The sequence below is a fragment of the Jeotgalibaca sp. PTS2502 genome, assembly GCF_001975685.1.
GTDB lineage: Bacteria > Bacillota > Bacilli > Lactobacillales > Aerococcaceae > Jeotgalibaca > Jeotgalibaca arthritidis.
On sequence record NZ_CP019433.1, the window covers coordinates 1,384,115 to 1,595,000 of the forward strand.

A 210,886-nucleotide genomic window follows, 5' to 3' on the forward strand; every position below is an offset into this window, starting at 1 on the left:
TTCTTCCCCACTACTGTATCATGATTTTTTGAACTTTTTGTGAAGAAAAAAAACGGAAATTTTTTCTTTTGCGGATATTATATATAGAAGATAAAAGGAGTGATAAACATGAATCAACTATCATTAATAGGACGGATCGTCCGTCCGATTGAATTACAGGAAGTAGGAGCTGGACGTTTTGTTGCTAACAACACCTTAGCTGTTCAGAGACTCAAGAAAAAAGAGGATGGTCAAAGCCAAGCCGACTTTATCCCTATTGTCGTTTGGGACAAACTTGCCCATTTATTGAAACAATACTGCTCGAAAGGGTCGCTCATTGGCGTTAACGGTCGCTTAGCTTCTCGTTCCTATACAAATGGCAACAATCAGAAAGTCTATGTTGTTGAACTGATTGTTGATGATCTTCATTTCATCGATCCTAAAAAGAAGCAGGATACACAAGAGACTACATCGGATAGTCCTGATATTGTCGAACTCCCTTTTTAAAGTGGTCTTCACTCACCTCTCATGAGAAGACCCGTATAGAAAAAAAACAGGTCGAGACTATGTCTCGGCCTGTTCTAATAAACAATTTCTTTACTTCTTAGTTTGTCTGCATACTCATTGATTTTTCGAATACGGTGGTTGATACCAGATTTAGAAATTTCACCACTTGGCACCATTTCTCCTAACTCTTTCAAGCTGACATCTGGATTTTCTAATCGTAATACCGCGATTTCTTTCAGTTTAATTGGTAGTTTATCTAATCCAACCATTTCATCAATGAATTCAATGTTTTCAATTTGTTTAGCTGCAGCATCAATCGTCTTATTCATATTAGCATTTTCACAGTTAACTAAGCGGTTAACTGAGTTACGCATATCACGAACAATACGAATATCCTCAAAACGCATCATCGAATTGTGAGCACCTACTAGAGCTAGAAAGTCGGCAATTTTTTCTGCTTCTTTCAAATAAGTAATATAACCATTTCGTCGCTCGATCGTACGTGCGTTAAAATCGAATTGATTCATAATCTGACAAATATCTTGATTATGATCTTCATAGTTAGAATAAATCTCTAAATGATAACGACTCGTTTCCGGGCTATTTACTGAGCCACCTGCTAAAAAGGCACCACGTAAATAAGACCGTTGCTTCTGTTCATTCATCATAATCTCTTCTGAAACATGAGTCTTAAAACTCAGCCCATCGAATATCTCTAATTCGTCGAGAAGTTCCCTTACACCGTGCTTTAAGCGCACAATATAAATATTGTTTTTCTTCAACTTCATTTTACGGCGAACGAGTAACTCACCTTCTGAGTTATAGTGATCTTTCAATAACGAATACATCCGTCTAGCAATGGCTGCATTTTCTGATTGGATATTTAAGACCAAACTTTGGTTATAAATACTCACCGACCCATTCATTCGAATAAGCGCTGTTAGTTCTGCCTTAGCATGTTCACGGTGAACTTCTAAGGTTGTTAGCTCTTTTTTTACTTCTGAAGCATATGACATCGCTGTTCCTCCTCTCTTTAGTAGTGACTTGTTTATAGTGTATTCAATCGCATTGATGACATTAAGTTAATAATTTCTGAGGCCACTTTTTCGCCGTCATGGTAGACGCCGCCCTCTTTTAAATTAAGAAAATCTGCTGAAATCACACGGCAGTTTTCATCACGTAAGGATTGAAAATCGTGGCGGACTTGGAAGAGATATTCTTCGTCTGCCTGTTGATTCAAATACTCACTTGGGACTTCTTCTGTATTGACCAATACAGTATTGATAAATGGTTGATTTAAGTGCTCATGTAAGACTTTTACATGGTCTGCATCAGAAAAGTTTTCTGTTTCGCCAAGTTGAGTCATAATGTTACAAATATAAACCACTTCAGCCTTTGCATTCACAACTGCTTGACCTAAATCACTAATCATTAAGTTAGGTAAAATGCTAGTATACAAACTTCCCGGTCCAATCACAATAACATCGGCATCACTAATAGCACGAAGCACGTCGCGTGAAGCAACCGCTTCTCGGCTCTCGTCTAACGGTTTTACCCAGACATGTTCAATTTTTTTACGGTGTTCAGCGATTTTCGATTCGCCTTTAACAATGTGTCCGTCATCAAATTTAGCATACAAGGTTAATGGTTCTTCAGCAGCAGCGAAAATTTTGCCTTTCACTTGCATCATCGTTGATAGCAAACGAACAGCATCAAAAATACTCCCTTTCATTTCAGCTAAAGCCGCAATTACTAAGTTCCCAATCGCATGGCCTGAGAAGAAATCATCACTGGAATCAAAACGATATTGGAATATCTCCTTATATATATCAGGTAAATCAGATAAGGCATTCATACAGTTACGAATGTCACCAGGTGGGATAATATTTACATAGTCGCGAATAACACCGCTACTACCGCCATCATCCGCAACCGTTACAATAGCAGTTAAATCAACATTATATTGTTTTAGTTGTTTTAAAATAACAGGCAGACCTGTTCCTCCACCCAAAACAACAATCTTATGTTGGCGTTTTTTGGATTTTATTAGTTCACTCATGACCGATTCGTAGCCTCTTTTCGTTTGTTTTTATCACGATGAGTGATGTTCACGACATAACCATCATTTTGAAGATGGAGGGCTACGCGTTCAGTGAGGGCAACGGATCTGTGCTGACCTCCTGTACATCCAATACCGATAGTGACACTCGTTTTTCCCTCTTTTTTATAGCCGGGAATAATATAATCTAATAGATCAGTAAATTTGCGGTAAAAGGTTTCTGTTTCAGGCTGTTGCATCACATAATCATAGACTGCCTTATCTAGTCCCGTTAACGGTCGCAATTCATCGACATAATGCGGATTTGGCAAGAAACGTACATCCATCAATATATCAGCATCAATCGGCGCACTATATTTAAAGCCAAAGGATACGACCTCTATGTGGAATAATCCATGTTCTTTATCTTGAAATTTTTCTAATATCATTTCACGTAATTGGCGTGGCGTTGTTTTACTTGTATCCACAACCCACTGTGCACGGCTGCGAATATCTGTTAATAGTTCACGTTCTTTTTTAATCCCTTCTGATAGGGTTCCAGCTGTTTGAGTTAGTGGATGGTTACGTCTTGTTTCCTTATAACGTGAAACTAAAACATCATCTGACGCATCTAAAAAGATTGTTTTTGTTGTAATAAATGATGTGTTATCTAAGCTGCCAATAGCTGTCATAATCTCGTCAAAAAATGCTCTTGAGCGTAAGTCAATCACTAAGCAGACACGGCTAATTTTCCCTGATTCTTTTACAAGCTCCCAAAACTTTGGCAACAAGCTCGGCGGCATATTATCCACACAAAAATATCCTAAATCTTCAAATGTTTGCAGTACAACTGTTTTCCCTGCACCGCTCATGCCTGTAATAATAACGAGTTCGAGTACATCAGCCATGATTATTCCTCCTCTTTCTTTGCTTAAAGATTATTATAACACACCGGGCGTATCGTATACATCTTTATTCATTATTTATGAAAATATTCTCGCTTACATTTCAATTCTATCGTTATATTTAAAATTTGAATGCAAATATTTTTACGCTTCTCATCAAAATATAATAATTTTCTATGGAAGTCCTTTGCTACAGAGAAGTAAGCGGTTTTATTTAAACAGTTTTTTCGTGCTTCAATGGTTTTTCTTTGCATTTAAAAAGGATTATTGAGACGATAGCTAGAGTGCTATGTCCTAAAAAACATACTGGAGGAGTCAATTATGATTGAATTTAAGAATGTAACGAAATTATATCCGAACGGAAAGAAAGCCGTTGATAATATATCATTGTCCTTTGAGACAGGTGAATTTATTGTCTTTATCGGAACGAGTGGCAGTGGTAAAACAACTTCCATGCGAATGATTAATCGGATGATCGAACCGACTGAGGGAGAAATCCTGATTAACGGTCAGAATATTCAAAAGAAAAATGCGGTTGAACTGAGACGCAAGATTGGATATGTGATTCAGCAAATCGGCTTGATGCCTCACATGACTATTTATGAAAATATTGTTTTGGTCCCTAAATTACTAGGTTGGCCAGAAGACAAGCAACGTCAAACAGCTGAAGACTTAATTAAGCGGGTAGATTTACCGCTCGAATACTTAGACCGTTACCCTTCTGAGTTGTCAGGTGGACAGCAGCAACGGATTGGTGTTATCCGTGCTCTAGCAGCCGACCAAGATATCATTTTAATGGATGAGCCTTTTGGTGCGCTTGACCCGATTACACGCGATGCCTTGCAAGAACTAGTCAAACATTTGCAAAAGGAAATGGGTAAAACGGTTGTCTTTGTTACCCATGATATGGATGAAGCCCTAAAACTAGCTGACCGCATTGCAATTATGCAAGAAGGTAAAGTGGTTCAGTTTGATACCCCTGATAATATATTAGCTAACCCCGCTAATGAATTTGTAGAAGACTTTATTGGTGAAGAGCGTCTAACACAAGCGCAAACCAATCTCAAAACAGTCGAACAAATTATGAATCGCCGCGTTATTACTTTAGAAATTGGAAAAACCATGGCTGATGCGATTAAAGTCATGCGTGCACAACGTGTCGATAACCTCTTCATTGTTGACGAAGATCAAAAATTACTTGGTATTTTATCGGTTGAGATTATTGAGAAAAACCGCCGCCGCAACGTGATGGTTGAAGAAGTTATGGAAGAAGTGTTATTTGTTCGTGAAGGTGCTCTTGTAAGAGATGCTCTTCAACGTATTCTAACGCTCGGCTATAAAAACATCCCCGTTGTGGATGAGGAAGACCGTTTAATTGGTTTAATCACACGCGCCTCAATCGTTGATATTGTTTATGATTCAATCTGGAAAGATGCTGACTTAGATGAGTTAGAAGAAGTCATCGAAACAACGATTATCGAGGAGACAGAAGCAACTGAACAAAAGGAGCTGATTGAATAATGAGCTTTTTACAAACGAATGGTGTCGAACTCCTTTCTAAAATGGGTGAACACTTCTTTATTTCATTTGTTGCCTTGTTATTAGGGACGCTTGTAGCAGTGCCTCTTGGTATTGCTTTGACTCAGTCTGAAAAACTGTCACAGTATGTGATTAGCTTTGTATCTATTTTACAAACCGTTCCGTCACTCGCACTTCTGGCATTGATGATTCCTCTATTTGGTGTGGGTAAATTACCAGCCATTGTCGCCTTGTTTATCTATTCGCTACTCCCTATTTTGAGAAATACTTACATTGGTATTTTGGGTGTGCGTTCAGATATCGTTGATGCTGCTAAAGGAATGGGAATGACCAGCCAACAACAAATTTGGAAGGTGAAAGTACCTTTAGCTGCCCCTGTTATTATGTCAGGTATTCGCTTAGCAGGCGTTTATGTGATCGCCTGGGCAACACTAGCTTCTTATATTGGTGCTGGTGGTTTAGGTGATTACATCTTCAATGGCTTAAATGTCTATGACCAAGAAATGATTATTTGGGGAACCATTCCAGTAACGATCTTAGCTCTACTCACTGACTTCCTTCTTGGCAAGGTGGAGATTCTGGTCACTCCAAAAACGTCTTCTGAGAAAGGAGCCTTATCATGAAAAAAATAAAAAAATGGTTTGTTATCCCCTTATTAACGATTCTGCTTTCAGCTTGTTCCCTACCTGGTTTAGGTGCGACTTATGCAAGTGATGGGATTATTATAACGGGTGGAACAACAACTGAAATGCAAGTACTAGCTTACTTAGTAGAAGGTATGATTAGCCACTATATTCCAGATGCATCAATTGGATTGGTTAATAACTTAGGGTCTTCGACTCTAAACCATCAAGCACTCATCGGTGGTGATGCTAACGTGTCAGCCGTTCGCTATACGGGTACCTCTTTAACAGGTGAACTAGGACTTGATCCTATTACTGATCCAAACCAAGCCTACGATACGGTTGTAGCAGGTTTTGATGAAGAATTTGATCAGGTTTGGTTCCCTTCTTATGGCTTTGCTAATACTTATGCCTTCCTTGTGACAAAAGAATTTTCTGAAGAAAATAATGTCACTAAAATTAGTGACTTAGCTAATTTAGCTGATTCAATAACAGCAGGTGTGGACAACTCATGGATGGAGCGTGAAGGTGATGGTTATGCAGCCTTCCAAGACCTATATGGTTTTGATTTTAATACAATCTATCCTATGCAAATTGGTCTTGTCTACGATGCACTTCAAGCTGGTAGCATGGATGTCGTTCTCGGCTACTCAACAGATGGGCGTATCTCTAGTTATGACTTAGTCGTATTGGAAGATGATTTAAACCTATTCCCGCCTTATGACGCTAGTCCTGTTGCTACCGAAGACATTCTTGAGTTGTATCCTGAGTTAGAAACCATTCTTCTTAAATTAGAAGGTGTTCTAAGCGATGATAAGATGCAACAAATGAACTATGAAGTTGATAACAACTTGATTGAACCTCAAAAAGCTGCTTATGATTTCTTAGAAGAACATAACTATTTTGAAGATAAAGTGATTAAACCGTTGGGAGGTCAAGAATAATGGAAATGAGTCAAATGAATACACTCCAACAATTAATCTTTTACTTATCAGAAAATGGTCTGTATGTCCTTAGTCAATTCTGGCGCCATTTCTTGATATCAATTTATGGTGTTGTTTTCTCAGCTGTTATTGCGATTCCACTAGGCTTTTGGATTGCTCGCCATAAAAAACTAGCTGATTGGGTGATTGGGATTGCTAACGTCATCCAAACCATCCCTTCACTTGCCCTACTATCTATTTTAATGTTGGGACTTGGTTTAGGAGCAGATACGGTTATTGCCACAGTATTCCTTTATTCCTTACTTCCTATCATTAAGAATACTTATACAGGTGTGAAGAGTGTTGATAGCTCTTTACTAGATACTGGAAAAGGAATGGGGATGACGCGTATGCAATTAACCTTTATGGTTGAATTGCCACTATCCCTAGCCGTTATTATGGCTGGTATTCGTAACGCCTTAGTAGTAGCAATTGGAATCACTTCTATCGGTACCTTTATTGGTGCAGGTGGATTAGGTGATATCATTACCCGTGGTGTCAACGCGACAAACGGTGGTGCTATTATCTTAGCCGGCGCTATTCCAACTGCTTTAATGGCGATTATTGCCGACTTGTTGTTGGGTTACTTAGAAAATCGTTTAGATCCTTCTAAACGAGCAAGTAGACGTGCTTAATAATGAACGAACAAAAAAAGCTTGGATTTTTTTCCAAGCTTTTTTGTTTGTTCTTATTCAGCTGTTAAGCTTTTAATTTCTTTTTCAAAGGCTGTTACTTTTTCATATACAGCTGCTTGGCTGTCTGCTTTTGCACCGATGTAGAACTTAATTTTCGGCTCTGTTCCACTTGGTCGAATAGCGATCCAGCTGCCATCTTCTAAAACATATTTCAACACATTTGAACTTGGCATATCGATAGCTTCTTTTTGACCATCTGCCCATGTTCTCTCGCTAGTTCCGAAGTCTTGTGTTTCCACTACTTTTTTACCAGCAAATGCTTCAGGTGTTTGTTGACGGAATTTAGCCATCAATGCTTTAATTTTTTCTGCCCCACTTAAGCCGCTCATGGTTACTGAAATGGTTTTTTCTTGGTAGTAGCCATGTTTTTCGTAAAGTGCTTGCAACCCATCATAGAGGGTTTGACCTTTTTTCTTATAGTAAGCGGCTACTTCAGCAATCAAAACTAAGGCTTGGATGGCATCTTTATCACGAACGAACGGTTTCACTAAGTAACCATAGCTTTCTTCAAAACCAAATTGGAAGTCATAACTGCCATCTTCTTCATACTGTTTAATCTTCTCAGCAATAAATTTGAAACCTGTTAGAACATCAACCATTTTTGCACCATAAGATTCCGCAATGACAGTTGGGAATTCACTAGACACGATTGATTTTAAAACTACGGCATTGTCTGGCAATGTGTTCGATTCTTGTTTCGCTAACAGCAGATAATCAACCATCAATGAGGCAATTTGATTACCTGAGATCACTTCATATTCACCATCTTGGCGGCGAACAGCAGCTCCTAAACGGTCAGCATCTGGATCAGTTGCAACTAAAATATCTGCCCCGATTTCTTTTCCTAAACGTTCTGCGTATTCAAAGGCACCTGGCTCTTCTGGGTTAGGCGATTTCACAGTTGTAAATTCAGGATCAGCTTCAGCCTGTTCAGGAACTAACGTAAAGCCTTCAAAGCCTGCTTGTTTTAGCGCACGTTCTCCTAGCATTTTTCCTGCACCATGAAGTGGTGTAAACACCAATTTCATTTCTTGGCTGACTTCTTTAATTAGCTCTGGGTTAACAGATACAGTAGCGACCTCTGCTAAGTAAGCTTGGTCTATTTCTTCACCTAAAATAGTTAACAGGCCGCTTTCTTTCAACTCGTCTTCACTCATCACTGCAATTTCAAGTGGGTTATCGATTGCACGAATAAAGTCTGTCAAGGAATCCGCATCTGCAGGTGGCATTTGCCCGCCATCTTCACCATATACTTTATAGCCATTATATTCTGGTGGGTTATGGCTAGCTGTAATCATAATTCCTGTTAAGGTATTTAAATGACGCACCGCAAATGATAATTCCGGCGTTGGACGTAGGCTTTCAAATACGAAAGAAGGAATACCATGTTTTCCTAAAGTTCGTGCAGCTTCCATCGCAAACTCTGGTGAGAAATGTCTAGAGTCATAGGCAATCGCTACACCGCGTTTCTTTTCTTCTTCTCCCTTTGATGCCATTAAACGTGCTAGTCCTTCTGTCGCTTGGCGAACAGTATAGCTATTCATTCGGTTAATACCAACACCAATAACACCACGCATCCCTGCTGTTCCAAATTCTAAAGGTGAGAAGAATGCATCTTTAATTAAGTCATCGTTGCCTTCTAAACTGTTTAGTTCCTTAATTAAGTTTTCTTCCATGTTATCAAAATTTTTCCATTGTTTATACGTCTCCATGTAAACCATCCATATGACCTCCATAACATCGTTTTCTTTATTATAACATTATGAGCTTAATTTATAAGCCTTTTCATTGTATTACAGCTTAAAATGTTGTTTTTACCTTTTCATGCTGACAGGGATGTGTTATATTTTGTAACATAATAAATGAGAATAGGATTAACAAAATGAAAATAATATTTGTTCAAGCATTGACAGCGAAAAAAGAGCGTGGTATTCTTTATTTTATGAAAAGTAGTGGGTTTCAAGACATTTCATTATGTTACCAAACATAACATTACTTTCGCATAGGAGGAGATGTATCATGGATAAAAAGAAATTTTTTCAATTTGGTCTAACAGCATTGGCGGCAACTGTTCTTGTTGCGTGTGGATCTGGTGACGAAAACACTGGAAGCGAAGCTAGTGGAGAGAAAGTCTACATCATCGGGACTGATACAACATTTGCTCCTTTTGAATTTCAAAATGACGAAGGCGATTTTGTTGGGATTGATTTAGATTTACTAGATGCAATTGCTGAGGATCAAGGCTTTGAGTATGATCTACGTTCATTAGGATTTAACGCAGCTGTAACAGCCTTAGAAGCTGGTCAAGTCGATGGCGTTATTGCAGGTATGTCTATTAACGAAGAACGTCTATTAAAATATGATTTTTCAGATGCTTACTATACAAGTAGTGTCGGTGTTGCTGTAAAAGCTGATTCTGGATATAGCTCACTAGCTGACTTAGCAGGTACACAAGTTGTTGCCAAGACAGGAACTGTTGGTGCATCATTTGCAGAAAGCATTAAAGATGAGTATGGATTTGAAGTTAAATATGTTGAAGACTCTTCGACGATGTACCAAGATGCATTGACTGGAAATTCTTCTGCAGTCTTCGAAGACTACCCTGTTATCCAATACGAGATTACTCGTGGAATGGAACTAAAGGTGATCACTCAGTCTGAAGAAGGTGGCGAATATGGTTTCGCTACATTGAAAGACAAACAACCCGAGCTTGTTGAAATGTTTAATAAAGGACTACAAAACTTACGTGATAGCGGCGAGTACGATGAAATCATCGCAAGTTATCTAGGCGAATAATAAAGGTTAAGGGCTGGACTTTTCCTGCCCTTAACTTTTGTCATCTATCGTCATATTTTAAATGTTAGGAATGATAGACATGTTATTTTTTGAATTATTTATCAAGCATTTCCCATCTTTTATGGATGCGATGTGGCAAACTGTTCAAATTACCTTATTCGCTTTACTATTCGCTTCAATTTTGGGAATTATTTTTGGTTTGATGAAGGTTTCTCATAACAAGTTACTTCAAAGTGTTGCCAATGCTTATATTTGGATTATCCGCGGAACACCACTATTAGTACAAATTTACTTTGTTTATTTTGGTATCCCGATGGCGACTGGTATTTCATTAACGGAATGGAATGCCGGAATCATTACCATGAGTTTAAACGCCGGTGCTTATATGGCTGAAATTGTTCGCGGTGGAATTGAAGCGGTTGACGGAGGGCAAATGGAAGCTGCACGCAGTCTCGGTTTACCTTACAAGAAATCGATGCAAAAAGTTGTCTTACCGCAAGCATTGAGAACAATGCTACCATCTATTATCAATCAATTCATCATTACATTGAAAGATACTTCTCTGCTATCTGTAATCGGTGTTAGAGAATTAACCATGAATGGTAAAATCATCACTGCCAACAACATGGAAACCATTCGAATGTGGGGAATTGTAGCGATTTACTATCTGATTGTCATTTCTATTTTGACCTTGATTGCTAATAAGATGGAAACGCGTCTCGCTTACAGTAAAAAATAAAGATCATGAGTAAACAGAAAAACACACCCCATTGCTGGGTGTGTTTTTGATTTCGATTAGTTATTACGTTCATTCCATTCTTCAACATAATGGTAAGCACGGTTTCCTGCTTCGCCACCATCACCAACGGCCGTTGTAATTTGACGCAATGTTTTTTGGCGAACATCACCGACTGCAAAAATCCCAGCGACCGTTGTTTCCATTAATTCATTAGTGACTATCCAACCTTCTTCGTCGGTAATACCTAGATCGCGGAAGGCATCAGTTTGCGGTAGGATACCTACATAAACAAAGACACCGTCAACCTTCTTCTCTGTGACTTCTCCTGTCTTCACATTTTTAACAGTAACTGACGACACCTTCATGTCGTCTCCTTTAATTTCTTCAACGACACTATCCCAGGTGAAATCTATTTTTTCATTTTTAAAAGCACGATCTTGCAAGACTTTTTGAGCACGCAACTCATCTCTACGGTGAACAATATCAACAGCTGCAAATTGTGTTAAGTAAGTTCCTTCTTCAACTGCAGAGTCTCCTCCACCAACAACAATTAAGTCTTTATCACGGAAGAATGCACCATCACATACGGCACAATAAGAAACACCGCGACCGTTGTATTGATCTTCTCCAGGAACATTCAGTTTACGATGGTAAGACCCTGTTGCAATAATAACAGCTTTTGTACGGTAACCTTTTTTACCAGCATTAATAATGCGGTAGTCACCATCGATTTCAATGCCTTTAACGTCCCCATAAACATGTTCAGCTCCAAAACGCATTGAACTTTCATAGATTTTATCTGCTAATTCAGGACCTTTGATCGAATCAAAACCCGGATAGTTTTCTACTTCAGCTGTATTAATTAATTCACCGCCTGGTACGCCACGTTCAATAACAAGTGTATTTAAGTTTGCGCGTGAGGCATATAAAGCAGCTGTCATACCGCCAGGGCCTGCCCCAATAATAACGACATCATATAGTTTTTCTTGTATTTCCATTTGCCAACTGCTCCCTTTTCTTCATTTATCTTCTTAAGTTTAATCGTAAGCAGGATGAAATGCTATTTTTCTGCTCACAGAACTGAAGGATCTTATTGTTCTTCTTTCTCTAAGCGAGCAGCTAATTCAATAATATAATTTTTCAATTTTTCATCCATTTCTGGATGGTTCAACCCATAATCAATACTCGTTGCTAGGAAACCAAACTTATCTCCCACATCATAACGGTTACCAGTAAAGGTCTTAGCGAACACACGCTGTGTTTTGTTTAAGGTATCAATCGCATCGGTTAATTGGATTTCACCGCCAGCACCGACTTCTTGATTTTCTAAAATATCAAAGATTTCAGGTGTCAATAAATAACGACCGATAATCGCCAAGTCACTCGGCGCATCTTCTGGTTTAGGTTTTTCAACGAACTGACGAACATTATAAAGGCCTTCTTCTAACTCATTATCCGGATCGATAATGCCGTATTTAGATGTTTCTTGATGAGGCACTTGCATAACAGCAATTGTTGATGCATGTGTGCGCTCATAAGCATCCATCAATTGACGTGTTAGTGGCACTTCATCTTTCATTAAGTCATCACCTAGCATAACGACAAATGGCTCATCGCCAACAAATGCTTTCGCTTGGAGAACGGCGTGACCTAGTCCTAGCGGGTAAGATTGACGAACAAAATGAATGCGTAATTTTGTTGTTTCTTGAACAATTTTCAAGAGGTCTGTTTTACCTTTTTCACGTAAGTTTGCTTCTAATTCGATATTTGAATCAAAATGGTCTTCAATTGGACGTTTACTTTTACCAGTTACAATTAAAATATCTTCAATACCTGATTCAATCGCTTCTTCTACGATAAACTGAATCGTTGGCTTATCAACAATCGGCAACATTTCCTTTGCCATCGCTTTGGTAACAGGTAAAAAACGTGTTCCAAATCCTGCTGCGGGAATAATCGCTTTTTTTACTTTTTTCATGTGGTTATCCTCACCTTTACATTATTCTGCTTTATGGTCACGCATCATTAGATCGCGAATCACTTGATCGACATCCGCATCTTCATATAGGACACGGTAGATGGCTTCTGTAATTGGCATTTCAATCCCTTGTTGTTGGGCTAATTCGTAGGCAGCTTTAGTTGTTTGAACACCTTCAACAACCATCCCCATATTATCTAATACTTCTTGAAGCGGTACTTTTTTACCAATCAAGTTTCCGGCACGCCAGTTACGTGAGTGAACACTGGTCCCTGTTACGATAATATCGCCAACTCCACTTAGTCCAATAAAGGTACGTGGGTCCGCACCAAACGCAACGCCTAAACGGCTGATTTCAGCTAAACCACGCGTCATCAATGCCGCTTTTGCGTTATCGCCGTAACCTAAACCATGCAAGGCACCTGCGCCAACTGCAATAATATTCTTCAAAGCTGCGCCTAATTCAACACCGATAATGTCTGTATTCGTATACACACGGAAATAATAGTTTGTAAAAATACGTTGAACACTCACTGCAGACTCTTCAATTGCACAAGCAGCTGTAATCGTTGTAATATCTTTTTTTGCTACCTCTTCAGCGTGACTTGGTCCAGATAAAACAACCACGCCTTGATGCAGATCACTTGGAATTTCTTCTTCGATAATAGTCGAGATGCGCTTATGAGTGACTTGCTCTAGCCCTTTACTCGCATGAATAATAATTGGCTTCTTCTTGCCATCTAATAAAGCCGCCACTTGCTGGGCAACCGAACGAATTGCCTTTGTTGGTACAACAAATAAAATATAATCGACATCGTCAATTGCTTTTGCAAGATCTGTATAAGCCTCAATGCCCTCACTTATAATCGTGTCTGGTAAAAACTTCTTATTGGTACGCTGTTGGTTAATCTCATCCATTTGATTAGCTTCAACCCCCCACAAACGAACGTGGTGGTTATTTTCGTCTAAAACCATGGCTAAGGCAGTACCCCATGATCCTGGTCCTAGTACAGCAATTTTTTCTTTCATAATCGTCCTCCGAATCTTCAAACAGTTAGTTAGATTCAGGGTTTTTCATTCCTAAATCAATATCAGTGTAAAATGGGTCTTTTGGGTAATTGTTGTAGCGACGATAAGCCCAAACCGCCGCAGCACCAGCGAATAAAATAATCGACAACAGTTGTGATACACGAATGACATCAAACAAATATAGGCTGTCTGTTCTCATTCCTTCGATAAAGAAACGGCCAAAGGAATACCACATCACATAGGTTAAAAAGACCTCTCCTTGACGCAAAATCTTTTTCTGTCTTCTTAAAATCAAAATGACAACAAAACCAATCAATGACCACAGTGATTCATACAAAAAGGTCGGATGATAATAGGTGCCGTTAATATTCATTTGATTAATAATAAATTCTGGCAAGAGCAACTTTTCTAAAAATTGTCTACTCACTTCTGACCCATGTGCTTCTTGATTGATAAAGTTACCCCAACGCCCGATTGATTGAGCGATTAGAACACCTGGTGCTAGAACATCTAGCGCCAAAAAGAAAGGCACTTGTTTGGTCTTAGTGAAAAAATATACGGTAATGCCCCCAGCAATCAAGGCCCCATATATAGCAATCCCACCGTTCCAGATCTGAATAATTTGTTCTGGATGAAGGATATAATACTGCCACTCAAACACCACGTAGTAGATACGTGCGCCAACAATTGCAATCGGAACAGTCCAAAAGGCCATATCAACGACAAAATCTTGCGGCATGCCTTTAAGGTCTCCCTCTCGTGACGCTAGTGACATGGCTACGACAATACCCATGCCGATTAAAATGCCATACCATGCGACTGGTATACCACCTAGTCGGAATGCAACCGGATTGATTGCTGCAATAAACTGATTCATATTATGTCCCCTATCTATTCAATTAGTCTTCTTCTTTAGAATTTTCCTTAATTAACAAATCTAGATTGCGCTCGAATGTTTCAGCAGCATTATATCCCATTGTTTTGGCACGGAAATTCATCGCTGCCATTTCAACAATAATCGCTAAGTTTCGACCTGTTTTAACTGGGACAGTAATTTTAGGAACTTGAACATCTAAAATGTTTACCATTTCTTCGGTACTGCCTAAACGTTCAAACTTTTTATCTTTCGCCCATAACGACAAATTAACAATTAAATTTACTTCATTTGATTGTTTTACGGCTCCAGCACCAAATAAAGTCATCACGTCCATAATTCCAATGCCACGAATTTCAATCAAATGGCGTAAAATTGGTGGCGATTCTCCCATTAATGTATCCTCATCATGTTGATATAAATCGATACGGTCATCGGCTACTAAACGGTGGCCCTTTTGAATCAGCTCTAGCGCTGTTTCAGATTTACCTACACCGCTGTCTCCAGTAATCATAACACCCATACCAAAGACATCCACTAAAACCCCGTGCATAGAAACACGCTCTGCAAGGCGGCTCTCTAAGAAATTAGTGACATTACTTGATACACGCGTCGTTTTAGATTGCGCCTGCAATAACGGAATTCCCGCTTCTTGACAAGCTTTTACTAATTCAAAAGGAGCTTCCATATTTCTCGAAATAATAAAGCACGGCGTCTCCTTTTGACATAAACGACGCATAATAACGAGACGTTCCTCAGGTGTCATCCGTTCGATAAATGAGAGCTCTGTTTGCCCCATTAATTGCACGCGCCATGATGGATAAAAAGCAAAATAGCCTGTTAATTCTACCCCTGGGCGGTAAATTTCTGTTGATGTTATTTTTTTATTTAAGAACTCTTCACCAACAATAATTTTAAAGGTTGATGTTTTCACTAATTCTTGTATCGTCACACTATTGGACATCGTTGTTCCCTCACTCTTCTATCCTTTTATAGTCGCTTAAAAGAAGTCTTATTTACTCTTAATGATAACATTTAAAGGCCAGTATATAAAGGTAAAAAAAGACCTTCTCCCTCCTGGGAAAAGGCCTCTCATTTAATAGTCATGCTTATCTTGAATCATATTTTGTGCTAATGACAGTAGCAAGGAAACGAATAAGGTCACACCAAAGCTACTGAAGCTGAATCCCGGACCAACAAAGAATGAGGTTAGTGACAGCATCAAGGCGTTAATAATGAAGCTGAACAAGCCCAATGTCATAATCGTGATTGGAAGAGAAAAAATATGTAAGACTGGTTTGACAGATACATTAACGATAGACAGGACGATACTTGCCCCAAAGGCTGTCCAAACACTTCTAACTGTGAATCCTGGAATCAAATATGCTAATGCAATAAAAATTATTGAATTAATCGCTATTTTTTTCCAAAACCCCATTAGAAATCACTCCAATCCTCATCTTCATCTTTTTGAATCGGTTTTGCTTCTTTTCTTTCGTTACGGTAAGCATTTGGACGACGGTTTGAACGTGGACGTTCTGGTTCAGGTAGTAAGATAGCTAATAAAATGTATAAAAATACTGACGATCCTACGCTTGGAAAGACAAGGATAATAAAGATAATTCGGATAATAGTAGAATCAATACCGAAGTATTCTGCAATCCCACCTAACACACCACTGACTTGTCTATCTGTTGCTGATTTTGTTAACTTTTTCATGCTAATCCCTCATTTCTTAATCTTTGTCTGTATTTTTAATCATAATATTTCCGTTTGTTGTTTTCAATTCTACCACAACTGCAGCAGTTTCTTCTATTTTTCTAAACTCAAGATGTTTATTTGTTTTCTCATCACGTTGTTTTAGAACTTCAACAGCTTCAATACGATTTTTAATTGATCCTAGAGAACTGCGAGCATCTAGTTCAATACTTTTTTCTGCTGGCACTGCAAGTTTGACACTTCCATTAACAGAAGAAGCTTTAATTCGTTTTGCCTCTGTATCAAGGTAAGTCATGCGAATATCACCATTGACGATAGAGAGTGATGAGCTGTTGATTGCGCTGCTCGTTGTAATAGACCCATTAACCACTTTAGCCATCACATCAACAATTGAACCATCTGTGATTGTAATTGAACCATTCACACCGTCCAACTCTAGCATGGTTGCTGATACCTTATTAAAGGTCATTTTACCATTAGTTGTTTTAGCATAGATGTCTTTACCTGCGAAGTCGTTAACAGTAATATTGCCGTTCAACATTTTAAAGGCAACATAATCGTATTCTCTTTCCGGTAAGTAAACCGTCATGTCACAACGAACCCGTTTATTTGGAACATGGAAGGTGAAATGATCTTCGTCAATATCAATTGTACTGCGAGCTTGGAAGGCTTCCATCGGTGTTTCTTCATCAAATTTAGCATAGATTTTAATATCTGCTGCTACTTTAATATCTTCTTTATCCCATTTTTCAAAGCTAACATTCCCATTAGCGATTTGGAAATCTAGAATACTAGCTGTTGCTTGTTCGTAAACAAAATCATGGTGGAATTTTTTAGAAACTAAACCTGGTACGTTCATATTCAAGTCTACTTCTTTCCATTCAACATTTTCCATCACATTGTTAATAGTTGATGTTAGGAAGCTACCGATTTGAGAGCCTAAACGGTTTAATTTACCTGAAAATTCAGTCGCCGTTTCTTGCCACTCTTCCTTGCTTCCAAACTTATCGCCGATTGATTTGATATTTTTTTCAAGCTGTTCTTTTTTCAACGTCCGCATTTTTTCTTCCATTTGACGTTTTTCTTCTCTTAACGCCTCTTCTTGTGATTTCAATCCGTCTAGCTCTTCATCCAAACGAACGGCTTCCATTTCAAGTTCAGGTGTTACTGTATCTAGCTCTTCATGGGTCGCAATTTCTTGTCTGCGTTCTTGCTTTAAACTAATTTGTCTACGCAAAACTTGAAGTGCTTCTGTTTTTTCATCCACCCGGGAAGAGAAGTATGAAATCTCACTTGCTAATTCCTCAATAATTTTTTCGAAGTTTTCTTTGTCTTTTTTCTCTGCTTTTTCAATCTGCTCTTCTGCTGTTTGTGGCTCTTCGGGTGTTTCTTCTGTCACAAAATCAGTGTCTTGATTTGTTTTTACAGCATCTTTGCCATGTTTTTTTGCAGCATTTTCGAGTAATTCAATGGCTTCCTCAGTTGAGATAATGCCTTCTTTTACCAATGCTAAAATACGTTCTCTCTCGTTCATGGTTAGTTCCTCCTTGGTATGGTCTTACTTGGTTTATATTTGATTGACGGTTAGTTAAGTCGTTATCTTATGTCTTTATTATGCCAAGGATAACAACATTTGTCATAGGACCTAAGATTGATTTCGCTCTACATTTCAATACTGACAAAAAAATGAAGAAAGGCTTAGGCGCTAGATACAGCCCACAAAAAAAGAGATTGGGAGTAACTCCCAATCTCTTCCTATCATTAACTTTGGCGTGCTTTGTCTCGTTCGAGTATTTTCTTTAAGAATTGGCCAGTATAGCTGGCTTCAACAGCTGCTACTTCCTCCGGTGTGCCAGTTGCAAGAACTGTACCGCCGCCATCGCCGCCCTCTGGTCCCATATCAATAATATGGTCTGCCGTTTTAATAACATCGAGATTATGCTCGACAACTAAAACGGTATTACCTGCATCCACTAAACGTTGCAATACTTCAAGTAGTCGTGCAATATCATCTGTATGAAGACCGGTTGTTGGCTCATCTAGAATGTAGAACGTCTTACCAGTAGAGACGCGTTGCAATTCACTTGCCAACTTCATCCGTTGTGCTTCCCCACCAGATAAGGTTGTGGCTGGTTGACCGAGTGTAATATAACCTAAACCAACATCAGCAATCGTCTGTAGCTTACGCTTAATTTTAGGGATAGCCTCAAAAAATGGCACAGCTTCATCAATCGTCATGTCCAAAATTTCAGAAATATTTTTACCCTTATAGCGTACTTCTAAGGTTTCAGAATTATAGCGTTTGCCATGACACACTTCACATGGCACATAGACATCCGGTAAGAAGTGCATCTCAATTTTTAAGATACCATCTCCCTTGCACGCTTCACAGCGGCCACCTTTCACATTAAAACTGAAGCGTCCTTTGCTATAGCCCCTAATTTTAGCCTCATTAGTATTAGCAAATAAACCACGGACATCATCAAACACACTTGTATAAGTAGCCGGATTACTACGTGGGGTCCGACCAATTGGGCTTTGATCAATATCAATCACTTTTTCAAGTTGATCATAACCTGATAATCGTTTAAACTTACCTGGTTTTTCCTTGGTACGCGTCAATTCTCTCGATAAGGCTAGCTTCAATACACGGTTAACGAGCGAACTCTTACCTGAACCGGATACGCCAGTTACGGCAATAAATTTACCAATTGGGAAGGAAACATCGACATTTTTTAAGTTATTTTCTTCGGCTCCTTCAACTAGCACCGCACCGCGATCTTCAGAGCGTCTTTCTTCAGGCACAGCAATAAACTTTTTCCCTGACAAGTATTGAGCAGTAATCGATTTCTTCGATTTCATGACTTGTTTAGGTGTCCCAGCAGCAACAACCTCGCCACCGCGTTCACCTGCACCTGGACCAATATCAATCAAGTAGTCCGATTGTAACATGGTATCTTCATCATGCTCGACAACCACCAATGTATTTCCTAAATCACGCATACTCTTCATCGATTCAATCAAGAGATTATTATCTCTCTGATGCAAGCCAATTGACGGCTCATCTAAAATATAAAGTACTCCTGATAGGTTAGATCCGATTTGAGTAGCCAAACGAATCCGTTGGGCTTCTCCACCGGACAAACTGCCAGCGACCCGACTGAGTGTCAAATAGTTCAGGCCAACATTATTTAAAAAATATAAACGAGAGTTGATTTCTCTCAAAATCGGTTTAGCGATGTCGGACTCAGACTCACTTAAATGGAGTTGTTCAAAAAAGTCCAGCGCTCGCTCAATCGAATGATTGGTTACTTGTGAGATGTTTTGGTTATTTACTTTTACACATAAGGCTTGTTCATTTAAACGCGCCCCTTTACACGTTTGACAGTGTAGCTCTGTCATATACGCACGCATCACTTTACGCGTAAAATCACTTGATGACTCATGGTAACGGCGGTCAATGTTGTTAACAACACCTTCAAATGGAACTTGAACATCACGGACTGCACCGAATTCATTTTTATGGTAGAAATGGAATTTTTTCCCTTTTGACCCAAATAAAACAAATTCTCTTTCCTTTTTACTTAGCTTCTCGAACGGGACATTCATGGGTATCTTAAATTCTGTACAGAATTGGCGGAGCATTTCAGGATAATAGTTAGAACTGATTGGGTTCCAAGGTGCAATGGCTCCCTCTTCAATCGTTAATGTCATATCGGGTACAACTAAGTCCAAGTCCACTTCTAACTTCATGCCCAAGCCATCGCAGTCTGCGCAGGCTCCATATGGCGCATTAAAGGAGAAGAGACGGGGCTCTATTTCACCGACTGTAAATCCACAATGCGGACAAGCATAATGTTCGCTAAACATCATATCTTCCCCATCAATAACATTAATGACAACATAACCTTCTGCCAATTGAAGTGCTGTTTCAACTGAATCAAATAAACGAGAACGAATGCCCTCTTTAACAACAATTCTATCCACAACGGCATCAATGTTATGAGCTTTGTTTTTATCTAGCTCAGGCGTTTCTGTTATGTCATACAGCTCACCATCAATACGAACTCTAACAAAGCCTTGACGTTTCATATCATCAATCACTTTTTTGTGTTGGCCTTTTTTTCCATAAACAACCGGAGCCAAAATTTGCATTCTTGTTCGTTCAGGCAGCTCTAAAATTTGATTAACAATTTGTTCAGGGGACTGGCTACTAATTTCCGTTCCATCGTTTGGGCAAATAGGATGGCCCACCCGTGCAAACAGCAATCGAAGGAAATCATTAATTTCAGTTACAGTTCCCACTGTAGAACGAGGGTTATTACTGGTTGATTTTTGATCGATCGCAATGGCTGGGCTGAGTCCATCAATGGTATCGACATCTGCCTTCTCCATTTGTCCTAAGAATTGGCGAGCGTAGGCAGAGAGGCTCTCAACATAACGTCTTTGGCCTTCTGCATAAAGGGTGTCAAATGCTAGTGAACTTTTTCCAGACCCTGATAATCCTGTAACAACAACTAATTTGTCACGTGGAATAGTGACGTCAATGTTTTTTAAGTTATGAGAACGTGCGCCGCGCACGATAATTTGATCTTTTGCCATTATACTCTTCCTCGCATCTTTAAATTCTGTTCCATCCTATCATACCATCTTTCAACAAAAAAGAACACTCGTTCGATTCGTTTTAATGAGTATGCTTCACGTGAGTGACTGCCATATGAAGGATTTCATAGACATGATTATCGTCTTGGCTGTATAACATATTTTTACCTATACGCCTACTTTTAACGAGTCGTGCCTCTTTTAATTTTTTTAGTTGATGGGAAACCGCAGATTGTTCCATCTGCAATTCTGTTGCAATAGCATTAACATTCCATTCTTTATCTTGTAATAAATAGAGTATTCGAAAGCGGGTATTATCGCCGAGCAGTTTAAAAATTTTTGTTGCTTGCTGAATCGTTTCATCCTCGATTTTTTTAGCCATGTAAACACTCCTCAATTTAGCTTATCTCCATTTTAACAGATTTTATAATCAAAATAATAAAAAAAAGTAACTGGTACCACCAGCTACTTTCTCCTTATCGTATTTATTAATTTAATTCTAAAATCTCACCAGTTTTGAGGTAAACGATACGTTCACAAATATTAGTCACGTAGTCGCCAATTCTTTCTAAGTAACCAGCAACCGCAATGTAATCTGATCCACCTGGGACAAGTTCTGAATCGATTGCCATTTGCTTAATACAGTAATGGTTAATTTCGACAAAATGCTTATCTACTTTTGAATCCATTTCAGCGATTTGACGTGCCTTTGATTCATCAACGTGGACATAGGCATCGATCACTTGTTCAACCATCTTCTTAACGACTTCCGCCATCTCAGCGATTTTAGCCTCAACTTCTGGAATACGTTTGTTATGGCGCTCTTTCACTCGAATGACAGATCGTGCAATACTGACAGCATGGTCGCCCATACGTTCCAAATCCGAACTTGCTTTCATCACTGTTACAATCGATCGTAAGTCGCTAGATACAGGTTGTTGTAAGGCAATTAATTGGAAGCAAAGATTTTCAATCTCTACTTCAATGGCATTAACATCCTTATCTTTTTGCTTTGCTTCCACAGCTAAATTTTTATCATGATTAATAAACGCCTTAACCGCTCTTAGGATATTTTCGTTCACCATTAATCCCATTTTTGTAAACTGGCCGTGCATAGTTTGTAAATCATCATCAAACGTTCTTCTCACTGCAGCACACCTCACTTATGTCTTATATGTCTATTTTAACATCTTTTTCGCAATTACCCAAATCTTCCTGATACATAATCTTCTGTACGCTTGTCTCTTGGATTAGAGAAGATTTGTGATGTTTCACCAAATTCAACGGTCTCTCCTGTTAAGAAAAATGCTGTTTTATCAGACACACGAGCCGCTTGCTGCATATTGTGGGTAACCATCACGATGGTATAGCGATCTTTCAACTCTTGAACAAGGTCTTCAATTTTCGCTGTTGAAATAGGATCTAAGGCAGATGTTGGTTCATCCATTAACAAAACTTCTGGTTCAACTGCTAACGCACGAGCAATACAAATCCGTTGTTGTTGTCCACCAGAAATACGCAAGGCATTTTTAGACAGGTCGTTTTTCACCTCGTCCCAAATTGCTGCGCCTTTCAAACTCTTCTCAACAATTTCATCTAATGTTTTTTTTATCTTTAATGCCGTGAGTACGTGGACCGTAGGCAATGTTGTCATAAATACTCATCGGAAATGGGTTTGGATGTTGAAACACCATTCCAACGCGTTTACGAAGCATGTTCACATCATAATCAGATGCATAAACATCCTTGTTATCTAATAGGATATCCCCTTCAATACGGCATCCTGCTACTAAGTCATTCATACGGTTCAAGCTTTTTAGGAAGGTTGACTTTCCACAGCCTGAAGGTCCGATGAATGCTGTAATTTCATTTTCTTTAATTTCCATATTAATGTTTTTCAAAGCTTGGAAATCGGTGTACCATAGATTCATATCTCTAACAATAATTTTACTCATTTTTATTTCGCTCCTTTTGTTAATCGATTGCTGAGCCATGTTGAAATACCGTTGATGATTAGTACAATAACGATTAAGACAACACCGGTTGCATAGGATTCTCGTACGTGGATACCTTCACTGGCTAAAATGTACATGTGTAATGCTAAGGTACGACTTGATTGGAAAAGGTTGTCAGGCACATTAACTGATGTTCCAAGTGTATACATCAAAGCGGCTGTTTCACCTACAATCCGACCAACTGCCAAAATGATTCCAGATAAAATACCTGGCATCGCAACTGGTAAAACAACTCTAAAAATCGTACGTAATTTCCCTGCTCCTAGTGCGAAACTTCCTTCTCGCAATGAATTGCGAACAGCTAGCAAAGCTTCTTCCGTTGAACGGATAATAACAGGTAAAACCATAATTACAGATGTTAAAACCCCCGAAATAATCGAGTATTTAAAGCCTAGGAAAATAACAAAGAACAACATACCGAAAAGACCATATACAATAGAAGGAATTCCCGATAGTGTATCCGTTGCAACACGAATCACATTAACAAATTTGTTGTTTTTATCAGCATATTCAACTAAATAAAAGGCTGTAAAAACACCAATTGGAGCTGCAATCAGTAAGGCTAGGAAAACAACAACGAAGGTCGTCAAGATTGACGGCATCATTGATACGTTACTAGTCGTATAGTTCCATGCGAACATACTCCAGTTCAGACTGCTAATCCCATTTAAGAGGATAAAGCCAATGACATAAAAAAGCGAACCGAATGTGATGCATGAAAAGAAATAAACTAAAAATTTAATAAGTTTTGATTCCATCTCTAGATCCCCTTCCGTTTCACAATCGAGAATGCTGCGTTGATAACAATAATAAAGATGAAGAGGACAACGGCAGTTGCAATCAATGCTTCACGGTGTTCACCCGCTGCATAAGCCATCTCCAATACAATATTCGTTGTCATCGTCCGAACACCTTGTGTCACACTCGTTGGGATACGTGGCTGATTTCCAGCTACAAGGATAACCGCCATTGTTTCACCAATTGCACGTCCAACTCCTAAAATAACAGCGGAAATAATACCTGATTTCGCTGCTGGAACCATTACACGAATAACAGAGCGCTCATGTGTTGCCCCTAACGCTACACTACCTTCGTAGTAGCTGTTAGGTACTGCACGAAGCGATGATTCAGATAGCCCAATAATAGTAGGAAGAATCATAATTCCCAGAAGAATAGAGGCTGTTAGGATATTCATCCCTGTACCGCCTACTAAATTCCGCATAAAGGGAACGATGAGACGCAATGCAAAGAAACCATAGACGATTGATGGAATAGCTGCCATCATATTAACGGCAGGCTTAACAAAACGATATAATTTAGGCGGACAGAACTTCGCCATAAAAATGGATGTAAAGACACCCGTAGGTACCCCAATTAAGATTGCCCCAAAAGTAATGACCAATGAACCAATAATCATCGGCAAAATACCATATTCCGGATTAGCATTCGATGGTGTCCAGTTTGTTCCGAATAAAAAGTCCCCTATGCCATAGCGAACCATAAATGGCACGCCGCCTTCAAAAATAAAATAGAAAATAACAACAATAGAAATAACAGAGACAAGCGCTGACGCAATAAAAACCCACTTCATAAAACTTTCCCAAAAATATTTCTTCCTCATGACTTCCCCTCTCTTTCATAACAGGTTTCCCAAACCACAATGAACCACTATAATCTCTTAATCTAAGTATACTATATCTCAAAAAAAGACCAGAATAATCTGGTCCTCTTCATTATCAATAACGAAGATCTTATTGTAGGTCTTCCCAGTTGGTAACTTCACCAGTAAAAATTTGTTTAACTTGTTCTAGCGTCAAGCCCTCAATACCATTGTTTTTGTTTACAATAACTGCAATCCCATCAACTGCGATAGCTTGTGATGTCAATTCAGCTTTTTCTTCATCTTTTAATTCACGAGATGCCATTCCAATATCAGCTGTACCATCAATTGCAGATGTCATACCTGCTGAAGAACCATTTGACGTAATGTCAATTTGTACTTCTGGATTTAACGCACGGTATTCTTCAGAAAGAACTTCCATCAATGGTGTTACTGAAGTTGAGCCAACAACTGCGATTGTTCCAGTTTGTGAGCCGTCTCCTTCGTAAGCTGGCGCATCAACAACTGCTTCTACGTAGCCTTCTTCTAATACTAGTTCTTGACCTTCAGCTGACATAATGAAATCAACGAAATCTTGTGCAACTGCTTCAAGGTCTCCGCCCCAAGCTATATTGAAGTTACGTGCAATTGGGAACGAATTGTTTTGTACCGTTTCAGATGTCGGTTCAACACCATCAATCGCTATCCCTTTTATATTATCGTTTAATGATCCTAGTGAAATGTAACCAATCGCATTCACATCTTGGGATACAGTTGAGATGACTCCTTCTGTACCATTTTGAATAACTGCTTCTACATAAGTATTATCAACATCATCTTCTAATACACCAGTAATCTCAGTAAATGCGCCTCTTGTTCCAGAACCGTCTTCACGGGAAACCACATTAATGGTACCTGTAGTTGCTTCTGATGCGCCATTATCGCTTGTTGCATCATCTCCGCCTGTTGCTGCTGAATCACACGCTGCCAATACTCCTACAGCACCTAATGAAAGAACTAATTTAGATAGACTTTTTAATTGCATTCTACTTACCATCCTTTTTATTATGTCTTTAGCGATTTGCCATAACTCTATTCTATTCGTTCAATGTAAATTTAGTTAATGGTTTAATGTAAAGTTTTAGATTTAAAACAGCTATTTTTTAAAATAAAGAAAGCGTCATCATTTTTAACAATGTAAAAACCCTGTTAAGTTAAGCTTTTAACAGGGTTTTGTTTATGACATTGTAAATTTTATGTAAAGACTTTGTAAATGTAATTGTAAAGGAGAATGAATCCTTACAATTCTTCCACTACTTTTGGCAAATGAACAGTGAAGGTACTTCCTAAACCAAGCGTACTTTTTACGCTTATCGTCCCGCCCATATTTTGAACAAGATAGCGAACGATTGATAATCCTAAGCCGGTTCCACCGGAATTGCGACTTCGACCTTTATCAACTCGATAGAACCGCTCAAACAAACGCTCAATACTTTCTTCCGGAATACCAATACCCGTATCAGCGACATGGAAAACAATCTCATCTTCTGTTTCCTCTAGTAAAACTGAAATTTTACCACCTTTATCGGTATAGTTTACAGCATTGTAAATTAAATTATTCAAAATCTGCTCTAAACGACTTTGATCACCAATAAAGCGAATCGGATCTGCATTATTAGATAAAAGGCGCAGCTTCAATCCTTTCGCAGCTGCTTGCGGTTTAATAATTTTGAAACACCTTTCCACTGTCTCATTTAAACTAATCCATTCCCTTTTCATTGGCACTTGTTTTTGTTCAACTCGCGACAACTCTAGAATATCATTAACGAGAATTTCTAACCGTTTCGACTCTTTATAGATAATTTCTAAAAATTGACGCAAACGATCTGGATCATCCAGGGCACCATCTAAAAGAACTTCCGAGAATCCTTTTAGTGCTGTAACAGGCGTCCGTAGCTCGTGTGAGGCATTGGCAACAAAATCTGTTCTCACTTTCTCCAAACGTCTAATTTCTGTGATGTCATAAAGAAGCACAATCACTTGATTTCCCTTAGCGTCTGGTACCACCATAGTATTAACATCTAGTATCCGTTCGTTAGGGTAATAAATATAAATTTCTTCATTTCGATTTTTCTTTTTCTGGTAAGTTTGTTGGATAATTTGGACTAAACCGTAACTTTTAGACATTTCTAAAAATGAACGACCTAGTAAATTTTCATCTATTCCAAGAATTTGATAAACAGCTGGGTTCATCATTTCAATCCGTTGCTCACTATCCAATAAGACTACTCCCACAATTAGACGGTCAAGTAAGGCTGAAAGTCGTTCATTAGATTGGAGAATTGTTCTATTTTTTTCCTCTAAACTATCGGCTAATTTATTCACAGTCTGCCCCAGTGCCATAATTTCTGGATAGTCTATCCCTTTGTAATACTCACTGTAGTCACCTTCTGAAATATGGTTAATGACTGTTTCAATCTGCTTAAGGGGGCGAGAAATACGGTTGGTTAAGTGAAGGGCAATAAAGCTCGCTAAGACAATCGAAACAAAACTAAAAATAAAAACAGACTGTGTCAGCTGATTCTCAAGTTGGTCCAATTCATCCAGTCGATGAGTGAGACGGAAAATCCCAATAAAATCACCACGACCGTTGAACAGTGAGACTGCCACATGGTATTGACGCCTACCTGAATCGTCTATTTGAATACCACTTGTCCCAATGCGCTCGCCAGCTAAAACGTCTTCCATATCATTAGACTTCAAAACATTGTCATCTTGTTTGTCGGGATGAACTGCCGTCCCTTTCTCATCAAAAAAAGCAATCGTATCTTTTTCATCTAAAAGAAAGGACATGGAAGGAAAATCTTCCACTGCAGTCATGACTGAACTCGTATGTTGCAAAATCCATTCATCCAGCAAAGAGCCTATATTTTTAGCGCGATTCTCAACATCTTCAATAATGGATGTTGTCGTTGCCGTCCGAACGAGTTGGTTCGTATAAATAACAACACCTATCGATAACAGAAGGAACAAACCAATAAATAAGGCTAAAAATTGATTGGCAAACTTACGCATTACTTAGACTCCTCAAACTTATAGCCAAATCCGCGTACTGTTTTTATATAGTGTGGATTTTTAGTGTCCTCTTCAATTTTTTCACGTAAATGACTAATATGAACATCAACAATACGGGTCTCTCCTGCATAATCAAAATTCCAAATGGCATTCAGTAATTGCTCACGGCTTAAAATCCGGTTAGCGCGTTTTGCCATATATAATAATAATTCAAATTCTTTAGGTGTAATATCAATCGGTTCACCTTTGACATGTACTTCATACAGATCAGGAAAAATCACAACTTCCCCTATGACAATCTTTTCTTCTACAAACGCTGGCTCTTCTACAGTTTCTGTTTCTTTTTCAAAAGAAGGCTCGTCTTGTTGCAAGCGACGTTCCGTTCTTCTAAAAATAGCCTTCATACGCGCAATAACTTCTCGCGGACTAAATGGCTTTGTCATATAGTCATCTGCACCGAGCTCTAAGCCGATAATTTTTTCTAGTTCATCGTCTTTAGCTGTCAGCATTAAAATCGGTGTTTCAATTTTTTCTCTTCTTAATCCTTTACAGATATCCATACCATCCATAGACGGCAGCATCAAATCTAAAATAATAAAATCAAACGGTTGACTTAAAGCTAAGTCATAGCCTTCTTTTCCATCGGAGGCTTGGATGACTTGGTAGCCTTCTTTTTCGAGGTTGTATGCCAGTAAAATTAAAATTGACGGTTCATCATCAACAATCAGTACTTTTTTCATCTTTTCCTCCAAAACTTTATTTTATTTGAGTGAGAGTTTTATGAAAATAGTCATATCCTCCCGAGTCCACATTCATTCTATCACTGACCTTTCGAAATGGAAAGAATCTCTTTTTTTACAAAACAAAAACACCAGAAAGTTTTTAATCTTTCTGGTGTTGTGTCATTGTGTATTAAACTTTTAAGAAACGTGACATCGATATGACTGAACCAAACGAACCGATGAATACTCCGATAGCAATCAGTGCCAACCCTGTGTAATAAATAAAGGGCTCAGGAGATAATAAGGCGAAATTAGATCCGATTAGATAGTCTGTTCCAAGTTGATAAAGGAAACGGTACAAGAAAACTAAGATTGTTGTTGGAATTAAAGATCCAATTAAACCGATAAATGACCCTTCAATTAAAAATGGCCAACGAATATAGCTGTTCTTAGCTCCTACGAGACGCATAATCTCAATCTCTGTACTACGAGAGAATATTGTAATTCGAATCGTATTTGAGATAAGGAAAACAGCAATGAGTAATAGACCGACAATAATGATAACGCCAATCGTTCTCATAGTTGAAATCGTATCAAATAGTTTTTCAGCTGTCGTTCCACCATATTCAACCTTCGCCACAAAGGTTAATTTCTCTGCTGCTTCAGCAACGGCACCGGTTTGATCTGGCATAGCTGTACTTAAAATGAAGACATCGTGCAAAGGATTATCATCTCCGCCAAAGAGATTGAACTCCTCACCGTAGCTCCCAATTAATTTATCCAATTCCTCATCACGTGTTGAATAGGTAATTGTTTCAATATTAGGAATTTTTTCCAATTCTGACCTTAAATGTTCACGGTCTGAGTCTTGTGCACCTAAATCAATAAAGACACGCACACTAACATCATTTTCAATATCAGTAGCTAATTTATTAACATTAAATAAAATCGCAACGAATGAGCCTACAAGCAATAATGTCATCGTAACAGCACTAATCGCTGCTAAGGTCATCCAACCATTACGAACTAGACTTTTACTTGCATCACGGATATGCCTCATCATTGTTCTAAATTTCATATCCGTATTCTCCTTCCTGCTGATCACGAACGATTCGGCCACTTTCGATGGCTAGAACGCGGTGTTTAATATCATTTACAATCTGACTATTATGTGTCGCCATCAAAATGGTTGTTCCTTGATTATTGATTTCTTCTAAAATAGCCATAATCTCCATTGACGTATCTGGGTCAAGGTTACCTGTTGGCTCATCAGCAATCAAAATGCCGGGCATATTAACAATCGCACGTGCAATCGCGATCCGTTGTTGTTCCCCACCTGATAATTCATTTGGGAACATACGCGCTTTATGTTTTAGTCGAACAAGATCTAATACTTCAAAGACACGTTTTTCAATTTGTTTTGGTGTTTTCTCAATAACTTCCATTGCGTAAGCAATATTTTCGAAAATAGTCAGTTTAGGTAGTAATTTAAAATCTTGGAAGACAACACCAACATAACGACGTAGCATTGGTACATCACGTTCTTTTAGCTTGGTTACGTCAAATTTTCCAATTTTAACAATTCCTGATGTTGCCTTTACTTCACGATACATCATTTTAATAAAGGTAGACTTTCCTGCTCCACTGGGACCTACTACATAGACAAACTCACCTTGATTTATCTTAACATTTAAATTGTTAACAGCCGTAATACCGTTCGGATATTTCTTTGAGACATTAAGCATCTCAATCATATTATCACCCATCTTTTTATATTTTTTAATATCTATTCATTTTTTCAGTAAACTTTCTTTCTGAAAAAAACCACAAACAGCTGAGTGTTTGCGGTAGATACGTTTTCTATGCTTGACTGCCTAATCATTATAGCATGGATATAAAGGATGTCTGTGTTAGTTTCTTTACAGTTATATTTCAAAATGTGTCGGTTACCATCATCATATTTACTCACAATATCATAAATAGAAGGTTAGTCATCTGAAACCATGTTCATTTTTAAGTAAGCATCGATAAAGCCATCTAAGTCGCCATCAACAACAGCTTGAACATTTCCTGTTTCATAATTTGTTCGGTGGTCCTTAACCATTGAATAAGGATGGAAGACATAAGAACGAATTTGAGAACCCCAACCGATTTCTTTCTGCTCGCCACGAATAGCAGCTAACTCTTGCTCACGTTCTTCTTCTTGTTTTTGGAAGAGCTTTGCTTTCAGCATTCCCATTGCTGTATCACGGTTTTGGAATTGTGATCGCTGTGATTGACTTTGAACAACAATTCCACTTGGAATATGGGTAATTCGAATAGCTGAAGATGTTTTATTGATATGCTGACCACCAGCCCCACTAGCACGGTAAGTATCAATACGAATATCATCTGGGTCAACCTCAATTTCAGCATTATCTGCCGCAATTTCTGGCATAACATCAATCGAGCAGAAGGATGTGTGACGACGTCCAGCTGAATCAAATGGTGAAATACGAACAAGACGGTGAACACCTCTTTCTGATCGCAAGTAGCCATAGGCATTTAACCCTTTTATCAATAGGGTCACACTCTTAATGCCTGCTTCATCACCTGCTTGATAGTCTAATGTTTCTACGCCAAAACCTTTAGAATCTGCCCAACGTGTAAACATTCTTAACAGAATACTGCCCCAGTCTTGCGATTCCGTCCCACCAGCACCAGGGTGAATTTCTAAGATGGCGTTATTTTTATCATGCGGCCCATTTAGTAAGGTCGTTAATTCATAGTCTGATAATAGCAGACCGTACTCTTCAACTCCAGCCTCTAGTTCTTCTTCAAAACCAGATTCTGGGTCTTCCTTCATCATCTCATACATCATTTCTAAGTCTTCTTGCATGGTCGCTAGTTTTTGAAAAGTATGATAGACACTTTTCAATTGATTGGCTTCATTAATTGTCTCTTGAGCTTTTTCTGAATCGTTCCAAAACTCAGGGTCCAACATACGATCTTCATATTCAGCAATATCTGCTTCCAGTACCTCTAAGTCAAAGAGACCTCCTGAAGCTTGCGATTTTTCCTTCTGATTCTTCTAAAAATGATTTAACTTCACTTAATTCCATTATAAATCTCCCTTCTTGCATAAAAATGATGGGCGGAGATTGCCCCCGCCCATCATTTTTCATGCTTGCAACTCTTACAAGTCTTTACCATGACAATTCTTAAACTTTTTACCGCTGCCACATGGACAAAGATCGTTACGTCCGACCTTATCGCTTGATACAGCTGTTGGCGGTGTTGCTTGTTCTGTTTCAGTTTCTACTTGATTAGCAGCTTCTTGTTGCTTTTTAGCAGCCATAGCCTTTTGTTGGGCAACTAACATTTGGCGCATTTGCATTGCTGCTAACTGAGCGCGTTTGACTTGTTCAATACGGTCAGCTGATCCTGCTTCGCCTTCACGAGTTGGTCGAATTGTTGAGCCAGCTCCAACGGATTCGCGTTGCAAGTTTTGACGAACTTCAGATTTCATAATAATACGCGTTACATCATAATCCACAGATGCAATCATTTCTTGGAAACGATTATAGCCCTCTGTTTGATATTCTGTTAGCGGGTTATTTTGTGCATATGACCGCAACCCAATTCCTTGGCGCAGTTCCTCCATGTTACTGATATGTTCTGTCCACTTGTTATCAACGACACGCAAGATAACAACCTTTTGGAACTCTAGCATTTGTTCACTACTTAGCTCTTTCTCTTTCTCTTGGTAAACAGCTTTTGCACGATTGGTTAAATCATCTTTAATCTCTGCTGCTGTTTTATTTTCTAGGTCTGAAATGCTAATTGTATCAGGATGAACCAATACATTTGCTGCAAAGTCTCGGATTGCTTTTAAATCCCAGTTTTCTTTTTCACCACTTGTATGATTGTCGACTAAACGTTCAATGGTACGTGTAATCATATTCGTTGTCACTTCATTAAGTGATTCTGTTTCCATTATCACTTCTAGACGTTGACCGTACATAATCTCACGTTGTTCACGCATAACCTCATCATACTCTAAAACGTTCTTACGTGTATCGTAGTTATTTCCTTCGACACGTTTTTGAGCAGATTCAACTTGGCGTGATAACATTTTACTTTGAATCGCTAAGTCGTCTTCTTCAACATTCAATTTGCTCCATACTTGTTGGATACGTTCTGAACCAAAGCGTCTCATCAAATCATCTTCAAGGGATAGGTAGAATTGTGTTTCACCCGGGTCTCCCTGACGACCAGAACGACCACGTAACTGGTTATCAATACGTCGTGATTCATGACGCTCTGTACCAATAACAGCTAATCCGCCAGCTTCCTTTACACCTGGTCCTAATTTAATATCAGTCCCACGACCAGCCATGTTAGTGGCAATGGTGACGGCTCCTCTTTGTCCAGCATTCATAACGATTTCTGCTTCTCTAAAATGGTTTTTCGCATTCAAAACTTGATGAGGAATCCCTTCTTTTGTCAGCAAATTAGATAACAATTCTGATGTTTCAATCGCAACGGTACCCACAAGAACCGGCTGTCCTTTTTCATAGCGTTGTTTAATATCTGCCGTTACAGCGTTAAACTTACTCTTTAGACTTGGATATAATAAATCAGCATTGTCAATACGGATAATTGGCTTGTTTGTAGGCATAGCAACAACTTCCATATTGTAAATTTCACGGAATTCTTCTTCTTCTGTTTTAGCTGTACCCGTCATGCCTGATAATTTTTTATACATACGGAAGTAGTTCTGGAAGGTAATTGTCGCCATTGTGCGTGATTCATTTTGAATCTCAACATTTTCTTTGGCCTCAATAGCTTGGTGCAAGCCATCTGAATAACGACGGCCTTCCATAATACGACCTGTAAACTGGTCAACAATTTGAACTTTACCTTCATTAACCACATAGTCAACATCGAGAATCATAATATAATTAGCACGTAAAGCTTGATCCAGATGGTGAACAAGCCGCGTATTTGTCACATCATACAAGTTGTTCGCATGGAATGTTTTTTCTGCTTTTTCAATTCCTTCGTCCGTTAAAGCAATCGATTTAGACGTTAAATCAATGGTATAATCTTCGTCTTCTTTAAGACCTTTGACAAAGAAATCAGCACGGTTATAAAGTGCTGTTGATTTTTCTGCTTGTCCTGAAATAATCAATGGTGTTCTTGCCTCATCAATTAAGATTGAGTCGACTTCATCGACAACTGCAAAGTTAAGTGGACGTTGTACCATTTGATTACGGTAAACAACCATGTTGTCACGTAAATAGTCAAAGCCTAATTCATTATTAGTACTGTATGTAATATCACAGTTATAAGCTTCACGTTTTTCTTCTGAAGATTTGCCAGCCACGTTTAATCCAACTGTCAACCCTAAGAATCGATACAATTCACCCATCTCTACTGCGTCACGGCTTGCCAAGTATTCGTTAACTGTTACAACGTGAACACCTTCACCTGAAATAGCATTCAAGTATACCGGCATTGTGGCGGTTAAGGTTTTACCTTCACCGGTTTTCATTTCAGAAATATTCCCTTTATGTAGGGTAATACCACCCATTAGCTGAACTTTATATGGATAAAGACCTAATACGCGCTTTGCTGCTTCACGAACAACCGCAAATGCTTCGACTAATAAGTCATCAAGTGTTGCGCCTTTTTGGTAGCGTTCCTTGAATTCTGCTGTTTTTGCAGTCAATTCATCATCGCTTAATGCTTCCATTTGACTAGCTAGGGCAATGATTTTATCTGCTGTTTTTTCTAAGCTTTTTAGTTCTGCTTTATCGTTTTCGAAAAGACGTTTCAAAAAATTGGCCATTCTAAATCTCCTCTAACATTCATTCTTGTTATATTCATTTGCCTCATGTTTAATATTCGTCTTAAACATGTATACAATCTCTGTATCTTATTCATTTTACCATTAATGATTTCACTTTTGTATCATTTTCTTTAGTAGTTTTTATTTACGCCAATAAAAAAAGCAGGCCAGATTATTTCTGGTCTGCTTTTTACAGTCTAGTTTACGTCGCCATCAGTTTCGATTAGCCCAAACTTGCCATCTTTACGACGGTAAACAATGCTCGTTCCGTTTGTATCAGCATCTTCGAAAATAAAGAAGTTGTGACCAAGCATGTTCATTTGAAGAACAGCTTCTTCACTGTCCATTGGCTTCAATGATAGACGTTTTGTACGGACAATTTCTAATTGGCCGTTATTTTCCTCGACTTGCTCTTCTAAAGCTGAGATATCTGCCGCCATTTCAAATCCTTTTTCACGGGATTTACGGTTAATTTTTGTTTTATATTTGCGTACTTGTCTTTCTAACTTATCAACAACCAGATCAATGCTACCATAAAGATCAATGGAGGTCTCTTCGGCACGCAATACCAAGTAAGGAAGTGGGATAGTAACCTCTACTTTTGCTGTCTTATCAGAATAAACTTTCAAATTCACATGAGCGGTTGCTTCCGGAACGTTACTGAAATAACGTTCTAACTTACTTATTTTCTTTTCTGCGTATTCTCTTATAGCTTGTGTAACCTCGATATTTTCTCCTCGGACATTGTACTTAAACATAGCATTCTCTCCTTTCGTCTGATTCATCATCAGAAAAGACACTCTTATGGACCACTCATAAGAGTTCCTTTAAGTATATTATAATGTAAGCGTTCGTATATTACAATTGATTAAGCATATTTAACGTGCAATTGTTAAAGATTCAATTTTTTCTACACCTGCCTGATAAAGAATCATCTTAGCATGAAGTAACGTTCTGCCAGTTGTGTAAATATCATCAAATAATAAGACCTTTCGAATGCCCTCTACCGAAGACGTACAGCTAAAGGGTTGCTCGGACTGCAGACGTTGCTGGCGATTTTTTTGTGATTGCTTGTCACCTTCATAATGATTGGTCAACAAAGATTGATAAGGAATTTTTGCTGCTTCTAGCAGCTGCACAGACTGATTAAATCCCCTAGTTATAGAGCTTTTTTCAGATATAGGCAGTGGTACAACTACATAATCTGAATAATCCTGATAAATCTCGGTCAGCTTTGCTTTGAAAACAAGCGCCAAACGACTATCTCCTTTTATTTTATAGTTATGGAGCCAATCTTTTAAGGCTTCGTTATAGAGATAACATGCCTGATGCTGAATAAACTGTTCTGAGTAGCTCAACCGCCACTTCTGACAATCTTGACAAAATTGATTATCCTCTTGTCGTCTCGAGCATCCCGGACAGGCTTTGTTTTTTTCAATCACTATAAACGCTGATTGGCAACGATCGCAAACGATTATTGGACTAAATGGTTGAAAATTAACCATTTCCCACAAACTGATTCCCTGCCGTTGCGGTCGATTACACATCAAGCAATTCGCCATGGAGCAAGCCTCCTTCCTGTGCACGCTGATTCATCTGTTTAATTTGTTTGCAGGCTCGCTTCATCGCTTTCGTATAACCATAATGAGCAAAGCAGACTGAACCGCTGGGATAATCCTTGTGACGTCCCACACGGCCAGCAATTTGCACAAGTGACGATTCAGTAAAAACAGCATCTTCTGCTCCTAAGACCAAAACATCAATGTCACGAAAGGTGACGCCTCTTTCTAAAATAGTCGTAGATAATAAACAATTATAAGCTTCAGCACGCATCGCTTCTACTTTTTCAATTCGCTTGGGGTCTTCTGAAGATACAGAAGAAAAGCGTTTGTCAGGGTAGGCCTCTTTCAACTGTTTTTCTAGTTCTAGCATCAGTTGAATATGCGGTAAAAATAAAATAAACCGTCTGCTACTTTTTAGATGACGATCAATCAACTTTAAACAGGTTCCACCTTTCTTTTGACGGATCGCCTTACGCCAGTCTCCTACCCAGACGCAATGTGCCTCAACCAAGGGATAGCCGTGATAGCGGCCAGGTAAAATAGTTGCTGCTAATTGCTTATTTTGAACCATTCTTTGCATTTTTTGAGGAGGTGTAGCAGTTAAATAGAGCAAACAACCGCTTGCTTTCACCGCCTTTTCTGTCGCAAAATTAAGCATAGCGTTATTGTGATAAGGAAATGAATCCACTTCGTCAATGACTAATAAGTCAAAGGCAGATTGAAATCGTAACAATTGGTGGGTTGTCGCAATGACAAATGAGCTGTATTGATAGTCTTCCTCGATTTGACCATGTAATAAGACAATCGGCGTATACGGAAAAGCAGCTTTAAAACGTGGATATAACTCAAGGCAAACATCAATACGTGGGGAGGCAATACATACTCGCCCTTTTTCTGTAAGACAACGGGCAATCACTTGAAAAATCATTTCTGTTTTGCCTGCACCTGCCACTGCCCAAATTAACCGCCTTTCCTTTTTATTATAACTCCTTAAACAATCACCAGAGGCTCGTTCCTGCTCGGCCGATAAGCTTCCTTCCCATTTCAAAAGAGGTAAGTGGTCGATTATAAAATCGTTTTTCTCCTCTAAACCATATAAAAAACTGCACCGTTTAATCTTACCCATAGCTAAGCATTGACTACAGTAAAAGCAATGATCACCACAATGACAGGGACCTGATATTAGAAATTTTTGTTGATTTGTGCCGCAACGTTGGCACTGCCAACCACTTGTTGTTTTTTGAAAAGCTGCTGTTTTAATTGCAATTTGATCAAGTATCACCTGATCTCCCTGCCATTCTGTTTGAAGAATCGCGCGTCCATATAGTTGCTGTTCCATGTAGATTCCCCCTTTTTCCCATCTATTAATAAATACGCAAAAAAGAGCTGAGGACGTTTTTTTCCTCAGCTCTTTTGCTTATTTAATAAAATATGATTTAAGGGCGTATAGGCTAGCTGCCCATCCACTTGATGACTTTGAAAAAGTGTCACTTGAGACACACACTCATTGAAGGCAACTGGCTAATGACACCACTTCTCCTCATCCAATGCTACAATTTGCCAACCCATAGAATATAACGATTTTTCTTAATAAAGTAGCCGCACTCGCCGCCTAAAAGAGAAAATCGGTCTGTCAAGGCTAATTTTTCTGATAACTGCTTAAATAATTGCACATCGTCGGTTTCACTGATTTCACCAATAAAACATAGCGTTAAATGAAAGTTTTCCTTTCGGGTCAAGCGACCCCGTTCAGACCACTTGATTAGCTTATCTTGATAAGGTGCTAAGTCATTTTTCAGCGCTGAGCTGAGTTGAATCCCAGCAAAGACTCTCATCTAATATCACCTTACAGTTCTGGGCAGTTTCTTTCCACATCTTCAGTCCACGTTAAACCTAACGCACCTTCTCCTAGGTGAGTCCCAATAACTGGACCAAAGTAACTTAATTCAAAGCGGACATCTGGATACAGCGCTTTTAATTCACCCATCCAAGCCCTACCTTTATCTTCAACATTAGCATGAATAACGGTCGCAATAACGGGGTAATCTACTTTGGCCAAATCTTCGCCTAAACGTTCATTGATGCGCGCCATTGCTTTCTTTTGCGTTCTAATTTTCTCAAATACGGTAATCACTTTATTTTCAAAATGAAGAATCGGCTTAATCTTCAACATTGACCCAACCAGTGCGGCACTGCCAGATAAACGGCCTCCCTTTTGTAAATTATTCAGATCATCGACAATAAAGTAGGCCTGTGAGCGACTTCTCATTTGTTCAAGTTGTTGGATAATTTGATCAGGATGGATGCCTTTTTTAGCTAAGCGCGCTGCTTCAAGAACATAGCGGCCTTGAACGTAGCAGCTAGTTTCTGAATCAAATGGATAGATTTGGCAGTTCGTAAATTCTTCTACTAACGAATGGACGCTCTGATAAGTGCCACTAATGCCCGAAGACAAGTGGATAGAAATAATCGCATCATAGTCTTTAGCTAATTCTTCAAACACTTCAATAGTCTTTCCAATAACTGGCTGCGAACTTTTTGGAAAATTCTCAGACTCTCTAACGATGTCATAAAACTCTGTTGCCGATAAATCGATTTCTTCTCGGTAAGAGTCAGTCCCGATTTGAACTAGTAAAGGCAGCATATAAATATCATACTTTTGCCTTAATTCTTCCGTTAGATAGGCCGTACTATCAGTAACGATTGCTGTTTTCATTTAAACGATTCCCTTCAATTGTTTCTGGTTTTTTATATAAGTTTCCTTCTCTCAAGGGCGTTTCTAGCTGCCTCTTGGTCTGAGAAATGATAAATTCTACCTTTTTCATCGTAGTAAATGGTATCATGACCCCTTCCAAGTAACAAGACAATATCACCAGACTCTGCCATTTCAACGGCTTTATAGATTGCTTCGGTTCGGTTTTCGATATAACTATAGTTAGTCATCCCTTCCGGTATACCCGCTCTCATCATTTCCCAAATTTGAGACTGATCATCTTGCTTCGTTTCATCGGTTGTCATAATAGCATAATCGGATTGTTCCACTCCAATTTTAGCCATTATTGGTCGTTTATCTGCCTCCCGTTTACCTGGGCATCCAAATACTGAAATAATCTTGCCTTTTGAGATCATTTTGACTGTTTCAAGAACTTTCTCCATAGCGTCTGGTGAGTGGGCATAATCCACGTAAACTTTTACATCTTCCTTGGCTGTTGAAACCAGTTCCATTCGACCAACAACACCTTTAAAGCTTTCATAGACTGTAATAATCGCTTCTAAATCATAACCTAGCGCGTAAACAGCGGCTATCGCAGCTAACACATTGGCTACATTATACTCTCCGACTAGGACTGACTTAACAGGGTAAGTCTTGTCACCTACGACAAGATCAAATTGAGTTGAATCTTCATCATAGCGAATACGGTCCGCAAAAAAATCAGCCGCTTTGTCCTTAACACTGTAGGAAATAACTTCCGCAGCGGTTGCTAACGCATAACCTTCAAAGGTCTCATCGTCTTTGTTTAAAACAGCCACTTTTGGTCGGTTAAAGGGTTGGCTATAGCTATTGCCTAGTTGAGAGAATAATAACTTTTTGGCTTCGCGATATTCTGCCATCGTATTATGAAGTTCCATATGTTCATGGGTTAAGTTCGTCATGACCGCAACATCAAAGTTAACACCCCATACGCGACCTTTAACTAGTGCTTGCGAAGATACTTCCATAGCACATATGTCCACCGCTTCTTCTCGCATTTGCTTTAGAACACGTTGAAGCGTAATACTGTCTGGTGTTGTATTTTTAGTTGGATAAAAATCGTCATTAATTTGGATGCCGACAGTTCCAATCAATCCTGTCCCTTTATTAAGCCCCTTCACAATTGCCTCAATAATAAAGGAAATGGTTGTTTTCCCATTTGTCCCCGTAACACCCACTAATTGAAACTGGTTACTCGGAAAATCATAGAAAGCATTAGCTAGAATTGCCATTGCCTTATCTGTATTATTGACATAAATAATCGGTACAGATCCGTTAGTTTCAACTGTTTTTCTTGCGATAACGGCAATAGCCCCTTTTTCAATCGCAGTTGCAGCATACTGGTGACCATCAAAATTACTTCCTTCAATACAAATAAAGATATCTCCAGCCTCTACTTCTCGTGTATCTTGTGTTATTTTTTGAATTGGTTGATCAGACAATTCACCCGTTATTTTTTTTATAGTTAAGTGGTTCAATAAATTTTCTAAGTTCACTATTACACCTCATTCTAAGCCTTTCGGTTTCACAAGTTATTATACCTTATAATAAAACAAAATAGGACGACTGGAAAGATTTTACGTTCTATTAACTTTTTTATCACTTTCGTTTAATTTTCTTAAATATGCTAAAATAAATCTATGAAAAATCGGAAAGGAGACGACTCATGTTAGAATCCTACAAAACCATCTCTCAAGAAGGACAAAAAGAAATTATTATTAAAGGCTCACGTTTTATTTGTAGCCTTAAGCGTGTGACCGATGAAGAAGATGCAAAAGCCTTCATCCAAAGTGTTAAAAAAGAGCACTGGAAAGCCACTCATAATTGTTCAGCCTATTTAATCGGCGATACTAACCATATACAACGTGCTCATGATGATGGTGAGCCATCTGGAACAGCAGGTGTCCCCATGCTTGAGATTCTAAAAAAGAATGACTTGCGCTACGTCGCAGCAGTAGTGACTCGCTATTTCGGTGGTACTAAATTAGGAGCCGGTGGACTGATTCGTGCTTACGGAAAATCCGTTTCATCTGCCCTTCGTTCCATTGGACTAGTCGAACGATCCTTACAGATACCTCTTGTTTGTACGGTAAGTTATTCGGCTTCTGGCAAATTAGAAAATTATTTATTACAGTCTACTTATCCCCTTATTGACACCATCTATACCGATACGGTTAGCTTTAAAGTGGGTGTTAAAACAGCTGAAGTGGAGCAGTTTCAAGCTGAACTCATTGATCTAATGAATGGACAAATTACCTTCGAAGCAGAAGACGTACAATATGTTGAACAAGCAGTCTCACAACAGATTGAGGAAGACAGCGACGAAGATGATGAAGACTAAAAAGGACTGAACCACTCTCTCATTACCTCAGAGTGGTTCAGTCCTTTTTGTCTGGACTACCTATTATTTTTTGTAGGAATCGTTTTAAGCTATTTTCTTCCTTACCAATCAAGTTAAAAGAAGCAATAAATAAGATCATTCCAAATAACAAGCCTAACGTTAAAATAATTGATCCCCAAAATGAAGATAAGGGATACAACATCGCTGTTAAGGAAAAAATAATGCCTAGAGCGTATATAACGAGCACGGTCTGGCGGTGGTTGAAGCCTAGCTTCAATAAACGATGATGAAGATGGCCACGATCCTTCTGACTAATGGCCTGTCGGTTAAGTAAGCGTCTAATAATGGATGCTAGCGTGTCTGTCAATGGTACACCTAAAATAGCAACTGGAATGAGTAATGATATAAAGGTCGCATGTTTCAAGCCATTCAATGATAAGGTCGCAATCATGAAGCCAATAAACAATGAACCAGTATCACCTAAAAAAATCTTCGCCGGATAAAAGTTGTGGGGAAGAAAACCAATCAGCGCTGCCACTAATAAAAAAGTCATGGCGACAATCGGTACATTGGTGGCGATTGAAAACACATAACTCACTAATCCCATAGTTGTTAACGAAATAATTGACGAACCAGCTGCTAGACCATCCAATCCGTCCATCAAATTAACCGCATTAGTAATACCCGCAATCCACAAAATCATCGCTAAATAGCCCATCTCACTAAATTCAATTCTTCCTAGATAAGCAATCGTCAAATGATCGAGTCTCACTTCTGTGAAAAAATAGTAACTATTAGCTGCTAGCAAAATACCTAGCATTTTTTGCCAAGGCTTTAACTCATGGCGATCATCAATAATCCCGGTTAGAAGGATAACAAAGGAGCTGATGAAGATAGGTCCGATATCTGCAATTTGATTAACGGGCGGAATACCGATAAGATACATCATCCAAAAGCTGACAAAAATGGCAATACCACCTAATGTCGCTATTGGTCTTGTATGAATTTTTTTAGGTCCTGGATAATCAACCCATCCAAAATGTCCCGCTAGTTTCCTAAAAATAGCAGTGACCGTAAAACTAACGATAACTGTCAGTACAAACAAGATCACAAACCGCATCGAAAAACTCATCTCACTCCTCCTTCCTTAATTGAAATCATCAAAGAAACCGCTATTAACGAGCGTTTTTTTCCCTGTCGTCATATCATACATAATCCAATCGTAGATTTCTAACATATGTTGTGCTTCTTCAGATAAGTCATCACGACTTTTTACAAAATCTTCTTTCTCTTTTGAGTAATACATGCCTTTTTCAAAAGCGGGCACTTCTTGACGTAAATCCATCAGGAAAGCATCAAATCCACTGACGGGCTGGTCAGTTAAACGAGCCAGTTCACTATAAAAATAAATGGGACTGAGCAATCCAAGCGGTTGACTGTCAGATAGATAATTAGTAAAGATGATAGCAGGAGTTTGATGCAAAGTGGTTTTGCCGTTATTTTCTAAGATCTTTTCACCAAAAACACTCGGCCAATGGTCTCCCCAAAACACAACAACTGTTGGCTCATCTAAAGCTTGTAGGTCCTCATAGAATTGCTCTAAAGCTTGATCACTATAATTTAAATCTTGCAAATATTGGTTGATCTTTTCATTACGATAACCAGTCTCTTGAAAGAGAGGATAATCGTCATACTTAGCTGCATAAGGCGTATGATTTTGCATCGTAACCAAATGAACAAAATCCGTTTCTACTGAATCAGCCATCACTTGAATGACCTCATCGTAAGCAGACTGGTCGGATATGTACGGATTATTATCTATCTTCAGGCGATTTGTCATTGTTTCATCATAATAAAAAGCATCGAATGCTAGATTATCATAATTTTGGCGTCTTTTATACATAGACGTATTATAAGGATGGATTGCTGTCGCATAATAACCGCGTCCTTTTAACTTAGATACGATAGACGGAAATGTCGTTTCCTTAGGTAAAAATTGCGTAAATGGTGTCGAAACATGCGCAGCAAAGGGCTCCATCGAAAGAGCGGTTAAAGCTTCAAACTCAATATTGGCGGTTCCCCCGCCATAACCTTGAGACAACATCCGCCCGCTCCAACTTTCTTGAGACAATGTTCTCGTAAAGGGAATGGGGTCCCAAACTTGAGATGTTTCCTTTAAATCAAAAGGGTCAGCAAAACTTTCATTCATAATAAAAATAATATTGGGTTGCTCAACTGTAGCAGATCGCTGGCTATTGATAGCAGCAGCCTTTTCACTATACGTTTCCTCGATAGTCTGTAAAACGTCACCTTCATCCCCTGCTGGTTTATCCATAGGGTCAGCCGGTAAATTATATAGAAAACCCGCTACAAACCCATTGTTATAATAGTTCATCTGCTGGCTGTAAGGAATCCAGTATGCTGAATAATCATAGGCTTTTTTGACCAGGTTACCCTCTTTCGAAAAGGTTGATAGGTATGTTAGTCCCAAACTACTCACCAAGAGCATAACTATTCGGCTACGCTTAGATAGTTTGAGGCTAGTTTGCTTACGTTCTTGCCTAATGACAAAAAAAAGAAGCACGCCAATCATTAAAACCAATATCATAATGGCAAATAAAACGGTAGGTGTCAGCATCTCTACTAATGACCCCACACTACTCACCATAGAAAAATCTGACGGATAGAGCGGCTCACTCCGTTGTCTCATTTTTTCAAAGCTCATAAAACCGATAATAGCAGACAAGCTGAAAAAGGTCAGGTTTGCTAACCTCACCTTTCCAACAACTGCCCATATCCAGATAGCTGGAACAAGAAGCACCAGCCAACTAATGAGAAACTTTATGGTGTGCCAGCGGAATACAAAATTAAAGACGAGGCTAATATTTAGCTCATTTTGAAACCACTGCAATAAAAGTTGTGAGATGAAGACTGTTGCGATGAGCGACAACCACTGCCTTCCCTTTTTTGACGTCATCCTTGTCTTCACACTACTCACTCCCTAGTCATTCTATGATTGCTTCCAGAAATCATCGTAAATCGTAATTGGTAAATGGCGTTTGTGCTCAGAACGGATATACCAATTTTCAATGATTTGTGCTTCATTTTCATTGATTTCTTTACCTTCTAAGTAAGCATCAATCGCTTGATATGAAACCCCTAGTGCCACTTCATCTGGCAAAGCTGGACGATCTTCTTCTAGGTCGGCTGTCGGCACTTTCTCATATAAATGAGGCGGACAATTCAATACCTTAAGCATAGCTCTCCCTTGTCCTTTGTTTAATCGCCATAGCGGTAATATGTCTGCTGCACCGTCTCCAAATTTTGTAAAAAAACCGGTCACCGATTCTGCAGCGTGATCTGTCCCAATCACTGCACCACTGGTTTGACCAGCAATGGCATATTGAACAACCATGCGTTGGCGTGCTTTAATATTTCCTTTATTAAAGTCACTGATAGCAGATCCCTCTGTTTCTAAAGCAGATACAATTGCATCAGTTGCCTCTTTAATGTTTACGGTAATCGTTTGATCTGGCTGAATAAAAGCCAAAGCATCATTCACATCGGTTTCATCTAGCTGTTTGCCATATGGCAGTTTCACCGCGATAAAACGCAGCTTATCATTTCCAGTTTCTTGTCTCAGTTCTTCAACCGCAAGTTGAGCTATTTTACCGGCTAGTGTCGAGTCCTGCCCGCCACTGATACCGAGTACCAAACTTTGAAGGAAAGGATGAGCCTTTAAGTAGTCTTTTAGAAACGCTTTACTGGCCTCAATCTCTTCTTCTGCCACAATGTGTGATTTCACTTTTAATGCCTCAATAATGTCTTGTTGTAACGGACGCATTTACCTTTCCTCCTTTTAGAATACTGGGTCGTCTTTACGAATGGTTTGTTTAATTTCCTTGATGGTATTCATCTTGTGATCCCAAGCCTTTTGGGACAAGTCAACCGGATAATCCTCTGGGTTAAGAATACGTTTATATTCATCCCAAAGGGCATCTTTTCTTTCCGTTGAATATTGTCTAATGTCTTGAATCGTTGGTAAGTCATAGATCAATTCACCATCAATAAAAATATCCTGTAAGACCGGACGTGCATTAAAGTCAGTCACTGTTTTATTGATATACGTATAGGTTGGATGGAACATAAAGAGTTCTTTTTCTTGATCAGGACGTTCATCCCATAAAGCCACATAGTCCCCTTCAGATTTGCCATCTTCTCGTCTCGTAATCCGCCAAACTTGTTTACGGCCTGGTGTAGACACTTTTTCAGCATTACTTGAAATTTTCAAGGTATCCACCATTTTACCGTTGTCGTCTTCGATACTAACTAATTTATAAACGGCTCCTAATGCTGGCTGGTCGTAGGCTGTAATTAAATAAGTTCCAACTCCCCATACATCAATCTTAGCACCTTGCATTTTTAAGTTTAAAATCGTCATTTCATCTAAGTCATTTGATGCGTAAATTTTAGCATCAGGGTACCCAGCGTCATCCAGTTGCTGTCTAATTTTTTTAGATTGGTAAGCCATATCACCACTGTCAATACGTACGCCTAAGAAATTAATCTTATCACCCATTTCATTGGCAACACGAATCGCAGTCGGTAAGCCTGAGCGAAGCGTGTCATAGGTATCAATCAAAAATACGCAATCTTTATGAGATTTGGCATAAGCCATAAAGGCATCATAATCATTGCGGTAAACTTGAACAAGTGAGTGAGCATGCGTTCCTACTGCAGGTATATTAAATAATTTACCTGCACGAACATTAGACGTCGCATCAAAACCACCCACATAGGCAGCACGTGCGCCCCATAAAGATGCATCCATTTCTTGTGCACGTCTTGAACCAAACTCCATCAAAGTATCTTGTTCTGCTACTAAACGTAAACGAGCAGCTTTCGTTGCAATCAGCGTTTGAAAGTTCACAATGTTTAATAGCGCTGTTTCAATGAGTTGGCATTGCGCCAATGTTCCTTCTACTTGAACAATCGGTTCATTGGCAAAAACCAACTCCCCTTCAATGGCAGAACGGATACTACCCGTAAAGCGGAAGTTACTTAAGTACTGTAAAAATTCTTCTGGGTAACCTTGTGATTCTCTTAAATAAGCAATATCCGATTCAGTAAAGCGTAAGGTCTTAATGTACGCTACTAATCGTTCTAAACCTGCAAAAATGGCATAGCCATTTTTAAACGGATTTTTTCTAAAATAAAGCTCAAAAACAGCATGTTTGTCTGTAATGCCTTCATCCCAATAAGTCTTCATCATATTAATTTGATATAAATCCGTATGTAATGCTAGACTGTCGTCATTGTATTTTAATCCCACCATGAGCACTCCTTATTTACACGTTTGGTTGAATACACACTAGTAGCCAACCTACTTTTCTATTATTATAACGCAAAGCCCTTGTGATTTCTTTTTTTTAGCATAAAAAGCTTATAAAAAAGGGATAGCGACACTTTAACATGCCGATATCCCTTATAAACTTATCTTTAATGGATGACTTTAATTCCTTTAGCAATCAGCTCTTGTTCGGAATGCATCGTCCGTTCGGTTTCATCCAACCCACGTGAGCTTACCTTATCGAACAAAATTTTAACAGTTTGCAACATGATTTTTAAATCTAAAATTAAAGAGTATTTTTTAATATAAATTAAATCAAAGTTCAGCTTACTATTAAAGTCTGATGCATACTTTCCGTAAACTTGGGCATAGCCAGTAATGCCGGCACGCACATTGTGTCTCAAGTAGTAGTGCGGATTTTCTTCCTTAAACTGATCGACAAAAAATGGGCGTTCAGGACGCGGACCCACAATCGACATATCGCCTTTTAAGACGTTAAACAACTGAGGCAACTCGTCAATGCGTAAGGAACGCAAGTATTTTCCAACAGGCGTGACACGCATATCATTGCTTGTCGCTAGCACAGGACCTGATTCTTTTTCAGCAGTAATTCCCATACTACGGAATTTTAAAATCTCAAACTCTTTTCCGTCCTTGGTCATTCGGGTTTGCTTGTATAAAATCGGGCCTTCTGAACTTCGTTTCACTAAGACAGCTGCCACTGCCATAATCGGTGATGACACAATAATAAGCAACAATGAAAACACAATATCAATCAACCGTTTGATGATGCCATCTTCTGACGCAATTCGAAACGGTGATACTTCAATAATACTCTCGTCTTCAATATTCATCATGTTTGGATTAACCATCACAAGATTTTCAAAGCTGGTGTTCAAGAAGAATTTCTTGTCTTCACGCATTAACAAATCATAAATGCGTAATTTTTCTGATTCTTCAATTTGACTGGCCAGATAAACAATATCAATATCATTTAGATGACTTTTGACATTTTCATAGTAGTCAGACAGAACCACATGAGACACCACATGACGGATGCTCTTTGTGTTGGAAAAGTTATCAACTGCCGCAAAGACTTCTTTTTCCATTCCCACAATCATCACACGTTTACTACCACTTAATTTTTGGTAAACCTTGAATACGAGCACACGCCACGTAAACAAGACGATACAGCCAACAAAAAAGTGAATCAGAATAACCGAGCGCGGAAACGCCAGCCATCTTCCTGCGAACGTCAGTGCCATGATATACAAGGACACGACAACTTGTCCGATAAGGGTAATGAATAAAAAGTCGCTGACCGATTTATTATATAAGATGTATGTTCCAAATAGGATACTAACGATGATAAATCCAATAGAAACATAGATGATACTGCCTTTAAAAGCTTCAAGATTGCGAATAGGAATATTTGCTCCATATCTCAAGCGGAAAGACAGTAATAATGAACCGATAAATAGCAGCAAATCAATCAACATAATGAAGAATTTTCGTGATTTTGTCCATTCCTCTTTTTGATTCACGATCTATTACCTCCTTAAAGTCATTATGACTTCATCTATTTTAGCATGAAATCAAACAGAGGAACAGAGACAACTCTCAAAGTATAGATGCTTTTCCTATTCCATTGTTATAATCACAGTGCCACCTAAACTTCTTGGAGGAAGGATTAGGGTAAGTTTACGATCAGATGGTATAGTATAGCTTTTGCCACTATAGCGGTCGATGACTTGGCTAGCTGTTGAAAAAGGAAGTTCAATTGTCACTTCTTTTTCTTGATCGAAGGTATTTAAGGCAATCACAACTTGCTCATCTTGATAACTACGACTAAAGACAAGGTAACCTTCATCATTAGAACCCGCTATCGTTTCGCGACTTCCTTTAGAAAACAATTTGCTGTAATCTTTGCGAATATTTAATAGTGTTTTGTAGTGATTATAAACTTGACTGCCCGATCCTTCGCTTGCTTCCCAATCAAAATCATAGCGGTTCTCACTATATTCGCCATTATCCATATTTTTAGCAGCCGCTCCTGTTAAGCCAATTTCTTCTCCATAATAGATGACTGGTTGGCCTTTAGCTGTAATCATTAGGGACGCCGCAACCATTTGCTTACCGAGGTCGCCACCTGCTTGCTTATAGAGGAAACCATCTTCATCATGGCTAGATAAAAATTGCCCCATTGTCGCATCAGATGTCAGCTTATTATTCCGATCAATTAATTTTTCTTGCGCCCCCATAACATCCCAGTTAACAAAACTACCCGCTATTTGTTTAAACTCAAAATCTAATAAGCTATCCATTTCACCGTCATTCAGATAGCCGCCATTCTTATCGATTGAAGCACCATAATCCTCACCAATTAATTTAAAATCTGATTTCACTTTAACTAATTCATTTTTAAAAGCCTTCCAAGTCGTATCGTCTACATGCTTGACCGTATCTACACGGTAAAAATCGATGGTATCGCCACGATTTGTTCGAGCTTTTCTCAACCAATCCGTCTGCCATTCAATGATTTGTTGCCTTACATCTGCCTCTTCTGTCTGTAGATCGGGCAATCCTGATAGCTCACCTACAATTTGGTGATTGGCAACGGGTTCTGTTCGAATCAGCCCGTCAAAAACCATTTGCTCCTCTTTAGTCGGAAAATTCGCAATGGATTGATCCCCATCAGCAGTCTTCATTCCATAACCCGTATGATTTAACACGACGTCAACCATCAATTTTATGCCATGGTCATGAGCCGTTTCAATGAGTTGGTGGAAAGTTGCTAAGTCGCCTAAATGCTCATCTAACTGTGTGAAATCCTTGGCCCAATAGCCATGATAACCATATTGGTTGTCATTATCCCCTGCTCTAACATTCCAATCAATATTATCAACAATTGGCGTTATCCATAAGGTATTAATCCCTAACTCTTGCAAATACGGCATCTTTTCGATCAACCCTCGAAAGTCACCACCGTGATAGGTCTCAAGGTGTTCTAAATCAATATCCTCGTCAAAGGGATTATCGTTGGATGGATCCCCGTTATAAAAACGGTCTGTTAAAGCAAAATAAATACGAGCTTCGTCCCAATCAAAAGCTAAAGAACGATCTGTCCCCTCTTCCTCTACTACAGTAATTGTTTTTTCGATGTGTTCGGTGTGATCATTCTGGTCTGTCACAGCTAGCACAAGTGTCTTCTCGCCTGGTGAAAGCTGATCATCAACACCAAAACTAATTTCATTTAGCGACTCGTCCATTGTGATAGGTTCTTCAATTCCGAATGCTGTCGCATCCAGAGTGATTTCTTTAATGGCATCGTTGAAATAAACGGATTCGTCAATCGTTAATAAAACACTATCTTGTTGATTTGGATATTCTGGTAAAAGCTGAATCTCTTTTGTTGTTAATAATTCCAGCTCGTTAGAAGTCTGAGAAGTAATATCATGAGTACCCTCATCTGAACAAGCCGTTAGTACACCGATTACCGACAAGACAATGATAGTAAATTGTTTCAAAATAAATCCACCCCTTTTTGTAAACGATATCATCGGTTCTATCTATTAGCAACAAAATTTCATTTGTTAGCGCTAACTTTTTTCACACAAAAAAAGCTGCCTCTTCAGACAGCTTTTTCATTCTATTCATTAAATAACTTTTTTCTTCCATAGCTTTTCGCTCGCAAAGTTCGCGAATAATCTGACCGATGCTTTGGCGGTACTTTCCATAAATGATTTGTCTTCTATATTTTGAGGCAAAAACAATGTGATACTTACATCTCCATTTGCTGTGTGCTAAACTATTCTTGTCCTGCATGGGACGACCTCCTTTTATTGTGAATGTGCCGGTCGGGAAACCAGCCATATTCTAGCATAAAAGGAGGTTTTTTTTGCCCCACGCTTGAAGCTCTTTGGAACCCCCGGCGTAGCCAGGGGTTTTCGAAAAACACAACAAAAAAAGAGAATGGGCATGCCCATTCTCTTTTTGTTTGTCTTACATCATACCCATGCCTGGATCCATTCCAGGTGCTGGCATTTCTGGAGCAGGTTTGTCTGCGACAACACTTTCAGTTGAAAGGATTAGTCCGGCAACACTTGCTGCATTTTGTAAAGCAGAGCGAACAACTTTAGCTGGGTCAACGATTCCAGCTTCAATCATGTTTACCCATTCATCAGTTGCTGCGTTGTAACCCATGCCTTGTTCTTCACCTTTAATTCTTGCAGCGATAACAGAACCTTCTAGTCCAGCATTTTCAGCAATTTGTCTAACTGGTTCTTCCAAAGCGCGAGCCACGATACGAACACCAGTCGCTTCATCTCCAGTTAGTTCAAGCGCACTTAAGCGAGCTTGAACATTGACAAGCGCTGTACCACCACCAGCTACAATGCCTTCTTCAACTGCTGCACGAGTTGCATTAAGTGCATCTTCAATACGCAATTTACGTTCTTTTAATTCTGTTTCTGTAGCAGCACCGACTTTAATAACCCCTACCCCACCTGCTAATTTAGCTAAGCGTTCTTGTAGTTTTTCACGATCAAAATCTGATGTTGTTTCTGCTGCTTGGGCGCGAATGTGAGCAATGCGTTGTGCGATTGCAGTTTTGTCCCCTGCTCCTTCAACGATTGTTGTATTATCTTTTGTGATGACAACTTTGCTTGCATGTCCTAAGTGTTCGATTGTTGAATCTTTCAACTCTAGTCCTAGGTCTTCAGCAATCACTGTCCCACCTGTTAATACAGCAATATCTTGTAGCATTTCTTTACGACGGTCACCAAATCCTGGTGCCTTAACAGCAGCAACATTGAATGTTCCACGTAATTTGTTCAATACTAATGTTGGTAATGCTTCGCCGTCTACATCGTCTGCAATAATTAATAATGGACGACCAATTTTTAAAATTTCTTCTAACAAAGGCAAAACATCTTGAATGTTAGAAATTTTACGATCAGTAATAAGAATAAATGGATTTTCAAGTTCTGCTTCCATCTTATCGTTGTCAGTTACCATGTATTGTGACAAGTATCCACGATCAAATTGCATACCTTCAACAACATCTAATTCTGTTTCAATTCCTTTTGACTCTTCGATAGTGATAACGCCGTCGTTACCTACTCTTTCCATTGCTTCAGCAATTAATTCCCCTACTTCACGAGAACCTGAAGAAACAGCAGCTACTTGAGCAATTGATTCTTTTGAGTTAACCGTTTGAGAAATTTCTGCTAGTCCAGCAACAGCTTCTTTTGTTGCTAATTCAATACCACGACGAATACCAACTGGGTTTGCGCCGGCAGTCACGTTTTTCAATCCTTCGCGCACGATGGCTTGCGTTAATACAGTTGCTGTTGTTGTTCCATCTCCAGCAATATCATTTGTTTTAGAGGCAACTTCAGAAACAAGTTTAGCACCCATATTTTCAAAGTGGTCTTCTAATTCAACTTCTTTAGCAATGGTAACACCATCATTTGTAATTAGCGGCGAACCGTATGCTTTCTCTAAAACAACGTTACGTCCTTTTGGTCCAAGTGTTACTTTTACTGTATTTGCCAGTATATCAACGCCTCTTAGTAAGGCTGCACGAGCGTCTTCAGAAAATTTAATATCTTTAGCCATTATTCTATTCACCTCATCAATTTAATTAGTCAATAATTGCAACGACATCTGTTTCTTTAATAACGAGATAATCTTTGCCTTGGTATTTAATTTCGGTACCGGAATATTTCTCAAAAAGAACACGGTCCCCTTCTTTAACAACCATGTCAATCTTTGTACCGTTGTCAGTTACTCTTCCTTCGCCCGTTGCAATCACAATACCCGTTTGTGATTTTTCTTGTGCTGAAGATGGTAACACCAGCCCTCCGACTGTTTGCTCCTCTTCTTGAGCAACTTCAATGATAACGCGGTTTCCTAATGGTTTTAACACAAATATCCCTCCATAATCTATCATTTGAATTAGCACTCTCACCCAAAGAGTGCTAATCTATGACTCTATATTAATCAAATCTACTAGTGAATGCAAGACAAAACTATTATTTTTTTTTAAAATTGTGATATACTTTCATATAGACTTTAAACTTCACGTTATTGAAGAAAAAGCATCCTTGCTTTTTAACCTTAACAGAAAGGTAAGATTTATGAAAAAGAAACTTTCTACAGCGACTAAAATTATTTTTGTTTACATCGCTGCTCAGCTATTACCCCTTCCCTTAATGTTTTTATTCCCAGAAAATCGTCAAATTGAAATGAGTTTGAATTTAACCATTTTATTTGCCTTTTTAGGAACAATGGGGATGATTTTACTCAACCGAACTAAGGAATGGACTCCTTCAACAGAACTAACGGATAAACCATCTGCACCTACCAAAAAGATTGTGTTATGGGGATTAATTGGATTTGTCGGCTCAATTGTACTTCAAATTGTAACGTCTCTAATTGAAATGGCTGTCTTTAACGTCTCTTCTGAATCGGTCAATACACAAACCTTGTTAGACACCGCTAGTGACTATCCTTTCTTAATTTTTATGATTGTTTTATTTGCACCAATCATGGAAGAATTTGTCTTTAGAAAAGCGATTTTTGCCCAACTCTCTTCATCAAGTGTCGGAATTGTCGGATCAGCTGTCATCAGCTCATTGTTGTTCGCCTTTATCCACTTTGATGGGCATATGCTTGTTTACGGGTCTTTAGGATTATGGTTTTGCTATTTATACTTTAAAACCAATAATATCTTTACCCCTATCATGGCACATGCTTTAATGAATGCTTATGCCAGCTTACCTCTTTATTTCCCTGAGCTGTTTCAATAACCGCTTATTATTTATGTTTGTTTAGAAAGGAATCTCATGACTTTAAAAGATATTCTCATCCAAATCGGTATGAAATTTGTTTTTGGTTTGCTATTTGTCTACTTTGCCGTTGATAGTGTCAACACATCAGGCTGGGGCTTTTTAGCTATTCTAAGTATTCTATTCGCTACAAATAATATTGTTAACGGCGTTAGAATGCTTGATACGTATTTTAAAATCAAGGAAAATATCGATCCTAAATAAAAAACAGTTAAGCCGCGGCTTAACTGTTTTTTATTTAGGAAATATTATTATCTAAGAAATAAATCAATGTTTGCAATTCATTCGTTAAGTCAACATTTTGAATACGAACATCATCTGGAACTGATAATCGAATCGGAGTAAAGTTCATGATACCTTTTACACCAGCCTCAGTTAAATCATTAGTCGCTTTTTGAGCAACATTTTGAGGGACTGTTAAAATGGCAACATCGATTTGTTGGATGCGTAGTTGTTCAATCATTTCAGACATATCATAAACAGGAACACCACTAACGATTTTGCCAACAATTTCTTCGTTCACATCAAAAGCACAACTGATGCGCACATTATTGCTCAAGTGGAAGTTGTAATTTAATAAAGCATGACCTAAATTACCTACTCCGATAAGAGCAACGTTTGTTAATCGGTCTTGATTTAATGTTTTGCTGAAGAAATCAAGTAGGTACTCCACATCATAACCGTATCCTCTTTTTCCTAAAGCACCGAAATAAGAGAAGTCACGACGGATAGTCGCACTGTCCACCTTGACAGCTTCACTTAATTCATTTGATGAAATTCTTGCTTTTCCTGCGTTATGCAGATATCTCAAATAACGGTGATAAATTGGCAACCGTCTGGCAGTTGCTCTTGGTATTTCTGTTGACATTACAACGCTCCCTTTCAGCATAACGTTTTAAATCTATATAAAAAAGAATAATCACATAATCTTAGCAATCTAATACATAATGACATTATAGCACCACATTGTGAAATATCTAGTATTTTTCTCTAATTTGTATCTTTTTGTGAAAAAAATTCTTTGTTTCCCTTATTTTCATAAGCTTTAAATAAAAGTAGCGACATTATTCACAATCATTGGCTTTTCAATTAATGTTCCTATCTCTTGTTAAAATTCTATGATAAAATGAAATGGCATGTTCTTATTTGACAATTTAACGACCATTATATAGAGAAAGAGGATACACCTATGATATTATTGCAAGGCCAAAATCTTGCGCGTCACTTCGGTTCAGCAGTCCTATTTGAAAATATTCAAATTACCATTCAAGACCAAGAGAGAATTGCCTTGGTCGGCCGTAACGGTGCTGGTAAATCGACTTTATTAAAAATACTAGCTGGTTTTGAACCCACCGACGAAGGCAAGATTGCCAAGAAAAAAGATCTCCATATTGGTTACTTAGACCAATACAGTACAGTTGATTCCGACAACACTATTTGGGAAGAAATGCTGTCGGTCTTCGAACCCATTATTAAACTAACGAAAGAAGCTGAAGAAGCAGCCCATGCCTTAACCGATGAAACGTTGATGCAAGACACTATAGCCTTTGAAGCTGCTCTAAAACGTTATGATAGTTTGCAGCAAGAAATCCAAGAAAAAAATGCTTACGGCTACGAGTCAGAAATCCGTTCCGTTCTACATGGCTTCCGTTTTTACGAGGAAGACCACCAACGACCTGTTTCGCAACTCTCCGGCGGTCAAAAGACACGCTTAGCACTTGCAAAAATCCTACTCGAAAAAAATGATTTACTTATTTTGGACGAGCCAACTAACCATTTGGACATTGATACATTAGCTTGGTTAGAAAACTACCTAATCGCTTATCGTGGCACCTTGCTTATCGTATCTCATGACCGTTACTTTTTAGATAAAGTCGCTACCAGTGTCTATGAAATTAGCCGCAATCGCATCCATTATTACAAAGGCAACTATTCCTTTTACTTAAAAGAAAAAGCAGCCCGATTAGAGCAAGAAATGAAACAATTCGAAAAACAACAAGGCGAAATTGCTAAATTAGAAGACTATATTGCTCGTAATTTAGTTCGTGCATCAACTACTAAAATGGCACAGAGCCGACGCAAGCGCCTTGATAAAATGACTCGACTCGAAAAACCAAAAGGTGACGAGAAATCTGCTCGCTTTTCGTTTGACATTGAAAAGGAAAGCGGCAATGTCGTCATGATTCTAGAAAATGGCGCCATTGGCTATGATAGCACGATTCTCTCTGCCCCTATTCATATGGACTTGCGCAAACATCAAGCCATTGGAATTGTCGGACCAAATGGGATTGGTAAGTCAACTCTCCTTAAAAGTATTAACAAGGAACTACCACTTATCAAAGGAGACATCCATTATGGGTCTAACTTAGAAATCGGCTATTATGACCAAGAACAAAAAAACTTAACGGAAAATAAAACCGTTCTTTCTGAAATTTGGGATCTGCATCCAACTATGAATGAAACAGCAATTAGGAGTATTTTAGGAAGCTTCCTCTTTAGCGGTGAAGATGTTGACAAAACCATTTATTCTCTAAGCGGAGGCGAACGAGCTCGACTATCTTTGTGTAAGTTAGCCTTGGAAAAGAATAATGTTTTGATGCTAGATGAGCCAACCAACCACTTGGACATCGACAGTAAAGAAGTATTGGAAAATGCCTTGATTGAATACGATGGTACCCTATTATTCGTATCGCATGACCGCTACTTCATTAACCGGATTGCAACGAGTATTTTAGAATTATCTGAAGATGGTAGTAAGCTCTATTTAGGCGATTACGATTATTACGTCGAGAAGAAACAAGAAGAAGCTGCGCTCGCCCAACTGCTTCTCGATGAAGCAGCAGCAGAGTTAGCAACGACTACTCAAACCGATACGAAGAAAAAAGATTACCAATCCAATAAAGAACGGGCTAAGTTGGAACGCAAACTATCGCGCGTCATCGAAAGTACTGAGTCAGAACTAGAAGCATTAGAAGTGGCTATTGAGGAAATCGAAACAGCCCTTACCCTTCCCGAAGTATTTGGTGACCATGAAAAGGTACAAGACTTACATGACCAACTACTCGCACAGCAAGAAAAACAAGATCACTTGCTGCACGAATGGGAATCATTAACACTAGAATTAGAAAATCTATAAGACAACAGGAGGTTCTCACTGAGTGAGGACCTTCTTTTGTACGATTTGCACGATACAAGCTATAAAATCTTGCTGTATCTTACATTTGAAGACCCAAATGTAACTTACAGAGCTAAAAAGAAAGCTGTATCTGGCATTTAAAACTCAATATGTACGATACAGCGCATTTATTGTTGCTGTATCTCCTACAAACACTCACAAAAGAAGAGCCGTCGTCGACGGCTCTTTTTACTATTTCAATTTCTCTGCGATAATAGCTGCTGCCCTTTTAGGCATGATGCGATAAAGCAAGTCCATTAATTTGGAGTCATTCCCAACAAATATCCGGTATTTATTTGCCTCCATACCATCAACAATCATTTTAGCTGCTGCAGGTGCTGTTGTAATCTTGTCAGTCACCTTCTCATTGTCACCGGCACTTGGACCACGATCAACTTTCGAATTGGTCATAATATCTGTTTTAATAGCGCCCGGAAACACAACGCTCACATGGATATGGCTATCCTTCAGCTCTGAATGTAAGCCTTCTGTTAATAATTTAACGGCTGCTTTAGAGGCACCATACACAGATTGCCCCGGCACAGGGAGAAAGCCACCCATACTCGATACATTAACAATATGCGCTTCTGGCGCTTGTTCAAAATAAGGCAGCAAGCTTTTTACAAAATAAAGCGTCCCGTAAAAATTAACATCCATTACGAAACGAACCTTATCCATGTCTAACTCTGAAACTGGGATAAAAGGCTGAATAACACCGGCATTATTAATCACACCATCAATGGAACCGTGATGCTGGATCACAGTTTGTGGCAAAGCTTCAATAGCCGCTTGGTCTCTAATATCCATCACATGGAGTGAGACATCTTTAGCCTTTTCACCAGCTAATTGCTTGGTTTGTTCTAAACTCGCTTGATTGATATCGACTGCGGCAACACGGCCTCCTCGCCTTAAAATTTCTAAGACAATTTCACGTCCCATTCCGGCACCGGCACCTGTTACGACAATCGTTTTGTTCGTTACTTTCATCTTGATCACCTATTCTCTTTATTTTCGAACAGCCATTTTGGCTGAATGATTAATAAGGAAAGACGCTTATAAAGCAAGACCTGGTCGCGCATTTAGACTAAGCTCTGCAAATGATTCATTGATGTATTGGTGATGCGCAGCCGCACCAATCATAGCAGCATTATCACCACATAATGACAATGGTGGGATAAGAAGTTCCACATCAGGCAATTCTTTTGCAACAGCTTGAGTGAGGGCTTCACGAAGTCCCTTGTTAGCTGCAACCCCACCTGCTAGCAAGAGTTGCTTAATCGGGTTTTCTTTAGCAGCGCGAATGGTTTTCGCAACTAGCACATCCACTACTGCTGCTTGAAAACTAGTGGCAATGTTGTGAGGATCGATGTCATCGCCCTTCTGTCTAGCATTATGAATGGTGTTGATAACCGCACTCTTCAAGCCTGAAAAACTGAAATCATAGTTATCTTCATGGATCATGGCACGTGGAAAATCGTATGTGTCTTCGCCCTGGTGTGCCATCTCATCCATCACCTTTCCACCTGGGTACGGTAAGCCAAGCACACGTCCAATTTTATCGTAAGCTTCACCTGCTGCATCATCTCGTGTTTCACCAATAATTTCAAACACACTATCTTCAGGCATATAAATCAATTCCGTATGACCACCACTGACAACTAGTGATAGTAATGGAAACTGTAAGGGTTGAACTAGCTGATTAGCGTAGATATGGCCAGCCATATGGTTGGTTGCAATTAATGGCTTCCCATGAGCAAAAGCTAATGCCTTAGCTGCGCTAACACCAATTAATAAAGACCCTACTAATCCTGGTCCTTCTGTGACAGCAACGGCATCCATATCAGCCATTTCAAGTTCTGCTTTTTCCAATGCTGCTTCAATAATTTGTGTGATTTGTTCAACGTGGTGGCGGCTAGCTACTTCAGGTACAACTCCACCGAACCGCATGTGGCTCTTTATTTGAGATGCCACAATATTCGATAAAATGGTATCACCATTTTTGATAACAGCCGCACTTGTTTCATCGCAGCTACTTTCGATTGCTAAAATTAATTCATCTTGTTTCTTCATTTTTTCTCTTCACCTCTAGGACTAGCCGGTTTATTTTTTTATTAATTGAAAGATATAGGCATCTTCCTTAGGTTGTTGGTAGTAATCTTTCCGAAGGGCTACCTCCTCAAATCCCATCTTTTTATAAAGGTGGATAGCCGCTTGGTTAGAGACGCGTACTTCTAAATAAAAGAAGCGAATCTCCTTTTCTTCACATACAGCTAATAGTTGCTTGATTAGGTCTGTGCCAATCCCTTGTTGTTTGTAATCTGAGTGTACTGCAAAGTTATTAATCGACATTTCATCGAGAATTATTTGACAGCCAATATAACCGACTAAGCGATCCTCTTTGTAATAGCCTAAGTAAAGATGGTTAGAATCAGAAAGTTCCGTTTGAAAGGAGGACACTTTCCAAGTTGTTTGGCCGTTGTTTGCTGCAACCGTCACATCATACAACGATTGAGCGATCGTTGGATTTTCTCCATTAAGGATTACTACAGTGTCTGTCACCTTCATCTTGTACCTTCCTTATTCATATCATTGGTCTAACGTTAATAACATATCCACAGCATCTTCCCCATCACCGTGGTAGTAATTTTTCTTAATCCGAACGGACGTAAAGCCCAATTTGTGATAGAGCCCCTGTGCTTGATTGTTGGACACACGTACTTCCAAACTAAGGGATTTCACAGTTTCTTCACGCGCTACTTCTTTTAAAAAGTGGAAGAGTTGCTGACCAACTCCTTGCTGCTGCCAGTCTGGTACAACCGCAACATTAGTGATATGGATGTCCCGGTCTTCCAGTCTAACGCCTAAAAAAGCAACCGGTTCAAAGCCTTCATAAACAATCAAATAAAGGGATTTGGTGTTTCTGACAATATCATTTTCTAAGGCTGCATAGCCCCAAGGCGTTTTTCCTTTATAGCCTAGTTTTTCTATATAAAGGACATCCGCAATATGACGTCTTTCGCCTATTTCTAGACGCAGTTGCGTACCGTTTCTCGATAGAAAATGGTCGGGTAAATAGTCTACACGACTCGACAAAAACTGACTTTTTTGTGGGTACACAATTTCCTTTTGAATGGTTTCTACAAAACTCTGGAATTGATTAATCAATTCTTTCAACGTAATCACCCTTTCGTGATCCTTCATGAGTTTTTTGCCAAGTCTCTTCTGCTTCTGGCTTCTTCAAATATTCCGGTGTAAAGATGTGAACATCTTCTGCTTCAGCAGTTATAGCTAAATTAGCTAACACACCAGCGCTCGGCAACCACTGCTTTTTAAGAGAAAAGTGAGCCTGTTGACCTAAATTCGCTTCAATAGCGTCTTGGTAATTCGCAAGGTCTTGGCCGACAAAAAGAATCGGTTGATTGGTTTCTTTTAATTGATTAAACCAGTCTTCACTGGCGATATGACACTCTGCTAATTCTTCTTCAATTTGCCCGTTAATAATCTCATAGGCAGCAGTGTACATATTATTTCGTCTCGCATCCATAATCGGTACGACTAAGCCGTCAAAATGGTCAATATTAGCTGCCAATACTTTTAAGCTGGAAACAGGAATTAATGGCTTATCTAGTGTCCATGCTAGTGTTTTAGCAATGGTTGCGCCAATCCGCACACCCGTATACGAGCCTGGTCCTTTTGATATAGCTATACGATCTAAGTCCTGTGGTGTCCAGTTGGCAGCCTGTAACACATCTTGAACTGCTGGCATCAACTGCGTACTATGTTGAAGATTACCGTTTCGTGTATATTCTGCTACAACTAATCCATCCTCCATAGTCGCAACACTTAATGTTTGATTTGATGATTCAATAGCTAGTATTTTCAAAAAACTCTTCCTTCCAAGCCTGTTCCGTCGGGCTTCACTCTTTTTATTACTCACATTATAGCGTAATTACATCTAAAAATCTTCTTATCATTCCCTTTTCTCATTTTTAGCGATAAGGGTTATTGTTTGCATATTTTCTATATTTACCTAAAATATAGAGTAAGAGATGCACAACTTTTCTCTTTTATATTTATTTTTAACTATAAGCTAGGAGGAATTAACATGGCAAATGGATTTGAAGATAAAGCAAAAGGGTTGAAAGATAAGGTTGTAGGTAAAGTAAAGGAAGAATATGGCGACTTAGTCGATGATAAGAGTAAAGAAATCGAAGGTAAGCTGCAACAGAAAAAAGGAGAAGCCAGAGAAAAAATCGGTGAAGCTAAAAATAAAGCTGACGATAAAATTGATGAGCTTCAACGTAGAGCCGATGATCGTGTAGACGATATTTAAATCTTATTAAGAAAAAGCCTTCTGGAAGTAGTATTCCAGAAGGCTTTTTGTATGGAATAGCTGCCAATCTGTCGAGTGGCAGCTATTTTTTGACTCACTCGACATAAATCGCCGATAAACTGTCGAGTGGGACATTATTTTTTCGCCACTCGACACATTTCGCTCAAAAACTGTCGAGTGAACACTTCTTCGCTAAGCCACTCGACATAACGCATCAACAAAAGAGGACAAAACCATTAAAGTCGGTTTTGTCCTCTTTCTCATTTCTATTTAAATTGGTTTACAAATTCCGCAAAGGCTGTTTGCCCTGTTTCATCTTGCTTGAAGACACCTGCGTCTTCTAGAACACGTTCGAACTTTTTGCCGACTGATTTTTGAATAAGAGCTGTCGCTGTTTCAGCCGTTATATTACCTGCTTCTTTCAGTTCGTTGGCCCATTCTAGATGATAATCTGCTACTTGATCTGTTTCGCCTAAAACAAACTGAGTGACTTCAGCTAGTTCTGACTTGAGACGCGGCGGTAAAATTGCCGTTCCTAGTACTTCAATTAAGCCGATATTTTCCTTTTTAATATGTTGCACGTCCTGATGTGGGTGGAAAATACCATCTGGATACTGGTCATTTGTACGGTTATTACGTAAAACAACATCTAGCTCATAGGCTTCGCCATTACGACGGGCAATTAAAGTGACCGCATTATGGTTTTCACCAGCAGTTTCAGAAAGAATCGCTAACGCCTCATTCGAGTAAGTTGACCAAGCCTCCATAATTTCAGCTCCCGCTTTAATCAGTGGGCTTGGATCAATAGCCCGTAAACGAATAACGGATAACGGCCAATGTAACCGTTCTGCTCGAACTTCTGAATCAGCGTGCCAATCCCAAGACTCCAATACTTTGGCCTCTTCCATTGGAAAATGATGACGTCCCCCTTGATAATGATCATGTCCTAAGAGTGATCCACCCACAATAGGCAATCCGGCATTAGATCCCATGAAGTAATGTGGTAAGACCGTCACTAATTCCAATAAATTACTAATCGTCTGTTTGTTAACGACCATCGGAGTATGGTGTTTTGAGAAAACGATACAATGCTCATTATAGTAGGCATATGGTGAGTATTGGAATCCCCAATTTTCTTCTTGAATAGGAATTCGAATAACTCGGTGGTTAGTCCGAGCTGAAATACCTGCTCTTCCTTTATAACCCTCATTGGTCGCACATAGCTGACATTCTGGATAGTTACCTACCGATAATTTTGCCTCTTCGATTTCTTGTTTTGATTTTTCAGGTTTAGATAAATTGATCGTAATGTCAAAGTAGCCATATTTCGAATCCACTTTAAACTGTTCATTCTTCGCAATATGACGCGTTTTGATATAGTCATTACGTTTTGATAATTTATAAAATTCATCAGTCGCTCGCATAGGTGCTTCTTGGTAAGATTCCCAGAATGTCCGATTAATGACAGAAGGTGCAGGCGTTACCACATCCATGATTTCTGCTTCTAATTCTTCGCGGCTGCGTGAGTTATCTTCAATAACGCCTTCTTCAACAGCGTACTGGACCAGCTGATCCATCAAATCCAATAAGCCCTGCAATGGGATAGAGGGCAGAAGGTTAGTCTCAAAATGATCTTTTTTTAAGATATTTAATAATCTATTAGTCGCATAATAAGTATCAAGAGGATGAATCATATGCGATGACACGCCTTTTGCTACAAAATCGCAAATAAGCTGATCTATTGTTTTGCTAGTTTCCACCGATAAACCTCTTTTCTTTTTTGAAATGAATTCATGTCTATTAGCTATTCTAGCATATTACCACATTTTTGGCGTGTTTCTTTCAATAAAACTACCCAGCCGTTATCTGGCTGGGTGGTTAGCTTTATAACTGACTTAATTGATGGCTAATGGTTTTCGTTGCCTCATAGCCTTGTTGGTAAATAGCATAAACCGCTTCATACCGCTTAACTTGTTCGGGATTTGGATAATAAGTTTGACTTTCTTCAACAAAAGCTGCTACACAATCTTCTACTGAATCAAACCAGCCTTGTCCAAGTGCCGCTAACATCAAAGCCCCCATACCTGGTCCTTGTTCTGTTTTTAAGGTTACGATTTTAGCGTTAAAAATATCCGCCTGCATTTGTAACCAATCGGGATTCTTAGCACCGCCACCCACTGAGACAATTTTTTCAAATGTCTTGCCAGCGCGCGTTTCCATCAAGTGTTACGAATCCTTCAGAGAAAACGTAATCCCCTCTAAAACCGCACGAGCAAAATGTTGGCGTTTATGTCCACTATCCATTCCTAAAAAGCTTCCGCGAATTTGACTATCTGTATAAGGTGTCCGTTCGCCTGAAATATAAGGCATAAACAGCAACCCATTCGATCCCGCCTCTACTTGGTGAATATCCTTTAGTAATTCTTCAAAAGATTCCTCTTTAGCAAAGGTCTCTTTAAACCAAGATAAGCTATGACCCGCTGCTAATGTGACACCCATTGAATAGTAAGCATCTTTTAAAACATGGAAGAAATAATGCAAGTCTCCGCCATATTCTTTTCCTGCCTCCTCATAAGAAAGGAAGACACCAGATGTCCCAATACTCACCATACCGACGTCAGATGAAATAATTCCAGCTCCAAGAGCTGCACTCGCATTATCTGCACCACCAGCGTAAACAGCTACAGCTTGTTTTAATCCTAGTTGCTGGCTAATCGTCTCAGTAAGGTTGCCAATTTTATCTGCTGATTCAACGAGCTTCGGACAAAAGTCACTTGCTAAGTCGAAGGCTTTTAATATGTCTTGGCTCCATGCTTTTTGATTGATATCCAACAATAAGGTTCCTGCCGCATCGGAATATTCCATTTGTTTGGATCCTGTCAAACGGAAGCCTAAGTAGTCTTTCGGCAATAAGAATGTCTTGGCCTTTTTAAAGTTCTCAGCTTCCTCTTCTTGAACCCATAAAATCTTTGGTAAAGTAAAGCCTTCAAGTGCTTTGTTTTTAGTAATTGGAATTAGCTTGTCGCCTAATGTTTCTTTGATGCGTTCACATTGTAGAGTGGTTCTCACATCATTCCATAAAATAGCATTGCGAACCACTTGATCTGCTTCATCCAGTAACACCAAGCTATGCATCTGACCTGAAAAGCTAATGGCTTCTAATTGGTCTCTAGCATCTGGAATGGCTGTTAAGGTTGCTTCTAAAACAGTAGTGGCTGCTTGAAACCACTCTTCAGGATCTTGCTCACTATACCCTTTTTGTGGTTGAATCAGTGGGTAATCCGCCGATGTTGAGTAAACAAGGTCCCCTTTTTTATTAACTAACAGGCCCTTTAGTGAGCTTGTTCCTAAGTCTAGACCAAGAACATATCCCATTTTTCTACCTCCTGTTTATTAATAAATGTAGTCGTTTAGACGAGCTTTAACCGCCTCGATATGACCTGATTTATTGGTTACGGTTTTGTTTGATAAAGCATAGTCAAATAATGATTTCAAATCTGTTTTATCATCAATAATGTCTTTCCCAATCCCTTCTTGATAGCTTGCGTAGCGCTCTTCTTTAATCTTATCGAAGAAACGATCCTCTTTCAGACGTGCTGCTGCTTTCAAGCCACGTGCGAATGTATCCATACCTGCGATATGCGCTAGGAATAAGTCTTCTATTTCGAATGATGTCCGACGCACTTTCGCATCAAAGTTGATACCACCTGGTTCGATACCGCCATTTTCTAACACTTCGTACATCGTTAATGTTACTGAGTATAGGTCTGTAGGGAACTCATCTGTATCCCAACCTAATAACAGATCACCTTGGTTAGCATCTAGTGAACCTAGTGCAAGGAAACTGTCGTAGAACGTATTAAAGAGATCGTCACTAAATTTGAACACCACTATTCTAAACGAACCTTTGAACTGATTGGAATTACCATAGCTGTTCACGGTATTGTTCACGATAACCAGATTCTGTTTACCCCTTACTCGAACTTAGACGACATTGATTTAACTAAGGAATTAGAGGAACTTCTTCATGTTCCTGTCTTTTTGGAAAACGAAGCAAATCTAAGTGCTCTTGGTGAAAAAGCCTTCACCACCATGAAGCAGAATATTGTTAGCATCAGTATCCATAGTGGTATCGGTGCCGGTATTCTCATTAACGGCGAGCTTTATCATGGCAATAGAGGTCAAGGTGGCGAAATTGGCCATATGATTATACAACCGTTTGGTATCAAGTGTCCCTGTGGTAACGAAGGCTGTATGGAGCAATATTGTTCGGAGCTAGCTATTTTAGAAAGCTACCGTTTTCAGACCAATAACCCTGAACTCGGCCTAAAAGATTTAGCAGCTGGTTATTTAAACGGTGAAAAACGAGAAGTCGAACTTATAATAAAAACAGCCAGCTATTTGGCAGTTGGATTGAATAATCTAATTGTGCATTTTGATCCTGAATTAGTCATTTTAAATGCTACTTTATTTGAAGAGTTACCCTTTTTGTTGACGCTTATCCAAGAAAAAATGGTCAGTGAATTTGCTAAGAGTGTTCCGCTAGAACTATCTAACATTGGCAAAGAAGCCACCTTGCTAGGCGGAACAGTTGTCAATCTACAAGCATTTTTCCATATTCCTAATTTAAACTTCTTACAATTAAACAAGCACTAGCCATTTTCTCCACCTTTGACCTTTTTAGCAATCCGTGCTATAATTACTTCGAAGCCGAGATATTAAAACCGAGTCAAAGGAGGATGCAAGATGACACATCATCATATATATATTGAAAATGACAAGACCCAACCTGTTTTCTTATTGCTACACGGAACGGGTGGAACCGAAGAAGATTTGATTCCACTTGCGAGAACAATTAATCCTCAAGCTAGCATCCTAAGTGTAAGAGGAAATGTTTCCGAAAACGGCATGAATCGTTTTTTCCGCCGACTAGCCATGGGTGTCTTTGATGAAGAAGATTTAGAGCGTCGTACAAAAGAACTTTACCAATTTGTGAATGAGGCGGCTGTTGAATACGGATTTGACCGCAAAAACGTAGTCGCACTTGGATACTCAAATGGTGCAAATATAGCAGCAAGTATGCTATACTTCTTTAATGATGCATATCGAGCAGCACTTTTATTGCATCCAATGGTCCCTTTTCATAATCGGGATATGGTCGAATTGAATCAATTGCCTATTTTTATTGGCGCGGGAACCAATGATCCAATTTGTCCACCTGAAGAAACACATGGTTTAACTAATAAAATCGAAGCCAAAAACGGTAATGTAACAACTTTTTGGGGGAACGCTGGCCATTCTTTGACCAAGGACGAAGTCGAACATGCTTTGTCATGGTATCAACAGAATCTTTCCTAAACCCCTCTTCAGTACGCTTAAGCAAGAAAGGAATGTGGCTAAATGGATAAAACATTAGCACGAATTAACGAATTAGCAAAAAAAGCAAAAACAACAACTTTGACTACTGCTGAAAAAGCAGAACAAAAAAAATTGCGTGAAGCATATCTACAAAACTTCCGCAATGCGTTCCAAGATGTTCTCTTGAACTCAACGGTTTATGATCCAGAAGGAACAGACGTAACACCTGAGAAACTAAAAAAAGCACAGCGTGATATGCACCTAGAAAATGCACAACGGATTCTAAAAAGTAACACTATCAACTTTATGGATTCAGAAAAAGAATAACAAAAAGAGAGCTTGGCAATTGCCAAGCTCTCTTTTTATTATAGATGTATCATTACCAAGGCAATTCGATGGTAATATGCTTATCAAATTCTGCTTGTGATTGGCGAATAGCCATTCGGTTTGCTTTTCGGTTCTCATAGTCCTGACAAATAAATTGCTCTTCTGGCGTTTCTGGTAAAATGTTAGGCAAATGGACAGCAATCTCGTCATTATTTCGTAGGGCAACAAAGGTCATAAAGCAAGTTGCAGCTAAATAGCGTTCGCCAGTTTGCAGATTTTCGCCTAATACTTTAGCAAAAATTTCCATCGATGATTTCCCAGCCCCAGAAACAAAGGTCTCAATACAAACGGAATCATCAACCATGAGTGGCTTCAAGAAGTTTAACGAGTCAACTGATGCCGTTACAATAGCTGCTCGACTAAAACGCTGAGCCGTAATCGACGCGCAATCATCCAATTGCTTCATCAACTCCCCACCAAACAATGTCCCATGTGCATTCGCATGGAAAGGAAAAACACGATGCGTTTGAATCACTCTTGTTTCTCGACAATAGCGACTATTTTTCTGTAATTCTGCTGCCATTTTTCTTCCTTCTTTCATGATTAGTAAGAGGCTGGAACCAAAGTCCCAACCTCTACACAGTCGTAATTATTAATAGGCGCGAGCCAACCACACAGTATGCTTAGCTTGTTTGCCGCTTACGATACATGTTTGCTTTTCAACTGGCGGTGCAAATGGCATATTACGAGTCGTGAAGCCTGTTTCTTCTTTGATTTTAGCTTCAGTTTCCAATTCGCCATCCCATCCTGCTAAAACAAAACCAGGTAGTTCGCCAGCAGCTTTTTTCTCTTCAATATGAGCTTTCAACTCATCTAGTGTATCAATATGAGTGTGCTCATGTTGTTGACGATTTTGGCGTGCCGTTTCCAACAAACGAACTTGCATGCTATCTAAAGCTTCAGCCACATAGTCAACAATGCCATCTAAAGAAATAGCTTCTTTGCCATCAAGATCGCGCATTTTAACCATTACTTGGTTGTTTTCCATGTCACGAGGTCCAAATTCAATGCGCATTGGGACACCACGCAATTCCCACTCATTAAATTTGAAACCAGGTGAATTGTCGCTATCATCGATCAGTGCACGAATACCTTTTGCTTTCAAATCTGCTAATAGAGCAGCCAGGCGTTCAACAATTTCAGGTTTTTTCTTCCATGGACCAACTGGTACAAGAACAACCTGTTTAGCAGCCACTTTAGGTGGTAAAATCAACCCTTGTTCGTCTCCATGAGCCATAATCGTTGCACCGATTAAGCGTGTTGACACACCCCATGATGTTGTATGTGCGTAAACATGCTCATTATCACGATTTAAGTATTTAATATCAAAAGCTTCCGCAAATTTTGTTCCCATATAATGAGAGGTTCCAGCTTGAACAGCCTTACCATCTTTCATCATTGCTTCAACTGAATAGGTATCAACAGCACCAGCAAAACGTTCTGATGGTGTTTTTTGTCCTTCGTAAACAGGTACAGCTAACACACTCTCAATAACGTCTTTATAGACAGCTAGCATTTTCATTGTCCGTTCACGAGCTGACTCTTCATTCTCATGAGCCGTATGACCTTCTTGCCATAAAAATTCTGACGTACGTAAGAATGGCAATGTTTTTTTCTCCCAACGGAAAACGTTAGCCCATTGGTTTATTTCGTATGGTAAGTCCCGGTATGAATTAATCCAGTCACTAAAAGCCGTTCCAATCATTGTTTCAGATGTTGGTCGTAAAGCCAAACGCTCTTCTAATTTCTCACCAGCAGCTTCTGTTACCCATGGTAATTCTGGACTAAACCCTTCAATATGATCCTTTTCTTTTGTAAAGAATGACTCTGGAATTAACATCGGGAAATAAGCATTACGAATGCCTTCCTCTTTAAAGCGTGCGTTAAATTCCTCTTGGATGTGTTCCCAGATTTCGTAACCATCTGGTTTGAAAATCATACACCCTCTAACTGGTGAATAATCCATTAAATCAGCTTGTTTAATGGTTTGAATATACCATGCTGAAAAATCTTCTTTTTGTAAGTTACTCATTTTCCTAACTCCTTACCTCTTTTTGTTCAAAAAAAATAAGCACATCTCATCCTCATATGAAGGACGAAATATACTTTACTCCGCGGTACCACCTTAGTTGGCTTGTTATAAGCCCTGCTTGATCTTGATAACGGCAGCTAACCGGCCATACAACGTAACCTCCCTAGGCAGGTTCCATACAGCAGCGGGGACTTTTCTTCCAGCCATGGAAAAGCTCTCTTAACCCATCCTCTATGTACTATTCCTAAATGTATGCACCCATATTGTAAGGGAAATACTAATAAATAGCAATCTTAAAAATAAAGAAGACGGTTTAATCCGTCCTCCTAATCTAAGCGTTGATTCCTCAGATACTCATCTTTTAAAATGCCATAAATAGCCATATCAACAAATTCACCCTTATGGAACTGATGGTGTCTTAAAACACCTTCATGTTGCATCCCTAAACGCAACATGACTCTAGCTGAAGCAGAATTACGTAAATCATGCATAGCTAGAACTTTTTCCATCCCCAATTCATTAAAAGCTATTGTCACTAATAACTCAGCAGCCTCTGTCATATAACCTTTTCCCCAATAGTGTCGGTTCAAAGTATAACCGAGTTCTGCCTTTTTATGGGTGAAATCTGATCGTATGTCAATCGTACCAATCATTTTCGATTCTTCTTTCCATTCAATCGCATCCGCTAAGCAACCTGGCCGAAGTAACAGTCGTTGAGAGTCTATACTACGGTTATGTGCGAGAGCAAATAAATTAGCCATGGTTGTTTGCTCGGTCCGCAAGTTGGTGAATATCAGCCATCGTACGCTCAAGATTTTCCTTATGCCATTTCATACCAAGACCATGCTTAGCGAATTTCAGTGTCAGCTCATTTTCTTGACTCAAGAAGGTAACACTGTGCATTAAACCGCCCTTTATTTTTATCTCTTCTAATTCATCAAACGGAATAAAAATAGGATCCACTTTTTTATTGATTTTACCAGACATTTTCCCTAGTGGAATTAAAATAATCCGCTCTTCCTCCATAGCGAACACATAGTAAGCCCCTTTTGCCAGTAACGCATAGTTACCAAAAAATAACCACTGTCCAGTGGTAGGCATGACTTGCCCATAGAGCAAACTTTTTGAGGTTTGTTCATTTAACAAGCCCAAACCTTCCATATGTTCATGTATTTCATCTATCGTTAAAATTAAGCCCATTACAATCGACTCCTCATCCTTATTTAGACTTTTAGTTTACTAAAACTTCCCCTTAATGGCGAAAGATATCCCTCGTCCTCACTGGTTTTGTCTATTTAAAACAAGTAAATACTTTCATTTATCCAGAATTTGCGTTAAAATAAAGATAGGAAAATGCACATAAAAAAGAAACATGAAAAGGAGATGGATTAAATGTTAGAAAACTATACAAACATTTTAGTTCCTGTTGATGGTTCCGAGCAGTCCGAGCAATCATTTAAAAAAGCTGTATCTATTGCTCAACGTAACCAAGCCAAACTTTCTGTTGTTTTTATTATGGACACGCGAAATGTTACTGCGTCAACGCCTTTTGCGCCAGCCATCACACCTGATGTCTTTAGCGATGTAGACACAGCTTTTGTGGATCAAATGGTATCCTTTGCTAAGGATGCAGGTGTTAATGTAGATAAGGTCGTCACAACTGGTAATCCCTTATCGCTGATTGCTGAAGCATTTCCTGAAGAATTAGGAACGGACTTAATTGTCATTGGCGCTACAGGAAAAGGTGCCATCACACGGGCATTAGTTGGTTCTGTTTCTAATTATGTTGTCAAACATGCACCTTGTGATGTCTTAGTCGTTAGATAAGTTGAGAATAAAAAACGTTGAAAGCTAAAAATTTAGCTTTATAGTGGACCCAAAAAGTTAGACTAAATTTTATGAGAGTTGACCGATTGGTCAGCTCTTTTTTAATACATGCAATTTGGCTTAATTCCTGTTGTCGACAATACTTCTCATAAATTTCAATCTATCAAGAGTAGTAGCGGAGCGACTCTTGATAGATTGAAACTTTATGTGAAACTATGAAAAGACAATGGAATTAGTATATTGGCTGCGATACTGGACGGGGCTTAGCCATCCTAGTTTCTCTTTAATTCGTTCTTCATTATAATAGTTAATATAGGTGGTAATTGATTCAGCCAATTCTTCAAAACTATGATAAGTTTGACCATAATACATTTCTTGTTTGAGTATACTAAAGAAATTTTCCATTGGTGAATTGTCATAACAATTCCCTTTTCTAGACATACTTTGGAAGATATCATTATCTTTTAAAGTTTTTGAATACCGTTTCATTTGATAAGCCCAGCCTTGGTCTGAATGAAACGTTCTTCTGAATATGCAATCATTTGTACGTTCTATAGCTGCCTTCAAAGCTTCCATCATACTTTCACCGTTTGGCCGTTTTGTTATTTGAAAACTGATGATTTCGCTATTGAATAAATCCATATAAGGATCTAAATAAAGTCTGCCTGTCTGAGTGTTGCCTAACTGGTCCATATAATAGTATTTGAATTCAGTTGTATCAGTCGTAATTTTTTGATGTGGAACTGATGTGTTAAAACGTCGTTTTAAACGATTTGATGCTACTTTCCCTACAGTCCCCTTATAAGACTTATACTTTCTGCTTTTGTGTGAGAAGGCAGTTACAAGAATGCCTAATTCACGCATTAAGCGTAATACTTTCTTCCGATTTATGTGATAACCTAATTTTTTTAACTCGGGAGTCAGTCTTTTATACCCATAATCTTTATTTTTCTCTCTTAGTTTTAGTAAAGCATCTTTGTAAACTTTATCCTTGTCTGGGCGTTTAGATTGCTTCCTAATATAGTGATAAGTTGCCTTTGGAAAGCCAGTTACTCTCAAAATATCAACTAATTTGAATTTATTAATATTATGGAGATTGTAGATTGCTTGAACTATTTGTTTCTTTGTTGCTGTTTCTCTGCTTCCTGCAATCTCCCTAATTCCTTTAAAAATTCATTCTCGATTCTCAAATCACGATTTTCGTTTTCAAGTTGTCTCAGACGCTCAACGTTTACATCTTCTCTAGTTATATTCTTTGGATCCTGAAATACTTTCTTATCAGCTTTCTTCCGTCTACCCATTTTCGGTGGCCTACCTCTCTGTTCTGATAAGCCATCGACGCCTTTCTTGAGGATAGTAGTGCGCCAATTACAAATTAAACTAGGGTTATTCATCCCTAATGAATTGGCTACTTCTCGATAACTCATCTCTGTTGTTTCATATAATTTTACAGCACTAAGCTTAAAATCAACAGAGTAATGAGTTTGATTCTTACTACGTTTCAGTCCTTCGATTCCAAATTGTTGATAGCTATTAACCCATCTTCTTACAATAGATTCTTGTATATTATATTTCTTTGCTACCGCTAGGTAGCCACCATAGTTCCCCAGATAATGTTTTACAATTTCCAATTTAAATTCTAGTGAATATTTTGCCATAAAAATAAACCCCCAAAAGTTAGATTTTTGGTCTAACTTTTGGGGGCCTCTACAGCTCGCTACGGCAACCGCTAGTTGAGACTGATTAATCATTTCCTGAAAGCCTACTTCCGCTAAACTGGCATTGTATCGATTATGCATTTTATTCAAAATACTTTTGACGATTGAACGCTTATCCTTCAGAGAAAAGCTATCAAAAAGGCGCATACTTATCTCCACTGTTACAAAAGCCATTATTATCTCTCCTTATTATTTTCTTTACCATTTATCAATTGAATTATTCCTCGTTTACTGTTACATTTTACTAGTAACGAAAATCATTTAAACTAATAATTAAAACTAGATAGCATTTTAAAGGAAACGAGGTGGTTAGTTTGTCACAATCTAAGCCAAAGGACTTAGCGAATTTGTCGATTGTACGCTGGGACGAATTGCCGACATTTGGCGTTTACAACGATCAAGTGCTCAGCATTATTGAAGAACAGCTCGCTTTCCTGACTCCTGACGGCAGCGAGAAAATTATTACACCCGCTATGATTAATAATTATGTGAAACTCGGTTTAATTGAACGACCCATCAAGAAAAAATATTTTCAACTCCATATTGCCCAGCTTATTGTCATCAGTTTATTAAAGCAAGTGTTACCGTTGACCGATGTGCAAAAAGGGATGGCTTTACAAATTTCAATTAAAGGCGAAAAAGAAGCCTATAATTCATTTTGCAAAGAGTTGGAGGAATCCTTTTACCATTTATTTAGTCAACTTGATCGAACCATTGATTTTTCCTTTACCATAGAAGGAATTCGAAATGAAAATGTTGCATTAAAAATGGTGACCTTGTCACTCGCATCAAAATTATTAACACAAAAGATTATTGCTATTAATGGATTTAATAAACAAAAAAAAGAAGGAGTCGATTCTATTGAAAAATAATCGCGTAGCCATCCTAGTTGATTCATGTAACGATATTCCTGCTCACCTAACGAAAGAGTATGGGTTTTACACCATGCCATTAATGATTAATTATAAGGATGCCTCTTATAAAGATGGTGTTGATATTTCACCCCAAGAAGTCTATGATTCATTTAAAACTGAAATTCCTAAAACCAGTTTACCATTAGGCAGCGATATTGAAGCCCTTTTTGATCAAATTAAAGCAGACGGCTATACGCATGTTATTGCATCTATTTTATCAAGTGGTCTTAGTGGTACCTATCAAACCATGACATTGGTCATCGAAGATCGTAAAGACTTAACGATCGAAGTTATTGATACGCGTAATATCGGTATCGGTTCTGGCTTCATCGCGCTATATGCAGCTGAACAATTAGAAAAAGGCTTAGATTTCCAGGATGTGGTTACTAAAGCACGTCAAGCTGTGACCAAATCCACTGTCTTTTTCGGTCTGGAAACATTAGAGTATTTAATTAAAGGCGGCCGAATTGGTAAGGTTGAAGGGATTCTTGGTAGTGCCTTAAAAATTAAACCAATTATTTCTTGTAACCCAGAAGGCGTTTACGATACGGTTGCTAAAGTCCGTGGTCGTAAACAAAATATTGCCAAGATGCTTGAATTAGCTAGAGAAAAAGTAGGCAATAGTAAAGACTACTATATCGCCCTTTGCCACGGCGCTGCCGAAAAAGAAATGCTGCAAATGAAAGATAGTATTAGTGATTTAATTGCCGATGCCAAAGTATACTGCGAAGGCCAAATTTCACCTGTTCTTGGTGTTCACACTGGCCCTGGTTTACTTGGTATTGGTGTGATGGTGTTAGACTGATCCTTAGGGGTCAGTTTTTTTCGTCTTAGTAGCCAAGTGGATTCATTTGGTATAAGATAAGTTTATAAGAAAACCCTTACAAACAAAAGGAGGAAGGCCACATGAAGTATCGGAACTTAGGTAGAAGCGGCTTACGTGTCAGTGAAATTGCCCTAGGAAGTTGGTTAACTTACGGGAAATCAGTCGAAGATCAAACAGCTGAACGCTGCATTCAAACTGCTTATGATGCAGGTATTAATTTCTTCGACACTGCCAATGTCTATGAGCAAGGAGAAGCGGAAGTGGTTTTAGGCAAGGTATTAGCCCAATACGATCGTTCAAGCTTAGTCGTTGCCAGCAAAGTTTACTTTCCTATGGGAGATGGCCCTAATGATCGGGGCTTATCACGTAAGCATATTTTTGAACAATGCGATGCTAGTTTGAAACGACTAAACATGGATTATATTGATCTCTACCAATGCCATCGTTATGATTCCACTGTCCCACTTGAAGAAACATTGTGGGCTCTGGATGACTTGCAACGACAAGGAAAGATTTTATATGCAGGTGTCAGTGAATGGCCAGCAGATAAAATTCAAGAAGCTCATCGAATTGCTAAAGAACATCATTTCCGCCCTCTCGTTTCCAATCAACCCATTTACAATATGATTGAACGTTATATCGAACGTGATATCTTAGCGGTCTCACAAGCAAATGGAATGGGACAAGTCGTCTTTTCACCATTAGCTCAAGGTATCCTCACTGGTAAATATAAAGCAGGACAATCTGCGCCGAGTGACAGTCGAGCTGCCAACGCAACTATTGGCAGTGGTTTGAAAAAATACTTAGAAGATGACCGCCTATTAGAAACGGTTGACTCATTATCACACTTCGCTCAACAATTAGACATTAGCTTACCGCAATTGGCACTTGCTTGGATTCTCCGCCAACCTGGTGTTAGTTCAGCTATTATCGGTGCCAGCAAACCCGAACAAATTGAAGATAACATTAAAGCTGTCGATGTTGAATTAACAGAGGAGATGTTGGCAGGTATCAATGAATTGCTACAACCAATCAGTCGCTTTAAACCACGTTTTTAAAAAAAAGACTGGGACAAAATATCCCAGCCTCACTTTATTTAAATACAGTTAACATTTCTTGAACTTGTTCCTTTTTAGCTGTGAATTCACGAATGCCGTTCTTTTCAACAAGATATTCTTCTTCATTTAAATCATAAAAATGAATGGTATGAACCAACGTTTCCCCTTCTGATTGAAAGTGATACGTAATGCTTAGACTAGCTTCTTCTGAAATCAGCTCTGAGCCATCGTAAGGATTAACGTATTTAAGCGCCGCTAAATACTGATAGTTCTTACGAAAGGCTGTCTCATCCAGCTGGTCGCCATTTAAGAAGAAGGTTGAGCTAACGCCCACTTCGTCCTCATCATTGGTCGTTACCTCATGGTTTGCTTCAATTAACAAAGCATTCTCTGCTGTTTTCAGTTCCACTTGACGTAAGGAGTCGAGTGGAATAATACCAATAAAATTATCCGTTATATCAAAGGCGGTTAATTGGAATGTCCGCGCCAATAAGAGCGGAATACGGTAGCTTTTATTGGCTTCTTCCAAATGAACAAGCACACTCTCTTCATCAGGTTCGCCAAATACTAGTGTTTCCTGACCATCACTACCCGTTAATGTTAAAGTAAAGAATGTTTCAGTTTCTGACGGAATGGCTTCTTCGGTTTCCTCTCCCCTAAAGTTTTCCAAGCGTTCTAAGATAACATCCATGGTTTGATACTCAACTGAAAAGGGTGTCTCATATATCCCGTGTAAAAACCAGCCGCTAATAAATGGCGCTGATTCGACCTTAGAAAAGTCACTCTCTTGATTGATTTCAAATGATTGGCTTGGATCTTCAAATTGGATGGCTTCTAAAACACCCACCTTCAAATCAATCGCCGCTTGTAAGTAACTATTTGAAAACTCTTCTAACTCCATCGGCAAATTAGGAAAATACAACCAGTCTGTTGTGCCTGTCATTTTTCCATAGAAGTTACCCTCTGAGTCATGGTATAAGGACAACTCCAATTTTTCATCTTCTGACGGATATAGAGCTAATTGCAAGAGTGTCTTTTCCTTTACAACAACATCTGCTGCGTCTACCACTTTGGCTTGCAAACTGACCACCTTATCTAAAAAAGTAGATATTGCACTTGGATCGAGTTGGTCAACATCTTCACTCACCCATTCTTCGCCATTCGATTCAATCCGATACTGATCATTATTTTTGGTTGTTACTTCAAATCCTATCAGTTGGGTAACTTCCTGGAATGGGTAAACAACCGTTTCTTCTGACTGCTCAGCGTCATTGCTACAGCCTGCTACAAAACATAAAGTGAGTAGAAAAAGGCTTAATTTTTTAATCATTCTGAGTTCCCCTTTCATAAGAATCATTGGTTTGAGAAAATTGTGATTTTAAATCTGTAAAGATCTTCTGATTGGATCGCATGATATAAAAGGCGATAATCGAAAAGAAAAATAAAAACATTTCACTCGGAAAGGCATAGAAGATAACCACAAACGCGATAATCGTCAACAAATTACCTAACTGTTTTTTAAAATAGCGCCAGATAATAACAACAGCTGAACGGTAAATATTTGCAACTGTAATTTCTAAAACAGCTAACATAGTAAAACCAATTATCGAAAAGATAGTCAATAGTATAAAGGCTACAGCAAATATCGCCGCAACGAGTACACTTCCCCTTGTATAAAAATAAAAGGCATCAATTAAGACAATCATACTTAAGGTCAGCTGAATCATCCAAAAAACAAGGCTAACTTTCAGATTGTCCTTATATCCTCTAAAGAAATCTTTAACCGGTGCTAGCGATTTCTGTCTAACCAGTATGCCCATCGAAAAAAAGAGCGCTGCTAGAGCTGGCCCAGTTGGGATGAGGGCTAGGTGTAAATGAAGACATTTTCTACTAGTAATGGTACTGAAAAGAAGACCACAAAAAACAAGGCATTGGCTAGTAAAAATAATACATTAGTGGTTAGAAAATAGTAAAGGTAACGTAGTGCGGTATAAAGATGACTATTTTAAATATTTTTTTCTTTCAATAGAGACGACATTAGGCTTTAAAATCAAGGCAGTCAGTCTCCCACCGCTCTTTCAAATCACCAATTTTATTGCCACCAATTCCGCGATTTAAAAACTGCAGCTGCAATTCCGGGTAACGCGCACTCAATGCGCCGGCTACCATTAATGTATATCCCGAACCCAAATTATAGCCATCTTCTCTATTACGACCAACATCGGTTATACTGTCACCGATAAATAAAATGACATCATTTTGTTTTAACTTCATGTTTTCCACCCCTTGTTTACGTTTACATTTAGATACAGTATATCAAATTATCAGTGTTAAAAAGAAAAACATTAGCCGAAGCTAATGTTTTATATACGGTAAATGCGAGCCCCGAAAGGCATCAATGCTAATTTGGCATGTTTAAAATGTTGTAAACCAAATGGAATCCCCACGATAGTCAAACAAAAAATAGCTCCTAAAATCACTTCTTCAGCCGCCATCACGAAACCACCTAGGAAAATCCAGATGATATTAATGAAGACAGATGAGCCATTATCACTAAAGGCAATATCCTTACCAAACGGCGCTGCCGCCATCCTTGCGAACTTAAAGCATTGTAAGCCTATTGGTATACCGACAATTGAGAGGCACCAAAACGCTCCAATAACTAACCACGAAATGGCACTAATAAATCCACCAAAGACAAACCAAACCACATTTCCTAAAAAGGTCATATTCGTCACCTCACTCCTATTTAAGTCTATTATAAAACCCTTTCGCCGGAGTGACATCCGTCTAAATACTGATCTCTTTGCTTTTTATTGAAGGATTATCAATGGTCAAATACGATAATCTGCCGGCGCAACCGACTTCAGTCACTTTTTAGCCGCTGAAGTTGGCCGAAAGTGGCTTTTGGCCGACTTCAGAGTGATTTTTTGAGCTGAAGTTGGTTTTTTTTACTACTTTAACCAACTTCAGCTTAATTTCTGTTACCGAAGTTGGTTTTGGAGGCAAAAAAACATCCTTAAGCTGAATCGATAGCTTAAGGATAGCTTCTTTTGTATTGATTATTTAAATTTAGCTAGGTAAGTATTAACAACTTGATCAGCTGTGAAGCCTAGTTTTGAAACGACAGTGTTACCTGCACCACTTGCTCCCCAACGGTCAATACCGTAAGCAATTCCGTCAAGTCCTACATAACGTTCCCATCCTAATGTTGCACCCATTTCTAACGACATACGGTTGCGGACATTGTTTGGTAAAACAGATGCTTTATAAGCGTCATCTTGTTGTTCGAATAGGAATGCACTTGGCATTGATACAACAGATACGTCAACACCTTCATCCAATAATGCTGCTTGAACATTGATAGCTAGGCTGACTTCTGAACCAGTTGCAATTAAGATACCATCTGGTGTTTCACCTTGTTGAGGTGAAAGTACGTAAGCACCTTTACGAACGCCTTCACGCGCCATTTCTTTTGTTCCCTCAAGAACTGGTAAGTTTTGACGAGTTAAGACAAGTAATGTTGGTGTGTCATGTGTTTCAACTGCTACTACCCAAGCTGCACTCACTTCGTTACCATCAGCTGGACGAATTAAGTTCATATTTGGCATACCGCGGAAGCTTGAAATTTGTTCAACAGGTTCATGAGTTGGTCCATCTTCCCCAACTGCTACTGAGTCATGTGTCATCACGTAAGTTGCGCCTAATTGCGATAGGGCAGCTAAACGCATTGCAGGACGTAAGTAGTCAGTAAAGACAAAGAATGTACCTGCATAAGTTTTTGAACCGCCATGTAGTAGAATACCGTTCATCATCGCACCCATTGCGAACTCACGAACACCGTACCAAATGTTACGGCCAGCATAATTTTCAGCGCTGTAGTCTGTATCTGCTTGGTTCATTGTGTTGTTTGAGCTTGATAAGTCGGCAGATCCACCCCAGAAGTAAGGAATTGCTTCGCCTAGCACTTGGATTGCTTCACTACTTGTTACACGAGTTGCTTTATCAGCTGATCCTACTTCGTAAACAGGTAGTTTATCTTCCCAGCCTTCAGGTAGGCGACCAGCAAAGGCATCTTCGAATTGTTTAGCCAATTCAGGGTACTCTGCTTTGTATCCTTCAAATAAGTTATTCCAAGCTTCTTCAGCAGCTTGGCCGTTTGCAGCAATTGTTTCATTGAAACGTGCTTGAACGTCTTCAGGTACATGGAAGGCTTCAAAGTCCCATTTGTAGTTATTTTTCGCAAAAGCAACACCTTCGTCACCTAGTGGCGCGCCATGTACTTTATGCGTTCCTTCGTTTGAAGCACCGAACCCAATAACTGTTTTAATTTCAATCAATGTTGGTTTAGCTGTTTCAGCTTGAGCTTCTTCAATTGCTTTCGCAATTTCTTCAAGGTCGTTACCATCTTTAACAAGAATATGTTGCCAGCCGTATGCTTCAAAACGTTGTTTCACGTCTTCAGTAAAGGCTTTTGATGTTGGGCCATCTAATGAAATATCATTTGAGTCATAAAGACCAATTAATTTCCCTAATTTCAAGTGACCAGCTAAACTTGCTGCTTCATGAGAAATACCTTCCATCAAGTCGCCATCGCCACATAGAAAATAAGTAAAGTGGTCAACGATTGGGAAATTATCTTTGTTGTAAGTTGCTGCTAAATGAGCTTCAGCCATCGCCATACCAGCGGCATTCGCAATCCCTTGGCCTAATGGACCAGTTGTTGCTTCAACGCCGTCTGTGTAATGAACTTCTGGATGCCCTGGTGTTTTACTTTCGAATTGGCGGAAGTTTTTCAAATCATCCAAACTTACATCATAACCAGATAAATGCAATAAACTATATAAAAGTGCTGAACCATGTCCTGCTGATAGAACGAAACGATCGCGATCTACCCAAGAACTATTTTTAGGGTTTACCTTCAAGAATTTAGTCCATAGAGAGTATGCCATTGGAGCCGCTCCCATTGGTAACCCTGGATGTCCAGAATTTGCTTTCTGAACCGCGTCAATACTTAGTGTACGGACTGTGTTAACTGCTAATGCATCAATATGATCAAACATTGTTTTCCCCCTTGATACCCATTTGTTTATTATTCTAGCTTAAATAAGAATAAAATGAAACTCATTACGCATTATTTATTAAATTTTCACATAGACGGTGAGAATCAAGTGTGCTATCTAGCGAAACCGGATTCAATTTCGTCTAAAGTGATGTAATAAATTCACGAATCACACTATCAAAGCCTCTCTTAACAAGTGTGTTTTCCCAATCGCCAAAACGAATCACTTGCTCGCCAGCCGGTGTTTTAATATGACGTTCATTCAAGTCAACGACTCGCTGAATACCCGCTAAACTTTGCACTTCCAAAACTTCTTGATTAGCGCCAGCTTCGTAATTCATAGCAACGAGACAAGTCGTTTCTTTTGTTTGAATCGTTAAAACAATCCGCTTTAACTGCCCCTCTTTTTTCAATAATGGTTGAGTGTGTGGACTCAATCGGATCATCTAGCAAAAAGAGCCCCGCATCCAAAATATGGATAAACAAATCATAAATGGCAAAGCGAACATCCTCAAAATTTTGCACCCGGTCTTTTTGAATGAGAATCATTTTCTTATCTGGAATAGCTTTTAAAGCTTGAACATGCGGCGCAAAACGACGGTTAAAGCCACAAGTCAGGATAAGATTTTTCTCCTTAGCAAGAGCAACCAAAGCCTCTGTTTCTGCAATCTGATCACTAATTGGCTTGTCCACATAAACATGAATGCTAGCCTCCAGCAACTGTTTAATGGTGTCAAAATGAACCGCTGTTGGCGCATGAACAAAAGCCGCATCAATTCCTGCGTCAATCAAACTGCCCACGGATGGATGAAGATGTGAAAACTGCTGTTATTTACCGACCGTAGCCAATTTATCTTGATTACGCGTAAACAAATGCCACTCTACCTGGTCATGCATGGTTGCCATAACAGGCAAATATGCCTTTTGCGCAATGTTACCGATGCCGATAACGCCGACTTTTAACATAGAATCTCCCCCTTTTGTGGTGTTGATACGATTATTATGGGGGTTTTTATAAAAAATCGTTAGCGATCTCAATCTTTTTTCTAAATTGTGAACATGTAGAGTCAGTTATAAAGATAATTTTATTTTTATAATAAATATTCGAATAAAGAATGATATTATATTTGTAACACATTGTATAGGAGGGGCTTTTATGTCAAGGTTGGTTTTAGGTTTAGATATCGGTATCTCAAGCGTTGGTTGGGGTGTTATCGATATTGATGAGGGTGAAATTAAAGGGGCCGGTGTACGATTATTTGAAGAGGCAACCCGCAATGCTAATGAGGAGCGTCGCTCATTTCGTGGTGCACGACGCTTAAAAAGACGCCGTAAACATCGTCTAGAGCGTTTAAAAGATTTACTTTCTGAACACGGGTTACCCATCGATCAAATTGGAGCAATTGATCCCTATCTTGCGAGACGAGATGCTCTCTATCAAGAAGTGAGCGCTGATGAACTTGCCTCTGCACTCTACCATCTAGCAAAAAGACGCGGTACTACGCTCGATATCGCTGAAGATGAGAGTAGCGAAGGAAAAAGTGAACTTTCTACAAAAAAACAGCTTAGTCAAAATGCTGAGCTGCTTAAAGAAAAATATGTCGTTGAATTGCAACTCGAACGATTAGATACCCCTGACGGAGTTCGTAATCATCGAAATCGTTTCAAAACCAGTGACTACATCAAAGAAGCAAAAGCCATTCTAACGAAACAACAAGAATTCCATTCTATTATCACAGATGAGTTTATTGCTGATTATATTGCCTTAGTCGAAAGTAGAAGAATGTATTACGATGGACCAGGTTCAAAGAAATCACCAACTCCTTACGGCCAATATTGGATTGGTGAAGACGGCTTATTAAAATACGAAACAATGATTAATAAAATGCGGGGTCGTTGTACCTATCTTCCAGACGAGCTTCGCATCGCGAAGATGTCTTATACCGCTGACTTGTTTAATCTACTAAATGATTTAAATAACTTACAGTATCCAAATCCAGAAACAGGCGAAATGGACCGACTCACCTTAGAAGATAAGGACTATTTGATTGAAACCTTCATTAAAAAAGGGAAAAACCTCACTTTAAAAATCATTGCGAAACGCCTCAAAGTCGATAATGAAGAAGAAATTTTAGGTTCACGTGTGGACATGAAAACAGGGAAGCCTATTTTCACAGAATTTAAAGGCTATAAAAAATTAATGAATTTATTAAAAGAAGTAACACTTCCTGAAGATTTCTTCAATAATAAAGATGTTTTAGATGAGATTGCAGAAATATTAACAGCCGAAAAAAGCTTATCTCGTCGTGAAGAACAGCTAATTGATCTTTTTCATACTACATACGGTGATGAACTAGCAAACGTTACAGCAGCATTACTTAACGATACTAGTTTTAAAGAGTACCACTCTCTTTCTAAAAAGGCCATTGAAAAAGTCTTGCCTGAATTATGGGAAACAAATAAAAATCAGATGCAGCTTTTCACTGAGAAAGGCTATGGTAAGAGTCGTTTAGAACAACTCCAAAGCGGCACTAAAATACAGTTTGATGATGAAGCTATTCTGAGTGTCGTTGCCAAACGCGCACACCGCGAAGCGATTAAAGTAACCAATGCTGTCAGAGAACAATTTGGTGAGCTAGACTACATTGTTGTGGAAATGGCGCGTGAGAAGAATAGCGATGAGCAAAAGAAACGCTATAGTGATGCTCAAAAGCAACAAGGAAAGTTTGAAAAGAAAATATGTGACTTATTAGGTGTTGAATCGTTTAGAGAACTCCATTTAGATGGTAAAAAACATTTAGGGCTAAAACTATGGGATGCACAGGATGGAAAATGTTTGTACTCAGGAAAAACCATTTCTCTTTCTGATGTCGTTTATGATTTCCATAAATTTGAAATTGATCATATCATTCCCCTGTCCTACTCTTTTGATGATAGCCAACAAAATAAAGTGTTAGTTTATCGAGATGAAAACCAAAACAAAGGACAATTAACCCCTTTCCAATATTTTAATAGTGGAAAAGCTAGTCGAAGTTTCGAAGAGTACAGAGCAGACTGTCTGAATTTATTCAAATCACGTCGCCTAGGTGGAAAAAAACTAGAATACTTACTAGAAATGAGAGATGTCCAGCATGATGAGGAGGTTCAAAAAGATTTCATCAATCGTAATCTTGTCGATACACAGTACGCTATGCGCAGTTTTTCTCAATCATTACGCACGTTCTATATGAACCACGATATTTCTACTAGAGTCCTCTCCATTCGTGGTAGTTTTACAGCAGCCTTGAGAAGACGAACAAAATTAAATAAAGATCGTGATGAAGGCTATGCACATCACGCTATTGATGCGCTTATTGTCGCTGCAATTGGAAAGATGCCGCTCTTCGAGCAAATGAAGCACATCAGTTTTAATAGCGAAGGCATTGCCGTTGATACAGATACTGGAGAGATTTTAGAACAAGGTGAATTATTCGAAAATAAATCCTTGCGCTTTATTAGTAACCTTCGCAATTATGAAAGTCAAATCAAGTATTCACATAAAGTAGACCGTAAACCAAACCGTACTATGACAAACCAAACGCTCTACTCAACGAGAGAAAAAGAAGGCGAAAAGTATGTCGTTGGTAAAGTGAAAAATATCTATGAGTTAGATAAAAAAGGCTACGAAGGACTTAAAAAGAAAATTGATAAAGATGAGACCCAATTTTTGATGGCTCAGCATGATCCTACGACCTGGGCACTGATTAAAAAAGTAATGGAAGAACATAAACATGCTGATAATCCATTCCAAGATTTCTATGCTGAACATGGTTATATTAAGAAGGATGGAAAAGTTCCTGTTAAGGGCTTGAAATACCTCGATAATAAGCTGGGAATTCATGTGCCTATCACGCATAAATTCGCAGATGCTAAAAATGATGTTGTTTTACTAAAACGTAAAAGTATTCGTGTTGATATTTATATGAATAAAAAAGGAAAATATAAATACCTAGGTATTCCTTATAATTGGTTTAGACCATCTGGTAATAAATTAATTCTTAATATGTCGGAGTATAACAGCGAACACGGTAAAAATGCCCCATATAAACAAATCGACGATAATTACACATTCCAATTTAGTTTATACAAAAATGACGTCATCAAATATGATAAGTTGGAAACGGTGGTTGATCCTTTGACTGGAGATAAGAAGAAAGAACTGGTTAGTTATGAGAAAATTTTCAGAGGGGATAATGACCCTAAAGCTAATAAAATTGAAGTCAAAGATATTAGTTTCAACGATTCAGATCAACAAAAAATAAGTATAGGTACATTGATAAACTTAAAAAAATATACTACTGACTCACTTGGTAATTATTTTTTAATTACTAATGAGGTTTTAAAAAAATCTTTATAAAAACTATTTACAAATTTTAAAACAAATAGTATAATAAGGTTGTCTTCAACAGAAGACACCTTATACCAAAGGGTCGTGAGGACCTACCAAAAAAAGGCTTTATGCCGAAACCGCCCCATTTATGGGGCTTTTTTTATACCTAAAACAAATAAAAGAGGTGAGATTTTGAGCTGGAGAGTCGTTTATATCGAAAAAGCAGACCAACTAAAACTCTATCTAGATAATTTAAAAGTTGTACGTGAAGACACTGAAGTCCTTATTCCCTTATCTGATATCCATACCATTATCGTTGATAATCAGATGACTGTAGTCACTGCTCGTTTACTAAACAAGTTGGCTAGTTATCATATTCTTCTAGTCTTTTGCGATGAACAACATTTACCTAATATCTACGCCCTTACACCACACAGTCATCATCAAGCTTCTAGAGTTCTTCAAAAACAAGTCTCTTGGACAGATGAAACTAAAGGCAATATTTGGCAAAAAATCATTCAAATAAAAATTCAGAATCAAATATCTGTTTTATCTCACTTAAGAAGAGATGCAGAAATTGAAACACTTCAAACCTTATCAGAAAATGTGACCTTTTCCGATGAAACCAACCGTGAAGGACACGCGGCAAAACTCTATTTCAAATCATTGTTTGGTGCCAATTTCATTAGAGAACGCGGCTCTTTTGATGGTATCAATTCCGGTTTAAATTACGGGTACATCGTCTTACGTTCAGCAGTCGCACGAACAATCGTTGCCTATGGACTCCATCCTTCTATAGGTGTGGGTCATTACAATCAATACAATGCCTTCAACTTAGCTGACGACTTAATTGAGCCATTTAGACCGATTATTGATTTATGGGTCAATATTTTGTGCCATGAAGATGACTATTTATCTATTAAAACCAAGCAAAAAATCGTTCACTTAATCAGTACAAATAAAATAACCATTGGTAATCAAAATCAAACAATATTAAATGCGATAGAAATATTTATTCAAAGCTTCATTAGGGCTATGAATGAAAATAACCCCGATCTATTGGTATACCCAGCCAATGGCATCTCCCTATAGACTAATGAGACTCATCTTATTTTTTGATTTACCAATGAATACAAAAAGTGAACGAAGAAATTATTCTCGATTTAGAAAATATCTCATAAAAAATGGCTTTACCATGGTGCAATTCTCAGTTTATTCAAAAATATTTCCAAATCGTTCAGCATTGGATGGCTATATGATTGGCTTAAGAAATAATTTACCTAGGAGAGGCTCCATACGAGCAATGGCTGTTACCGAAAAACAATACTCTAACATGTTCCTACTAGTAGGCGACAAAACGATTACTGAACAAGTCATAACTGAAGACCCTATGGTGATACTATGAAAGAATGGCATATCGTTAGCAAAAATAACAGACAATCCATATTAGTTGATCAACTTAGCTTTTTTAAACAGCATAATGCCGAATGGCAATTTCTAATTGATGATCTATCTACGTTTTTTAGTAAGAGTGCAGCATTAAACTCCCTTAAAATTGCTGAGAATAATCAGCCTATTAATAAACATGACTTTCTATTTTTTCATTTAACTCTAGATGATGTCGATTCAGATAATCATTTATATGTGAAAGAACATAAGAAACAATTCTTTAATCAATTGGAATTTTCACCCTTCTATCATAACCTTGTTGATGCTTGGGCAGAGTTAATAGAGGAAGTAGAGTTTTTAAACGATGCTAAAGAATCAATGTATTTAAAAATGAAGTTGGCGGATTTTAAATCTTCTCTAGTATACGATTCATTACAGTTAGATATGACAAAAGTATCTTCGTTAAACAAAGTTGATAGAGCACTATTTAAAATTGAAATGATTGCTAAATTTCATTTGCAAAAGCAACTATTAATAGCTGTTCATATACCTAACTACTATTTTTCTGAGCGGGAATACAATCTGTTTACTAAAAGATTGACTCTCTCAAATTCAGGAGTGAAGTATTTTATTTTTTCTGAACATTGTAAGGAAGAACAGAGAAATCTAATCAGTCACGGGAAAATATATAATAGACTTCAAGCTTTAGAAACTGAACATACGCTTAGCAGGATTATACCTATAAATTGGAATCACGCTTTTTTTGAAAAAGCAGTCAACTTGTATGTTTTTCTTGTGGATAACTTTCAAGATAAAACACCTTTTTTGTCACTTCCATCTGTGGATAACTTAGAATCATTTATATATGTTTATTCTATTTTTATCCTTTCTAAAACACCTGTAATCGTTGACACCACTGGCATTCCATCGTCAATTCAAAAATACTTTGATAATTTATTGATGGGTAAGGTATAATGAAAATGGCATTTTGGTACCCTCACATCTTTTGGTATAAGGAAACAGCTGAGCGTGCTAATTCTGCTCCTCTCTGTATTTTGGTACCCTCACATCTTTTGGTATAAGGAAACACCGTTACGGTAACATTTTAGAAATACTAGATTTTGGTACCCTCACATCTTTTGGTATAAGGAAACCAGCTGTCGGAGCTATGTTTAATAGGTCTGATTTTGGTACCCTCACATCTTTTGGTATAAGGAAACCCAATCTCATTACAAGACTGACGTTAGATGATTTTGGTACCCTCACATCTTTTGGTATAAGGAAACTGGATCCGGGCAAATTAAATGGCAGTACTAATTTTGGTACCCTCACATCTTTTGGTATAAGGAAACCACTATCTCGAAAGATAATAAAGACAAACAATTTTGGTACCCTCACATCTTTTGGTATAAGGAAACTCTAAACTCAGTATACCGAATAAGAAGATTATTTTGGTACCCTCACATCTTTTGGTATAAGGAAACCTTGTAAAAGAGTAGATACCGCTGCACATAATTTTGGTACCCTCACATCTTTTGGTATAAGGAAACGCTAAAAGGTTGCTAAATACAAATCGTTCAATTTTGGTACCCTCACATCTTTTGGTATAAGGAAACGTGTAATCGACTTCCCCGTGTTCATCTTCAATTTTGGTACCCTCACATCTTTTGGTATAAGGAAACTACTCATATACTTTCTCAGCACGTGATTGAATTTTGGTACCCTCACATCTTTTGGTATAAGGAAACCGGCTAATGATTGGTTGAAACCAGCTAACGATTTTGGTACCCTCACATCTTTTGGTATAAGGAAACCGTTAACCGTTGTGTTATCGGCTTTTAACGATTTTGGTACCCTCACATCTTTTGGTATAAGGAAACTTATAAAACCTATTCTAATTGACTACACAAATTTTGGTACCCTCACATCTTTTGGTATAAGGAAACGAAGACTATGGCGGATATGTTTCTTTCGTTATTTTGGTACCCTCACATCTTTTGGTATAAGGAAACAATAACGGTAAATCTTATCTCGAAAACAATATTTTGGTACCCTCACATCTTTTGGTATAAGGAAACCGTCTGATCCCTTGCAAGATAATCATTACAATTTTGGTACCCTCACATCTTTTGGTATAAGGAAACAGCTTCTCAACCATTTCTGTCATATCATACATTTTGGTACCCTCACATCTTTTGGTATAAGGAAACGCAAGGCTGGGATACACGCAAAACAAGTGGATTTTGGTACCCTCACATCTTTTGGTATAAGGAAACTTTTAAGATGGACAATATATCTGAGGTTGGATTTTGGTACCCTCACATCTTTTGGTATAAGGAAACTCAGCCAGCTCCTCTGCATTGCCTGAATTAATTTTGGTACCCTCACATCTTTTGGTATAAGGAAACAATTTGTAGCACGTGGCACTGACCATAGTGATTTTGGTACCCTCACATCTTTTGGTATAAGGAAACCTTTAAATCAAACTGCTGTTCATATTCTCGATTTTGGTACCCTCACATCTTTTGGTATAAGGAAACAGCCTTATCAATCTCTTTCATCTCGCCTGTATTTTGGTACCCTCACATCTTTTGGTATAAGGAAACTAGAGTTAGAAAAATTAGGGTTGCACTATAATTTTGGTACCCTCACATCTTTTGGTATAAGGAAACTGAAAGACTTGAAAAAACTAAACAATCGTCAATTTTGGTACCCTCACATCTTTTGGTATAAGGAAACTATCTGTTTTCCTATTTCTACTTTCGTACTATTTTGTTACCCTATGTAAAAATTGAAAAAAAACTCATTTTATATTATAATATGAGTACTAAATGAGCGAGGTGATTATTATGACTGCTACAAAAAAGAGGATTCAAGTGCAAGTAGATGAAAAACTTGCAAAAGATACAGAAGTCATCTTAGATCAACTTGGATTAACGCCGACAACTGTGATTACAATGATGTATAAAAGAATTGTCGCAAATGGCGGTATCCCTTTTGATATTTCCTTAACGGATGGAGAAAAAGCTACGCTTGAGTTAACGAACACCATCGAAGGCCTGCCAATCACTAAACTAGAAACTACTGAAGAGATAGAAGATTGGTTTAGCGATGAAACATTGGACTGTTAATCAAAGTGAAATCGTTAGTCTCCATGTTTCTTATGTGAATTCGAACGGTTATGATGATTAAAAAAATTGCTACAAATAAAATCTTGACAATCGGACATCTCTCAGTTTATGACATTCAGGAATTAAATAAATTTATCCAGCAATACAAGAAAAACGATAAAACGTGAAAAAGCCATCTTCGAGCCAGCTAGCATTACTACTGGTTCTAAAGATGGCTTTTTATTAAACAATGTCTATTTCAAATTTTTCGCGTTGAATGTCTCTTTTATCATCCATATTTTTCATTACGAGGTAGCAACTCTCAAAATCATCGAAATCTCTATTTAAGATGACAAACTTTCTTTCATAAATACGGTTTTCGTTTTGTCGCTCGGTGCTTGAAGCCAGTAGAGAGACTTCGTTGGAAATAGGCACACCGTTATTATCCTCAAAGTAAATCGATAATCGTTTTTCTTTTTGATCTGTCGTGACTGCTTCTGTCTGCAGGAAGCTCAACCATACCGTATCATTGGTGATTAACCGATTTTGATTGAGTAATGTAACGGATACTTGTTGAGTGCCTTTAACAGATCGTAAGGTTTTTAATTCTAGTAAAGGAACCATTGTTTCTTGAGGTAAATACCCACCATGAACATATTGATAGCCTCCGCCCGAAAAAGTAAAGCGGTTTGTGGAACGAGGAAGTGTTAGATATTTTAACTCACCAAGGTTTTCTAGTGTAACAGATACCCCTTCAAGTTTATCCGTCTTTTCTGTATTGATCACAAAACGTTTATTTCTTATTGATCCAAGTGACTCCTGCGCCATCTTTACTTTTTGATAAGGCTCAACCTGACTCCTTTGATAAAAGAAGCCATGATCAGCTGTTACAAATAGTTGAGATGCACTGACTTCGGTAGCTAATCGTGTCAGTAATCTTTGTAACTCTTGCATGCTATCTTCGACAGCTTGGAAAACGCGATGTTCTGTTTTTTTCTGATCACCAATAGCATCAATGTGATTGTGATAAATATAGATGAGCCGTTTACCACTAAAGGTTGCTCGCAACTCATCACGATTTTTTTGCATAAGCGTTTCATATTGAATGGCTATACTCTTATCGGGGTGATAGTTATTTAAAATCTGATTTCTGTGATCTGTAGAAACAGATTTCATAGCATCGACAGATACTTCACCATTTTTTTGAATCGTTAACGTCTGGTGAGGCAACAACGCTGCCATCCCTAGCGCTGTATACGACGGTAACAAAGTTTGCAATCCTTCTAACTGACCGTTAAATCTGCCGCTTGCAGTCAATCTATCAAACAATTCTTGACCGGCTTCAAACCGCAATCCGTCAGAAATAATGACAAATACTTTTTTATCCTGCGCAACTAAGGGAGAAATCATTCTTTCATAAAATTGATGCTGTTGTCTCTGCGCTTTATAAGGCTCATTCTCCATCTGTTTATCCCAAATAGAGGCATAGGAAGCCACAAATTTATTTAAGTAACGTTTTTCAACCCATTGCTGCAACTGCTGAACATAATCTGGTATTTCCTCAAGCTGATCGTAGTAAAAATAAAACTTACGGTATGCTTGGTCAATTTGCCAAAGGTCTTTTTCATAGGCTTGCCATAATTCTTCTGATTGAGCTGATACTGATTGATCGTACTGATCTACAAACTGGGTGAGCCTAATTGCCCATTTTAACAAATGATAGTGGTTTCGATACTCTGGATACCAGAATGTATTACGACGTTTTTGAACAAGACTTTCGTAAAAAGCCAAATCAGGATTCTCTTTGCTTAAAGCTTCAGCCATCGATTGAATGATGTAGTCATCAAACCATTTAAACGTCTCTGCTCTCGCTAAGTCTTTAAGTGGGTAATGATTAAATAATTTTGGAATTTCCAATACTCTTTCCAATCTTTCAGACGTTTCAGAAAAGCTAGTATGTTTATCTCGTTGATTCATCCATTGATTAATAAAAACTAAAGCACGATTAGTTTCTTCTAGCGGTTTTTTATGCAGTTCATTGGCCAGATTATCCCCTAATTCATCAGCTAAATGAGTGATAAATAGTTGTTGCAGTAAATCACTTAGGTTCGGCTGATTATTTTGATAGCTAAACAGTTTTTTAACGAGATACCAAAACTGACTCTCATTACTAAATTTTTGAATATTTTCCCAGATAGGCTGTTTTTCTAGATTCGTTTCTTCAAACAGCCTAATAAATACGTCAATCCAATCGGGTTGATTGACTTTCGCGAGGGTCGAATAAATACTCATTTCAAAGTCATTCGCATCTTTTATGAGACCTTTTGAAAAGATACGCGAAAAACGCGCTTTCCTGTCCTTTGCATTGAAGAATGGTTGATAGAGTTCAACGAGTTTTGAGAACTCTTTAGATGTCACTGAAATTCCTAATTCTGATGATAGTTGGCTTTTCCCATCCATTTTCAATTCCTGGCTATATAGCAAAACATCTAATAATGGATTTTCCTCTTCATGCGGTTTTTCATTTGGAAAATACAAAAACAAATGATCGTCTACGAGTTCTTTTTCAATCAAATAATTCGTATAAATATAATTATGATCATGAACTTCAAGTAATTTAAATAGCTCTGTTTCTTTTGAGAGTTGGAATAACTCCTCTTTATACGATGATTCTTTGTCGTACAAATAAAGGATTTTCCTTTTTTCTCCTCTTTGAAGAGAGGATTGAAAATACTGCTCAATATCTTTCTTTAACTGACTCAATGTCCTCTCTCCCCATTCTTATATCTTTTCAAGTAAATGCATCTTGTTTTTCTTAGTCGTTTGAGATGAAATTAGTGTAATATCTTGGAATTTGGCATAGTTCACCTTCACACCATCATCTAAATCCAATTCAATTCGTTGTTTAGCTATATGATCAAGCACTTCTGAATAAACAGATAACTCTTCTTTATCCTTTTGATAATTTTCAATAGCTTTGCGAGCTGCTGCTTTAGCTTGATTGGATGTATCTGGACTATCAACCACTTGTTGCTCCAAGGTTATTAAATTGTCCAATGTCATAAATAGTGGCAAAACATAATCTGTACGGATTCTAGCAACTGTGTCTCGGTCATAACGATGCATGTAAATAAGAGCTTTAAAGGCACCTCGTTTTCCGCTCGAAAACAGCCAGTAGATAGGTCGCTTCTGGTAAATTTTCAAGTGGTCCTTATAAAAGGTTTTTTGGAAATAGCGACGAATCGTTTCTTCCGGACGTTCGTTCACTTTTTTATCTAAAGCTTGAGCAAGAAACAAAAGATTTTCTTCTAAAGTTTCTTCGCCATAGATGTATGTCACTAATTCAACAACTTTTTTGACTAAATCATCGCTAAAGAGACCATCTTCTGTAATCGGAAGGATATTATCTGCATCCGGTTGATAAGTGTGGTAGTTTTCTGGCTGCCATTCGCCTCCAGCATAAGCAAAACCTTCTTTATCCAGAGAATACCGTCCAAAAATAATACCCACAAGATAGGAAAGGAAGCTACGACTATCTCTCTCATAATCCGCCCTGCGCACTGTTATGTCTTTGTCCTCCACTTCAGGCGTCAATTCATCCTGAAGGCCATAAATATCAATAAAAATTCGATTTAACTCCTCCTCGTTCGCTTTCAACTGCCTAAATTGTTGATCAGCAAACGACTCCCACTGACGGAAAGAATCTGCTATTCGTTCACCTGGATAGTTGAGGAAGGGATGTTTTTTAAAATCCCAGGAAGTTTCAAAGGAATCCCAGTCTGTCCTAGTATGCTGAATTGCTGAACTTACCATATCAATAACTTTGTAGTTTTCTTGAAATACATAAGGTATTGTATCTATATCTCTCACTTGAAAGTTCAATGTGGGGTTAATCAAAGATAAAATATAGGGTGTCACTTTTGAATTAAATAACCCTAGTAGATATAGCTTTATGTTGTTATCTTCTATAAATGCAATTGGTCCAGCATCACCAAACAAACTTCCAACTTTTACCTCTCTAAATGATATTGAAGATGAAGTTATTCTTCCCCATGTCAATCCCGGCTTAAAATAATATTCTTTATCTCTTAGCCGAAAATTAGTCACATTTTTTCTAATCTCTTCACCCATATTTTTTAGTTTTACGATATACATATCGTTTCCGTGAAATTTCCTATATCCTCCTCCACTATTAATTGGAAACCAAGTATATTTATTCATATCAATATAACTCTCACAATTAAATTTTATATTGTTTAAACTAGGCTCATACCAAAACTGTATATATTTTTGATCTCCAGTCATTATTCCAGATTTAGTGTCAATGATTTTACTGACAGATATATTTTTAAAAATGCTATATATTTTGTTATTAGCCCAATACGCAATCGGGCTTCCAGGAATCCCATCAAATTTCCTAGCTTCAATTTCGTATCTTTTACTCTTCTCTATATCTCTTTTTATTTCCAAATATTTCTTTTCCTGTACTCTCATCCCGCCTCGGAAAGAAGACAAGTCAATGTAAATACCTTTGCTTTCGATTGCGGTATTCCTTAAGACAAATGTGCAAATTGGGACAGTTGCCTCTTCAAAGGCTGAATATTCCAAATGAACTAAACTATCGATATTTTTTTCGGTAATGATGTATTCCCTTAGTTTTTCATAGCTCTTAATGAACATCCAAACAAAAGGCGTCATATACCCCATATAGCCATTTTTTTCAGTAAATAATAGATTTCTGTATATAAAGGCTGAAAAAAGGTCCCCTGAATAATCTTTGTAATAATTATTTAGGAATTTTTTAAGTTTATCGTCCATCCCTCTACCACCCATATAAGGCGGATTCGTCACCACAACTTCGTACGTCATCGCCAATAACCGATACTGGTTTACCAAACTTTGAATTAATGGCAAGCTATACTCAATCATTTCACTGGTAAAAATATCCAGATCACTTTCTGTTTGAAAGTAATTAATTTTTGTTTGAATGGCTTCAATTTGAATGGCTGGTACTTGAATGATCGAGCCATATATTTTTGCATCATAGAACACATCAACTAATAACTCTATTTCCTCCATTAAATCTGAATCACCTTGGGCAAACACGTCAAGATGCGCTTTAGGCAATTCATTGCTCTCTTCGATGCTATGGACATTCACCTTGTATGTGCGACTGAATAATCGAGCGTCATATTCTCTTGCTTTCATAATTATAGCAAAAGTTGCCAGCTGTGCTGCACGTCGATCAATTTCTAATCCGAAAAGATTTTTTTCTAGAATCAAAGCGGGAATTTCTCGTTTTGAATATCCTCTGGCTTGATACATCTTATAAAACACTTCAAAAGCATAAACGAGAATATGCCCTGACCCACAACACGGATCTAAAAAGCGAATGGATTCAACATCCAAATTGGTTTGTTTTAATGCATCGAGTTGGGCTTGCACTGCCGGCTCTTGCTCTGCATCCTCTAAATAATAAGTTAGGCTCTTTTCGAAATCTTGGTCTGGATAAGCCTCTAACCAAAGACGTCCCAATGAATTATCAACCATGTATTCCACAATCCAGCGTGGTGTAAAAAGCTGAGTGGCAGCTGGAATGTCTGCCTTACCAATTTTTTTATTTTTCTTTAGATTGGCAAAAACAGTATCTTTTTGGTCAGCAATATAAAACTGATAGAGCCACCCTAAAATTTCAACATTTTTCCAATCTTCTTCGGCAATCATCGTCACCACATCTCGGATTGGACTGCTATCTTGAAGTAGCCCGTCCGGAAGTAACAATGCCATATCATCTGAAATGGTTTCAAATACCGTTGGGATAATCTCACCTAGTTTGTTGCACTGTTGAACCAAGATATAGTGATACAAATCTTCACTACGGTTCTCTTCTCTTAAACGATAGACAAATGCCTTATCTAAATCCAAGGCATCCATATACTGTGTGACATTTGTCAATACATCTGGTTCTGCTTTAGCTGGAACAACTGACGATAGGATGTGACTTTTAATGGGTAAGTAATCATTCACTTCCATAAAGCGTAAGGCAATCATTCGGTTAAACCAGGTATAGGTCGCTTCGGCAATAACTGCCTCATAACCTTCTTGTTCAATGCGTCGTTTTAAATGGCTATATTGGCGTGCTTCACGTTCCCCTAATACACGTTCACCGACAATAAGGCCATCCTTCAATGTTTCTAAGGGCTGTATTCCTTTAGCGGTAATTCCTAATTCAAATGCTTTTTGTTCGATTCCTAGTCTGATTTTTTCACGTGCGTATGCCGCAAATTTTTTTAAGGCTGTTTTATCCAATCCAGACACCTCCTAAGATAATTTGAGCGCATCAACATTTTCAGATGATAAGAGCCGTTGCAACTCTGCTCGTAATGTTCCTAAGTAGTTTTCGATATCTGCCTCTGATTGAATTTCTACTAGCTGACTAGGTAAAATGGTTTCTTTAGAAATAACCATCACTTTCTTTGGTTTTTCTTTTACTGCAGGAATTTGCGGCCCTTCTGGCGTTTCTACCATTGGTTTATCTTTTTCACGAACAACATCTTCTACTTTCTGACGAGCAGCTTCGGCTCTCTTTCTACGGCGTTCTTGTTCGTCATAGATTTCTCTTTTAGTGGTTTCAATTTGACGTAGTGTCGTCACTTTAATCTCATTACTTTCGCCTTTATAAGATAATAGGCGGCTTACTAAGTTAGCGTGTAAAATTTTCTTTTCGAGATCCTCCATTTTAAAGCGGAAGGATTCTTGAATTCGTTTGATTTGCGCAAACTCCAACCAGTCGTCTATCTCTTTTACAATATCTTGCTTATCTTGATTTAAAGCATCTAAAATCGGTTGTGAGATGCCTTGTAAGTGACTATCGACTTCATAATTGAAGCGTTCGATTAAATCAGGTAATTCTTTGATTCGATGATAAGGTCTTGCCATTTTTAAAATATCCTGGATTGTGGTCATAATATGATCAATCTCTGGATTATTTAAATAGTTTTTATCCTGATCGTATAACTTCCGTTTTTCCTGTGCATTACGGTAATGTTCTTTCATTTTAGGTGTATCAAAAAATTCCTTTACTTGGGCCAGTTCATCAAAATCATCCATTAATTCGTTTTCCATTCGGGCTAGTTCACGGAAAAACTCATGTGAATCTGTTATAGAAACTAATCGGTCTACCTTCTGTAATACCTCTTTGACTAATTGTTCATCTGGGAAAGAATTGTATTGGTATTGGCTATGAATATAGTTAAGATCTCGCTGTTCACGACTAAAGCGCTCAACAATTTCTTTATGCATATCCTCTTCTTTAGCACGAATATGGTTCATTCCAAAAATATCACTCATGATACGTTCAGCTGATTGAATCAAATCTTCAGATACTTTTACACGAATGGATAAAATCATCTTTTCTTGAATATCTTTTTTCATAAAGGTTTTTAAAAAATCTGATTCGTTGAGGTTAAAGCGACGGCTGTTTAAGCTGGCTTGTATATCCTCTTCCTTTATCAAACCGATTAAACTGGCAATAATATCCAGTTCTTTCCAACCATACGGAGCAGAACCAAAGCGTTCCATTAGCTCACGAACAGAAATCGACACATTCAAGTCATTCTTCATTAATAAATAGTCTTTGATTTCTTTTGTTGCTAATTGATTCTCATCGCTATATTTCAAGTCTAAGAGATCTAGTTCTTGTGTCTGAATAAGTTCTTCGACTTCATCTTTTGTAAATGAGTGTTTCATATAATTGATTTTATGGTATAACGAGCCAATCAATGCATGTAGTCCTGTTTCGATACGTTTCTGAGATGTTCCATTTGCCTCTAAGTCATACCCATTAATATAAATGATTGCATGTTCTAATGCCGTCTGAAGTTTTAACTTAATTAATGATTGTAACTGATTTCGTTCATTTGCTTTTCTTAAATGAATTTCCTCTACAACAGGCGACTTGCTCTTTGATGTCTGCTCCCTTAAGTAGCGGTTAATTTTTAAATACTGACGTAATTCGTCAAACTGCTCTTCTTCTGGCAATTGTAAAATGACTTTTTCTTCTCGAGCAGAAACTGCGCGAACTTCTGTATCTTCCGTATAACCAGAATAAAGCGATAGCACTTTTAACCCCATATCAATATGCCCATTACGAATAGCACGGTCATCAATCCACTGTGAAAAATCGAAAAGATACTGAATGTCTTTACGTTCTGGGAAAGGCTGATAAATAAATCGCTTCATACTTAAAATGTCATCATAAATCATCCGGCCTGCTTCCAAAACGAGTTCAGACGTTGGTAATTGAACACGCTCAATCTCTCGGTTAACATCTTGCTCTTCATTCGTTAGGAAAAAGTATTCATTTCCGATTCGTTGAATTAAGAATTCCTTTTGTAACCGAAGGAGTGAGTCACTAACTTTTTTTCCTAGTTCTAATGTATCTTCATCAATTTGATTAATTAGTAATGTGGTTAGGTTCTTAATCGTCCCAGGCATCTCATCTACATAACGGATTAAAAAGAGCAATTTTAAGACCGAAATATCAAAGTCTGTTAAGCTGTCATTTTGTTCTGCTTTTAAAATGGTTGAGCGAACAGAATGCTCTAACGCACCATCAATACTTTCATAGAATAACGAGAACGGAACGAGCTGACCAATCGTTTCATTTTGTAGAAAACGTGTTGCTTGTTGAACAGATTCTAGTAAGTTACGCTCCCCATCAGAAAAGTGTTTTCTTGAGCTTCCGTGTTCGCGAATACTAGTAAAGACTTTCTGCAATAAATTAAACTGATACGGAATAAAAGGATAAACAGCGGCAAACTCTTGCCTATCTTGGTAAAATTTCATGGTCGCTGTTTCTTCAAATTCTAACTTGTTTTTGAGAGCGGCCTCTTGCTGATCATAGGTCAACACCAACGTATCTTCTGCTGCTTCTGTTTTATCTAATAGACGAATTTTAATAACTTCATCCGCATTGGCACTACTTAGGCTTAGACGCGTATTAAAACGTCCCTGGATCTTAGAATAGTCTAATTCAGACATTGCATCTGCTAATCCCTTAATCTCTTGCTGAGCAGTCACAATCACCCAGACTCTACCTTTCAGTTGTTTTCCTAAATCTTCAACAATGGTTTGTAAATTTAACATTGAAGACAGATTATCCGATACAAACTGCCCCACTTCGTCTACCGCAAAGACAAGTTGGTAATTATCTGGTTTTTGATCAATAAAACTTTTTAGGCGATTACTAAAACTATCTACTGAAATACTGTAATTGTCTTCGCCGTTTTCAATCCAACTTCTGGCACTTTCTTCCGTCATAGACGTTGCTTTCGATAGCGCCACAATTGCTTCATCCATGTTAAAGAAAATTTCATCACGGCCTTCTATCCACGACAACCCCGTTTCTTCTTCAAAATAGGCCTTAAAAGCGTCATATTGATTATTCTTATCTAATGTTTCTTCAAGTTGTGCTAACCATGGAATACTAGCAGAATAGCCTCTCATTTCATTAAATACTTTATTAAAAACTTGAACGAGGGTTAGCTTATTTTGCTTACTACCGACGTCCGCCTTTGAATCGATATTAAATAAAATAACATCACTTGGAACTTGAGCAACTTCTGTAATGAGATCAAATGTTTCTTTATCCAGTTTATCAGCAAAGAAATCGGCTGCCTTTTGTCCATTAACTTCTAGATTTGAATTCAATAAATAAGACAAAATTTTTAGAAAATGTGATTTACCCGATCCGAAGAATCCAGAGATCCAGACACCAACTCGGTCTGTTTCTGTTTCAAGAGCATGATGATAAGCTTTAAAAAAGCTCTTAAAATGTTTCTGTAACTCTGAAGTGACAACATATTCTTCCAATTCATTTTGGATTTGCTCAGCATCTGCCGGTCCAATTTTAACAACACCTTGGATCTCGCGGTTAATATCTTTTTTAAATAGACGTTCAATTTGCATGGTTCTCACCTCCTAAAAAAGAAGGTTTTTGGCTATTTGCGTGTACGCCAAATAGAGCCATGAATTCTTTCATGCCCCTCTGGTTGTTGTATTTAATTGGTACATAGCTATCTACAGCAAGGTGTGTGTGTGTGTGTGTGTGTGTGTGTGTGTGTGTGTGTGTGTGTGTGTGTGTTAACATATGAAACCTCCTAGGTCAAGTTATTTTTCAATTATTTTAAATGCTCTATAATAATGGTCATCTTCAAATTTTCCGAATAATTTTAACTTCCCATCATCATATTCACCTGGAAAGAAAAGAATAAGTGGATTATTCTCAATAACTGCCTGTAAATTATTTAAAATGACGTGAGATCGTATGATTGGGTATGCTTTACCAATACCTGTGATAAAAATAACGGCATCCTCTTCGAGATGCTCACAGATATAAGAAACAATGTAATCATTATTCGTTGCTATCTTTAATGCCTTCTGCATTTTTTCATACCAATCTAAACTGCCTTTTTTCTCCTCCATTTGGAAATTCTTTTCCATGTACCCTCTCTTCTCAAAAAAAGAAAGGATAATATCGTACATATCGAATAGTTGGATTTTGTATCGTGATTGAGTCCGCTCAAGATAATCTTTCATTTGCGGGATTGCCTCTCGTACAACTAATTCGTCGGTTGGATCATAGTCAAATATATAAAATCCGACTTCATTTCCCAACCCTTTATTGTCGAAAAAGCCTGGGACTTCAATTTTTTCACGTAGTTCATCCAAACGTTTTGTAATTTGTCGCATGCCTATTCTCCTAATAAAACGTCTATTATGTGCTGTTCCTTCTCTGCTTTTAAATAAGTCAGAACATTCGGTGCAATCATCAAGTGATGAAGTCGCTCCTCGTTATTGCTTCTCTGTAACAGTCCAGCGTCTTCAATTGCTTGATGATACGCATTAGACAATCGACTTTTTGTAGCATCTGTCCAATTGTAAACTTTCTCAGATTGCTCACCTTTACGATCGAGAAATAAAATAGTCTCTTTTTTAGTTAGTATTGGATCTAACACTAAAAACTTATCACGAATGACTTCTCTCATCCATTCATAGAATAGTCGATCTTTTTTCAAAATCGCATACAGTAAAATCGCTTTAGCTGTTTGACTATCACTTTCAAGAAAAGCTTGTTGTAAAAATGGATCAAGTTGTGACACACGTTTTAGTATTTCGTTCGCAAATGTTTTAATTCGATCTTCGCTTTTTAATAAAAATAAATTATCCTCTAAAACGGTTGTTAAAACCTCCTCCTTAGTCATTCCTTTTATCAATAACTCCACAACTTGTCGTGTTTCTTGATAAAGGAAAGGTCTTGTATTTAGTGTTGTTGTATAACTATTTTTCATTATTCCACTCCCATTTGGGCATATACATCTATTATATCATTCTCATCAAAAACATTCTCGCCATTTTCCACATTTCATTATTCCATTGGCCATGAGAACTGTTACAATAGATTCATCATGTGAAGCGAAAGGCAGGAATTTGAATGAAGATTGAAGAGAAATTATTTGGCGTTTTTAACAATCAAGACGTTAATGCAATTACCTTAACAAACAGCCAAGGCGTGTCCATCACAGCCATCCCTTATGGAGCACATATTATTGACTGGACTGTTCCTGATAAAAACGGACAATTCGACAATATCGTCATTGGTTTAGACAACTTAGACGACTACGTTAACCACCGTCCTTTTTACGGTGCAACGGTTGGGCGAATTGCGGGACGGATTGCTAAGGGTAAATTTACCCTAGATGGCAAGGACTACACCCTACCTGTTAATACAAGTGGCAACCATTTACACGGCGGGCCTAAAGGTCTAGACGCGGTTTTATGGAACTATCGCACGGAACAAACTGACGACCGCGCAGCGATTATTTTTTCTTACGTTGACCCAGCTGGGGCTAATGATTTTCCCGGCACATTAACGGTTGAAGTGGCTTACACCCTAACAGAAGACAACGAGTGGATGGTTAGTTACAAGGCAACAACGGACGAGCCAACCTTATTTAACCCAACGAACCATGTTTACTTTAACTTGCACGGAGACCTTGGACAAACGATTTTGGACCACTCACTCTTTATCAAGGCTGATCACTATATCGAATTAAATGAAAATACAATTCCAACTGGCCAATTACCTACCGTCGATGGGACTCCTTTTGACTTTAGAAATGCAGCGCCTTTAGCGCAAGCAATAGAGTCTGATCACCCACAAACAACAGCAGTTAAAGGGCTAGACCATCCATTTGTGTTGAACCACGATTCAGAAGGACCCGATGCTGTTATTTTCCATAAAGAAAATGGCCGCCGTATTGTGATGACAACCGACCAACCATCTGTCGTTATCTTTATGCATAATGGCCCTGCTGATGTTGAAGTGAATGGCAAAGCGGTTCAAGCCTATGCCGGTCTAACACTTGAAACACAAGGATTCCCTGATGCTATCAACCACGATAACTTTGGGAATACGGTATTACGTCCGGGCGAAACATTTGTATCTACAACAACTTACCAATTTGAATTGGAAAAATAGAAAAACGGTCTTTGAAAGCTATTTTTAGTTTTCAAAGACCGTTTTTTAGCTATAAGTGGTTGTTGAAAATCAAATTTCGTTTGCAACAACCGTTTTTCTCGTTTTTTCGGTTTTTGAAAATCAAAATCCATTTACAAAGACCGAATTCAGACAAAAGGGTCTGGAAAGTAACATCAGTCCCTAAAATACATAAGAATAATTGTTACGTAAACGTGCTCAAAAAGGCAGCCCCGACGTCACTTTGTCATCATTGTTGTTGCTTTAGAAACTTACAATGATGATACACTTGGGCTAAAAGCCCACAGTGCATCTTTCAATGCTCGGATGGTCTACGACCATTCTGTGCTTATTCGTTCCAGTTGCCATAGCCGTTGTAGCTTTAGCTGCTTACGGATATGGTATGCGTTAGAAGATTCGGGGCTAAACGCCTTTTTTCCCACTCTTCTTTATTTTGCTTGTCCTTGGTAGAAATCTTCTTCCGCCATATCCTCAAAAATAACACGGATACTTTCTGCTTTGGCAAAGTCTAATTGATCCATTAAATCAATAATCGCTTCTGCAACTTCTTTCTTTTGTGCAGGTGTACGTCCTTCTTTTAGTTGAATATTTACAAATGGCATTGTCATTCCTCCTTTTTTCTTAAAATAAGAATAAGCGATAGGTGGGCAATATTCAATCAGAATCAGTAAAATTGCAAATTCTTCCGCCTTTATTTAATATAAACGTATCTACTATGAGAGGTGGCTGGTCGTTGTGATTACAATTGGTTTAACAGGTTGGTCTGACCATGACTTAATTTGTCCCAACCCTAAACGAAAACTAGAAGATTATTCCAACAACTTCCCCGTTGTGGAGCTAGATAGTAGTTTTTATGCCATCCCTCCAGCCCGCAATGTTAATAGCTGGATTGAAAAAACACCGGATGCCTTCCAGTTTATTCCAAAAGCTTACCGAGCTATGACCATGCACGAAGATTGGCACCAGCATTACGATTCGTTAGCGCACTTGTTTGAGACATATAAAATAACCTTTGAACCCATGAGGGCTGTAGGAAAAATCAAGGCGATTTTATTCCAATTCCCACCTAACTTTATTTGCAATCGCGAGCATGTTAGTTATTTAAGGACGGTTCGTCAGCTAATGGATGACTGGCCGATTGCTGTAGAGTTTCGCCATAACAGTTGGTACAGCGAAGGCTTTAAAGCCGGCACTCTTAACTTTCTAAAGGAGATGACCTTTATTCATGTGGTTGTTGACCAACCGCAAACACCGCATAACTCCGTGCCTTTTACACCAGTTGCAACACATCCAGATTTAACGCTTTTAAGACTTCACGGCCATAACTATGAAGGCTGGTTAGGCGAGAATGTTAATCCTGACGAATGGCGGTCAATTCGCACACTCTATCATTACAGCGACGACGAGTTAGCTGGCATTAAAAAAACCGCCCTTGCCTTAGAAGAAGCTTCTAAAGAAGTGACGGTCATTTTCAATAACAATTCTGGTGGACACGCGGCTGCTAATGGCAAAAGCTTAAAAAAGTTACTAGGATTGGCCTTTGAAGAATTGGGTCCGCAGCAAATTGATTTATTTTAAATTAGTCCTCTATATGAGTACGGGCCATTTTTTGAATATAATCAGCCGGTGATTCACCCGTGATTTTTTTAAAAGTCTTACTAAAATAGGAACTGCTATTAAAGCCTAAAGAAGCCGCTACATCCATCACCGACTTGTGCCCTCTAGAGAAGAGGAGCTTGGATGCGTCAATTTTTTGCCGATTGACGTATTCACTGATGGTATAACCGGTTTCTTTTTTGAATTTACGGGATAGATGAGACGCATTAATGTGGAAGGTTTCCGCTAAAATCGAAACCGACATCTCCTCCTGTAAATGGTTCGTTATATAAACCGCAACTTCCTTAACAATAGCTGAATAATGGGCAGCCGAAAAATTCGCCACTAAGTCGCAATACTCATCAAACATCTCCACGGAAACGGTATTAATTAAATAATCAATCGAATTGGCATTTTCAATTAAACGACCGTACTTTTCAGCAATTAAATGAATATATAGCGGTGGCACTCCACCTAATCCAGCAGCTACACGGCTCATAGTATTACGAATAATCATGCCATTTTTACGGGTTCTTAGCATATCCGATACAATAACGGGATTTCCATAGTTATACATTTGGTCTTCTTCCTTCGTAATGATACTCCTTGCCACAGTCAATAAATCTTTATTTCCCGTTTGAATGGCCCGGATGAGGAGATTATCCCGTTCCCATGCCTTTTCAATGTACGCCGAAGACATTACTTTTTCCGATGAATCCTCCAAGGATATAATGCTATACAGATTCTCTCCGTTTCCCATTGCTTCACCCTCTTATCTCTCACTTTATCAATCTTATCTTAAAGAAATAAAGAGGATTAGTCAAAACAAAAAAACCGTGCGGTGCCAATGCAGTTGCACCGAATGTAATCAATAAGTCAGGGATAATCACTAAACCAGCGATTTGACCAGATAAAGCAAAGTTTCCAAGTAATACACCAAACAAGATAATCATCGCAACTTGGTCGGCCATTAGCTGTACACAGAATTTAACGAAAGCGGCTGCCATTGATAACATTTGCAATGGGCGATTACCTTTAATAATTTGTGCGTAATCCTTTAATGATGTTTCTTTTGCATTTTCACCAATTCCGAAATATTCAGTACGGTCTTTAGATGCAATCCCGATACAAGCTAAAATACAGAGAACAAGTGACACGATTATAACCATCGTCACGAATTGTTGGAAAAATCCAAGCGAGAATTCATTGTTAAACTGAGGTAATAGGTCGTTTGATACAAACATTTGACCACCAGTAAAAACAAAAATCATGAAAATACCATCTGAGATATTGAACATTGGTCGTTGTTTTGGATCACTTGTTAAAACAGACTGCCCTGCTTTGGTACATGATGCTTGTAATGAATAACCAATCTTATGAACAAGCAAAGCTGCAATTAAGATTGGTAGTCGTGCTGTGCTTGGTGCTAAGTGTGTCGAAAATAGAATAACAAAGGATACGATTGTAATAAAATTACCAATGAACATTAACGGACGGTATTTACCAAAACGTGTATCTGTTTTATCAATAAACACACCGATAGCTGGGTCAATAACACCATCAAAGATACGAATATAACCCATTAACTGACTAATGAATAAAGCGGCTAACCCAACAATCCCTGTTGAGTAATACGTAACAAAACCAAAAGCAAACAAATATAGGTTAGTTGAGGCATTGTTCAAAGAGAACAAAACGATTTGCCACCATTTGGCTGTATGATACTGATTATTTTTTTGTTGCATTGCAGTAGAACTCACTTACAAAACCTCCATCTTATATTATCTAACATTATTTACTATCAAAAATAAACTTAGTAAGATACCTGTTGCAATTGAAATTAAAAAGTTACGCTTGAAAACTTTGTTATAAAGGGAAATTAAGCTGTATTTATGAGAAATTTTTCACGATTAAAGGGAAGCACTTCCAATAAATTACGTTGATAAGTATATGGTAAAATGGAGGTGTTTTCATTAACTATCTTTGCCTCATTGTGTATTATTTTTGCACCGTTTTTGTTGTATTCGCTTGCAAAAATCGAAGCCTTTTCTCACTTCATTTCACTTTAAACAACCTGTTTGTTCATTATTTCATAATGAATCCACTTTTCAATGGTTAATCATGAATATTCCATGAGGAAAAGTGTATAATGTTGACTTCAACTCATTAATCTTTATAATATAACGAGGGAAAACAAGTCTACCCCTAATAATTTTAAATGAGGTATAAAATGAACGCAAATAAGTTAAGAAGAATTCTTTTTTCTTTAGCAGGTGTTATCATTATTGGCTTGGCGGTTGGTTTAATGCGTATTGCAGACCTAGGTACTGATTCATTTTCAACATTCAATCTTGGTTTAAGTGGTTTTTTTAATATTCAATTTGGAACTTACATGATTTTTTCAAATGCTATTGGTTTAATTTTAGTATTCTTTACGGCACGTCATTTAATTGGAATCGGAACTGCCTTTAATATTGTATTAGTGGGTTATGTGTCCGACTTTACTGTCTATCTTATCGATACTTACATTGGTGACATCAGTTCATTCTGGTTAAGATTACTCGTATCAGCCTTTGGGATTATAGTTCTAGCCTTTGGTGCGGTGGTTTACATCGTAGCTGAGCAAGGCGTTGCGCCTTATGATGCTCTTCCTATTATTATTGAAGATAAATCAAATGGTCGCATTTCATTCCAAACTGCTCGTGTTCTGTCTGATATTTTATGTATTGCAATTGGCTTTTTCTTCGGTGCAACGGTTGGGATTACAACGATTATCGCAGCCTTCTTCATGGGACCGATTATGCAAGTCTTCCGTACACGTTTAACAGCAGTTATGGCTTCTCTTGAAGAAAATGATCAACCTGAAATTGAAAACAGTCATATTTAACAAAAAGACATGAGGAATTTTTCTTCCTGATGTCTTTTTTTGCTTTGAAATAGACATGAACTGTCGAGTAGACGATTGGTTAGCCTCTCATTCGACATAAAATCCGATTAAAGTGTCGAATGAAGATTTTTTTTGGGACTTGCTCAGCACTTTTAGCCTAAAATCTGTCGAGTGGCTGCTTTTTACACCACCTAGTCGACATTTTCAACAAGACAATCGCATTTTATCGGCCGCTATTATTGTAAATATCATTCAATAAGCATATAATTATTCAGTACCTATGTTTAATAGGATATTTTTGTTGATGCATTCTTTTATATATATAGTAGAATTAAGGTATGACTCGATAATTTAAGGAGAGATTGTAGTGGAAAGAGTAGTTGGAACTGTCGTTAGAGGCCTTCGCAGCCCTATCATCCATAGTGGCGATAATATCGAAGAGATTGTTGTCGACACAGTATTGAACGCGTCTGAAGTGGAAGGATTCACATTTAGAGACAGAGATATCGTTTCAATCACAGAATCAATTGTCGCTCGTGCTCAAGGTAACTATGCAACTGTCGATCAAATTGCAACAGATGTTAAAGCAAAATTTGGTGATGACACAATTGGTGTTATTTTCCCAATTCTAAGCCGTAACCGTTTCTCAATTTGTTTACGTGGTATTGCACAAGGCGCTAAAAAAGTCATTATTATGCTAAGCTACCCATCAGATGAAGTGGGTAACCATTTAGTGAGCTTAGACTCATTAGACGAAAAAGGTGTGAACCCATGGACAGACGTTTTATCAGAAGCTGAATTCCGTGAGCACTTTGGTTATGAAAAACATAAATTTACAGGTGTGGACTACATCGAATACTACAAATCGATTGTAGAAGAAAGTGGCAGCGAATGTGAAGTTATCTTCTCAAACAATGCAAAATCAATTTTAGACTACACAAAGAGTGTCTTGACTTGTGACATCCATAGTCGTTTCCGTACTAAGAAGATTTTGAAAGAAAACGGTGCTGAAAAAGTTTATAGCTTGGATAACATCCTTTCTGAATCAATTGATGGCGGCGGCTTCAATGATACCTATGGTTTACTAGGCTCAAACAAAGCAACTGAAGATACTGTTAAACTGTTTCCACGTAACTCTCAACCAGTTGTAGACAAAATTCACGCTTTACTGAAAGAAAAAACAGGTAAAAGCATTGAAGTTATGGTTTATGGTGATGGTGCGTTTAAAGATCCAGTCGGGAAAATCTGGGAGCTTGCTGATCCCGTTGTATCACCTGCATATACACCAGGTTTAGATGGTATTCCTAATGAAATTAAATTAAAATACCTTGCGGATAATAACTTTGCTGACTTACAAGGTGAAGAATTGAAACAAGCTATTTCTGAATTTATTAAGAATAAAGACGAAGACCTCGTTGGTTCAATGGAATCACAAGGAACAACACCTCGTCAATTAACAGACCTTATTGGTTCATTGTCTGATTTAACTTCAGGAAGTGGCGACAAAGGAACACCAATCGTTTTCATCCAAGGTTACTTTGATAACTATACAAAATAAAGAAAATGCTGAGTCGGCTTGCGACTCAGCATTTTTATGTTTTATCCTTCAAAATATTCTCTAATTCTGTTGTCGCTCTTAACGTTCGTTCTAAGCTTTTTAAGTTGTCATCGTAGCTTTTTGTCATAAAACTATAAAATACAATGGAAACGGCATAGAGTTGGCTAAGTAAAGAGATGGTCGCTCCACTTCTAAGTGGTGGTTCCATAACTTTCGTTGTCTTTAACGAAAAACGAGCTAGTTCACTCAATCGATTTTCAGTGTCTTGTGTGAGAGAAACAGTCGTTAATCCGAGTTGATTAGCTAAAGTCATCAAAACAAGCCCTTCTTGCTTTTCACCGCTATTAGAAATTCCTATATAAACGGACCCTTGAGCCGCAATCGCCATAGAAGCAGCCAATTCATGTTGGTCTTGCGAGCAAAATACTTGTTTGCCTAACCGTGTGAATTTTTGCTTAATGTCGACAGCGACAATATATGAAGCTCCTAGTCCATGGACATAGATAATGGGACAATCCACTAGCTGATCAGCAACAGCTTCGACTATTTTATCATCAAGGGTGGCATTCGTGTTTTCCAAAACATAGGTTGTATTTGCCAGTAGTTTCTTTTTAATTTGGCCGAGGCTCTCATTAGCTGAAATATCCGTATGCACGTCTTCTTGCAAAAAAGGTGTTTGAGCTGATAATTGAATTTTCAGCTCGGTAAAGCCTTTTACATTAATGGATCGACATAATCGAATCACCGCTGCTGCACTAGAATCAGCTGCATCTGCTAATTGTGTAGCATTCATCTGAATAACCTCTAACGGATTTGCCAGAATGACATCAGCAATTTTTCGTTCTGATTCTGGTAACTGGGGTAACTTGTCTTTAATCATTAAAAGCAGATGCTGTTGTGGCACGAGAATACTCCTCTCTTGATTGAGATAGAGTGAGACTGACTTATCAGCCAGTCTCACTCTATCTTATAGATTTGATAGTAAATCATCAACATTAGTTGTTGAGCCATCAAGTTCAGTTGGCTCCATTGCTTCTTTCGGAACACCGAAGAAATAAGTCACTACGAAGCCACCACTATAAGCAGCCAATAAACCTAACACATAGCCCCACCGATACCACCTCCAATACAAGCAGTGATGAATGGGCGACCTAATGGCAAGCTAACTGCATAAATTAAGGGTTCACCAATTCCTAAAATACCAACCGGAAGAGAACCTTTAATCATGTTAGTTAGTTGTTTATTCTTACGGCATCTAATCCATAATGCAATCGCAGCACCAACTTGACCAGCTCCTGCCATCGCTAAAATAGGAAGTAAAAGTGTTTTTCCTGATGAAGCAATCATTTCAATATGAATCGGCGTTAAGATTTGGTGAAGTCCAAACATAACCATTGGCAAGAACAATGCTCCTAATACAAAACCAGCAAAGGCACCACCAACATTCAATATCCAGGTAATGCTACCAACTAAACTGGATGAAATAACACCGGCTACTGGCATAATAATAAAGATGGTTAATAATCCCATGCTTCAAAACATCCGCCACGCTCATTTGATCAAGCTGTAATGTTTCTGGATTTCTCGTTTCTGTTGTTAATTTATCTAAGTTCATCTCTATTCCTCCCAAACAATTTCAAACCGCTGACCTGGCCCACAATAGTCTAATAAGAAGAGTTCATCTTCAGCAATTCGACCCACCACATTAACGCGATCATCTTCTGGTAAATTGCGCTTAGTTATTTGCACTTCGCCTCTGTAACGGCCATAACCGTCATTATCAATAGTAATTGAACCCGTCGAACGTTTCATAATGGTCCCTTTTGCAATTGTCTGATTAGCATTTCTTAAGCGACCTTCTTGGCTACGAATCACATCTCTAGCAGCGTCCATGCGATTCGTATGCTGACCGCCAGTTCGGGCTATATCTTCATTATCACCTAAAGAAACCGCATGAAATGAAATCGTATCGTGAAGTAAATAGCTCGAAAATTGCTGGATAGTCGCTTCTTTTATCGTAGGATCACCAATATATATTTTATCAACAAGGCAATCTTTCTCTAACTCTAAAGCTGACGTCAAAGGATGTTGATAGCGGTGTCGTTCTAGAGTCGGTAACCCCTCATAAAGGGGTCCTCTTAGTTTTTCATCTCCTGCAACAAATGCCATAACTTTAAAACCAGCTTTTTTCAACCAGTCATTTTGCTGGCAGAAGTCTTTTTTACCTAGTCCTGTTTCTGGACGCGGATAATAATTATGCCAAGCTTCCATTTTTGAAAAATCCGCCCCGTAATGAGTTAATTCTTCAATATCGCGATTTGAAATGGTACTCGCATTCAAAGCAACACCCATTTGTCTGCTGATCGTTGCTACATCTTGATTGCTTATCCCATAATCAATCCTGATCGCTGTTATGCCCATTTCAATTAATGAGCTCAGATTACCAAAACCAACATTCAGATGGTTTAAAGCTGAGCCCGATGCATCAACAACTAATTCAAGCTGTTTTTCTTTGGCTAGCTGCCCTAGTTTTTGTAAACGTCCTAAATATTTGCTATGATCATCTTCAGGGATATGAATTGATGTGAAGATACCTTTAAAGCCATTTTCATGCATCTGATTGACATAAGCCATGGTTTTATCAGTGATTGCTTCATTTAAAAATACAGAAAAACCGTACATAAAACCCCTCCTATTTGAAAACGCTTCACACTGTTTTTAGTATAAGTGCTTTGAAATTTTTTTTCAATTAAAAGCCCTTATATTTCATAAAAAGATTTTATTTAAAATATTTTTTCAAGGAGCCTATTATGCAAACTCTTTATTTCGTCCGGCATGGACAAACTGAATTAAACGCTAAAGACCACGTTCAAGGTGGCGACATCGACTCACCGCTACTAGAAAAAAGCCGAGAAGATGCTGTTAAAACAGGCCTTTATCTGCGCAACGAACCCATTGACAGATTGATTAGCAGTCCACAATTACGAGCCAAAAATACAGCGCTCTTGATTAACAGTCAATTTCAAACTGAACTCCCATTTGAGATTGAACCGCTTCTGAAAGAATTTGGTTATGGTGAATGGGAAGGACTCCACATTCCCACCGTTGCCAAACAATGGCCCGAAACATTCTATCACTTGCGCAACCAGCCCCATCTCTACGATCCCCGTTCCTTTGGCGGCGAAAGCTACCCTGACTTAATTAAACGAGGAACAAAGGCAGTGACAGATTATGCCGACCGTTATTCGGATGCCAACCTCTTATTTGTAGGCCACTCGATTACACTCACCGCAACCATTTTGAGTTTAGTGGGCTACGATTTGAAAGATATTCGCTCGCAAACACCAATGGCAAATACCAGTATTTCACGTTTGAAGCGACAAGGTGATCGCTTTATTCTTGAGTCTTGGAATGAGACTGCTCATTTAGATGAATAAGATTGTTTATCTTCTTGAAGAAAGAGCTGTTATAGCTTATAATAGAAGAGATAATTTCTTATAAAGAAACGTTATTTCTTATTCAGTAGAGGAGCGCGATTTTTTGAAAAATAAATCATTTTATTCACGTTTAAATGTGGATGAAAAATACATAATTAAATGTTGTTACTATGTCTTTGCTGTTAATGGTTTGTACGGAATGATTATGGGATTTTTGCTTCCTTATATCAGTTAAGCCTACAACTTAAGCGATACTGTGAGCGGCTCATTATTATCTTCTCACTATGTCGGTAACTTATTAGCTAGTTTTTTCGCCGGCGTTTTACCGATTTACCTTGGCCGTAAAAAAGCAGTTATTTTGATGAGTAGCTTTGTTACTGCTGGTTTCTTATTGATGATTACTACCGGTAATCCATTTTTACTATTAGTATCATTCTTCTTTACCGGTTTAAGTCGTGGTAGTATTTCAAATTTCAACAACTCAGTGGTTAATGAAATTTCAAATAGCAGCTCTGCTGCCTTAAGCTTCTTACACTCTATTTTTGCTATCGGTGCTTTACTGGCGCCATACTTAGTGATTGGATCGGTTCGTTTAATCGGTGAAAATGGTTGGCGCCTAGCTGGCGTGGTTATCATCGTCTTAACCGCCCTTTCACTCATTTTCTTCTCTCGTATGAAGCTAACGGAAGCTAGTGCAGAGAAAAAGAAAAAAGTTGTCTCCTATGAATTTATGAAGAAAAAAACATTCTGGTTGTTAGCTGGTTTACTATTCTTCTATTTATGTGGTGAATCAACAATCAATGGTTGGTTAGTTAAATACTTTGTCGATAGTGGTATTTTAACTATTGCTTACTCTCAATTCTTAGCTTCATTGTTATGGATTGGTGTATTGGTGGGTCGTTTAATTGTTTCAGCAATTGGTGAACGCTTTAAACGCATCCATGTCCTTTATGTTTTAGCATTTGCAACAACCTTCTTCTTTATCGTCTTACTTGCTTCACGCAATCAAGTTATGATTACCTTTGCCATTCTTGGACTTGGTCTATCAATGGCGGGGATTTATCCAACAACAATCGCTGCTACTGGTGGCTTTATTAAAGAGTACCCGATGGCAATGGAGATTTTGTTGGTGCTCGGCGGAATTGGTTCCATCGTGATGCCTACTATCACAGGTGCCTTGTCTGATCAATTCGGTATTTTCTACGGAATGGCAGCCATTGGTGTCGCATTAACGATTATGATTCTGTGCGTCTTCTTATACGACCGCGATCAAAGAACCGCTTAATAGACTATCATTACTTCGAGGAACTTCAGCTGCTTTTTTCGCCCTGAAGTTCCTCAAATCAAAAAGGCATCAGAACATTTTGTTGTTCTGATGCCTTTTTCATTATTTCTTTTCTCGTTTTGTTTTTTCTTCTACTACTTTTTCAAAGCTTGCTGCATTATCGACAACCTCTGTCGGCGCATATTCCGGCCAAGCCTCATCGAAAGCCATTTCCGCTTCTTTACTGACAATTAAAAATTCAGCATTGCGCTTGAATGTCGCTTCCAATTGAGGGATGTAGGTTAGAACGTCCACAGCCTCCAAAGGAATTGCGGCGCTACCTTTTTTCTTATAGGTTCTTGCTAATAAAAATTTTTCTACCATAAATCCTCCACTACTTATTTAATAATAGGCTAACCACTGTTCGAATGTCGCTTCTAAGTCTGCCATCACAACAAATCTGGCTTTCCGCAGTTGCTCCTTGCCGTCAATAAATCCTAATATCGCTGGAACCGTAAAAACACTGTACTGTCCAGCTACTGCCGGCAGTCGGTCAGCATCCACAGTTAACAACTTAATCTCAGGAAAAGTCTGCAACAACCTTTGCAATTGAGGCAAAACTGCATGACAAACGCCACAATCCTGTCGCTTGACATAAACAAGTGCAAAACGATTTTCTTTAATAAACCTGGTCACGTCTTCTAATTGGCTTGCTTCTGCTAAAATGGTCATTTTTATGCACTTTTTCCTTTCTTTGAGTTTTGCTTTTATTATAACATGATATAATCAGTCTTAGCATATTTATAAGGAGGTCTGCAAATGCAAATAAAAAAATGGATCAGTTGGGGTTTAGTGCTTGCTTGGATGGCTGTTATCTTCTTATTTTCCGCCCAACCTGGTGACCAGTCAGGTGAATTAAGTGGCTCACTGTTACAGACTATTCTCCATTTTTGGCAGACCCTTTTCCCAAACGGTCAGCCTAATCTCGACATCATCCATTGGGTGATTCGCAAAGGCGCACATTTCGCCGTTTACTTTGTCCTTGGATTTTTAAATATAAATGCCCTTAAAGCGAGTGGCATCCACGGTAAAAAAGCTTGGTTAATAGCGATTTTAATTGCTATTGTCTATGCAATTAGTGATGAGTGGCACCAATCCTTTGTACCCGGTCGAGGACCAGCTGTCAAAGATGTCGTAATCGATACAGTCGGAGCTAGCTTCGCCATTGGACTCTACCAACTCTTATTCCGTCACCGCTAATGTCTATCCATTGCTTCTTTCCTTATTTTTAAGTATCACTTATAAGAAAAGCGGACAAGTCCGCCTTGGGAGCTAGACAGTGATGGCTGAACTTATAATCCCCTAGTCTATGAAAAAGCCAAAACCAATTAGCTTGGCGATTTTATTCATGATCGTCTTTGCTTATCTCGTAATGTCCATTGTCTTTACCTACTCACCACCTGATTTACCGATTTTTATCCCGCCTGCCATGGGGTAAGATGATTAACAATATACAAAACGGACAGCGGAATCTCTCCGCTGTCCATTTCTTATTCTTCAATTAAGTTTAATGCAGCTAATAGCTCCGCCGATGCATCAGCCACAGCAACCGTCTCAACTAAATCACCTTGTCCGACCCATCGCATGGTCAAATCTAGGCTGCAGGTAATCAGCGTAATCATTTTACGACCGGGTACCTCTTCCACCAAATCTACTCGGTCAGGTGTTACCATTTCTAGCCAATTCAATTCATACACATAAATGGTTTCCATATCGGTTATATAAATGGTATCGCCAATTGTCATATAAGGAATATCACTAAACAAGATTTGATTACGGGCATAATTATGACCAGCCAAAGAATAGTTGCCTTGTCCCATACGTTGATCAGCTGCCATCGTTCCTGCACCTGCAACTAAGTTACTTTCTGCTAGTCCCTTTAAAATAGGTAACTGTAACGCAATCGACGGGATGCTTAACCCACCAATAACTGGCAAGTCTTCCCTATTTTGATAACCATTTAAAATATGCTCCCAAGTTAGATTGGCTGTTTGATCAAATTCAAATTCTCCTTCGATCATTTCATTTTCTCGAATGGTTTCTACACTAATCTGATTAAACTGATTGTCATTTGTTACTCGTTTAATTAAAAAATCTTCGAAATAGCCCCGCATTAAAAATGCTAGCCCAACTATAAATAATAAAATAGCAAAGCCGTTTAGCCATTTTTTTGATGTCATTTGCTTCCCCACCATCCCGTTTATTATTACTAGCATAATACCATAATAAATAAGGTATTTAGTGGTAAAATAGAAAAAACACTTCATTTAAAGGAGCCGCCAATGACTTATACGACATTACTTTTTGATATTGATGATACCTTATTAGATTTTAAAGCAGCCGAACACTTTGCTATCTCTAGTCTATTAGAAGAGATGGCCATTGATCCGACTGAAGAAACAATCGCGACTTACTCTCATATCAACCAAGGCTTATGGGAACAATTTGAGCAGGGTTTAATTGCTCGTGATCGCCTATTGGGCAAACGATTCGAAGACTTTTTTTCCCTTCACCAGCTGACCGTTGATGGCAGCGACATGGATCGTCGTTTCCGAGCTAACCTAGAGAAGGGACACTTTCTCATTGAAGGAAGTATCGCTCTCTTAGACCAATTAAAGCAAAGCCACAAACTATACGCCGTCACCAATGGCGTTTCAAAAACCCAGTACCACCGCTTAACTGATTCAGGTTTACTGCCTTATTTTAAAGGGGTCTTTGTATCCGAAGATACAGGCTATCAAAAGCCCATGCCGGAATATTTTGATTATGTATTTGCTAGGATTCCCGATTTTAAGACGGAGGAAACATTAATTATTGGCGATTCCTTGACCTCCGATATTAAAGGCGGACTGTTAGCAGGGATTGATTCGTGTTGGTTTAATCCACAAAGAAAACCATATCCTGCCTCAATCCAGCCTACCTATGAGATTGTCCATTTACAGGATTTACATGCGATTTTAGCTTAAAAGGAGGAACAAAGATGAAATTTTATATGAAACAAAAGGTTTTTTCATGGCGCGACCGCTTTACCATTAAAGATGAGCACGGACGGGATGTTTATTTTGTTGAGGGTGAATTGTTATCTTGGGGTAAAAAGTTATCGGTCACTGACACTAATGGCCATGAAGTCCTATTCATTAAGCAAAACATTTGGAATTGGTTGCCAAATTATTCGCTCTTGATGGGCGGTGAAGAAGTAGCCGTTGTTAAAAAAGAACTGACCTTCTTCAAACCGCGCTATACCATCGATGGTCCGAATTGGGAAGTAGAGGGTCATATTTTTGAACATGACTATAGCATTTACGAGGGCAATCATGCTGTTGCCTCAATTAGTAAAGAATGGCTTACATGGGGCGATTCCTATGAATTGGATGTTGATGAAGAAAATGCCTTGCTAGCATTAGGTGTTATTCTAATTATTGATTGTGTCATGGCAGAAGCTGCTAATTCATCAGCTAATTAAAGCTAAAAAAATAAGTCAGGATGCGCGCATCCTGACTTATTTTTAGTCTTCTAAGTATTCATATACAGCCATTGCTGCTAGTAAGAACGCTCCTACACCGTGTAAATCATCTTCTGATGTTGGGCGACCCACATAATAGTCATATGAGCCAGCTGACGTTCCGATACAAATACCATGAACATGCAAGCCTGCCTCGTCTTCAGTTGTCATATGGTCAAGCAAGCCTTGGAAACTTTCTTGAATAAATACCAACCAACTATCATCAAGAAGCCCCATATCGTAGCCTTTTGCTGCGGCGTAAACAATCATGCTAGATGCAGATGATTCTAAATAATTGCCCCTTTCTTGTCCCTTATCTAATAATTGATACCATACTTTAGCTTCTGGGTCTTGAACGGCTTTAAGTGCTTGTAATAACTTACGATATTGATCAATCAGAATGTGGCGTTTTTCATAACTTTCAGCTAATAATTCAATGACATCTACTAGAGCCATCATATACCAACCAATCGAACGGCCCCAGAAGTTCTGAGAAAGACCTGTTTGTGGGTCAGCCCACTCTTGTTCTCTTTTCTCATCCCAGGCATGGTAGAGCAAGCCCGTTTTCTTATCTAATGTATAGCGGTAGCAGAGTTCAAATTGCTTTACGACATCGTCTAATCCTTCGCCGTCTTTAAAGCGAACAAGCTATTCTGCATAGAATGGCGCTCCCATATACAAACCATCTAGCCACATTTGATAAGGGTAAATTTGCTTATGCCAGAAGCCTCCCTCAGACGTACGTGGCATATGAGCCAACTGGTCAAATAAGCGATCTAAGGCAATTTTATATTTTTCTTCATTGGTTTGCTCATATAAGAAAAATAGAATTTTACCATTATTAATGTGGTCGATGTTCATCGCATCATAATTATAGCGTGCAATAGTGCCATCTTCTTCAATAAAGTAGTTCATATTATCGGCTACATAAGCGATATATTCTGGACGTTCATCGTCCTTCAAGGCTGCTAAAACACCTCGTAAAACAACCCCGTAATCATAAGACCATTTACCGTTGTAGTTATGACTTTCAGCTAAAATAGGATAGCGTTCCAATAGTGTCGTCATTATTTTTGTTGATAGCATCAATATACCCTCCGATTGTAAATTAATAAAAGAGCTTCCCTTCCAATGATTGGAAAGGAAGCCACATTAGATGTTAGTTATTTAGTTGTTTTCAGCGTAGCTAGCTGTAAACTCATCAATAACTGCTTGGCCACCTGTGTTTAGGAATGTTTCAATTGCTGCCTCAAAGTCAGCCATTTCAATGTTACCCATCATATATTTGTAGAAGGCATCTTCGATTCCTTCGCTAAGTGTGCTCCACTCTGCTGTATATGTTTCGGAATCCAATGATTGCGCTGGGTTTGTAATAGCGTAATCAGCATTTTCTGAAATTAATTCATTAGCAAGGTTTGTTAACTCTGAACTAGACTTAAAGACTGTAACAGTTTCTGATGGACGAGAGCTTGAGAATGGTTGAACTTCTTGTTGCCATAATGTATCATCCAAACGTTCATAAACGCCTTCACTGCTAACTTCGTAGTGAACGCCTTCAATACCTTGTATCATCAATGTAAAAGGTGCTATGGTTGGATCGGTTAAAGGTTAATCTGTTTACCCCATGAAAAAAGTCACCTGCTCCCCAGCAGGTGACTTTTTTATAGTTTGTTGTAGATGCCCTGAATAAGAGCAATACTATCAGTTAAATAAGGTTCCGTTGTCGATTCTAGCGAAGTAAAAATATGTGGTTTTTGATACTTAGCATAACGTAAAATAGCCTCGTAATTCATCCACCCATGCCCAACTGGCACGATTTTAATTTTTCCATCTTCAACAATGAAATCTTTAATATGAAGGGCAATAATGTGTTTATCTAATAGTCTAAGTGCTTCACTAATAACGTCTTCTTGGCGCTCGTAATTATCAACAGCCATTAAATTAGCACAATCTAAAATCACTTTAATATTAGGCGAATTTAATTCATCCACCAGTCGTCTTAATAAGGCAGCTGTATGAATCGGATGGTTGATTCCTGCCTCAATCGCTACCGTTACGCCAAATTGTTCAGCTTCTTTAACAATTTCTCTAACTGATTCTAAGGCAATCTGATAGGCTTCTTCTGTAAAGTTATCAGTTGTATAGCCGTTTCCAACTGAACCCGTTTCGGTTGCCACCATAGCGGCACCAAATTCATGAGCCAAATAGATATGACTCTTAAAATCAGCGATCGCTTGTTTTCGAACAGCCAAATCTAACGATGATAAATTCACATAACTTCCCAGTATTGATAATTTAATTCCCTTCTTAGCAAAATGCTGATGAATATGGTTAGCTGTCCCAGGCGTCATCTGTTGAACCGATGGCACACTATGGGGAAAGGATTTTTTAATTGCGAAGTGGGCATGATGAAAGCCATAATCAATCATCTTATCCGTTAATTCTTCGATCGGAAGTTGGCCTAAATCGTGGGCACGAATACCCAGTTGTAAGTCTACTGCTGTCATTGTTCTAACATTCCTCCTTATAAAATTAAATTTAGTTCTTCCGCGATAAGTTCAGCAATCTTTTTGGCACCGTTTACATTCAGATGCGTATTATCACTGATTCCGTCTGGATAGTTGGGGTGAGCGCCAGCTTCTAAATGAAGGTAGAGTGATTTTGACTCGTCCTCACCAAGTTGGCTAATATAGGCTTGTGTTTTTTTAAAGATATCCGCATGAGCTAACTCGAGTTCGCTAGCCAATCCCATTGCTGACCTTGGATACTCGCCCAATATATCAGCATTAACCTGACCGTCTATAAAATCCCGACGTGTAATAGATGATAGAATAATCGGCGTCGCACCTTTTTGACGTGCACGGTCAACATAATGGCGAATATGGTCTTGATAACTACCGTAAGGATCTGCATATCGGCTCGGATCCTCTTTCTTCTGATCATTGTGGCCAAATTGGATAATCAGGTAATCCCCAGCCTTCAACTGATTTTCAACTGCATCAAATAAGCCTTCTGCTAAAAACGACAGCGTGGAACGACCATTCACAGCATGGTTATGGATTTCATAAGAGCCCTCTAAATAATCGGCAATATACTCGCCCCATCCTGTTTCAGGTCGTTTATCGGCTGTCTTTTCTGCAGCAGTTGAATCGCCAATAATATAAATGGCCTGTTGGTTTTCTTGTATCATGAATTCATAATCCCTCCTTTCCTAAACCTTAGCTAAAAAGAGGGATAATGTAAATAATCATCTTCTGTTATTGTGGGCGATCTTTGCGATAAACATCGTCCAACGTTGCATAATAAGGTCCCGCCAAACGCGCTACAGGTTGTAAGGCTTCAACGCTAATGTATTCTTTTTCGACATCAAAGACTTCTTCATCAAAATGGAAATCGGTGACTTCTAAGAAGAAAAAGTCGGTCACAATCTTACCAGCACGGTCTTTGACCGGATGATAATCATAAACGGTTACTTCCATTCTAATTTTAGCTTCTTTAATACCAGGTGTTTTAACACGTGTGCTTGGAATCAAATGGAGGTTGGTGCGATCCAGTTCACTTTCGTTTGCCTTTAAGTTAGCAGCTGTTTCGTTCATCTCATCGACAATATCGGCACTCACAATATGAACAACACCATTTTTATACTTAAGCAAGTTGCGAGCAGAATCCTTAGTTTCGCCATTTTTTCTTAAAATAGCCATTGAAATGAGTGGCATTTCATTGGATACACCACTTGTAAAACTAAATGGCGCCGCATTAACGACTTCACTCTCTTCATCTAATGTCGTAATCCATCCGATGGCACGCGGAATAATGCTTCCGGAAATCATTTTATACATTCGACTATTATCTAGCTCTTCTATTGAATAATGGTGCATGTCACCAGCTCCTGTCTGTTTGAATAATTCTATTATAACAAAATAAAGTGCGGTATAATGGGATTATCACTTATTTAGAAAGAGGGAGATTATTTGGATTTTATCGCACTTGACTTCGAAACTGCCAATAACCGCGGAGACAGTATTTGCTCCATCGGGATGAGTCGCTTTTCAAATGGTAAAGAAGTTGATCGTTACTACCAGTTAATCAATCCCTTGCAGCCGTTTTATTCATCTAATATTGCTGTTCACGGTATTTATCCAGAAGATGTCCACCATGCACCTCGTTTTGATCAAATTTATGATGAGATTCGTGGCTTTATCGGTGACAACCCGCTAGTGGCTCACTATGCCCCGTTTGATGTGAACTGCTTGCAAAAAACAATCGAACGGTATCATTTACCTAAATTAGAAAATGACTATTTTTGTAGTTGTGCCATGGCTAAGCGCTTGCTCGATTTATCAAGTAACAGCCTAGTAAGTGTACTAGCTTATTACGATTTAACCATTGATCACCACCACCATGCTGGTGACGATGCAAAAGCATGCGGCTTAGTTGCCAATCGCCTCTTACGTCCTTATGATGGTGACATCGAGCGTTTTTTAACTGAACATAACTACCAGATGGGAAAACTATTTTCTCACCGTTTCGGGCCTGTTAAAGCAACTAGTCGCCGTCAACCTGCGCCGAAACGCTCACTGATTCAACCAACTAGCCAGTCTTTTGACCCTAGTCATCCTTTTTATAAAAAACATGTGTGCTTTACCGGACGTCTAAAAGGCATTAAGCGTGACGACGCCGCTCAAATTGTTGCCAATGCTGGCGGCTATTTTGACAGCCAACTCAGCTACGAAACCACCTATGTGGTCGTTGCTATGAGTGATTGGCAAAAAATCGGCACCGCATTAGAAAGTCGCAAAATTCAAATGGTACGCGAATTACAGGGCCAAGGCCGAAATATTCATTTATTATCTGAAGATGACTTTCGCTTGCTAATCAAATAGGAGTTGAGACGTTTTGAACGTCCCAACTCCTATTTTGATTTTCATCAGACGTCATCTACTTCCCTCACGTAGTAGGCATAATCACTTTGCCTTTCAACACTACCAAAGACATAGCTTCCCGACACTTTCCCCTCATGAATATAGGACGAGGTCGCTTGAATACGGCGTTTATTGTATTCAGTCATCAAGGCGTAAACCATCGCTGATCCTAATCCTTCATGTCCTTCTTTAACAGCCATATACATCACAATGTAACGACGACTGAAACATTTTATTGCAACTAAGGATAGCAATGTTTTCACCGTCATTTGCTTGCGGTTAAACAGATTGCCATAATCTGGAACTGAAATGATAAAACCCACCATTTCGTCGGCAGAGGTATAAGCCAATTTGACGTACCTTTTCCTTAAGATCAGTTTTAAGTTTGAAAATAAGGAAATGAATTCATCAGGGCTGACTTGCTTGAAAACAGGAAAGTTTTTGAAGCGGTCTTGGATTAATTCGGCAACATCCGCAAAATCTTGATCCAATGTTGCTCGATTTGGACTCTTAATCACGTAGCCTTTTTCTTGAAATTGACGGTAACGTTTCGCATACTTATGCCGCGACATCTGCTCATCGACTGGTGCATAGTGGTTGGAAAAATAGCGGTCAGTCCGTTTAAAGTTATTCGCTTCCCAAAGCTTTTGGTAATAGTCCGGTTGGTAACGTTCTGAAAAGTAAGGTTGGTCGTTGAAATGATTGGTTTTCAAGCGATAGCCCAACCAAAAACTAGCATTCATCGGCCCTTCTAACTGTTTCTTCTGATGCAAGCGACTCTGGTTGACTGCCTCTTCAAAGAGTAAACGAGCAGCTTCTGGATTGTTTTCACTTTCAAAATAACCCAAGTAAGCTGCATCATCGTCCGGATAAATGGACAAGACAGCACGGGCTAGAATGTGGTCATCCTCGACAACCCAAATGGGAATCATTTGAAAGTAGTGACTTAAAGGATGGCTCGTTGTCAGTAACGCCCTTAACTCTGTTTGATTTTCAGTCTGATAGGCGGGTTCATATAAATGAGTTGAAAAAGAAACGAATGCCTCTAGCGTTTTATCCGTTAGAATGGGACAGTTAGCTTTCATTCTGCTCACCCTTTCGCTTCAAAATCGTTACTCGACCCGTATTAGCATCTAATTCCACCTGATCTCCAGTTTTTAATCGTTGGGTAATTTGTTTGATACCAACAACAGCTGGTATATTTAACTCTCTTGAAATAATGGCTGTATGGGAGAGGAGCGACCCTTTTTCAGCGATAATCCCTTTAGCCTGTGTCAGTAAAAAGACCCAGCCCGGATCCGTCATAGTCGTTACTAGAATTTTCCCCATCACACTTTCGGTTACCTCATTGGGGTTGGCAATCACTAACACGTCTCCACTGACTTTCCCACTAGACGTTGCGATGCCTTGGAAATGATTAATCTGCTCATCATCTATCAATGATTGGACCGTTTGAACAGCTTTATTAACAACTTTATCTTGAAACACCAAATAACCGTATGGTGGCAATTGGTCGTAGCCGTTATATCGGTTACGTCGTTCTTCAACGACTACTTTGGCAGATGTTTCTGCTGACAAGGTCATGACTTCGTCCATCGTTAGCCAAAAAATATCTCGAGAATGGTCTAACCAACCTGCTTCCTCTGCAAGTTTCCCCATTCGTAACATCATCGTTCGCACCATACCGTAAATACGGCTGCGGTTTAGACGTGATAGTTCACGGTTTTCAATTCCTAAGCGAGCATGTTTACTCAAATAACGAACCAATCCTTTTTTCCAAAAAGAAGCAGAAAACGTTAAGGATTGATCAGCTTGTTTCGTTTGTCCATGATTAGTTGGGTGCTGGCAGAAGGAAATCAGTTGCTGAATTGCCTTCATCGGATTAGCGCGAAACGTTTCCGTTTCTAGTTTCAATTCTTCTAGCGAGCGGTCGCCATAGCGATTAATATAGTAGGTAAAGTGTTGCGCAAATCCTGTTTGGTCTTTTTCTAAATAAGCTTCTAGCTCATCTACCGAAGTAAGTGCTAGTAAGTCGTCCAAAAGTTGGTGACGCAGAACATATTTCGCTAAGTCCTCCATGGCCCTAACAGGTTCCATACTACTAATGGCCGGTATGCCAGAAAACCACTGATTCCACTGCTCTTCCGATTCCGTACCGCCCCACTTAGATAGAGTCTTTTTCAAGAGAGCAGTATAAACAAAGGCATATAAATCATTGACGAGGGTAATATCCCACTTCATTAAGATGCGCTCGGCTAAGCCGTTATAAAGAGACTTCACCTCATCCATCCCCATTTGATCTGAGTAGTGGGCATTGAAATAATCTTCCACTTGATCAAAGGATTGATTTAAAGCTGCCATCTGACCTGGTGTCGTGAAAAACTCTTTCAGTATGCGGGCAGAAATGCGTAAACTATCAAAGAGGCTCGTTTTTTTCTTGAGATTGGGAGCTAAAATCACTTCTTTTTGCGAAAAACCCATCATTTCCTGCCAAATAGGTAAGACCTGTTGCGGAAAGGGTAGAAATTGAAGCAAGCTATAGAGATGATTCATGTTGTAGTACATGCGACCATTAGTGCTAACCACTAAGGTTGAAAAAGCATCATCATAATCCTCTAGCAGACTGTCTGATTTAGAAAAGCGCCAAGCGACACCTCTAAAAACTTGCTGGTAGGCATACTGAATAAAACTTTCTGTTAATGGCGAACTAATCCCCGGATAACTTTCAACCAAATTACTGTTATTTAAAATAAGCGGCGTTCCCGCTTGGTCTTTTGGTTTTAGTGTCGTAATCGGACGCGATTGAAGATAATAAACCTGACCACCTGAAATGGCAAACTCACAATCCAAATAGCTCTTACTCGTTGTTTGCAACTGCTTTGCCTGTTGAAGCAAACTTGCTAATTCCGCAGCCTCAAGTAACGGTGAGTCTTCGTCTTGTTCATAATAAGATAGACCTTCATCTGCCTTAATATAGTAAGTCGTAACTGGCACAATGCCATCGACGATACCATCTCCCAAACCATTACCAACTACTAAAACTTGTTCATTTAATAAACCATTTGGGTTAGCAGTAAATAAAACACCCGCTTTTTCAGATGCAACCATACCTTGAATAATAACTGCCATTTTCAAATCTGATTGGTCTAACTGGTTATGATCAGCATAATCTTCCACATGTTTTGAACGAGCTGATGCTAAACACTTAGCAATATTTTCAGCCAATTGATCGCGGCTCACATTCAAATACGTATCGAATAAACCGGCAAAAGACAGGTCATGACTATCTTCTTTAACAGCAGAAGAGCGCACTGAAAATAGGTCATAAGCCGGACAGCAGTCATCTAATAGACGACTTAACTGATCGATTTCTTCTTTTGTTAAAGCTGGCTCTAACCGCTCGCTGATTGTTTCGCCACCCGCAACGGATAGGACAATAAAATCGGGAACATTGAGCCCTATTTTTTTCATTTCAGCCAATGCTGTTGCTTTACCCCCTGCATTTTGGAGGGTTAGCTGACTATCCTTCAACCACATGCGACTGTCTCCTAACATCTAAAAATATCATAAACAAATTAAGACTAAGAAAATCAACAAATGAGCAATTAAATAGACTGGCACTAATGCCTTCAAATGCTTGCCTTGTGGCGCTTGGTAGTAGCGATAAATGAAATAAACCAATACCGCGTAAGCTAGAATCAATAAGAAGGACCCCAATTGTTGGTAAACTAAGACCATGGCAAAGAAAACACCGACAGCGGCAACTGCCAAAACAACCCGCAACGAGCCTTCAAATCCCCATACTTGTGAATAAGTCACATACTGATTTTCATCTTCCGGCGCTTTAATTTTTCGAGAAATTTCCCAAAGTAAGGCAGGCATATAGAGCGCTAAAGCCACACATATATTTTGCCAAGTCCAAATAGGCAACTGGTAGCGAAAGCAAACGTAATGAATCACGTAAAAACTTAAAATCAGCTGAACTGGATTATGGCTAATAAGCGCTAATACCAAACTTGGTTCAATTTTATCACGTTGGAAAAACCAAACTGTCATCAAAAAGCCGTAAAAAACAACTAAGGCAAAAGGTAAAACAGATTGCGGCAACAAGAGATTCACTGTCACCATCGTTATAAACAAAATAATTCCTAACGCCCACAAATCTTTTTTAAAGACACGCCCAGATGGTAACGCACGCTCTGGATAATTAATCTTATCATTTTCAAAATCTTTAAATTCATCTGCAATCCGTAATAAAAATAAAAAAGCAAAGACGGTGTAAACAACACCCACATCTGCCCAATTAAACTGATAAGCTGGCTGATTTTGAGCGAAGGTTATCACCGCAAAATACTGAACAGCTACCATTAATAAACTAATAAACAATCTCGGTATAATCGGGTACATTTCATTGATATACCCATTAAGTCTTTTAAACATATGCTTCGCCAACCTTTTCTCCTAATTTAACTTTTACTTCTAAGCCTGCACGACTTTGTCGTAAAATCTCCTCATCTATCGCTAGTTGATCTTTTTGATAGCAGACAATAATCGTTGAGGCGCCGTATTCAAAGTAACCTTTTTCTTGCCCTCTTTCAAAACGGCTATGCTCATGATTCTGAATTTTCCCTACTAACATTGCCCCCACTTCCATATACAGCAGCTGACCAAAGTGCTGGGTCGCCAGCAACTGCCAGTGGCGAGTATTTTCACTAAAAACAGATACAAATTCATGGGCAATCGGTCGGACGGTGTGCAACTTCCCTTTTATACGGCCTTCTGTTAAACAACGACCCCCGTCAGGATAAATATAACGGTGATAATCATCCAGACTTAATCGGTAAACGAAACAATAACCGCCCTTAAAGGTTTCCGCTAGCGTCTCGTCTTGAATGATATCCAGAAAACTATATTGGCTAGTCTTAATAGTAAACTGCGTTTGATGATTCAAAGGGAAAACTTGCAACTTACCATCGCAAACGGCTACCACTGATTGTGGATTAGAATCAATCGGCCGAGCAGTTGGTTTTAATTTACGTGTAAAGAAATCATTGAAGGAATAAAAGCTATCCTTTTCTGCTTCTGATAAGTCGATGTCATACTTTTCAACAAAATCCGCAATCTTCTTAGCTGAAGACGGTTTGCTACTTTGCTTGGCCTTCCAATTTGAAAAGCTTGGGCCGACCAATAATTTTAAGAGCAGTCGACCGAAACTAGTTTGGTAGAGCCATTCGATGGCTTTGCCGCCAACTTCTTTTTCTTTTTCAATAGTGCCCTTTTGGCGATTGTAGTAGTCTGCCATCTGATCACCTACTGATGAGAACGGCTAGGATGATGACCGCTAGTAAGACAAAGACGGCATACATCATGCCTGCTGGTTTGGGGATGGGGCGTTTCCAAACAAAGAGGCCACCCATGATAATATAAGTGGTTTGTAAAATGGCTTGGAAAACAGTCGTTTGGACTGCCCCGAATAGTTCAAATAGTGTATATAAAATCGGCACAACCAGTAGTATATAAGTAACGGGAACGCCAATGAAAAAGCGGTACTGACCGTCTGCTTCTAGCTGGTCTTCCTTGGTGACATGGAAATAGCTAAGACGACTCACTGCCATAATCGCGTAGAAGCAACTAATACCAACTGATAAGGGCGAGTAGTTGGTCACGATGATTAAAAAAACAATCGGTAATGCCACAAAGGAAATCATGTCGACTAATGAATCGACGAGTTCTCCCATTTGCTTTTCAGCAGTATTGCGCTTAAACTGCGAGGCAAATTTCCCGTCAAATAAATCACATAAAACAGCCCCTATCATAAACATAACTGCTCGTGTTAAGGGACCGGTTATCGTTGTATACATACTTAAAATAGCAAAACATAACCCAACTAAACTGACGAGGTTGGCGCGGTGAAATGCTGGAATAATCATTAATTTACGCATAAGATCATCCTTTCCATTAAATTGATTTTTTCCAACCCATCTTGACTAATACGGTATTAATAATGAGGTGGGTCGCCGCCCCCAAAATGACATAAGCCAGATACAACCAAATGGAAATCGGTTGAAAGTAGGCTAAGACGAGTGCGCAACCAAACAAGGAGTCCATTTGATCCAGCCACATATATTTCAATGGGTGAGCCACTTCTGATGCTTGACCTGCTGGGATATCCTGCCGTCTTTTCCAAAAACTGTTTGGTAATTCAAAGACAATATAAGCGACTCCTAGCCAAAAACCGACGAAACCATTAAAGACGATGGTGTTGTCATTGTTTTGGTAAAACTGATTATGGTTTTGCAGATAAGGAAAGCTACGGCATAAAAAGCCCCAAATAATCATAGCAATGATACTGCACACAACCATTCCTAGTGCCCCGCGCCATGTTTTATTCTCACCAAAAACAGGCCTGCCGTCCCGCCATGTCTTGCCACCATCAATCCTGGCGGTCCAATCTAATAGCCAGTTAGATTTCAGCAACTTCATATTAGCCACACCTGCCAAAATGACAGGCATCAAGGTAATATACATCGTTAAAATAATGTTCAACTCTCTAAAAACTCCTTTAAACTAGCCCTCTATTTTTCTGCATTATAGCATAAGGCCACTGAAAAACCTCTTCATATGAGTGGTGATGGATTTTGAGTGAGTAGAAACTTAATTTGGTGGTTCTACTCACTCTGGGAACAAAAAGAACCAGAACGCTTCCGCGTTCTGGTTCTTCAATTTATTTAAATCGTTTTTTGAAAATGAATCCTCTTAATAGTTGTTTAGCAATGCGAAGTGAATCAGTTAGGGCCTTGTAGTGAGACGACGATTCTCCACCGAAATAAATCGTTTGGATAGCTTGTTCATGAATGGGAATTGACTGAATCAAAGCGTACGTCAGTACATTCATTTCGTATTCAAAGCGGTCACCGCTCACGTCCAATAACCAATCTAAATGGTTAAAATCAAAAGCACGTAATCCAGTTTGTGTATCGCTAATGTAGGTCCCGAATAACAAGGCAACTACTCTGCTCGTTAGTTTATTTCCAAATGCATTTTTTGAGGGAACATTATCTTGGTCAAAGTCACGTACGCCTAGCACAATTGTATTAGGGGAGCCTTTGGCAACGGTGATGAGTGCCATCACATCTTCAGCAACATGCTGTCCATCTGCGTCGGCAGTCACAATGGTTTTTACTGCTAACTGCTGTTCTTTTATATAAGAAAAAGCGGTTTTTAATGCGCGACCTTTACCACGGTTCACCTCATGTACAAGTAGTTGGCACGCTGGCAAGGCTGCTAATTGGTCGAAGACTGCCTGATGTTCTGGCTTGCTGCCATCATTGACAATAATAATAGAAGGAACACCTTTGTCTATCAATTGCTTGGCATATAAAATAAGGTCGTTACTTGGGTTAAACGCTGGTATCACAACAACACTTTGGCTGAACATTGCCTCACCTTTTCCCTTTTTAATACTCTCAGTATAGCATTTTCTTCAAAAGTTTAGGCAAATAAAACGAAATATGCAATTACTAGAGCTCCTAAAACAATTCGGTACCAACCAAAGGCTTTAAAGTCGTTATTTTGGATGTAACGCATTAGGAATTTAATGGCAACGATCGAAACGACAAAGGCAACTAGCATGCCCACTAATAAAATCGTCAGTTCTTGGCTAGTAAAATCAAAACCGAACTTAACTAGTTTTAGTGCGCTTGCGCCAAACATAACGGGAATCGACAGGAAGAAGGAATATTCTGCTGCAATAAAACGAGATGTTCCTAAAATAATAGCCCCTAAAATCGTTGCGCCAGAACGTGATGTACCTGGAATAAGAGACAAGCATTGGAAAAAACCAATCATTAGTGCTGTTTTATAAGATAAATCACTGAAGCTGTGGATACTACCGCTGTTACCTTCGTTACGATTTTCAACAAGAATAAATAAAGCACCGTAAACGATCAGCATAATCGCAACAACCCAGTAATTGTAAAAGTGCTCATTCAACCAATCATCTAGCAGCAAACCTAAAACGGCAGCTGGAATGACCCCAACAATGACCTTATACCAAATTGCCATAGTGTCTTTTTTCTCTTCTTTAGTCTTTTTAAAAGAGAAGGGATTTAATTTATTAAAGTAAAGCACCACCACTGCTAAAATAGCACCCAATTGAATGACCACGAAAAACATTTCTTTAAATGCGGCTGTCATATCTAATTGAATAAATTCTTCAACTAAAATCATATGTCCTGTACTCGAAATCGGTAACCACTCTGTAATACCTTCAACAATACCGAGAATGATTGCCTTCAATATTTCTATCATGTTTATTATTTCCTCCTTAAACTCAATAGGTCTATTCTACTAAACCCGCTCCTTTTATGAAACACTAAGAATTAAATTTATGCAATTTTTTAAGACTTGCTAGGAAAATGTCGACTAGCACTGAAAAAAATGGTCACTCGACACATTTAGGGCGAATTCTGTCGACTGAGCCTAAACAAATCCCCCACTCGACAATTTCAGCCATAACAAGTAAAGTAATAACTCCTCCTAAAACGGCCCCATAATACCCTATCCAAGCGCCTACATCAGATCGATCTACGATACCAATGCGAGAAGGTGTGATGAGAATAAGGTAGAGCGCTAAGTGTCTAAATTATTTAAAAAGTTAATCTCACTATTCTTTTTAAAAATTATTGATTCTCGTGTTTGCTGAGCTCCCTTTCTATCCTCAGATGAAGAGGTAATAGCAAAATGCTCAATGAATCCGTTATTAAATACAATGTCTGAAAATTTAGTACTGTGTGTGTTCAAATGGGCACTCTCTAGCCAGCTTTTCAGTTGAACAAATTGCTGATCAGATAATCCAAAATAATTTTCTTTATTTAAATTATTCTTTATGAAATCCAAACTTCTTTGCTCTATGCTATCTTGATTTGATATATTTTCACTCATAAGACATATCTCCTCTCTTTCACTTATATCGAGTAAGCGTACTTTTACTGATCCCTGTCATCTTCTCGACTTCCATATAGGAGTGGGTCTCTAGGAACTTCATAACCAATTCGATCTGCTTTGGGGAGAACTTTTTAGGGCGCCCTTCCTTGAAACCTGGCTGTTGTTTGGCGATTTCCTTTCCCTCTTGGGTTCGTTCCACAATCAAATCACGTTCAAAATCCGCAAAGGCTCTGAATATGGTAAAGACTAATCTTCCCGTTGAAGTATTCTCAATCACACCTAGATTCAAGACATTGATCCGAACACCCTTTTCAAAAAGGTACTTGATCGTATTCAATTCGTCTTGAGTACTGCGTGCGAATCGGTTTAACTTTGTGACCACCAATGTATCACCCGTTTGAATCGTCTGCAATAGTTTTGGGAATTCCGGTCGATCACTTTTTGTCCCCGTTATTTTTGGATTTATTATGCATTTCTTTTAGGAGTTATCTATCTGCACTATTCACCGGATTCCGGAAATTGTAGCTACTATACTAAAGAAGACCTTGAGTATTTTACTCAGGGTCTTCTTGCTTCAGATATTCATTTCATAGACACGCACTTCATGAAGACGGTAGCAGATTTTTTCCAATTCTTCTTTTCGCTCGATTGGCGCTTCGAAGTTGAAGTTTCGGATCCCGTATACTTCTCCTATATTTTCAAAACTGATAAAACTCTGTAATATCGAATTATTTGCATTCCCTTTCAAATAAGCATTCAGATACGCTTCCCTGAACAGGAACCCTTGCTTAAGGTACCACTGCGTTGCAGCCATGTCATCCTGGGTCCAAACCTCTACCCGTTCGACCCCATTCTCTCTCAGCTTTTCTTGGGCTGCCCGCCAGAGCGCGGTTGCTAAACCCTGCCCCCTATATTCAGGTAAGACTCCTAAATGCCAAATCACTCCGCCTTTTGAACCCTCAAAGTAGCAGGCATCTCCCGGTTCCTCCTCATACTCACAATCCAGGAAGCCGATGACTTGCCCATTCTCTATCGCTACCATTTGAATAACAGGGTTCTCGTATTCTTCCCGAAAGTTTTGAACATCATCAAAATAGGAGCTGTCCAAAAAGGATACTACTCGGCAGCGAATCCATGATGTTTTGTCTTGGTCTTCGTATTCTCGAATCTTCATAAAAATCCTCCTTTGTAGTAACGGAGGTTAGTTTTCAGTGTTACCTCCTACCACTGTGTTATAAGTAATTCTCTTTTTCGTCCACATGGCAATCACTCCTTCACGATACTAAGTAGAATGGTCACTCCATTTAAGGCCGCTACAGATATTAAATGGAATATCCTGTTCTCTGTTTACCTGTTCAGTTTAATATAAAGGGAAACTCTTTACCATTCCTTATTTCCAAAAGGACTGAGGATCCCTCTGTATCAAAAACAATCGATTATGAGACAAATAAAAACAGCCTCTTTTATTTATTAAAAGAGGTTGTTTTTCGTATCAAATGTTATCTCTTTAAAAATGAATCTTTAACTACCCTTTTTAATACAATAGATAAAATAAAAGCGGAAGGCTATATTAACTACACAGTGAAGTTAAATTATAAGGTATTTGGCTCACTGTGTCTTTTAAAAACTATAAAATCCCTACCTCTTTCAGATTTAGAAAGAAGTAGGGATTTTCTTTATTCAAGGACTGAGTTTTTTCCCAGTATGTTTCATATATATTAAGAAATTATATTCATTCCTCATTAAAACTAAAAAGAATACTTTCGTTATCATCATTTATAATTTTCTCATCAAACTCAAGTCTAACATCACTTTTTTCTCCAAGGGGAATCGCAATATAAATTTTGGCTTTTTCCCCAGGGGCTATTGGGCGAATCGCAACTCCATAGGCTTCCTCGTAATGTGGGTTTTCTTCAGAAAATTCTTCAGAGATAGAGGCAAAGCCTTCTTCAATTTCTTCTCCATTTTGGAAAAAATTGAAATGACCTCTTACGCCTATCGGTGCAAAAGCGTCATCCCCAATATTCGTATAGTTTACCCAAAGTACTAAAGTGGGTTTTCCTTCACTATCTGTGATAAATTCATGGGACATGAGGGTCACTTCTTCGTTTATAGTGTAATAGGTGTCACCTTTAAAGTAAGGACGCTCGTTAGTCTCCTTAATTTCCGCAGTAAACTTGCTGATTGTTTCAGAAGGGGGAAGGGTGTCGACGCCAGTATCTGCTGTATTATTATTTGTACATCCCACTAATAATAGGACCAAAAGCAACTGAAAATAAATAGTTTTTACCAATTTGTGATACCTCCTAAATCAATAGCCATTGTAATGATACGTTCGATCCTCGAATTTGATAACATGAGGCGGGCCTTGGCTAACACCAGTTTCCCCATAGTACTGTACTTTTGTAATTCATAATAAGCATCATATCCTGTCCAATACGTATATTCTGTCCAGCTTATGACACTTTCTGAGTTTAATGTCCAGGGATAGGATTCTCCTGGGCGAGTAAAAAAAGCTTGCGTCTTTTTCTTTGCTGTTACTATTTTACCTGCTGCACTTTCATCTTGCAAAATACACCAAGGCTACTACTAACAAACAAGAAAACAATTGTTGTAATACAGTTGACTAAGGAAAAATCAGGACCGTGCCGTTAGTGCTTAAAAGAAAGATATTCAACTACTTTTTTACTATATTCTAATTATAACATTATATTTACGATTTATAACAAAATAGTCATATATGACTATTTTTCATAACTTTTACCCTGGGTCTTAGTTATATGCTTTTGAAGAATTGATTGTCAAAGAGATACTTATTTGTTTTTTTTAGGTTTCCTTAGAAAAAATACAGGATATCAAAATAAGAACGAATTGACTCTATTATTATATAGTAGAGGTAGTATTAAACTAACACTGTCCAGCGACTTCACAATCCTTTTTCTTCAATAACTTTGCAAAAAGTTAAAAAGTATATAATATAAAACAAGTGGACATATGTTAGAATATACACAAAAAAGGAGAGTGGTAACATGAAGCGTCCCAAGAGTGAAGATGTGCCCAATCAAGGATGTGGAATATTCTTTTTAATGGTTCTTACAACGTTCCTTCTTATGAGCCTTCCCGTTTTAAAAACTACTTATAACCATTTTTTTGAAAAGAAAATCTTATTAGTCAGTGACTCTCCCGATAATACTTACCATATAGAAGTATCAACAGAAGGGTATTCAAGTGAAATCATTATTAAAGAAACCGCAACTTCTTCAGAGCATAGTGCCGTTATCATAACTGATCAGCTCACATATGTGAATCCAGAAGATATCAAAATCAAATGGCTCAATGACAAGTTAGCTGAGATCATTGTGATGGGTCGAGATGATACTCAAAATTTTTTTTATTTCAATGGTTATTCAGAGACCGAAAAGATACAATGAAAAACAATACATTACTAAGCAATAAGCTAGTCTACTTCAAATATATTTATTTCAAAAAAATTTGAATCTAAACTATACTAAGATTAGTTAAGTAGAAATCTTTTTGAGACTTCTCCCTTCTAATTTTAGTATATTTTTATTGATGCTTTTTCTTCTAACCAAGATAAATTGGAATAGAGAAGACTTTTTAGGAAAGTGAGAAAAAGTATATAAAAAGGTAATCGTTGGATAAGGAGGTAATTTAGTATAAAATTATTATGGTTTAGGAGTAGTAGAATCCGTTAAATGAAAAGTGAGGTTTTTGTATGATTGAAGGAGAACCCTTATTGAGATTCAAGGGGCAGCTGCAACTGGAGCATTTAAAGAAACTTAATCTGTACCGGTACCACATGAGAAGAAAAGGATCTGCTCTTTTCTTTCTAATCTTTTTCTCCTTGTTCTTTTTATATATGCATTATGTTATGGAATTTTCTGTTCTGGCTACGATACTCATTATGCTGGGCGGCATAGTTATTGGGGTGATTGTGGGCTTCTCTCTTTTGAATCGTGCGCTCACAAAAGAATATGTCCGCGATCCGGCAGCTCACAGTGAATTTATCTATACCGTTACGGAATCGGGAATAGAAATGGAATCCGATCGTATCCGTCACTTTCTGGGATGGGAGGAATTCAGCGCCGTGTTCGAGTATGCCGACATGTTTATCCTAACTGTAACCCCTATAAAAGTGAACGCTATTCCGAAAACCTTCTTCAATTCCACGGAAGAAGTAGAGGAATTCAGAAGAATAACTAATAGAAAAATCCCTAAAAAATAGTCGATTCGAGCAAAAGAAAGGTCTCTTTTAGGATGGAATGATATTCCATCCTAAAGGAGACCTGTTTTTAATTAGGTTGAGGCAATTCTGTCAAAGCCTTAATTTGCAAAGGCGGCTAATATAGTACTGAACGCCGATGCCCCACTAGCAAGGTATGCTGCCGCTGTAGTAAGTAGAGGTGCGAGATATATCCAGCTGGCAACTACAAGCCCTGCAAAGGCCAAAGCTCCTACCACCACTGCTACATCCTTAGCCCCTTCTGAGAACCGGTCTGATACAGTGGAAATACCATCAGTGACGTCCACAGGTATTGGATTTGGATAATCAGGTGGGAAATTAGAATTCTTAAGATACACATTGAAAAGGATTGCGGCTGAGGTCTTGATACCAGAACCTAGTTCGATATCAGCTACTATGATTCTATAGGTGTACTTGATTTCTCCTGATTGGACGCTCACCGAGGTCTCGATGATCCCATTACCCATATTAGAAGCCAGCGTATTGGTGATCCCCTTACTGTCCAGAGTAATTTGACTGGATAAGCCAAAGGTGTTCTCTATGGTTGTTTCGATTGCTCCAAAGGGTTCCCCATTGCTGACATGAACAATATTGCCTAATCCCTCATCGTCTCCTATAGTAATGTCTTTAGAAGCGCTAAAGGTTACTTTAAGCAGAGAAGAATTAAATAGTTCTCTCTCCTCCCCATCCAGTTCAATCCTCTCAGATACCATCTCGAACAAAGGAATACCTTCTGTTACTCTCGCTAAAGCTTCTTTGATTAACTGCTCAGCAGAGTCCGAAGTTACAAATCTTACAACGGATTTAATTGGAGGATATAAACCCGAGTGTATGACTTTATCAATGGCCCAATAGTCACTTATTCCGAATTCATCAAATTGATCAAAGTTCCAGTTTTACGGCATTTTAAAGCCCAGATTACCGCTGAAGCCGGAAGACATGTTGGATACATAGCTAGTGACGGCAGACCCAGCAGAAGTAACTTGGGAACAAACATTGCGGGTGCCGTAAACGCCTACACGATAATTGGTCAAGGCCTCGCTTACCCCTTTAAAGTAGGGAATAATGTATTCTGAGATTTCCCAATCCTGTACTCAACAATACGAACGCAAGTTCTATAGAGCACGTATAAATTGACGTTTCAAAAAAATAATAGTTTTTAATTGTTCCACCTCTTCCCTTTTTTAAGTAATTAACAAGTTAAAATTATAGTTTAACCTGCTCCCTTGTTCCATCAAATACAATAGAGTTATAATAACTAACGTAGAAATCAATAACTTAAAATATATTATAAATCTGCCATTGAACAATTTACAGAAGGATTTGTTTGTTATTTCTAAATGAAAGACAATATAGAGAAAATATACATGGGTGTTGACAAATTTCATAAAAATAATAAATACATGAAATTGCTTATAATAGTGTATTGGAATTAAGGTAGATTGACAAAAGAGTGATCAAATAGGTATACTTCATTCAAATAATCGTTTGAATGTGAGGTGAGATGAATGAAAAACGTTTGCCAAGTGACTGTCGTACATAAAGAAAAAGTAAATGGAATAAAAAATAAATTGGATCAAAAAGATTTTTCAAACTTACTTGTGTTAGGGAAATGTTTCAGCGATTTTTCTAGAATTAAAATTTTCTATGCTTTAGAAACCTATAAGGAAATGTGCGTCTGTGATTTAGCAGAAATACTTACTGCTAGTGTCGCTACAACGTCACACCATTTACGTTTTTTAAAAAAACATGGAATGGCAAAATCACGTCAAGATGGAAAAGTAGTTTATTACTCTTTAGCGAATGAAGACATCCTTTCCGCTATTCGTGTTTTTTTAAAGTTATCAGAAAATCTATCTATGAAATCTTAGTTTGGAGGAAGTTATTTTGTTACAAAGTATTTTTTCAGCTATCGCTGTTTACATTTCTACGAGCATTGATTATTTGTTTATCTTGCTCATTATCTTTTCTCAAAGTCACACACAAAAAGGTATTCGACACATTTTTTGGGGTCAATATCTTGGAACAGGCATTTTGGTAGCTGTAAGTTTGTTTGCTGCTTATGTGCTGAATTTTATTCCGCAAGATTGGATCATTGGACTTCTTGGATTAATTCCAATTTATTTAGGTATCCGTGTCGCTGTGATAGGCGAAGAGGAGGAAGAAGAAGAGGAAGTCGTTGAAAAACTAGAATCTAGAGGAACCAGTCGGTTATTCTGGACTGTCGCCTTAATAACCATTGCGTCAGGTGGAGACAATTTAGGGATTTATATTCCCTACTTTACTTCGTTAGCTTTTTCAGAAATTTTAATTGCCTTAGTAGTATTCGTTATCTCGATTGCGATTCTTTGCTTTATCAGTTATAAGTTGGCAAAAATTTCCTTTGTTTCCGAAACGTTAGAAAAGTATGAACGAATCATTGTTCCAATCGTGTTTATTGGATTAGGAATCTTTATCTTGGTAGAGAACGGGACGATACAAACGCTACTAGGTTTTTAAAAATCATAATCACGAAAGATAAAAAGAGAGGCAGCGATTTGTTTAGTCGCTGCCTTTTTTGCTTTTCAAATAATGAGGTATTTTTAGTGTAGGACTATCCTAAGTGTTGTGGGAGTATCCTTTCTCAAGTTATTCTTTACTTGTTGTTATTTCTATTGTGATATGATTTTTCACACTGGATTCATGTGCGATTTCTGCAATTACTTCTTTTATTTCCCTAGCCTTGTCTATGTCTGAAGGGTCTATAAGAACCGTGACGATAAGGGCGTTTTCTTCCCCGTCCAGTGACCAAATGTGAAAATGTGAGAGGTCTTTTATAGCAGGAACATTTTTAATGGAATTCGCCAAGCTCTTTACGTTTACATTTTCAGGCGAACCATTCAATAAAATTTTCATTGTGGTGAAAAATTCAGGAATGGTTTTGTAGAGGATATAGAGTGCAATCAAAATCGATAAGATAGGATCCAGACGATATGCCTCGGTAAAGTTCATTAGAATACTCACAATCAAGACTCCAATCCACCCTAATACGTCTTCCAGCATATGGAGGTTCAACATACCCTCATTTTTGGATGTGCCTTTGCTTAAAATCCAAGCAGCATATCCATTCAATGCAATAGCTACGAGAGAAAGCCAGAACATGCCACTATAATTTACGGGTTGTGGGTCAAGCAAACGTGGCACACTACGATAGATCATAAAGAACGAGCCACTAATTAGCACAACGCCAGTTATCAGCGCGCCCAGTAAAGAAAATCGGTTATAGCCAAAGGTGAACCGTTCATCTTGTTTTTTCTCTGAATAACCTTGAAAAAACCAAGCGAATCCAATTGAAATAGAGTCCCCTAAATCATGAACTGCGTCAGACATAATGGACACACTATTGAAAAGAAACCCAAAGAAAAATTCACTTATGGAGAAAATAAAATTTATGAAGAAAGCAATTTTAATATTTTTTTTCGATTGATCCTGATGCGAGTGATTATGATTTTTATCTGATTTTGACATTTTAAAAACCTCCTAAGTTTGTATGCTACATAACTAATTGGTTTTATTTTTCTAATTCACTGACATGAGTTAAAACTTGTTCGAGAATACTAAAAACATGAAGGTCATCTAAACTGTAAAGCATACTTTTTCCTTCTCTTCTTGATTTTACTAAGCGTGCGTCTTTCAACGTTTTTAATTGATGAGAAATAGCAGACTGTTCCATGTCCAGAGAAATAGCGATATTTCCAACACTACACTCTTTTTTCTGTAAAAGAAAGAGAACCGACAATCGTGTAGGATCACTAATCACCTTAAATAGTTTGCTTATTGACAGAATAGATTCTTTATCGATTGGAGAAGTTGTTTTTATATCCATAGTGTTTTTATTCCTTTCATATGACCTTTCGTTCATATCTATATTACCATATGAGCGAAACAATGCTAATCTTTTGTTTATAAAAGAGAAGTTGCGTTCTCTTTATCTTGACAAAACGTATATAGCGATATAAAATGAGAATACAAACATATGATTAGTTAGTCATATGCAAAGTGGATTCATTACGATTTACTTTTGGAATAAACGAAAGGAGTCAGAAATAGCGGAAATTTATGTGATTCAAGAAGTAAATGATGGAAAACAAAGGAATTATAAATTATATAGGGAGGCAATAGAAATGGAAACTATCCAAGAACAACAGTCTCAAGAAAAGCATAATCATAATCACAACCACGATCACGACCATGATCATGGGAAAATGCCAGTCGTTTTGTACTTTGTTGGTTTAGCATTAGCAGTGATTGCTCTATTTTTGAATGAAGATTATCAGTTGGTACAAAATGTTTTGTTCTCAATCGCTACAATCAGTGCCGGGTATCACGTTATTCTTCTTGAAGGCCTTGGAGAAACAATTGAGAATTCAAAAGCACAAAAAAAGTTTATACCTAATTCTCATATTTTAATGGGATTAGCGGCAATTGGAGCTTCTTTGATGGGGAATTTTTGGGAAGGAACATTATTGATTCTTATTTTTTCTGGCGCACATTTTTTGGAAGATTATGCAGAAGGAAGAAGCAAACGAGAAATAACGAAATTACTCGAAATGAATCCAACGACTGCCCGGTTAATCCTGCCTGATGGTAGTACAAAAAATGTAGATGTCAGTGAATTAAAAGTGGGAGATCAACTTCAAGTGTTGAATGGCGATCAAGTACCTATTGATGGCGTCATTTTGTCTGGATCTACATCCATTGATGAGTCGTCTATTAATGGAGAAAGTATCCCGAAAGAGAAAGCCAAAGGAGATGGCGTCTTCGGGAGTACAATCAATGGAACAGGTACCTTCACGATGAAAGTCACCAAAGAAAACAAAGATACAGTATTTTCAAAAATTTTACAATTAGTGAATCAGAACCAAGATAACCAAACAAAAGCTGCGAGTATTATCCAAAAATTTGAACCGAAATATGTCACAGTTGTTTTAATTGCCATTCCGTTATTCATGTTATTGGCACCTTTTCTACTTGATTGGACATGGTCACAAAGTGTCTATAGAGGATTAGTCCTTTTAGTTGCAGCTTCACCGTGTGCTTTAGCAGCAGCTACTGTCTCGGCAACGCTATCGACGACTTCTAATTTAGCCAAAAAAGGAGTCCTTTCAAAAGGTAGTTCTTACCTGTCTCAATTAGCCGATATTAAAGCAATTGCATTTGATAAGACGGGCACCTTGACCAAAGGAAAACCTGAAGTAACCAATTATTATTTTGCTGATTCCGTGAACGAAGAAAACATGATTGATATCGTAGTAGCTCTTGAAAAAGAATCCAATCACCCTTTAGCAGATGCTATTCTAAGAAAGTTTGAGCAAAAAAACAAACTAACTATTGATGTAGAAAACCAGATTGGTAAAGGATTGACAGGAGATTACAAAGGGAGAAATTATCGTATAGGAAAACCGACTTCGTTTGATGATGTTTCAGATGAGTATAGTCGTTTAAATAATGAATGGGCTTCAGAAGGTAAGACAGTCGTGTACGTAGCAGTAGATGAAGAGGTTCTAGGCCTTATTGCCCTCATGGACATTCCAAGTGAACATGCAAAAGCAACCATTGAGTATTTCAGAAAACAAGGTATACACACCACATTAATTACTGGTGACTCAGAAATGACGGGAAAAGCGGTTGCTAAACAATTGGGAATAGATGAAGTGATTGCAAATGTCATGCCGGAAGACAAATCCAGAATAATAGACGAACAAAAAGAAAAATACGGTGTGACCGCCATGGTTGGAGACGGTGTAAATGATGCTCCTGCTCTTGTTAATGCAGATGTGGGAATCGCTATGGGAGATGGGACTGATGTGGCAGTAGAGGTATCTGATTTAGTTTTAATGCAAAACAATTTATCAAAATTGGTACAATCTCATAATATTTCTTCGAAAATGAACCGTGTTATTTGGCAGAATATTATTTTTTCAATGGCCGTTGTTGCTTTTTTAATTGTCGTTAGTTTCTTGGGCTTAACGGATATTGCCATAAGTGTCATTATTCATGAAGGAAGTACATTGGTTGTTATTTTGAATGGACTTCGATTGCTAAGGGCAGTCTAAAGAATGATTGCACACCTTCAAATTAATCGAGTAATAGAGATAATTAAGGATTACACTACATTTTTTATCTCTATTATTTATTTATATTTATCTAGATGTTCAAAGTCAAAATGATATGTCATCCATACTCTTGTGGCGTGACTTGAATACAAGACACATGAAATTGGATAAAATCGTGTATCGAGAATCCTATATCTATAGGGTTCTTTTTTTATAAGGGTGTCCAATACATGATTTAGTGCTATAATGAATGAAATCATGTATCTGTTTTAGGATAGGAGAGAGCATTTCAATGACCTATAACGTCCAACCATTAAGAACGCAGCAAGAAATCAACGACTTTTTATTCTGTTTGAGACGCAACAAAAACGCTGAACGCGACGTTTTCTTGTTTTTGATCGGCATTAATAGCGGTTTGCGCATGTCCGATATCGTGAAATTAAAGAAAAAAGACGTGATTTCCTCGAAAAACCCACGTATTGTGGAGCAAAAAACCGGAAAAACACGCATTTTATATTTAAGCAGCTTACAGGAGTTAATCCAGGACTACACGAAAGACTTGGAACCAGAGGATTATTTGTTTCCCAGTACCAAAGGCGGTCATTTAGAAGTCAATACGGTCTATCAGATGTTTCAAAAGGTCGCTAAGCTGTTAGGAAGAGACGATATTGGGACGCACACACTGCGGAAGACGTTTGGCTACCATTACTATAAGAAAACCAAAGACGTTGCCACACTGATGGAAATTTTCGGTCACAGCAGCGAAAAAATCACCAAACGCTATATCGGGATCAATGAAGACGAAATTAGTGAAACCTTGTTAAATTTCAGATTAGGTTTTTAATTTTTGAGTCCTTTTTAGCACCTTTTATTAACTATAATTACTGTACGCTTTTCTGTTGTCTTGGATCTGTTAAAAATTATAGTAAGGAGTGGGATATACCAATACATTACTATTTTGATACTTTCTTTATTTTTTCTTTTTCTGCATTGGTATTGAAATAAAAATAATTTTGAGCACCATCCCTACCTGTCACAATAATCTGAGCAGCAGTGTCACTGAGCCATTCAATTACAATATTCTCTGAAGCCACATCTACTAACAATTCGGTCTCAATGAAAGAACTAAGCTTTGAAGAAGTTGTAACTTCTTCAATAAGGATTTCATTTGAATGGCCTTTTATTGAGATTTCAATATGGTACGTATCATCGGGAGAATCACTGCTCAATAGTATTTGTTTTTCAAAAAATGCTGCATTAATAAACATTACAACGGGAATGCTCAGCAATATTATCATTGTAAGAATCATTAAAAAGAATATCCCACATCCTTGACTTGGCGCATATTCATTATTAGGCTGCTTCATATTGAATCCTCCTTCATCATAGCTATTTTAACAGAATTTGTTTCATTAATTTTAACGTAAACAAACCGCTAATTCTATAGGTCAGATTAGCGGTATTAGTTTATATTCCACTTGTTGTATTCATAACTCTTAAGTTTTGATTATCAGGTTTTATCTATTTTAATGTGGGAATAAAAAATAAAGATGTGCTTACGCCTTAGACGTAAACATATCTTTAAATAAATTGATATTTAAAAAATGATTTTTTTCACCGATAAAGTATCTTGAATTTTATAAGCTTCGGGAAAGTCAAGTCCAGACTCCTGTGTAAAATGCTATACAATGTTTTTACCATTTCTACTTATCAAAATTGATGTATTTTCTTGAAGAATAAATCCATTCATCATGCAGGTCCATAAGAACGGCTCCAATTAAGCGATTGGCTGATGTTTGATGGGGTTTAGTTGATATCAAAAAGAGAATAGTTTCATTCTGTTTTTTTATGCCTAAAAATGATTGAGTATACTTTTAAAATAAGAATACTTAGGAAAAGCAGTTCCCTCAAATGTACTGACGGATCTTTTAAGGTAATCAGTCCTGAAAAACAATTGTATTATTATGTTAATTAGCTCTGTTATTTCATTCGCTGAGAGTGTTTAGTTTCACATCAATAGGGTGGTAAAAAAAGTGAATTCAAAAGAAAGAGCAGCGGCTGATATCAGTCGCTGCTTATTTTGAATTATTGTTACCTAAACTAGAACAGCCAAAAAATCAAACCAATTGCTAGAATAATTTGGAAGCAGCCGATCAGTAAGCCATATAACATGGTACGAGGCCCTTCTTTCAAGATATCAGAGAACTTGACCTGAAGACCAATTGCAGCTAAAGCAGTAATCTCAAATTGATTACTGATGACTTCGGAACTGTGAATCATGAAAGAAGGTAAGGGTAGAAAACTTCTAAGCAAGAATAAAATGAAAAATCCTACAATAAACCAGGGAATAGTCAATAGGTTTGTATTTTTTTTCAAATCAGCAGATGTGGAATCAACTGCTGATTTAGAAAATAGCGGTTCTTCCTCTTTAGTGTTTAGTTTACTGAAGGATAAGGCTACTCCGATGATAAGGAGTACTCTCATAAGTTTGAATACTATAGACAGATTAGTGACGTCCATACTCACCAATTTAGCTGAAGCAACGACTTGTCCTATGGATTGGATCGTACCTCCAATCAAAGCTGATGTTTGAACGACTTCGTTGTGGTACAGAACAGAAGCGAGAATAGGCAGTGAGACCATCAATATGGTTCCTGTTACATTAACTATAGTGATGGACATGGCTTTATCTTTCTTATCGGCACCAATTATCGGAGAGACAGTACCAATAGCAGAAGAGCCGCAGACTGCATTGCCGGCACCCATCAACAAAGACATTTTTTTATTGAACTTCATAGTTCGACCGATCCAATAAGCGAATAAAATCGTCAAAACCATTTGAAGAATAACAAAAATAAATCCAGTAAAACCAACTTGCTTGATGATTTGAAAATCTAAGATTATTCCATTTAACACGATCGACCATTCTAAGAGGGATTTTTCAGAAAATTTAGTTCCTCTTTTAAAATAAGGCTTGTTTAAAAAAGTATTTCCCAACAAAATTCCTAAAAAAATTGCGATCAGTGCTGCTCCTAAATTTGGCAGAAGGGCAGATAGATATTGGCTGATTAACGAGATCAAAACACTGATTAGAAGACCGGGTAAAATAGAATAGCTTCTTTTGAATTTTGCGCGCATGTTAAACCTCCTTCAAATATTTATAGTATTATGGTATACCGAAGATTGTATAAAATAAAATAATCATTTATTATATATTTATAAGAAATTGTTATTGAGGAGTGGCATTAGATGTTAGATTACCGGTACCAAACGTTCCTTACTTTGGCAGAAGAAATGAATTACACGACCACAGCCAAAAGATTGCACATTACCCAACCGGCTGTCACCCAGCATATTCAGTCTTTGCAACAGGAGTTAGGGGTTGAACTGATTCATTATGAAAAGAGACAATCATCATTAACGGCTAAGGGAAAGCAGCTGCAAAAAGATCTTTATTTGCTCCAAAGAGAGATCGCTAAGGTGGAAGAGCAACTAACTTCTACTGTAGAGCACACTACCCTTTCATTTGGGGCTTCCTTGACGATTGGGGAATACATGATGCCTGGACTAATTGAGTCGTATTTGAACCAATATCCAGTGCACGATATCTCGATGGTAACAGACAATACCCAACATTTGATCGAATTGATGGAACATGGGAAAATTGATTTTGCGGTTGTGGAAGGAGAATTCAATCAATCTGTATTTGAATTCCAGAAAATCGCTGAAGAACCGTTTATCGCTGTCTGTTCAGAAAAAAGTTCTTTATGGAAACAAGAACAGAGCATTAACGACTTATTTTCTACACCTCTTCTAGTCCGTGAAGAAGGATCGGGATCACGCCTGATTTTCGAGACAGCTATAAAAAGTAAAGGAATCCACTTAGACAGCTTTTCGAAAGTTATGACGATTGGGAGCATTGGTGCAACTAAAAAATTGGTCGAAAAAGATTTAGGAATCAGTTTTATTTATCAGATGGCTGTTGAAGAGGAGCTCAACAAAGGAATATTGAAAAAGATACCTTTAAGCGATTTTAATGTAATTCATCCGTTTCATTTGATTTATCTAAAAAGAATCCAAGTGAGAGGGATGGAGACGATAAAGAACTTTTTCCTGGAAAACAGGGTAGGTATAATGAACCCCTTGATCTGAGTGGATATACCTTTCCATTACTGGCATATCCTTAATCACATTATTTAATTTATCTAGCGTTTCATAAACTAAATTCATTTTTAAGCTAGTTGAGAAGTGATGTGCAACAATCTCACCGGTAGCACCATCCTTAACTGCTGAAAGATAGGCCCATTGTCCACTTCCATAAGGAAGATAAGTGATATCTGTGAGAAATACTTTGTACGGGATACCTTGATCAAACTGACGATTGACAAGGTTTTTCTTGGTAGCATTTTCTTGGGTTGCCTTCATCATTTTACGGTATGGTTTCGCTGCTCGTATTGATGATATGATGTTATTCTTGCGCAAAATTCTTCTGATTTTTTTATGATTCATTACTACATCGTATTCAGTTTCTAACGCCATTTTTATTTCATCAATCCCACACTTCTTCTTATCCAGAAAAATTCTATATAACAATTGGAAATCTTCCCAATCATTTCGATCACGCTCAGCACGTTTATCGCTACTATTTAGCCAGTAATAGTAGCCGCTTTTACTTACCCCTGCAAGGTCGCATAAATGATTCACCATTCCAGCAAGTTGATTCTCACGAATAATTTGGTTAATCAATCTAAAGCGTTCTTGTTTACTTAAGTCGTTTCTTTTGTCGTTTTTCACGCTCCTCTCGTGCTGTTCTAATTTTTTTACTAGTTCAAGATTCCCCTCTAGATAGGCTATACGGGCATTTGCTTTGTCTAGCGCCTCTTGTAACGATAATTGTTCTCTTGGTCCATAGGGACCATTATTTTTTGAACCACGAGTCTCTTGTAACAATACATCTTCTCCGTGATCTTTATATAATCTTTTCCAACGTGATAGTGATTGATCGGATTTTCCTTTTCCGATTAAATGAGAAGGAAGTCCAGCAAGTTCAAATATCTGAGTGGATTTCATGCCTTGTTTGCTTTGTTTAATGGCCTTTATTTTGAATTCTGATGAATAGGTAATACTTTTCTCTGTCACACTTTTCACATTAGGATTGTTTCTTAAAGATTGAATCTCAGCTTGGCTATATATCTTTTTACTCATCCTGTCCACTCCCTTCTGTATAACTCAAATAGAGTATACCGAAAATTTTGCATAAAAATAACCCGAAAACTTACAACACTCTTTTTTTTGAGTGTTCAGTTTTCGGGTTGAGATTCATAAACAACATTTCCATAATATGTTTTTTTATTTTTCTCGATCATAAAGCCAGTCGAAGCCTTTTTCTCTCGCTTCTTGTTCTGCATAATAATCAAATTGACTTTCCATGGCGTAAATTAGTTGCTCGGCTTGTTCTCTACTGATGCCTAACTCTTTGCAAGCTAATAAAACATAGCCTTGTGCTTGGTCGTTTGTCATAATTTCCTCTTTTTGTATATTTGTTTACTAATTTACTTGTTTATTAATTTGTTTGTTTACTAATTTACTAATTTACGATGTTTTTTTCAAATTACTCTCACACTATACAAAGGGGGAAGGAGCTGTTGTATCAGTCAATTCCTTCTTGATCCGGTAAACTGTATCCCTTGTTACCCCCGTGTCTTCCGCAATCTGTTTAATTGGTTCCTCTTGCGTCAACTTATTCACGATTACCTGATACGTCATGCGATCTTTTGGATTCTTTGCATTGGCTGAATACTTCACCGGCCGGCCTTTATAGTGGCCTTTCCGTTTAGCTATTTCGATTCCTTGTCGTTGCTTACGCTTGATTTCTTCACGTTCATTTTGAGCCGTCCAGGACAAGAGCTGTACAATCATGTTTCGGATCAACTTTTGGAGATTTGGATCTCCAATCTCTTGGTTCAAAATAGGTAAGTTTAAAACAATGAGTCCTATTTCCTTTTGATCCAACTTCTGAACCATTTGGACAATATCATCGTAGTTTCGTCCTAACCGATCCAACGATTCTACAATCAGAGTATCCTTCTCCCGCAGAAATTGAAGAGCCTTTTGTAGCTCTAGTCGTTCGGTCATGCTTTTTCCGGACATTTTTTCTTGGAAAATTTTTTCCGCCCCTGCTCTTTCCAAGGCTTCCATCTGTCGGTCTAAGTTTTGGTCGGTGGTGGATACACGTGCATAGCCTACTTTCACCTTTTTCACTCCTTTTCTCAGCGCATTTAATAGACACTTATAATCTACATTAAAAAAAGCGAAAAGACAACGTCTTATGTGTGTCTATTTTGGGTACACCCCTCATCGACATAAGTGCACTATCTTACTTTTTTATTCCTCAATGTTCTAGTCTTCGGACAAATCAAAAAACTCTCTTTCCATATTACCTAATTGGAAAGAGAGTAATAATTGTTTTTATCAGGTTAGTATTGGGCTTAAATTTAATGCCTTATTTACTTCTGAAGTTAAACTGGCTCTTCAGGGGCCACTGGATCTACCGGCTCTTCTGGAGTCCCCCAAAGCAGCAACCTTCTCATCTTGGATAAACTGAACAATCATCGCCTGTAATGTTCTTCACTAAATTACCTTAATAAAAAACTCTGTTTCGATACGTTGACACTCAACTGGCGAACTAAATAATCCAAGCTATAACTCTTTTAATTTAACGGCTTTTCATTAATAACTGAATTGCTTGTTCAACGCTTTCTTCTCCAGTACTACCATTTTTGATATTATCCTGTACGCATTCTACTAAATTTTCAGCAACAATTAAACTAATCGCACGATCAATACTGGAGCGCACCGCTGATAATTGAGTAACAATATCCGCGCAGTCTTTTCCTTCTTCCATCATATTCAAAACCCCATGCAACTGACCATCAGAACGTTTCAAACGGTTCACAATTTTTTTATCGTATTCCATTAAACGATTTCTCCTCTCCAAGAAGAAATTCCTCCCATTACATTTATCACTTTGTATCCTTCTTGTGCTAATTGTTGACAAGCCATTGAAGAACGCGCACCGGAGTGACACATTACATAATACTCTTGACTTTTATCCAATTTATTTTTTTCAGCTGAAAGATTACTTAAAGGAACATGGATTGCTCCGTCCAGGTGACCATTTTCCCATTCGTTCATTTCTCTAACGTCTACTAAAGGAAGTTTCTCTTTTTTCCATTTTTGTTCAAATTCTGGCATTGATATTGTATTGTACATTATTTTACCACCTTTTCTGGTTTTACTGTTGAGTAAAGAGCAAATGCTCCATCTAAATTTTTGGCTTTATAACCATTTTGTTTTAGCATTCTTTCCGCTATATAGCTGCGCAGACCACTGTGACAGCTCACAATAATTGGTTGATCTTTTGGCAACTCTGCCATGCGGTCTCGCAAACTATCTAAAGGAATATTGACTGCTCCTTTTAAACGGCCGTTTGATTTCAATTCACCTTCATTTCGAACATCCAGCAATAAATATCCTTCTGCTTGCTTGTCTTCTAATTCATGCCATTGCACCGATTCACTAAGGCCTTCCATAAGATTTAAGGCTGTATAACCAGCCATATTGACAGGATCTTTAGCAGAACCAAATGGAGGAGCATAAGTGAACTCTAATTCCGGCAAATCTTGCACCGTCATTCCGGCTTTAATAGCTGTAGCAATGATATCAATCCGTTTGTCTACACCGTCTTCTCCGATGGCCTGAGCGCCATAAATTTTACCAGTAGTCGGATGAAACAATAATTTTAAGACAATGGTTTTTGCATTAGGATAATAGCCAGCATGGCTTTTTCCTTGGATATGAATCACTTCATACACCTCATCAGCTTGTTGCAATTGGCGTTCATTCAAACCGGTCGACGCTGCTGCCATTTTGAATACTCGTACAATCGCTGTCCCGATACTGCCTTTATTTTTGCGCTCCAATCCGCTAATGACATCAGCCACTTGACGTCCTTGACGGTTAGCTGGCGAAGCCAATGCAATCATTGTGTCTTCTCCGTTGATTTGTTGTTTAACGACAATCGCATCCCCTACAGCGTAAATATCTTTTTGGCTAGTTTCATATTGGTCATCGACGACTATTCCGCCGCGTAAACCTGTTTCGACACCAGCTGTCAAAGCTACCGTTGTTTCCGGTTTTACGCCGACAGACATTAAAGTAATATCACTTTCTAAGCGTTCTCCGTTTTCCAATACAACGATTTTACCTTTTTCTTCAAATGATTCAGCCGCCAATCCTGTATATAATCTTACACCATTAGCTACTAATTCTTTCGTTACATAAGCCGCCATTTCTTCATCGAAAGGCGGCAGTACATGTGGCGCTTTCTCTACAATAGTAACTTCCATTCCTCGTTGGACTAAACTTTCTGCCATTTCTAGCCCGATAAATCCAGCACCTATGACAACTGCTTTTTTAGGGTTGTGTATATGGATAAAGTTGGAAATCGCATCGATATCTGGTACAGAACGCAAGGTGAAAATATTCTCTGCTTCTTCTAATCCGTTTGCTGGCGGAATAAATGGCTTTGCTCCTGGAGACAAGATTAATTTGTCATACCCCAATGTGTATGTTTCTTGATCGGTTTGCACGACCACTTCTTTGTTGTTGGAGTCGATGGAAATAGCTTCACTATTTGGCCGTACGTCTAAATTGAACCTTGCTTGCAAAGCTTCTGGAGTTTGAACTAACAAATCCGTCCGTTCATCAATTTCTCCAGCGACATAATAAGGCAAACCACAATTAGCAAATGACACATATGGCCCTTTTTCTAACACGATAACTTCTGCTCTTTCATCCAAACGTCTTAACCGTGTAGCAGCAGACATACCACCTGCTACACCACCAATAATGACAATTCTCATTAATTCTTGCCTCCTTTTTTTGCTCCTGCCCATGCCATCATGCCGCCACGGACGTTGATAACATCATGTCCTTGTTTCAGCAATATTTTCGTTGCTCGTTTACTGCGCATCCCAGATTGGCACACTACGTAGACTTGACCCTTCGGGGTATAGGTAGAAACTTTAGCCAATGGAATATTTTTTGCACCTGGAATATGACCAATTTTGAATTCATGCGGTTCTCTCACATCAATAATTTGCGGCTTTTCGGATAATTTATTCTCCAGTTCAGTAGTTGAAATCGTAGGTGTTTTTTTGAAAAACATATTTTTCCTCCTCATAATAGTAATTATTCTGCTGTTACTTTTTCCATTAAATACTCTTTTAGTACTTCTTTTGGTTGGTAGCCAACTATTTTTTCAATAGGCTGACCATCTTTATATAAAACCATGGTAGGAATGCTCATAATGCCCAGTTGACTAGCTATTACATTGTTTTCGTCAATGTTCAACTTTGCAATTTTAATTTCAGGTGCAAATTCTGCTTCTAATTCTTCTAATACTGGTCCTAACATCTTACATGGCCCGCACCAAGGAGCCCAAAAATCGACTAATGTAATACCCTCTTTTACTTCTGATGCTAATGTTATATCAGTTACTTTTACTGTCATTTGATTGTTCCTCTCCTTTTATCTTATGTCTGTTATTTCTTTTCAATGAAAATGTACTTGGCACTGGATCATATCCGCCTTTAACAAATGGATGACACCGCATAATACGTGCTGCTCCCATTAGAGACCCTTTTGCTGCTCCGTGTTTTTCAATCGCATCAACAGCATAGTGCGAGCAGGTGGGATAATAACGGCAACTCGGTGGAAACAACGGCGAAATTCCTTTTTGATAACCTTTTATACTTAATAAAATGATATTTTTCATTTGCATACCCCCACGCGTATTTTTATTATACCCCCATGCGTATTTTTTGTAAAGCATTTTTCAAAAAGAATAAAAACGACCATAATATGTCGGTATTTCCGAATCTTGTATTAAGAGCTAGTGGATAAAGTTACATGACCTTCCTCCCTATGAGCAAAAAAAACTATAGAGGACACTTTTTTTAGTGTCCTCTATAGGGGTCCATTTTAGTTCACGAGAAAGTCTTTTTTATATTTGTTTAGCAGCGTCCACTACTTCTTTTAATGTTGATTCAACTTCTCTAGCAATCATTGTCAAATTATCATCTTTGATAAAGTCAATTAATACTGTTGGTTTTAGTATTCCAATATACACATCGGCTTCTTTTTCATAAACAACTACCTTACACGGTAAAAAGTAGCCAACTTCAATACGTTTTTCCAATACTTCTTTTGCTTGTTTTGGATTACATACTTCTAATACCTCAAAATTTGTAGGGAAATCTAACCCTTTAGATTTAATTTTTTCTTTAAAATTAACTTGATACAATACACCAAATTCTCTTTCTTTGAGTTTCTCAATGAGTGCTTCTGTTGCCGCTTGGAATGATTTAGTTGTTTTAACTTCATACATAAAGTTCACTTATATTCCTCCATTTTTCATTTCATGTATATTTTGTGGAATCGACTTTTTTAGAATCTGCTTTGAATATTTTATCTATTAAAGCTTCTTTGATAATAGTGTCCATGATTTGGAATTCTTATTGGATAGAAATTTCTTTCTAGAACATGATTTCGTCGAAAGTTCTCATTGGTTGAGGATAGGCATGTTCAAAACAATCAGTCCGATATCCTTTTAATCCAGTTGCTGCACTATATAAAAAATTTCATCATAGTTTCGCCCTAATCGTTCCAAAGATTCGATGACAAAAATATCCTTCTTCCTTAAAAAATGAAGTTCTTTTTGCAATTATTCTCGTGAGGTCTTCTTTTAACTACATAAAATTGTAACCACTGGTTTTAAGAGTAGTGTATCATCCCAAATCATATAATTAATTGACTGCGATTGTTATAAAACTCACGGTAAGCCATATAACTAGCAATAAACGAAGAAATCGCAGTAACTGAAATCAACATAAACATCACAACAATTTGGTAACGAATCGCTTGAACAGGATCAATTCCCGCAAAAATCAACCCTGACATCATACCTGGTAGGCTGACAAGTCCAACCGTTTTTGTTCGGTCAATAGAAGGAGCCATGCCCGTTTTGACGCTTTCTCTTACAATACTCATGGACGCTTGTTTTTTATTGGCTCCCAATGCCAATTTTTCCAATACCTGTTGGCGTTGGTCCGTAAATTTTGAATTCAAAGACCGATAGGTCACTCCAATCGCAGTCATGGCGTTGCTGGCAATCATGCCTGTAATTGGAACGATTTGGGAAGGGGACCAGTCAATGACTCCTGAAAAAACAAGAATGAGTAAGGACAAGGCTGTTCCTACTCCAATAGCCGTCGTTGAAATTTTAAAAGAGCGGTTGATCCCCTCACTGCGTGTATGGGCGTTATAAGAAGCGTTGAACACAATGAACAAAACCATCGCTAAAGTGAGAAAGTTGTTATCCACTCGTAATACGTAGCTCAATACATATCCAATAAGGAATAATTGAACGACAGCGCGAATTCCCGCAATAAAAATGTCGTTTCCTAATCCCAATTTCTCTTTGTAATCAATCAACAAGGCAACTATCAAGAGGACAGAGGATAAAAGCAAAGAAAGATTACTGATTTCCAAATTGTTTGTCATTTCGATTCCTCCATTTTTCCACCTTTGATAGTAATCAGACGAGAAGCTTGGTCGATTTCTTCCTGGTTGTGAGTGACGGCCAACACCGTAGTTTGTTGGTCTTTCATCATGTCTCGGACTAAATCAAGGACAATCGCTCTGTTTTCTTGGTCCAATGAACTGGTAACTTCATCCAGGAGCAACACTTTCGGTTGATACATCAAATTTCGGACCAATGCAACCCGTTGTTTTTCCCCTCCTGATAGTTCCTTGACCTCTTTCGATAAGTAAGTTTCAGGTATTTGAACTCGTTCTAACAATTTTTTTGCACGTTCCCGATCAAATCCTTCTTCTCTTATGCGGGCAGGAAAAGACAAGTTCTCTTGAACTGTCTCATCGAATAGAGAAGCGTTTTGAAAGAAATAAGAGACTTCTTTTCTATACTCCACAGGATCGATTTTTTGCAGATCCGTACCTCGATAATAAATTTTTCCGGAAGTTGGGGAAAGCAGCGTACCAATTAATTTCAAAAGGGTACTTTTTCCACTTCCAGAAGGACCAGAAAAAACAATCACTTCCCCTTTGTTTACTGTAAAAGAGATATCTTGAAGGATTTGGTTTCCGTTTGCCTGAAAACCAACCTTCTCTAATTGAAACAATGAATCACTCATACCACTTCTCTCCTTTATAAAAAAGCCCTGCACCAGTGGACCATCCATATAATGTGGACCCTATGTCAAGGACATTCAAAAAAAGAGACTTTATGCAGCACTCAATAAAACCTGCTCCCTGTAACGTACAGGGGGCAATTTTTTTAGATTCCACTGTCCGCGCTGATTGTTGTAATAATCAATGTAATCATCTACTATTGCTCGTAACTCTTCCAGATTTTCACAATCTTTATAATTTATTTCATCCTTCAAATGTCCAAAGAACGACTCCTGTGGGGCATTATCCCAACAGTTCCCCCTTCTTGACATAGACTGCCCTAAATGATTATTAGCCAATTTCTTATGAAATTTAGGACTAGTGTAATGGACGCCTTGATCTGAGTGGATAAAGGCATCTTCATGAATCGTTGCACCGTGGGCGCTCACCAATAAATCAATGGTGTTTAGAGAAATATCAAGTTTCAGGTTATCGGTCACATAGTGAGCTAAAATCTCTTTTGTTGCACCATCTTTGACGGTTGACAAATAACCTATAAACCCATCAGCTCCAGGTAAATAAGTGATGTCTGTTAATAGAACTTTTTTGGCTACTCCTTGATCAAATTGACGTTTCAACTTGTTCTCAACTGTACTATGTTCTTTGGTAGCCTTCGCCATTCTCTTATAGGGATTCGCTTGACGAATGGGGCAGAAGATTTCAAATTTCCTCATCAAACGCTGCACTTTCTTACGATTGACAGTAATTCCCAACGTGTTTCTCAAAGTACATGACAATGCTTCGAGAACCTTTCTTGTAACCCCGGTAGTTATACGCTTCTTCAATTTGAATTCTCCATGCTTGATCTTCCGCTTCACGTGCCTTTCTGCTGCCTGAACCTTTTATATAGTTGTAGTAACCTGAACGGGAAACGCCCAATACCTCACATGCATCAATGATGGTTCCTGTATATGAACCATCGGTTTTCATCCCATGGATTCTTGCGAAGATTTCACTAGTATTTTCGTAGTTTTCTAGCCTCCTTTCGCTCCATTCTGATTTTTTTAACAATTCATTTTCCTGTTCTAATAATGAAATTTTAGCTTGTAACTTTTCAATTTGTTGTTCAGGCGTTAATTCTGTATTTCGAGGTCTGCCTGAAAAATTCTTTCGAGTGTCTTCCAATGCCAAGACGCCATTGTCGCGATATCTTTTTCGCCATTTCTTAGCGAATGCTTTTATTCTGCTTTCACCAATTATTTCCGGATTAAACCCTGCATCAATAAATATTTGCTTAGCAGTTTTTGAGTTTAATGATTCCGAAACAAAGTGACGTTTGAATTCGTCGGAATAAGTAATGCTTTTCTCAGATGCATTTTTTACATATGGGTTTGTCTTCAAAATTTTGATTTGTTCCGTTGTAAAAGTTAATTTCGACATTCGTCGACTCCCTTCTGCACGAAGTGCAATTGATGTGGATTGTGGGCTTGATAGACTTGGCGACTAGCGTTACCTAGTTTGTGAAATCTGTCAAAAGAAGGAGCGATAGCGGCTTTTGACTGATTTAATAAACTGGGTTATCATCGCAATGCCCCTTCAAGCATTGATATATTTGTCTTTGTATTAGTATACAAAAATGAACCCTATAGAGGGCACTTTTTTCAGTGTCCATTCTATAGGGTCCATTTTAATACGGGTGCAGGGCTTTTGTTTCATCCTAGTGTACCTCAGTGTTCGTTTGGATCGTTTTTGGCGTCTTCATGAGTAGGGTGAACCGTTCCTTCAAGGTGATCTGGACCAGCATAAATGGTATACAGTCTGAGCGGCTTATCACCGGTGTTTTCGATGTTGTGCCACATGTCCGCCGGAACAAATACGGCGTCATCATCCATCACTTTTTGTTGAACATGTAAGTTATCTTTAGAAGGCCCCATTTTACACACGCCTTCTCCTTCTTCAATACGGATAAATTGGTCAATGCCTTCGTGCACTTCCAAACCGATGTCATCGCCCGGTTGAATGGACATTACGGTGACTTGCAGTTTACTGCCTGTCCAAATGGTCGTCCGGTAATTATCATTTCCTGTGGTGGCGTCTTCAATATTAATGATATACGGCTTCTTCCCATGATCCTTGTAGTCTATTTCCATCTTCCATTCCTCCTAGTCTTTGTACTGAAACAATGATACCTACTTCTTATTTATAATAATTCTAATTAATAGTACCACATCTAAAATTCTATGCAAAAAAATTGGCTTTTTGGAGAGCGATTCTAAACAAAGACCATATAACGCGCAATTACAATTGGTACCCCTTAATCCTCAGCACATAAAGGAAAAAATATGGAATCAAAAAATAACCGATATGTACTCTGGTTATGACTTGAATCAGGGAGAATTTCAGAGACGACACATCATACTTTTTTAGTTTGCACTTGTAAACTAACTAGCGTACATTAAGTTTATGCTCACTATCAAGCGTTGTCAATCCTTTAGACTCTTATCAATTTCGAAAGAAAGTAGCAAGGTTATTGATTGTGACTGTAAAAGTGGGGTGTTCCTATAAGCACATTAAACTATCTTCTCTAATTTATCATGCTATTTAAATTCTGCTTTTTCATGAGAATTTTTGTCCAAAACTTGTTAAAATGATTTTAAAAAATACTTACATACACAATCCCCAAAAGACACTAATGTCATTTCAGTCAAAAAAGATACCGCAGAAAATTTCCACCTGAGATTCAATACGATATTACTCTCTTGACAGCCAGCTTAATTCCTTAGTTGAATAGATTATTAAAGTGCACAAAAAAACAATGCGGCGTTTGTTATATTTTCTGGTATAAACGACGGTGCTATAAACTTTTTTGCAGATTAAAAATCATATGAATTTAACTCCAGTAATAAGAGTTTAAGTGCCAATGCATGCATGATTCTTTCAATTTCCGTTTTATGAGTAGACAGAGCGATTCCTTCATTGCATTGGAAAATGAGTTCGTTTCTCGTAATATGTATGCTCTCATTTTTGGTTGCATAGTATTCTCTCCATTCGTCTTCATACATAAGAACGCATCCTTTGATCATCCTATATTTAAGTCCTTCGTTATTAATATACGTAAAAAGTTGGTATTTTTTTTTATTTTCTCTCTCTTTAAAAAAACTGAAAAAAGAGCGGTTTACAAGCATTTTCATGGATAGTTTACCCATAGATCAATCTGAAATGAGCGTAGAACTTCCTTCTCAAACACTGGTTTTTTAGAGAAATACGAAATATTAGGGTTATTTGCAGAATAGCTACTTATTCTTACAAAGCAACAAGCGAGCAAAAGAAAAATTCCTTTCAAGCGTTTTTTGGCGGTACACTATTTTAGCGACAGGCAAGATAGTAAATATTTTTTACAACTGGTTTGACTGTCGGCGACGACAGCCCACAGCCAAAAATAAAGAAGTCAAGGACTGTGAGGGTGGAGATTTTTTGGTGGTCTGCCAAAAAATACTTACCCGTTCCTTGACTTATTTAAGTGTTATTCAGTTTTAGGCTATTACAACTGGGTGACTGAGGCGATTTTGGGGGCTTGCCCCTTTTTTCCAAAAGGGGCAAGGTCTAGATCTTGTGTTTTTATTTTTTTGGAAATTCAAAAGCTAATTTCATTTCGTCATTCAGTGTTAACTTTGCCGAGAAATTGCTTCCTTTTTTACTTTTGAACCCTTTGATTAAACTCGTTTCTCTTTTGCTTAATAAATCTTGGACATTTTTCTTTGTGAGTGCTTTTTGGCTCCATCTTTTAGGAAGCGTAAATTTGCAACCGTCTTTGTAGCCCGAACAGCCATAAAATTTTCCTTTGTCTACTACGCTGTTTTGACATTTCGGACACGTACCCATCACATTTTCTTGTTCCATATGACCGGCTACATCTGCAATGTTTTCTTTTTTGTCTTGGAAGTTTTGTGGCACTTTTTCAATGAGGTGCTGCACAAACCGCTCGATACTGCTTAAAAAAGCTTCTTGTGTGCCTTGTTGGCTTCGGATCTTTTTCAAATAGCGTTCCCATTGGGCAGTCATGCCGGCATTGGCGATTTTGTCCTCTGCAATTATGCGGCACAACAATTCGCCTTTTTCTGTCACATAGATTTTACTCTTACTGATCGTGATGTAGTCCTGTTTCTTCAAGGTTTCAATGATACTGGCTCTAGTGGCCTCGGTTCCAATCCCTTCGGTTCCTTTAAGAATGTCTTTGCTGTCTTTATCGTCCATTGCCCTTCCGACATGTTTCATGGCGGTTAGCAGTGTGCCCTCTGTATAGTAATTGGGTGGTTGGGTTTTCCCTTCCTTTGTTTCAAGGACGAAAGCCACTGAATCATTGACGGTTACTTCTGGTAAAAGTGGGTCGTCCTTGTCTTTTTCTTCCTGTTTATATAGTCGTTTCCATCCACGCTCTTTTTCTGTCTTCCCTTTTGATTGGAACAGAACCTGATTGATCGCTGTATCAATGGTGGTTTCGTCATAGATATACGGCTTTTCAAAAATTGCGAGGGTACGATACAAGACCAGAAGATAAATGTTTTTTTCGTCTTTCGTTAGATCACTGAGCTTCGGCAATGTCTTCGTTGGAATAATCGCATAGTGTTCTTGTACTTTGCTTCCATCTACATACCGTTTATTTTCGTTTAGCTGCGGTTCGGAAATGCCCACTCCTGCTAGTTCGAGATACCGACTGAGGTTGCTTTTCAGGTAGTCAAATTCGGGGCTACCAATATAATTGGTATCGCTTCTTGGATAAGAAAGCACTTTTTTTTCATAGAGTTTTTGAGCGATTGAAAGCGTTTTATCGGCACTGTACTTAAAGCGTTCGTTCGCGAAAGATTGTAAATCAGACAAGCTAAAGAGTTTCGGCGCATACTGCCGTTTTTCTTCCACTTTGACATTTGTTACTTCGGCATTCTCCGCTTGCTCTAGCTGATTGGTTTCTTTGAACCCGTCAAGGTTTTCGAGTGTATCAAACCGCTCTTTGTATTTCCCTTTGTACTTACCATTCGAGTGTGTGAAAGTGGCATACAACTCATAAAATGGCTTGCTGACGAAACGTTTGATCTCTTCGTTGCGTTGGTAAATCAAGAACAAAGTCGGGGTTTGGACGCGCCCAACGCTAAAGACTCCTTTCATGCCGCTTTTTTGCATATAAAGCGTGTAAAGGCGAGAGAGATTCATACCGACCAACCAATCAGCGATTTGTCTGGTTTCGGCCTCTTTATAACTGGAATAGAATTCTTCTCCATTCCGTAGGTGGCGGAACCCATTTTTTATTTCTTCTTTTTCCAATGAATTGATCCAAAGACGCTTGAGTTGCTTATGGTTATTTCCTGAAAGATTAATGATTAAGCGCGCAATCGCTTCTCCCTCTCGATCGCCATCAGTGGCGATAATAATCGTTTCTGCTTCATCTAAATGCTTTTTAACGATGGTGTATTGCTTTTGCTTTCCGTCACTGACTTTGAACTGATACTCGGTTGGCAACAGCGGCAATGTATCTAGGTTCCATTTTTTCCATTCCTTATGGTAATCTTCAGGGGAGAAAAGGGAAACGAGGTGACCGAACCCATACGTGATGACGGCATCCGGAAATTCTTTGTCCGACACCACAAAGTAGCCATCTTTACGCTCGGAATGGTCAAAAGCGTCTGCATAAGCGGACGCCTGACTGGGTTTTTCGGCCAAAATAACTGTTTTACTCATTCGCTCACTTCTTTCTTAGCTTACTTGACAATATATCAAATTTGATATATTGTTTGATTATACAGAACGTGATAGGAGTTTCTATGAAAAAATATGAAATAGAAATTTATGAAGATAAAAAAGGGAAAAGTCAAATCATGGATTGGATCAAAGAATTAGATAGTAATCCAACAAAAGAAAACAAGTCAACTTTAAAAAAGCTCTACTACCAAATGGAACGCCTTGAATATGATGGCACATTTGTAGGAGAACCGCTAGTAAAACAAATTGACGGGAAACTGTGGGAACTACGCCCCATCCCTAATCGGGTCTTTTTCGCAACGCTAGAAGATAATCAGTTGCTTTTATTGCACCAATTTAGAAAAAAAACACAAAAGACGCCCAAAAATGAAATCGAACAAGCGAAACGTGAACTAGCTGATTGGCTAGAACGTAAGAAAGGATAATTAATATGAAATGGACCGATGTAAAGAAAGATATTAGCAGCATTTCGCAAGAAGATAAAAATCTAATTGAATTGACCGCTCTATTAGCTAGCTTGCGTAAAGAAAAAAAAATGACGCAAAAAGAATTAGCTGAAAAGGTGCATGTTTCCCAGGCTCAAATCGCTCGAGTAGAAAATTTTTCTTATACTCCCTCGTTAAAAACCATTACCAAAATTGCAGACGGTTTAAACTTAGAGCTGGCATTCAGAGACAAAACGACCAAAAAATTGGTGAAAAATTAAATGATGAATGTCAGTCTCTCGTTCTAAAATTAAAAGCAGCACTCTCAACACTCTTATTGGGGGGTTGAGAGTGCTGCTTTTAATACCTCTTGAATAAATAAAAAAGTTCCTAAAACGAAAAATAATCATTTAAGCGACTCAAAACATTTATCTTCTCCGAATCGCAGCATTCGCCAACATCTTAGCACCTGAAATCGTGCTTTTTCCACTCCCAGTCGTGAACCACATTGATTTCGCAACACTTGGCCCTTTGATAATCACAAATCCCATACCAATTAATCCAGCTAATTTTACCCAATTGAAGTCATCAGACATTAATATTTGCGTAAACAGTAGCATCGATACGATCTCCAGCAACAAGGTCACAATCTGACTCAAGAATTCACGCCACCAAATGCCCATGTAGTTGTGTTCATCATTAATAATGGTAATAGCCGCAAAGACACTTGTCAGCTCTAATATTAAGAGTTCCGCATGAACAATACAGACCTTAACTAAAAAGACACCAATGACTACCATAATAAGAGTACTAACTATTAGTGTACTAAAGGTTGTATTAAATATTTCAACAAAACTCTCTGAATGTTGTAGAATTTTTATATCTTCAATTGTTAAAGCCCCTATCGAATTAAACATAAAGTTGCCAATGGGTTTAACAAATTGGTCCATAATGAAATATAAAAAAGTAGGCAAAATTAAAACCATGGAAGAAGACTTTACTATATTAACCAAAATGGACCAAATGTCTGCCTCAGTAGAACCTTCTGCTTCGCTAAGTTGATAGATGAGTATTTTCACCAGAACCATCACAACTAATAAAATGCCGCCAAAGAATACAAATAAACCATAGAGCGTTGTAGCGTATCCTGTTATACCATCATAACCAAACACAAATTCAGATAAGATATTAAAAATCGCCATAGTACCATCTTGAACCCAATCTTGAAACATCTCCAAAATTTTATTGCCCATTTTAGACACCTCTTATGAATCTACACTAAGTATCTTCCAGTTATTGTCTTCTTGAATCATAGTTATTTTTAATGATGACGCATTTATACCAAATTCTTTACTTTCTACGAAAAAAACTACCCTCTCATTATCCTGATCTATCTCATAATTATTAATTTCATATTCTACCCATCTCACTTTATTTTCTAATTCACCTAAAAAATCTAAACTATCCGGAAAGGGATTCAAATGCATCTCTTCAAAAGGTATTTTTTCCACCAATCCTGGAATTTCCTCTTTAAAATTTTCACTGAAATATTGTGAAATGTCGCCTTCCAAAAAGGCTGTGAGACTTTCGTGGGTATAATCCGCCACAACTTCGTCATCTTCATAGCTGGTAAAGAAGGCATTGAGTTGATCTCTGCTCTCATTCAATGCTGTTTCAGGTTCAAAACTGCCGCAAGCAGTTAGTAATAAGGTGATCCCTGTTAAAACTCCGATTCCCAGTCTCTTCATATCCAACCGTCCCTTCTATTCCACGAAAAATTCGAGTAATTCTTGCTCCTCTTGTGCTTCAACTTGTTCTTGTTTCAGGCGTTTCTCTGTTTCGATTGCTTCCCGTTTTTCTTCCTCAATGCGAACGACAGATTCGCGTTGCTCGACATACGTTCTTTTCTTCAACTCAAAGTTTATCAATTGCTCTTCGGTCGGTTTTGAGCGGTAATGCGTCTGATTCAACAGTTCCGTCGGTTGCGGGAAAATCTTGAATTGAATTGCTTTTTTAACTATTTATTTGTCAAATTAAGCGAGACAACTGCTCTTCATTTACATAACTCAAAAAGACTTCCAATGGTGTCTGGTAGTTCAGTGATTTTCTGGGTATATGATTTCTTTTTGAAGCCACAGAGGAGATGAAATCCTGATTGACTTGATTGAAATCCATTTCTTTCGGTAGGCCATCTTTTCGAAGGAGACCATTTGAGTGTTGGTTTAAACTTCGTTGTGATGGTGTTCCTGGGTCTGCGAAATAAATAGCTATATCATTCGTATTACTGATATTTTTCCAATTTGAGAACGCTTTACCACAATCGAAAGTAATCGATTTAAAGAGATTTTTAGGAACCGATTGAAACCAAGTATTCGTTGCTTTTTCAATATCGATTGCTTTACGACCTTCAGGTTTCAAAGCAATAATGACTTTTGAAAGGCGTTCAACGAGGGTGATGACGGCACTTTTATGATTGACACCGACAATCGTGTCGCCTTCTAGATGCCCGAACTCTGTTTCAAAAGAAGCATAATCCGTTTCTCGCTCAGCGATATTTCGTTTGAATGCTTGTTTTCCACGACGTTCTTGATGACCGTTTGGTTTTCGTTTCCCTTGCATGGGTAACTTACTTTGATCAAACTCACCATTTTTAAAACGACGATATAAGGTACGGACAGAACATGAAATTGAAAACTCTCCTCGTCCAACAATCACATCCGGGCTCCAGCCTTGAGTTGTCTTGTCTTCGATGTATTCTTTTTCTGCTTTGGGTATTTCAATCGGCTTTCTTCCACAACGTTTTTTATTTTTCTTATACTGTTCGAGGTATTCGAGAGCCGTTTTTCCTTGTTTAAGAAAATGATAAACATTGTAAATGACCTGTCTACCACGCTTAAGTTTCTTGGCAACGAAAGCAACGGGTGTTTCTTGATGAAAATATGCCTCTATAATTACGAGTTCATTTTGTGTATGATGGGTATAGGTCATTTATGTTCACTCTCCCTGTATTCTTTCGACGGAATTACAATTTGAGTGTAACATAAATGATTTTTTTATTTGTCTCGCTTAATTTTACAATCGGCGATTTAAAAAGAACAAACACAGAAAAACAACTATTAATGGTAATATAAAAAAGTATATATACCTATTCCCTAATTCCGGCGATAATTTGTTTTTTCTCATTTTTTATAAAACCCTATACTATAAAAAAATGATTGAGCCGAGACTCAATCATTTGTCTAGTTTTACTTATAATCTACAAAGAGATAGGCTTCGCCATTGAGGTCTTCGCTGTATTGGCTGAGATTCAAGAGCACAATCGTTAATTTTACCTCTTCATTCTCATAAATCAGTGTCATTTCGGATAAGGCGACTTGCTCTTTCGTTGTTGTTTCTTCCAATACGGCATCCATATCTTCAGCTGTGTTAGCCTCAATCAACACATTGCCTTCTTCATCTTTCAATTGGATGTTAAAGTAGTTTTCATCGTCTGCTGTCATTACAAAGAGATGGTTATTCAGCAAGTTGACGTTAACATCTTCTGTGGTCGTAAAGCTGATATAGTTCCAATAATCCATGCCGCTGATCTCTAGCCCGATTGATTCGGTCATATTGAGGTAAGCGTAACGGTTGTTATCAGATGTTGGCGTATAACTACCATACTGCATTGGGAATCCGAAAACACGCTCAAAATCTTCATACAATGAAAAGTTCTCTGGCAAATAAGTCACGCGGTCAATCTCACCAAACATTACTAAGTTATCCAAGCTTTTCGAAATAATAATCCGATCTGTTTCAGAAACATCTTTTTTCGGTTGAATGTCTCCGTCAACTAACATGTCATTTTCAATTAAAGCTGTCTCTAAGCGATTTAATTGGCTGTTTCGCGCCACCGTAAAGGCATCAATTGGCGGTGTAATCGAAATTAATCCTAGCACCAACAATACAATTGCAATCCAACCGTTTTGGTGCGGTTTAAAGAAACTAAAAATAATACTCGAAAAAACAGCAAATAGTCCAAACAAAATGACATAGTAGCGACCGTAAGTGATACCCATTTCTTGAATTTTTAAAATACTAGAAAGGGTTTGGAAAGCGACAATTGGTAACATAATTTTAGGAAAAATCTTTCTAAACCAACTTGCAAAACGATGGTCAAGATTACAAGTCAATAAGTATACGACGATAACGACAATGGCGTAGCTGACTAGCATCGGTTCGAGTAAATTATCTGTCCAGAACTCGCCACCAATATTGAGAACAACATAAAGGAGGAGAATGACTGTGTAAATCGCAGTCAAAGGAATGATAATGTAAACCAACAGTATTTCTAAAAAGCGTGGTACGTGATAGGTTTCTTCAGAATCTCGCTCGTCGTAGTAAGGAATCATGCCGAGGAAATAAATCGGTGCAAATAACGACCAAATGATATTCATAGCATGACTAACGGCGTTAGTTGGAACTGAGAAAAGTAAATTATCTACAGTCAAAATAATAGCTGCCGTCCCAATCGTTAGAATCAACGAGAATAATAAAATCGTTAGAATAGATTTGAATATGGCCAGAAAATGTTGATGGAAAAAGAGTTTTTCATTTTTTGCTGTTGGAATCCAGATAAAGGCAATGAAGAGTGCAAAGCTAAACACCCCACTCCTAATAAAGTAAATATAGTCGTAAGAATCCCATCTCACTAAAGTAAAGTAGTACAGGGCTGTTAATAAAACAGAACCCGCCAGTAATACCCAGCGCTGGGTCGTTTTTCGATAAAACCGTTCATGAAGTTGTTGGGCTACAATACTTAAAACCGCTCCACTAACAAATGTAAAAATAAGTTTACCATATTGTAAATCGTAAGAGCCGATTTCCATAGCCGTTAATGTTGCAATTCCAATTAACCATAAAATTGTAACAGGATAGCGAACAAATGCCTGCCCTATGCCACTAAAACTTTTTTTCAATCGATTCCAGAGTTCCATTTTCATCACTCCTTACTGAAACTTTTCTTCTATCTTTATTATACTACTAACCACAAAGACAAGATAGTATGAGCTCACTTCCAGCCGATTCAAACATTTGTTTATTTTTTCAATAGTGATTTTTTCTCTTTCTATATCTTTGTAGCTTTTAATTAGCCTTATATAATTAAACTCTCTGTCTTCTTATTTTTATTTTCACAAATAATTTAAAAAACAACCCTTGTCATAACAGCTATAAAACAGCTTGTTTTCACTTATTCACCTCTAAATTTAATTATATCCTAATATATCACTACTTTATTTCTACGCATAAACAAAAATTTTGTTTGTTTTTTGAAAGATCGGTATTTTTTTATTTGTTTATCTATTTATTTATGGTAGACTAATTTCTGGTGAAAAATTCTTTATCGTGAGATTTATACAAAATGTACCTTATTGTGCAATTTTTTCTTCATTTTTTGTATTAAAGAGGGGAAATTACTAGACATTTTTTATAATTACTATATGATAATGGTTAGAATATCTATCACTCAGTCAATTTAAAATAAATAGTTATATATATTTCGTTAATCAACAAAATGGTTAAAAATCTAGAGGAGGACCACTATGTATACGATGTCCAATATCAAAAACCTATCCTTAAAAATCGTTTCTGCAGAAAAGAATACGATTACTGCAGATCAATCAACAGCTTTTCAAAAATACCCTTATGTTAAAATTGTCTTTATCAACAATGGCGAAGGCTTACTAACATTTAAAGATACTTCTGAAAAAGTTGGACCAAACCAAATCGTTTTATTAAATCCTAATATTGATTACTACTGGGAATTAAATCCTAGCCAATATTTAGAAGTTACTGAAATTGGGGTTCACGGTCTAGAGTTTTCTCATATCGGAGAAGCAGAACATGACTTTACATTCTATAAATACGATCGCACAGATACAGATAGCGCTCTATTTACAGAATTATTAATAAAAGAGCTAACAACTAAAAAACCTGGCTCTGAAGAAATTGCGAAACGTTATATTGAGATCATTTTGATTCAATTATTGCGTAACGAAGAATTCTCAATTCGCAACTCATTGAATAAGAAAAACCATAAGGAAATCCAAACTGTTAAGAACTTTATGAAAGTAAACTACCATAAAAACATTACCTTGGATGACCTTGTAGAATTAGTTCATATCAACAAATTCTACTTAATCCGTATTTTCAAACAAGAAGTGGGTATGTCACCAATTGATTACCTCATCCACATCCGTATTGATGAAGCACAAAAAATGCTTCGCAATACAAACATTGCGATTGCTGATATCGCACACTTAGTTGGATTCCAATCACCATCACACTTCTCTAAGACATTCCGTGAATTATCTAATATCACGCCGTCACAATATCGTCGCCAAGGCAATATGCCTCCGACACCACCACAAGCATAATAAAATAAAAACACGTTGCCGCAGCAACGTGTTTTTTTAACGTCTTTCTTCTATAAAGTGTTGCAGAACAACAGCATGATTCCGTTGCTTATCTTTAGCCGCATAGATTAAGCTGACATCCCCTTCTTCGAGAGCATCTATAATAGTCGTAACGGCTTCATTATCCGTCAATTCATCTTGGTACTTTTCACTAAAGGTTTCGAAACGCTCTTTATCTTCATGAAACCATTTTCGCAAATCGGGAGTTGGCGCAATATCCTTTAGCCAATCATCCAACTGTGCCTCCTCCTTCTTAATGCCTCTTGGCCAGAGCCGGTCAACTAAAATGCGTCTGCCATCCGTTTGATCATAAGGGTCGTAGATCCGTTTTACCTTTAACTGAGTCATTGTTCATCTTCCTTTCAGTGTCATGTTATAATAAATAAACCTAATGATAAAGAAATAGAGAGGACTACTACTATGATTCGTCACGCAAGAGCTGAAGACAGCCCACTATTATTTGATTTATTACTGGAAATTTTTGAAGATATGGAGCTCCCTATTTTAAAACAACTGGCTCCTCAAACCTTTAAAAACGTCATGCTTTCCTGTATGCAAGAAGATTTCTACCGCTACAGTTACAAAAATGGCATTGTTTTAGAAGAAGATGGTGTCATTATGGGCTGTTGCTATGGCTATAAAGGCGAACTCGAGCAAGCCTTAAATCTACCCTTCCAACAGGCACTTGCCTCATACGGTATGGAAGACGTTTTGTTATTTCCCGATGCAGAAACCTTTGCGGGAGAATGGTACTTAGATTCTTTAGTCACAGCCAAAGACCAACGCGGCAAAGGAGTCGCTGGTAAATTACTAGCAGCTTTGCCTACTTTTGCCAGAGATGCTGGCGAATCCGTCATTGGTTTAAACTGCGATAAAGTAAATGACCGCGCTCGCCATGTTTATGAAAAAAATGGCTTTGTGGCACATTCTGAACTTACCCTCAGCGGCCATCTATATGACCATATGCAAAAAATGATACAATAAAAAGCCTGCTAGCAGGCTTTTTTTGATGTCGTAATCGAAAGCATTAGGGTTGAATCATACCTTCAACGACTTGATGAGCATGGCGCATCAGCATTCCGGCCGTATTATTGCCATGTTGAATACCATGAATCAATTGCCCATGAATATACAAATTAGTGATGATACCGTAACGTTGACTAATTGCTCGTAAAGAAGGCCATTCAACTTGAACACCACCAAATTCTTCCGATTGAATCAATCGATTACTCAACATCTGGGTAATCAAAGGCGATTGGTCGGTCGCTAAACTAACCCTTTTCTCTTGTCCGCTCGCATTAATTAGATAATCAACTGCTACCCACTTACCATTTGCCAAAACGACTTCGAAATGCTCATCATCCACAAAAACTTCCCTCATACCACCATAAACTGCAATCTCGCCACTCTGCCATAATTGGACTAAATCCTCTACCGACTGACGTGGCATGGGACTGCGAATCGTCTCAAACTGCACACTGTACTCATTTAAAAATCGTTGTTTATCAGTATCCCTTAAAGCAAGCCAAAATTCAGGCAGCATATCATCCAGCTGATGCAGAATAGCTTGGACCTTCCCTAAGTCCCCACTATTTTCTAGCTGCTGAGCCAATTGCTCTCGGCTACCTTGTCCAAAGTCTTCAAAGACAGACTGCCAATCAATTTCTTTTTCTGCACACTCTTTTTTAAACCAATCAATTAACATATCAAGCCTTATAAAGCCATCACCGCGCGCTTTTTCATCGGCCAGCCGTTCAGCTGTTAAATAAGTCATCTCATACAGTGGTTCACTACTACGAACCGAAGAAAAATGACCCGATTGAGAAAAGAAAGACAGTTTGACGGTTGGATCAGATGCTCGTAAAGCCCGCATCATATCAATAGCTGTTAAGCTCGTTCCTATCACCCCAACACGTTTACCTTGCGGGATATGGGCTAATTTTTTCTGAACCGGGTAAGGATGGTAAATAAAATGAGGGTGTCTCTTCAAATGGTACGGATCTTGATACGGCAAATGTCCCGTACAAAGGTGGACACAATCAACTACATAATTGCCACTTTTTAACTGCACACGGAAGCGGCCATCCCCCAAGCGGTCGATTGCTTGGACATCTTCTTTTATTATCGTCGGCTGGCAATACGAAACGGCAGCATCCAGCTTTTCTTTCAAATACTCGCCGTACCAAGTACGAGGCAGGTGTTTGTGTTCCGCATCTACGACTGCTTTGTTCGTTTCCGCCCATTTTGTAAAGTCAGCTGGGTCGTCTTTGTCCAAACTCATCGTTCTTGCGGTTTGATTCAATAATAATAATTCAGAATCAGCTTGATAAGGTAAACCTGTACCGAATGTCTGACCGTCAAAAAGTAGAATATCCCACTCTTTAGTCATTTGTTGGTCGGCCATAGCAGACAGAACACTAATACCAGCTACACCCATTCCAATAATGGCTACTTTCATCGGTTCACCTCACGTTTTAAATTTGGCTGGTCATTCATAAATGCTCGCCATAGTTGTTTATCGTTCATGTTCGTTCTCCTCGTCTCTGTTACTCTTGATAATTTTACCATCATCTTATCGATAGTCAATTAGAGAACAGCAAGAAGAAAATGGCAGAGCTATGAAAGTTGCTTAGTGACTTCCTTCAAAAAAGTATTGCAGTCGGTTTGAACGACTAGATCAAAACGGTTCATATCAGCAACCATCGTTTGATTAATTAAAACTAAATGCTCACCTTGAAAATCATCGACTAAATACGCAGCCGGATAGACATTTAAACTGGTGCCGACAACAATCAATAAGTCTGCTTCCCGGATAGCGTCCGAAGCCTCCTCCATGACCCTTTCATCTAAACGATCGCCGTATAAAATCACTTGCGGTTTTAGTCGTTGGCCCTTTTCATCAACCGCAATCCCTCGTTTATCCCAGCGCAAAGCGTCACTCGAAACGGCTTGGCCCGTTTTGGCATCTTGCCATTTCGTAGCGTTGCCGTGAACGGCAAAGACCTGTTTATTGCCTGCCTTTTCGTGTAAGTTATCAACATTCTGCGTCACAACGGTGACTGTTTTACCACTATCTTCTAGCTGTTTGAAGAAGAGGTGGCCGGCATTGGGTTCTGCATCTGGAAAATCCAAAATCGTTCGGAAATTTTCAAAGAATAATTCAGGTTGCTGCTTAAAAAAAGGCACACTCAGTGCCTCTTCCCCACTATAATGCTGGCCGCTCAGTTGGTCGAAAAAGCCACCCGCTGAACGAAAGTCAGGAATCCCGCTAGCCGTAGAAATGCCCGCACCAGTGAAGCCAACAATTCGCTTGGCAGATTTAATCAGTTGAACAAGTTCTTGAATATCTTTTTGCACAGCATTCACCCTTCCTAACGCCAGAATTTTTGGTGATCAGCTTTATCATGTTGGTTAAAGGCGATCATTTCTTTTAATAAATCATATGGAATAGCTTGATCAAATGGTAAACGTACTAAGTTTTGAGTATAAGACAAGCCCCGTTTATCGAACTCATCTTTAAATTGATTAATCCCTGCCACTTCTGGCGCAACTGCAAGATGATGTTTCGCCACACTAAAGCCAATAATATAGGTTCCATGATCGGTAAACATCGGTTGGTTCCATTTATATTCAGCTTTTAGATTAGGGAATTCGGTCATAACCCAGTTTAATAATTCTTCCACACGCTGGCGTTGTTCAGCTTGTGGCATTTTATTTAAAAAGTCCTGATAAAGTTCCATCTGTATCGCCTCAACTTTCAGTTTTTCTTTCATTAAAAAAGGCCTCAATCCTAAACCTAGTATGAGGCCTCAGTGCTTTTATTCGGATAATAAAGTATGGTCGCTTGCATCCTCACGGGTATGATGAATCGTTCCTTCTGCATATTCTGGAATTGAGTAAATCGTATACAGTTTCAATGGCCGGCCACCCGTGTTAATAATATTGTGCCACATATTTCCGGGAATGAAAATAGCGTCATTGGTTGTGATTGCCCGCTCATAGGTGAATTCATCAGGGCTTGGACCCATCCGGCACACTCCTTGGCCGTCTTCAATACGCGTATACTGGTCGATATTGTGGTGGACTTCAGTGCCTGCTTCTTCATTTTCTGGGATAGACATAATTAAAGCTTGAATGTGATTACCAGTCCAAATGACTTTGCGATAAGAGTCGTTTTCCATCACTAATTCCTTAAAATCAATAACAAAGGGTTGTTGATCCGTTTCCTTGAATGATTCAGTCATGACGATTCCTCCTCAACTTATCTCGTTACTTCTATTATATATGAAAACGCTACCAAAATAAAATCTAAAAAACCCCTACAGTAGTTTTACTTTTTCAAGTGTCTACTTTAGGGGGAGCATATCAGAACAGTATGGTTTTTTCGCTTTATGAGTAAATATGGACGTTGAAAGCTAAAAATCACTTTCAACATCCACATTTTATCGTTTTAAGGAAGTTGCAAACTAAAATCCATTTTCAACTTCCACACTCATATCAATTTATTAAAGTAATTCTTTTCTTAATTCAGCTCCTGATTTAGGAGATAGGTAAGCTGGGGCAATATCAAAAACAGATTTCGCGCCGTATTGGCCTTCTTGGTCTAGACGGTAAGCTGCTCTCGCGTAGGCAATAGATGCTGCCGCTGTAAACTGTGGGTTGCTACCCAAATCTAAGGCAAACTCATAAACAGCCATTGTTTGGTCATCTGTATAGCCTCGGCGGATTACACGACCACCATGCGGCATGCCTTGATGATCTCTATAGTAGTCTGCTTCATCAATAAAATGAACCTCTGTCTCGTAACCATCAAAGTAATCTTTCATCGTTTTAATGGTTTCTGAGATTGCTGTTAGGTCAGCTCCAGCTTCTGCTACTACATAACACACGCGTTTGTGAGACGACGTTTTAGTGTAAGCAACCTCTTCACCTTCTTTGATCGCTTCAATTAATGACTCATTCGGTATGGTGTATTGAACACCTAATTTAACACCATTGACCCGTCTAATCGCATCACTATGACCTTGGCTCACGCCACTTCCCCAAAATGTATAGGTATCGCCTTTAGGTAAAACAGCCTCTGCTACTAAACGATTCAGTGAAAACAAACCTGGATCCCATCCCGTTGCAATAACCCCCACATTTTGATGCGCCTTCGCTAATTCGTCAATGACATCAAAATGGGCTGGAATTTCTGCATGGTTATCGTATGCATTAACCGTTGTAAATTGTTTTTGTAAAATTGGAGCCTGCTCAGGAATATCTGTTGCTGAGCCACCACACAAAATGAGTACATCTATTTGATTCGTCATTTTTTCTAAATCATCCATGTGAAACACAGGGGATTCACTGTCGACCGTTTGTGGATCTCTTCTTGAGAAAATACCGACTAGGGTCATATCAGGGTGAAATGCCAGTTCCGTTTCAACACCTTTACCCAAATTTCCGTAACCTACGATTCCAATTCTAATTTGATGATTGCTATGATTGCTCATATATGTCCCCTCTTTCTATTCGCTCTCTTATTAAAAATTAATTTTACCAATTAAATTATAATTTGGCAACTAATACGTTCACATTTTTTTGCCACTTATAAATGATGGCGCAAGTAACAAGAATAAGGGGGAGAACAATGGCTGCCATAAAGATATAACGTAAATTATCATCGAATAAAGACGATACACTGCCCATGATAGTTGGACCAACTGCACAACCTACCAAAGATAATAGTGGTAGCGGTGAACAAATAACTAACAGATACGATAATACGCATAAACAGCCACTCGCAATAACACATGGGATCATCGCTTGTTCAGCTGCTCTAAAAGAAGCTGAAACTCTTTATCTCATCTTCTGCCCACGCAAACCGATTACGCTTCTTCGGTAAATTGGGCTTGGTACAGCTCTTTATAATAGCCACCTTTAGCCAAAAGCTCGTCGTGACTACCAATCTCTAAAATATTTCCTTGATCAAGCACTAAAATCTTATCCGCATTTCGAATCGTTGATAGGCGATGTGCAATCACAAAACTCGTGCGCCCTTCCATCATTTGTAAGAAAGCAGACTGGATTTTTTGTTCAGTCAGCGTATCAACAGATGACGTTGCCTCATCCAAAATCAACATATCCGGATTCGAAATCATTGTCCGGGCAATCGTTAATAACTGGCGCTGACCATCAGAAATCTTCAGCCCACTGTCTCCTGCCTTCGTATCCAAACCTTCTGGTAACCGAGATACAAAGTCGTACATATAGGTTTTCTTCAAGGCATCATAAATCTCATCGTCGGTCGCACTTTTACGACCATAGCGTAAATTCGCACGCAATGAGCCTTCAAATAGCCAGGTTTCTTGAAGCACCATCCCGAAGCTTTGGCGCAAACTATCTCGCGTTAATTCACGGATATCCGTGCCATCAATTAAAATCCGACCGCTATTGAGTTCATAGAAACGCATCAGCAAGTTAATTAAAGTTGATTTCCCAGCTCCCGTTTTACCGACAATTGCAATAGTTTCCCCTGGCTGAACTGACAAACTAAAATCTTTTATCAGCTCTTGGCCTTCAACATAACCAAAGTGAACATGTTCAAACGATACCGCTCCTTTTGCCCCAGTTAACACTCGGGCATTTGTCGCGTCAGGTTCTTGTGGGGCTTGTTGGAGAATATCATACGCTCTATCCAAACCAGCAATGGCTAACTGTAGCTGAGTGGTGATACCTGAGAGCTCAATAAAGGGCTTAGTAAACTGGCTAGAATAAATTGTAAAACTAGAAATCACACCAATCGGTACACCATCATTACCATTTAAAGCGAGAACACCACCGACAAGACCAACTGAAAGGTAAGCTAAATGGTCAACGACACGTGATAACGGATTGGTTAAGGATGACGAAAACTGTGCTTTTTGACCATCAACGTACAAACGTTGGTTAATCCCTTCAAACATCTGCTGTGTTTTGTCTTCTTGTTGGAAAGCTTTAACAATCTTTTGATTACGAATACGCTCATTAATAAATCCGCTCAGCTCACCCGTAATTCGTTGTTGATTACTAAAGTTCTGTTGTGAGGCACGCGCAACTAGCCACATTACCGTAAAAATAACTGGTGTCGCAATAAGGACAACGACCGTTAACCATGGACTTAAGTACAGCATAAAACCTAACGCCAAAATCAAAGTCGATAAACCGGAAAACAGCTGGATAAACACAGCTGACACAGCCACAGATACATTGTCCATATCATTCGTGAAACGGCTGACAATATCACCATGAGCGGTTTGGTCATAATAGCGTAATGGCAAATGATTCAAGTGTTTAAAGGTATCCTTCCGCAATTCTGCTACCGATTGGTAAGCAATGCGGTTTCCTAAAACTTGAATCACCCATTGGCTAATGACCGTTACTAATAAAATACCGGCAAACAAGGCCAATACACGGTAAAGACCAGTAAAATCAACTTGATCCATACCGATCAGTAAATCAACCGACACACCAATATAATAGGTCATTAACACAACGGCCGCTCCACTAATCACGCCAAACAAGCTGGCAGCAATTAATTCTTTTGGATAGGCCAACAAATAGGGCCAAAAATAACGAAGTCCTTTGGAAGATAGTTTTTTCATGTTATTTCTCCTCCTGTGATGCGACAAGCTCCTGATACTCAGCTGACTCTTCTAACAACTCATCATGCGTACCAGCAGCCAATAACCGACCACTGTCCATTAATAAAATACGGTCTGCTTTTTGTAAAGAGCGAATCCGTTGCGAAATAATAATAACGGCGCAATCTAAATCACGCTTCAAGGCTTCACGTAAATATAAGTCTGTTTGATAATCTAGCGCCGACAAGGAGTCATCTAAAATCAATAAGCTTGGTTTAGCAATCAATGCTCGGGCAATTGTCAGGCGCTGGCGTTGTCCACCTGAGAAATTCTTCCCATTTTCCATGACTGGTGAATCCAATTGTTGTGGTAATGCGGAAACAAAATCGAAGGCTTGTGCCGTTTTTAAAGCTTGCCAACATTCTTCATCAGTGGCATCTTCTTTTCCCCACCTTAAATTATCGCGGATGCTACCACTAAATAAGACAGCTGTTTGCGGCACCATTGCGATGCGTTGGCGCAAATGATTCAGGTCCCAATCCCGCACGTTTTTGCCCATAAAGTAAACATCGCCGGCACTCGTATCATAAAAGCGCGGAATCAGCTGAGTAAGGGTTGATTTCCCGCTACCAGTTGGGCCTGTAATCCCCACTACACTGCCGTCAGCAACTTCAAAATTGATGTTTTCGAGTGACAATCCCGCTTCCTTGCTGTATCTGAAATCGACTTGTGAGAAAGAAACAACTGCCGCTTCTGGGTCAGGCTCAATTGAGTCAGCCAGTGGCGAAACTAAGCTTGGTGTTGTATCCAGTACCTCGTTAATCCGCTGAGCAGATGCAAAAGCACGGGTAAAGGTCACTACTAGGTTAGAGACAACAATCAAAGCTAATAGCATTTGATTCATATAAGAAATAAGGGCTAATACTTCACCTTGCTGCAGGCGACCGTCGTTAACAGAGAAGCCACCGATATAAAGTAAAATCATAATGCCTGCATTCATAATTAAGGTCGTACTTGGCGACAAGAGAGCAGATAAATTGGCTACTTTTCGATTCACTTTAGCTAAATCATCTGTGCTGTCGTTGAAATGATTGATGTCGCTCTTTGTACGTGCGAAGGCACGAATAACACGAACACCACTCAAATTTTGGGCAATCAGTTCATTTAAATAATCTAAACGTTGCTGAACGTTTTTATATAGAGGAACGGAGTACCGAATAATTAAAAAGAGCACTAAGCAAAAAAGTGGAAGTGATAATAAATATAAAAAGCCTGTTTTAGCATCGATAATAAATGCCATCACAACGGCTCCCACACTTAAGAATGGCGAACGAACGACTAATCGAATCAACATTGCCAATGCCAATTGCATTTGGTTGATGTCGTTAGTCATACGCGTAATTAATGTGTCTGTCCCAAATTGATTTAAGTCTTCATGAGACAGTGTATTAATTTTTTTCATGAGTTGGTTACGCAACTCTGTTCCAAATCCTTGAGAAGCAATCGAGGCAAAATACTGACAAATCGCTGCGCAAATACCGCCACATGCTACCATCACGAGCATTAAGCCTGCCATTTGCCAAACAGTCGTGATATTTCCCTTCGCTACCCCATCATCTATTAGCTTTGCCATGAGTAATGGCAACATTAGTTCAAGAACTGCTTCTAAAAACTTAAAGACCGGCCCTAAAATGACCTGTCGTTTATAATTCCGTGCATACCGCAATAAACCTACCATTTGTTCACATCCTTTACTCTACTGCCTTTCATTATAGCGCAAGAAAGACCTCTAATACTATAAACAAGCCTTTTAAAAGTGACGCTGATGGCATGACTGTGCGATACAGCTAAAAAAATCATTCGGCTTTATCGAACATTCAAACCCAACAAAAAAAGGATTGAGCGCGAGGCTCAATCCTTCTTACTAGTCTATATAAGGAATGACGGCTTTTTTATTTTTCCACCACTGGTATGCCGCTGCTAGGGTTAAAATCACAGCGTTAGCTAAGGCAATCGCTACTAGAGTTTGGCTTTCTCCAAAGGTTTGTAGCTCTTGTGATATACCGAAGAATGCCCAAGCAATTGGCAAGGTGAAGGCTGCATTTTTGACTTGTAATAACACACCAATCGCTAGGAGTAACGCTACTAGCATGATGATCATTGCCCATGTATCGTAAGTCATACCAAAGCCATCCCAGTTCATTTTCACTAAGTAAGCTGCCACATTAACAACAGAGGCAATAATTAGCCAGCCAGTGTTCAAGCCGAATGTTAATGGCAATAGCCAACGCTTCGAGCCATCAACCTTCAATAGTTTTTTCAAAATCAAAGCCAAACTGATGACATAAATAAAAATAAAGACGGTTGAGACACCAATCAAAATATAGGAGAAACTTATAATCCACAAGATATTTGCTGCCAATGACACCCAGATTAAAGGAGAGAGGCTATCAATGGCTTGCTTGTAATAACTGTCTTCGTGACGCACAATCATCACAATAAAACTAAAGAGTAATAAGCCGTAAATTAAGCTCCAAATACTAAAGGTAAATCCAGCAGGTGTAATGAGGGTATGGTACAGGTCGGAAACTTCTGCTTGAGACGAGCCGTTTATAAATCCAGTCGCTCCTAAAAAATTGACAATCAGGGTCACTATAAAGAGGGTTAAATTTACCCATGCTTTCTTTTTAGTGTCAGTCATATCGATCATCCTTTCCATTCCTTAATCGCTGCTTAGTCGTTTACTTTCTTCAATTGCTGCTGTAAGGTTTCCAGCTGATCCATCAAGCCAATGATATCCAACTCCATCAGTTGAAAGCCTTCTAACTGTTTTAAAATCGATAAGTTAATCGCTGGCTTTTCGTTAGTTGCTTGTTCGGTTACAAAAACGAGGGTGGCGCGTTTATCGGTATCGTGGGTCTTCTTTTCAACCCAGCCATGCTCTGTCATTCGTTTTAGAATCGGATTTAAGGTTCCAATTCCCATTCCTGTTCGTGAACCAATATCCGTCACTGCGACCCCATCTTTATCCCATAACGCAAGTAAGACAAGGTACTGTGAAAACGTTATACCAAAAGGCTGCAAGGCCTGACTGTATAATTTTCCCAACTCGCTAGAGGCGCGGTAAAGTCGAAAACACAATTGGTCTTCTAAGCGCCGATCAAATATTGAATCATCCATTCTATCACCGTTTCTTAAATCTTTTTCTGGCTTCTAACACAAGGCCCATCATTTTTACTTCGGGCACATAATTCCTCAGCTGCAAGCAATTATAGTTGTTTTCACGCACGCTATCTATAATAGCACGATATAATTTGGCTGCAACATAAACAGGGAAACGACAGTCTTCATCAAAGCGGTCAATACGATCCCAAAAGAGTCCGTATCTTCTTTCTGCTTCCATGGCAATGCTTTCCCATAATTCAATAAATGACGGATTAACGCCATCCTCCATGAGCGCATCTATACGAATACCATAATGCAACAACAAATCAGATGGCAAATAAATACGGTTATTATCTCTAAAATCCTCGCCAACATCACGTAAAATATTCGTCAATTGCATCGCAATCCCTAAGGAAACCGCACTTTCTCTTAAGCTATCATCAATCTCATTATTAGCCGATAAAATCGGTAACAACATCAAACCAACAGAACCCGCTACATAATAGCTATATTCTTCTAGAGCAGATAAATCAGCCATCCCTTTGAAGGAGAGATCTCTCTTTTGGCCTTCCAATTGGTCGAAAAAAGGCGAAACATCCATTTTATAGCGTGTAAACACATCTCTTAACGCTCGCCACATTGGGTCATCAGGCGTATGACCCTTGTCGAAGGCCTTTAATTGTTCTTCTAATTTTTGTAAATTTTTAATTTTTTTTGCCAAAGGATCATCAGAATCTACGGTGTCATCTGCTAGACGACAAAAAGCATAAATGGCATAGACTGCCCGCGCCTTTTCTTTAGGCAGCTGGGAAAAAGCCGTATAAAAACTTTTTGATGAAGCTTTTATAATCTTTTCACAAAATGCGTAGTCTTGCCTAAGTTGCCTTGATAACATCATGATGTCATTTCCTTTCTTAAGCATTATCGTCTAATTTCAACTCGTCCGCTGCAATCTTGCCAGATACTAAGACAATTGGTACACCTGCACCTGGATGGGTACTGCTTCCTGCGAAATAAAGATTCTCACAATTTTTCGCTTTCGCTTGTGGACGGAAGTGGTTGCTTTGCAAGAGCGATGGCTGCAGACCGAAACATGCCCCATTATAGGCATTAAAACGATCACGGAAATCAAGCGGCGTAATCACTGACTCAGAAATAATCTCATTTTCAATATTCGCCATACCTGGTAAATGACTCACTGACTCAAGGGCCTTTTGACGGTAGTATTGAATGGTTGACTCATCGTTCCAATCATACTTAGCCGTTGCAAGATCAGAAACAGGAACAAGAACGTATAGGCCTTCTTTTCCTGCCGGCGCAACAGTTGGGTCGACTTTAGAGGCAGCCACAACATAAAGAGACGGATCTTCAATTTTTTCACCGGAGAAGACTTGGTCTAAGTTTTGATCAAGGTCTTCTGAGAAGACAAAGGTATGAACATGCTCCAACTCCTCATATTTACGATCCATTCCTAAGTAAAGAATGAAACAGGAACAAGAGTAGTCCATCTTATCAATTTTTTCATCGGTATATTTGCCTTTTGCTTTTTGGTCATTCACTAAGTTCTTCATAGCGTATGGGAAGTCAGCATTACAAATCACATAGTCTGAATGAACAGCCTCGCCCGCAACACTCACGCCTTTAGCTTGACCGTTTTCAATGATAATCTCATCAACTGGCGAATTCAGATGGACTTTCCCACCGAGTTCAATAAAGACTTTCTCCATACCTTCTGCCATTTTGTGCATACCACCCTCGATATACCAAATACCGTATAACAATTCAATCATCGGGATAATGGTATACAGCGATGGCCCATTATCTGGACTTACACCAATATAGAGGGTTTGGAAGGTCAGCATTTGCTGGATTTTTTTATCTTTTACAAATTTTGCAATCGAGTTGGTTGCAGAATCAAAAGTCTTTAGTTTTAAAGCTTGTTTCAACATGAATGGGTTATACATGTCTTTATTACTACGGAACGGACGCTGGATAAAGTGGTCGACTGCTACTTGGTAGCGTTCATAAATACTAGACAAGTATTTCAAGAACCCACTGGCATCTTCTGGACTGACTGCTTCTAGCGTTTTCATCAATTGAACCAAGTCTGAAGATACATCAATATGTTCGCTTCCTTTATTAAAATAAGAGCGGTACATCGGATCTAAACGTTTCATCGGAATGTAGTCATCTGGATTTTTTCCTGCATATTCAAAAATTTCACGATACAAATCAGGCATCATGACAATCGTCGGGCCTAAATCAAAACGGAAACCGTCTTTTTCGATTCGGTGCATTTTTCCGCCAACCATGCTTTCTTTTTCATAAATTTCAACTTGATAGCCATCTTTTTGGAGACGGATGGCGCTGGATAACCCTGCAACCCCTGCTCCAACAACGATTACCTTCTTTTTCATCGACACTGTTAGTCACCTTTTTCTCAGTTTTTATTTTTTAAGGTTTGTTTTATAGCTTCATCCTAAACTATATCGTGTACGATGTAAAGTGGAATGATTATAAAGTCAAAATAAATAGACAATTTTTTAAGAACAGGCTATGCTAGCCTTGAGGTGTTGCATATGTTATTAACTGTGAGAAAACGACTGCTTGGAACCATTCCCCTTTTAGAGGTCGTTTCTAAAGAAAACCGTAACCAACCATTACCACTGATTATTTACTACCATGGCTGGCAATCCGCTAAAGAATTAAACTTAACCCAAGCCCGTTCGCTAGCCAAACAAGGCTTTCGAGTTTTATTACCGGATGCCTACAACCACGGCGAGCGCAAGCAAGCCGTATCTAAAGTCCCATCACTAACGTTTTGGCAAAGTATCCACGCCAACTTGATGGAATTTGGTTATATCGTCAATCATTTTCAAAAAATGAATTTAGCCAATGACCAGATTGGCGTCGGCGGTTTGTCTATGGGCGGTATTACTACCTGTGCCTTGCTGACTCATCATCCTGAAATTAAGGCCGCGGCTTGTGTGATGGGATCACCTAAACCCGTCGCCTACTTGGAACGCATTCGCCAACATGCCAGCCAATTGGGCCGCTATCTACCAGCTGACTTAGAAGCGTTATTAAGCTGGCTTCCTAAGTATGACTTGTCGCTCAATCCCGATACGATCAACGGCCGTCCGCTCTTCTTTTGGCATGGTCAACAAGACCATATTGTTCCCTATGATCATGTGGTTCGTTTTATGGATGAGCATGGTGACTTGGAGAATATCAGTTTTGTCGATGAAGATGAAGGCCATCTCGTCCGCGGCGAAACGATGGAAAAAGTGACTCGTTTTTTTATGAGAGAGCTTTTAGGGAAATAAAGAAGAGGCTGGAATTTTTTTATCCCAGCCTCTTCTTTATTGCTATTCAACTACTTCTGTATGGAAACAACGCACCATATGGTTAACCATGGTGTCGCCTAAATCAGTAAAGGTTGCAATGCCTTGTTTATGAATGGCTGTTTTAAAGCCTTCCGCATCTGCTCCCGCTACCGTTAAAAAGTCACAAATATCAGTTGTTACACCAACGACATGAACTTTTTCCACTTCTAATTGGCGTAATTGATCAGCCAATCCCGTTTTGAAAAAGGCGTTGTAGTTTGTCTTTGCTTGGTAGTAGAGTTGGTCATGATTTTGATTAGCGTCAAACCAATCCTGCAACTCACCGTAAAGTTGTTGGCCGTAACTGCCCGTCACATTGTGGGCTGGCCATAAGTCAAAATGAGGATCATTTTCTTCATGATCATCCATCGATACGACAACCACTTGGCCGTTATCTAAAAAAGCCTGGGCTGTTTCTTTTATGTAGGAAACAATCGCTTGAGCTGGCTTACCAACCGTCAATGTGCCATTATCTGCCACAAAGTCATTACTCATATCAACAATTAATAGTGCTTCTTTCGCCATTTGGCTTTCACCGCCTTATTTTTTCTCAACCAATGCCTTCAACTTTTCTAAAGAGTCACTAAATCCTTCTGACTTTAGAAACACACGAATCCCTGTTTCTTCTTTTAATCGAAACGCTGCAAATTCTTCTTTATTTTCGTCTACAAAATGAACTTCCATAAAAGGTAAAATATGTTCGATCGTAACTGTGACAACTGTCTTTTCTTCCAGCTCATTTTTTTCGTTTGGAAATAATGTCACCGTTGCCGTTTTACCCTCTTCAAACTCGTCCATTTTCCAAACCGATTCATTGTCAAACCACTGGCTTAATTTCTCTGGCTTTGTAATAGCATTCCAGACTTTACGCATGTCACCATCAATTAATATCGAACGCTCGTGGGCTACCTGTTTGATAGCAATCCCTCCTCAACAACCTTTTTCTTTCTACCTTATATAGTAGCACGATAGCCCTCATTTTTTAAATAGGAAATCTCTCATTTCCCTCTTTTAACCGATAAAAGGACGAAATAATGACAAAAAACCAACTTCAGCCTGCTTTTTAGGCCTGAAGTCGGTCAAAACTGCTTACCGACCGACTTCGGCTGAAAAAATGACACTGAAGTTGGTTTTAGAGGTTAAAATAAGGAAGTTGGGGCAATCCCCTCAACTTCCTTTTAAATCGTTATTCCACTGTTACTGATTTCGCTAAGTTTCTTGGTTTGTCAACGTCATAGCCTCTTTGCAAGGTTGCATAGTAAGCTAGTAATTGAGTAGGGACAACTGCGACAAGGGGTGCGAGTTCTTCATGGACATGTGGCAAGATAAATTGGTCGCCTTCTTGTTCCAATCCTTCCATGGCAATCACACACGTATTTGCACCGCGAGAGCGTACTTCCTCAACATTACCGCGAGTGTGGCTGGCATTGCTTGCTTGCGTCGCTAAGGCTAAGACTGGTGTGCCTTCTTCGATTAGGGCAATGGTACCATGCTTCAATTCGCCGGCAGCGAATCCTTCTGTTTGTATATAGGAAATTTCTTTTAGTTTCAATGCCGCTTCCATAGCGACATAGTAGTCTAATCTGCGTCCGATATAAAAGGCATTTCTCGTATCTTTAAAATAGGTCTCAGCAAGTTCTTCTAATTGCGCTTTTTCATCAATGACAGTATCCATCGCTCTTGCGACTAGTCCTAATTCGTGAGCTAAGTCCCACTGGTTGTCGTGACCTTTTTGTCTGCCTAACACGTCAGCTAATATCGCCATAACAGTCATTTGAGCAGTATAGGCTTTTGATGAGGCTACAGCGATTTCTGGGCCTGCATAAAGCAATAAGGTATGGTCTGCTTCACGCGACAAAGTTGACCCTTGGACGTTTGTAATCGTCAATGCTGGGTAACCCAGTTCTTTTACTTTAACCAACACTTGGCGGCTGTCTGCTGTTTCGCCAGATTGGGAGATAAAAATAAAGAAAGGTTTGCCAGTCAATAACGGCTGGTTGTATGAAAACTCACTTGCAATATGAACTTCTGTTGGGATCTTAGCTAGTGTTTCTAAATAGTGCTTACCTACCCAACCAGCATGATAACTTGTTCCACAAGCGACAATATGGATGCGGTCAGCTTCCATCATGGCAGCCAATAACACTTCATCCACTTCTAATTGGTTGTCTTCTCCTTGGTACTCTTGAATGATACGACGTAAAACAGCTGGTTGCTCGTCAATCTCCTTCAACATATAGTAAGGGTACGTTCCTTTTTCTAAATCAGATGCATCCACAGTTGCGCGGTAAGACGCACGCTCAATCGCTTCACCAACGACTGTTTCAATTAAGACATCATCTTTTGTCAGCATGACAATTTCGCCGTCATGAATCTCAACATACTCGTTCGTTAGTTGCACACCTGCCATCGCATCACTGACAACCATATTGAAGTCGTCACCTAATCCGATCAATAATGGGCTTTTATTTTTAGCTGCATAAAGAACACTTGGGTCTTCTGCATCAATCATCGCAAAGGCATAAGACCCTTTAACGACTTGCAAGGTTTTTTTTAAGGCCTCTTTAGCCCCTAACCCTTCTTTTTCAGCAATTGCCGCAATAACATTGACAACAATTTCTGTATCCGTTTCACCATACAGATGAACATCAGATAAATAATTCTCTTTCAACTCACGGAAGTTTTCAATGACACCGTTATGAACTAATGTAAAGCGGTTATTAGCTGATTGATGAGGGTGAGCATTGTCCACACTTGGCACACCATGTGTTGCCCAACGTGTGTGACCAATCCCCACGCTTGCTTCAATCTCAAAATCAACTTGCTCTGATAAAGCCGCAATACGACCTTTTTCTTTAAACAAATGACCTTTTCCGACTGGATCTACCACATAAATCCCAGCTGAATCATAACCACGGTACTCTAATTTTTCTAATCCATTAACTAACGCATTTTGAACGGCTCCTTGGCCGATATATCCAACAATTCCACACATAACAAAAAAACCTCATTTTCTATTCGATTTTTCTTCTGGGTGTGGGAATGCATCTTTGTAAGAAGGCAGCTTATGCGATCTCTTTTAAATGACATTCTGTAGACTACACAAACCTTGGGCTACCCGCCGAAACTTTCGATAAACCCAATCCTCGTCACTCAGTTTTCACTGAGCCTGGCGCTATCCATTATTAAACCAACGATCCTCCTTTTTCTTATCTATTTTTCCAGAAGCACTGTGAATTATATCCTAAATGAAGTCAATTAGTCAACATTTCATGAAAAACTTATGAAAGAAACAAAGAAGAGTAGCGAGAGGATTTCCTCTTACTACTCTTCTCCTATTTCTTATCCTTTATAAGCGACAACTCGTGCCTCGTATGGTGCCAACATCATATCGCCCACTAGTTCTTCCTTCGTTCGAACATCTGTGACCAAATTATGAACAGTAATGGCTTGCTCTTCTTCCGTGAAATTCATAATAAAGACATAATGAGTATCTTCCGAAATTTGACGAGATTGAACAGAAACACCGCGTCCATGATCAACTGTTAATACTGCCTTCAAATCTAATTCTTCAATTAGCTCTGCATAGAAATCGCGTTGGAAGTCTGCCTCCATGCGAGCACCGATATAGTAAGCTGTTCCTTCTCCAAATTGATTTTTCGTCACAGCTGGTGTGCCTTTATAGAAATCAGCTTCATAGTGAGCCAATACTTCTGCTGAATCGACCGACAAAACAGTGGCATAGTCGGTAATCTCATAATGCTTGCCTTGATAAGCCAGTTGATTACGGTCACTTGGATAGAAGGTATCTGTTTCAAGTGGCTGTACACCAAAAACCTCTTGTAAGTCTTTTGGCCAACCGCCTAGGTAAGTTAAATCATGCTCATTCACGATGCCACTAATATAAGTCGTTACCAGCTTTCCACCTGCTTGAACAAATGCTTTCAGGCGACTAATTGTCTCTTCACTCATCATGTAGAGCATAGGTACGACTAATAGTTTGTAGGCAGAAAAATCTTGTTCTTTTGTAATTACGTCAACTGGAATATCATTTTCCCAGAAGGCGCGGTAATGTTCCTGTGCTGTTTGTGGGTAACGCTTGGTTTGTAAGCCATAGCCTTGCGCATCGCCAAGAGCCCAATGGTTTTCCCAGTCATATAAAATTGCTACATCGGCTTGTCGCATAGAGCCGGTAATTTCTGGCATATCGTTTAGTGCTTGTCCGACTTTCTTAACATCTTGGAAAACACGGTTATTCGTACTACCATCATGGTCAACAACAGCTCCGTGCAATTTCTCAGAAGAGCCGCGTGATTTACGCCATTGGAAGTACATAATGCTATCTGAACCATGAGCTAGCATCTGCATAGATGATAAGTAATGCATGCCTGGTCGTTTCGTTTTATTGACATTGTGCCAGTTTACCCCGCTCGGTGTTGATTCTAATAGTAAGAAGGGTTGGTTTTTCAATGAACGGTACAAATCATCTACGAAAGCGACTTTCATTGCTAAGTCAGCTGTTGTGTCCCAATCATTATGCCAAGCTGGGTAGGCATCCCAACTCATGACATCTACTTCCTTAGCAAATTGGCTGTAATCCAAGCCTTGGAAAGGAATTAAGTCATTACCATCGGCCATAAAGTTTGTCGTAATCGGAATATGCGGTGTTAATTCACGCAACGGTTCAATCTCGCTCTTATAGAAATCAATAGTTTGGTCACTAACGAAACGGCGCCAATCTATATTCATGCCGTGAACAGCATTTTCGCCAATTGGTGACGGTGATTCAATTTGTGACCAATCGGTAATCGTATGGCTCCAAAACGGCCCCCACCATGCATGGTTTAATTCATCTAAACTATTGTTATAGCGGTTCTTCAACCAACCACGAAAGGCTTCTTGGCAGTAATCACAGTGACATTCGCCACCGTATTCATTGGACACATGCCACATTAAAATCGCTGGATTGTCACCATAACGCTCAGCTAACAAACGATTAATCTTTTGTGTTTGCTGGCGGTAAACCGGTGAACTAAAGCAGTGGTTGTGACGCGCGCCATGCAATAACTTTTGGCGTTCTGCATTCACACGCAATACTTCTGGATACTTTTGAGACATCCACGCTGGACGCGCCCCACTCGGTGTTGAGAGTAAAACTTTTCCACCAAATGATGCAATATTTTCAATAATCTCATCCAACCATTCGAAGCGATAGACGCCCTCTTCTGGCTCTAAACTTGCCCAAGCAAACATCCCAATCGAAAAGGCATTGGCATTAGCCTCCTTCATGAGTTCGATATCTTGTGCGAGAATTTCTGGATAATCTAACCATTGATCAGGGTTATAGTCCCCTCCGTGCAACAAGTGCTGGGCAGCTGATACATACTTTTTTTCCATTTTTGTGATGTCCTTTCTACTAATCCTCTTATCCTTTTGTTCCACCTGACGTTAAGCCTGAAACAAAGTTCTTTTGTAACAATAAAAATACTAAAGCAACGGGAATACTAATTAAAATTGCTCCTGCTGCAAATTTGGTGTAGCTAGCACCTTGCGCTTGGTTCACTAAATTATAAAGACCAATTGGCAAGGTATAGTATTCTGCTGAGCGAAGAATGGTCGATGATAAAATAAAGTCTCCTAGTGGACCAGTAAAGCCGTTCATGGCTACAATAGCCAGCATAGGACGTGAGAGTGGTAAAATAATTTGGAAGAAGACGCGGGTGTTACTTGCGCCATCAATTCGCGCGCTCTCATCTGATTGATGAAATGTAACATACAAGCTTGGTTCGCTATGCTGTATCTTACATCTAACAGGCAAAATGTAAGATACAGGCTTTTTTTAGACTCTGTATCGACAAACGACACCAAAAAAAGCAGCAGCTGGCATGCCAGCTACTGCTTTTGTGTTTATTAGTCTAATCCAATTTCGTTACGAACCACATCTGCGATGCGCGTCACAAATTCGTGTGTTTTTTCATCTGTTTCAGCTTCCGCCATAATACGAAGCAATGGTTCAGTTCCACTTGGTCTAACTAAAATACGACCTTTACCATCCATATCAGCTTCAACTTGCTCAATGACTTCTTTAACCGCTGGAATATCCATTACGCCATCTTTGTTTGTTACACGGATGTTAACAAGTTCTTGTGGGTAAATCGTTACTTCAGCTGCTAATTCAGATAGCTTTTTACCGGTTGCTTTCATAACATACATCAATTGAATAGCTGTTAATAGGCCATCACCTGTTGTATTGTAGTCTAGGAAAACGATGTGACCTGACTGCTCGCCACCAAAGTTGTAGTCATTTTTACGCATTTCTTCAACAACGTAACGGTCACCAACTTGTGTTTTCAAAGCAACCATTTCTTCTCCTTCAACAGCTTTATGGAAACCTAAGTTACTCATCACTGTTGAAACAATCGTATTTTGTTTCAGTTCGTTTCTTGATTTCATAAACTTACCACAAATAAACATGATTTTGTCGCCATCGACAATTTCACCATTTTCGTCTACAGCGATACAACGGTCGCCGTCGCCATCAAAGGCAACCCCAATATCTGCCCCTTTGTCCTTGACGAATTCTTGTAGTTGTTCTGGATGTGTTGAACCAACACCATCATTAATGTTTATGCCGTTTGGCTTAACTCCCATTGTATAGAAGTCTGTTTCCAAATCAGCAAACAAACGGTTAACGATTGGTGAAGCTGCACCATGTGCGCCATCTAAGCAAACCGTTAAACCTGATAAATCATCAGCAATCGTTGTTTGCAAGTATTGAATGTATTTCAAAATACCTTCGTTATATTCATCAACGGTTCCTAAACCTGCTGATGATGGACGTGGTAAATCATCACCCTCTGCATCCAGATAAGCTTCGATTTCATACTCTTGGTCATCTGATAATTTGAAGCCATCAGCTCCAAAGAACTTAATACCGTTATCTTCAGCTGGATTATGTGATGCCGAAATCATAACTCCGGCAACTGCTCCTTGAATACGCGTTAAGTAAGCAACACCTGGTGTCGTAATAACGCCAAGTTGCATGACTTCAATCCCGACAGACAATAAGCCTGCGATTAATGCATGCTCCAATAATTGCCCTGAGATACGCGTGTCGCGACCTACTAATACAAGTGGTTTTTCAATTTCTGGTGCATGTTCTTTTAAGACATGTCCGCCGTAACGTCCCAGTTTAAAAGCCAATTCAGGCGTTAGTTCGCTATTTGCCTGTCCTCTAACACCATCAGTTCCAAAATACTTACCCATTCTTTATAATCTCCTTTGTTTCTACTAGTATCGTCATGATTTTTTTATTCCTATTCGTCTTCTTCCTTTTTAACTGGTTGAACAGTTGTGGAAGAACGGTTGGTTGCTGACTCCGTCTGTGTTGTCGTTACTTTAACATTAACTTGAACTTCAGTCGGTGAAACGGTAACCGTTGGAAGCGGCGATATAACGGGTAAAGTCAACACTGTATCCGTCTTAATATTTGTAATATCAACATCCAGTGTCACTTCGTCAACTTCAGCCAATAGGTTACGGTTACCCTTCAAGCTGACTTCGCCGTCACCAACTAAGCTCAACTCGTACGTTTTTCCAGAAGCGGCTGTCCCTTTTTGATTAATCGTAAGTGGTACTTTTTTCTCATAAGGGGTAATCGGAATTTCGACATCAACTTCTTGAGGTTCAATGGAAACATTTAATTTGTTGCCATTACCATCTTCAACTTGAACCACTGTCGTAATATCAACATTGCTTGATAAATTTGTATCTGACGGCACGCGCACATAGATACGTGCAATCCGGTCAATGGTTGATGCAGGTCCTGTAATAATAGCTGTTTCATCACTCAATACTGGCTCACCTGAGACATATTCTTCATCAACAAGCGACGTATCAAATAATACCTCAATTGGGCTCTCAATGGAAACTTTTTCTTCTATTTCCACATTCACTCGTGAAGGGGTAATTTGATAGTTTAATTCATCAGATAAATTCACCGCACGAATCTCAATCGTATGTCGACCTGGACCCAATAAATTCAAATCTTCCGTCACAATTGAAAAATCATTTGCGGATAAAGTTTGAACAATCACGCTCTCAGGGCCCGTCAGACTAAGTACAATTGTTTCCGGTAACCCTGAAATAAAATAGTGGTCTGTATCAATATTTACTTGGATCGGTAAGTTTGATATGGTCTCATTTCTTGTCGTACTAATCGCATTATTGCGGTTCGTAGTCGTTAGACCATAATTTTCTGAATACACATAGCTGAATAACAATAAGGAAACAAAGAGCGAGACAGCGCGGATAAACCAACTATTCTCAAATAAGGTATTCTTCTTTTTACTCATTCGGAATTCCCCCATTTCAGATAGTCAAAGAACTCTTGAATCAAACTCGGTTTATGATCGTCGTCATGTTCTTCCTCTTCTATTACAAATTGTTCGGTTAAGTATGCTACAAAATCTTCTCTCGACATTTCACGATGCAGCTTGTTTTGATGGGCGACACTTATGCCCCCTGTTTCTTCAGAAACAACAATGGTGACTGAGTCTGTCACTTCGCTGAGACCAATAGCTGCCCGATGACGTGTTCCCAAGTCCTTAGAAATTAAGGGATTTTCTGACAGCGGTAAATAACTAGCTGCAGATGTTATTTTAAAGTCCTGAATAATGACCGCACCATCGTGAAGCGGTGTGTTAGGAATAAAAATATTAATCAGTAGCTGATTAGATACATTCCCATTAATCGGAATACCTGTACGTGCATATTCCTCCAATGAGTCTTCCAGTTCAATCGAAATCAATGCCCCAATTTTACGACGTGCCATATATTGCACAGCCTTGTCGAGTTCTTGGACAAACATTTCCCCTGTTCGAGCCAATGTTTTTGTACGGTTTCTAAAGCCTGCTTTTCCTAAATGTTCCAAACCACGCCGAATTTCAGGTTGGAAAATAATAATAACAGCGACAACTCCCCAGCGAACCACTTGATTGATAATCCAATCAATCGTTTCTAATTGGAGAAAGACTGCCAATAATTTAAGCAACACAACAATCAGTACCCCTTGTACTAATTGTACGGCCCGTGTTCCTTTTAAAATATAAATTAATTTATAAACAAGATACCAAACTAGTATAATGTCTAATACGTTGGCTGCATTCTGCCAACTAAGGATATTTTCTAAATCAAAGTTCATGCGAATAGCCACCCCCTCAGCTTTTACCAGTCTATTATATCACATGCTAACTTTCATATGATGATTGGAATGATAATTTTATCCTAAGAGTTCTTCTGCTAAAATGCGGGAAATATCATAGACATGTTGTTTATTGCGACCCAGCTCTAGACTAACGATAGGCTCTAATCCATTGGAAATATATAATTTTATTTCTGAATCTATATCCGCTGTACCGGCTGTCTCAATGGTAAAACGACTAATTGAACGGTATGGAATACTTTGAATTTCTTTTTTAGTGCCCACACCTTGAACATCCACTAAAATAAGACGCTTGTTTGTAAAAATAATGTAGTCACGAACCAGTTTAAAGGTAGACAAGACTTCTTCCGTTTGAGTCAGCAGGCCCTCCAATAATTTTTCAGCGCTATCATTACCCACTTTACCGGCATGACCAGCTAGGCGATCAAATAAAGACATTCTTATTCCCCATTTCTTTTTTATTTATTATAACAAAACAAACTACTATATATATAAAGTTTTGGTAGAATAAAGATAAATACAAAAGGAGGCACTATATGAACCGTCAACTGTTTAAAGCCACAGCCAAAAAGCAATTGAAGCAGCATTATTTACCTTGGTTAGTGATCGCTCTTATTAGTATCTTGCTCACCTATAACCAATCTCAATCTAACAGCGAGATGATTCAAACAGGACTTACCATTAACTTTCATTTTCGTTGGTTAACGCTTTTCGAGCTTATCTTTACTATTGGGTTTGCTCGTGTTGCACTTGATTTATCATTAGGTTATTACCACTCTTTTAAAGAAAGCTTTTTAAGCAACCGCCAGTGGTTAAAGGAATTTGGAGCCATGTTGCTCGTTAATATTTACACCATACTATGGACCTTTTTATTCATTATTCCAGGAGTGATGAAGTATTACGCTTATTCAATGGTCCCTTATATTCTAGCTGAAGATAGCGAGATGAGTATTTCTGATGCTATTGCACTTAGCCAAGATTTAACTGATGGCTTTAAATTCGATTTATTTATTCTCGATATGTCCTTTATCTTGTGGGATATCCTAGCCATGTTTACTTTGGGGATCAGTGGTTTCTATTCAGAACCTTATAAAAAAGCAAGCTTCACTCAAGCTTATTTATTTTTGTCACGGTAAAAAAACAAACGATGATGGCGTCATTTTAAACGCCATCATCGTTTGTTTTTTTATGTCGATTATCCTAAGTTTCTTGCTGCTTGTCTTACTTTTTCTAAACCTGTTTCAATAATTTCTTGTGCGCGTTCTGGATCTTTGTTGTGTCCTTCAATAATGATTTCATCGATAATTTTATTTTGGAAGATACCTGCGAAAACGTTACGTAGGTAGTTCACACTCATTTCCATTGCTTGCATCTCGTTTGTTGAATAAACACCACCACGAGCATTCATTAAGATCACTTTTTTATCTGGTAATAAGGCTACCATTTTTCCAGTTTCATCATACTTGAATGTATAACCACCTGCAAAAATGTAATCGATAAATGTTTGTAATTTAGCTGGAATGGTTAAGTTCCACAGTGGGAATGCGATAACAACAACATCTGCTGCTGTAAAGGCATCACGGGCTTTTTGATTAGCTGCTACAACTGCTTCTTCAGCAGCAGTTAACACTTCACCGCTTGCCATTTTTCCAAATGCACCAAATAAATCTTGACCAATGTATGGCATGTCTTCTTTGTAAATGTCATAAACAGTTACATCTAATTTTTCGTTGTTTTTTACTTCTTCATAAAATGTTTCGAACATTCGGCTTGAAATACTCTCTGTTGCTGGGCGGTCGTTTGCTTTAACGATTAAAATATTCATCATTGCCTCCAAAATTCTTTTTTACTTACTTAAAGTATAATACCTAATTCACAATCAATAAGCAACACACTATTGATTTTTTTATATAGTTTTTAAAGAAAATAAGAAAAGCGGACAAGTCCGCTTTGGCCTATGAAAAAATAGGAAATTTGACCCTGAATTGTCAGGAGACTTCACGCTTCAGCGGGTTAGTCGAATGATATGCGTTAGCGAGCAGCGAAGCGCGCAATGGGGCAAATTTATCTTTTTTTCACTAGGTCAGGACTTGGGAGCTAGACATTGATGGCTGAACTTATAATCCCCTAGTCTATAAAAAAACCAGGATTTCTCCTGGTTAACAGTCTTTATGACTGGGGTAGCTGGATTCGAACCAACGAGTGACGGAGTCAAAGTCCGTTGCCTTACCGCTTGGCTATACCCCAAAAATTAAAATGGAGGGGGGCAGATTCGAACTGCCGAACCCGAAGGAGCGGATTTACAGTCCGCCGCGTTTAGCCACTTCGCTACCCCTCCAAAAACATCCTTTTAAAATTTCGGACTCATCTATCATAAAATAATCCGCTATCTTTTTCAATATGGCTCACTGCATTTTAATCATTTTCTAATCAAACGTCACAAATTACCTGATCGATAAATGGAAATTAACAGCCAAATACCAAAGAGACCTGAAATGATAAAACCGGCTTGTCCTAAATATTGTCCGCTTTCTGTCCCCGTCATTAACGCTGATGACAACAATAAACCCACAATAATTAAAGACATCACAACTCGGTTAAACATCTTCTTAACGTCCGTCCATTTTTCGTCAAAGTCATCCATATCAATATTCAAGCGCAAGCGACCGTTGACAATTTGTTTGAGCAGCTTAGAAACATTGGTCGGCAGTTCGCTCATATCTTTAACAAGCTGATAACTTTGAACGAGTAGTTTTTCTTTGTTAAAGCGCTCCATCACACTATCCAACGTCATATTTTCGCGTAAGTAGTCCTTGGCAATACGGATAAGGTTGAGATCTGGTGACAAATCTTGAAAGACCCCTTCCAAAATCGACAGCGCCTTGGCTAAAATAGTTAATTCACTCGGTATAACCAGATTATGACGTTTAAACATCCGAATAAAATCAGTAATAAATTCAGTCATATGCACATTTTTCATATCATTACTCAAGTAAACATCAAACATATGCTCGATATCAGTGTAGAGACGACGTTTGTCTAGTGGTTCACGAGGTGTTGCCAGTTCCAAACAAACACTCACCATCAGATCAATGTCCTTACTAGCCAATCCTTCAATTAATTGGTTGAGTGAGCGACGCATATCATCGTTCAAACGACCCATAATACCAAAATCAATAAAATAAATTTTACTATCATAGATTAAAAAGTTTCCTGGATGTGGATCGCCATGGAAAAATCCATCTTTAAATAGTTGCTTCAAATAAGACATCATCAGCTTCTGACTAATATCATCCATATCATAACCAAGTTCTTCTAACGCCACTTTATTGGTAATTTTAACACCATCAATAAACTCTTCTACAAGAACACGACGCTTGGTCAGCCCTTCGTAAACTTTCGGCACACCGATACAAGCCACATGTTTATTGTGGTCACGAAACTCGTTCAACAAGCGGGCTTCATTACGAAAATCCAGTTCGACCAAAGTGGTTTCTTTCACTTGCTCTAGCGCTTCTTTAGGGTCGATAACATCAATAATCCCCGGTGGCATCCACTCGCTGAGACGAATTAGAATATCCAAATCACGAATTAAGGTTTCATCAATAATCGGGCGCTGTACCTTTAATATCACGGATTCACCCGTTCGCAACACTGCCTTGTGAACTTGCGCAATTGAGGCACTAGCGAGCGGTTTTTCATCGATTGACAAAAAGACCTCGCCCAAGGATAAGCCAGTCTCTTCAAAGAAAATACGTTCTACTTCTTCAAAGGGAAACTCCGGCGCACGATCTTGCAGCAAGGCTAATTCATCAACAAAGGCTTGGGGGAGAATATCCAAACGAGTCGATAAAATTTGGCCAATCTTAATAAAGCTAGGCCCTAATTTTTCAAAAGCCCGGCGCAGATTGACGGCATCAATATCGACAGCGTCTGGTTTATTTTGAATTTTGTGATGGTAAACAAAACGAAGACCGTATGAAGATAAGACACGTACAATTTCGCGTAATCGTTTATCATCTGACATAATAATCTCCCCTTGCCATCCTTATTTTTCTAACAATTGGTCTAGTTTTTTGCCTAATTCATCTAGTTTTACTTCCAATGCTGCAACCTCTTCTTTAGACGCGTAGTCCAAGTGGTCTAGCTCGTCTTTTTGAACGGGACGTTTGTCGGTAATTTTACGTTTTAATTCGCTCTGTAAATCTTTTCCTTCTTGAACAGTGACGCGGCCTTTTTCAACCATTTCGTTAATCAGTTTCTCCGCCTTTTCGACAGATGTAGAGGTCAAGCCAACACCAGCTAAGAAAATTTTCTTCAATTCTTCCATTTGATTCCTCTCCTTTTCAACCTTAATCACTTCGTCATGCTAATTATAGTTTAACGCAAAATAAAAGAAAAAACAGCTAAAACAGCAAACAGTGCTTTTTTGGCTCATATCTGCTAAAATGATAATTACTAAATTTCTAACCCTTAAAAAGGAGAGTCACTATGAAAGATTCGAAAAATAAAACATACCGAATTGCTATTCTAGGTATTTTAACCGCTATTATTATTATTCAAAATTTTGTTCCCTTCTTAGGAAACATTCCGATTCCGCCGCTTAACCCGACCATTATTCAAATTACTGTTATTATCGCTAGCTTTGTTCTTGGTACGAAAGAAGGCATGTTCGTCGGTGGTGTTTGGGGCGTCGTTCGAATGATCAAAGCCTATACACTACCTGCGTCGCCACTGGATTTATTACTCTTTACTAATCCGCTCATTTCACTTATTCCGCGGATACTCATCGGTTTAACTGCCGGCATGACCTTCCGTTTTTTCCATAAAAAAGGGAAAGATAGCCTCGGCATGGCAGTCGGTGCCGTCGTTGGGTCATTGACTAATACTGTTTTAGTACTCGGCTTTATCGCCCTTTTATTCGGAAACGAATATGCAGCTGCTCTAGATGTAGCTCCAGCTAACTTGATGTCTGCCCTATCCGTTATTGTTGCAACAAACGGGATAGCTGAAGCCGTTGCCTCCGCTATTCTAGCCCCAATTGTTAGCAAAGCCTTATTAAAAGCTAGAAGAAAATAGAAAAAGAGCTGGGACCAAAGTGGTCTCAGCTCTTTTTTGCCTTCAAGTATGAGATACAGCAACAATTTATTGGCTGTATCTTACACTTGAAGGCTGAAATGTACGATACAGACTTCTTTATCTCCCTTGTATCTTACATTGAGAGGTCAAAATGTACGATACAACTCATTTTTGATAGCTGTATCGTACATCTGCTTACTTTTTCATCATTCGCATGGCATTTAAAACGGCCAAAACAGTCACACCAACATCAGCAAATACGGCTTCCCACATGCTAGCTAGTCCAAAAGCACCTAACATGAGGAACAAACCTTTAACTGCCATCGCAAAAATAATATTTTGCCAAACAATTTTGCGGGTGTCTTTTGCGACTTGAATGGCTGTGGCAACTTTAGACGGCTGGTCATCCATAATAACAATATCCGCCGCTTCAATTGCAGCATCTGAGCCGAGTCCGCCCATAGCAATCCCAATATCAGCGCGAGCCAAGACCGGTGTATCATTAATTCCATCGCCAACGAAAACCACTTTTTCTTTAGCTGTTTTCCTCTCCATAATAGCCTCAATTTGAGCCACCTTATCTTGAGGGAGTAGTTCCGCATAAACCTCATCTATCCCAAGCGCTTGTCCCACTTGATCCGCAACGGTTTTGCTGTCTCCCGTTAACATGGTGATTTGGCGAACGCCCGCTGCTGTTAATTGTTGAACGGTCGTTTTGGCATCGTCTTTCATTTGGTCACCAATCACAATCACGCCAGCATACTGACCAGCAACGGCTACATAAATCATAGTGCCACTTGCTGAATGGTCTGAAACTGCAATGTGATGATCAGCCATCAATTGACGGTTCCCTACTAAAACAGATTGACCCGCAATTTTAACGGTGATGCCGTAACCTGCTTCTTCGTGGTAATCTTTAATGGTGTTGGGATCAATGCTCTGACCATAAGCAACTTGAACAGACTTAGCGATCGGATGGTTGGAGTAGTATTCTGCTTGGGCTGCTTGCTCCAAGAGTTGCTCTTTCGTCCACCCTTCAGTTGGATGAATAGACGTCACCTCAAATTTACCTTTTGTCAGCGTCCCCGTTTTATCCATGACCACATAGGCCACATCATTTAAAGCTTCCAAGAAATTACTTCCTTTGACCAGAATTCCCTTACGAGAAGCCGAACCAATCCCGCCAAAGAAACCCACTGGAATGGACACCACTAGGGCACACGGACATGAAATCACGAGGAAGATACTTGCACGGTAAAGCCATTCATTGAAGCTAGCACCCACTAGTAACGGCGGTAGAACTGCCAATAGAACGGCAATCACAACAACAACTGGCGTGTAAACTCGAGCAAATTTACTAATAAAGGTTTCGGTTGGTGCTTTCCGACTGCTGGCATTTTCAACCAAATCAAGAATTTTAACAACCGTTGAATCTGAAAACTGCTTAGTAACTGCAACTTCCACCACACCCGTTAAGTTGACGAACCCGCTCAAGACTTCTTCGCCGGCAGCAACAGTACGTGGCATTGATTCACCGGTTAAGGCTGCTGTATCAACGGACGTTTGACCACTTTGAACGAGGCCATCGAGTGCCACTTTTTCGCCGGGGTGAATCACAATAATATCGCCTACTTGTACATCTTCAGGATTAACGCGCTGGCTGCTACCATCAGCTTGTTTGAGATTAGCGTAGTCAGGGCGTATCGCCATCAAATCAGCAATAGACCGTCTCGACCGATCAACCGCAATATCTTGAAAGAGTTCGCCGATTTGATAAAACAACATCACCGATACTGCCTCAGGAAATTCTCGAATATAAAAGGCACTTAAGGTAGCGACTGTCATCAAGAAATTTTCATCAAAAATCTGGCCGTTAAAGAGATTACGGATAGCCGTCCAGATGACATCGTAGCCTGCCACTAAATAAGCGAGAATAAATAACATTAAACTAACCGTTGATGCTAAAGGCGCAAACACAGCTACTACTAACATCATAAGCGTCACCACTAATCGAATAATTGTGTGGCTGACCTTACTATCACCGTGGCTATGGCCATGGTGGTCGTGATGATGATCGTGGTCATGGTGGTCATCAATGTTTTGTCCAATAGGCTGTCCCGTTTTTTTATCAAGGGTGGTCACATCGGGTTCTACTTGATGAATGGTTTCTTTAACTCTATTTAATTGTTGTTCTGTTGGTTGATCCAGTTCAAATTGAAGAGTCTTAGTCATAAAATTAACATTACTAGCGGACACACCTTCTATTTTTCCAACGGCATGTTCGACTTTGGCTGCACAGTTAGCGCAATCAATGCCTTCTAATAGCCATTCGTATTGCTTTTTAGTTGTCATAAAATCCCCTCCACTCGCCTAGCAACGGATGTAAATCGAAACCGTTGCGACTTACATATGAACAACCATTCATGTGTTATCTTTATTTTACCATCATTTGCTAATCAGTCAATCATTAAGCGATTTTTAGGCAAAAATGTCAACTAGAGCCTATTTAAAGTACCTACTCGACATAAATCACTCCAAATATGTCTACCGGCGATATAATTGCCCTCTCACTCGACACTTTTTGCACAAAAAATGTCGAGTGCAGCTTTTTTTCAGCTACTACTCGACATTCTAGGCTCATTTTACAGCCATTTCTTATTTACTCTAATATAGATGGTCTTCACGACTTGTGTGGTTAGCACATAGGCAATAATAATGACGAATGCCCATAACCAGTAGTTCGTTGGTAGTGCCACTAAGTCGATATAGCTACCGAAGAAGCTTCCCGGAATCAATACGGCTGCAATCACCACTAAAATAGTTGATAGTGATACGCCGAATCCAGCGCGACTTTGAATAAATGGTATTTTTTTCGTACGGATAACATGAACAACAACCGTTTGAGTAATCAGTCCGATAACAAACCAGCCACTGTGGAATAGGGCTGCATCTTGCGGCGTGTTTGCTTTGAAAACAAACCACATTACTAAGAATGTCAGTACATCGAAAATCGAGCTGATTGGCCCAATCGCAAAGGTAAAGGTCATCAAGTCAGATGTATCCCATTTGGTTGGTTTCATCAAATCTTCCTCATCCATACGGTCCCATGGAATCGTTAATTGCCCAATATCATAGATCAAGTTTTGAACCAACAGTTGGATAGATAACATCGGTAAAAATGGTAAGAAGGCACTGGCAATCAAGACACTAAAGACATTCCCGAAGTTCGAACTAACAGTCATCTTAATGTACTTCATCATATTGCCAAAAACATTACGACCTTCTAATACGCCATCCTCTAAGACAGTCAAACTTTTCTCTAATAAAATAATTGAACTTGCTTCTTTGGTAATATCTGCCGCATTCTCAACGGAAATACCAACGTCTGCTGTGCGAAGAGCAGGTGCATCATTAATACCATCACCCATAAAGCCAACGGTATGGCCTTTTTCTTGAAGAGAAGACAGAATACGTGATTTTTGTGCAGGGTTTAATTTCGCAAATAAATTAACCTCTTCTACGACATCAGATAAGTCTTGGTCACTCATTTGGTCTAATTCTGTTCCTAAGATGGCACGATTCACTTCAATGCCGACATCTTTACAAATCTTTTGGGCAACAATTTCGTTGTCTCCCGTTAGGACTTTAACATTAACACCGTGCTCATGAAGAGACTTAATCGCTGTAATCGATGATTGTTTCGGTGGATCTAAGAAGCCCATGAAACCAGAAATAATCATATCTTGCTCGTCTTTCACTGAATAAACAGCCTCATCATGAACGTTTTCTTTATAAGCGACAATCAAAACACGCATGCCTTGCCTATTCAGCTTAGTGCTAATAGCCGTCATGTTAGCACGCAGTTCATCTGTTAAAGATAAAATTTCACCATTGATTTCAACCCGGTTACAAATCGATAGCATTTCTTCAGCTGCGCCTTTTGTAATCATCAACTGCTTTTCCTCTGTTTTAACTGCTACCGTTAGGCGGCGGCGTGAAAAATCAAAGGGGATTTCATCAATTTTTTCTGCCTTAGCAAAGTTAACCGCATCACGATTTTCTTCGACATAGTCAAGAACTGCATGGTCCATCACGTTTTTCCAACCGGTTTGGTAGTTGGCATTCATATAGGTTAGTGCCAACACTTGGTCACTGTCGTGGCCTAGTGGATCCAAGTGTTCAACTAAAACAACTTTATCTTCTGTAATCGTTCCTGTTTTATCGGTACAAAGCACATCCATAGCCCCTAAATTTTGGATGGCATTTAACTCTTTAACAATTACTTTTTTGCGTGACATTGTAAGCGCGCCTTTTGCCAAATTACTCGTTACAATCATTGGTAACATTTCTGGTGTTAACCCAACTGCAATGGCAATGGCGAAGAAGAATGCTCCTGTCCAATCACTTTTTGAAAAACCATTCACCAAGAAGACAATCGGCACCATCACGACCATAAAACGTAGTAAGACTTTGCTGACATTTTTCACACCACGGTCAAAGCTTGTTTCGCCGCGTGATTTAGCCGATTGTGAAGCAATGTCACCAAAGAAAGTCGCTTCGCCTGTTTTTAAAACCAGTACTTTTCCTTGGCCACTCAAAACGTCGGTACCCATAAAGGCTAAATTTTCAAAATCAAGTGCGGTTACCGTACTTGGGTCGCGATCTTGGACATCTGTCGTCACATATTTTTCAACCGGTAGTGATTCACCTGTTAACGAAGATTGGTTTACGAATAAATCCTTCGCCCAAATCAAGCGCGCATCTGCTGGAATCATATCGCCTGTTGATAGGTTAACTATATCCCCCGGTACAATTTCATCAATCGGAATTTCTTGGGTTATCCCTTCTCGTGTCACTGAAGTGGTTGTTTCGATTAATTCTTTTAGGGCCAAACTCGCCTGTTGTGAACGAAACTCTTGGAAAAAGTGTAAACCGGCACTAAAGACAATCATCAACCCCATAATAATACTGGCATCATAATCCTTTGTTGCAGCAGATACGACCATTAAAAGTGCTAAAACATAAATGAAGGGGTCTTTGAATCCCTCTAGCAACAAACGATACCATGGCATTGGCTTTTGAGCAGCTACCTCATTCAAGCCATATGTTTCTAGGCGTGTTTGAGCTTCTGCTTGGCTAATACCCGTTAAGTCCGTTTTTAATTCATTCAAAATCTCTTCTTTACTAAGGCGACCTAGTCTCACTAGCTCGCTATTTTTTGTCTTTTTTTCTACATAAATGTGTTTTGTTTTCTTTGTCATCTTTAGACTCTCCCTTATGAAGCGGCAGGTCGTCATCCTCTGCTTCTATATTTATTAGTTTGCTATACCTCTGATTCGGATTCATCCTGACCACCCCCTAAGCGAATGTTTATTATTTTTAACATAGAAAAAAGAGCCCTACTCAAAGAAGCAGGACTCTACCGTTACATAACCAAAACGATACTGGTTGACGATTCGTTAATGACCTCTTCATTGAGCTTTAGCACTGTACGGCATAGGGGTAAAACCCCAGCTACATTAAAAATCCCCTTAATTCGAAAATTCCTGGTAACCCATTGGTGTCTTTCGACATTTCTGGGCAGTAGCGTATCTCTCGTACAGACGCCTCACCTAACAAGGCTATTCAATTTTTTCTACTCTATTTAGTATACAGACACCCTATTCAGATAGCAAGCTATAGCCTAGCAAATGTGACAAAAATGAGAACAGTCTGTCTATTTTCTCAATTTTACCTTGCAATTAAAATTAACTGCCGTATAATCGACTTAAATAGAAACCTTTAACTAGCGTCCTGTGAGACGAAGAAGGCCATGTTCTATCACACTCAATTAGATGTTGATGACGACCCCTTCTTTTTGCATGCCCAAAAAGAAGGGGTCTTTTTTATAGGAGGAATTACCATGCCAAAAGTAATCATGAATGAAATGGAAATGTTACGTGCACTAACCCGTTTATCCTACGAAATAATTGAACGTAACAAAGGAATTGAGAATCTTATTTTAGTCGGCATTGAAACACGCGGCGTTTATTTAGCTAATCGCATCGCTGAAAAAATTGCTACCATTGAAGGACCCATCGAAGTAACCAGCTTAAATATTAAAGCTTACCGCGATGACATTACAGAAAAAACACAGCCTGCTGTTCATGAAGATTCTTTGGCAGGTAAAAAAGTAGTCTTAGTGGATGACGTTCTCTTTACAGGGCGTTCTATTCGTGCGGCTATGGATGCCTGTGTTGATAGAGGTCGCCCTCTAGAAATCTCACTCGCTGTCCTTGTTGACCGCGGCCACCGCGAACTACCGATTCGTCCAGACTATATTGGAAAAAATATTCCGACTTCTAAACAAGAGCGCGTTCGCGTTCAAGTAACCGAAGCTGATGGCCAAGATGCCGTTATAATTGAATAATTTGATTATGTTGTCACTTTAATTGAATCCGAGAGATTCAGAAGCGAGACCATCTCTTTAGGTGCGCTTCTACTCTTAGAAGCGCACTTTTTTATATAACGGAGGGATAGAATGAGAAACTTTTTCTCAGTAGAGCAATTCACTAATGACGAAATCATGCACTTGTTGGACCGATCGCTTGCTTTTAAAACAGGCAAAGACGCGTTCAAAAGTGACGCGACAATCGTTAATATGTTCTTTGAAAATAGCACCCGCACCAAACACAGCTTTGAAATGGCGGAACATAAAATTGGGATGAAGCAATTTAACTTTGATGTAGGCAGTTCTTCTGTTGCAAAGGGAGAAAGTTTATACGACTCCGTTTTAACTATGCAAGCACTGGGCGTTGATATCGCTGTTATTCGCCATCAAGACCGCCATTATATGGATCAACTTGTCAATTTAAAGATTCAAATTGTTAATGCCGGCAGCGGTAATGGCCAGCATCCTTCCCAATCCTTATTAGATATAATGACCATCTATGAAGAGTTTGGTCACTTTAACGGATTAAAGGTTGCCATTATTGGTGACATCATCCATTCCCGTGTCGCCATGAGTAATATGACCTTACTCAATCAACTGGGCGCCCACGTTATTTTCGCAGGACCGATGGATTATTTCGATACCCACTTTGAAAAATATGGCACCTTAATGTCGGTAGATGATGCTGTTAAGGAAGCCGATGTGGTAATGATGTTACGTGTGCAACTAGAACGCCATCAAACAGACGAACAAGAACAGTTTTCGAAAGAAGCTTACCATGACGCATACGGCTTAACCCGCCAGCGTTACCGTACTATGAAAGACCACGCCATTATTATGCACCCTGCACCCGTTAACCGGGATGTGGAGTTAGACAGTGAATTGGTTGAATGCGAAAAAAGTCGCATAGTCACACAAATGAGTAACGGCGTTTACGCCAGAATAGCCATCTTAGAATGGGTCTTGGAGGGACGATACGAATGACAACAATCTTAAAAAATGGAAAACGCATCACAGCTGGAAATACTCTTGAAACAATCGATATCGCGATCGAAAATGGTGTCATTACGGCGATTGGAACAGATTTAAAAGGTGAAAATGAACTTGACTTAGAAGGCGGCTTAATTACGCCTGGCTTGGTAGATGTCCATGTTCACTTTAGAGAGCCGGGATTTACCGATAAAGAGACTATCGCAACTGGCTCACGTGCTGCTGCAAGAGGTGGTTATACAACCGTTTGTGCTATGCCTAACACTAATCCCGTTCCTGATACAAAAGAACGCTATAACGAATTAGAAGCCTTAATTGCTAAAGATGCAGTTATTAATGTCCACCACTATGCACCGATTACTAAGGGATTGAAATCAGATGAATTAGTTGATATGGCTGCTATCAATGCCTTTGCCTATACCAATGACGGTGTTGGCGTTCAAACAGCTGGTGTGATGTACCAAGCGATGAAAGAAGCTGCTCGTCTAAATAAACCGATTGTCGCTCATACAGAAGATGATAGTTTACTTTACGGTGGCGTGATGCATGAAGGCATTAAAAATAAAGAACTCGGTCTGCCGGGAATTATGGGCATCGTTGAAAGTTCGCAAATTGCTCGCGATATTTTAATCGCTAAGGAAACTGGCGTCCACTACCATGTTTGTCATGTTTCTTCCAAAGAATCGGTTGAAGCCATTCGCCACGGTAAACAACAAGGAGTAAAGGTCACTGCCGAAGTGTCGCCACACCATTTGATTTTAAATGAAATGGCCATTCCTGAAGATGATGCTACTTATAAAATGAACCCGCCACTTAGAGGAGAAGATGATCAAAAGGCTTTAATCGCAGCATTACTAGATGGCACTATTGATTTTATCGCAACAGATCATGCGCCTCATACAGAAGCAGAAAAGGCAAATGGCTTTGTCGGCTCGCCCTTCGGTATTGTAGGGATTGAAACAGCCTTCGCTTTACTGTATACGCATTTTGTAAAAACCGGTCAATTTACGTTAGAGTTTTTAGTAGAACGGATGTCAACTCTACCAGCAGATGTCTTCCAACTAACGACAAGTGATTTAACAGTTGGCAGTGTGGCTGACTTAGCTGTCTTTGATTTAGAAACGGCTTATATGATTGATAAATCTGATTATTTATCAAAATCATCCAATACACCATTTAACGGCCAAACGGTTTATGGCATGTGTCAATTAACCCTTCACCAAGGAACAATCGTTTGGAACGCCCATAAATAAGGAGGATAACTATGCAAGTTGAATTAATGACTATTCTTTCCAATAAAGAGATTGCCCATAACATCTATGAAATGATTCTCAGCGGACAAATGGTAAACGAAATGACGAGAAGCGGTCAATTTCTCCATTTACGCATGAAAGACCCTAACTTATTATTGAGACGACCGATTTCAATTGCGTCTATTAATGAAGACAGCTGTACCCTCCTTTACCGTGTTGTTGGAAAAGGAACGGAAGATATGAGTTCTTATCAAGTTGGCGACCACGTTGATATACTTGGCCCACTCGGCAATGGCTTTCATATTGATTTTTTACAAGCTGGTGACCAAGTAAGCGTCATTGGTGGCGGTATTGGCGTAGCTCCCCTTTACGAACTCGGAAAAGAATTGCTCGCTAAAGGTGTGAAGACAACCTTTATTCTAGGCTTTGCTAATAAGGACGATATTTATTATGAAGAAGCCTTTCGTCAGCTAGGAGAAGTAATTTTATGTACGGATGATGGGTCAGCAGGATTAAAAGGTCACGTCGGTGTTGCCCTTGACCAGGTTCAACCACAAGCTGTCTTTGCATGTGGCCCAACCCCACTCCTTCGCCTAGTCCAATCAACCTTTGATCAGCTAGAACATGTTTATTTATCATTAGAAGAACGAATGGCTTGTGGCATCGGTGCTTGCTACGGCTGCGATACCAAACGAAAAGATAAGCGCGTCTGCACAGATGGACCCGTATTTCAGAGCGAAGAGGTCAGTTTATGAATCGATTAAGTGTGAGTTTGCCAGGAATTGAATTAAGAAATCCAATTATGCCAGCATCAGGTTGCTTTGGCTTTGGAGAAGAATATGCGAAGTTTTATGATTTTTCAAAGCTAGGTGCCATTATGGCTAAAAGTGCGACACTTAACGAACGCGTTGGAAATGCGCTACCGCGTGTCGCTGAAACACCAAATGGCATGCTGAATGCCATTGGTCTTAAAAACCCCGGTCTGGATGTCATTCTAGCAGAAAAATACCCCTTTTTAGCTAAATACGATGTGCCGATTATTGCTAACGTAGCAGGGTCAACTGAAGAAGAGTACGTGGCAGTCTGCAGCCGTATTTCAGAAGCTCCCAACGTAAAGGCCATTGAATTAAATATTTCTTGCCCTAACGTAAAAGAAGGTGGCGTTGCTTTTGGAACAGATCCTGAAGTTGCTGCTCGTCTTACTCGCATTTGTAAGGCAGCCACTAATTTGCCAATATATGTTAAACTAAGCCCAAATGTAACGGATATTGTCGCTATCGCCAAAGCTGTTGAAGCAGCTGGTGCTGATGCCATTACCATGATTAATACGTTCACAGGTATGGCCATTGATGTCAAAACAAGAAAACCAGTTTTAGGTAATATTACAGGTGGTCTGTCAGGCCCTGGTATTAAACCTATTGCCCTACGTATGATTTACCAAGTTTCACGCGCGGTTGATATTCCCATTATTGGTATGGGCGGCGTTGCATCGGTTGATGATGCCTTAGAAATGTTAATGGCTGGTGCTACAGCAGTCGCTGTTGGAACAGCAAACTTTGTCGATCCTTATATTTGTCCAAAAATTATTGATGGCTTAGAAAGCCGTATGGACGAACTAGGTATCGATTCCATCCAATCGCTGATTGAAGAAGTAAAAGCAAATCGCTTTGAATAAAAAAACGAGTTTGGGAAAATTCCCAAACTCGTTTTTATTTTTAGTTGATAGTCGTGCTACTCATAGGTTAATCCGAAATCTAATCGGTATTCATGACCTAATTCATCCTTATACGCATAGGACATGCCTTCTCGTAAATCCTTATCCTTATCATAGCCCGGCACATCATTGCGCAATACACAAATGCCATACTCATCCACATTTATGGAGAAACACAAACTAAAAAAGTTGAGCGCGTGGGCGCTCAACTTTTTTCTATAGGTACTCTTCAATTTCTTTTTCAAATGATCTTGGTGTGTCTTTTGGTCCAAAGCGTTTAACGATAGTGCCATTTTTATCGACTAGGAATTTAGTAAAATTCCATTTAATCGCACTGCCTAAGATTCCTTTTGTTTCTTCTGTTAGTAATTGAAATAACGGATGGGCGCCTTTACCGTTAATCGTCACAATATCGTGCATAGGGAACGATACCCCATACGTTAAGCGGCAAGCCTCGGCAGCTTCGTTGGCAGAGCTAACTTCTTGCTTGAATTGATTTGATGGAAAGCCCAATACGACAAAATCTTGTTCACTATATTTTTCATATAAAGCTTGTAATTCATCGAATTGCGTTGCCAAGCCGCATTTCGTTGCGGTATTTACGATTAGCATTGTTTTTCCTTTGTAGCGGTCTAATTGATAGCTTTCGCCATTTTCTGCAGTAACTGAAATATCATAAATTCCCATGATTTTTTCCTCCTGATTTACTTCTTTTTCTTAAGTTGTTTTTTACTTTCTAAGACAAGTTGAACCATTTTAAGTTCAGACACGTAATTGCGGCGGTTGATGCAATAGTAGTTTTGTGCTCTAACACTATCCAAAATAGCGCGGTAAACATTGGCAGATGTTAACACAGCTAATTGACAATCTGAATCGAATTGATCGATAGCCGCTAGCCGGTCGGATGGCAAGTAAACCCGATGATTATCACGGTAGTCTTCTCCTTCATCACGCAAAATATTAGTTAGCTGCATGGCAATGCCTAGAGAAACGGCACTATCCCTTAAATCTGGCGTTATAGCGTCTTGCTTTGCTAGAATAGGAAGTAACATTAAGCCTACAGAACCTGCAACATAGTAACTATAGGCTTTCAAATCATCCATATCCATAATTTCTTTAAACTCTAAATCGTGACGTTGGCCTTCTATTTAATCAAAAAAAGGTGAGACATCCATATCAAAGCGGTCAAAGACATCCCGCAAAGCGCGCCACATCGGATGGTCAGCGGTCTGTCCATCTGTAAATGAGATTAAGGCTTCTTCTAATTGGTCTAATTTTTCCTTTTTTATCGCAATCGGTTCATCAGCATCTACCGTATCGTCTGCTTGTCTACAAAAGGCATAGATAGCGTAAACCGCCATGGCCTTCTCTTTCGGTAATTTTCAAAATGCTGTATAAAAACTTTTAGATGATCGCTTGATAATCGCTTCGCAGTATGCGTAATCACTTACTAAATCAATAACGGGCACTCAGCTCAACCTTCTTTCCACTTCTTATTCTGTTCCCTTATCATATTTTATATCTTGTACGATGTAAACTAATATGAATTGAAACGAGCTTATTTTTCTAAAATGGACATTACTTTACATCGTGTACGATATAAAGTAAGATGACACTAATTAAAACTTACCAGGAGGGCCATACATGCAAAAAGCAAAAACAGCAGTTGTCATCGGCGGTGGCTTAGGCGGCTTGTCTGTAGCTATTTCATTAGCGCAGAACGGCTTTCAAGTATCGCTCTATGAAAAAAATAACCATCTCGGTGGAAAGTTAAACCGCTTAAATACAGATGGCTTCGGATTTGATTTAGGTCCGTCAATCTTAACTATGAAACCTATTTTTGAAACATTATTTACGAACAGCGGTAAACATATGGCAGACTATATCCCAACCATGCGTGTTGAACACGAATGGCGATCATTCTTTCCAGATGGTACCGTTCTAGACCTATACGGCGATTTAGATAAAATGGCAGCTGAAAATCCCTATCTAACTGCCGAAGACATGGCGGAGTATCGCAACTTTTTAGATTATGCCGGCAAACTATATGATCACACACAAACAGGCTATTTCGACAAAGGCTTGGATAATACCTTAGAGGTTTTCCGCCACCACGGCATCTTGGGGTCACTAAAGGGCTTTGACCTTTTTTCAAGTATGTACGATGGTATTGCTAAACGAATCAGCAACCAACATTTCCGTGATATGCTGGCTTATTTTATTAAATATGTAGGGTCATCCCCTTTCGATGCGCCTGCTGTTTTAAATATGATGATCTATATGCAGCACAAACAAGGCGTTTGGTATGTCCCCGGCGGCATGCAAGGCATAGCAGAAGGTATCGTTAAACTAGGCAAAGAGCTAGGCGTTCAATTCCATACCGGCCAAGAAGTCGTTCAACTTCACAAAACAAACGACCATATTAGCCATGCCGAGCTAGCTGACGGCACAAAAATTGCGGCCGACTACTTCGTTTCGAACATGGAAGTCATTCCAGCCTACGACGAGCTTTTAGGTGAAAGTAAAACATATACTAAAAAACTAGAAGAGAAGTTTGAGCCGGCGAGCTCTGGGTTAGTGCTCCATCTCGGTGTGAAGGCAGATTACCCGCAATTGGCGCATCATAATTTCTTTTTCTCAGCTAATCCTGAAAAAAGCTTTGATGAGATTTTCCATAAACATCAGTTACCGGAAGATCCAACCATCTACCTCGTTAATGTCAATAAAACCGATCCAAGCCAAACGAAAGCTGGCTATGAGAACATTAAAATTTTACCTCATATTCCCTATATCCCCGATAAACCTTTTACGCAAGCAGAATATGATGCGCTAGAAGAACGGGTCTTGGTGAAATTAGAGACTATGGGGCTAACAAACTTACGCCAACATATTGTCACTAAAAATAGATGGTTACCAGAAGATATTCAAAAAACTTACTATTCACACCGCGGCGCTATTTACGGTACCGTATCAAATCGTAAGAAAAATCGTGGCTTCAAACATGAAAAAGAAAGTGATAAATATGACAACCTTTACTTTGTCGGTGGCACAGTCAACCCTGGCGGTGGGATGCCAATGGTGACTCTCAGTGGCCAACAAGTGAGTGATAAAATTGTTGAAAAAGAACAAAAACGCTAAAAAAGGAGGCTTGAAAGATGTCAAATTTGTATGAAGCTGTTCGCGACAAACAACGGTTACGCAGCCAACAACTCGGCAGTCGCGGATTAAGTCAGCGACTGGATGCTTTAAGCCTCTTAAAACAAATGCTAATTGACCATCAAGACCTTTGGCTAGATGCCCTTCATTTTGATCTAGGCAAACCAGCTGTTGAAGCCTATTCCTCTGAATTAGCCGTTTTATTAAATGAGATCGATAGAACGAGTCGTCATTTGCAAAAGTGGCTAAAGCCAACTGTCAAAAGACGGGTATTATTAGGCAGCATCGACCGTGTGCAAGTATCAGCTCATCCTTATGGTAGTGTCTTAGTCTTATCACCTTGGAATTATCCTTTACAGCTAGCTCTAATGCCGGTTATTGGAGCATTAGCTGGCGGAAATGGCGTGGTCCTAAAACCTTCAGAATACGCTCAAACAACGAGTGCGCTATTAGCTGAATTAGTACCGCGTTATTTTTCAGAAGACACTCTTTATGTGGCAGAAGGAGGCCAATCTGTCGCCGAGTCTTTAACTGCTCTCAAGTGGGACTTTATTTTTTTTACAGGGAGCACGGAAACCGGAAGAAAGGTTTACCAAGCTGCTGCAGCTCACTTAACGCCAGTTCTATTGGAATTGGGTGGTAAGAATCCGTGTATTTTAGATGTCGGTGCTACTAATAAAGTTACTGTCAGAGAAATTGCATGGGGTAAATTTTTAAACGCCGGTCAAAGTTGTATTGCGCCCGATACCGTTTATGTGCCGCGCAAGGACTACAAAACATTTCTTCATTTAATGAAAGAACGACTACTTGCCTTTTACGGCGATGCTCCTTTAGATTCGGATGATTATGGTCGTATTATTCATCAGCAGCATTTTGATCGTTTGATTGCCTATTTAGACCAAGGTGAGTGCTATATAGGCGGTCATTACCGAGATGATCAACTGAAAATAGCTCCTACTATCATGGTCGATTTAAAAGAAGACAGTCCAATAACAAACGAAGAAATTTTTGGACCTCTTTTAGCTGTCGTTGCTTACGATAAGCTCGACGATTTGCTAAAGGACTTAAGAAAGCAAGCTGTTCCGCTAGTTGTCTATGCTTTCAGTAAAGACAATAAGTGGCTGAGTCATATTGAAGAGTCACTTGAAAGTGGCGCATTCAGTGTTAACCACCTTATGCTTCATGCGGTTAACCCACACCTTCCCTTTGGTGGCAAAGGACAAAGTGGGCTGGGTAACTATCACGGTTACGCCAGCTTCAAGGCCTTCACCTATCAAAGAAGCCGCTACAGCAAGCGAGCAGCTATTAAACTGTCACAGCAATTTCCACCCTATTCAACATTTGCACTAAACGCGATTAAACACTTTCGAAAACGTATTTTCTAAGGAGGGGTCAAGTGGTTTACATTTATGCCATTCTTTTGCTGCTCGCTATCTTGAGCGGTTGGGCCATGCTCCACCACGTTCCTACCTTTCCAACCAGTCACTCAAAAAAAGCAAAGCAGTCAAACCTATCCATTATTATTCCTGCCCGCAACGAAGAAAGTAATTTACCCTTACTATTGTCATCACTAAAAAAACAAAGTGAACAACCCTTGGAAATCATTATTGTTGATGACCATTCGACGGACCAAACGGCTATGGTTGCACAACAATTTGGCGCGCGTGTGATTCGGTTTGAAGCAGATGACAGTAAGTGGGTCGGTAAGTCGGCTGCTTGTTGGTACGGCGCAAGAGCAGCAAGTGGCGATCAGCTGCTTTTTTTAGACGCTGATATTGTCCTAGCAAACCCAGAAAGTTTAAGCCAAATATTGGCTTATTATGACCGGCTAGGGCCTCAAGCTGTCTTATCCATTCAACCTTACCATGTGATTGAACGTCTCTATGAAAATTTGTCCGTTGTCTTTAATATCATGGTTCTAGCAGGGATGAATCACTTCTCTCTTTTATCCAACAAACTAGAAACAGCCGGTGCATTTGGCCCTTCTTTGCTTTGCCGAAAAGATACCTATTTTGAAGTCGGTGGCCATCAAGCTGTTAAGCATAGCATTATGGAGAATGTCGCATTAGGTGCTCTATTTATGGAAAAAGGTTATCAGTTAGATCTTCTTTCGGGTCAATCTAGCTTACACTTTCGCATGTACCCAGATGGTCTTACTAGCTTGTTTGAAGGTTGGTCAAAAAGTTTTGCATCAGGTTCAAAGGCAACACATCCCATTGTTTTCGTGTGGACTGGATTGTGGATTACTGGCGCATTTGCTAATGTTTTCTTTCTTCTATATGCTCTATTTACCGCGAAAGCCGTTTTTATAAGTGCAGCTCTTATTGGATACGGTCTCTACTTTTTACAGTTTTATCGAATGGCTAGAAAAGCTGGTCACTTCAGTGCTATTGCTTTATTCTTTTACCCGATTTTATTTATCGCTTTTATTTTCTTGTTTTCCTGGTCTGCCATTCAAACCTTTATTTTTAAGAAGGTCTCGTGGAAAGGACGAAAAATAAACCTTTAGGAGGCGACAACCGTGTTGATTGAATTACCCATTCTTTGGATCATTATTCTTGATTTTATAGCGTGGTTTTTCTTTCACATGCTTATTTCTTGGCTGTGTCTAAAAATTCCAGATCATTGGTTACACAATAATCAGACTTTTTTCAAATCCCGCTCCTTCGAAAGGAACGGCGACTTGTGGCAAAGTCTTTTTCATATTAAGTCTTGGAAAAAATTTTTACCAGATGGTTCATTTATTTTAAAAGCTAACTATGATAAGAAAGAACTAGGCCAAACGAACGTTGAAAATCTTGAAAAATTTCTGATTGAAATAAACCGTGCTGAACTTACCCATTGGTTATCGATGCTTCCTGCACTTTTATTTTTCATTTGGAATCCTTTGTGGGCGGGGTTTATCATGATTGCTTATGCTATTCTTGCTAACATGCCATTTATTTTAACTCAGCGTTATAATCGACCCCGATTACAACGCTTACTCCAGCTTAAACAACAAAGAGAGGCTGGGAAATAACACCAGCCTTTTTTCGAGATGCAAGATACAGACTGTTTGAAGCGGCCTGTACCTTACTTTTCAAGCTAAAAATGTGCGATACAGCTCATTTTTTGGAGCTGTACCTTACATTTGAGTAGATATAAAAAGGAACTGGAAGAAGTCCAGCCCGTGAATAAAATAATAATCGCAATGAAACAATCAGAATTCTGATTATTTCATTGCGATTTTTTTATTTGAAGCTAGTTTTTTCCCCAGCCTCTTTTTTTAAGCGTATTTTCTAATTGCTTCGTTTTCCAAAACAAGAACGAGGATTAATCCTTTTGAACAGCCACATCGCCATACTTATCCGGTTGACGTTCAAATTGTTTTACGACATAAGGACATAAGGGAATAATTTTCTTACCTTCTTTTCTCATTTCATCCGCTAAATAATCCAGTAGTTTTTCTGCCATTCCTTGTCCACGCAAAGATGGATCTACAAACGTATGGTCTGCAATTACTTTATCTTCTCCTGTTGGTACAAAGGTAATTTCCGCAATCATCTTTCCATTCTCATCTTGTTTTTGGTAACCATTTCCAACTTTGATAAATTCGTTTTCCATATTGAACACCTCTTCTTCAGTATCATTCTCTATTTAGTGTAACACGTTTTATTTTTTATGACAGCTTGAATGCTTCTATAACAAAAAAGTACCCCAGATTTCTCTGGGGTACTTTTATCGTTGCGCGGCAGCGTCCTACTCTCACAAAGGGAAACCCTTCACTACAATCGGCGCTAAGAAGCTTAACTTCTGTGTTCGGGATGGGAACAGGTGTGACCTTCTTGCCATCGCCACCGCACATATTGTCATGGCTGTTGCTGCTAGCAGTTTACAGACATGATACACTTGAGCTATGCCCACAGTGTTTCTTTGAGGTTGTTCCCTCAAAACTGAATAGTTAACATGAAACCTTTGGTTTGAAACCCATTTTACTTGATTACCGTTTTATTATTGGTTAAGTCCTCGACCGATTAGTACTAGTCCGCTCCATACATCGCTGCACTTCCACTTCTAGCCTATCTACCTGATCGTCTCTCAGGGGTCTTACTCATTTAAAATGATGGGAAATCTCATCTTGAGGGGGGCTTCACGCTTAGATGCTTTCAGCGTTTATCCCGTCCACACATAGCTACCCAGCAATGCCCTTGGCAGAACAACTGGTACACCAGCGGTGTGTCCATCCCGGTCCTCTCGTACTAAGGA

Annotated in this window: 203 protein-coding genes, 2 tRNA genes, 2 rRNA genes, 8 pseudogenes, 1 CRISPR repeat array and 1 riboswitch (1 of these 217 only partly in view); of the genes and pseudogenes, 57 read left to right on the forward strand and 158 right to left on the reverse strand. The window is 38.7% G+C overall.

The genetic code is table 11. From position 1 onward, the window contains the following. Positions 1-108 precede the first annotated feature (108 nt). On the forward strand, positions 109-486 hold the full coding sequence (locus BW721_RS06750) for a single-stranded DNA-binding protein (protein ID WP_076767331.1): 378 nt from the start codon (positions 109-111) through the stop codon (positions 484-486). Positions 487-560: 74 nt separating this feature from the next. Here BW721_RS06750 and whiA read toward each other — a convergent pair whose 3' ends face one another. Genes whiA through rapZ form a run of 3 tightly spaced genes read right to left on the reverse strand, consistent with a single transcriptional unit; the run spans position 561 to position 3,432 of the window. Next, the gene (whiA, locus tag BW721_RS06755; protein ID WP_076767333.1) at positions 561-1,502 is read right to left on the reverse strand and encodes a DNA-binding protein WhiA; all 942 of its coding nucleotides are present in this window, start codon (positions 1,500-1,502) and stop codon (positions 561-563) included. 32 nt (positions 1,503-1,534) lie between these two features. Then, positions 1,535-2,545, reverse strand: coding sequence for a gluconeogenesis factor YvcK family protein (locus tag BW721_RS06760; RefSeq protein ID WP_076767335.1), 1,011 nt, complete (start codon positions 2,543-2,545; stop codon positions 1,535-1,537). Then, positions 2,542-3,432, reverse strand: a complete 891-nt coding sequence (gene rapZ / locus BW721_RS06765) for an RNase adapter RapZ (protein ID WP_076767338.1) — start codon at positions 3,430-3,432, stop codon at positions 2,542-2,544. The genes BW721_RS06760 and rapZ overlap by 4 nt, the downstream gene beginning before the upstream one ends. A 318-nt stretch (positions 3,433-3,750) precedes the next feature. Here rapZ and BW721_RS06770 point away from each other — a divergent pair, with 318 nt between their 5' ends. Genes BW721_RS06770 through BW721_RS06785 form a run of 4 tightly spaced genes read left to right on the forward strand, consistent with a single transcriptional unit; the run spans position 3,751 to position 7,209 of the window. After that, the gene (locus BW721_RS06770; protein WP_076767340.1) at positions 3,751-4,950 is read left to right on the forward strand and encodes an ABC transporter ATP-binding protein; all 1,200 of its coding nucleotides are present in this window, start codon (positions 3,751-3,753) and stop codon (positions 4,948-4,950) included. Further along, a complete protein-coding gene (locus tag BW721_RS06775; protein ID WP_076767342.1) occupies positions 4,947-5,591 on the forward strand; it encodes an ABC transporter permease in 645 nt (214 codons plus the stop codon). The genes BW721_RS06770 and BW721_RS06775 overlap by 4 nt, the downstream gene beginning before the upstream one ends. Further along, on the forward strand, positions 5,588-6,535 hold the full coding sequence (locus BW721_RS06780) for an osmoprotectant ABC transporter substrate-binding protein (RefSeq protein WP_076767344.1): 948 nt from the start codon (positions 5,588-5,590) through the stop codon (positions 6,533-6,535). Before BW721_RS06775 ends, BW721_RS06780 begins: the two co-directional genes overlap by 4 nt. Positions 6,536-6,540: 5 nt before the next feature. Further along, positions 6,541-7,209, forward strand: coding sequence for an ABC transporter permease (locus BW721_RS06785; protein ID WP_076768672.1), 669 nt, complete (start codon positions 6,541-6,543; stop codon positions 7,207-7,209). 53 nt (positions 7,210-7,262) lie between these two features. Here the strand turns inward: BW721_RS06785 and BW721_RS06790 are convergent, their stop codons facing one another. Further along, complete coding sequence (locus BW721_RS06790) at positions 7,263-8,990, reverse strand: phospho-sugar mutase (protein ID WP_076767346.1); 1,728 nt, start codon at positions 8,988-8,990, stop codon at positions 7,263-7,265. Positions 8,991-9,288: 298 nt separating this feature from the next. Between BW721_RS06790 and BW721_RS12060 the strand changes: the two genes are divergently transcribed. Next, positions 9,289-10,065, forward strand: a complete 777-nt coding sequence (locus BW721_RS12060) for a transporter substrate-binding domain-containing protein (RefSeq protein ID WP_076767348.1) — start codon at positions 9,289-9,291, stop codon at positions 10,063-10,065. A gap of 79 nt (positions 10,066-10,144) precedes the next feature. After that, positions 10,145-10,804: an amino acid ABC transporter permease gene (locus BW721_RS12065; protein ID WP_076767350.1), complete on the forward strand. Its 660-nt coding sequence runs from the start codon at positions 10,145-10,147 to the stop codon at positions 10,802-10,804. A gap of 56 nt (positions 10,805-10,860) precedes the next feature. On the opposite strand, the gene trxB is transcribed toward BW721_RS12065, so the two are convergent. The 27 genes and pseudogenes from trxB to BW721_RS06940 form a co-directional block, all read right to left on the reverse strand. Then, positions 10,861-11,802, reverse strand: coding sequence for a thioredoxin-disulfide reductase (gene trxB / locus BW721_RS06805; RefSeq protein ID WP_076767352.1), 942 nt, complete (start codon positions 11,800-11,802; stop codon positions 10,861-10,863). A 92-nt stretch (positions 11,803-11,894) separates the two neighbouring features. Beyond that, entirely contained in the window at positions 11,895-12,782 is an 888-nt protein-coding gene (gene galU, locus BW721_RS06810) for a UTP--glucose-1-phosphate uridylyltransferase GalU (RefSeq protein WP_076767354.1), read from the reverse strand. Positions 12,783-12,803: 21 nt separating this feature from the next. Beyond that, positions 12,804-13,811 carry an NAD(P)H-dependent glycerol-3-phosphate dehydrogenase gene (locus tag BW721_RS06815; protein WP_076767356.1) on the reverse strand — a complete coding sequence of 336 codons (1,008 nt, stop codon included), beginning with the start codon at positions 13,809-13,811 and terminating at the stop codon, positions 12,804-12,806. A gap of 25 nt (positions 13,812-13,836) precedes the next feature. Then, positions 13,837-14,688, reverse strand: coding sequence for a prolipoprotein diacylglyceryl transferase (gene lgt / locus BW721_RS06820; protein WP_076767358.1), 852 nt, complete (start codon positions 14,686-14,688; stop codon positions 13,837-13,839). A 22-nt stretch (positions 14,689-14,710) separates the two neighbouring features. Continuing rightward, positions 14,711-15,649 (reverse strand): HPr(Ser) kinase/phosphatase, encoded by a 939-nt coding sequence (gene hprK / locus BW721_RS06825; RefSeq protein ID WP_076767360.1) that lies wholly within the window; start codon positions 15,647-15,649, stop codon positions 14,711-14,713. Between the two features lie 132 nt (positions 15,650-15,781). Next, positions 15,782-16,123, reverse strand: coding sequence for a phage holin family protein (locus tag BW721_RS06830; RefSeq protein ID WP_076767362.1), 342 nt, complete (start codon positions 16,121-16,123; stop codon positions 15,782-15,784). Then, complete coding sequence (locus BW721_RS06835) at positions 16,123-16,404, reverse strand: PspC domain-containing protein (protein ID WP_076767363.1); 282 nt, start codon at positions 16,402-16,404, stop codon at positions 16,123-16,125. The genes BW721_RS06830 and BW721_RS06835 overlap by 1 nt, the downstream gene beginning before the upstream one ends. A gap of 16 nt (positions 16,405-16,420) precedes the next feature. Then, a complete protein-coding gene (gene liaX, locus BW721_RS06840) occupies positions 16,421-17,938 on the reverse strand; it encodes a daptomycin-sensing surface protein LiaX (protein ID WP_076767366.1) in 1,518 nt (505 codons plus the stop codon). Positions 17,939-18,165: 227 nt separating this feature from the next. Beyond that, complete coding sequence (uvrA, locus tag BW721_RS06845; RefSeq protein WP_076767368.1) at positions 18,166-21,006, reverse strand: excinuclease ABC subunit UvrA; 2,841 nt, start codon at positions 21,004-21,006, stop codon at positions 18,166-18,168. Between the two features lie 82 nt (positions 21,007-21,088). Continuing rightward, positions 21,089-21,388, reverse strand: coding sequence for an ArsR/SmtB family transcription factor (locus BW721_RS06850; protein ID WP_076767370.1), 300 nt, complete (start codon positions 21,386-21,388; stop codon positions 21,089-21,091). A gap of 106 nt (positions 21,389-21,494) precedes the next feature. Further along, positions 21,495-22,154: a phosphate signaling complex protein PhoU gene (phoU, locus tag BW721_RS06855; protein WP_076767372.1), complete on the reverse strand. Its 660-nt coding sequence runs from the start codon at positions 22,152-22,154 to the stop codon at positions 21,495-21,497. A 53-nt stretch (positions 22,155-22,207) separates the two neighbouring features. Continuing rightward, positions 22,208-22,961: pseudogene (gene pstB / locus BW721_RS06860) on the reverse strand (phosphate ABC transporter ATP-binding protein PstB). 2 nt (positions 22,962-22,963) lie between these two features. Continuing rightward, positions 22,964-23,779, reverse strand: a complete 816-nt coding sequence (gene pstA, locus BW721_RS06865) for a phosphate ABC transporter permease PstA (protein ID WP_076767374.1) — start codon at positions 23,777-23,779, stop codon at positions 22,964-22,966. A 2-nt stretch (positions 23,780-23,781) separates the two neighbouring features. After that, positions 23,782-24,642 carry a phosphate ABC transporter permease subunit PstC gene (pstC, locus tag BW721_RS06870; protein WP_076767376.1) on the reverse strand — a complete coding sequence of 287 codons (861 nt, stop codon included), beginning with the start codon at positions 24,640-24,642 and terminating at the stop codon, positions 23,782-23,784. Positions 24,643-24,772: 130 nt separating this feature from the next. Next, positions 24,773-25,666: a substrate-binding domain-containing protein gene (locus tag BW721_RS06875; protein ID WP_076767378.1), complete on the reverse strand. Its 894-nt coding sequence runs from the start codon at positions 25,664-25,666 to the stop codon at positions 24,773-24,775. Positions 25,667-25,920: 254 nt separating this feature from the next. Then, on the reverse strand, positions 25,921-27,696 hold the full coding sequence (pnpS, locus tag BW721_RS06880; RefSeq protein WP_076767380.1) for a two-component system histidine kinase PnpS: 1,776 nt from the start codon (positions 27,694-27,696) through the stop codon (positions 25,921-25,923). Beyond that, a complete protein-coding gene (locus tag BW721_RS06885) occupies positions 27,696-28,436 on the reverse strand; it encodes a response regulator transcription factor (RefSeq protein ID WP_076767382.1) in 741 nt (246 codons plus the stop codon). Before BW721_RS06885 ends, pnpS begins: the two co-directional genes overlap by 1 nt. 172 nt (positions 28,437-28,608) lie before the next feature. Continuing rightward, entirely contained in the window at positions 28,609-29,496 is an 888-nt protein-coding gene (gene ftsX / locus BW721_RS06890) for a permease-like cell division protein FtsX (RefSeq protein WP_076767384.1), read from the reverse strand. After that, entirely contained in the window at positions 29,486-30,172 is a 687-nt protein-coding gene (ftsE, locus tag BW721_RS06895) for a cell division ATP-binding protein FtsE (RefSeq protein WP_076767386.1), read from the reverse strand. Before ftsE ends, ftsX begins: the two co-directional genes overlap by 11 nt. A gap of 233 nt (positions 30,173-30,405) precedes the next feature. Continuing rightward, positions 30,406-31,519, reverse strand: a protein-coding gene (gene prfB, locus BW721_RS06900; protein ID WP_442905232.1) for a peptide chain release factor 2 whose coding sequence is annotated in 2 segments (ribosomal slippage) — positions 30,406-31,458 and positions 31,460-31,519 — 1,113 coding nt in all. Because the reading frame shifts where the segments join, the coding sequence is not laid out codon by codon here. Positions 31,520-31,593: 74 nt separating this feature from the next. Continuing rightward, the gene (gene secA / locus BW721_RS06910; protein ID WP_083686911.1) at positions 31,594-34,251 is read right to left on the reverse strand and encodes a preprotein translocase subunit SecA; all 2,658 of its coding nucleotides are present in this window, start codon (positions 34,249-34,251) and stop codon (positions 31,594-31,596) included. A gap of 197 nt (positions 34,252-34,448) precedes the next feature. Next, entirely contained in the window at positions 34,449-35,009 is a 561-nt protein-coding gene (hpf, locus tag BW721_RS06915) for a ribosome hibernation-promoting factor, HPF/YfiA family (protein ID WP_076767390.1), read from the reverse strand. A 120-nt stretch (positions 35,010-35,129) separates the two neighbouring features. After that, positions 35,130-35,813 (reverse strand): ComF family protein, encoded by a 684-nt coding sequence (locus BW721_RS06920; protein WP_076767392.1) that lies wholly within the window; start codon positions 35,811-35,813, stop codon positions 35,130-35,132. Then, positions 35,791-37,152, reverse strand: a complete 1,362-nt coding sequence (locus BW721_RS06925) for a DEAD/DEAH box helicase (protein ID WP_076767394.1) — start codon at positions 37,150-37,152, stop codon at positions 35,791-35,793. Before BW721_RS06925 ends, BW721_RS06920 begins: the two co-directional genes overlap by 23 nt. Before the next feature lie 211 nt (positions 37,153-37,363). Next, positions 37,364-37,648: a 2'-5' RNA ligase family protein gene (locus BW721_RS06930; protein ID WP_076767395.1), complete on the reverse strand. Its 285-nt coding sequence runs from the start codon at positions 37,646-37,648 to the stop codon at positions 37,364-37,366. An 11-nt stretch (positions 37,649-37,659) separates the two neighbouring features. Continuing rightward, complete coding sequence (locus BW721_RS06935; RefSeq protein WP_076767397.1) at positions 37,660-38,529, reverse strand: DegV family protein; 870 nt, start codon at positions 38,527-38,529, stop codon at positions 37,660-37,662. A gap of 32 nt (positions 38,530-38,561) precedes the next feature. Further along, entirely contained in the window at positions 38,562-40,061 is a 1,500-nt protein-coding gene (locus BW721_RS06940) for a UDP-N-acetylmuramoyl-L-alanyl-D-glutamate--2,6-diaminopimelate ligase (protein WP_076767399.1), read from the reverse strand. A 170-nt stretch (positions 40,062-40,231) separates the two neighbouring features. On the opposite strand from BW721_RS06940, the gene BW721_RS06945 reads away from it, so the two are divergent. Beyond that, positions 40,232-40,906 (forward strand): YigZ family protein, encoded by a 675-nt coding sequence (locus BW721_RS06945; RefSeq protein ID WP_076767401.1) that lies wholly within the window; start codon positions 40,232-40,234, stop codon positions 40,904-40,906. 37 nt (positions 40,907-40,943) lie between these two features. Here BW721_RS06945 and BW721_RS06950 read toward each other — a convergent pair whose 3' ends face one another. The 9 genes and pseudogenes from BW721_RS06950 to groES form a co-directional block, all read right to left on the reverse strand. Beyond that, entirely contained in the window at positions 40,944-42,038 is a 1,095-nt protein-coding gene (locus BW721_RS06950; protein WP_076767403.1) for a glycosyltransferase family 4 protein, read from the reverse strand. A 15-nt stretch (positions 42,039-42,053) separates the two neighbouring features. After that, on the reverse strand, positions 42,054-43,895 hold the full coding sequence (locus BW721_RS06955; protein ID WP_083686816.1) for an LTA synthase family protein: 1,842 nt from the start codon (positions 43,893-43,895) through the stop codon (positions 42,054-42,056). A 21-nt stretch (positions 43,896-43,916) separates the two neighbouring features. Further along, positions 43,917-44,750 carry an ammonia-dependent NAD(+) synthetase gene (gene nadE, locus BW721_RS06960; protein WP_076767405.1) on the reverse strand — a complete coding sequence of 278 codons (834 nt, stop codon included), beginning with the start codon at positions 44,748-44,750 and terminating at the stop codon, positions 43,917-43,919. A gap of 15 nt (positions 44,751-44,765) precedes the next feature. Beyond that, on the reverse strand, positions 44,766-46,178 hold the full coding sequence (locus tag BW721_RS06965; RefSeq protein WP_442905242.1) for a nicotinate phosphoribosyltransferase: 1,413 nt from the start codon (positions 46,176-46,178) through the stop codon (positions 44,766-44,768). A gap of 227 nt (positions 46,179-46,405) precedes the next feature. Further along, positions 46,406-47,800, reverse strand: a complete 1,395-nt coding sequence (locus tag BW721_RS06970) for a sugar transferase (protein ID WP_076767409.1) — start codon at positions 47,798-47,800, stop codon at positions 46,406-46,408. 96 nt (positions 47,801-47,896) lie between these two features. Next, positions 47,897-49,783: an alpha-amylase family glycosyl hydrolase gene (locus BW721_RS06975; protein ID WP_076767412.1), complete on the reverse strand. Its 1,887-nt coding sequence runs from the start codon at positions 49,781-49,783 to the stop codon at positions 47,897-47,899. 145 nt (positions 49,784-49,928) lie between these two features. Continuing rightward, positions 49,929-50,081 (reverse strand): annotated as a pseudogene (locus tag BW721_RS06980) (transposase); the annotation flags it as partial. Positions 50,082-50,258: 177 nt separating this feature from the next. Further along, positions 50,259-51,875, reverse strand: a complete 1,617-nt coding sequence (gene groL, locus BW721_RS06985; RefSeq protein ID WP_076767414.1) for a chaperonin GroEL — start codon at positions 51,873-51,875, stop codon at positions 50,259-50,261. Between the two features lie 25 nt (positions 51,876-51,900). Next, on the reverse strand, positions 51,901-52,185 hold the full coding sequence (gene groES, locus BW721_RS06990; protein ID WP_076767416.1) for a co-chaperone GroES: 285 nt from the start codon (positions 52,183-52,185) through the stop codon (positions 51,901-51,903). A gap of 211 nt (positions 52,186-52,396) precedes the next feature. Between groES and BW721_RS06995 the strand changes: the two genes are divergently transcribed. Continuing rightward, positions 52,397-53,068, forward strand: a complete 672-nt coding sequence (locus tag BW721_RS06995; RefSeq protein ID WP_076767418.1) for a CPBP family intramembrane glutamic endopeptidase — start codon at positions 52,397-52,399, stop codon at positions 53,066-53,068. A gap of 36 nt (positions 53,069-53,104) precedes the next feature. Then, entirely contained in the window at positions 53,105-53,311 is a 207-nt protein-coding gene (locus BW721_RS07000; RefSeq protein ID WP_076767419.1) for a YdiK family protein, read from the forward strand. Between the two features lie 34 nt (positions 53,312-53,345). Here BW721_RS07000 and BW721_RS07005 read toward each other — a convergent pair whose 3' ends face one another. Continuing rightward, entirely contained in the window at positions 53,346-53,975 is a 630-nt protein-coding gene (locus BW721_RS07005) for a redox-sensing transcriptional repressor Rex (protein WP_076767421.1), read from the reverse strand. A 321-nt stretch (positions 53,976-54,296) separates the two neighbouring features. Here BW721_RS07005 and BW721_RS07010 point away from each other — a divergent pair, with 321 nt between their 5' ends. Next, positions 54,297-56,243, forward strand: coding sequence for an ABC-F family ATP-binding cassette domain-containing protein (locus BW721_RS07010; RefSeq protein ID WP_076767422.1), 1,947 nt, complete (start codon positions 54,297-54,299; stop codon positions 56,241-56,243). 231 nt (positions 56,244-56,474) lie between these two features. Here BW721_RS07010 and BW721_RS07015 read toward each other — a convergent pair whose 3' ends face one another. The 5 genes from BW721_RS07015 to tsaB all read right to left on the reverse strand — a co-directional run bounded on the left by BW721_RS07015 (position 56,475) and on the right by tsaB (position 60,165). Continuing rightward, entirely contained in the window at positions 56,475-57,269 is a 795-nt protein-coding gene (locus tag BW721_RS07015; RefSeq protein ID WP_076767424.1) for an SDR family NAD(P)-dependent oxidoreductase, read from the reverse strand. A gap of 66 nt (positions 57,270-57,335) precedes the next feature. Further along, entirely contained in the window at positions 57,336-58,352 is a 1,017-nt protein-coding gene (tsaD, locus tag BW721_RS07020) for a tRNA (adenosine(37)-N6)-threonylcarbamoyltransferase complex transferase subunit TsaD (protein ID WP_076767426.1), read from the reverse strand. Between the two features lie 30 nt (positions 58,353-58,382). After that, complete coding sequence (rimI, locus tag BW721_RS07025; protein ID WP_076767427.1) at positions 58,383-58,847, reverse strand: ribosomal protein S18-alanine N-acetyltransferase; 465 nt, start codon at positions 58,845-58,847, stop codon at positions 58,383-58,385. 21 nt (positions 58,848-58,868) lie between these two features. Continuing rightward, on the reverse strand, positions 58,869-59,456 hold the full coding sequence (gene rimI, locus BW721_RS07030) for a ribosomal protein S18-alanine N-acetyltransferase (RefSeq protein ID WP_198031327.1): 588 nt from the start codon (positions 59,454-59,456) through the stop codon (positions 58,869-58,871). After that, the gene (tsaB, locus tag BW721_RS07035) at positions 59,440-60,165 is read right to left on the reverse strand and encodes a tRNA (adenosine(37)-N6)-threonylcarbamoyltransferase complex dimerization subunit type 1 TsaB (RefSeq protein ID WP_076767429.1); all 726 of its coding nucleotides are present in this window, start codon (positions 60,163-60,165) and stop codon (positions 59,440-59,442) included. The genes rimI (BW721_RS07030) and tsaB overlap by 17 nt, the downstream gene beginning before the upstream one ends. Positions 60,166-60,387: 222 nt before the next feature. Here tsaB and BW721_RS07040 point away from each other — a divergent pair, with 222 nt between their 5' ends. After that, a complete protein-coding gene (locus BW721_RS07040) occupies positions 60,388-60,615 on the forward strand; it encodes a CsbD family protein (RefSeq protein ID WP_076767431.1) in 228 nt (75 codons plus the stop codon). Positions 60,616-60,881: 266 nt separating this feature from the next. Here BW721_RS07040 and BW721_RS07045 read toward each other — a convergent pair whose 3' ends face one another. The 3 genes and pseudogenes from BW721_RS07045 to BW721_RS07055 all read right to left on the reverse strand — a co-directional run. Beyond that, positions 60,882-62,309 carry a UDP-glucose--hexose-1-phosphate uridylyltransferase gene (locus BW721_RS07045; protein ID WP_083686913.1) on the reverse strand — a complete coding sequence of 476 codons (1,428 nt, stop codon included), beginning with the start codon at positions 62,307-62,309 and terminating at the stop codon, positions 60,882-60,884. 190 nt (positions 62,310-62,499) lie between these two features. Beyond that, positions 62,500-63,990 (reverse strand): annotated as a pseudogene (gene xylB, locus BW721_RS07050) (xylulokinase). An 18-nt stretch (positions 63,991-64,008) separates the two neighbouring features. Beyond that, a pseudogene (locus BW721_RS07055) lies at positions 64,009-64,461 on the reverse strand (xylose isomerase); the annotation flags it as partial. 21 nt (positions 64,462-64,482) lie between these two features. Here BW721_RS07055 and BW721_RS07060 point away from each other — a divergent pair. From BW721_RS07060 to BW721_RS07070, 3 genes are all read left to right on the forward strand, one after another. Further along, positions 64,483-65,271, forward strand: a complete 789-nt coding sequence (locus BW721_RS07060) for an ROK family protein (RefSeq protein WP_232222974.1) — start codon at positions 64,483-64,485, stop codon at positions 65,269-65,271. Positions 65,272-65,361: 90 nt separating this feature from the next. After that, positions 65,362-65,973 (forward strand): alpha/beta hydrolase, encoded by a 612-nt coding sequence (locus BW721_RS07065; RefSeq protein ID WP_076767436.1) that lies wholly within the window; start codon positions 65,362-65,364, stop codon positions 65,971-65,973. A gap of 42 nt (positions 65,974-66,015) precedes the next feature. Next, positions 66,016-66,300, forward strand: coding sequence for a DUF896 domain-containing protein (locus BW721_RS07070; protein WP_076767438.1), 285 nt, complete (start codon positions 66,016-66,018; stop codon positions 66,298-66,300). 52 nt (positions 66,301-66,352) lie between these two features. Here the strand turns inward: BW721_RS07070 and BW721_RS07075 are convergent, their stop codons facing one another. The 4 genes from BW721_RS07075 to BW721_RS07090 form a co-directional block, all read right to left on the reverse strand. Then, positions 66,353-66,883: an acyl-CoA thioesterase gene (locus tag BW721_RS07075; protein ID WP_076767440.1), complete on the reverse strand. Its 531-nt coding sequence runs from the start codon at positions 66,881-66,883 to the stop codon at positions 66,353-66,355. 69 nt (positions 66,884-66,952) lie between these two features. After that, the gene (gene proS, locus BW721_RS07080; RefSeq protein ID WP_076767442.1) at positions 66,953-68,392 is read right to left on the reverse strand and encodes a proline--tRNA ligase; all 1,440 of its coding nucleotides are present in this window, start codon (positions 68,390-68,392) and stop codon (positions 66,953-66,955) included. Positions 68,393-68,718: 326 nt separating this feature from the next. After that, complete coding sequence (locus BW721_RS07085) at positions 68,719-69,153, reverse strand: GNAT family N-acetyltransferase (RefSeq protein ID WP_076767444.1); 435 nt, start codon at positions 69,151-69,153, stop codon at positions 68,719-68,721. Then, entirely contained in the window at positions 69,146-69,592 is a 447-nt protein-coding gene (locus BW721_RS07090; RefSeq protein ID WP_076767446.1) for a hypothetical protein, read from the reverse strand. The genes BW721_RS07085 and BW721_RS07090 overlap by 8 nt, the downstream gene beginning before the upstream one ends. 192 nt (positions 69,593-69,784) lie before the next feature. Between BW721_RS07090 and BW721_RS07095 the strand changes: the two genes are divergently transcribed. Next, the gene (locus BW721_RS07095; protein ID WP_076767447.1) at positions 69,785-70,219 is read left to right on the forward strand and encodes a universal stress protein; all 435 of its coding nucleotides are present in this window, start codon (positions 69,785-69,787) and stop codon (positions 70,217-70,219) included. Positions 70,220-70,432: 213 nt separating this feature from the next. On the opposite strand, the gene BW721_RS11630 is transcribed toward BW721_RS07095, so the two are convergent. Next, positions 70,433-71,877 (reverse strand): IS3 family transposase gene (locus tag BW721_RS11630; protein WP_442905233.1). Its coding sequence is split into 2 segments (ribosomal slippage): positions 70,433-71,332 and positions 71,335-71,877, totalling 1,443 coding nucleotides; the frame shifts between segments, so codons are not numbered across the junction. A 111-nt stretch (positions 71,878-71,988) separates the two neighbouring features. Next, a pseudogene (locus tag BW721_RS12070) lies at positions 71,989-72,111 on the reverse strand (DUF503 family protein); the annotation flags it as partial. Between the two features lie 140 nt (positions 72,112-72,251). Between BW721_RS12070 and BW721_RS07115 the strand changes: the two are divergent. The 3 genes from BW721_RS07115 to BW721_RS07125 all read left to right on the forward strand — a co-directional run bounded on the left by BW721_RS07115 (position 72,252) and on the right by BW721_RS07125 (position 74,735). Further along, positions 72,252-72,809, forward strand: coding sequence for a DUF1836 domain-containing protein (locus BW721_RS07115; RefSeq protein WP_198031328.1), 558 nt, complete (start codon positions 72,252-72,254; stop codon positions 72,807-72,809). Further along, positions 72,799-73,656, forward strand: a complete 858-nt coding sequence (locus tag BW721_RS07120) for a DegV family protein (RefSeq protein ID WP_156892209.1) — start codon at positions 72,799-72,801, stop codon at positions 73,654-73,656. Before BW721_RS07115 ends, BW721_RS07120 begins: the two co-directional genes overlap by 11 nt. Positions 73,657-73,757: 101 nt before the next feature. Then, positions 73,758-74,735 carry an aldo/keto reductase family protein gene (locus BW721_RS07125; protein ID WP_076767452.1) on the forward strand — a complete coding sequence of 326 codons (978 nt, stop codon included), beginning with the start codon at positions 73,758-73,760 and terminating at the stop codon, positions 74,733-74,735. Between the two features lie 34 nt (positions 74,736-74,769). Here the strand turns inward: BW721_RS07125 and BW721_RS07130 are convergent, their stop codons facing one another. The 8 genes from BW721_RS07130 to BW721_RS11810 all read right to left on the reverse strand — a co-directional run bounded on the left by BW721_RS07130 (position 74,770) and on the right by BW721_RS11810 (position 80,763). Continuing rightward, positions 74,770-76,065 (reverse strand): hypothetical protein, encoded by a 1,296-nt coding sequence (locus BW721_RS07130; protein WP_076767454.1) that lies wholly within the window; start codon positions 76,063-76,065, stop codon positions 74,770-74,772. Next, on the reverse strand, positions 76,058-76,555 hold the full coding sequence (locus BW721_RS07135) for a hypothetical protein (RefSeq protein WP_076767456.1): 498 nt from the start codon (positions 76,553-76,555) through the stop codon (positions 76,058-76,060). Before BW721_RS07135 ends, BW721_RS07130 begins: the two co-directional genes overlap by 8 nt. Positions 76,556-76,772: 217 nt before the next feature. Beyond that, positions 76,773-77,009: a hypothetical protein gene (locus tag BW721_RS07140; RefSeq protein ID WP_076767458.1), complete on the reverse strand. Its 237-nt coding sequence runs from the start codon at positions 77,007-77,009 to the stop codon at positions 76,773-76,775. A gap of 89 nt (positions 77,010-77,098) precedes the next feature. After that, positions 77,099-77,464, reverse strand: coding sequence for a YccF domain-containing protein (locus BW721_RS07145; RefSeq protein ID WP_076767459.1), 366 nt, complete (start codon positions 77,462-77,464; stop codon positions 77,099-77,101). Positions 77,465-77,797: 333 nt separating this feature from the next. Next, entirely contained in the window at positions 77,798-79,798 is a 2,001-nt protein-coding gene (gene tkt / locus BW721_RS07150; protein ID WP_076767461.1) for a transketolase, read from the reverse strand. Between the two features lie 142 nt (positions 79,799-79,940). After that, complete coding sequence (locus tag BW721_RS11635) at positions 79,941-80,099, reverse strand: hypothetical protein (protein WP_198031329.1); 159 nt, start codon at positions 80,097-80,099, stop codon at positions 79,941-79,943. Between the two features lie 16 nt (positions 80,100-80,115). After that, positions 80,116-80,589 carry a Gfo/Idh/MocA family protein gene (locus BW721_RS11640; RefSeq protein WP_198031330.1) on the reverse strand — a complete coding sequence of 158 codons (474 nt, stop codon included), beginning with the start codon at positions 80,587-80,589 and terminating at the stop codon, positions 80,116-80,118. 36 nt (positions 80,590-80,625) lie between these two features. Beyond that, entirely contained in the window at positions 80,626-80,763 is a 138-nt protein-coding gene (locus tag BW721_RS11810; RefSeq protein ID WP_156892210.1) for a hypothetical protein, read from the reverse strand. Between the two features lie 190 nt (positions 80,764-80,953). On the opposite strand from BW721_RS11810, the gene cas9 reads away from it, so the two are divergent. The 5 genes from cas9 to BW721_RS07180 all read left to right on the forward strand — a co-directional run bounded on the left by cas9 (position 80,954) and on the right by BW721_RS07180 (position 88,686). Further along, positions 80,954-84,193 carry a type II CRISPR RNA-guided endonuclease Cas9 gene (gene cas9 / locus BW721_RS07160; RefSeq protein WP_076767463.1) on the forward strand — a complete coding sequence of 1,080 codons (3,240 nt, stop codon included), beginning with the start codon at positions 80,954-80,956 and terminating at the stop codon, positions 84,191-84,193. 165 nt (positions 84,194-84,358) lie between these two features. After that, positions 84,359-85,258, forward strand: coding sequence for a type II CRISPR-associated endonuclease Cas1 (cas1, locus tag BW721_RS07165; protein ID WP_076767464.1), 900 nt, complete (start codon positions 84,359-84,361; stop codon positions 85,256-85,258). A 34-nt stretch (positions 85,259-85,292) separates the two neighbouring features. After that, complete coding sequence (gene cas2 / locus BW721_RS07170) at positions 85,293-85,571, forward strand: CRISPR-associated endonuclease Cas2 (protein WP_232222902.1); 279 nt, start codon at positions 85,293-85,295, stop codon at positions 85,569-85,571. Continuing rightward, a complete protein-coding gene (locus BW721_RS07175; protein WP_076767466.1) occupies positions 85,568-86,530 on the forward strand; it encodes a hypothetical protein in 963 nt (320 codons plus the stop codon). Before cas2 ends, BW721_RS07175 begins: the two co-directional genes overlap by 4 nt. A 10-nt stretch (positions 86,531-86,540) precedes the next feature. Beyond that, positions 86,541-88,294: a CRISPR direct-repeat array (repeat unit 36 nt; unit sequence ATTTTGGTACCCTCACATCTTTTGGTATAAGGAAAC). A gap of 92 nt (positions 88,295-88,386) precedes the next feature. Then, complete coding sequence (locus BW721_RS07180; RefSeq protein ID WP_232222903.1) at positions 88,387-88,686, forward strand: type II toxin-antitoxin system RelB/DinJ family antitoxin; 300 nt, start codon at positions 88,387-88,389, stop codon at positions 88,684-88,686. Positions 88,687-88,908: 222 nt separating this feature from the next. Here BW721_RS07180 and pglZ read toward each other — a convergent pair whose 3' ends face one another. The 5 genes from pglZ to BW721_RS07210 all read right to left on the reverse strand — a co-directional run bounded on the left by pglZ (position 88,909) and on the right by BW721_RS07210 (position 100,016). Continuing rightward, positions 88,909-91,428, reverse strand: coding sequence for a BREX-1 system phosphatase PglZ type A (pglZ, locus tag BW721_RS07185; RefSeq protein ID WP_076767468.1), 2,520 nt, complete (start codon positions 91,426-91,428; stop codon positions 88,909-88,911). Between the two features lie 18 nt (positions 91,429-91,446). Further along, a complete protein-coding gene (gene pglX / locus BW721_RS07190; RefSeq protein ID WP_076767469.1) occupies positions 91,447-94,974 on the reverse strand; it encodes a BREX-1 system adenine-specific DNA-methyltransferase PglX in 3,528 nt (1,175 codons plus the stop codon). A gap of 12 nt (positions 94,975-94,986) precedes the next feature. Then, positions 94,987-98,634: a BREX system P-loop protein BrxC gene (gene brxC / locus BW721_RS07195; RefSeq protein ID WP_076767471.1), complete on the reverse strand. Its 3,648-nt coding sequence runs from the start codon at positions 98,632-98,634 to the stop codon at positions 94,987-94,989. 201 nt (positions 98,635-98,835) lie between these two features. After that, positions 98,836-99,417, reverse strand: coding sequence for a DUF1788 domain-containing protein (locus BW721_RS07205; RefSeq protein WP_076767475.1), 582 nt, complete (start codon positions 99,415-99,417; stop codon positions 98,836-98,838). Between the two features lie 2 nt (positions 99,418-99,419). Further along, positions 99,420-100,016: a DUF1819 family protein gene (locus BW721_RS07210; RefSeq protein WP_076767477.1), complete on the reverse strand. Its 597-nt coding sequence runs from the start codon at positions 100,014-100,016 to the stop codon at positions 99,420-99,422. Positions 100,017-100,159: 143 nt separating this feature from the next. Here BW721_RS07210 and BW721_RS07215 point away from each other — a divergent pair, with 143 nt between their 5' ends. Then, the gene (locus BW721_RS07215) at positions 100,160-101,206 is read left to right on the forward strand and encodes an aldose epimerase family protein (protein WP_076767479.1); all 1,047 of its coding nucleotides are present in this window, start codon (positions 100,160-100,162) and stop codon (positions 101,204-101,206) included. A gap of 446 nt (positions 101,207-101,652) precedes the next feature. Here the strand turns inward: BW721_RS07215 and BW721_RS07220 are convergent, their stop codons facing one another. After that, positions 101,653-101,826 (reverse strand): tautomerase family protein, encoded by a 174-nt coding sequence (locus tag BW721_RS07220; protein ID WP_076767481.1) that lies wholly within the window; start codon positions 101,824-101,826, stop codon positions 101,653-101,655. 133 nt (positions 101,827-101,959) lie between these two features. Here BW721_RS07220 and BW721_RS07225 point away from each other — a divergent pair, with 133 nt between their 5' ends. Beyond that, the gene (locus tag BW721_RS07225; protein WP_076767483.1) at positions 101,960-102,802 is read left to right on the forward strand and encodes a DUF72 domain-containing protein; all 843 of its coding nucleotides are present in this window, start codon (positions 101,960-101,962) and stop codon (positions 102,800-102,802) included. Between the two features lies 1 nt (position 102,803). Here the strand turns inward: BW721_RS07225 and BW721_RS07230 are convergent, their stop codons facing one another. Both BW721_RS07230 and BW721_RS07235 read right to left on the reverse strand, forming a co-directional pair. Beyond that, positions 102,804-103,580, reverse strand: coding sequence for a helix-turn-helix domain-containing protein (locus BW721_RS07230; protein ID WP_076767485.1), 777 nt, complete (start codon positions 103,578-103,580; stop codon positions 102,804-102,806). Positions 103,581-103,599: 19 nt separating this feature from the next. Further along, positions 103,600-104,580 carry an MFS transporter gene (locus tag BW721_RS07235; protein WP_232222904.1) on the reverse strand — a complete coding sequence of 327 codons (981 nt, stop codon included), beginning with the start codon at positions 104,578-104,580 and terminating at the stop codon, positions 103,600-103,602. 470 nt (positions 104,581-105,050) lie between these two features. Between BW721_RS07235 and BW721_RS07240 the strand changes: the two genes are divergently transcribed. Next, positions 105,051-105,707 carry a YczE/YyaS/YitT family protein gene (locus BW721_RS07240; RefSeq protein ID WP_076767487.1) on the forward strand — a complete coding sequence of 219 codons (657 nt, stop codon included), beginning with the start codon at positions 105,051-105,053 and terminating at the stop codon, positions 105,705-105,707. A gap of 367 nt (positions 105,708-106,074) precedes the next feature. After that, positions 106,075-107,265, forward strand: coding sequence for a coenzyme F420-0:L-glutamate ligase (locus tag BW721_RS07245; RefSeq protein WP_076767488.1), 1,191 nt, complete (start codon positions 106,075-106,077; stop codon positions 107,263-107,265). Between the two features lie 34 nt (positions 107,266-107,299). On the opposite strand, the gene BW721_RS07250 is transcribed toward BW721_RS07245, so the two are convergent. The 4 genes and pseudogenes from BW721_RS07250 to BW721_RS07260 form a co-directional block, all read right to left on the reverse strand. After that, the gene (locus BW721_RS07250) at positions 107,300-108,169 is read right to left on the reverse strand and encodes a MurR/RpiR family transcriptional regulator (protein ID WP_232222905.1); all 870 of its coding nucleotides are present in this window, start codon (positions 108,167-108,169) and stop codon (positions 107,300-107,302) included. A 63-nt stretch (positions 108,170-108,232) separates the two neighbouring features. Further along, positions 108,233-108,798: pseudogene (locus BW721_RS07255) on the reverse strand (PTS transporter subunit EIIC); the annotation flags it as partial. Then, positions 108,728-108,880 (reverse strand): hypothetical protein, encoded by a 153-nt coding sequence (locus BW721_RS12250; protein WP_198031331.1) that lies wholly within the window; start codon positions 108,878-108,880, stop codon positions 108,728-108,730. The gene BW721_RS12250 and the pseudogene BW721_RS07255, both read right to left, overlap by 71 nt. 2 nt (positions 108,881-108,882) lie before the next feature. Then, on the reverse strand, positions 108,883-109,947 hold the full coding sequence (locus BW721_RS07260) for a DUF871 domain-containing protein (protein ID WP_076767492.1): 1,065 nt from the start codon (positions 109,945-109,947) through the stop codon (positions 108,883-108,885). A gap of 128 nt (positions 109,948-110,075) precedes the next feature. Between BW721_RS07260 and BW721_RS07265 the strand changes: the two genes are divergently transcribed. Continuing rightward, positions 110,076-110,702: a histidine phosphatase family protein gene (locus BW721_RS07265; protein WP_076767494.1), complete on the forward strand. Its 627-nt coding sequence runs from the start codon at positions 110,076-110,078 to the stop codon at positions 110,700-110,702. Positions 110,703-110,958: 256 nt separating this feature from the next. Then, positions 110,959-111,987, forward strand: a complete 1,029-nt coding sequence (locus tag BW721_RS07270) for an MFS transporter (RefSeq protein WP_076767496.1) — start codon at positions 110,959-110,961, stop codon at positions 111,985-111,987. Positions 111,988-112,089: 102 nt separating this feature from the next. Here BW721_RS07270 and BW721_RS07275 read toward each other — a convergent pair whose 3' ends face one another. Together BW721_RS07275 and BW721_RS07280 are read right to left on the reverse strand one after the other, a co-directional pair. Beyond that, positions 112,090-112,350, reverse strand: coding sequence for a DUF6718 family protein (locus BW721_RS07275; protein ID WP_076767498.1), 261 nt, complete (start codon positions 112,348-112,350; stop codon positions 112,090-112,092). Between the two features lie 18 nt (positions 112,351-112,368). Further along, the gene (locus BW721_RS07280) at positions 112,369-112,698 is read right to left on the reverse strand and encodes a thioredoxin family protein (protein ID WP_076767500.1); all 330 of its coding nucleotides are present in this window, start codon (positions 112,696-112,698) and stop codon (positions 112,369-112,371) included. 87 nt (positions 112,699-112,785) lie between these two features. Here BW721_RS07280 and BW721_RS07285 point away from each other — a divergent pair, with 87 nt between their 5' ends. Continuing rightward, on the forward strand, positions 112,786-113,226 hold the full coding sequence (locus BW721_RS07285) for a VanZ family protein (protein WP_076767502.1): 441 nt from the start codon (positions 112,786-112,788) through the stop codon (positions 113,224-113,226). Between the two features lie 290 nt (positions 113,227-113,516). Here the strand turns inward: BW721_RS07285 and BW721_RS07290 are convergent, their stop codons facing one another. Beyond that, positions 113,517-114,206: a class A sortase gene (locus BW721_RS07290; RefSeq protein WP_166162209.1), complete on the reverse strand. Its 690-nt coding sequence runs from the start codon at positions 114,204-114,206 to the stop codon at positions 113,517-113,519. Positions 114,207-114,308: 102 nt separating this feature from the next. On the opposite strand from BW721_RS07290, the gene BW721_RS07295 reads away from it, so the two are divergent. Together BW721_RS07295 and BW721_RS07300 are read left to right on the forward strand one after the other, a co-directional pair. Continuing rightward, positions 114,309-114,992: a YjjG family noncanonical pyrimidine nucleotidase gene (locus tag BW721_RS07295; protein WP_076767504.1), complete on the forward strand. Its 684-nt coding sequence runs from the start codon at positions 114,309-114,311 to the stop codon at positions 114,990-114,992. A 14-nt stretch (positions 114,993-115,006) separates the two neighbouring features. Then, on the forward strand, positions 115,007-115,489 hold the full coding sequence (locus BW721_RS07300) for an LURP-one-related/scramblase family protein (RefSeq protein WP_076767505.1): 483 nt from the start codon (positions 115,007-115,009) through the stop codon (positions 115,487-115,489). 42 nt (positions 115,490-115,531) lie between these two features. Here the strand turns inward: BW721_RS07300 and BW721_RS07305 are convergent. From BW721_RS07305 to BW721_RS07325, 5 genes and pseudogenes are all read right to left on the reverse strand, one after another. Beyond that, a pseudogene (locus BW721_RS07305) lies at positions 115,532-116,614 on the reverse strand (glycoside hydrolase family 88/105 protein). Positions 116,615-116,695: 81 nt separating this feature from the next. Beyond that, positions 116,696-117,100, reverse strand: coding sequence for a hypothetical protein (locus tag BW721_RS07310; RefSeq protein WP_232222906.1), 405 nt, complete (start codon positions 117,098-117,100; stop codon positions 116,696-116,698). Between the two features lie 89 nt (positions 117,101-117,189). Continuing rightward, positions 117,190-118,035, reverse strand: a complete 846-nt coding sequence (locus BW721_RS07315; protein WP_076767507.1) for a sugar phosphate isomerase/epimerase family protein — start codon at positions 118,033-118,035, stop codon at positions 117,190-117,192. Positions 118,036-118,052: 17 nt separating this feature from the next. Further along, positions 118,053-118,718: a rhamnogalacturonan acetylesterase gene (locus BW721_RS07320; protein ID WP_076767508.1), complete on the reverse strand. Its 666-nt coding sequence runs from the start codon at positions 118,716-118,718 to the stop codon at positions 118,053-118,055. Positions 118,719-118,785: 67 nt separating this feature from the next. Then, positions 118,786-119,406, reverse strand: a complete 621-nt coding sequence (locus BW721_RS07325) for a flavin reductase family protein (protein WP_076767511.1) — start codon at positions 119,404-119,406, stop codon at positions 118,786-118,788. 93 nt (positions 119,407-119,499) lie between these two features. Here BW721_RS07325 and BW721_RS07330 point away from each other — a divergent pair, with 93 nt between their 5' ends. Beyond that, positions 119,500-120,411 (forward strand): exonuclease domain-containing protein, encoded by a 912-nt coding sequence (locus BW721_RS07330; protein ID WP_076767513.1) that lies wholly within the window; start codon positions 119,500-119,502, stop codon positions 120,409-120,411. A gap of 44 nt (positions 120,412-120,455) precedes the next feature. Here BW721_RS07330 and BW721_RS07335 read toward each other — a convergent pair whose 3' ends face one another. The 13 genes from BW721_RS07335 to BW721_RS07395 all read right to left on the reverse strand — a co-directional run bounded on the left by BW721_RS07335 (position 120,456) and on the right by BW721_RS07395 (position 131,967). Then, complete coding sequence (locus BW721_RS07335) at positions 120,456-121,535, reverse strand: hypothetical protein (protein WP_076767515.1); 1,080 nt, start codon at positions 121,533-121,535, stop codon at positions 120,456-120,458. Then, positions 121,525-123,987: a PEP/pyruvate-binding domain-containing protein gene (locus BW721_RS07340; RefSeq protein WP_076767517.1), complete on the reverse strand. Its 2,463-nt coding sequence runs from the start codon at positions 123,985-123,987 to the stop codon at positions 121,525-121,527. The genes BW721_RS07335 and BW721_RS07340 overlap by 11 nt, the downstream gene beginning before the upstream one ends. A gap of 27 nt (positions 123,988-124,014) precedes the next feature. Continuing rightward, the gene (locus BW721_RS07345; RefSeq protein WP_083686827.1) at positions 124,015-124,902 is read right to left on the reverse strand and encodes a UbiA family prenyltransferase; all 888 of its coding nucleotides are present in this window, start codon (positions 124,900-124,902) and stop codon (positions 124,015-124,017) included. Then, the gene (locus BW721_RS07350) at positions 124,883-125,752 is read right to left on the reverse strand and encodes a phosphatidylserine decarboxylase (protein ID WP_076767519.1); all 870 of its coding nucleotides are present in this window, start codon (positions 125,750-125,752) and stop codon (positions 124,883-124,885) included. Before BW721_RS07350 ends, BW721_RS07345 begins: the two co-directional genes overlap by 20 nt. Positions 125,753-125,756: 4 nt before the next feature. Further along, the gene (locus BW721_RS07355) at positions 125,757-126,392 is read right to left on the reverse strand and encodes a CDP-alcohol phosphatidyltransferase family protein (protein ID WP_076767521.1); all 636 of its coding nucleotides are present in this window, start codon (positions 126,390-126,392) and stop codon (positions 125,757-125,759) included. A 16-nt stretch (positions 126,393-126,408) separates the two neighbouring features. After that, a complete protein-coding gene (locus BW721_RS07360; protein ID WP_083686828.1) occupies positions 126,409-126,996 on the reverse strand; it encodes a CDP-archaeol synthase in 588 nt (195 codons plus the stop codon). A 178-nt stretch (positions 126,997-127,174) separates the two neighbouring features. Then, positions 127,175-127,888 (reverse strand): glycosyltransferase family 2 protein, encoded by a 714-nt coding sequence (locus tag BW721_RS07365; protein ID WP_076767523.1) that lies wholly within the window; start codon positions 127,886-127,888, stop codon positions 127,175-127,177. A gap of 53 nt (positions 127,889-127,941) precedes the next feature. After that, positions 127,942-128,760: an undecaprenyl-diphosphate phosphatase gene (locus BW721_RS07370; RefSeq protein ID WP_076767525.1), complete on the reverse strand. Its 819-nt coding sequence runs from the start codon at positions 128,758-128,760 to the stop codon at positions 127,942-127,944. A gap of 321 nt (positions 128,761-129,081) precedes the next feature. After that, entirely contained in the window at positions 129,082-129,393 is a 312-nt protein-coding gene (locus BW721_RS07375; protein WP_076767528.1) for a hypothetical protein, read from the reverse strand. Between the two features lie 19 nt (positions 129,394-129,412). Beyond that, entirely contained in the window at positions 129,413-129,808 is a 396-nt protein-coding gene (locus BW721_RS07380) for a recombinase family protein (RefSeq protein WP_232222907.1), read from the reverse strand. A gap of 162 nt (positions 129,809-129,970) precedes the next feature. Next, positions 129,971-130,570, reverse strand: a complete 600-nt coding sequence (locus tag BW721_RS07385; protein WP_076767530.1) for a GNAT family N-acetyltransferase — start codon at positions 130,568-130,570, stop codon at positions 129,971-129,973. 558 nt (positions 130,571-131,128) lie between these two features. Beyond that, positions 131,129-131,689 (reverse strand): DUF5067 domain-containing protein, encoded by a 561-nt coding sequence (locus BW721_RS07390; protein WP_076767533.1) that lies wholly within the window; start codon positions 131,687-131,689, stop codon positions 131,129-131,131. After that, complete coding sequence (locus BW721_RS07395) at positions 131,683-131,967, reverse strand: hypothetical protein (RefSeq protein WP_076767535.1); 285 nt, start codon at positions 131,965-131,967, stop codon at positions 131,683-131,685. Before BW721_RS07395 ends, BW721_RS07390 begins: the two co-directional genes overlap by 7 nt. Before the next feature lie 458 nt (positions 131,968-132,425). On the opposite strand from BW721_RS07395, the gene BW721_RS07400 reads away from it, so the two are divergent. Both BW721_RS07400 and BW721_RS07405 read left to right on the forward strand, forming a co-directional pair. Continuing rightward, positions 132,426-132,827 carry a hypothetical protein gene (locus tag BW721_RS07400; RefSeq protein ID WP_076767537.1) on the forward strand — a complete coding sequence of 134 codons (402 nt, stop codon included), beginning with the start codon at positions 132,426-132,428 and terminating at the stop codon, positions 132,825-132,827. Positions 132,828-133,132: 305 nt separating this feature from the next. Continuing rightward, on the forward strand, positions 133,133-133,642 hold the full coding sequence (locus BW721_RS07405; RefSeq protein WP_083686829.1) for a YcxB family protein: 510 nt from the start codon (positions 133,133-133,135) through the stop codon (positions 133,640-133,642). A gap of 98 nt (positions 133,643-133,740) precedes the next feature. Here the strand turns inward: BW721_RS07405 and BW721_RS07410 are convergent, their stop codons facing one another. Together BW721_RS07410 and BW721_RS11945 are read right to left on the reverse strand one after the other, a co-directional pair. Continuing rightward, on the reverse strand, positions 133,741-134,373 hold the full coding sequence (locus tag BW721_RS07410) for a hypothetical protein (protein WP_335617483.1): 633 nt from the start codon (positions 134,371-134,373) through the stop codon (positions 133,741-133,743). 183 nt (positions 134,374-134,556) lie between these two features. Further along, on the reverse strand, positions 134,557-134,694 hold the full coding sequence (locus tag BW721_RS11945) for a glycoside hydrolase domain-containing protein (RefSeq protein ID WP_232222908.1): 138 nt from the start codon (positions 134,692-134,694) through the stop codon (positions 134,557-134,559). A 474-nt stretch (positions 134,695-135,168) separates the two neighbouring features. Here BW721_RS11945 and BW721_RS07420 point away from each other — a divergent pair, with 474 nt between their 5' ends. Together BW721_RS07420 and BW721_RS07425 are read left to right on the forward strand one after the other, a co-directional pair. After that, entirely contained in the window at positions 135,169-135,531 is a 363-nt protein-coding gene (locus BW721_RS07420; protein ID WP_076767545.1) for an ArsR/SmtB family transcription factor, read from the forward strand. A gap of 16 nt (positions 135,532-135,547) precedes the next feature. Further along, positions 135,548-136,159 carry a CadD family cadmium resistance transporter gene (locus tag BW721_RS07425; RefSeq protein WP_034536057.1) on the forward strand — a complete coding sequence of 204 codons (612 nt, stop codon included), beginning with the start codon at positions 135,548-135,550 and terminating at the stop codon, positions 136,157-136,159. Between the two features lie 129 nt (positions 136,160-136,288). Here BW721_RS07425 and BW721_RS07430 read toward each other — a convergent pair whose 3' ends face one another. Continuing rightward, on the reverse strand, positions 136,289-137,167 hold the full coding sequence (locus BW721_RS07430) for a cation diffusion facilitator family transporter (RefSeq protein ID WP_076767547.1): 879 nt from the start codon (positions 137,165-137,167) through the stop codon (positions 136,289-136,291). A gap of 43 nt (positions 137,168-137,210) precedes the next feature. Then, the gene (locus BW721_RS07435; RefSeq protein WP_068561834.1) at positions 137,211-137,525 is read right to left on the reverse strand and encodes an ArsR/SmtB family transcription factor; all 315 of its coding nucleotides are present in this window, start codon (positions 137,523-137,525) and stop codon (positions 137,211-137,213) included. A 298-nt stretch (positions 137,526-137,823) separates the two neighbouring features. Between BW721_RS07435 and BW721_RS07440 the strand changes: the two genes are divergently transcribed. Both BW721_RS07440 and BW721_RS07445 read left to right on the forward strand, forming a co-directional pair. Continuing rightward, positions 137,824-139,755 carry a heavy metal translocating P-type ATPase gene (locus BW721_RS07440; protein ID WP_076767549.1) on the forward strand — a complete coding sequence of 644 codons (1,932 nt, stop codon included), beginning with the start codon at positions 137,824-137,826 and terminating at the stop codon, positions 139,753-139,755. A 292-nt stretch (positions 139,756-140,047) separates the two neighbouring features. Further along, entirely contained in the window at positions 140,048-140,599 is a 552-nt protein-coding gene (locus tag BW721_RS07445) for a tyrosine-type recombinase/integrase (RefSeq protein WP_076767551.1), read from the forward strand. Between the two features lie 109 nt (positions 140,600-140,708). Here the strand turns inward: BW721_RS07445 and BW721_RS07450 are convergent, their stop codons facing one another. Further along, entirely contained in the window at positions 140,709-141,122 is a 414-nt protein-coding gene (locus tag BW721_RS07450) for a hypothetical protein (RefSeq protein WP_076767553.1), read from the reverse strand. Positions 141,123-141,855: 733 nt separating this feature from the next. Beyond that, positions 141,856-142,893, reverse strand: a complete 1,038-nt coding sequence (locus BW721_RS07455) for a YeiH family protein (RefSeq protein ID WP_048729019.1) — start codon at positions 142,891-142,893, stop codon at positions 141,856-141,858. 144 nt (positions 142,894-143,037) lie between these two features. On the opposite strand from BW721_RS07455, the gene BW721_RS07460 reads away from it, so the two are divergent. Continuing rightward, the gene (locus BW721_RS07460; RefSeq protein ID WP_232222909.1) at positions 143,038-143,907 is read left to right on the forward strand and encodes a LysR family transcriptional regulator; all 870 of its coding nucleotides are present in this window, start codon (positions 143,038-143,040) and stop codon (positions 143,905-143,907) included. Here the strand turns inward: BW721_RS07460 and BW721_RS11645 are convergent. From BW721_RS11645 to BW721_RS07550, 16 genes are all read right to left on the reverse strand, one after another. Further along, entirely contained in the window at positions 143,821-144,960 is a 1,140-nt protein-coding gene (locus BW721_RS11645; protein ID WP_232222910.1) for an IS3 family transposase, read from the reverse strand. The two genes, BW721_RS07460 and BW721_RS11645, sit on opposite strands and share 87 nt — an antisense overlap. A gap of 144 nt (positions 144,961-145,104) precedes the next feature. Then, on the reverse strand, positions 145,105-145,275 hold the full coding sequence (locus tag BW721_RS11950) for a hypothetical protein (RefSeq protein ID WP_162840221.1): 171 nt from the start codon (positions 145,273-145,275) through the stop codon (positions 145,105-145,107). A gap of 102 nt (positions 145,276-145,377) precedes the next feature. Further along, complete coding sequence (locus tag BW721_RS07470) at positions 145,378-146,007, reverse strand: recombinase family protein (RefSeq protein WP_071130047.1); 630 nt, start codon at positions 146,005-146,007, stop codon at positions 145,378-145,380. A 463-nt stretch (positions 146,008-146,470) separates the two neighbouring features. After that, the gene (locus tag BW721_RS07475; protein ID WP_076767555.1) at positions 146,471-146,731 is read right to left on the reverse strand and encodes a metal-sensitive transcriptional regulator; all 261 of its coding nucleotides are present in this window, start codon (positions 146,729-146,731) and stop codon (positions 146,471-146,473) included. Further along, a complete protein-coding gene (locus BW721_RS07480) occupies positions 146,731-147,027 on the reverse strand; it encodes a rhodanese-like domain-containing protein (RefSeq protein WP_076767557.1) in 297 nt (98 codons plus the stop codon). The genes BW721_RS07475 and BW721_RS07480 overlap by 1 nt, the downstream gene beginning before the upstream one ends. After that, the gene (locus BW721_RS07485) at positions 147,027-148,679 is read right to left on the reverse strand and encodes an FAD-dependent oxidoreductase (RefSeq protein WP_076767559.1); all 1,653 of its coding nucleotides are present in this window, start codon (positions 148,677-148,679) and stop codon (positions 147,027-147,029) included. Before BW721_RS07485 ends, BW721_RS07480 begins: the two co-directional genes overlap by 1 nt. Then, entirely contained in the window at positions 148,679-148,984 is a 306-nt protein-coding gene (locus BW721_RS07490; protein WP_002318458.1) for a rhodanese-like domain-containing protein, read from the reverse strand. The genes BW721_RS07485 and BW721_RS07490 overlap by 1 nt, the downstream gene beginning before the upstream one ends. 23 nt (positions 148,985-149,007) lie before the next feature. Continuing rightward, on the reverse strand, positions 149,008-149,328 hold the full coding sequence (gene trxA / locus BW721_RS07495) for a thioredoxin (protein ID WP_002318457.1): 321 nt from the start codon (positions 149,326-149,328) through the stop codon (positions 149,008-149,010). Next, the gene (yidD, locus tag BW721_RS07500; RefSeq protein WP_002318456.1) at positions 149,309-149,593 is read right to left on the reverse strand and encodes a membrane protein insertion efficiency factor YidD; all 285 of its coding nucleotides are present in this window, start codon (positions 149,591-149,593) and stop codon (positions 149,309-149,311) included. Before yidD ends, trxA begins: the two co-directional genes overlap by 20 nt. A 228-nt stretch (positions 149,594-149,821) precedes the next feature. Further along, a complete protein-coding gene (locus BW721_RS07505; protein WP_232222975.1) occupies positions 149,822-150,205 on the reverse strand; it encodes a DUF302 domain-containing protein in 384 nt (127 codons plus the stop codon). Between the two features lie 410 nt (positions 150,206-150,615). Next, entirely contained in the window at positions 150,616-151,380 is a 765-nt protein-coding gene (locus BW721_RS07515) for an ABC transporter permease (RefSeq protein WP_002318452.1), read from the reverse strand. Then, complete coding sequence (locus BW721_RS07520; RefSeq protein WP_002307505.1) at positions 151,377-152,030, reverse strand: ABC transporter ATP-binding protein; 654 nt, start codon at positions 152,028-152,030, stop codon at positions 151,377-151,379. The genes BW721_RS07515 and BW721_RS07520 overlap by 4 nt, the downstream gene beginning before the upstream one ends. Positions 152,031-152,120: 90 nt before the next feature. Further along, positions 152,121-153,447, reverse strand: a protein-coding gene (locus BW721_RS07525) for an IS3 family transposase (protein WP_156892212.1) whose coding sequence is annotated in 2 segments (ribosomal slippage) — positions 152,121-152,795 and positions 152,797-153,447 — 1,326 coding nt in all. Because the reading frame shifts where the segments join, the coding sequence is not laid out codon by codon here. Between the two features lie 287 nt (positions 153,448-153,734). Next, on the reverse strand, positions 153,735-154,157 hold the full coding sequence (locus tag BW721_RS07530) for a cupin domain-containing protein (RefSeq protein WP_002307506.1): 423 nt from the start codon (positions 154,155-154,157) through the stop codon (positions 153,735-153,737). A gap of 723 nt (positions 154,158-154,880) precedes the next feature. Beyond that, positions 154,881-155,069, reverse strand: coding sequence for a hypothetical protein (locus BW721_RS07540; protein ID WP_076768681.1), 189 nt, complete (start codon positions 155,067-155,069; stop codon positions 154,881-154,883). A 556-nt stretch (positions 155,070-155,625) separates the two neighbouring features. Then, a complete protein-coding gene (locus BW721_RS07550) occupies positions 155,626-157,740 on the reverse strand; it encodes a type IA DNA topoisomerase (RefSeq protein ID WP_076767567.1) in 2,115 nt (704 codons plus the stop codon). An 83-nt stretch (positions 157,741-157,823) separates the two neighbouring features. On the opposite strand from BW721_RS07550, the gene BW721_RS07555 reads away from it, so the two are divergent. Both BW721_RS07555 and BW721_RS07560 read left to right on the forward strand, forming a co-directional pair. Beyond that, positions 157,824-158,186: a type II toxin-antitoxin system RelE/ParE family toxin gene (locus BW721_RS07555; protein WP_076767568.1), complete on the forward strand. Its 363-nt coding sequence runs from the start codon at positions 157,824-157,826 to the stop codon at positions 158,184-158,186. Between the two features lie 5 nt (positions 158,187-158,191). Further along, positions 158,192-158,467, forward strand: a complete 276-nt coding sequence (locus BW721_RS07560; RefSeq protein WP_076767570.1) for a helix-turn-helix transcriptional regulator — start codon at positions 158,192-158,194, stop codon at positions 158,465-158,467. A gap of 147 nt (positions 158,468-158,614) precedes the next feature. On the opposite strand, the gene BW721_RS07565 is transcribed toward BW721_RS07560, so the two are convergent. From BW721_RS07565 to BW721_RS07585, 5 genes are all read right to left on the reverse strand, one after another. Then, positions 158,615-159,418: a conjugal transfer protein TrbL family protein gene (locus tag BW721_RS07565; RefSeq protein WP_335617484.1), complete on the reverse strand. Its 804-nt coding sequence runs from the start codon at positions 159,416-159,418 to the stop codon at positions 158,615-158,617. Between the two features lie 33 nt (positions 159,419-159,451). Next, positions 159,452-159,934, reverse strand: coding sequence for a hypothetical protein (locus tag BW721_RS07570; RefSeq protein WP_076767574.1), 483 nt, complete (start codon positions 159,932-159,934; stop codon positions 159,452-159,454). 15 nt (positions 159,935-159,949) lie between these two features. Further along, positions 159,950-160,156: a hypothetical protein gene (locus tag BW721_RS07575; RefSeq protein WP_076767576.1), complete on the reverse strand. Its 207-nt coding sequence runs from the start codon at positions 160,154-160,156 to the stop codon at positions 159,950-159,952. 58 nt (positions 160,157-160,214) lie between these two features. Next, positions 160,215-161,174: an IS30 family transposase gene (locus BW721_RS07580; protein WP_076767578.1), complete on the reverse strand. Its 960-nt coding sequence runs from the start codon at positions 161,172-161,174 to the stop codon at positions 160,215-160,217. A 257-nt stretch (positions 161,175-161,431) separates the two neighbouring features. Beyond that, a complete protein-coding gene (locus BW721_RS07585) occupies positions 161,432-163,162 on the reverse strand; it encodes a DUF4153 domain-containing protein (protein ID WP_076767580.1) in 1,731 nt (576 codons plus the stop codon). Between the two features lie 606 nt (positions 163,163-163,768). Between BW721_RS07585 and BW721_RS07590 the strand changes: the two genes are divergently transcribed. Continuing rightward, positions 163,769-164,602: a helix-turn-helix transcriptional regulator gene (locus tag BW721_RS07590; protein ID WP_076767582.1), complete on the forward strand. Its 834-nt coding sequence runs from the start codon at positions 163,769-163,771 to the stop codon at positions 164,600-164,602. 36 nt (positions 164,603-164,638) lie between these two features. Here the strand turns inward: BW721_RS07590 and BW721_RS07595 are convergent, their stop codons facing one another. Continuing rightward, positions 164,639-164,989, reverse strand: a complete 351-nt coding sequence (locus BW721_RS07595; protein WP_076767584.1) for a DUF488 domain-containing protein — start codon at positions 164,987-164,989, stop codon at positions 164,639-164,641. A gap of 72 nt (positions 164,990-165,061) precedes the next feature. On the opposite strand from BW721_RS07595, the gene BW721_RS07600 reads away from it, so the two are divergent. Then, positions 165,062-165,625: a GNAT family N-acetyltransferase gene (locus BW721_RS07600; protein WP_076767586.1), complete on the forward strand. Its 564-nt coding sequence runs from the start codon at positions 165,062-165,064 to the stop codon at positions 165,623-165,625. A gap of 43 nt (positions 165,626-165,668) precedes the next feature. Here the strand turns inward: BW721_RS07600 and BW721_RS07605 are convergent, their stop codons facing one another. The 12 genes from BW721_RS07605 to BW721_RS07660 form a co-directional block, all read right to left on the reverse strand. Further along, positions 165,669-167,099, reverse strand: a complete 1,431-nt coding sequence (locus BW721_RS07605) for an FAD/NAD(P)-binding protein (protein WP_076767588.1) — start codon at positions 167,097-167,099, stop codon at positions 165,669-165,671. 158 nt (positions 167,100-167,257) lie between these two features. Further along, positions 167,258-167,998, reverse strand: a complete 741-nt coding sequence (locus BW721_RS07610; protein WP_076767591.1) for an NAD-dependent protein deacylase — start codon at positions 167,996-167,998, stop codon at positions 167,258-167,260. A gap of 14 nt (positions 167,999-168,012) precedes the next feature. Further along, positions 168,013-168,414: an iron chaperone gene (locus BW721_RS07615; RefSeq protein ID WP_269466479.1), complete on the reverse strand. Its 402-nt coding sequence runs from the start codon at positions 168,412-168,414 to the stop codon at positions 168,013-168,015. A gap of 45 nt (positions 168,415-168,459) precedes the next feature. Then, positions 168,460-168,885, reverse strand: coding sequence for a cupin domain-containing protein (locus BW721_RS07620; protein ID WP_076767592.1), 426 nt, complete (start codon positions 168,883-168,885; stop codon positions 168,460-168,462). Positions 168,886-169,146: 261 nt separating this feature from the next. Next, positions 169,147-170,136 (reverse strand): diaminopimelate dehydrogenase, encoded by a 990-nt coding sequence (locus BW721_RS07625; protein WP_076767594.1) that lies wholly within the window; start codon positions 170,134-170,136, stop codon positions 169,147-169,149. 55 nt (positions 170,137-170,191) lie between these two features. After that, positions 170,192-170,446, reverse strand: coding sequence for a hypothetical protein (locus BW721_RS11815; RefSeq protein WP_156892213.1), 255 nt, complete (start codon positions 170,444-170,446; stop codon positions 170,192-170,194). A gap of 65 nt (positions 170,447-170,511) precedes the next feature. Next, positions 170,512-172,266, reverse strand: coding sequence for an ABC transporter ATP-binding protein (locus BW721_RS07635; protein ID WP_076767598.1), 1,755 nt, complete (start codon positions 172,264-172,266; stop codon positions 170,512-170,514). Position 172,267: 1 nt separating this feature from the next. Then, positions 172,268-173,983 carry an ABC transporter ATP-binding protein gene (locus tag BW721_RS07640; RefSeq protein ID WP_076767600.1) on the reverse strand — a complete coding sequence of 572 codons (1,716 nt, stop codon included), beginning with the start codon at positions 173,981-173,983 and terminating at the stop codon, positions 172,268-172,270. A 186-nt stretch (positions 173,984-174,169) separates the two neighbouring features. Continuing rightward, positions 174,170-174,946: a tryptophan-rich sensory protein gene (locus BW721_RS07645; protein WP_156892214.1), complete on the reverse strand. Its 777-nt coding sequence runs from the start codon at positions 174,944-174,946 to the stop codon at positions 174,170-174,172. Positions 174,947-174,978: 32 nt separating this feature from the next. Continuing rightward, positions 174,979-175,425: a MarR family winged helix-turn-helix transcriptional regulator gene (locus tag BW721_RS07650; protein ID WP_076767604.1), complete on the reverse strand. Its 447-nt coding sequence runs from the start codon at positions 175,423-175,425 to the stop codon at positions 174,979-174,981. 4 nt (positions 175,426-175,429) lie between these two features. Beyond that, positions 175,430-176,308 (reverse strand): phytoene/squalene synthase family protein, encoded by an 879-nt coding sequence (locus BW721_RS07655; protein ID WP_076767606.1) that lies wholly within the window; start codon positions 176,306-176,308, stop codon positions 175,430-175,432. A 16-nt stretch (positions 176,309-176,324) separates the two neighbouring features. After that, positions 176,325-177,827 (reverse strand): phytoene desaturase family protein, encoded by a 1,503-nt coding sequence (locus BW721_RS07660; protein WP_076767607.1) that lies wholly within the window; start codon positions 177,825-177,827, stop codon positions 176,325-176,327. A 162-nt stretch (positions 177,828-177,989) separates the two neighbouring features. Between BW721_RS07660 and BW721_RS07665 the strand changes: the two genes are divergently transcribed. Continuing rightward, on the forward strand, positions 177,990-178,736 hold the full coding sequence (locus BW721_RS07665; protein WP_076767609.1) for an alpha/beta fold hydrolase: 747 nt from the start codon (positions 177,990-177,992) through the stop codon (positions 178,734-178,736). Positions 178,737-178,778: 42 nt separating this feature from the next. On the opposite strand, the gene BW721_RS07670 is transcribed toward BW721_RS07665, so the two are convergent. The 9 genes from BW721_RS07670 to BW721_RS07710 all read right to left on the reverse strand — a co-directional run bounded on the left by BW721_RS07670 (position 178,779) and on the right by BW721_RS07710 (position 188,457). Continuing rightward, positions 178,779-179,321: an isochorismatase family cysteine hydrolase gene (locus tag BW721_RS07670; RefSeq protein ID WP_076767611.1), complete on the reverse strand. Its 543-nt coding sequence runs from the start codon at positions 179,319-179,321 to the stop codon at positions 178,779-178,781. A 15-nt stretch (positions 179,322-179,336) separates the two neighbouring features. Further along, positions 179,337-179,669 (reverse strand): hypothetical protein, encoded by a 333-nt coding sequence (locus BW721_RS07675; RefSeq protein WP_076767613.1) that lies wholly within the window; start codon positions 179,667-179,669, stop codon positions 179,337-179,339. A 313-nt stretch (positions 179,670-179,982) separates the two neighbouring features. Continuing rightward, on the reverse strand, positions 179,983-181,791 hold the full coding sequence (gene glmS / locus BW721_RS07680) for a glutamine--fructose-6-phosphate transaminase (isomerizing) (protein ID WP_076767615.1): 1,809 nt from the start codon (positions 181,789-181,791) through the stop codon (positions 179,983-179,985). A gap of 347 nt (positions 181,792-182,138) precedes the next feature. After that, positions 182,139-184,193 carry a beta-galactosidase gene (locus tag BW721_RS07685; protein ID WP_076767616.1) on the reverse strand — a complete coding sequence of 685 codons (2,055 nt, stop codon included), beginning with the start codon at positions 184,191-184,193 and terminating at the stop codon, positions 182,139-182,141. Positions 184,194-184,221: 28 nt separating this feature from the next. Next, positions 184,222-184,575 (reverse strand): ABC transporter permease subunit, encoded by a 354-nt coding sequence (locus BW721_RS07690; protein ID WP_269466480.1) that lies wholly within the window; start codon positions 184,573-184,575, stop codon positions 184,222-184,224. 131 nt (positions 184,576-184,706) lie between these two features. Further along, positions 184,707-186,062: a phosphoglucosamine mutase gene (glmM, locus tag BW721_RS07695; protein WP_076767618.1), complete on the reverse strand. Its 1,356-nt coding sequence runs from the start codon at positions 186,060-186,062 to the stop codon at positions 184,707-184,709. Positions 186,063-186,112: 50 nt separating this feature from the next. After that, on the reverse strand, positions 186,113-187,150 hold the full coding sequence (locus tag BW721_RS07700) for a CdaR family protein (protein WP_076767621.1): 1,038 nt from the start codon (positions 187,148-187,150) through the stop codon (positions 186,113-186,115). Next, positions 187,147-187,998 carry a diadenylate cyclase CdaA gene (cdaA, locus tag BW721_RS07705; protein ID WP_076767623.1) on the reverse strand — a complete coding sequence of 284 codons (852 nt, stop codon included), beginning with the start codon at positions 187,996-187,998 and terminating at the stop codon, positions 187,147-187,149. Before cdaA ends, BW721_RS07700 begins: the two co-directional genes overlap by 4 nt. Positions 187,999-188,076: 78 nt before the next feature. Further along, positions 188,077-188,457, reverse strand: a complete 381-nt coding sequence (locus BW721_RS07710; RefSeq protein ID WP_076767625.1) for a PH domain-containing protein — start codon at positions 188,455-188,457, stop codon at positions 188,077-188,079. 98 nt (positions 188,458-188,555) lie between these two features. Here BW721_RS07710 and BW721_RS07715 point away from each other — a divergent pair, with 98 nt between their 5' ends. After that, positions 188,556-189,155, forward strand: a complete 600-nt coding sequence (locus BW721_RS07715; RefSeq protein WP_076767627.1) for a DUF975 family protein — start codon at positions 188,556-188,558, stop codon at positions 189,153-189,155. A 59-nt stretch (positions 189,156-189,214) separates the two neighbouring features. Here the strand turns inward: BW721_RS07715 and BW721_RS07720 are convergent, their stop codons facing one another. The 5 genes from BW721_RS07720 to BW721_RS07740 all read right to left on the reverse strand — a co-directional run bounded on the left by BW721_RS07720 (position 189,215) and on the right by BW721_RS07740 (position 192,349). Next, positions 189,215-189,844 (reverse strand): FMN-dependent NADH-azoreductase, encoded by a 630-nt coding sequence (locus BW721_RS07720; protein WP_076767630.1) that lies wholly within the window; start codon positions 189,842-189,844, stop codon positions 189,215-189,217. Positions 189,845-190,194: 350 nt separating this feature from the next. Further along, positions 190,195-190,266 (reverse strand) — tRNA-Gln (locus BW721_RS07725). Between the two features lie 10 nt (positions 190,267-190,276). After that, positions 190,277-190,357, reverse strand: a tRNA-Tyr gene (locus BW721_RS07730). Positions 190,358-190,456: 99 nt separating this feature from the next. Further along, positions 190,457-192,046, reverse strand: coding sequence for an ABC1 kinase family protein (locus BW721_RS07735; RefSeq protein WP_076767632.1), 1,590 nt, complete (start codon positions 192,044-192,046; stop codon positions 190,457-190,459). Between the two features lie 21 nt (positions 192,047-192,067). Next, positions 192,068-192,349: a phasin family protein gene (locus BW721_RS07740; protein WP_076767634.1), complete on the reverse strand. Its 282-nt coding sequence runs from the start codon at positions 192,347-192,349 to the stop codon at positions 192,068-192,070. A 161-nt stretch (positions 192,350-192,510) separates the two neighbouring features. Here BW721_RS07740 and BW721_RS07745 point away from each other — a divergent pair, with 161 nt between their 5' ends. Then, positions 192,511-193,098, forward strand: coding sequence for an ECF transporter S component (locus BW721_RS07745; protein ID WP_076767636.1), 588 nt, complete (start codon positions 192,511-192,513; stop codon positions 193,096-193,098). A 195-nt stretch (positions 193,099-193,293) separates the two neighbouring features. Here BW721_RS07745 and BW721_RS07750 read toward each other — a convergent pair whose 3' ends face one another. After that, a complete protein-coding gene (locus tag BW721_RS07750) occupies positions 193,294-195,450 on the reverse strand; it encodes a heavy metal translocating P-type ATPase (RefSeq protein WP_076767638.1) in 2,157 nt (718 codons plus the stop codon). Positions 195,451-195,740: 290 nt separating this feature from the next. Next, positions 195,741-198,359, reverse strand: a complete 2,619-nt coding sequence (gene mgtA / locus BW721_RS07755) for a magnesium-translocating P-type ATPase (RefSeq protein WP_232222912.1) — start codon at positions 198,357-198,359, stop codon at positions 195,741-195,743. A gap of 199 nt (positions 198,360-198,558) precedes the next feature. Next, a riboswitch (M-box (ykoK) riboswitch) is annotated at positions 198,559-198,725 on the reverse strand. Positions 198,726-199,000: 275 nt separating this feature from the next. On the opposite strand from mgtA, the gene pyrR reads away from it, so the two are divergent. The 5 genes from pyrR to BW721_RS07780 all read left to right on the forward strand — a co-directional run bounded on the left by pyrR (position 199,001) and on the right by BW721_RS07780 (position 203,446). Next, positions 199,001-199,507, forward strand: a complete 507-nt coding sequence (gene pyrR / locus BW721_RS07760; protein WP_076767643.1) for a bifunctional pyr operon transcriptional regulator/uracil phosphoribosyltransferase PyrR — start codon at positions 199,001-199,003, stop codon at positions 199,505-199,507. A 111-nt stretch (positions 199,508-199,618) separates the two neighbouring features. Then, entirely contained in the window at positions 199,619-200,512 is an 894-nt protein-coding gene (locus BW721_RS07765; protein ID WP_076767645.1) for an aspartate carbamoyltransferase catalytic subunit, read from the forward strand. Then, a complete protein-coding gene (locus tag BW721_RS07770; RefSeq protein ID WP_076767647.1) occupies positions 200,509-201,771 on the forward strand; it encodes a dihydroorotase in 1,263 nt (420 codons plus the stop codon). Before BW721_RS07765 ends, BW721_RS07770 begins: the two co-directional genes overlap by 4 nt. An 11-nt stretch (positions 201,772-201,782) precedes the next feature. Further along, positions 201,783-202,526, forward strand: a complete 744-nt coding sequence (locus tag BW721_RS07775) for a dihydroorotate dehydrogenase electron transfer subunit (protein WP_076767649.1) — start codon at positions 201,783-201,785, stop codon at positions 202,524-202,526. Beyond that, the gene (locus tag BW721_RS07780) at positions 202,523-203,446 is read left to right on the forward strand and encodes a dihydroorotate dehydrogenase (protein WP_076767651.1); all 924 of its coding nucleotides are present in this window, start codon (positions 202,523-202,525) and stop codon (positions 203,444-203,446) included. The genes BW721_RS07775 and BW721_RS07780 overlap by 4 nt, the downstream gene beginning before the upstream one ends. A gap of 56 nt (positions 203,447-203,502) precedes the next feature. On the opposite strand, the gene BW721_RS07785 is transcribed toward BW721_RS07780, so the two are convergent. The 3 genes and pseudogenes from BW721_RS07785 to BW721_RS07795 all read right to left on the reverse strand — a co-directional run bounded on the left by BW721_RS07785 (position 203,503) and on the right by BW721_RS07795 (position 204,846). Further along, positions 203,503-203,646 carry a hypothetical protein gene (locus BW721_RS07785; RefSeq protein WP_198031333.1) on the reverse strand — a complete coding sequence of 48 codons (144 nt, stop codon included), beginning with the start codon at positions 203,644-203,646 and terminating at the stop codon, positions 203,503-203,505. Positions 203,647-203,701: 55 nt separating this feature from the next. Beyond that, entirely contained in the window at positions 203,702-204,172 is a 471-nt protein-coding gene (locus tag BW721_RS07790; RefSeq protein WP_076767655.1) for a glutathione peroxidase, read from the reverse strand. Positions 204,173-204,189: 17 nt separating this feature from the next. Next, positions 204,190-204,846 (reverse strand): annotated as a pseudogene (locus tag BW721_RS07795) (phytoene/squalene synthase family protein). Between the two features lie 283 nt (positions 204,847-205,129). Between BW721_RS07795 and BW721_RS07800 the strand changes: the two are divergent. Genes BW721_RS07800 through BW721_RS07815 form a run of 4 tightly spaced genes read left to right on the forward strand, consistent with a single transcriptional unit; the run spans position 205,130 to position 209,660 of the window. Next, a complete protein-coding gene (locus BW721_RS07800; protein ID WP_076767657.1) occupies positions 205,130-206,623 on the forward strand; it encodes a phytoene desaturase family protein in 1,494 nt (497 codons plus the stop codon). Positions 206,624-206,640: 17 nt separating this feature from the next. Further along, positions 206,641-208,026, forward strand: a complete 1,386-nt coding sequence (locus tag BW721_RS07805) for an aldehyde dehydrogenase family protein (protein ID WP_076767659.1) — start codon at positions 206,641-206,643, stop codon at positions 208,024-208,026. Positions 208,027-208,037: 11 nt separating this feature from the next. Next, positions 208,038-209,150: a glycosyltransferase gene (locus BW721_RS07810; protein WP_083686835.1), complete on the forward strand. Its 1,113-nt coding sequence runs from the start codon at positions 208,038-208,040 to the stop codon at positions 209,148-209,150. Positions 209,151-209,162: 12 nt separating this feature from the next. Further along, positions 209,163-209,660: a glycosyl-4,4'-diaponeurosporenoate acyltransferase gene (locus BW721_RS07815; RefSeq protein WP_335617476.1), complete on the forward strand. Its 498-nt coding sequence runs from the start codon at positions 209,163-209,165 to the stop codon at positions 209,658-209,660. Between the two features lie 293 nt (positions 209,661-209,953). On the opposite strand, the gene BW721_RS07820 is transcribed toward BW721_RS07815, so the two are convergent. The 3 genes from BW721_RS07820 to BW721_RS07830 form a co-directional block, all read right to left on the reverse strand. Beyond that, positions 209,954-210,184 (reverse strand): GNAT family N-acetyltransferase, encoded by a 231-nt coding sequence (locus BW721_RS07820; RefSeq protein ID WP_442905243.1) that lies wholly within the window; start codon positions 210,182-210,184, stop codon positions 209,954-209,956. Between the two features lie 182 nt (positions 210,185-210,366). Further along, a 5S ribosomal RNA gene (gene rrf / locus BW721_RS07825) occupies positions 210,367-210,482 on the reverse strand. Between the two features lie 152 nt (positions 210,483-210,634). Further along, positions 210,635-210,886: ribosomal RNA gene (locus BW721_RS07830) — 23S ribosomal RNA — on the reverse strand (it continues 2,664 nt past the right edge of the window).

What these genes read in the sequence shown, in the direction of transcription:
- BW721_RS06750 (WP_076767331.1), top strand. Translation starts at nt 109, where the DNA reads ATGAATCAACTATCATTAATAGGACGGATCGTCCGTCCGATTGAATTA.
- whiA (WP_076767333.1), bottom strand. Translation starts at nt 1,502, where the DNA reads ATGTCATATGCTTCAGAAGTAAAAAAAGAGCTAACAACCTTAGAAGTT.
- BW721_RS06760 (WP_076767335.1), bottom strand. Translation starts at nt 2,545, where the DNA reads ATGAGTGAACTAATAAAATCCAAAAAACGCCAACATAAGATTGTTGTT.
- rapZ (WP_076767338.1), bottom strand. Translation starts at nt 3,432, where the DNA reads ATGGCTGATGTACTCGAACTCGTTATTATTACAGGCATGAGCGGTGCA.
- BW721_RS06770 (WP_076767340.1), top strand. Translation starts at nt 3,751, where the DNA reads ATGATTGAATTTAAGAATGTAACGAAATTATATCCGAACGGAAAGAAA.
- BW721_RS06780 (WP_076767344.1), top strand. Translation starts at nt 5,588, where the DNA reads ATGAAAAAAATAAAAAAATGGTTTGTTATCCCCTTATTAACGATTCTG.
- BW721_RS06785 (WP_076768672.1), top strand. Translation starts at nt 6,541, where the DNA reads ATGAGTCAAATGAATACACTCCAACAATTAATCTTTTACTTATCAGAA.
- BW721_RS06790 (WP_076767346.1), bottom strand. Translation starts at nt 8,990, where the DNA reads ATGGTTTACATGGAGACGTATAAACAATGGAAAAATTTTGATAACATG.
- BW721_RS12060 (WP_076767348.1), top strand. Translation starts at nt 9,289, where the DNA reads ATGGATAAAAAGAAATTTTTTCAATTTGGTCTAACAGCATTGGCGGCA.
- BW721_RS12065 (WP_076767350.1), top strand. Translation starts at nt 10,145, where the DNA reads ATGTTATTTTTTGAATTATTTATCAAGCATTTCCCATCTTTTATGGAT.
- trxB (WP_076767352.1), bottom strand. Translation starts at nt 11,802, where the DNA reads ATGGAAATACAAGAAAAACTATATGATGTCGTTATTATTGGGGCAGGC.
- galU (WP_076767354.1), bottom strand. Translation starts at nt 12,782, where the DNA reads ATGAAAAAAGTAAAAAAAGCGATTATTCCCGCAGCAGGATTTGGAACA.
- BW721_RS06815 (WP_076767356.1), bottom strand. Translation starts at nt 13,811, where the DNA reads ATGAAAGAAAAAATTGCTGTACTAGGACCAGGATCATGGGGTACTGCC.
- lgt (WP_076767358.1), bottom strand. Translation starts at nt 14,688, where the DNA reads ATGAATCAGTTTATTGCAGCAATCAATCCGGTTGCATTCCGACTAGGT.
- hprK (WP_076767360.1), bottom strand. Translation starts at nt 15,649, where the DNA reads ATGTCCAATAGTGTGACGATACAAGAATTAGTGAAAACATCAACCTTT.
- BW721_RS06830 (WP_076767362.1), bottom strand. Translation starts at nt 16,123, where the DNA reads ATGGGGTTTTGGAAAAAAATAGCGATTAATTCAATAATTTTTATTGCA.
- BW721_RS06835 (WP_076767363.1), bottom strand. Translation starts at nt 16,404, where the DNA reads ATGAAAAAGTTAACAAAATCAGCAACAGATAGACAAGTCAGTGGTGTG.
- liaX (WP_076767366.1), bottom strand. Translation starts at nt 17,938, where the DNA reads ATGAACGAGAGAGAACGTATTTTAGCATTGGTAAAAGAAGGCATTATC.
- uvrA (WP_076767368.1), bottom strand. Translation starts at nt 21,006, where the DNA reads ATGGCAAAAGATCAAATTATCGTGCGCGGCGCACGTTCTCATAACTTA.
- BW721_RS06850 (WP_076767370.1), bottom strand. Translation starts at nt 21,388, where the DNA reads ATGGCTAAAAAAATCGAGGATGAAACGATTCAGCAAGCAACAAAAATT.
- pstA (WP_076767374.1), bottom strand. Translation starts at nt 23,779, where the DNA reads ATGGAATCAAAACTTATTAAATTTTTAGTTTATTTCTTTTCATGCATC.
- pstC (WP_076767376.1), bottom strand. Translation starts at nt 24,642, where the DNA reads ATGAGGAAGAAATATTTTTGGGAAAGTTTTATGAAGTGGGTTTTTATT.
- BW721_RS06875 (WP_076767378.1), bottom strand. Translation starts at nt 25,666, where the DNA reads ATGCAATTAAAAAGTCTATCTAAATTAGTTCTTTCATTAGGTGCTGTA.
- pnpS (WP_076767380.1), bottom strand. Translation starts at nt 27,696, where the DNA reads ATGCGTAAGTTTGCCAATCAATTTTTAGCCTTATTTATTGGTTTGTTC.
- BW721_RS06885 (WP_076767382.1), bottom strand. Translation starts at nt 28,436, where the DNA reads ATGAAAAAAGTACTGATTGTTGATGATGAACCGTCAATTTTAATTTTA.
- ftsX (WP_076767384.1), bottom strand. Translation starts at nt 29,496, where the DNA reads ATGAAATTTAGAACAATGATGAGGCATATCCGTGATGCAAGTAAAAGT.
- ftsE (WP_076767386.1), bottom strand. Translation starts at nt 30,172, where the DNA reads ATGATTGAGATGCTTAATGTCTCAAAGAAATATCCGAACGGTATTACG.
- secA (WP_083686911.1), bottom strand. Translation starts at nt 34,251, where the DNA reads ATGGCCAATTTTTTGAAACGTCTTTTCGAAAACGATAAAGCAGAACTA.
- hpf (WP_076767390.1), bottom strand. Translation starts at nt 35,009, where the DNA reads ATGTTTAAGTACAATGTCCGAGGAGAAAATATCGAGGTTACACAAGCT.
- BW721_RS06920 (WP_076767392.1), bottom strand. Translation starts at nt 35,813, where the DNA reads ATGGCGAATTGCTTGATGTGTAATCGACCGCAACGGCAGGGAATCAGT.
- BW721_RS06925 (WP_076767394.1), bottom strand. Translation starts at nt 37,152, where the DNA reads ATGGAACAGCAACTATATGGACGCGCGATTCTTCAAACAGAATGGCAG.
- BW721_RS06930 (WP_076767395.1), bottom strand. Translation starts at nt 37,648, where the DNA reads ATGAGAGTCTTTGCTGGGATTCAACTCAGCTCAGCGCTGAAAAATGAC.
- BW721_RS06935 (WP_076767397.1), bottom strand. Translation starts at nt 38,529, where the DNA reads ATGAAAACAGCAATCGTTACTGATAGTACGGCCTATCTAACGGAAGAA.
- BW721_RS06945 (WP_076767401.1), top strand. Translation starts at nt 40,232, where the DNA reads ATGTTAGAATCCTACAAAACCATCTCTCAAGAAGGACAAAAAGAAATT.
- BW721_RS06950 (WP_076767403.1), bottom strand. Translation starts at nt 42,038, where the DNA reads ATGAGTTTTTCGATGCGGTTTGTGATCTTGTTTGTACTGACAGTTATC.
- nadE (WP_076767405.1), bottom strand. Translation starts at nt 44,750, where the DNA reads ATGCGTCCGTTACAACAAGACATTATTGAGGCATTAAAAGTGAAATCA.
- BW721_RS06965 (WP_442905242.1), bottom strand. Translation starts at nt 46,178, where the DNA reads ATGATGAAGACTTATTGGGATGAAGGCATTACAGACAAACATGCTGTT.
- groL (WP_076767414.1), bottom strand. Translation starts at nt 51,875, where the DNA reads ATGGCTAAAGATATTAAATTTTCTGAAGACGCTCGTGCAGCCTTACTA.
- BW721_RS06995 (WP_076767418.1), top strand. Translation starts at nt 52,397, where the DNA reads ATGAAAAAGAAACTTTCTACAGCGACTAAAATTATTTTTGTTTACATC.
- BW721_RS07000 (WP_076767419.1), top strand. Translation starts at nt 53,105, where the DNA reads ATGACTTTAAAAGATATTCTCATCCAAATCGGTATGAAATTTGTTTTT.
- BW721_RS07005 (WP_076767421.1), bottom strand. Translation starts at nt 53,975, where the DNA reads ATGTCAACAGAAATACCAAGAGCAACTGCCAGACGGTTGCCAATTTAT.
- BW721_RS07010 (WP_076767422.1), top strand. Translation starts at nt 54,297, where the DNA reads ATGATATTATTGCAAGGCCAAAATCTTGCGCGTCACTTCGGTTCAGCA.
- BW721_RS07015 (WP_076767424.1), bottom strand. Translation starts at nt 57,269, where the DNA reads ATGAAAGTAACGAACAAAACGATTGTCGTAACAGGTGCCGGTGCCGGA.
- tsaD (WP_076767426.1), bottom strand. Translation starts at nt 58,352, where the DNA reads ATGAAGAAACAAGATGAATTAATTTTAGCAATCGAAAGTAGCTGCGAT.
- rimI (WP_076767427.1), bottom strand. Translation starts at nt 58,847, where the DNA reads ATGAAGGTGACAGACACTGTAGTAATCCTTAATGGAGAAAATCCAACG.
- BW721_RS07040 (WP_076767431.1), top strand. Translation starts at nt 60,388, where the DNA reads ATGGCAAATGGATTTGAAGATAAAGCAAAAGGGTTGAAAGATAAGGTT.
- BW721_RS07045 (WP_083686913.1), bottom strand. Translation starts at nt 62,309, where the DNA reads ATGATTCATCCTCTTGATACTTATTATGCGACTAATAGATTATTAAAT.
- BW721_RS07065 (WP_076767436.1), top strand. Translation starts at nt 65,362, where the DNA reads ATGACACATCATCATATATATATTGAAAATGACAAGACCCAACCTGTT.
- BW721_RS07070 (WP_076767438.1), top strand. Translation starts at nt 66,016, where the DNA reads ATGGATAAAACATTAGCACGAATTAACGAATTAGCAAAAAAAGCAAAA.
- BW721_RS07075 (WP_076767440.1), bottom strand. Translation starts at nt 66,883, where the DNA reads ATGGCAGCAGAATTACAGAAAAATAGTCGCTATTGTCGAGAAACAAGA.
- proS (WP_076767442.1), bottom strand. Translation starts at nt 68,392, where the DNA reads ATGAGTAACTTACAAAAAGAAGATTTTTCAGCATGGTATATTCAAACC.
- BW721_RS07085 (WP_076767444.1), bottom strand. Translation starts at nt 69,153, where the DNA reads ATGGCTAATTTATTTGCTCTCGCACATAACCGTAGTATAGACTCTCAA.
- BW721_RS07090 (WP_076767446.1), bottom strand. Translation starts at nt 69,592, where the DNA reads ATGGGCTTAATTTTAACGATAGATGAAATACATGAACATATGGAAGGT.
- BW721_RS07095 (WP_076767447.1), top strand. Translation starts at nt 69,785, where the DNA reads ATGTTAGAAAACTATACAAACATTTTAGTTCCTGTTGATGGTTCCGAG.
- BW721_RS07125 (WP_076767452.1), top strand. Translation starts at nt 73,758, where the DNA reads ATGAAGTATCGGAACTTAGGTAGAAGCGGCTTACGTGTCAGTGAAATT.
- BW721_RS07130 (WP_076767454.1), bottom strand. Translation starts at nt 76,065, where the DNA reads ATGATTAAAAAATTAAGCCTTTTTCTACTCACTTTATGTTTTGTAGCA.
- BW721_RS07135 (WP_076767456.1), bottom strand. Translation starts at nt 76,555, where the DNA reads ATGGGCATACTGGTTAGACAGAAATCGCTAGCACCGGTTAAAGATTTC.
- BW721_RS07140 (WP_076767458.1), bottom strand. Translation starts at nt 77,009, where the DNA reads ATGAAGTTAAAACAAAATGATGTCATTTTATTTATCGGTGACAGTATA.
- BW721_RS07145 (WP_076767459.1), bottom strand. Translation starts at nt 77,464, where the DNA reads ATGACCTTTTTAGGAAATGTGGTTTGGTTTGTCTTTGGTGGATTTATT.
- tkt (WP_076767461.1), bottom strand. Translation starts at nt 79,798, where the DNA reads ATGTTTGATCATATTGATGCATTAGCAGTTAACACAGTCCGTACACTA.
- BW721_RS11810 (WP_156892210.1), bottom strand. Translation starts at nt 80,763, where the DNA reads ATGTTAAAAGTCGGCGTTATCGGCATCGGTAACATTGCGCAAAAGGCA.
- cas9 (WP_076767463.1), top strand. Translation starts at nt 80,954, where the DNA reads ATGTCAAGGTTGGTTTTAGGTTTAGATATCGGTATCTCAAGCGTTGGT.
- cas2 (WP_232222902.1), top strand. Translation starts at nt 85,293, where the DNA reads ATGAATACAAAAAGTGAACGAAGAAATTATTCTCGATTTAGAAAATAT.
- BW721_RS07175 (WP_076767466.1), top strand. Translation starts at nt 85,568, where the DNA reads ATGAAAGAATGGCATATCGTTAGCAAAAATAACAGACAATCCATATTA.
- BW721_RS07180 (WP_232222903.1), top strand. Translation starts at nt 88,387, where the DNA reads ATGAGCGAGGTGATTATTATGACTGCTACAAAAAAGAGGATTCAAGTG.
- brxC (WP_076767471.1), bottom strand. Translation starts at nt 98,634, where the DNA reads ATGCAAATTGAACGTCTATTTAAAAAAGATATTAACCGCGAGATCCAA.
- BW721_RS07205 (WP_076767475.1), bottom strand. Translation starts at nt 99,417, where the DNA reads ATGCGACAAATTACAAAACGTTTGGATGAACTACGTGAAAAAATTGAA.
- BW721_RS07210 (WP_076767477.1), bottom strand. Translation starts at nt 100,016, where the DNA reads ATGAAAAATAGTTATACAACAACACTAAATACAAGACCTTTCCTTTAT.
- BW721_RS07215 (WP_076767479.1), top strand. Translation starts at nt 100,160, where the DNA reads ATGAAGATTGAAGAGAAATTATTTGGCGTTTTTAACAATCAAGACGTT.
- BW721_RS07220 (WP_076767481.1), bottom strand. Translation starts at nt 101,826, where the DNA reads ATGCCATTTGTAAATATTCAACTAAAAGAAGGACGTACACCTGCACAA.
- BW721_RS07230 (WP_076767485.1), bottom strand. Translation starts at nt 103,580, where the DNA reads ATGGGAAACGGAGAGAATCTGTATAGCATTATATCCTTGGAGGATTCA.
- BW721_RS07240 (WP_076767487.1), top strand. Translation starts at nt 105,051, where the DNA reads ATGAACGCAAATAAGTTAAGAAGAATTCTTTTTTCTTTAGCAGGTGTT.
- BW721_RS12250 (WP_198031331.1), bottom strand. Translation starts at nt 108,880, where the DNA reads ATGAACTTAGATAAATTAACAACAGAAACGAGAAATCCAGAAACATTA.
- BW721_RS07260 (WP_076767492.1), bottom strand. Translation starts at nt 109,947, where the DNA reads ATGTACGGTTTTTCTGTATTTTTAAATGAAGCAATCACTGATAAAACC.
- BW721_RS07265 (WP_076767494.1), top strand. Translation starts at nt 110,076, where the DNA reads ATGCAAACTCTTTATTTCGTCCGGCATGGACAAACTGAATTAAACGCT.
- BW721_RS07275 (WP_076767498.1), bottom strand. Translation starts at nt 112,350, where the DNA reads ATGGTAGAAAAATTTTTATTAGCAAGAACCTATAAGAAAAAAGGTAGC.
- BW721_RS07280 (WP_076767500.1), bottom strand. Translation starts at nt 112,698, where the DNA reads ATGACCATTTTAGCAGAAGCAAGCCAATTAGAAGACGTGACCAGGTTT.
- BW721_RS07285 (WP_076767502.1), top strand. Translation starts at nt 112,786, where the DNA reads ATGCAAATAAAAAAATGGATCAGTTGGGGTTTAGTGCTTGCTTGGATG.
- BW721_RS07290 (WP_166162209.1), bottom strand. Translation starts at nt 114,206, where the DNA reads ATGACATCAAAAAAATGGCTAAACGGCTTTGCTATTTTATTATTTATA.
- BW721_RS07295 (WP_076767504.1), top strand. Translation starts at nt 114,309, where the DNA reads ATGACTTATACGACATTACTTTTTGATATTGATGATACCTTATTAGAT.
- BW721_RS07300 (WP_076767505.1), top strand. Translation starts at nt 115,007, where the DNA reads ATGAAATTTTATATGAAACAAAAGGTTTTTTCATGGCGCGACCGCTTT.
- BW721_RS07310 (WP_232222906.1), bottom strand. Translation starts at nt 117,100, where the DNA reads ATGATACAAGGTATTGAAGGCGTTCACTACGAAGTTAGCAGTGAAGGC.
- BW721_RS07315 (WP_076767507.1), bottom strand. Translation starts at nt 118,035, where the DNA reads ATGACAGCAGTAGACTTACAACTGGGTATTCGTGCCCACGATTTAGGC.
- BW721_RS07320 (WP_076767508.1), bottom strand. Translation starts at nt 118,718, where the DNA reads ATGATACAAGAAAACCAACAGGCCATTTATATTATTGGCGATTCAACT.
- BW721_RS07325 (WP_076767511.1), bottom strand. Translation starts at nt 119,406, where the DNA reads ATGCACCATTATTCAATAGAAGAGCTAGATAATAGTCGAATGTATAAA.
- BW721_RS07335 (WP_076767515.1), bottom strand. Translation starts at nt 121,535, where the DNA reads ATGAAAGCTAACTGTCCCATTCTAACGGATAAAACGCTAGAGGCATTC.
- BW721_RS07340 (WP_076767517.1), bottom strand. Translation starts at nt 123,987, where the DNA reads ATGTGGTTGAAGGATAGTCAGCTAACCCTCCAAAATGCAGGGGGTAAA.
- BW721_RS07350 (WP_076767519.1), bottom strand. Translation starts at nt 125,752, where the DNA reads ATGGCAGACTACTACAATCGCCAAAAGGGCACTATTGAAAAAGAAAAA.
- BW721_RS07355 (WP_076767521.1), bottom strand. Translation starts at nt 126,392, where the DNA reads ATGCGTAAATTAATGATTATTCCAGCATTTCACCGCGCCAACCTCGTC.
- BW721_RS07365 (WP_076767523.1), bottom strand. Translation starts at nt 127,888, where the DNA reads ATGTTCAGCCAAAGTGTTGTTGTGATACCAGCGTTTAACCCAAGTAAC.
- BW721_RS07370 (WP_076767525.1), bottom strand. Translation starts at nt 128,760, where the DNA reads ATGATAGAAATATTGAAGGCAATCATTCTCGGTATTGTTGAAGGTATT.
- BW721_RS07375 (WP_076767528.1), bottom strand. Translation starts at nt 129,393, where the DNA reads ATGAGTGAAAATATATCAAATCAAGATAGCATAGAGCAAAGAAGTTTG.
- BW721_RS07385 (WP_076767530.1), bottom strand. Translation starts at nt 130,570, where the DNA reads ATGAAGATTCGAGAATACGAAGACCAAGACAAAACATCATGGATTCGC.
- BW721_RS07400 (WP_076767537.1), top strand. Translation starts at nt 132,426, where the DNA reads ATGAAGCGTCCCAAGAGTGAAGATGTGCCCAATCAAGGATGTGGAATA.
- BW721_RS07405 (WP_083686829.1), top strand. Translation starts at nt 133,133, where the DNA reads ATGATTGAAGGAGAACCCTTATTGAGATTCAAGGGGCAGCTGCAACTG.
- BW721_RS07410 (WP_335617483.1), bottom strand. Translation starts at nt 134,373, where the DNA reads ATGGTATCTGAGAGGATTGAACTGGATGGGGAGGAGAGAGAACTATTT.
- BW721_RS07420 (WP_076767545.1), top strand. Translation starts at nt 135,169, where the DNA reads ATGAAAAACGTTTGCCAAGTGACTGTCGTACATAAAGAAAAAGTAAAT.
- BW721_RS07430 (WP_076767547.1), bottom strand. Translation starts at nt 137,167, where the DNA reads ATGTCAAAATCAGATAAAAATCATAATCACTCGCATCAGGATCAATCG.
- BW721_RS07435 (WP_068561834.1), bottom strand. Translation starts at nt 137,525, where the DNA reads ATGGATATAAAAACAACTTCTCCAATCGATAAAGAATCTATTCTGTCA.
- BW721_RS07440 (WP_076767549.1), top strand. Translation starts at nt 137,824, where the DNA reads ATGGAAACTATCCAAGAACAACAGTCTCAAGAAAAGCATAATCATAAT.
- BW721_RS07445 (WP_076767551.1), top strand. Translation starts at nt 140,048, where the DNA reads ATGACCTATAACGTCCAACCATTAAGAACGCAGCAAGAAATCAACGAC.
- BW721_RS07450 (WP_076767553.1), bottom strand. Translation starts at nt 141,122, where the DNA reads ATGAAGCAGCCTAATAATGAATATGCGCCAAGTCAAGGATGTGGGATA.
- BW721_RS07455 (WP_048729019.1), bottom strand. Translation starts at nt 142,893, where the DNA reads ATGCGCGCAAAATTCAAAAGAAGCTATTCTATTTTACCCGGTCTTCTA.
- BW721_RS11645 (WP_232222910.1), bottom strand. Translation starts at nt 144,960, where the DNA reads ATGAGTAAAAAGATATATAGCCAAGCTGAGATTCAATCTTTAAGAAAC.
- BW721_RS11950 (WP_162840221.1), bottom strand. Translation starts at nt 145,275, where the DNA reads ATGACAAACGACCAAGCACAAGGCTATGTTTTATTAGCTTGCAAAGAG.
- BW721_RS07475 (WP_076767555.1), bottom strand. Translation starts at nt 146,731, where the DNA reads ATGGAATACGATAAAAAAATTGTGAACCGTTTGAAACGTTCTGATGGT.
- BW721_RS07480 (WP_076767557.1), bottom strand. Translation starts at nt 147,027, where the DNA reads ATGTACAATACAATATCAATGCCAGAATTTGAACAAAAATGGAAAAAA.
- BW721_RS07485 (WP_076767559.1), bottom strand. Translation starts at nt 148,679, where the DNA reads ATGAGAATTGTCATTATTGGTGGTGTAGCAGGTGGTATGTCTGCTGCT.
- BW721_RS07490 (WP_002318458.1), bottom strand. Translation starts at nt 148,984, where the DNA reads ATGTTTTTCAAAAAAACACCTACGATTTCAACTACTGAACTGGAGAAT.
- trxA (WP_002318457.1), bottom strand. Translation starts at nt 149,328, where the DNA reads ATGACAGTAAAAGTAACTGATATAACATTAGCATCAGAAGTAAAAGAG.
- yidD (WP_002318456.1), bottom strand. Translation starts at nt 149,593, where the DNA reads ATGAAAAATATCATTTTATTAAGTATAAAAGGTTATCAAAAAGGAATT.
- BW721_RS07505 (WP_232222975.1), bottom strand. Translation starts at nt 150,205, where the DNA reads ATGTATGAAGTTAAAACAACTAAATCATTCCAAGCGGCAACAGAAGCA.
- BW721_RS07515 (WP_002318452.1), bottom strand. Translation starts at nt 151,380, where the DNA reads ATGACAAACAATTTGGAAATCAGTAATCTTTCTTTGCTTTTATCCTCT.
- BW721_RS07520 (WP_002307505.1), bottom strand. Translation starts at nt 152,030, where the DNA reads ATGAGTGATTCATTGTTTCAATTAGAGAAGGTTGGTTTTCAGGCAAAC.
- BW721_RS07530 (WP_002307506.1), bottom strand. Translation starts at nt 154,157, where the DNA reads ATGGAAATAGACTACAAGGATCATGGGAAGAAGCCGTATATCATTAAT.
- BW721_RS07540 (WP_076768681.1), bottom strand. Translation starts at nt 155,069, where the DNA reads ATGTATGAAGACGAATGGAGAGAATACTATGCAACCAAAAATGAGAGC.
- BW721_RS07550 (WP_076767567.1), bottom strand. Translation starts at nt 157,740, where the DNA reads ATGAGTAAAACAGTTATTTTGGCCGAAAAACCCAGTCAGGCGTCCGCT.
- BW721_RS07555 (WP_076767568.1), top strand. Translation starts at nt 157,824, where the DNA reads ATGAAAAAATATGAAATAGAAATTTATGAAGATAAAAAAGGGAAAAGT.
- BW721_RS07560 (WP_076767570.1), top strand. Translation starts at nt 158,192, where the DNA reads ATGAAATGGACCGATGTAAAGAAAGATATTAGCAGCATTTCGCAAGAA.
- BW721_RS07565 (WP_335617484.1), bottom strand. Translation starts at nt 159,418, where the DNA reads ATGTTTCAAGATTGGGTTCAAGATGGTACTATGGCGATTTTTAATATC.
- BW721_RS07570 (WP_076767574.1), bottom strand. Translation starts at nt 159,934, where the DNA reads ATGAAGAGACTGGGAATCGGAGTTTTAACAGGGATCACCTTATTACTA.
- BW721_RS07580 (WP_076767578.1), bottom strand. Translation starts at nt 161,174, where the DNA reads ATGACCTATACCCATCATACACAAAATGAACTCGTAATTATAGAGGCA.
- BW721_RS07585 (WP_076767580.1), bottom strand. Translation starts at nt 163,162, where the DNA reads ATGGAACTCTGGAATCGATTGAAAAAAAGTTTTAGTGGCATAGGGCAG.
- BW721_RS07590 (WP_076767582.1), top strand. Translation starts at nt 163,769, where the DNA reads ATGTATACGATGTCCAATATCAAAAACCTATCCTTAAAAATCGTTTCT.
- BW721_RS07595 (WP_076767584.1), bottom strand. Translation starts at nt 164,989, where the DNA reads ATGACTCAGTTAAAGGTAAAACGGATCTACGACCCTTATGATCAAACG.
- BW721_RS07600 (WP_076767586.1), top strand. Translation starts at nt 165,062, where the DNA reads ATGATTCGTCACGCAAGAGCTGAAGACAGCCCACTATTATTTGATTTA.
- BW721_RS07605 (WP_076767588.1), bottom strand. Translation starts at nt 167,099, where the DNA reads ATGAAAGTAGCCATTATTGGAATGGGTGTAGCTGGTATTAGTGTTCTG.
- BW721_RS07615 (WP_269466479.1), bottom strand. Translation starts at nt 168,414, where the DNA reads ATGAAAGAAAAACTGAAAGTTGAGGCGATACAGATGGAACTTTATCAG.
- BW721_RS07620 (WP_076767592.1), bottom strand. Translation starts at nt 168,885, where the DNA reads ATGACTGAATCATTCAAGGAAACGGATCAACAACCCTTTGTTATTGAT.
- BW721_RS07625 (WP_076767594.1), bottom strand. Translation starts at nt 170,136, where the DNA reads ATGAGCAATCATAGCAATCATCAAATTAGAATTGGAATCGTAGGTTAC.
- BW721_RS11815 (WP_156892213.1), bottom strand. Translation starts at nt 170,446, where the DNA reads ATGATCCCATGTGTTATTGCGAGTGGCTGTTTATGCGTATTATCGTAT.
- BW721_RS07635 (WP_076767598.1), bottom strand. Translation starts at nt 172,266, where the DNA reads ATGAAAAAACTATCTTCCAAAGGACTTCGTTATTTTTGGCCCTATTTG.
- BW721_RS07640 (WP_076767600.1), bottom strand. Translation starts at nt 173,983, where the DNA reads ATGGTAGGTTTATTGCGGTATGCACGGAATTATAAACGACAGGTCATT.
- BW721_RS07645 (WP_156892214.1), bottom strand. Translation starts at nt 174,946, where the DNA reads ATGACTGACACTAAAAAGAAAGCATGGGTAAATTTAACCCTCTTTATA.
- BW721_RS07650 (WP_076767604.1), bottom strand. Translation starts at nt 175,425, where the DNA reads ATGGATGATTCAATATTTGATCGGCGCTTAGAAGACCAATTGTGTTTT.
- BW721_RS07655 (WP_076767606.1), bottom strand. Translation starts at nt 176,308, where the DNA reads ATGATGTTATCAAGGCAACTTAGGCAAGACTACGCATTTTGTGAAAAG.
- BW721_RS07660 (WP_076767607.1), bottom strand. Translation starts at nt 177,827, where the DNA reads ATGAAAAAGAAGGTAATCGTTGTTGGAGCAGGGGTTGCAGGGTTATCC.
- BW721_RS07665 (WP_076767609.1), top strand. Translation starts at nt 177,990, where the DNA reads ATGTTATTAACTGTGAGAAAACGACTGCTTGGAACCATTCCCCTTTTA.
- BW721_RS07670 (WP_076767611.1), bottom strand. Translation starts at nt 179,321, where the DNA reads ATGGCGAAAGAAGCACTATTAATTGTTGATATGAGTAATGACTTTGTG.
- BW721_RS07675 (WP_076767613.1), bottom strand. Translation starts at nt 179,669, where the DNA reads ATGCGTAAAGTCTGGAATGCTATTACAAAGCCAGAGAAATTAAGCCAG.
- glmS (WP_076767615.1), bottom strand. Translation starts at nt 181,791, where the DNA reads ATGTGTGGAATTGTTGGATATATCGGCCAAGGAGCCGTTCAAAATGCG.
- BW721_RS07685 (WP_076767616.1), bottom strand. Translation starts at nt 184,193, where the DNA reads ATGGAAAAAAAGTATGTATCAGCTGCCCAGCACTTGTTGCACGGAGGG.
- glmM (WP_076767618.1), bottom strand. Translation starts at nt 186,062, where the DNA reads ATGGGTAAGTATTTTGGAACTGATGGTGTTAGAGGACAGGCAAATAGC.
- BW721_RS07700 (WP_076767621.1), bottom strand. Translation starts at nt 187,150, where the DNA reads ATGAGTAAAAAGAAGAATACCTTATTTGAGAATAGTTGGTTTATCCGC.
- cdaA (WP_076767623.1), bottom strand. Translation starts at nt 187,998, where the DNA reads ATGAACTTTGATTTAGAAAATATCCTTAGTTGGCAGAATGCAGCCAAC.
- BW721_RS07710 (WP_076767625.1), bottom strand. Translation starts at nt 188,457, where the DNA reads ATGTCTTTATTTGATCGCCTAGCTGGTCATGCCGGTAAAGTGGGTAAT.
- BW721_RS07715 (WP_076767627.1), top strand. Translation starts at nt 188,556, where the DNA reads ATGAACCGTCAACTGTTTAAAGCCACAGCCAAAAAGCAATTGAAGCAG.
- BW721_RS07720 (WP_076767630.1), bottom strand. Translation starts at nt 189,844, where the DNA reads ATGAATATTTTAATCGTTAAAGCAAACGACCGCCCAGCAACAGAGAGT.
- BW721_RS07735 (WP_076767632.1), bottom strand. Translation starts at nt 192,046, where the DNA reads ATGTCAGATGATAAACGATTACGCGAAATTGTACGTGTCTTATCTTCA.
- BW721_RS07740 (WP_076767634.1), bottom strand. Translation starts at nt 192,349, where the DNA reads ATGGAAGAATTGAAGAAAATTTTCTTAGCTGGTGTTGGCTTGACCTCT.
- BW721_RS07745 (WP_076767636.1), top strand. Translation starts at nt 192,511, where the DNA reads ATGAAAGATTCGAAAAATAAAACATACCGAATTGCTATTCTAGGTATT.
- BW721_RS07750 (WP_076767638.1), bottom strand. Translation starts at nt 195,450, where the DNA reads ATGACAACTAAAAAGCAATACGAATGGCTATTAGAAGGCATTGATTGC.
- mgtA (WP_232222912.1), bottom strand. Translation starts at nt 198,359, where the DNA reads ATGACAAAGAAAACAAAACACATTTATGTAGAAAAAAAGACAAAAAAT.
- pyrR (WP_076767643.1), top strand. Translation starts at nt 199,001, where the DNA reads ATGCCAAAAGTAATCATGAATGAAATGGAAATGTTACGTGCACTAACC.
- BW721_RS07765 (WP_076767645.1), top strand. Translation starts at nt 199,619, where the DNA reads ATGAGAAACTTTTTCTCAGTAGAGCAATTCACTAATGACGAAATCATG.
- BW721_RS07770 (WP_076767647.1), top strand. Translation starts at nt 200,509, where the DNA reads ATGACAACAATCTTAAAAAATGGAAAACGCATCACAGCTGGAAATACT.
- BW721_RS07775 (WP_076767649.1), top strand. Translation starts at nt 201,783, where the DNA reads ATGCAAGTTGAATTAATGACTATTCTTTCCAATAAAGAGATTGCCCAT.
- BW721_RS07780 (WP_076767651.1), top strand. Translation starts at nt 202,523, where the DNA reads ATGAATCGATTAAGTGTGAGTTTGCCAGGAATTGAATTAAGAAATCCA.
- BW721_RS07790 (WP_076767655.1), bottom strand. Translation starts at nt 204,172, where the DNA reads ATGGGAATTTATGATATTTCAGTTACTGCAGAAAATGGCGAAAGCTAT.
- BW721_RS07800 (WP_076767657.1), top strand. Translation starts at nt 205,130, where the DNA reads ATGCAAAAAGCAAAAACAGCAGTTGTCATCGGCGGTGGCTTAGGCGGC.
- BW721_RS07805 (WP_076767659.1), top strand. Translation starts at nt 206,641, where the DNA reads ATGTCAAATTTGTATGAAGCTGTTCGCGACAAACAACGGTTACGCAGC.
- BW721_RS07820 (WP_442905243.1), bottom strand. Translation starts at nt 210,184, where the DNA reads ATGATTGCGGAAATTACCTTTGTACCAACAGGAGAAGATAAAGTAATT.